Genomic DNA, 228,708 nt, shown 5'->3' on the forward strand with positions numbered 1-228,708 from the left:
CGCGGGCAACTCCGGCCCCGGTGCCAACACCATCGGTGACCCGGCCCTCGCCGAGAAGGTCATCTCGGTCGGCGCCTCCGTCTCCCGCGAGACCTGGGCCGCCAACTACGGCTCCAAGGTGGAGAAGCGGTACGCGATGATGCCGTTCTCCTCCCGCGGTCCGCGCGAGGACGGCGGCTTCACGCCGACGCTCGTGGCCCCGGGTGCCTCGGTCAACACCATCCAGACCTGGCTGCCGGGCGCCCCGGTCGCCGAGGCGGGCTACGCGCTGCCGGCCGGCTACGGCATGCTCCAGGGCACCTCGATGGCCTCCCCGCAGGCCGCCGGCTCCGCCGCGCTGCTGCTGAGCGCCGCCAAGCGGAAGGGCATCGACCTCACCCCGGCGACCCTGCGCACTGCGCTCACCTCGACCGCCGACCACATCAGCGGGGTCCAGGCGTACGAGGAGGGCGCCGGCCTGATCAACATCCCGGACGCCTGGGACTCGATCAAGGACGGTGCCACCGCCCACACCTACACGGTGAAGGCGCCGGTCGACACCGCGATCGACCAGTTCCTGAAGACCCCCGGCTTCGGCACCGGTCTGTACGACCGTGAGGGCGGTCTGAAGGCCGGCCAGAAGAAGACGTACGAGATCACCCTGACCCGTACCTCCGGCGCCGACCGCGCGATCCGGCACGAGCTGTACTTCGAGAACAACGCCGGCGGTACCTTCCGCGTCCTCGGCGACGACGTGGTGAACCTGCCGCTGAACCAGCCGGTCACCGTCAAGGTGCAGGCCGCTCCGAAGTCCGCCGGGCTCAAGAGCGCGATCCTGGAGGTCGACGACCCGCGCACCGAGGGCATCGACAAGCAGGTCATGTCGACGGTCGTGGTCTCCGCGCCGCTGAAGTACACCTACTCGGCGTCCGGCACGGTGCAGCGCAACAGCACCCAGCACTACTTCGTGACCGTGCCCGAGGGCGCCAAGTCGCTGGAGGTCGCGATCGGCGGGCTGAAGGCCACCAGCCAGACCCGCTTCATCGCCATCCACCCCTACGGCGTCCCGGTCGACACCACGTCCACGCCGAACTGCTACAACAACTACCTCGACGGCAACGGCTGCCGCCCGGACCTGCGTTCGTACGCGGACCCGCAGCCCGGCGTCTGGGAGATCGAGGTCGAGTCGCGCCGTACGTCGCCGCTGCTCGACAACCCCTACAAGCTGGACGTCACCGTCCTCGGCGCGGCCTTCGACCCGGAGACCGTGACCGTGGCGGAGGCCAAGGTGGGCACCCCGGTCGAGGCGTCCTGGACGGTGACGAACAAGTTCGCCGCCCTCGACGGCAAGCTGGCGGGCGGCCCGCTCGGCTCGTCCAAGTCGGACCGGCCGACCATCGCCGACCACGAGACGCAGACCAGCACGGTCGAGGTGCCCGCGGGCGCCGCGTCCCTGGACGTGTCCATCGGCAACGTCTCCGACAACGCCGCCGACCTCGACCTGACCGTCTACGACCAGGACGGCAACCAGGTCGGCCAGTCCGCCGACGGTGACTCGGAGGAGTCGGTCTCCATCGCGGAGCCGGCCGCCGGCACCTACACGATCGAGGTCGTGGGCTACTCGGTGCCGGCCGGCTCCACCGCCTACGACTACCTGGACGTGTTCTTCTCCGCCGCGCTCGGCTCGGTCGGTGTCGACGAGTCCGCGTCGGTGAAGCTCGGCACGGGCGACTCCGCGAAGGTCTCGGCGACCGTCACCGCCGCGGCCGCCGCTCCGGAGGGCCGTGAGTTCTTCGGCCAGGTCCAGCTGCTGAACGCGCGCGGCACGGTCGCGGGCTCGGGCAGCGTCAAGATCGAGAAGGTCACGCCGTAGTTCTTCCCCGGCTGACCGGGGCGGGCGTCCGTACGGGCGCCCGCCCCTTTCTCATGCGCGGCCGTTCGTCATCCCCGGTCCGGTCTCAACCGCAGCCCCGGGAGCGGGCCTCGGGGAGCGAGCGGGTGATCCACTCGCGTTCCACGGCGATCGCCCGCTCGCCGACCACCCACAGGTCGGGCTCGGCCGCCCCGCGCTGGACACCGAACAGGACGTGGTCGCCCACCCGCAGACCCGGAGCGGTGTTCTCGTCGACGACGTAGACGAGCGGATCCTCCTTCGTGACGGCCCGCTTCCCGGTCTGCTGGTGGATCCGGGTCACCTCGAGCGCCACCCGGACCCGGGCGCCGGCCGCCGGTTCGGCGGAGGTGACCTCCGCCTCGGCGACCAGGGCGGCACAGGCGAGCCGGCCGGGGTCGGCGTAGGACAGGTGCGCCTCGGCCGCGGCGGAGGACTCCGACTTGCCTCCGGCGTCGGCCGAGGTCGCCTGGTCGCTGTTCGCGCCCGTGCCGGACGCGGAGACCAGCCAGCCCAGGCCCGCCATCACGCTCGCCGCGGCGGCCACCGCCAGCGAACCGACCGCCGGCCGGAACATCCGGCGCCGGACCGGAGGTACCGGCCGGACCGGTCGGGGTGCCGGTGCGGGGCGCACGTCCGGGACCGGCTCCTCGCCCTCGCCCAGAGCCCGCCCGATGATGCCCAGTTGCTCTCTGAGGACCGCGATGTCGGCGGCCGCCGAGCGGTGTTCGGCGAGGAAGGCGTCGTCCGCCCCCTCGGGCAGGGGTTCGTCGGTGATCGCGGCCATCAGGGCGTCGATGCCACTGTTCTCGGCGGTCACGTCACACCACCTCGTCCTCGTGCAGGCGGGAGCGCAGGGCCCGTACCGCCGTGTGCAGCCTGCTCTTGACCGTGCCCTCGGGGATGTCGAGCTGCTCGGCGATGTCCCGCACGGGCAGGTCGCCGAAGAAGCGCAGCACCACCACCTGGCGCTGCGCGTCGGGCAGTTCGTCCAGGCCCTGGGCCACGGCGAGGGACAGCAGGCTGGTGTCCTCGCCGGAGGGGTGCTCCGACTGGCGCAGGGCGGCCAGGCGTTCGCCGAGCCGCTCCTGACGGCGCTTGGCCCGGTGCCAGTCCATGGCGAGGTTGGAGGCGACGACCGCCGCCCACGCCGAGACGTCCCGCGGCGCCTCCTTGCCGCTCGCGGCCCGCTCCAGCAGCCGCAGACGGACCTGCTGCACCCCGTCCAACAGGTCCGCCTGCGGCACCCCGCCGAGCGCGAGCACCGCTCGCACCCTGCGTTCCTGAGTCGCGTCCAGGGGGTCGTCCGGTGCCTTCGGCACCCCGTCCCCCAGGCCGCGACGGGTCATTCTGCGCAGCACAGCCACCCCTCCCCAGCCGCGTTTCCCCTAGGACGCCACTCGGGGCGGAAACGTTCGATCGTGATCGACGGAATGTTTTCTTCACATTGTCTCCACTGCCACCATGTGTCCCATGACGATCATCACCAAGGGGGCCAACACCCCTGTCCCCACAGGTCAGCTGCGGGTCGCCGTGTGCCGCCGGAAGGTTCCCGGGGCGCCCGCGGTGGAAGTGTCGGCGCTGCTGCTGGACGCGGCGGGCAAAGTGCGCGGCGACGCCGACCTCGTCTTCCACGGCCAGCCCACGCACCCCGCCGGTGCGGTGCGGCACATCGGCACCGGGGACAGCGGTGACCGGCTCGCGGAATGGCTGGAGCTGGATCTGCCCCGGATGGAACCGGAGGTCCAGCGAGTGCTGATCGCCGGCTCGTGCGACGACGGCACCTTCGGGCAGGTTCCCGGGCTCGCGGCGCAGACCGTGGCACCGGACGGTGCGATCGTGGCGCACTACGAGGTGACGGACGCCGCCGCCGAAACGGCCTTCGTGCTCGGCGAGTTCTACCGGCGCAACGGTGAGTGGAAGTTCCGCGCGGTCGGACAGGGGTACGACTCGGGGCTGGCCGGGCTCGCGACGGACTTCGGGATCGTGGTGGCACGGGAACCGGCGCCGGCGGTGGCGGCTCCCCCGGCCTCGGGGCCGGTACCGCTGACGGGCGTGTCCAAGTCCGGCGCGGCTCCCGCCGAGGGCTTCGCACCGGCGGCGCGGGTGCCGTCCCCGTCCGGACCGGCGGCGGCCCCACCCGCGACGGCCGTGCCCGCCGCCTCCCTGCCCTCGCCCGCGGTTCCTACGGCCTCGGCTCCCGCCGTCGCCGCCACCGTGCCCGCCTCGTCCCGGCGCCCCGCGTTCTTCGACCACTTCGACTTCGAGCCGGTCGTCCGCAGCGGCAAGGGCAGCGCCAAGAACGTCACCATGGACATCAGGTTCCCCCCGAACTCACTGCCGGTGATCATGGAGGCGCGGGTCGAGGGCTACCAGTGGATCCAGGTCGAGATACCCGGCCGCGACGACACGATCTTCTGCCACGACCTGCCCGAGCACCGGGGCCGGGTCCTGTTCACCCCGCCCCGCAAGGGCGGCCCGCTGAAGCTGAAGGTGTCCTGCTCCGGCGAGTGGATGCTCAAGGTGCTGCCCCTGTCGGCGGCGCTCCCGATGGGCGCGGGCACGATCACCGGCACCGGCCCCGAGGTCCTGGTGTACACCGGCAACGCGGCCGAGCTGAAGGTCCGGGCGAAGGACCCGCACAGCGGCTGGTTCCGGATCAACCAGCACCGGGGCGAGGACCCGGAGGAGTTCCGGCACCCCCAGCGGCTGGTGCACGCCTGGAACGGCAAGCGGGTCAGGGAGACCGTCGATCTCCCCGACGGGCCGCTGCTGGTCTCGATCGACAAGAGCCGCCACGAGTGGGAGCTGACCACCGCCCCGCTGCCCCCGCGCACCCCCGCCCAGGGCGGCGCGCCCGGCCTCTACACGGGCCGGAGCCCGGAGACGCTGACGCTGGTCAACCCCCGGCCGGGGCGCCCGTCCCTGGTGGCGTACGAGTTCAAGGGCGCCACCCGCAGCCACGACGTCGGACTGTGGGCGGTCGACGAGTACGGGGACGAGACCGAGTGGATCAACACCTACGGCCACGGCGTCCGGGGCACGGGGCTGACCTTCACCGCGGGCACGGCCGAGCGGCCGCTGCGGGTCAAGCACTCCGGTGAGTGGAGCCTGCGGCTGCTGCCCGAGGAGCAGGCGCCGCTGATCACCGGGCGGACCGAGGGCAGGGGCACGACCGTCCTGCGCTACCAGGGGCCGCCCACCCTGATGACCCTCCACCGGACCTCCCGGAAGAAGGACGGACGGCTTCAGGCGCACGCCGCGAACCACCCCTTCGGGAAGACGGCGATCATCGCCGACGTCACCGACCGCCACCGGCCCGCCCTCGGCCCCGTCTGGGTCGATCCGGGCGGCAGCTGCTTCGTGGTCGTCCTCTGCCCCGAGGACACCAAGTGGCGGCTGGAGCCGGCGCCCTTCGACGAGGCCCCGGTGCTGGGCCCGCGCACCCAGGGCACCGCGTACGGAGTCGTACGTCACATCGGGCCCCCGGTGGAGGTGACGTACGCCTCGACCGGGGGCATCCAGCACCTCTACCAACTGGACGAAAACCTGTTCCCCGCGGTCAAAGTCACCGCAACTTCCGGCCCGTACCGCGTCTCGGAGGGAATCCTGCAGGTCAGGGCTCTCGGTGAGTGGGTGATCGAGAAGCGCGGCTGAAGGCGTGGCAGTCCGCCCCTCGGGCAAAGGATTGGACACGGACGCCGGGGTCCCGCGCATGATGGAAGGGTCCCGGCCGTCCGGGCACACACGCACGTCACACCTAGGAGTCGCCGTGAAGGTAGGAATCGTCGGAGCCACCGGCCAGGTCGGCACGGTCATGCGCAGGATCCTCGCCGAGCGGGACTTCCCGGTCACGGAGCTGCGTCTGTTCGCCTCGGCCCGCTCGGCGGGGACGGTTCTGGACGGCGTGACGGTGGAGGACGCGGCCACGGCCGACTACACCGGCCTGGACATCGTGCTGTTCTCCGCGGGCGGCGCGACCTCGAAGGCGCTGGCGGAGAAGGTCGCCGCGCAGGGCGCCGTGGTGATCGACAACTCCTCCGCCTGGCGCAAGGACCCCGAGGTGCCGCTGGTGGTGTCCGAGGTGAACCCGCACGCCATCGCGGACCGCCCCAAGGGCATCATCGCCAACCCGAACTGCACCACGATGGCCGCGATGCCGGTGCTCCGTCCGCTGCACGAGGAGGCGGGCCTGGAAGCGCTGGTCGTCGCCACCTACCAGGCGGTGTCCGGCTCCGGCGTCGCGGGCGTGGCCGAGCTGCACGGCCAGGCGCAGAAGGTGATCGCGGACGCCGACAAGCTGACCCACGACGGCGAGGCGATCGACTTCCCCGAGCCGCAGGTCTACAAGCGCCCCATCGCCTTCAACGTGCTGCCCCTGGCGGGCAACCTCGTCGACGACGGTCTGCACGAGACCGACGAGGAGCAGAAGCTGCGCAACGAGTCCCGCAAGATCCTGGAGATCCCGGAGCTGAAGGTCTCCGGCACCTGTGTCCGGGTCCCGGTCTTCTCCGGGCACTCCCTCCAGATCAACGCCCGGTTCGCCCGCCCGATCAGCGTCGAGCGCGCCACCGAGCTGCTGGGCGGCGCCCCGGGCGTGGCCCTCTCCGACATCCCGACCCCGCTCCAGGCGGCCGGCAAGGACGCCTCCTACGTGGGCCGGATCCGCGCCGACGAGACGGTGGAGCACGGCCTGGCCCTGTTCGTCTCCAACGACAACCTCCGCAAGGGCGCCGCGCTGAACGCGGTGCAGATCGCGGAGCTGGTGGCGGCCGACCTCAAGGCCTAACCTCGCCCCACCTCGTAGAGGAAGCAGCCGTACTCGACGGCCCGGACGTGGACCAGCGCCACCTCCGGGTCGTCGAAGGCGTCTCGGAAGGCGTCGTCGCCGAGGGACTCGACAAGCCGGCCGCCGAGGATGCGTCCGTCGGCGGAGTACCGGCGGACCGTGCGGTGGGCCCCGGCGAAGGGGTGGCCGTCGCCGGCCGGGCCCGCGCACTCCTCGGCGTGGACGAAGACCGGGCCCTGCTCGTCGTAGGCGCCCGGGTCGACTCCCGTCGCGGCCGCCCAGCGGCGCAGCGGCGCGTAGCTGACCAGCGCGATCCGCTCGCCCGGCGCGCTGCGGCGCAGACAGCAGCGCAAGGGGGCGCCGCCCTCGGGGTCCGTGCGGGGCACGGTGGTGCGGCCGGCGTCGTCGGTGACGCGCAGCTCTTTCAGGGCCCGCGGCTCGATGGGGCGTGCGATATAGGTCGTCATGCCCCCAGGTTCCCGCCCCCGCGCCCCGCCGACCGGCGGTAAACGGACATCGCCTTCCGCGCAGGTCCCATGGAAGGATGACCGAACCCACACATAACGAGGAGATGACCGCGTGCCTGGCACAAACCTGACTCGCGAAGAGGCGCAGCAGCGGGCGAAGCTGCTCACCGTTGACTCGTACGAGATCGAACTCGACCTCTCCGGCGCGCAGGAGGGCGGCACCTACCGGTCCGCGACCACGGTGCGCTTCGACGTTCTTGAGGGCGGCGCCGAGTCCTTCATCGACCTGGTGGCGCCCACCGTGCACGAGGTGACCCTCAACGGCGACGCGCTCGACCCGGCCGAGGTCTTCGAGGACTCCCGGATCGCGCTCGCGGGTCTGCTGGAGGGCCGCAACGTCCTGCGGGTCGTCGCGGACTGCGCGTACACCAACACCGGTGAGGGACTGCACCGGTTCGTCGACCCGGTCGACGACCAGGCCTATCTCTACACCCAGTTCGAGGTGCCGGACGCCCGCCGGGTCTTCGCCTCCTTCGAACAGCCCGACCTCAAGGCCACCTTCACGTTCACCGTGAAGGCGCCGGCCGGCTGGACCGTCGTCTCCAACTCGCCGACGCCCGAACCGAAGGACGACGTCTGGGCGTTCGAGCCGACGCCGCGGATCTCGACGTACATCACGGCGCTGATCGTCGGCCCGTACCACTCCGTGCACAGCGTCTACGAGAAGGACGGCCAGTCCGTCCCGCTCGGCATCTACTGCCGCCCCTCGCTCGCCGAGTACCTCGACTCGGACGCGATCTTCGAGGTCACCCGGCAGGGCTTCGACTGGTTCCAGGAGAAGTTCGACTACGACTACCCGTTCGGGAAGTACGACCAGCTCTTCGTGCCGGAGTTCAACGCGGGCGCGATGGAGAACGCGGGCGCGGTGACCATCCGCGACCAGTACGTCTTCCGCTCCAAGGTGACGGACGCGGCGTACGAGATGCGGGCCGAGACGATCCTGCACGAGCTGGCCCACATGTGGTTCGGCGACCTGGTCACCATGGAGTGGTGGAACGACCTGTGGCTGAACGAGTCGTTCGCCACCTACACCTCCATCGCCTGCCAGGCGTACGCGCCCGACTCGCGCTGGCCGCACGCCTGGACGACGTTCGCCAACTCCATGAAGACCTGGGCGTACCGGCAGGACCAACTGCCCTCCACGCACCCGATCATGGCCGAGATCCGGGACCTGGACGACGTCCTGGTCAACTTCGACGGCATCACCTACGCCAAGGGCGCCTCCGTCCTGAAGCAGCTGGTGGCCTATGTCGGCATGGACGAGTTCTTCCGGGGCGTGCAGGCGTACTTCAAGGCGCACGCGTACGGCAACACGCGGCTGAGCGATCTGCTCGGGGCGCTGGAGGAGACCAGCGGGCGTGATCTGAAGGCGTGGTCGAAGGCGTGGCTGGAGACGGCCGGCATCAACGTCCTGCGCCCGGAGATCGAGACGGACGCGGAGGGTCTGATCACCTCCTTCGCGATCCGCCAGGAGGCCCCGGCGCTGCCCGCGGGCGCCCAGGGCGAGCCGACGCTGCGGCCGCACCGCATCGCGGTCGGCCTGTACGAACTCGACGGGGCGAGCGGCAAGCTGGTCCGCGAGGAGCGGCTGGAGCTGGACGTCGACGGCGAGCTGACGGCGGTTCAGCAGCTGGCCGGCCGGCGCCGTCCGGCGGTCGTCCTGCTCAACGACGACGACCTGTCGTACGCCAAGGTGCGGCTGGACGAGGAGTCGCTGGCCTTCGTCACCGAGCACCTGGGCGACTTCGAGTCCTCCCTGCCGCGCGCCCTGTGCTGGGCGTCCGCGTGGGACATGACCCGCGACGCGGAACTGCCCGCCCGGGACTACCTGTCGCTGGTGCTCTCCGGCATCGGCAAGGAGTCGGACATCGGTGTCGTGCAGTCGCTGCACCGTCAGGTGAAGCTGGCGATCGAGCTGTACGCCGACCCGGCGGCCCGTGAGGCCCTGCTGACCCGCTGGACGGACGCCACGCTGGCGCACCTGCGCTCCGCTCCGGCGGGCGGCGACCACCAGCTGGCGTGGGCGCGGGCGTTCGCGGCGACGGCCCGTACGCCGGAGCAGCTGGACCTGCTGGAGGCCCTGCTGGACGGCACGCAGACGATCGAGGGTCTGGCCGTCGACACCGAGCTGCGCTGGGCGCTGGTCCAGCGACTGGCCGCGGTGGGGCGCTACGACGAGACCGAGATCGCCGGCGAGTACGAGCGGGACCGTACGGCGGCGGGCGAGCGGCACGCGGCGACGGCTCGCGCGGCCCGTCCGACGGCGGAGGCGAAGGCGGACGCCTGGACCCAGGTCGTGGAGTCCGACAAGCTCCCGAACGCCGTCCAGGAGGCGGTGATCGCGGGCTTCGTGCAGACGGACCAGCGTGAGCTGCTGGCGGAGTACACGGACAGGTACTTCGAGGTCCTGAAGTCGGTCTGGGAGACCCGTTCGCACGAGATCGCCCAGCAGATCGCGGTCGGCCTGTACCCGACGCTCCAGGTCTCCGCGGAGACCCTCGCCAAGACGGACGCCTGGCTGAGCACGGCGGAGCCGAACGCGGCCCTGCGCCGGCTGGTCTCGGAGTCGCGCTCGGGTGTGGAGCGTGCCCTGAAGGCCCAGGCCGCGGACGCGGCGGCCGGGTAACCCCTGCGGTCAGCGGGACGAAGGGGTGCCGGTCCGGGACCGGCGCCCCTTCGCGCTGCCGGCCTCGTCCCGGTCCTGGTGAGTGGGCCGGAACAGGCGCCCGGTCCCCTCCCCGCCGCCCACCAGCTGCCCGGCGGCCGTCGCGCCGAGCGCGATCACCATGCCGACGAGCTGCACCGGGGCGAGGGACTCCCCCAGCGCGGCCCACCCGACGACGGCCGCGGTCAGCGGGGAGAGCGGGATCAGGAAGGTGACCTGGGTGGCACTGAGGCGGCCGATGCCGCGGAACCAGAGCCAGTACGCGACCGCCGTACCGGCCAGGGCGAGGTAGAGGTAGCCGGCGGCCGCGCGGGCGTCCAGGGCGGGCGGCGCGCCCTCGACCGCGAAGGCGGCCGGCGCGATGAGCAGCCCGCCGACGGTGAGCTGCCAGCCGGCCAGCGCGGTCGGTCCGGCGCCCTCGGGGCGCCCCCACCTCTTGGCGAGCACGGTGCCGGTCGACATGGACGCCGTCGAGGCGAGGGCCGCGAGCAGCCCCAGGGCGTCCAGCGCGCCGACCGCCCTGAGCACCACCAGACCCACCCCGGCCACCGCGGCGGCGCCGGTGACCAGCGCCCGGGCGGTGGGCCGGGTGCCGAGCAGCAGCGCCGAGAGACCGACGACGAAGAGCGGTCCGACCGAGCCGACGACCGCGGCGGGGCCGCCGGGCAGGCGGTAGGCGGCCAGGAACAGCAGCGGGAAGAAGGCGCCGATGTTGAGGGCGCCGAGCACCGCGGACCGCCACCACCAGGAGCCGCGCGGCAGCGTCCGGGCGATCGCGACCAGCAGCAGACCGGCGGGCAGCGCGCGCATCAGGCCGGTGAACAGGGGCCGGTCCGGCGGGAGGAACTCGGTGGTGACGTAGTAGGTGGTGCCCCACGAGACGGGCGCCAGAGCGGTGACGGCGATGAGTGCGGGACGGCCGGTGGCCATGGGAGACACCCTTCGATCAGGTCGATAATAAGTAGCTTACCTCTAAGCTACTTTCCGTCAAGCCACTTTCTTGCGGGTGATCCTTCCAGGCCGGATACTCGGCACATGAACGCACGCCCTGAGCGGCGCCCGGACGCCGTCGACGCGATCATCGACCAGTGGGCGGCCGTGCGGCCCGACCTCGACACCGCCGCGATGGAGGTCTTCGGGCGGATCAACCGCCTCGCCCGCGCCATGGGCGACCGCATGGAGAAGGGCTACGCCCGCTTCGGGATCTCCCGGGGCGAGTTCGACGTCCTGGCGACCCTGCGCCGCTCCGGCGCCCCGTACACCCTCTCGCCGCGTCAGCTCTCGGCGACGCTGATGCTCACCACCGGCGGCATGACCGGGCGGCTGGACAAGCTGGAGCGGGCCGGGCTGCTGCGCCGCTCCCCCGACCCGCACGACCGCCGCGGACTCCAGGTGACCCTGACCGAGCCGGGGCTGACCCTGGTCGACGAGGCGGTCGGCACCGGACTCGCCCTCCAGACGGAGGCGCTCGCCGCCCTGAACGCCGAACAGGCCGGCCACCTGGCCGGCCTGCTGCGGGAACTGCTGGCGGGAACCGGGGAGTCCGCCCGCCCGTGACGCTCAGGGGGCCGACGGCAGCGGCTCCCCCACATGCGCCCGCACCGCCGCCTCGACCTCCGCCCGGGAGGGGGCGTCGGCCGCCCAGGCCACGTATCCGTCGGGCCGCACCAGGACCGTCGGGGCGCCGTCCCGCCCGCGGCCCGCGCGGCGCTCCACCGCCAGGACGTCCTCCAGGCCCGTCTTGTCCGGGCACTCGTCGTCGGCGGCGATCAGGACGAACCGGCCGCCGCGCAGCGCCTCGTAGAGCCGGCCGCCCGCCAGGTCCTCGTCCGCCGCCCGGGAACCGGTCAGCTCGTGGGCGCCCTCGGGGGCGCCGTAGTCGACGCCGATGCCGGTGATCTGCAGGGCCACCTTGCGGCGGAGCGGGCCGAGGGTGTTGAGGGTGGACGTGAGCGTCGCCCGCAGCCCCAGCTCCCAGGGGTGCTTGGCCATGGCGAGGCGGACGATGGCGCCGGAGCTGCGCATGGCCTGCGTGCCGACGGGGTGCCGCTCCTGCTGGTAGGTGTCGAGGAGTTCGTCCTTCGCGCGGCCCTGGAGCACGGCGACGAGCTTCCAGCCGAGGTTCGCCGCGTCCTGAAGCCCCAGGTTCATGCCCTGGCCGCCGGCCGGGGTGTGCACGTGCGCGGCGTCGCCGGCCAGGAAGACCCGGCCCACCCGGTAGGAGGGCGCCTGGCGTTCGTCGCTGTGGAAGCGGGAGAGCCAGCGGGCGTCGTGCATCCCGAAGTCGTGCCCGGCGGCGAGCCGCACGGTCTCGCGGACCTCCTCCAGGTGCAGCAGCTCGCTCTCGGGGATGTCGCGGCGGCGGTGCCAGGCGACGATCCGGTAGTAGCCGTCACCGAAGTCCGCGAAGAAGACGAAGGCGTCGCCGCGGGCGTGCACGGAGAGCACCTCGTCGGGCGGGTCGGCCAGCTTGACGTCGGCGAGCAGGACGGAACGGATCACGGAACGGCCGGGGAAGGGCAGGCCCACCGCGTTGCGCACGGTGCTGCGCATGCCGTCGGCGCCGACGACGTACGCCGCCCGGAGCGTGCCGGGGGTGCCGTCGGAGCCGCGCGTGTGAACCGTGACCCCGGTCTCGTCCTGGGCGAGCCCGGTCACCTCGGTCTCGTACCGGAACCGCACCCCGGCCGCGACCGCCCGCCGCTCCAGGATCCGCTCCATCTCGTACTGCGGGAGGACCAGGAGGTGCTTGAAGCGGGAGGGGAGGGTGTCGAACTGGACGGTGAGCCGGGTGAACAGGCGCATCCGGTCCAGCCGCCGGCCGAGGGACTCGGCCTCCTCGGCGAGGGAGCGGGCGTCGAGGAGTTCGAGGGTGCGGGCGTGGACGACGATCGCGCGGGAGAGGTTGCTGATCCGGTGCGGGCGCTTCTCGACCAGGGTGACCGGCACGCCGGCGGCGGCGAGGTCACCGGCGAGCAGCAGACCGGTGGGGCCGCAGCCCACGACGACCACGGAGTGAGGGGTGTCTTCGGCGCCCGGGCGGGGGGTGGGGTTCGGGTCGGTGCCGATACCGAAGCCGGTGCCGATGCCATTCATGGTTGCCTCCTAGAGCCAACGCCTCCGATTTGCCAACACCTGTTGGCCAACGCTCGTTGACGACGATAGGACGCTCTCCGGCGAGAGTCAACACTTGTTGGCCTACGCTCGTTGGCCTACGCTTGTTGGCATGACTGGAAATGAACGCAGTACCGCGGCCGATTCCGGGAATGGGGGCCGCCGACGATCCGAGACCACCCGCACGGCGATCCTCGCCGCGGCCCGCGAACGCTTCGCGGCCGACGGCTACGAACGGGCCACCATCAGGGCCATCGCCAAGGACGCCGCCATCGATCCGTCGATGGTGATGCGCTACTACGGCAACAAGGAGGGGCTGTTCGCGGCGGCCGTCTCGGTCGACCTGAAACTGCCGGACCTCGACCGGCTGCCGCGCACGGAGGTCGGCGAGGCGCTCGTCCTGCACTTCCTGCATCTGTGGGAGGAGAACGAGGTGCTCACCGCACTGCTCCGGGTCGGCGTCACCAATCAGGCCGGGGCCGAGCGGATGCAGCACATCTTCGGGGAGCAACTGCTGCCGCTCGCCCGGCAGGTGTGCCCGGACCCCGAGCAGGGTCCGGTGCGGGCGGGGCTCGCCGCCTCGCAGTTGCTCGGGCTGGCGCTCACCCGGTACGTGCTGCGGCTGCCGCCGGCCGTGGCGTTGCGCCCGGAGGAGGTGGTGGCATGGCTGGCGCCGACGGTTCAGCGCTATCTGACGGCCCCGAACCCGTGACGGGGGCGGCGGTCGAGGCCGCGTCGGAGGCGGCGGCCGTGACGGCGGCGAAGGCGGCATCGGGAGCGGCGTGAATGCGGCGGAGGCGGCGGCCGTGACGGCGGCGAAGGCGGCATCGGGGGCGGCCGTGAATGCGGCGGAGGCGGCGGCCGTGACGGCGGCGAAGGCGGCATCGGGGGCGGCCGTGAATGCGGCGGAGGCGGCGGAGAGGGCGGAGGAGGCGGGCGTCGACGGCGAAGACGCCGCGGACGCCGTGGACGGGCCGCAGCCCGGACCCGACGCAGCCCCGCGGACGCGGAAGGCGCCGCCCCCGGCCCCGTACGGCGGTCTGCGCGTACGGGCGTCGGGTGCGGCGCCCTCGAAGAGTTCGGGTGGGGTCAGACCTTCGCGGGGACCTTTGCCTTCGCCTTCGGCTTGGCCCTGACCAGGTGCTCCGGGGCGGAGCGGTCCAGGACCATGACGAGGGCCGTGATGGCCAGGAACAGGACGATCGGGGCCACGACGAACAGGCCCAGCGTCTCGATCACGCTCAGGCCGGTGCCGGGGTCGTCACCGTCGTCGCGGGTCAGCGCGAGCGCGGGGGACGACATGAGCAGCATCATCAGCGTCGTACCGGCGGCCAGGGCGCCGGCGCGCAGGGCGTTCTTCTTGTCCACGGTGCCCAAAGTATCGAACCCCGGATGGGGCCGCTCGTCCGGGGGTGCATATGAGCCCTCCGGGGCCTGTCGCGCAACAGGCCCCGTCCGACGGCGCGGCACCGGCGGTCACGCGTCCGGGCGCCGCAGGACCTCCGCCAGCGCGCGCAGTCTGGGGGAGGCGGCCAGGTCCTCCAGGGTCACCGGCCGGCCGTCGGCGTCGGCGACGGGCAGCCGCCAGTTGGGGTACTGGTCCCAGGTGCCGGGGAGGTTCTGGGGGCGGCGGTCGCCCACGGCGTCGGGGAGCCAGAGGCCGACCATGCGGGCGGGGGTGCGCAGCAGGAAGCGGTGCACGGCCTGGATCTCGGCCTCCTCCCGCGAGGGTTCGTCCGGTGCGGGCTCCCCCTCCAACGCCTCCTGGAACGTACCGGGTCCGCCGTCGGCGCCGCGCAGCAGGCCGAGGCGGGTCAGCACCTCCAGCCACTCGGCGGTGTCGGCGGCCGCCTCCGCCCGCTCCTCCTCCAGGGAGCGGGTCAACAGGCCGAGCCGGTAGCGCAGTTCGACGTGCTCGCCGGTGAGGCGGGCGGCCGTGGAGGGCAGGTCGTGGGTGGTGGCCGTGGCCAGGCAGTCGGCCCGCCACCGGTCGGGGGGCAGCGGGTGGCCGTCGCCCTCCCAGTCCCGCTCGAACCACAGCACCGAGGTGCCGAGCACGCCCCGCGCCCGCAGCGCCTCGCGCACGCCGGGCTCCACCGTGCCGAGGTCCTCGCCGATCACCTGGGCCCCGGCCCGGGACGCCTCCAGGACCAGGATCGCGAGCATGGCCTCGGCGTCGTAGCGGACGTAGGTGCCGTCGGTGGGGAGGTGGCCCCGGGGGACCCACCAGAGGCGGAACAGGCCCATCACATGGTCGATGCGCAGCGCGCCGGCGTACCGGAACAGGGCCTTGAGCAGGCGCCGGTAGGGCGTGTAGCCGGACTCGGCGAGGCGGTCGGGGCGCCAGGGCGGCAGCCCCCAGTCCTGGCCGCGCGCGTTGAAGGCGTCCGGGGGCGCGCCGACCGACATCCCGGCGGCGAAGTACTCCTGCTGGGCCCAGGCGTCGGCGCCCTCGGGGTGCACGCCGACCGCGAGGTCGTGCACGATCCCGACCGGCATGCCCGCCTCGCGCGCGGTGCGCTGGGCGGCGGTGAGCTGGGCGTCGGTGAGCCAGGCGAGCAGCGAGTGGAAGTCGACCCGGTCCGCCAACTCCTCGCGGGCGCGGGCGGTTTCGGCGGACCGGGGGTCGCGCAGGGCGGCGGGCCAGCCGCGCCAGTCGCTGCCGTGCACCTCGGCGAGCGCGCACCAGGTGGCGTGGTCCCGGAGCGCCTCGCCCTCCTCGGCGAGGAAGTCGGCGTAGGCGGCGCGCCGGCCGGGCCCGAGCGGGACCTCGCGGACCAGTTCCAGCGCCTCCCGCTTCAGCTCCCACACCGCGTCGCGGTCGATGAGGCCGTCCTTCTCCAGCACCGTCTCGCGCAGCCGTGCGGCGCGTTCCAGCAGGGCCCGGACCCGGGCGTGGTCCTCGATCCGGGCGTACTCGGGGATGTCCTCGACGCGCAGGTGCGCCGGGTCGGGGAAGCGGCGGGAGGAGGGGCGGTAGGGGGAGGGGTCGGTGGGCGCCCCGGGCACCGCCGCGTGCAGCGGGTTGACCTGGACGAAGCCGCTGCCCAGGGTCCGGCCGGCCCAGCCGGCCAGTTCGGCGAGGTCCCCGAGGTCGCCCATGCCCCAGGAGCGGTGGGAGAGCAGGGAGTAGAGCTGGACGAGGAGTCCGTGGGAGCGTCCGGCGGCGGTGGGCAGCCGGGCCGGGGCGACGACGAGGTGCGCGACGGCGGTCCGGCCGTCCGGCGCGGTCGCGGTCAGCCGGTGGACGCCGGGCGGGAGCCGGTCGACACCGGCGCGGGTCTCGCCCTGTTCGGTCTCGATCCGCAGCCGGGTGCCGGGCGGAAGCGCGGTGACGGCGTCGGGCGGGGCACCGTCCGGTCCGCTCCAGCAGACCAGCGTCGGCGGCAGCAGCCGCTCGCGCAGCGCGTGTTCGCGGGCGGTGAGGGCGCGCCGTACGGCCTCGGGGGTGCGCACGTCGACGTCGAGCGCGGTGAGCGCGAGGGTGAGCGCGGTGACCGAGGCCCGGACCGTGACGTCCGGGGAGGGGCGGAAGGAGGTGGCCACGCCGTGCAGTTCGGCGAGACGCGACAGAGCCTCGGAAGGGGCGTCCTCGACAAGGACGTCCTCGGAAGAAGCGTCCTCGGAGGGGGGTTCGGCCGACCGCCGCTCTGTCATCTACGGCCTCTCGCCGTCCGGGCCCAGGGAGAAGGCCTCACCGGTCAGCGGCGGCGCGAGGGACAGCGGCGGCTCGCTGGTCAGCGGCGGGACCTCGTGCAGCGGGGGCTCACTGGTCAGCGGCGGCGCCTCGTGCAGGGGTGGCTCGCTGGTCAGCGGTTCGACGGCGGACAGCGGGGGCTCACTGGTCAGCGGGGGTTCGCCGCAGGCGCTCTCCGCGCTGAAGACGCAGACGTGCGGTTCGGGCTCGATGAGCGCCTCGGGTTTGGACAGGGCGGTGAGCAGAAGGTGTGCCGATGCGGCCACGGGGGGCTCCTTGTCGAGTACGGCGACCTACGGCCTCTCCGGCGGCTCGCGCCGGGCGGGCCCTTGCGGGTTACCGCAGCCCTACCCAGCGGACGCGGTGGCAGACGTGCCCGGGCGGACAACGTGCCTGTCGTCACATTCCACTCCGCCGCGACACCTCCAGACCGGGACAATACCGCCGCAACGACCCTCCCGCCGACGTTCGCGCGAGGCCGCCGTCAGTACGGCCCGAGCGCGCGTCGAGCGGGCGTGAACCGGTCCCGTCGGGGCCGTCGATAGACGGGGTGTGAGACTGTTCCGCCCCGTGGGGGGCCATCGGGAGAAGGACGAGGGAGCGGCGGCGGACACCGCGCTGCTGCGGGCCGTCGCGGCCGGGGACCCGGCGGCGATGGCCACCCTCTACGACCGGCACGCGGGCTGGCTGCACGCCCGGCTGACCCGGCGCTGCGCGGACCCCGAACTGGTGCGCGAGGTGCTCCAGGACACCTTCGTCACGGTGTGGCGGTCGGCGGCGGCGCACCGCGGCGAGCAGGCCGGCGGCTGGCTCTGGACGATCGCGGCGCGCCGGCTGGTCGACGCGCGGCGGGCGCAGGAGCGGGCGGCCCGGCTGGAGACCACGCCGATCGACGGGACCGTGTCCGGGTACGAGCCCGCCGCGTCCGCGCCCTCCGCGGAGGAGAGGGTGCTGGCGGGGCTGGAGTTCGGCGACGTGGGCACGGCCCTGGACCGGATCTCGCCGGAGCTGCGGGAGGTGCTGCGCGCCACGGTCGTGGACGGTCTGACCACCCGCGAGACGGCCCGGCTGCTCGGTATCCCCGAGGGCACCGTCAAGTCCCGGGCGACCCGGGCCCGTGCCGAACTGCGCGTGGCGCTGGCCCGGTTGAACCCGTCCCCGCTGGGAGGCCCGGCATGACCGACTGGCACGCGTCCGACGCCCTGGTCGCCCGCTACACCGACGGCTCCCTGCCGGAGTCCGACGCCTGGTCGCTGGAGAAGCACCTGGAGTCCTGCGCCGGCTGCGCGGACCGCGTCTCCCGGTCCGTGCGCGCGAGTGCGGCGGGCCCCGCCCTGGACGCCGTACGGCAGGCGGTCCTCGCGGCGGCGCCCCCGCGCCCGGCGCCGGTGGAGCACCCGGCCGCCCCGCACGCCCGCCCCGCCCGTGTCCACCTCGCGCGGCTCCTGTGGGCCGCCGGTCCCGCCGTGCGCGGTGCCTGGCTGCCCGCCGTGCTGCTGGCGGTGCTCGGCGCGGTGGCGCTCGGCCACTGGGCCGGGTTCGAGGGCGCCCGTCCGCTGCTGCTGGCGGTGGCGCCGCTCGTACCGGTCGCCGGGGTCGCGCTGTCCTACGGCGCGCACGCCGACCCGCTGCACGAACTCGCCGCTTCGACGCCCTCGGCAGGGCTGCGGCTGGTGCTGGCGCGGACCGCGGTCGTGCTGGCCGTGAGCCTGCCGCTGCTGGCCCTCGCCGGGCTGCTGCTGCCGTCGTCGGGTGCTCCGGGGGGCGCCGCCTGGCTGCTGCCCGGGCTCGCGCTGACGCTGGCCTCGCTGGCTCTGGGCGGCTGGCTCGGTCTGCGCACGGCCACGGCCGTGACCGGCGGCGGCTGGCTGTGCGCCGTCCTCGCGCCGGCCCTGGCCACACCGGACGGCGCGGTGTCGGCGGCGCTGACGGACCGGCTGTCCTCGTACGTCGGCGGCGCGCCCGCGCAGGGCGGCTGGGCGGCGGCCGCCGTGCTGTGCGCGGCCCTGCTGGCCACCCGCCGCACCGCGTACGACCGCCTCGAACGGCACTGAGAACCCGTAACTCCCTTACCCCCTCTACTCCCTGGCACCGTCCCGGCGCCGCCCTCCCGCCTGCGCGCGGCGCGAGCGCCCTCTTCTTCCAGGAGCACCCTTGACCACCATCCAGGTGGCCGGACTGCGCGTCCGGCACCGCAAGACCGTCGCGCTCGACTCGCTGGACCTCGACTTCGGACCCGGTGTGCACGGGCTGCTCGGCCCGAACGGCGCGGGCAAGACCTCGCTGATCCGGGTCCTCGCCACCGTCGCCGCCCCGAACGGCGGCCGGGTGGAGATCCTCGGCGAGGACACGGCCGATCCGCGCGGGCGGGCCGAGATCCGCCGCCGACTGGGCTATCTGCCGCAGGACTTCGGCTACTACCCGGGTTTCACGGTGCGCGAGTTCGTGGCCTATCTGGCCTGGCTGAAGGAGATGCCCGCGGCCTCGGCCCCGGCGGCGGTGGAGCGGGCCGTCGCCCAGGTCGGGCTCGCCGACCGGATCGACGCGCGGATCCGGACGCTGTCCGGCGGCATGATCCGCCGCGTCGGCATCGCCCAGGCGATCGTCAACGAGCCGCGGGTCCTGCTGCTGGACGAGCCGACCGCGGGTCTCGACCCCGAACAGCGGGTGGAGTTCCGGCAGTTGCTGCGCGAGCTGGGCGCCTCGGCGACCGTGCTGGTCTCCACCCACCTGGTGGAGGACGTGGCCGCGGCCTGCACGGACGTCACGCTCATCGCCGCCGGACGGCTCGCCTACCGGGGGACGCCGCACTCGCTCACCGAACTCGGCGCCACGGCCGACGGCATCGGCGACCACCCCATCGAGCGCGGCTACACGGCGGCCCTGCGCAGCCACCGCGCCTTTCTCGCCGGGGCGGGGGCGACGGCCCGATGACGCTGCTGACGGAGGAGAAGACGCTGCCGGCGGAGAAGAGGGCGGCACGCCGTCCCGCCCACCCCCTGCGCTCCGAGTACCGGCGCGGCTTCGCGCCGCTCACGGGCGTCGCCGTCCTGCTGACACTGCTGGTCGGCGCGGCGATCGTGGCGGACACCTGGCAGGGCGGCTGGGCGGAGACCCGGGACCGCCTGCACACCGGCGCGGTGCTGCTCGGCATACCGATGGCCCTGGCCGCCGGCTGCTGGCAGGGCGGCCGGGAACACCGGCGCGGGACGGGCGAGTTGTTGCGGACGTCCGTGCGCGGGTCGCTGTCCCGCTTCCTCGCCACGGCGCTCCCGGTCGCCGCCTGGGTCGCCGTGGGGCACCTGGTCGCCGCCGGACTGGCCCTGCTGGCCACCTGGTACTGCGCGACCGGGGACAGCCCGCACCTGGTCGTGCCGTTGACGGACGCCGTCCTCATCGGCTGCGCCGCGCTCGCGGGCCATGTCGTCGGCCGGGTCGTGCCCTGGCGGCTGGCGGCGCCGGTGCTGGCGCTCGGCGGATACGTCGTCCTCGGCGTCCTGTCCTACGACCACTACGGTCCCCTCAACCGCCTCTCCCCGCTGCCGAGGCTCTGGCCCGAGGACGTCCCGGTGTGGTGGCAGCCCCTGGCCACGGTCGCCTGGGTGGGCGGGCTGGCGCTCACCGCGGTCCTGGCGCACGCCGCGCGCCGCCGGGCCACCGCGCTGCTGCCGCTGGCCGCCGCGGTCGCCGCCGCGGTCCTGCTCGCCCAGACCGGGGACGGGCTGACCCGTACCAACCCGGTGGCGCTGCGCCAGGTGTGCGACACCTCCACCACCCCGCAGGTCTGCGTCAACGCCCGCTACGAGAAGCTCCTGCCGCAGATCACCGACGCGCTGTCCGGGCTCACCGGCCGGCTGGAGGGCGTGGAGAACCTCCCGGTCCGCTTCGCCGACCGGCAGGACGGGCCGCGCGAGGACGAGGTGTACCTGCCGTCGGTCACCCCGCTCGGCTGGTCGGCCGTACGGGGCCGGCTCACCCATCCCGAGCGGTACGCCTGGGAGGCCGGGATGGCCTTGGTCGGGCGCGCCGACTGCGACCGGACGGACCCCGTCCTGGCCGCCACGGACGCCGCCGTGGAGCACTACCTGGCGCCGAGCCCGATGGAGGCGGAATTCGACCGGCAGGACGCCCGGGGCAGGGCGTCGGACCGGGCCGCGCTCAAGGCCCGGCAGGAGGCGCGGGCCCGGTTGCTGGCGATGGACGAGGAGCGGCGCAGGAGCTGGCTGTCGGAGTACTTCGCCACGGCGACGGGCTGCGACGCGAGCGGGGCGCCGACCCTGTGAAGGCCACCGGCCCCGTCCTCCACGCCCGCTCCCGCGCCCTGCCGCAGACGGTCGCCGCGCTGCTCGTGACCGCGCTGCTGGCGGTGTGGGCGGCCCACGCCCTGGACTCCTACCTCGACCCCGAGCGCAGGGTCCCGGTGGTCGCCCTGGCCCCCCTGATCGCGTCGGCGGCGATCGGCACCAGCCTGCACAGCGCCTCCGCGGAACTGGACCGCACGGCGGTACGCCCCTGGTGGCGCCGCCGGGCGGCGCATCTGCTGGCGCTGACCGCGCTGGCGGCGGCCCTGCTCCCGCTCGCGGTGCTCACGAGTGCGCAGACCTTCGGCCCGCTCGCCATGATCCGCAACGTGCTGGGCTGCACCGGTCTGACGGCGGCGGCAGCGGTGGTGCTGGGCGCGCGGCTGAGCTGGCTGCCGGTGTTCGGTTACGTCAGCGCGGTGTACCTGGGTGTCTCGGGGCTCACGGGCAACTCGTTGCCACCGTGGGCGTGGCTGCTCCAGCCGGCGGCGGGCGGCACCGCCCTGACGACGGCGGCCGTGCTGTTCGTGGCCGGAGGCGCCCTCTACACGGTGCGCGGGGCGCGCGCGACGTCGTAGGAGGGGCGCGCGGCACCGTGAAAGAGGCCCGCGCGCGGATGTGGGGAGGGGAGCGCGCGAGGGGACCGTGCAACCGGTCCCCACACACCCTCCGCAGACGCACAAAAGCCCGGATGCTCAGGCGGAGATGCCGTCGATCCGGGCCAACGCGTCGTCCGCGCCGTACGGCTGCAAGTACGGCAGCCAGCGCGGGTCCCGATGCCCTGTTCCGATGATGCGCCAGGCCAGACCGGTGGGCGGGGCCGGTTTGTGGCGCAGCCGCCAGCCGATCTCGAACAGATGACGGTCGGCCTTCACGTGGTTGCAGCGGCGGCAGGACGCCACCACGTTGTCCCAGACGTGCTTGCCCCCGCGGCTGCGCGGGATGACGTGGTCGACGCTGGTTGCGACGCCACCGCAGTACATGCACCGGCCCCCGTCACGCGCGAAGAGCGCCCGCCGGGTAAGAGGAACGGGCCCCCGATAGGGAACCCGGACGAATCGCTTGAGCCGGACCACGCTTGGTGCGGGGACTGTGACGGTTGCGCTGTGCAGAAAGGCGCCGGACTCCTCAAGGCAGACGGCCTTGTTTTCGAGGACGAGGACGAGCGCGCGGCGGAGCGGTACGACGCCGAGCGGCTCGTACGACGCGTTGAGGACCAGGACATGCGGCACGGATGCCTCCTTGGGCGTCGGCGGCGCGTGGCTCGCGCCGGGACGATCTGTAGTCAGTCTCCCCTCAGCCCTGTCGAAAGCGCCACCATGTCCGGGTAACGGGCTGAGAGTGTTTTCGACCACACATTTCTTCATCCCCAGGTGAGCACGGTCTCTCCCTCGAACATTGCAACGATCCACACACGATGCACCGTTAGTGTGGTGGGTCTGCCCCCTCGGTGACCTTTCCGTGACCTTGATGACCTTGACCCCCGCAGACCGCAGTACCGGGAGGCAGAACCGCACCTGGAGGTACCCGCCGTGTCCTTGTCCGCCGCCCTACTGGCCGCCGCCGAACCGTCCCCGTCGCCCTCGGTGACGGGCCCCACGGTCCCGACGCTCCAGGACGCCCAGGAGCGCGCCACCAACGCGGCCAGCTGGGTCGAGGAGAACTGGTCCACCTGGCTCGCGATCGGTCTGCGGGTCCTGCTGATCGTGGTGATAGCGGCGGTGCTGAGAGTGATGGTGCGGCGGGCCATCACCAAGCTCATAGACCGGATGAACCGCACGGCCCAGGCGGTCGACGGCACCGCGATCGGCGGGCTGCTGGTCAACGTGGAGCGCCGGCGTCAGCGGTCCCAGGCGATCGGCTCGGTGCTGCGCTCGGTGGCCAGCTTCCTGATCATGGGCACCGCGGCGCTGATGATCCTGTCCACCTTCGACATCAATCTCGCCCCGCTGCTGGCCTCGGCCGGTGTCGCGGGTGTGGCGATCGGTTTCGGCGCCCGCAACCTCGTCACGGACTTCCTCTCCGGTGTCTTCATGATCCTTGAGGACCAGTACGGCGTCGGCGACCAGATCGACGCGGGCGTGGCCTCCGGCGAGGTCATCGAGGTGGGCCTGCGCGTGACGAAGCTGCGCGGCGACAACGGCGAGATCTGGTACGTCCGCAACGGCGAGGTCAAGCGCATCGGCAACCTCTCCCAGGGCTGGTCGACGGCCGGGGTCGACGTGACCGTGCGCCCGACGGAGGACCTGGACCGGGTGAAGGCCGTCATCTCCGACGTCGCCGAGCGGATGAGCAAGGAAGAGCCCTGGAACGAGATGCTGTGGGGCCCGATCGAGGTGCTCGGCCTGGACAGCGTGCTGCTGGAGTCGATGGTGGTGCGGGTCACGGCGAAGACGATGCCGGGCAAGTCGCTGACCGTGGAGCGCGAGCTGCGCTGGCGGATCAAGCGGGCCTTCGACGCCGCGGACATCCAGATGGTCGGCGGCCCGCCGGTGCCGGTGGACGACGCGGTCGCGACCGACCCGACCGCGGGCATGGCCGCCCCGTCGGCCTACGCCAACGCCACCTCCCCGCAGTCCCAGGCAGCCACCCCGCTGACCCCGCCCAGCGTCACGAAGTAGCCCCGCGGGCCGGGTCGTAGACCTCCCGCGCCCAGGCGGACCACTTGGACGCGCCCTGGGTGAAGCCGCACTGGAGCGATGCCTCGGCACCGCTGCGCCAGGTCGTCACATGGCCGTGGACCGGGCCGGTGCCGGCGCAGTCGAGGGTGAAGTCCGCCTCGACGAGCCGGACCGCCCGGGCCTGCACGAAGCGTCCGGCCACCGGGTAGTCGGCCTCGCCGAAGCCCGGCTCCTCGTCCCGGACGGACGTCTCCCCGACGCGGGCCAGGTCCAGCCCCTCCCGGCGCTCCAGGGACCGGAGGATGCGGGCCTCGGGCACCGGTTCGCTCGCGTCGAGCCGCGGGACCACCGTGCGCACGTGCAGCAGCGGGAAGGCGACCGGGCCCTCGTCCTCGGCGATGTCGACCACCGGGGAGACGGCGACGAGGACGGGCTCCGAGGTGTGCGAACTCCAGCGGATCGCGCCCTCGCGCGCACAGACGGACGGCGCGGGGGTGGAAGCGGCGCGGGTGGAGGCCGCGGGAGTACCGGGCGGTCCGGCCGTCGCCCGCTCGCCGCCCCCCCTCCGCAGGCCGCGGCACACACCGCGAGCAGACACACCGCCGACGCCCGTCTCCGTCCTCGCCCCACCGGGTCCCCGCCCTTCTCCGCGCCGCCCGAGGCTGCTGATCGAACCTCATTTTCCGGCAGGCCCTTGACGGCCCCGACGCCTGGGCCTACCTTCCTCGACAACCGATAGGAAAGTTTCCTAACAGTGTTCCCACGGCCTCCCTGGCGAGCGGAGGCGTGAGAAGCTGTCCCCCCGAGAGGCAGGTGCAGACACCGTGGCAGGAACCGCCGGCACGCCGGGCACCCCGCGCGTCCTGCGCGCCATGAACGACCGCGCCGCGCTGGACCTGCTGCTGGAGCACGGCCCCCTGTCCCGTACCCGGATCGGCAAGCTCACCGGCCTGTCCAAGCCCACCGCCTCCCAGCTGCTGGCCCGTCTGGAGGCCGCCGGCCTGGTCCTGGCCACCGGCACCACCGAGGGCAGGCCCGGCCCGAGCGCCCAGCTCTACGGCGTCAACCCGGCCGCCGGATACGCCGCCGGACTCGACGTCACCCCCGAGCGGGTCCTCGCCGCCGTCGCCGACCTCACCGGCCGCACCGTCGGACGGTTCGAAATCCCGACCCCGAAACGCCGGCCCGCCCGGCCCGTCGTCCAGCAGGTCGCCGACGCCCTCGACGGCGCCGTCAAGGCGGCCGGGCTGACCCGTGACGACGTGCGCCGGCTGGTCATCGGCACCCCGGGCGCCTTCGACCCCAACACCGGCCGGCTGCGCTACGCCGCCCATCTGCCCGGCTGGCACACCCCGCACATCCTCGACGAGCTCGCCGCCGCGCTGCCGATGCCGGTGGAGTACGAGAACGACGTCAACCTGGTCGCGGTGGCCGAACAACGGCTCGGCGCGGCCCGGGGGCACGAGGACTTCGTCCTGCTGTGGAACGAGGCCGGACTCGGCGCCGCCCTCGTCCTGGGCGGCCGACTGCACCGCGGCTGGACCGGCGGCGCCGGCGAGGTCGGCTTCCTGCCGGTGCCGGGCGCGCCCCTGGTCCGCCAGGTGACCCGCACCAACAGCGGCGGCTACCAGGAGCTGGCCGGCGCCCAGGTGATCCCGCGGCTCGCCCGGGAACTCGGCGACCACGACATCCCCGAGGGCCCGTACACCGAGGTCGCCGCCGCCCTGCTGGCACGGGCCGCGGACAGCGGCGACGGGCCCCGCCTGCGGCTGCTCACCACCTACGCGACCGGTCTGGCCACTGGTCTCGCCTCCCTCGTCTCCGTACTCGACCCCGAACTCGTCGTCCTCAGCGGCAGCGCCCTCAGCTCCGGCGGCGAGCGGCTGCTCGCCCTGGTCCAGGCCGAGCTGGCGGAACTCGCCGCCTCCCGGCCCCGGCTGGTGCTGGGCGACGTGACCGAACAGCCCGTCCTGCGCGGCGCGCTGGAGAGCGCCCTCGCGACGACCCGCGACGAGGTCTTCGACACCTCGCGCTGAGCGAACCCCGCCCACAACCCCCTGACGCCCCTCCTGGGGCGAACCCCGCCCACACCCCCCGCTGCCCCTCCCAGGGCGCACCCCCGCCCCTGCCCCCTGCCGTCCCTCCCAGGGAGACTTCGCCATGCCCATATCCGTAAGAAATGCGGCCTATGTCCTCACGGCCTGTTCCCTCGCCCTCCTCGCCACCGCCTGCACCGGGGACTCCGGCTCCGGCGCGGGCGACGACCCGAACGCCGAGACCACGCTCACCTTCTGGCACGGCTGGAGCGCGCCCGCCGAGGTGAAGGCCGTCCAGGAGAACATCGACCGGTTCGAGAAGGCGCACCCCAACATCAAGGTGAAGGTCGTCGGCAACATCAACGACGACAAGCTCAACCAGGCGCTGCGCGCGGGCGGCTCGAACGGACCGGACGTGGTGTCGTCGTTCACCACCTCCAACGTCGGCAAGTTCTGCTCCTCCGGAGCCTTCCTCGACCTGAAGCCGTTCATCGACAAGTCCGGGCTCGACCTGGACGCGACGATCCCGAAGCCGATGCTCGACTACACCCAGTTCGAGGGCAGGCGCTGCGCCCTCCCGCTGCTCGGCGACGCCTACGGCCTCTACTACAACAAGGACGCCTTCGAGGAGGCCGGCATCAAGGCGCCCCCGAAGACCTGGTCGGAGTTCGCCGAGGTCGCCAAGAAGCTCACGAAGGCCGACGGCGACTCCTACGAGCGGCTCGGCTTCATGCCGACGTACCACGGCTACGAGACCGTCGTCTCGCACTACATGTCCCAGTGGGACCACGCCTACTTCGACGCCGACGGCAGGTCGAACATCGCGAAGGACCCGGCGTTCGCCGAGATGTTCACCTACCAGAAGAAGCTCGTCGACGACCTCGGCGGCTTCGCGAAGCTGGAGAAGTACCGCAACACCTTCGGCGACGAATGGGGCGCCGAACACCCCTTCCACACCGGCCAGGTGGCCATGCAGCTCGACGGCGAGTGGCGCCTGGGGATGGCCCGGGACACCGACCCCGGCTTCGAGATCGGCACCGCGCCGCTGCCCGTCGCCGACGACGAGGCGGACGAGTACGGCAAGGGCTTCCTCTCCGGGACGATCGTCGGGATCGCGCCGCGCAGCGAGAAGCAGAACGCCGCGTGGGAGCTGGTGAAGTACATGACGACCGACACCGAGGCCGTCGTCGCCTTCTCCAACGCCATCCACAACGTGCCGTCCACCTTCGAGGCCCTCGAATCACCGGACCTCAAGACCGACCCCGCCTTCAGGACCTTCCTGGACATCGCCCGGCACCCCGAGTCCAGCACCGCCCCGAACTCCGTCAACGGCGCCACCTACCAGCTGACGCTCCAGGACTTCGGCTACGCGTACGAGTCGGGGAAGGCGACCGACCTGAAGGCGGGCCTGGAGAAGACCGCCGAGCAGATCGACCGCGACATCGAGCAGGCGAAGTAGCCGCCCATGTCCACCACGCTCGCCGTCCGGCGCCGCAGGTCCGCCCTGCGGACGCTGGCCTTCCTCTCCCCCTGGCTGATCGGCTTCGCGGTCTTCTTCGCCTACCCGCTGATCTCCACCCTGTACTTCTCCCTGATGCGCTACGACGGCTTCAACCCGCCGCAGTTCCGCGGCCTGGACAACTGGAGCTACGTCTTCAACGACTACCCCATGTTCTGGCCCGCGCTGCGGAACACGCTGTGGCTGGTCCTGGTGATGGTCACCTGCCGGGTGGTCTTCGGACTCGGCGTGGGCCTGCTCATCACGAGGATCAGGACCGGCGCCGGAGTCTTCCGCACCCTGTTCTACCTGCCCTACCTCGCCCCGCCGGTGGCCGCCACCCTCGCCTTCGTCTTCCTGCTCAACCCCGGCACAGGACCGGTGAACACGGTCCTGGACGGGCTGGGCCTCCCGGCGCCGGGCTGGTTCACGGACCCCGCCTGGTCGAAGCCGGCGCTCACCGCACTGGCCCTGTGGGGCGTCGGCGACCTGATGGTCATCTTCATGGCCGCCCTGCTCGACGTACCGAAGGAGCAGTACGAGGCCGCCGAACTGGACGGGGCCTCGGCACGGCAGCGGTTCCGGTACGTGACGCTGCCGAACATCTCGCCGATCGTGCTGTTCGCGGTGGTGACGGGCGTGATCCAGACCATGCAGTACTACACCCAGCCGCTGGTGGCCGGGAAGGTCGCCTCCGGGGTCATCGGCGGCTCCGGCCAGTCCTTCGAACCGGGCTACCCCGACAAGTCGACCCTCACCCTCCCCCAACTCGTCCACAATCTGGGCTTCCAGCGCTTCGACTACGGCGCCGCCTGCGTCGTCGCCCTGGTGCTGTTCGTCCTCGCCATGGCGTTCACGGCGCTGCTGATGCGCAGCCGGGGCGGGCTGCTGGGAGCGGGTGCGCGATGACGACACCTCACGTACTGGACAAGTCCGTGCCGTCCCTGCCGGTCGACGACGCCGCCCGCGCCGCCCGCCGCCGCTCCCTGCTGGAGTGGATCGCCGTGCACTCCCTCGGCGTGGCCGCGGCACTCTTCTTCACCCTCCCCTTCGTCTTCGTGGTCCTGACCTCGCTGATGAGCGACCAGCAGGCGCTCACCCGGGATCTGGTCCCCGACACCTGGCAGTGGGACAACTACCGCCGGGTCCTGGACACCCCCGGTTTCCTCACCTGGTGGCGCAACACCCTGCTCTACGCGGGCCTGGGCACCGTGCTCTCGGTGGTCTCCTCGATCCCGGTGGCGTACGCGCTGGCCAAGTTCCGCTTCCGGGGCCGGAATCTGTCGATGATGCTGGTCGTCTCGATGATGATGCTGCCGCCGCAGGTCGTGATCATCCCGATGTACCTGTTCTGGGCGAAGCAGCTGGACCTGTCCGGCACGCTCTGGCCGCTGATCGTCCCGATGGCGTTCGGGGACGCGTTCTCGATCTTCCTGCTGCGCCAGTTCCTGCTGACCATCCCCGACGAGTACCTGGACGCCGCCCGCGTCGACGGCTGCGGCGAGCTGCGGACCCTGCTGAGGGTGGTGGTGCCGATGGCGAAGCCGGGCATCGCCGCGGTCGCCCTGTTCCAGTTCTTCTACGCCTGGAACGACTACTTCGGCCCGCAGATCTACGCCTCCGAGAACCCCGCTGCCTGGACGCTCAGTTACGGCCTGGAGTCCTTCAAGGGCGCGCACCACACCGACTGGAATCTGACCATGGCCGCGACCGTCCTGGTCATGGCCCCCGTGATCGTCGTGTTCTTCTTCGCTCAGAAGGCGTTCGTCGAGGGCGTCACACTGACCGGAGTGAAGGGTTGAGCCGCACAATGAAACTGACCGTGGTCGGCGGAGGATCGACCTACACCCCCGAACTGGCCGACGGGTTCGCCCGGTTGAGGGACACCCTGCCGATCGGGGAACTGGTCCTGGTGGACCCGGCCGCCGAGCGGCTGGAGCTGGTGGGCGGGCTGGCCCGCCGGATCTTCGCCCGCCTGGGCCATCCCGCCCGGATCGTCACCACCGGTGACCTGGACCGGGCCGTGGAGGGCGCCGACGCCGTCCTGCTCCAGCTGCGCGTCGGCGGCCAGGCGGCCCGCAACGAGGACGAGACCTGGCCGCTGGAGTGCGGCTGCGTCGGCCAGGAGACCACCGGCGCGGGCGGCCTGGCGAAGGCGCTGCGCACGGTACCGGTGGTGCTGGACATCGCCGAACGGGTCCGCCGGGCCAACCCCCGCGCCTGGATCATCGACTTCACCAACCCGGTCGGGATCGTCACCCGCGCGCTGCTCCGGGCCGGGCACCGCGCGGTGGGCCTGTGCAACGTGGCGATCGGCTTCCAGCGGAAGTTCGCCGCCCTGCTGGACGTCGCCCCCGCCGACCTCCACCTCGACCACGTGGGCCTGAACCACCTCACCTGGGAGACGGCGGTACGGCTCGGTGGTCCGGAGGGCAGGAACGTCCTGCCCGAGCTGCTCGCCGGGCACGGCGGGGCGATCGCCGCCGACCTGCGCCTGCCGCGCGCCGCACTGGACCGGCTCGGCGTGGTCCCCTCCTACTACCTGCGCTACTACTACGCCCACGACGAGGTCGTGGACGAACTGCGCACCAAGCCCTCCCGGGCCGCCGAAGTAGCCGGGATGGAGCGCGAGTTGCTCCGGATGTACGCCGACCCGGCCCTGGACGAGAAGCCGGAGCTGCTGTCCCGGCGGGGCGGGGCGTACTACTCGGAGGCCGCGGTGGACCTGGCGGCGGCGCTCCTGGGCGGCACCGGCAGCCCGTACCAGGTGGTGAACACCCTCAACCGCGGCACGCTGCCCTTCCTCCCGGACGACGCGGTGATCGAGGTGCAGGCCGCGGTCGGCGCCCAGGGGGCCGTACCGCTGCCGGTGCCGGAGGTGGACCCGCTGTACGCGGGGCTGATGGCGAACGTGACGGCCTACGAGGACCTGGCGCTCCGGGCGGCGCTGCTGGGCGGCCGGGAGCGGGTGTTCCGGGCGCTGCTGGCGCATCCGCTGATCGGCCAGTACGCGTACGCGGAGACCCTCACCGACCGGCTGATCGCACACAACCGGGAGCACCTCGCGTGGGCATGACGGGCGGTGTGCTGGCGATCGACGCGGGCAACAGCAAGACCGACGTGGCGGTGGTGACGGCCGACGGGCGGGTCGTCGGCTCGGCGCGCGGAGGCGGGTTCCGGCCGCCGGCGGTCGGCGTGGACGCCGCGGTGGACCGGGTCGAGGAGGCGGTGCGGCGCGCCTTCGCCGAGGCCGGCGTGGACGCGGTGAGCCATGTCTCGGCCTGCCTCGCCAACGCCGATCTTCCCGTGGAGGAGGCCGGGTTGACGCGGGCGCTGGCGGCCCGCGGCTGGGGGGCGACGGTCGAGGTCCGCAACGACACCTTCGCCGTCCTGCGCGCGGGCGTGACCGAGCCGAGGGGCGTGGCGGTGGTCTGCGGCGCCGGCATCAACTGCGTGGGCATGCTCCCCGACGGCCGTACGGCCCGCTTCCCCGCGCTCGGCCGTATCTCCGGCGACTGGGGCGGCGGTTGGGGGCTGGCGGAGGAGGCCCTGTGGTACGCGGCCCGGGCCGACGACGGCCGGGGCGCGCCCACGGCCCTGGCCGCGGCGCTCCCGGCGCACTTCGGGCTGCCCTCGATGCCGGCCCTGATCGAGGCCCTCCACCTGGAGCACCTCCCGCTGTCCCGCCGCCACGAACTGACCCCGGTCCTGTTCGCCACGGCGGAGGCGGGCGACGAGGTGTCCCGTTCCCTGGTGACCCGCCTCGCCGACGAGGTGGTCACCATGGCGACGGTGGCCCTGACCCGACTGGACCTCCTGACGGAGGAAACCCCGGTGGTCCTGGGCGGCAGCGTCCTGGCAGCCCACCACCCCCTCCTGGACGAGGGCGTACGGAACCTGCTCTCCACCCGAGCCCCGAAAGCCGTCCCCACCGTGGTGACGGCCCCACCCGTACTGGGCGCCGTCCTCCTGGGCCTGGACCGAACAAGGGCGAGCGAGGAGGCCAAGTCACAGGCACGCACCCACTACAACCCACCCAGCCCGTCTGGGGGTGCCCCCTCTGGGGGAGTTTGAGGACGAGGCCCTTTCGGGGCCGGACGGGGGTCCGGGGGCAGAGCCCCCGGTGGGGGTCCCCCCTCTGGGGGAGGGACGGGAAGGGGCGGCGGGGGCGATACCAGACGCCGACCCGCACCCCCGCACAACCCCACCGGAACCGAACCGATTCCAGCCGCGTATTCATGGGCGGGGGGTGATCCGGGATCCCGCCTGGCCGCCGGCAGCCTTCGGCAGTGATACTGGCGGACGACGGATGACCATGGGGGAGGTCGAAGTGACACAGCCGGCGCACACCAGCAACAGCACCGCACCACCACCGAACTCCCCCCTGCCCACACCCCCGTCACTCCCGCCCCAGCAGACCCGCCCCACTCCCCCCACCCCACCCGACACCCGCAGAACCGCGTTCGCGGAGGGCGCCGACCGCCTCCGCGCGGCCGCCACCACCGAGCCCGGCCGCCTGCGCATCATCGGCGCCGTACTCGCCCTGCTGGTCGTCGCCTTCGGCGCCGTCACCGCCTGGCAGGTCACCGAGCGCGCGGCCGCCGCCGACGACGTCCTCACCAGCAGCCAGCCGCTCAGCTCCGACGCCGCCGACATCTACCGCTCCCTCGCCGACGCCAACACCGCCGCCTCCAGCGGCTTTCTGGCCGGCCGCGAGGAGACCGGCGTCAACCGGGTCCGCTACGAGAAGGGCATCCGCACGGCCGCCGAGAAGCTGGTGAACGCCGCGGCCAACTCCGACCCCGACTCCCCCTCCGCCGCCACCATCGCCGAACTCAACCGGCTGCTGCCGGAGTACAAGGGCCTGGTCGAGCAGGCGCGGACGTACAACCGCCAGGGCTTCCCGGTCGGCGGCGCCTATCTGCGCTACGCCAACGAGAAGATGCAGGAGCAGATGCTCCCGAAGGCGGAGGACCTCTACACGCGGGAGAACCAGCGGCTGCGCGAGGACTACGCCGCAGCCACCCCGTACCCGTGGATCGCGATAGCCCTCGGCGTGGTCGCGCTGGCCGCGCTCGGCTGGGCGCAGCACCGCAACTACCGCCGTACGAACCGGGTCCTGAACCACGGTCTGGTCGCCGCCACCGCGACCGCCGTCGTCGTCCTGCTCTGGCTGGTCGTCGGCCACAGCGTGGCCCGCGCCGGGCTGAACGACTCCTACGACCACGGGGTCCGCTCGCTGAACGTCCTGCACGACGCCCGGATCGCCTCCCTGAAGGCCCGCGGCAACGAGAACCTGACGCTGGTCTCCCGCGGCGCCCAGACCAAGAAGGTCGGCGAGGAGACGTACGACGCCTACGACTACGAGTTCGAGCGGGAGATGAAGACCCTCGGCAAGGGGCTCACCCTCGCCGAGGGGCTCGCCGACGACCGGGCCGGCGAGCAGCCGGTGACCGCGGCGGTGGGGAACATGACGGAGTGGAGGAAGCGCCACGCCGCGGCCCGCGCGGAGGACGAGAACGGCGAGTACCAGCAGGCGCTGGACCGGGTGATCGGTGCCAAGGGCACCACCGGCGAGTGCTTCGACAGCGTCGACGCCAACCTCGCCAAGGCGCTGGAGCACGAGACGACCGAGTTCAAGTCGGCGGCCGGGGGCGGCCTGGACGCGATGACGGGGCTGTCCACGGGCGCCGCCGTCCTCGCCGTGCTGGGTGCCGCGGGCGCCGTGCTGGGCATCGGCCGCAGGCTGTCGGAGTACCGGTGAGAGGGGGAGTGACGATGCGCGGGCGTGAGTTCGTCCGGCCCTTCGGGGGCGGGGCCCGGCTGCGGGCCAGTCTGCGGGGCTGGGGCGGAGTGGGTGCGATGGCGGCAGTGTGCGCCCTGGCGGTGGTGCTCGCGCTGCTGCTGCCGCTCACCCAGTCCGCCGGCGACGGCAGCACGGGGATCGGCGGACCGGGCGTCGCCCAGGGCACGCACGCCCGGGCGGAGGAGGAGTGCGCCGGCCCGGAGAAGCAGACGCTCTCCCCGTCCGGCGCCGACGGCCCGACCATCGAGGCGATCAAGAGCCGGGAGGGCGAGAAGCGCAAGCTGGTCGTCGGCGTCGACCAGAACAGCTACCGCTGGGGCTACCGCAACCCCAACAGCACCGGCACCGCCGAGCTGGAGGGCTTCGACATCGACCTGGTGCACCGCATCGCCGAGGACATCCTCGGTGACCCGGACGCGGTGCAGTTCAAGGCGATACCCACCAACCAGCGCATCCCGGCGATCCAGGAGGGCCGGGTCGACATGGTCGTCCGCACCATGACGATCAACTGCGACCGCCTCGCCGACGTCGCGTTCTCCGCGCCCTACTTCAAGACCGGCCAGCAGGTCCTGGCGCCCAAGTCCTCGACGGTCGAGGGCTACGACGACAGCCTCGCCGACCGCAGGATCTGCACCGCGGACGGTTCGACGGCGTACTCCACGCTGGAGCGGGCGAAGAAGGACGGTGACCTGCCGGCCACCGCGGACATCGACTCCACCGTCGTCCCCAACCAGCTGGACTGCCTGGTGCGACTCCAACTGGGCGAGGTGGACGCGGTGGTGACCGACGGCGCGCTCGCCGCCAGCCAGGCCGCGCAGGACCCGACCGTCGAGCTGAAGGGCGAGGCGTTCACCACCGAGTACTACGGCGTGGCGATGAAGAAGGACGCCGACGACCTGGTGCGCCGGGTCAACCGGATCCTGGTGGAGTACCGCGAGGACTCCGGCGGCTGGCAGGCGTCCTACGACAAGTGGCTCTCGGCGACACTGGGAGCCGATTCGGCGGAGTCGGAGCCGCCCGCGCCGCAGTACCTCCGCACGAGCTGACCACCGGCAGACACAGTCACGACAGGCTCTCCCCCGAAGGCACGACAACAGCAGCGAGAGGTGATCGATGGGCGTCACGGGACCCCCCGGGCCGGTGATGGACCGGGACGAGGTGGACCGTGCGCTGGCACGGCTCGGCGCGGAGCACGAGGCGATCGAGACCTCGCTGCTGGCCCTCCAGGACCACGCCGGCCGCAGACTCCTCGAAGGGGCCGAGCTGACCGGCGTCACCAAGGAGCGCTGGGCGTCCACCGACGCCTCCATCACGCTGCTGTGGGCCTACTTCGACTCCTACACGGCGACCCTGCGCGGCGCCCGGGAGATCCGCTCGCGGCGCCGCTGGTCCAGCCGCGAGGACCTGGTGGAGCTGACCGAGCTGCTGCGCGGCGAGTCCGTCACGGTCGCCGGTTTCGCCGCGGCCACCGCCAACGCACCGACCCTGAACGGCGGTTCGGGCAAGCTCAGCGAGCGGTTCACCCTGGTGACGCTGGTGGACCGGATGAACGAGCTGTACGCGACCTCGCTGGACATGGTCGTCACCGCCGACGCGGTCTGGTCGGCGCTGCCCGCCCGGATAGATTTACTGGCCGCGGAGCTCCAGCGCACCCGCAGGCTCGCGCACTCCGTCGGGGTGCGGCCCGGCGAACACCCGGCCGGCGACGACCTGGAACGGATCACCCGTGTCCTGACCGCCCTGCGCGAGCAGGTGGTGTCCGACCCGCTGGCCTACTGGCGCCCCGCGCCCGGGAGTTCGGCGCCGGGCGGCGGCAGGCCCGACACCACGGTCTACGACCGTGAGGCGCGGGCGCTGGAGGACGTGCGCCGGGAGATAGACGCCGTGCTCACCGTCCGCCAGGACGCGGAGGCCCGGCTGGTGAAGCTCAGGGACGTGCTCTCCCGCGCGGACCGCACCCTCGCCGAGGCCCGCGCCGCGCGCGGCGAGGTCCTCGCGAAGATCGCCGCCACCGAGGTGCCGGTCGTCAGCGGCCCGCCGACCGTGCTCCAGGAGCAACTGGCGACGGCCGCCGAGTACCGCAGGCACGCCCAGTGGCACCGGCTGTCGCCGCTGCTGGAGTCCCTGGAGCAGCGGGCGGAGGACGAACTGCTGCGCGCCCGGGAGTCGTTGACGGCCGTCACCGCGCCGCTCGCGGTCCGCGCGGAGCTGCGCGGCCGCCTCGACGCGTACAAGGCGAAGGTGGCCCGGCACGGCATGGCCGAGGACCCGCTGCTGGTGGAGCGGTACGACGCGGCCCGGCGCATGCTGTGGAGCGCGCCCTGCGACCTGCGCGTCGCGGAACAGGCCGTCCTGCGCTACCAGCAGGCGGCCGCCGAACAGCTGGGCTCCCCCCGCGTGCCGGGTCAGGGCGGCCCGGAGGATCGTCGGGGGGAGACGAGCTCATGAGTGGGACACAGCGCACCTGCCAGCGGCCCGGCTGCGGCGGCGCGTACGAGGACATGGGCGGCGGCGAGCTGTACTGCGACACCTGCGGGCTGGCCCCGGTCGTCGGCGCGAGCCCGGCCGGAGCGCCGGCCGGCGACAAGGACGGCTCCGGCAGCGCGAGTTCGCGCGCCAGCGGCCGCGCCAGCTCCCGTACGTCGTCCCAGTCCTCGAAGTCGCGCCGCTCGGTGTCGGGGCGGCTGTCGCGGTCCCTGTCGGGGCGCTCCACCAGCCGCTCGGTGTCGGTGCGCAGCTCCGGCGCCGCCGCCAGTGCCTCCGGGCGGGGCCGGCTCGGGGTGGGCCTGGTCGAGGTCCCGGACGTGCCGCGGCCCGATCCGCGCGCGATGGTGCTGGACAACCCCGAGGTGCCCGAGCGCAAGCGGTTCTGCTCGCGCTCGGACTGCGGGGCGCCGGTGGGCCGTTCGCGCGACGACCGGCCGGGCCGTACGGAGGGCTTCTGCACCAAGTGCGGCAACCCGTACTCCTTCGTGCCGAAGCTGAAGTCCGGGGACGTCGTGCACGGCCAGTACGAGGTCGTGGGCTGCCTGGCGCACGGCGGGCTCGGCTGGGTCTACCTCGCCGTGGACCGCGCGGTCTCCGACCGGTGGGTGGTGCTCAAGGGTCTCCTGGACACCGGTGACCAGGACGCGATGGCCGCCGCGATCTCCGAGCGGCGCTTCCTCGCGGAGATCGAGCACGCCAACATCGTGCGGATCTACAACTTCGTCGAGCACCTCGACCAGCGCACCGGCTCCCTCGACGGCTACATCGTCATGGAGTACGTCGGCGGCAAGTCCCTCAAGGAGATCGCCAACGGCCGCCGCACCGGCGCCGGCAAGCGCGATCCGCTGCCGGTGGAGCAGGCGTGCGCGTACGGCATCGAGGCGCTGGAGGCGCTCGGCCATCTGCACAGCCGCAACCTGCTCTACTGCGACTTCAAGGTCGACAACGCCATCCAGACCGAGAGCCAGCTCAAGGTCATCGACATGGGCGCGGTGCGCCGGATGGACGACGAGGAGTCGGCCATCTACGGCACGGTCGGCTACCAGGCGCCCGAGGTCGCGGACGTGGGCCCGTCGGTGGCCAGCGACCTGTACACGGTGGCCCGCACCCTGGCGGTGCTGACCTTCGACTTCCAGGGCTACACCAACGTCTTCGTGGACTCCCTGCCGGACCCGGACCACATCGAGGTGTTCCGGCGGTACGAGTCCTTCTACCGGCTCCTGGTGCGGGCCACCGACCCCGACCCGGCGCGCCGGTTCGCCTCCGCCCAGGAGATGGCGGAGCAGCTGACGGGCGTGCTGCGCGAGGTGGTCTCGTTGCAGACCGGGCAGGCCCGGCCGGCCCTGTCGACGCTGTTCGGGCCCGAGTTGAGGGTCACGGACACGGAGCTGTTCCCGCGGCAGACCGGCGAGGTCTCGCGGCTGGGGGCGCGCGGCACGCCCGGTGCGCCCGCCGGGCCCGCGCCCGCGCTCACGGAAGGGCTCGTCAAGCCCGTCGACACGGCAGCGGCGGCCCTGGCGCTCCCGGTGCCGCACGTGGACCCCGGTGACCCCAACGCCGGTTTCCTGGCGGGCCTGATGACCTCCGCCCCCGCCGAGCTGGCCGGCGCGCTCGCGGCGGCTCCGGCGCCGTCGGCCGAGACCCGGCTGCGGCAGGTGCGGGCCTGGCTGGAGAGCGGGGACGCGGGCTCGGCCCACCGGACCCTGCTGGAGCTGGAGGCGGACCGGCCCGACGACTGGCGGGTGGTCTGGTACCGGGGTGTGGCCGCCCTGGTGACGGGCGACCACGAGGGCGCGGCCCTCGCCTTCGACGCGGTCTACGACGCCTTCCCCGGCGAGCCGGCGCCCAAGCTGGCCCTCGGTCTGTGCGCCGAGGTGCTGGGGCAGTTGGACAACGCCGCCGAGTACTACCGCCTGGTGTGGTCGACCGATCCGAGCTTCGTGAGCGCCGCGTTCGGTCTGGCCCGCGTCCAGCTCGCCACCGGCGACCGGCGGGGCGCGGTGACGACGCTGGAGTCGGTCCCGGAGAGCTCCGTGCACTGCACGGCGGCCCGGGTGGCGGCGGTGCGGGCGCGGCTGCGGCAACGCACCGCGGTCGCCGGTGACGTACCGTTCCTGGAGGACCTGACGGCCGCGGCCGGGCAGGTGGAGGCGCTCCAGGCGTACGGCCTGGACCCGGCGCGCCGCGAGCAGTTGGCGGCGGAGGTGCTCGGCTCCGCGCTGGACTGGGTACTCTCCGGTGGCCAGGGTTCCGCCGTCCCCGACGCCGCCGGGGGACGGCTGCTGCTGGGCAGTGGCCTGGACGAGCGGGGACTGCGGTTCGGGCTGGAGCGTTCGTACCGCATGCTGGCCCGGCTCGCGCAGGGCGGCGAGGAGAGGATCGACCTGGTGGAACGTGCCAATCGTTACCGCCCCCGGACGTGGGTGTAGTTGATGTCGCAGATGCCCCAGCAGACCGCGCTGTCGAAGTGCCCGAGCTGCGCCGAACCGCTGCACTCGGGTGACCGGTTCTGCGAGAAGTGCGGATACGACCTGTCCGCGCTGCTCGACACGCCGGCCGCCGCGAACGGCGATGTGGCCTGGCCGCACGCCGTTGAGCCGGACAGTTCGGACACCCCGCCCGCGGTCCATCTGCCGACCGACCTCCAGGGCACGGAGTCGGACGGCGGCGACGGCGCCGCCCGGGGCGGAGTGCGGTTCGACCGCGCGCCCGAGCCGGACGAGTACGCGCTCCAGGCGCCGGATCCGCGGATCGCCGCCGAGCAGCCCGCCCCCGAGGCCGCCGGCGCCAAGGTGTGCGTGGCCTGCCGGGCGGGCCGGGTCGACCACGACGGCTACTGCGAGAACTGCGGGCACGCCCAGCCCCGCGAACGCGACCACATGGAGCAGGAGTGCGGCCCGGTGGCCGCCGTCAGCGACCGCGGGCTGCGCCACCACCGCAACGAGGACGCCTTCGCCGTGGGCTGCACGGCCCTGCCCGACGGCTCCCCCGCGGTCCTGGCGATCGTCTGCGACGGCGTCTCCTCCGCGACCCGCCCCGACGACGCCTCGCTGGCCGCGTCCCGGGCGGCGAGCGACACGCTGCTGGCCGCCCTGCCGCAGGGCACGCACCCCCAGCAGGCCATGCACGAGGCGATCGTGGCGGCCTCCCGCGCGGTCAACGCGCTGGCCGGCGAGCCCGCCACCGCCCGCGAGCAGGCCCCGCACCAGAACTCCCCCGCCTGCACCCTGGTCGGCGCGGTCATCACCGCCGGACTGCTGGTCGTCGGCTGGGTCGGCGACAGCCGCGTCTACTGGGTCCCGGTGGACCGCGGGACCCCGCCCGCACGGCTCACCGAGGACGACTCCTGGGCCGCGCAGATGGTCGCCGCCGGGCTGATGAACGAGGCCGAGGCGTACGCCGACGAGCGGGCCCACGCGATCACCGGCTGGCTCGGCGCGGACGCCTACGAACTGGAGCCGCACACCGCCTCCTTCAAGCCGGACCGGCCGGGTGTGGTCGTGGTGTGCACCGACGGCCTGTGGAACTACGCCGAGGGCGCCGAGGAGATGGCCGAGGTGGTGCCCCTCGACGCGGCCGTGCGTCCGCTGCACAGCGCGCGGGTGCTGGTCGGTCACGCGCTCGACGGTGGGGGCCACGACAACGTAACAGTGGCCGTGCTGCCGTTCCCGGCACCGCAGTTGGGGGCAGGATCGGCCTGAGAGGCCGCGCCGCGGGGGACAGCCTCGACGGACCGGAGGGGACCGGTCCGCCCACAGCCATCGCCCCACCCCGGTGGGGTCTCACAGGGGGATCAGAGAAGCATGGCCATTTTCTCGAAATCGAACGTGCCGCAGTTCTCGATGGACGTGTACCAGAACGAGTACCTCCCCGAGGGCGGCCGCGAGGTCAACGCGATCGTCACGGTCACCTCGACCGGGGGCGGCACGATCGGTAACGCGGTCGCCGCGCCCCACCTCTACACGCCGGGGCAGGGCCCGTCCGCCGCGGTGGCGATCATGGTCGACTGCTCGGGTTCGATGGACTACCCGGGGACCAAGATGCGCAACGCCCGGGACGCCACGGCCGCGGCCGTGGACACCCTGCGCGACGGCGTCCACTTCGCGGTGATCGGCGGCACCCATGTCGCCAAGGAGGTCTACCCGGGCGGCGGGCGCCTCGCGGTCGCCGACCCCACCACCCGCGAGCAGGCCAAGGAGGCGCTGCGCAGGCTCAGCGCGGGCGGCGGCACGGCGATCGGGACCTGGCTGCGCCTCGCCGACCGGCTGCTGTCCTCCGCGGACGTCGCCATCCGCCACGGCATCCTGCTCACCGACGGCCGCAATGAACACGAGTCACCACAGGATCTGCGGGCCGCCCTGGACGCCTGCGCGGGCCGTTTCACCTGTGACGCCCGCGGTGTGGGCACCGACTGGGAAGTGAAAGAAGTCACAGCGATCTCCTCCGCGCTGCTCGGCACCGCCGACATCGTCGCCGACCCGGCCGGCCTCGCCGCCGACTTCACGCGGATGATGGAGACGGCGATGGGCAAGGAGGTCGCGGACGTCTCCCTCAGGGTGTGGACCCCGGTCGGCACCACCATCAAGTTCGTCAAGCAGGTCGCCCCCACGGTCGAGGAGCTGACCGACCGCCGCACGGAGTCGGGGCCGCGCTCCGGCGACTACCCCACCGGCTCCTGGGGGGACGAGTCCCGTGACTACCACGTGTGCGTGGAGGTCCCGGCCGCTGAACTGGGCCGGGAGATGCTGGCCGCACGGGTGTCGCTGGTCACTCCGCGGCCCGGGTCGGACGACGTCCACAACCTCGGCGCCCAGGGCCTGGTGAGGGCCGTGTGGACCGACGACATGGCCGCCTCGACGTCGATCAACCCCCAAGTCGCCCACTACACCGGGCAGGCCGAACTGGCCCAGGCCATCCAGCAGGGACTGGACCTCCGCAAAGCGGGCGATACGGACGGGGCAACCGCCAAACTGGGCCGGGCCGTTCAGCTCGCCAGCGCCTCCGGAAACGCCGATACGGCGAAACTCCTTTCGAAGGTGGTGGACGTGGTCGATGCCGCGGCAGGTACTGTGCGACTGAAGGCGAAGGTCGCGGAGGCCGACGAGATGACTCTCGAAACCCGGTCCACAAAGACTGTTCGTGTAAAGAAGTGACACCAGTACCGCCCGAGCAAGACCACGAGCCCGGCCCCTCGGGGTGGGAGTAATCCGGCCATGGCGGCCGGAAAGGAGAGGGGGAAGCGCCGACATGCCGACCTGCCCGAACGGACACCAGTCGGGTTCCGACGACTGGTGCGAGGTCTGCGGTCACCGCATGGCCGGTGCCGTACCTCCGCCCCCTCCCCCGCCGCCCGGCGGCGGCTACGGCTTCCCGCCGCCCGGCGCCCAGCCCGGCGGTGCCCGGCCGCCGCACCTGTCCTCCGTGCCGAACGCCGAGCCGGAGCTGTGCCCGCAGTGCCGCACGCCCCGTGAGGGCGGCGCGCCGTTCTGCGAGGAGTGCCGGTGGAACTTCCTGACCAACACGGCGACCTCGTACACCCCGGCCGCCCCGCGCCCGCCCGGCCCGAGCCCCGCCGCCCGCTTCCAGCAGCCGCCGCCCGGGCCGTCCTACGGCGGGGGTGACTCCTACGACTACCAGAGCTCGCGGCCGTCGCAGATGAACCGGCCCGCCGAACCGATTCCGCCGTTCGGCTCCGACCCCGCCTCGGCACCCGGCGGCCCGGGAGGCCCCGGCGGTCCGGGCGGCTACGGCGGTCCCGGTCCCGGTGGACCAGGCGGTCCTGGCTACGGCGGTCCCGGCGGCCCCGGCCCGGGTGGTCCCGGTGGCTACGGCGGCCCCGGTGCGCCCGGCGGCACGGGCGCCTACGGCGGACCCGGCGTCCCTGGTCCGGGCGGCCCCGGCCCCGGCGGACCTGGTGGCCCCGGTGGCCCCGGTGGCCCCGGTGGCCCCGGTGGCCCGTCCGGTTTCGGCGGCGACGGCTCGCGGCCGGTCCCGCCGCCGCCCGGTCCCACCCCGCCCGCCGGCCCCGGCGGACCCGGCGGTGCTCCGCAGGCGTTCCAGTCCCCCTCCGGCCCGCCCGCCCCGCCGGCCTTCCCGCAGGAGGCGAACCGGCCGCAGCCCGGCGGCCCGTCCTTCGGCGGCGGCGAGGACGACTGGGTGATCCAGCCCCCGTCCGCGGGTGCGCCCGGCGGCCAGGGCGGCTACGGCTACCCGCAGCCCGGCCAGGCCTTCCCGCAGCAGCCGGCCACCTGGTCGGCGACGATCGGCCCGGACCGCGACTACTTCATGGCGATGATGCAGCGCTCCGGCCCCGAAGCTGCGGGCCTGAACCTGCCCGCGTACTCCCCCGAGCAGCAGCGCACCCTCGGCGGCAACCAGGTCACCATCGGCCGCCGCCGGCACTCCACCGGCGACACCCCGGACATCGACCTGTCGGTGCCGCCGGAGGACCCGGGCGTCTCGCACCAGCACGCGGTGCTGGTCCAGCAGCCCGACGGCTCCTGGGCGGTCGTCGACCAGAACTCCACCAACGGCACGACGGTGAACGGCTCCGAGGAGCCGATCCAGCCGTTCGTCCCGGTACCGCTGCAGGACGGCGACCGGGTGCACGTCGGCGCGTGGACGACGATCACCATCCGCCGGGGCTGACCCGCCTCACCGGAGGGGCCAGGCGTACGGCCCCTCCGGATCGTCCAGCCAGGCCCACCCGCGCCCACCGCTGACGGTGACGCCGTAGCGCCGCCGCTGCGGCATGCTCTCGCGCCGCCACATCGCGTACGCCTCCTGCGGGTCCAGGCTGTCGCGGCTGAGCGCCAGCAGGAAGCGGAACAGCTCGTGCTCCCGGGCCCGGCGCGGGACCCCTCCGTAGGGCAGGGGTTCCTCCTCCGGCGGGCCGCCGCGCAGCGGGACGAAGTAGGCGGGCGTGGACAGGAAGCGGCCCTCGGCGTGCTCGGGGCCGCGCACGGTCAGCACGACCAGACCGGTGGCCATCGGGGCCAGGATCCGGGCGCCCGCCCGGCACTGGGCGAGCCAGGCCGGCGGGACGGACGGCAGCGCGCAGGTCGCGATGATTCGGTCGAAGGGCGCGCGTTCGGCGGCACCGCGGGCGCCGTCGCCGGTGAGCACCGCGGGGTGGTACCCGGCCGCGGCCAGATGGAGCCGGGCCGACTCGGTGATCTCAGGCTCCAGCTCGACGGTCGTGACGAGCCGGTCGTCGCCCAGCCGCCGGGCCAGCAGCGCCGCGTTGTAGCCGGTCCCGGCGCCGATCTCCAGCACCCGGTCCCCGTCCCGCACGCCGAGCGCGACCAGCATCATCGCCATCAGCGAGGGCTGGCTGCTGGAGGAGAGCAGCTCCCCGTCACGCAGCCGGGTGGCCAGCGGTACGTCGGCGTAGGCGCCGCGCATCCACAGCTCCCGCCCGCCCGGTTCGGGACTCTCGCCCCAGCGGCGCTCGTACCCGCCGACCGCGCCCACGTAGTAGTAGGGCACGAAGAGATGGCGCGGGACGGCCGCGAACACCTCCCGCCACACCGGGTCCTCGTCCCAGGCGCCGCTGAGGTCGATCTCGCGCACCAGTTGCGCCCGCGCCGCTGCGGCGAGGTCGTCGAGGTCCTGTTCGGGAGCGGGGGCGCCCATGCCTCCACTGTCCTGCGCCGGACGGCGCACGGCGAGTGCCGGACCGGCCGGATCGCGGCCCGCCGGTGGGCCCGGTGGCCGAGGTCCTAAGTCCCAGGTCCTCGGTCGTGGCGTCTGAGACCATGGGAGGGTGAAAGAGATTCGGCGCGGCACGCTTCAGGAGCAGACCTTCTACGAGCAGGTCGGCGGGGAGGAGACCTTCCGCCGTCTGGTCCACCGTTTCTACGCGGGTGTCGCCGAGGACCCGCTGCTGCGGCCCATGTACCCCGAGGAGGACCTGGGCCCCGCCGAGGAGCGCCTGGTCCTGTTCCTCATTCAGTACTGGGGCGGTCCGACCACGTACAGCGAGAACCGCGGCCACCCCCGTCTGCGGATGCGCCACGCCCCCTTCACCGTCGACCGCGCGGCCCACGACGCCTGGCTGAAGCACATGCGGGACGCCGTCGACGAGCTCGGCCTCTCCGAGGAGCACGAGCGGACCCTGTGGAACTACCTGACGTACGCGGCGGCTTCGATGGTGAACAGCGCGGACTGAGACCGGTGGGCGGGCGGGTCAGCGGGAGACGCTGACCCCCAGCGCCCCGAGTCCCGCCGTACGCACGGCGACGGACCCGTAGGGGGTGCGCAGGCGCAGCCAGCTCCCCGCCGACAGCAGCGCGGGTTCCCCGCCGCCCCGCAGGAAGCCCAGGGACTGGGCGGCGTGCACGGCCCGTACGGGCAGCGAGGTGTCGCCGACGGTCCGGGACCAGATGTCCCGCCCGATCAGGTCGAGTGCGGCTCTGGTGCGCCCCTCCGGGCCGAGTTCCTCGGTGCGGGCGCGGAATTCGGCGACCGCGGCACCGACCATGGCGCGCAGCGCGTCGGGGGCGGGCAGTCCCGGCTCGGTCCGCCAGCCGCCGCGGGGCGGCAGCACACCGGCCCAGGGCGGCCCGGTGACGGCGCCCGGGACGACGGCCGTGGCCGCGGCCTCGTCCACCGCCTCCAGGAGTTCACCGGCGGACACGGTCCGGTCCAGGGTGACGTCGAGGCCGTCCTCGTACGGCTTGGCCAGCCGTGCCGCGCGGATCGCCAGCACCTCGAAGGAGGGCGGACGGCCGAAGACGGCGAGCGCGGTGCCGGCCGCCTGAAGGCGCACCGCGGCGGACCGGTCGTAGTGGAGCAGCCGGGAGAGGAAGGCGGCGAGATCGGCCGCCTCCCCCTCCTCGGCGAGGTGGAGCACCGTCATGCGGCGACGGCCTCCTCCTCCACGTCGTCGGTGTACTCCCGGAGGAACTCTCGTTCCTCGGAGGTGATCCGGCGGGGCCGCTGCGCCTCGAAGTCGAACGGCACTATCACCGTCGACGCACGGACGTAGACCAGGTCCGCGTCCTTCACCTCGTAGGTGATGGTGAAGGAGGCGGCCCTTATCTCGGTGACCCACAGCTCGATGTCCACCGGGCGGTGCCGGTGCACGAGCTGCCGCTTGTAGTCGATCTCATGGCGCGCCACCACGGACCCCTGCTGGAAATCCTTGTCCGGACGGAACAGGAAGTCGATACGGGCTTCCTCCAGGTACCGGAGGAAGACCACGTTGTTGACGTGGCCGTACGCGTCCATGTCCGCCCAGCGCAGCGGGCAGCGGTAGATGTGCCGCAAGATCGATCAGCCCCGGGTCAGCTTCTTGTAGGTGGCGCGGTGCGGGCGGGTGGCGTCCGCACCGAGGCGCTCGATCTTGTTCTTCTCGTAGGACTCGAAGTTGCCCTCGAACCAGAACCACTTGGACTCGCCCTCGTAGGCGAGGATGTGGGTGGCCACCCGGTCCAGGAACCAGCGGTCGTGGGAGACGACCACGGCGCAGCCCGGGAAGTCGAGCAGGGCGTTCTCCAGGGAGGACAGCGTCTCGACGTCGAGGTCGTTGGTCGGCTCGTCGAGGAGCAGCAGGTTGCCGCCCTGCTTGAGGGTGAGCGCCAGGTTGAGGCGGTTGCGCTCACCGCCGGAGAGCACCCCGGCGGGCTTCTGCTGGTCCGGGCCCTTGAAGCCGAAGGCGGACACGTACGCCCGGCTCGGCATCTCGACCTGACCGACGTTGATGTAGTCCAGCTCGTCGGAGACCACGGCCCACAGGGTCTTCTTGGGGTCGATGTTCTCGCGGCTCTGGTCGACGTAGGAGATCTTGACGGTCTCGCCGACCTTGATGGACCCGGAGTCGGGCTCTTCGAGACCCTGGATCATCTTGAAGAGGGTGGTCTTGCCGGCGCCGTTCGGGCCGATGACACCGACGATGCCGTTGCGCGGCAGCGTGAAGGAGAGGTCGTCGATGAGGACCTTCTCGCCGAAGGCCTTGTTGAGGTTGTTGACCTCGACGACGATGCTGCCGAGCCGCGGGCCCGGCGGGATCTGGATCTCCTCGAAGTCCAGCTTCCGCATCTTCTCGGCCTCGGCGGCCATCTCCTCGTAGCGGGCCAGACGCGCCTTCGACTTGGCCTGGCGCCCCTTGGCGTTGGAGCGCACCCACTCCAGCTCTTCCTTCAGACGCTTCGCACGCTTGGCGTCCTTCTGCCCCTCGACCTTCAGACGGGTCTGCTTGGTCTCCAGGTAGGTGGAGTAGTTGCCCTCGTAGGGGTAGGCGCGGCCGCGGTCGAGTTCGAGGATCCACTCGGCGACGTTGTCCAGGAAGTACCGGTCGTGGGTGATGGCCACGACGGTGCCCGCGTACTTGGCGAGGTGCTGCTCCAGCCAGTTCACCGACTCGGCGTCGAGGTGGTTGGTGGGCTCGTCGAGGAGCAGCAGGTCGGGGGCCTCCAGCAGCAGCTTGCAGAGCGCCACACGGCGCTTCTCGCCACCGGAGAGGTTGACGACCGGCCAGTCGCCGGGCGGGCAGCCCAGGGCGTCCATGGCCTGCTCCAGCTGGGCGTCGAGGTCCCAGGCGTTGGAGTGGTCGAGGTCCTCCTGGAGCTTGCCCATCTCGTCGAGCAGCGCGTCGGAGTAGTCGGTCGCCATCAGCTCGGCGATCTCGTTGAACCGGTCGAGCTTGCCCTTGACCTCGGCGACACCCTCCTGGACGTTCTCCAGGACGGTCTTGTCGTCGTTGAGCTTGGGCTCCTGCATCAGGATGCCGACGCTGTACCCGGGCGACAGGAAGGCGTCACCGTTCGACGGCTGCTCCAGCCCCGCCATGATCTTCAGCACGGTCGACTTACCGGCGCCGTTCGGGCCGACGACGCCGATCTTCGCTCCGGGGAGGAAGTTCAGGGTGACGTCGTCGAGGATCACCTTGTCGCCGTGCGCCTTGCGCGCCTTGCGCATGGTGTAAATGAACTCAGCCAAGAGAAACCGTCCGGCAGCTTGAAATCTGGCAGTGGGCAGATACACCCCATCTTGCCCGACGGCCACCCCTGGGGGGAAACCCGTTCGGTCCGGGGGCTGTGACCTGGGGGTTCCCGGATGCGGTGGTGGGCCGACCGGGGGCCAGGGGTCGTGCGTCAGCCGGTGCGCAGGACGCGGAAGCGGTCCGGTGCCGCCGGGTCGCGGTCGGCCACCTGGACCGGCGGCCAGGCCCACTGCCAAACGCCCGTGCCCGGCACCCGGGAGAACCGGATCGGGCCGCGGGTGCCCTCGACCTCCACGTCCGGCCAGGACGCGGCGATCCGGGCCCGGTCCGTGCCGTGGGCGCGCAGCAGCCCGGCGAGGACGGTGATCGTGTCGTAGCCCTCGTGGCCGACGAAGGAGGGCTCCTGGCCCAGCCGCTCGCGCAGGTCCGTCCCGACCCGTTCGCCGAGCGGGCCGAGGCGCTCGGGCAGATAGCGCAGGAAGGGGATCCCGGCGCCGTCGGCACCCAGCAGCCGCTCCCATTCCGGCAGCTCGGGCTGCCCGGCCGGAGCGCCGATCAGAACGTCGGCGAGCCGCTCGTCCGCCCGGACGGCCCGCACCAGCGGCACCGCCGGGTCGGGGTGGCCGACCAGGAGCAGCAGGGCGGTGGCGCCGTCCTCGGCGAGTGCGTCGCACAGCTCAGCGGGGGCGAGGGCGGTCGCGTCGAGTTCGGTCACGGTGCCGCCCTGCGGGGCCAGGCGCTCCCGCAGCAGACCGGTGCCGGTCGCCCAGTAGACGCTCGGCTGGGTCGCCACGGCGATACGGCTGTGGCCCGCGCCGAGCAGGTGGTCCGCGTACGTACGCCAGCCGTGGGACTGCGCCGGGGCGAGGCGCGCGACCAGCTCGGTCGGCCGGTCGGTGAGCGCGTCGAGCACCGCCGACGAGCACAGGAACGGCAGCCCGAGGGCGTCGGCACGGGCGGCGGCGGCACGGGCGACGACGCTGTGGTACTCGCCGGCCAGGGCGGCCACGCCCAGCTCGGCCAGTTCCGTCACGGCCGCCTCGGCCCGTCCCGGATCGGCCGCGGTGTCCCGGACCACCAGCTCCAGGGGCCGTCCCGCGATCCCGCCGGCCGCGTTGACGTCGGCCACGGCCAGTTCGAGCCCGGCGAGCAGATGCCGGCCCGCCTCGGCCCAGCCGGGCGGGGCCAGCGGGGCGAGGGCCCCGATGAGCACGGGCCGGCCGTCGGGTGGGCCTTCCTTGTACGCCGTGGGCGTCGCGGGCTGTGCTGATGTGTTCATGCGTTGCGTCTCCCCCGTGGCTGTTCGGTTGTGCGTGCCAGGACCGCGGTGCGCGCGCCGCGGTGGGCGGGAGCGGGGCGTGGGACGGTCGGGGCCGGCCGGGAGCGGGCGGGCCGGGCGCCGAGTCCGGCACGGCCGCCGTAAGCCCGGACCGCCGTCGGCCCAGCCCCCTCAGCCCCGCCTGCCGACCCGCGCCGTCGGCCCCGCTTCAGCGGTTCCCGTCAGCTCCGCCCGTCAGTCCCGCCCCAACGCCTCCCGGCGGCGGACGATCAGCAGGGCCGCGCCTCCGATGACCACCAGGCCGATGGCCACCCCCGCGATCGCCGGGGTCGCGGCGGAGCTGCCCGTCGCGGCGAGGTTGGTGTCCTGTGCGGTGCCGCCCACCGTGGCGGGGCTCGGCTCGGTCAGGGTCTGGGTCGTGGTGTTGTCGGCCTCCGCGGCCTCGGCCGCCTGGGTCATGCAGTCCAGGACGCCGGCGAAGCGCTTCTCGAAGCCGCCGGGGCCCTCGATCGTGAAGTCGTAGGCCTGGTCCTCCTGGAGCGGGATCGTCACCGTCCGGGTCTCCCCCGCCCCGATGGTGTACTCGACGCCCAGCAGCTCGAAGGTGAAGCTCTCGTCGCCCTCGTTGGCGGCCACGATGTCCAGGCCGCCCTCGGCGCAGTTCTTCCTCGCCGACAGGGCCGGTATCGCACCCCCGCTCGCCCAGGTGGCGCTCGCCGTCGCCGACACCGTCGACTCGCTGGAGCCGGCCAGGATCTGCGTCTGGCTGCGGCTCTCGGAGGTGAAGGCGCGGCCCACCGGCACGGTCGTGGACGCCTGCACGGTCAGCTCGGCGGTGCCGTCCGGCGCGTCCTCGGGCACCTCGAACCAGACCTGGCCGCCGTCGGTCGTGGTGGTGACCGGCTCGCCCTTCTCGTCGACGACCCGGACCCCGCTCATCGCCGAGGGCGGCACGACCGTCACCGCGTTGGCGTCGGTGCGCACCGTCACCGGTCCGAGCAGCTCGCCGGGGTGACCGGAGAGCACCGGCGGATCGAGGGTGAGCGACGCCTTGGGCTCGGCCAGGTCGCGGGCGCTCTTCTCCAGGTAGTCGGCGAGCTTCTCGGCCTGCGGGTCCACGGCGTCCACGTCGGCGCCGTCGGAGTAGCGCCACACGGCCACCTGGGTGCCGGCCGCCGCGTCCTGCTCGGTGAGGCCGCCCCGCACCCCCGCCTTCCGGCCGAGCTCCGCCAGGTCGTTCACCTGGGGATAGGAGTTCTGCAGGATCCAGCGGATGCGGCCCGCGTTCTCGTTGGCACCGAGCGAGGTCCCGCCCCACCACGTCTCGTGGTACTTGGCGTCCTTCTGCGTGGGGTTGTACAGGTCCACGCAGTACGTCTGGAGGGTGCCACCGCCGTCGACGGACATCTCGAACAGGCCGGCCGAGATCTCCTGATCGCCGGCCTCGTCGCGTATGACGGCGGCGCCGTAGGTCTTCAGGCCGCCTATCGTGGCGGTCGCCCCGCCCTGACTCCGCACCGCCCCGTCCACCGCGGCCGCCTGGCCGGCGCCGGCCAGCGTCGTACCGGCGGCGAGCAGGCCGGACACCAGCGTCGCGGCGGCGAGTCGGGCCGCCCCTCGGCCGCGCCCGGTCAGCGCGGAGAAAGCAGAAAGCACAGAATTCCCCTTCGAGCAGGACCCGTTGACGTGGGGGTACGGTCCCACCAGCGGAACTGCAAGCCACCCGAGCCTTGTTCGGCATCCTAAGTACCTGCCGCACCACGCCTCCCGGAGATCTCATGGCAGGGGCGATCCGACTCGGAATCGTTATCGCCCCGGGCGGTTGCGGGCCGGACTTATCGACAAATCCACCGGGATCGGCCGACGCGAAAGAGCCGATAAGCCGCAGTCCGGTCAGATCGGGCCGCGCGGTGGTGACGTCATGTCACGGTCGCCGGTTCGGCGGCCGGTTGGGCGCCGGTCCCCGGCGGTTCGTCCGCGTCCCCCACCGGTGTCTCCCAGTTCGGCTCCGGCCGGGACGACGGTGTGTGCACCGCGGGTTCCGGCCTGCCGGGGCGGCGGAAGGCCGACGTGCCCCGCGCGAGATCGTGGCCGATGGCCACCGCCTCGATGTCGGCCGAGGTCCACGTCTGCTGCTCGCGCACCTCCGAGCGGACCTTCAGCCTCCCCTGGACGAGAACGGGGTCGCCGACGGTCAGCGAGGCCGCCGCGTTGGTGGCGAGCTGCCGATTGGCCCACACCGTGAAGAAGTTGGTGTGCCCGTCCGTCCACTCGTTCCGCTCGCGGTCCAGATAGCGCGAGGTCACCGCCAGCCGGAACCTCGCCGACGGCCCCGTCACGGCCTCCCGGTACACCGGCTGCGTCGCCACGTTGCCCACCACGGAGATGGTCGTCTCGTTCATCGTGCGCCCCCTCGCTCGCCCGGCTCGCGAAGTCCGGGCGGATCCACGTACGGGCCCGTCCCGTACGGCAGCGTCTGCCGCGGCGACCACGCCCTGTGCGTATCGCCGCGAAGCCAGACTGCCTCCGCCGGACCGAGCCCGCTGCGCCCTGTGGATCGACCTCGCACCTGTGGACAACCCCGCCACCCGAACGCGGCGCTCCACATCCCCCGGCCCCCATTCCGCCCCGGGAGCCCAGGATGCCCTGGGAGCCCAGGAAGCCCAGGGAGCCCAGGAAGCCCCTCCACCTCCGGACGAGCCGCCTACCCGACCCCCACCCCGCTCACCCGCCCGTACTGCTCCCGAACCTCCCGGTACCGGAGCAGCTCGGCCGCCAGCGGGTCCAGCACCCGCGCCCGGCCGCACCCGGCGGCCGACTCCCGCAGCCGTCTCTCCGCCTCCGCGCCGTAGCGCCGGGCGGGCCCCCGCGCCGCCATCCGGCAGCCCCACTCCACCAGCGGACCGCCGACGATGCCGGCCACCATCAGCAGCACCGGCACGCCCAGGTTCGGCGCCATGAAGCCCGCGATCTGAGCCGCCAGCCACAGGCCCCCGACGACCTGGAGGAGCGTCATCGACGCCTGCACCAGCACGGCCGCCGGCCACCAGCCGGGCCGGGGCGGCCGTCCCGGCGGCAGGCCCGCCTTCGCCGCCAGGCCGTCCAGGGCCTCGGGCAGCCCTTGGGAGCCGCGGACGGCCGCCTCGCGGACCGCCTGCGCCCACGGCGTCGGCAGCCCGGCCGAGGCGCGCTCGGCGACGGTGCGCACGGCCTGCTCCACCCGCTGGCGCGCGGTGGCCTCCTCGTCCTCCTGGGACCGCAGCGGGAACCGTCCGGTGGGGGGTTCGCGCCGGTCCTGGTACCACCGCCACAGCCGCAGCCAGGGCGTGCCGCAGGCGCGGTTGGCGTTGCGCAGCCAGGCGCGCTCGGCGGCCTCCCCGGCCGCGGTGGCGCCGACGGCGTCGGCGAGCCGGGCGGCGAACTCCTCGCGCGCCTCCTCGCTCAGCCCGGCGTGCCGCGAGGTGGCGTACACGGGCCGCAGGTGCCAGGCGGCGGTGTCCACGTCGGCGGAGATCCGGCGCGCGGGGGCACCGCGCTCCGCGACGAACTGGCCGAGCGCCTCGCGCAGTTCGCCGACTCCGTCGCCGGTGAGCGCGGACAGCGCCAGCACGGTGGCGCCCGGTTCGCCGTACTCGCCGAGCGCGATGCCGTCCTCGTCCAGCAGGCGCCGCAGGTCGTCGAGGACCTGCTCGGCCGCCTCGCCGGGCAGCCGGTCGGTCTGGTTGAGGACGACGAACATGATCTCGGCGTGGCCCGCCATGGGCCGCAGATAGCGCTCGTGGAGCATGGCGTCCGCGTACTTCTCCGGGTCGACGACCCAGACGACCGCGTCGACCAGGGCCAGGACCCGGTCCACCTGCTCGCGGTGCTGCACGGCGGCGGAGTCGTGGTCGGGCAGGTCCACCAGGACCAGTCCGCGCAACTGCCCGTCGGCGTCGGCGTGCTGGGCGGGACGGCGGCGAAGCCGGGGCGGGATGCCGAGCCGGTCGATCAGCGCGGCCGCGCCGTCGCTCCAACTGCACGCGATGGGCGCGGCGGTGGTCGGCCGACGCACCCCGGTCTCCGAGATGGGCACGCCGGCCAGTGTGTTGAACAGCTGCGACTTGCCGCTGCCGGTCGCACCCGCGATGGCGACCACCGTGTGCTCGCCGGAGAGCCGGCGCCGCGCGGTGGCCTCGTCGAGCACCCGTCCGGCCTCGGCGAGGGTCCGGCTGTCGAGCCGGGCCCGGGAGAGCCCCACCAGCTCGCGCAGCGCGTCGAGCCGCGAGCGCAGCGCGCCGTCGAACGCGAGGGTCGCCGCCCCCTGCGGGGAGGAGGCCCGGCTCTCCACGGCCGGTACGGGCTGTTCCGCGGCGTCGGTCTCGTTGACCCGGCGGGCGATCAGCCCGTCGTCCCAGGCGGGCCCGGCCTCGGCGTCGGCCGCCTCCTGGCCGGACGCGGCGGCGGACGGCTCGTCCACCCCGGGCGTGTCGTCGTCGCCCTTCGCGGCGGTACCTGCGTTCCCGGCGGTACCTCCGTTCCCGGCGGTGCCTGCGTTCCCGGCGTCGCCGGCGGTCGGTACGGCGTCATCGGCTGCGGTCTCGCCGTGCCGCGGGTCGTGGTCCTGGTCAGTGACGGCGGTCACCGGTCACCTCTCCTTCTGCAGTACGGACAGGGCGGCGATGAGTTCGGCCTGTGGCTCCGGATGGACGTCCAGGGCGTCGAGCGGCGCGATCCTGCGCTCGCGCTCGGCGAGCATCACCCGGTCCAGGAGCTCGGCGAGCAGCCGGCCACCGCGGTCGCGCAGCCGCAGCGCGCCGTGGGCGCCGATGCGCTCGGCGAGCCGCTCGCCGGCCGCTCGGGCCCGGCGCCCGCCCAGCAGCGCGGTGGCGACCAGCGCGGCGACGGTCCCGGGCTCGGGCGCGGTGCCCTTGTCCAGCTCGCGCACCTCCTCCTCGGCGCACTCCTCCAGCTCGCGCAGCCAGCGCCGTACGGCCAGGCCGATCCGGTGCTCGGCGCTCTCCAGGGCGGGGTCGCGGTCCCGGAGGCCGGGCGCGGCTGCCGCCGGTTCGCGCCGCCATGCCTCGTCGACGCGCTCGTCGGCGGCGGTGACGGCGCACAGCAGGAGCGCCGCGAGGCTCTCGGCGAGCGCGTCCAGCAGCTCACCGGCGGAGCAGTCGAGGGGGAAGGCACGCCAGCGCTTGAGGGCGTCACCGGCGAGCACGGTGCCGGACTGGAGCCGGCCCCGCACGCGCGCGTGCTCGCTGTCGTACGCGGAGTCGACGGCGGCGGTGAGGCGGAGGGCGGCGGCGTGCTGGGCGGCCGCCGCGCCGGCCAGCTCCGGCATACGGGCCTTGAGGGAGTCGAGGACGCCGTAGGCGGTGCGGGCCATGACGTGCTGGCGGGCGACCGGGTCCTGGGCCTGGTGCACCAGCCAGGTGCGCAGCGGTGCCACGGCGCTGGCGGGCAGCAGACCGCCGCCCCAGGCCGACTCGGGCAGCTCCGGGACGGTGAAGCGGGGCACACTGCCCAGTCCGGCCTTGGTGAGCAGGGCGCCGTACTGCCGGGAGACCTCGGAGACGACCTGGTGCGGCACACGGTCCAGGACGGTGACGAGGGTGACGTCGTACTCCTTGGCGGTGCGCAGCAGATGCCAGGGGACGGCGTCGGCGTAGCGGGCGGCGGTGGTGACCATGACCCAGATGTCGGCGGCGCAGATCAGTTCGGCGGCGAGGACGCGGTTGTCGGCGACGAGGGAGTCGACGTCGGGGGCGTCGAGGAGCGCGAGTCCGCGCGGGAGCGTGTCGGCGGTCTCGACGCGCAGCACGCGCGCGGCGTCCTCGCCGGGCAGCAGGAGATCGTCGCCGGGGTCCTGCTGGGGCACCTGGACCCGGGTGAGGTCGGGCAGGACGCGCATGCCGCTGAACCAGTGGTGATCCTCCGGATGGCAGACGAGGACGGGAGTCCGTGTCGTGGGCCGCAGTACGCCGGCCTCGCTGACCCGGCGGCCCACCAGGGAGTTGACCAGTGTCGACTTGCCGGCTCCGGTGGAGCCGCCGACGACCGCCAGCAGGGGCGCTTCGGGCTCTCTCAACCGGGGCACCAAGTAGTCGTCGAGCTGGGCGAGTAGTTCGTCGCGGTTGGCACGCGCGCGTGGCGCCCCGGCCAGCGGGAGCGGAAAGCGTGCGGCTGCGACACGGTCGCGCAGAGCGGAAAGTGCGTCGATCAGCTGAGGCCGTACGTCCAAGGTCACCACATGTGAAGAATGCCCAATTTTAGGGGAATTCTGAAGCATATGAGCATGCCTGCGCGCCGACAGGACACAAGGGACGGAAGGGGCGACCGGGACACGGGCATAGTCCAGGCATAACGAGTGCACAACACCCGGTGCGCCAGAGGCCAAAAGCGGTGCACGATTCGTACCTGCCTGCGATTATCAGGACCGCTTCACTGAACCTCCACATAGGGTCACGGAGGCGAAGCAACAGGGACAAGGACGCGGGAGCCCTATCCTTGTCCCCGGCAACGTCAAGGATCAGCCCGCACCCGGGCACCACGACCGAGGCCACCACACCGGCCCCCGTAGCTCAGTGGATAGAGCAGGCGCCTTCTAAGCGCTTGGCCGCAGGTTCGAGTCCTGCCGGGGGCGCCCAGTCTCCGCCCTCCTTCGGGAGGGCGTTTTTGCTGTTCGGAGGCGGCCTCGCAGCCGCGGCCCCGTATCCACCGGGCCCGGTCAGTCCAGCCAGACGAGTATCCAGTCGTCCGCCTTGGCCGCGGCCTCGAAGAACTGGGTGAGGCGCTCGTACGGGTAACGTCCGCGCTCCAGCGCGCCCGGGATGCCCCAGCCGAGGGGGTACACCTCGGCCTCGGTCAGTTCGGCCGGCTCCACGCCGCCGATCAGGTGGCTGTAGCCGGTGTTCCGCAGTGTCTCCGCCGCGAACCGGACCCGCTCGGGTCGCAGGCACCGCGGCGGCCCGTACCCCCAGTCCTCCTCCTCGGCGAACGGCTCCTCGCCGTGGATGACGTCCACCGGGAACTCGGCGCGGGTCAGCAGGAACCGGAGCAGGTCCCAGTTCTCGTACGTGCTGAAGTGGCGCGCCTGGGCCGGCGCGGGCCTCGCCTCCCCCTCGGCGTCCTGGACCGCTGCCACGAAGTACCAGGTCCATACGCGGTCTTGGCTCATCCGGTCCAGTTCAGCGGCCGTGACACGCAGGTATTCGCCGATCATGCCCATCGCCCAAGGCTAGGCGTCCGCAAGGCCAGTCAGAGCCGATTTGCCCGCTTCTGCCATGCCCCAGGCCGCCAGCAGGCGCAGGGCCGCGTCCGACGGGGAGCCGGGCTCGGCCGTGTACGCGATCAGGCGTTGGCCTGCGGGGCCGGGGATCAGCAGGTTCTCGAAGCTGAGTTCCATCGTGCCGACCAGGGGATGGCGCAGGCGCTTCGGGCCGGAGGTGCAGGTGCGGACCGGGTGTCGCGCCCAGCTCGCCGCGAACTCCGGTGAGAGCATCGCCAGTTGGCCTACGAGTTCGGCCAGGGCTCGGTCGTCCTTGTGGCGGCCGGCGACCAGGCGGAGGGAGGCCACCGCCAGTTGGGCCTCCTCGTCGCGGTCCGGATACAGGGCCTGGTACCGCTCGTCCAGGAAGAGCATCCGGGTCAGGTTGGGGCGGGTGGCCGGGGTGTCGGGGCTGTCGGCGGCCAAGTGCCCGGCGAGCAGCGCGTGGCCGAGGCGGTTCCACGCGAGGACGTCGCTCCGCCGGTCCAGAACGAGGGCCGGTATCTCGGTCATGGCCGCCAGCAACTGCCGTGCCGACGACCCGGCATGCTCCGTGCGGGGCGGTGCGGGACGGGACGTCGCGGTAGCCGGTCTGGCGAGGTCCTTGAGATGGGCCGTCTCGTCGACGCCGAGGCGCAGGGTGCGTGCGATCGCTTCCAGCACGCTGTCGGAGACGCCCGTGGCCCGGCCCTGTTCGAGCCGGGTGTAGTGGGTGATGCTGACCCCCGCGAGCATCGCCAGTTCCTCCCGGCGCAGCCCGGTCACACGGCGGCGCGTCGGATGCGGCGCGATGCCGACCTCCTCCGGACGCAGCGCGGCGCGGCGGGACTTGAGGAACTCCCCCAGCTCGGACGAGGCGGACTGGCGGGACTGGGCGGACATGCATGCCTCCAGGTCGGCGCGTGGTGCGACGGGCCGCGGTCACTGCCCTCCCATCATGCCCGCCGCTCCCCGTGGTCGGGCCGGGTGAGGGTGGTCCTGCGACGACTACCCTCACGCCGGCTGTGCGCGACAGGGATCTGGCTGCGGATCCACGCGCCGACCAGCCTTTCCTCCGTCATCGCGCACACCCACCCACACCCACGCCCGACCGCGCACCGCACCCGGGCGCACCCCCGCAACTCGCGCCGCGCAGCGGGAACTTGAGGAAGGGATTCGGCTTCTCATGTCCGTCACCGATACGAGCGCCCCCGGCACCGCCCCAGCCGCGCTCACCCCGAGGCTCCGGCTGGTGCTGGTGCTGCTGCTCGCGGCCCAGTTCATGCTGGCCGTGGACTTCTCCATCCTGAACGTGGCCCTGCCGGTGATCGGCACGGGCCTCGGTTTCTCGCTCGGCCACCTGCAGTGGATCGCCACGGCGTTCGCGCTGTGCGCGGCGGGCTTCACCCTGCTGTTCGGCCGGATCGCCGACCTGTTCGGCCGGCGCCGGCTGTTCCTGGGCGGACTCGTCGTGCTGGCCGCGGCCTCGCTGGTGGGCGGCCTGGCGCAGAGTCCGGAGGTGCTGATCGCGGCCCGGGTCTTCCAGGGCCTGGCCACCGCCGCGGTGACCCCGGCCGGTCTGTCCCTGCTGACCACCTCGTTCCCCGAGGGGCCGCTGCGCGAGAAGGCGCTCGGGCTCAACGGGGCTTTGATGTCCGCCGGGTTCACCACCGGCGCCGTGCTCGGCGGGCTGCTGACCGACCTGTTGTCGTGGCGCTGGGCGTTCTTCATCAACGTGCCCGTCGCACTCGCTGTGCTGCTGGTCGCCCCGACCGTCCTCAAGGAGTCCCGGCCCGAGGAGCGCCCCCGGCTGGACGCGCCCGGCGCCGTCAGCGTCACGCTCGGTCTGCTGGCCGTCGTCCTCGGACTCACCCGGGCCGGGGAGCGGGGCTGGGGCTCGCCGGACGCCCTGGTACCGCTGGCCGCCGGTGCGGTGCTGCTGGTGGTGTTCGTCGCCGTCGAGCGCAGGGTGTCCGCACCTCTCGTGCCCGTCTCCGTGCTCGGCAGAAGGTCGGTGGCCTGGGGCAACGTCGCCGGTCTGATCGCGTTCCTCACCGAGACCTCGCTGGTGTTCCTGCTGACCCTCTACCTCCAGGAGGTGCTCGGCTTCTCCCCGCTCGCCGCCGGACTGACCTTCGGGGTGCTCGGTGCCGGCACCGTCGTGGGCGGCTTCCTGGCCCCGCGGGTCATCGGAGCGATCGGACGCAGGCGGACGCTGATCGCGGGCGGCCTGCTGCAGACCGTGTCCACCGCGGCCCTGCTCGGGCTGGGCGAGGGCCGCTCCTGGATGTGGCTGCTGTTGGCCGCGACCTTCGCCGGCGGTGTGGGGAACATGCTCGCCATCGTGGGCTTCATGGTCACCGCCACCTCGGGTCTCGCCGACCGTGAACAGGGCCTGGCCACCGGTCTCGCCACCATGACCCAGCAGATCGGCATCACCATGGGCACCCCGGTCATGAGCGCCGTCGCCACCGTCGCCATGACGGGCACCGGCGCCGCGGCCCTGCTCGCCGGACTGAAGGTCGCGATCGCGGTGAACGCCGCCCTCGCCCTCCTCGGCGTCCTCACCAGCGCCCTGTTCCTGCGGGACGGCGACGCGCGCGGGGCCGTCACACGCGAAGCGTGAAGGCCAAGTTCGAGACGCACACGCCGCGGCCCGGGAGCACGGCGTCACCGCGTGCGGTACGGCCGGCTCCCCGACCCGCGCACCTCGCACCTCGCACCTCGCACCTCGCACCTCGCACCTCGCACAAGGACCGACACCACCACCGGCGCCCCCGCCCACACCCCCGCACGGGTTAACGCCCGGGGATCCCGGCGCGATCGCCGTGACCCGGCGGGGCCCTCCGCGTTGAACGGGAAGTGCGGCGGCGCACCCTGGCGCCGCGCTCACCGAACCAAAGGAGAAACGTGATGTCGCGCATCGCGAAGGCAGCCGCTGTCGCCATGGGCACCGGTGCCATGGTGGTCGGCGGGGCCGGACTGGCCCTGGCGGACGCGGGCGCCAACGGCACGGCCGAGCACTCGCCCGGCGTCGGGTCGGGCAACCTCATCCAGGTCCCGGTCAACGTGCCGGTCAACCTGTGCGGGAACACCGTCGACGTGATCGGCCTGCTGAACCCGGCCTTCGGCAACACCTGCGTCAACGCCGCCGACGACGAGCGGTCCCACGACGACGACGGCGGCTACGGCTACGGCGGCTGACACCTCGTCGGTCCCGGCACCAGCCGTACCACCCGCATCGCCCGTACTTCCCCGTACGGAAGAGAGCCCCGGCACCTCGAGCGCCGGGGCTCTCCCCGTGCCGCACGCGCGACTCACGCGTACCGGTAGATCGCGCTGACGTCCTCCAGCTGGTCCGGGGTCACGTCCCAGGGCGGCAGCTTCTCGTGCCGGGCGACGATCCGCCCGCGCTGTTCGTCGCCGACGGCGGGCTGCTTGGCGGGCAGATAGCGGTGCACCCGGTGCCGTCGCTGCCAGCGGGTCCAGCACAGGTCGATGAAGGCGTGGTGCAGCCAGAACACCGGGTCGTTGACCGAGGCGCCGCCGACCATGTCGCCGCCGACCCAGCGGTGCACGCGGTTGTGGGTGCGCCAGGCCACCGGGCCGCGTCCGGGGGCCCACCCCTCCAGCCTGTTGCGGAACCCCTTGGCGGAGGTGGAGTTCCACGGCGAGACGTCGTAGACCGGGTCCGCGAGGGCCGCCTCCAGGTCGGTCTTCGTCGGCAGTCCGATCGGATCGCGCGACCGGCCCAGGTCCCGGGTGAGGAACCTGCGGTCGGTCATCCGTTCCCGCAGGGTCCAGTTGCCCTGCGCGTAGGCGAAGGGCCCGGTCGTCACCTGCCGGTCCAGGCTCCGGCCGTTCCCGCCGAGCAGGTCCGCCGTCCAGGGCCCGGACCCGGTCCCGCGGTCCTTGGTCCAGTCCCAGTAGGGCAGGGTCACCGAGGAGTCGATCCGGCGCAGCGCCCGCTCCAGGTCCAGCAGGAACCGCCGGTGCCAGGGCAGGAAGGTGGGCGCCATGTGGGCGGTACGCAGGCCGCCCTCGCCGTCGGCGACGTAGTACTCGATGTGCATCCGCACGAACTCGTCGTACTCGCCGCGCCGTTTGAGCTCCAGCAGCGCCTTCACCAGGCGCCGCCGCTCGGCGACGGTCAGCGTGCTGACGTCCTTACGCACGTACACCATGGTGTCCCCCTGTACCGGTCCGCGGGTCGCGGAGCTGTTCGCCCGGCCCGAGTTCGTCCACCGCCGCCCGGGCCGCGTCGAGCGGAGCGGCGTACGAGCAGTAGTGGTCGACCATGTTCAGCCAGGTGCCGTCGGCGCGGCGCATCAGGTGCAGCCGGGTGCCGTCGACGGTGACGTACCACTGCTCGGGGCCGCAGGCGCCGCCCGCCGAGATGCGCGTGCCGCACAGACGGCGGCCGCGGTAGGTCTCGTCGAAGGCGGTGCCCGCGGGCTCGGCACGCCCCCGCCCGGGATGCCCGGGAGACGGCGGCCGGGACGCGGCGATCACCGGGGCCGTGGCCAGGACGCCGGCCGCGGCGAGGAGCCGCCGCAGCACGTCCCGGCGGCCCCCGCCGCCCCGCCCCGGTCTCGCCCTGTTCCGCGCCGCGCGCTCCGCTCCCGTCGTCACGCCGCCGACACCTGTCATCGCGCGCTCCTCGTCCGGTCGGTGTCCGGTTGGTTTGTCGTAGCGGTAACCTCCCGGCGGCCCGACCGGTCACCGCCCGTACCCCGGAAAGCCGAAAAGGGCCCGCGAGCCCCGGGCCCCGGTGGGTGGCAGAAGGGCCCTAGAGACCGGGCCCCATCGTCAGGGCGGCCCCCGGCGCGGTCTGCAGGAGCGGGGTGAGTACGCCCGCCTCGGGCAGCTTGGGCTCGGGCAGGCCGAAGTGGTCCGGGTTCGGCGGGGTGAGCGGGGCGTCCAGGGTCGCTCCCGGCGCCTGGGTGCGCAGGTCGGAGGCGGGGGCGTCGAGGCCGACGTGGTCGAAGTCGTCGCCGAGCAGGTGCGGCAGCGGGGCGCGCAGGCCGGCCCCGGGCAGACCGGCGCTGACCGGCAGCTGCGGGACGGCCCGCTCGGGGAGGAGCCGGCCCTCGACGTACCGCGGGCCCTCGGGGGAGCCCGGCACCGGCACCGGCAACTCGGCCCCGACCGTGGGCAGTTCGATGTTGAGGGACTTCTCGACGCCGTCCAGCGGTACCGGGACCGGGACCGTGCCGACCGCGGCGGCCGGGGCGGCGGAGGCCACCGCGGCCGCGAAGCCCGCGACGACGGCGGCAAGGGTTCCTCGGGTGGTCGACTTCATCTCAGCTACGGTCCCTTCCAGGGTTTCGGTGGAGCGACGTCGTACCGCACAACGAGTCCGGGATCGGCGGCAGCGCACAATTCGCCCGTTCGCCGCAGTAGTACGACCGTCGTCCCCGTCAGCTCGTCCAGAAGTCCCACCAGCGGGTCAGGATCAGCATTCCGACGACGCCGAGGTGCAGCACCGGGAGCACCCAGGTGAACTCGCCGAGGAACGTGGCCAGCCAAGGGGGCGCGGGCAGGAGTCCGGTGCGGACGAGGTGCGAGGTGACGTACCAGAACAGGACGACGGTGGCGATCCAGGCCAGGCAGCACCACAGGCACAGGGCGTTGATCCGGTACAGCGACTCGAACTGCAGCCAGGAGACGAACCCGACGCCGAACAGGCAGCCGGCCGCGAAGGCGAGCCAGTACCAGCGGGGGAAGCGGGCGCCGGCCCACAGGCTGACGCCGACGCAGACGACGATCCCGTAGGCGACCAGGCCCAGCATCGGGTTGGGGAAGCCGAAGGCCTCGGCCTGGTCGCTCTCCATCACGCTGCCGCAGGACACCACCGGGTTCAGGCTGCAGCCCGGGGTGAAGTCCGGGTCCTCCAGCAGTTTGAACTTGTCGATGGTGATGACCCAGGAGGCCAGCAGCCCGGCGGCGCCGGTGAGCACCAGCAGCAGGGCGAAGCCCCACCCCGCGCCCACGGTCCGCGGGGGCCGTCCCGCGGTCCCGGTCATCAGCCGCGCAGGCTGCGGGCCGGCAGGACGACGTGCGCGGCGGCGTTCAGGGTCTCGTCGGCGCCCGCGAAATCGGCCAGCGCCTGCGGGTCGACGGGCTTGCCGGGCTCCGCCTCGGGCCAGGGGCGGGTGGTGAACACGAAGTAGGCGAAGCCGCGTTCGCCGACGGCCTCGATCCACTCCGGCGGCGGGGTGCACTGGGCGTTGAAGCCGGGCATGTTGACGACGGCCTGGCCTGACTCGACGAGCAGGCTGACGGGCAGGCTGGGCCGGGCGTTGCCGTCGACGAGATCACCGCCGACCGGTAGGTCGTTGCGCTCCAGGAGCGCCTCGACGGCCCGGGTCGAACCCTCGGGGCCCTCGGTGCCGTCACCGAGGGTGTAGGCGAGCAGGTAGGGCATGTCGCCGCCGGGGGCCTCGCCGCTCCAGGCCATCACGACGAGCGTGCCCAGTTCGGCCGCGCTGAAGGGGCGGTTTTCGCTTGAGGTTGAGGTCACCGCGCGACCTTATCGACGCCCCGGAACCCCCCTCGGGCCTTCTCACCCGACCGGGCGACCCCCCGGGCCCTGTCCACACGAACGAGTTACCCGGGCCTCGAACAGGGCCGGACGGGTATGCGCCGAGGGCCGATTCCGCGGGTACGGAATCGGCCCTCGTGGCAGGGGAACGCAGTGCGGTCGGCCCTGCGGGTGCCGGGTGCGGACGGCCTTGCAGGCGCCGGGAGCGGACGGCCTCAAAGGCGCCGAGCGCTGTCAGCCCCCCAGGGGCAGACCGCCGAGCAGGCCGCCGCCCGCGTTGAGCGCGGTGGTCGCGCCCTTGACGGTGTTGAGCACGGAGTCCTTGTTCTCGGTGTTGAGAGCGTCCGACTGGTGCTGGAGGGGGAGGGCGTCGGTGGCGGACGGCGTGAGGTTCCCGCTGGTCAGGTTGTTCACGGCGCCGGTGAGGCTGGTCGGGGTGAGGTCGGCGGGGCTGTGGGCGGCGAACGCGGGCGCGGCCGCTCCGGCGACGACAAGGGAACCGGCAACGACAGCGGCGGCCTTCAGGGACTTCATCGTCTTCCTTTCTTCGGCAACTCACGGTCGCCACGGGGAGTTCGGACGCCGTGCCTAACGACCTTGTGCCGGAGCGGAAACCCCGGGCCCGCATCCTCATATGAGATCCCGGACCCGTGGGCGGCCCGGCCGACGCGGGCAGGGTGAAGCCCCGAGAGCCTCGTACGGGCTTTCGGGGCTTCACCTGGCAACGGCTCAGGAGCCGGCCAACCTCTCAGGAGCCGGGCAGCCGCTCAGGCGCCCGGCAGCAGACCGCCCGTCGGCAGACCGCCCGTCGGCAGCGAGGGCGTCGTGACCGGCAGGCTGGGCGCCGCCGCGGGCAGGCTCGGCAGGGCCGGCAGTCCGGGCAGGCTGGGCGCGGGCAGGCCGCCGCCGAGCAGGGTGGCGGCGACTACGTTGACCAGGCCGGTCAGTACGGCGGTGGCGGCGGGGACGACCTGGGCCACGTCGCCGGAGGTGACGGCGGCGAGCAGGGTGTCGACCGCCTTCTGCAGGCCGGCGAGGGAGTCGGCGACGACGTCGGCCGGGAGGGCGGACCGCGCCTTGGAGTCGTCGCTCTTGGCGGCCGGCAGGCTCGTGGCCGGCAGGGCGGGTGCGGCGACCGGGGCGGCGGCCGTGGCCTCGGCGATGGCGTCCTTGACGGCCTGGCCGAGCTTCTCGGCGTCCGCGGCGGGGAGTTGGCCGTTGTCGGCCTTGAGCGCGGCGTTCAGCAGGTCGGTGACCGGCGTCAGCACACCACCGAGGTCGCCCAGGGCTTCGGTCTGGGCGAGCAGAGCGTCCGCGCCGGGGACGGGCGCAGCGGACGCCGCGTGGGTGCGCTCACGGGCGGGGTCGTCGGCAGCCGTGGCGGCTGGCCCGGCGATCCCGAGCAGGAGTGTGGCGCAGAGTGCGGAGACAGCTATACGCCGTGCGGGCAGGGCACGCATGGGTGTTCCTTTCGGTGGTGCTTCGGATCTTGTGCCCACCGTGGAAGCCTCGAACGCGCTCTGCAACCGTTCGAACGCTCTGGGTAATCGACCGTGTCTCGCCCGGGGCGCGTTCCGCCTGGTGAGAGGGCCCGTGAGGGGGTCCCGGCCGGATCGGCGACGGCATCCCCCGTTCGGGGTAACGCGAACCAGCCGCCCCGCCGTGGCGGATCCACGGAAGGGCGGCCGGTGAAGGGGTTTCGCGGCGACGTCAGTCGTTGACGCAGGTGTTGCCGAACGCGGGGTTCAGCAGACCGATCACGTTGACCGTGTTGCCACAGACGTTGACCGGGACGTGGACCGGAACCTGGAGGACGTTGCCCGACAGCACGCCCGGGGAGTGGGCGGCGCCGCCGTTCGCGCCGGCGTCGGCGGAGGCGATACCGGCGCCACCCGCGACGGCTGCGGCAGCGGCGGACGTGAGGACCAGGCCCTTCGCGATACGCGACATGGAGAAGAGCTCCTTGGGGTTGACACAAACATCCGGGCGGGGATGCCCGGCGCTGTGTCAACGCGTGGCACGCCCCGGGGTTGTGCCGCCAAAGGGGTGACGTCGCCCGGAGTCTGATTCACCATTCCGACACACATGACCGCTTTCTCATGATTAGTCCGGTCGGCGACTAGAGTTGCGGACCTCGTTCGAACCGGACAAGGCGCGGCCGAACGGCGGTGACCCGCCGCCCGTTCGGCTCGTTTCCCAGCGGGGCGCGGTGTGGGCCGGCGCGCTCCTCGTCGCCGTCGGCGCCCTGAGCTGAGGCGCGATCCCGCCCGTCCCCAGCGACACCATGAGCGAGGAAGCCGCGCAATGCACCTGCCAGCAACCGACCGACCGCCCCGGGTGCTGCACCTGACGCAGCCCGTGGACGGCGGGGTCGCCCGCGTCGTCACGGACCTGGTCCGCGCCCAGCTCGCGGCCGGTCTGCACGTCTCGGTCGCCTGCCCCGAAAGCCCCCTGACCCAAACCCTGGGGGCGCTCGGGGCCGACGTACACGCCTGGTCCGCGACCCGCGCGCCGGGTCCGACACTCGTTCGGGAGGTACGCCTCCTCACCCGGGTGATCGAGGACGTACGGCCCGATCTGGTGCACGCGCACAGCGCGAAGGCCGGTCTGGCGGGGCGGCTCGCACTGCGCGGGCGGATCCCCACCGTCTTCCAGCCGCACGCCTGGTCGTTCGAGGCGGTCGGCGGGGCCACCGCTTCGCTGGCGCTCAACTGGGAGCGAAGGGGCGCCCGTTGGGCCTCGCGCGTGGTGTGCGTGAGCGAGGCGGAGCGGGTCACCGGGGTACGGGCCGGGATCCGCGCCCGGTACACGGTGATCCCCAACGGCATCGACCCCGAGCGCTTCGGCCCCGAGGTCCCTGACGGCACCGGCGACACCGACGGCACCGACCACACCGGCCGCGCCGCGCTGCTGCCGGACCTCCCGCCGGAGGCACCGCTGGTGGTCTGCGTGGGCCGGCTGTGCCGCCAGAAGGGGCAGGACGTGCTGCTGCGCGCCTGGGCCTCGGTGACGCAGCGGGTGCCCGGGGCCCGGCTGGTGCTGGTCGGCGACGGGCCGGACGCCGGCCCGCTGCGGGCCCGGGCGCCGAGGTCGGTGGTGTTCGCGGGCGCCGTCGCCGACGCCGCGCCCTGGTACCGGGCCGCCGATCTGGTCGTACTGCCCTCGCGCTGGGAGGGCATGGCGCTCGCCCCGCTGGAGGCGATGGCGTCCGGCCGGCCGGTGGTGGTGACCGAGGTGGACGGCGCCCGGGAGAGCATGCCGCCCTCGCTCGCGCCGCACTGCCTGGTGCCCCCGCGCGACCCGGCACGGCTCGCCACCGCCGTCGCCGAGCTGCTGCGCGACCCCCTGCTGCGCGAGTCCCTCGGACACCAGGGCCGCCGGCACGTCCTGACCACGCACGACGTGCGGCACACGGCGGAGTCGGTCGCGGAGGTCTACCGCGACCTGATCGGCCGTCCTGTGCCCACCCAGTCCAGGGAGTCCATCCACTCGTGACCGCCGACAGCACCCTCCAACCGCCCGCCGGGCGGCCACGGGGCCCCCGTCTCTCGCCCGTCTCCGTCATGCCGCCGCGCGGCTCGGCCTCCGGGTTCCGTTTCCCGGTCCGCCGGCCCCGGCCCCGCCCGGCCTCGCCCCTGCCGCTGCTGGCCGCCGACACCGTCGCCGCGCTGCTGGGCGCACTGGCCCTCACCGGCCCCCAGCGCAGCCTCCTGCCGGTCGCCCTGCTGGTGGCGGCGACGCTGCTGGCCCGCCCGCGGGCGCCCCGTCCGGGCACCGGTCTGCTGGACGAACTGCCCGTGGTCTGCGCCCGGATCACGGTGGCCTGGCTGGCGCTCGCCGCCGTCGTCGCCGCGTACGCCCCGGGGCTGTCCCTGTCGTGGGGCACGCTCGGCTTCGGGCTGCTCATCCAGTGCCTGGCCGGCTGCGCGGGCCGCGCCCTGGTGCACGCCGTCCGCGCCGACGCGCTGCTCACCCGGCCGCACGCCGCCCTCGTCATCGGCCCCGCCGCGACCGCGCAGCGCGTGGCCGCCGGGGTGCTGCGCCACCCGCGCTGCGGGGTGCGGCCGGTCGGCCTGGTCGCCGCCGACCCGGACGGCACCGAGACCCTGCCCGTGCTCGGCACCGGCGAGGAGGTCGAGCGGGCGCTGATCCAGAACGGCGTCGTGGACGTCCTCGCCGTCCATCCGTCGGTACGGTCCGAACGGGCGCCGCTGCTGCGGGCGCTGGCCGCCTCGGGCTGCACGGTGTGGGAGCTGGACGCGGACTCCCCGGCGTACGCCAGCCGGGAGCAGCTCGCCGGTTACGCCTGCCGGCGCCTGCACATGGGCACCGCCCCGCGCCACGCCGACTTCGGCAAGCGGGCGCTGGACATCACCGTCTCCGGGCTGCTGCTGGCGCTGGTCGGCCCGCTGCTGATGGTGTGCGCCCTGGTCCTGCGGCTGACGGACGGGCCCGGCGTCGTCTTCCGCCAGGAACGCGTCGGCAAGGACGGGCGCCCCTTCACGCTGCTGAAGTTCCGCACCCACCGCCCGGTCGACGAGCACGAGTCGGCGACCCGCTGGAGCGTGGCCGGCGAGGTGCGCATGTCGTGGTTCTGCAGCTTCCTGCGCCGCAGTTCGCTGGACGAGCTGCTCCAGCTGTGGAACGTGCTGCGGGGCGACATGAGCCTGGTCGGGCCGCGGCCCGAACGCCCCTACTTCGTGGCCAAGTTCAGCCAGACCTACCCCGGCTACGCGGCCCGCCACCGGATGCGGGCGGGTCTGACCGGCCTGGCCCAGGTGCACGGGCTGCGCGGCGACACCTCCATCGAGGACCGGGCGCGGTTCGACAACGCGTACATCGACAACTGGTCGCTGTGGCAGGACGTCTGCATCCTGCTGCGCACGGCGGCGGCGCTCGTGCGCCCGACGGGGAGCTGACGGGCGTGGCCGGCCTCGCCCTCGCCCCGCCCCGGGTCCGCTCCCTCTCCCCGGTGCTGCCGGTGGTGGCCGTCGTGGCGCTGCTCGCGCTGCCGATCGCCCCGGGCGGGGAGGGCGGGGCGGGGCCCGCCGACGCGCTGTCGGCGCTGGTGGTGCTGTACTGCGCGGCGCGTCTGGTCCGGGACCGGCGCCGGCCCCTGTCCGCGGCCGCGGCCGTGGTGCTCGGCATGCCCGTGGTGGGGCTGGCCCTCGCCGCGGTGGGCGCCGTGTCGCCGGGCGCCGGGCTCAGCGGCATGGGCCGCTATCTCCAGGTGTTCGTGCTGGTCCCGGCGGCCGTACTGCTGCTGATCCGGGACCGGGCCGACTTCCGGCTGCTGGCCTGGTCGTTCGTCGCCCTCGCCGGGTGGCAGGGTGCCGTCGGCGTGCACCAGTACGTGACCGGCACCGGCGCCTCCTACCAGGGCGAGCCGATCCGGGCCGTCGGCACGTTCGGGGCACAGGACGTGATGGGGATGTCCACCGTCGTCGCCTTCGGCCTGGTGTGCGCGACGGGTCTGGCGCTCGGCCGCACCCCGGTACGGCACCGCGCCGTCGCGGCCGTGTGCGCCGTGGCGCTGCTGCTGCCGCTCGCGCTGTCCTTCAGCCGGGGCGCGTGGATCGCCACCGCCGTGACCTGCGTGGTGCAACTGGTGCTGGCCGGGCTGCGGCGGGCGCTGGCGGTGGGCGCGGTGGTGGCCGCGACGGGGGTGATCCTGGTCGGCGGTCTCGGCGTCGGCACGGCGATGCTCCAGGAGCGGATCAGCAGCATCGGTCAGGTCGCCGACGCGCCCGACCAGTCCGTCACCGACCGGTACACGATGTGGGCCGCCGCGACCGGCATGTGGCGTGAAGAACCGCTGGCCGGAGTGGGGTTGAAGGGTTTCCCCGAGCACCGGGACGCGCACGCCTCGCTGGCGCTGTCCGCGGGCAGCGACACCGACGGCGCGGGCGCCGGCTTCCAGCGGCAGCCGCTGCTGTCCCCGCACAACATGTATCTGCTGATCCTCGCCGAGCAGGGCCTGATCGGGCTGGTCGCGCTGGCGGGCGGCTGGCTGGTGCTGCTGGTGTGCGCGCTGCGCAGGCTGGTCCGGGTGCGCGGGTCGGGCGCCGGCTCGGACTGCGGTCTGGTCGCGTGCGGCCTGCTGGTGTGGCAGCTCACCGACTTCGTGTACGCCGACATCGGCGGGCCCTCCACCGTGCTGACGGCCGTCTGTCTGGGCCTCGCGGCGTGGTGGGCGCTGGCCCCCGGCGCCGGGGAGGTGGCGGCCCGATGACCGTGACACCTCCGCGCACCGGCGCCGAGAGCCGGGCGAGCCTGCCGTCGGCCCGTGACGGTGGTCCCGGACCGGCCCGGGACCGCAACGAACTGCCCGTGGTCTCCAAGAAGTTCCTGGCCCGCGCCACGATCGTCACCGTGGTGCTGTCGATCGCCGGCGCCGTGCTGGGGCTGGCCCGCGACCAGGCGCTGGCCCGGCTGTTCGGCGCCGGCACCGAGACGGACGCCTTCCTCGTCGCCTGGACGGTGCCGGAGTTCGCCTCGACCCTGCTGATCGAGGACGGCCTCGCCTTCGCGCTGGTCCCCGCGTTCAGCCTGGCCCTGGCCCGCCGCGCCCAGGGGGCCCCCGGCGACCCGGTGCGCGCGCTGGTCGCCACCACCCTGCCGAGGCTGGCGCTCGCCCTGGTCGCCGCCGCCGCGCTGACCGTGTGGACGGCGCCCCACCTGGTGAAGCTGCTCGCGCCCGGGCTGCCCGACCCCGCGCTCGCCGTCGACTGCACCCGGCTGACGGCGACCTGTGTGCTGAGCTTCGGGCTCGCCGGGTTCTGCGGGGCCGCGCTGCGCGCGCACCGGCGCTTCCTGGTGCCGGCCACGATCTACGTGGCGTACAACACCGGCATCATCACGGCGATGTTCGTCCTGGGCGGCCGGTGGGGGGTGCGGTCGGCGGCGGTGGGTGTCGCGGTCGGCGGCGTGCTCATGGTGGCCGTCCAACTGCCTTCGGTGATTCGGCAGTTGCGCCGCAGGGCGGTCACCACCGAGGAGTCGGGACCGGCCGACGGGCAGGCCGTGGGGGCCGCGCTGGTCGCCTCGGTGCTGCTGTTCGCGCTGTGCCGTCAGTCGCAGGTCCTCATCGAACGGTTCCTCGCCTCCGGACTGCCCGCCGGGTCCATCTCGCACCTCAACTACGCGCAGAAGGTCGCCCAGATCCCGATGACGCTGTCGATCATGCTGTGCACCGTCACCTTCCCGGTGGTGGCCCGCGCGATGGCCGAGGGCAACACCGAACTGGCCCGCGCCCGGGTGGAACGGGACCTGGCGATGGCCGCCTGCGTGGTGCTGCTCGGCACCGCCACGGTCGTCGCCTGCGCCCCGCAGATGGTCGAACTCCTCTTCCAGCAGGGCGCGTTCACCGCGCGGGACACGGCCGCCACGGCCGCGGTGATGCGCGTGTACGCCCTCGGGCTGCTCGGTCAGACCCTGGTCGGCGTGCTGATCCGCTCCTACTTCTCCGCCGGCCGCCCCACCTGGTACCCGCTCGCCATGATGGCCGTCGGCATCGCGGTGACCTCCGCGGTGGGCGTCTGGGCGCTGCGCCCCTGGGGCGTGGGCGGGATCGCGGCCGCCAACGCCGCCGGCATCACCGTCACCGCCGTGCTGCTCCTCGCGGGCATGCGCCGGCGCTCCGTCCCCGTCCGCACCCGGCGGGTGCTGCGGGAGCTGGCCGGGCCGGTGGGCGCGGCCGCCCTCGCGACCCCGGCCGGCGCGCTGGCCGCCGCCCGCTTCGACAGCCCCCCGGCCGCGCTCGCGGCCGGCGCGGCGACCGTGACCTGTCTGTTCCTGCTGCTCGGCCGGGCCGTCAACGCCCAGGGCCTCAAACCCGCCTTCGACACCCTTCGCACCGTCACACAAAGGCTCCGCCATGTCCGTTCCCGCCCGTCCCGTCGGCTCCGCTGACCCCGTCCCGCGCCGGCCGCGCCGCCCGGGGCCCGTCCCCTGGGTGGCGATGTACCACTCCGTGGGCGACTGCTCGGACGACCCGTACCGGATCACGGTCACCCCCGAGCGCCTCGACGAACAGCTCGGACTGCTGCGCCGCCGCGGCCTGCGGGGCGTGTCCATGGCCGACCTGCTCGCCGCCCGCTCCCGGGGCGAGGGGGCCGGCCTGGTCGGGCTGACCTTCGACGACGGGTACGCCGACTTCCTCAACCGGGCCCTGCCGGTGCTGGACCGGCACGGCTGCGGCGCCACCCTCTTCGTGCTGCCCGGCCGGCTCGGCGGCGACAACGCCTGGGACCCGCTCGGCCCGCGCAAGCCGCTGCTGACCGCCGACGGCATCCGGCGGGCGGCCGCCGCCGGAGTGGAGATCGGCTCGCACGGGCTGACCCACGTCGACCTGACGCAGGCCGACGACGAGACCCTGCGCACCGAGACCGCGGACAGCAGAGCGGTGCTCTCGGAGCTGACCGGCGCCGAGGTCGACGGCTTCTGCTACCCCTACGGCACGGTCGACGCCCGCGCCGTCGAGGCGGTCCGCGCGGCCGGCTACGGCTACGCCTGCGCCATCGACCCCGGCCCGCTCACCGGCCCGCACGCGCTCCCCCGCGTCCACGTCGGGCAGAACGACGGCGCCGTACGCCTCTATCTCAAGCAGCGGCTGCACCGGCTGCGCCGACGGCCCGTGGGAGGTCCGCGATGAAGGCCCTGCACGTCATCACCGGTCTCGGCGTCGGCGGCGCCGAGCAGCAACTGCGGCTGCTGCTGCGGCATCTGCCCGTCGAGTGCGACGTCGTCACGCTCACCAACCCCGGCGCCGTCGCCGACGGTCTGGTCGCCGACGGGGTGCGGGTCGTCCACCTCGGCATGGCCGGCAACCGCGACCTGGCCGCCCTGCCCCGACTGGCCCGGCTGATCCGCCGCGGCGGCTACGACCTGGTCCACACCCACCTGTACCGCGCCTGTCTGTACGGCCGGCTCGCGGCGCGGATGGCGGGGGTGGGCGCGGTCGTCGCCACCGAGCACTCCCTCGGCGACTCGCAGATGGAGGGCCGCCGGCTCGGCCCGGGGGTGCGGTCCCTGTATCTGGCGGGCGAGCGGCTCGGCCGGATGACCGTCGCCGTGTCGCCGACCGTCGCCGACCGGCTCAAGCGCTGGGGCGTGCCCGCGCCGCGCATCGAGGTCGTGCCCAACGGCATCGACCTGGACCGCTTCCGCTTCGACCCGGTGCTGCGGCTGCGCACCCGGCGCCGGCTGGGCCTGCCCGAGGACGCCCAGGTCGTCGGCGGGGTGGGCCGGCTGGCCGAGGGCAAGCACTTCGGCACCCTCGTGCGCGCCCTCGCCCTGCTCCCCGAGGACCACTGGCTGCTGCTGGTCGGCGGCGGCCCCGAGGAGCGGGCGCTGCGCCGCACCGCGCACGAGGCGGGCGTCGGCGACCGGGTCCTGTTCACCGGCGAACGCCCCTACCTCCCCGACGGCGGCCCCGGCCCCGACCTGCCCTCGCTCCTCGCCGCGATGGACGTCTTCGCCTCCCCCTCCCCGGAGGAGGCGTTCGGCCTGGCCGCGCTGGAGGCGCTGGCCTGCGGACTTCCCGTGCTGTACGCCTCCTGCCCCGCGATCGAGGACCTCCCGGCGAAGGACGCGCCCACCGCACGCCGGGTCCGGGGCGGCGCGGAGGAGTTCGCCCGCGCCCTCACCGCGGTCCGCGCCGAGGGCCCCCGCCCGCGCACCGCGCCCGAGGCCGCCTCGCACTACGCCATCACCCGCAGCGCCGCCCGCCTGCTCGACGTCTACCACCGCGTCGCCTCGTCGTCCGCCTCGTCCCCGTCACCCGAGAGGGTCCGTTCCACATGACCGAGCACTCCACCGGACGGCACCGTCCGGCCACCCCCCTGAACCGCGCCACGTCACTGCCGCCCTGGTCGCTGATTGCGGCCGGCGCCGTCGCCGGCGGCCTGCTCGGCGGCGCGTACGGGCTGCTCCAGCCGCCGTCCTACACGGCCACCAGCTATGTCGTCGCCGTCCCCACCGAGCGGTCCGACCCGGCCTCCGCGCTCGGCTTCGCCCAGGCGTACGGCCGGGTCGCCACCCAGCTCGCGGTGCTCGGGGACGCGCAGGTGTGGGCGGGCGTGCCGGTGTCCACCCTGCAGGAGAGCGTGCGGACGGCGACCTCCCCGGACGCGCCGGTGGTCGCCGTCACCGCCACCTCCTCGCGCGCCGACCTCGCCGCCGACATGGCCAACGCCGTCTCCCGCGCCCTGACCCGGCACGCGGCCGACACCGAGTCGGCCACCCATGTGGAGCTCCAGCAGTTCGCCCGCGCCACCGAGCCCACCGAGCCGTCCGACGCCTCCCCGGCGGTGACCGGCCTGGTCGGCGCGAGCGCGGGCGGGCTGCTGGGCGGTCTGGCGCTGCTGGTCCGGCCCCGGCGCGGCGCCGACGGCCCCGGGCGCCCCGCCGTGCCCGCCCCGGCCCTCGCCGCCGACGTCCACGGACAGCTGTGACCTACACGACGGAACTCGTCACCGACGAGGACGCCTTCGCCTCGCTGTCCTCCGACTGGGCCCGCCTGTACGGCAGTTGCGTCACCGCGACGCCCTTCCAGAGCCACCCCTGGCTGCACTCGTGGTGGCTGTCGTACGGCGGCCCCGGCCGGCTCCGGCTGGTCCTCGTCCGCGACCGGGGCGAACTCGTCGCCGCCGCGCCCCTGATGCGGGTGGGCGGTCCGCTGCCGACACTGGTGCCGCTCGGCGGGGCGATCTCCGACTACGGGGACGTCCTGCTGGACGGCGAGCGCGGCGAACCGGCGGCGGCCGCGCTCACCGAGGGCCTCGCGGCGGCGGCCGGCAGCGCCCTGATCGACCTGCGCGAGGTCCGCCCCGGCGGCGCGGCCGAACAGGTCTACGACCGCTGGCGGGGTCCACGGCGCGCGGTGCCGGACTCGCTGTGCCTGGAACTGCCCGCCGCCCCGGTGCCGGAGCTGATCGCCCGGCTGCCGTCGGCCAAGGCGCAGCAGCGGGTCCGCGCCAAGCTGCGCAAGCTGACCGCGCTCGGCATCGAGCGGCATGTGGTGGCACCGGGCGAGGTCGACAAGGCGCTGCGCCGGCTGCTGGAGCTGCACCGGCTGCAGTGGCAGGGGCGCGCGGTGACGGCGGAGCACCTGCGCCCCCGGTTCTGCGACCATCTGGTGCGCTCGGTCGGGCCGATGGTGGCGTCCGGGGACGCCGTGGTCACCGAGTTCCGCCTCGACGACGACGTGGTGGCGGTCGATCTGACCCTGCTGTCGAGCCGCCTCGCGGGCGGCTATCTGTACGGCGCCCATCCGTGTCTGCGCGAACGCAAGGCGGATGTGGCGGTGATGCTGCTGGACGCGTGCGCCGAGCACGCGCGGGGCACCTTGAGCCTGCTGCGCGGGAACGAGCCGTACAAGCAGCACTGGCGGCCCGAGCCGGTCGTCAACCGGCGGCTGCTGCTGGCCCGGCGGCGGACCGCGCCGCTGCTGGCGGCGGCACTGTGCACGGTCGCCGCCCGGCGGCAGGGCAAGCGGCTGGTGCGCCGGTGGCAGGAGCGCGAGGGTGGCGGCGGGCCCTGACCGGCCCGCCGCCACCGGGGCTTCACCGGTTGCGCGAGTACCAGTCGAAGCGCAGGCACAGCTTTCCGCCGAGCCAGTACTCCACCCAGTCGCCCAGATCCAGCGGCGAGCAGTCGGGCGGGGTGACCGGCGGGGTGGTGGGCCCGGTCGGCTCGGGTGTGGGCGTGGGCTCCTCGGTGCGGCCGGACAGCACCTGGCGGTAGACCTCGGACGCCTCGGGGTTGTCCTCGCACTGCCACACGCCGTGCGGGCAGTAGTCCGTCACCGTGTTGTACACCGGCTTGTGCTCGTCCATCCAGGCGAGCATCCGGCGCATGTACTCGGGGTTGTCGCCGTTGCGGAACAGCCCCCACTCCGGGTAGGAGATCGGCTTGCCGTGCGCCTTGGCGAAGTCCACGTGCGCCTGGAGCCCGTAGGGTTCCCTGACCTGTTCGTCGAAGGACATCCCGCGCGGCTGGTCGTAGGAGTCCATGCCGATGATGTCGACGGTGTCGTCGCCCGGGTAGCACTGGGTCCACGGGATCGCGTCCCGGCCCCGGCTCGGGGTGAAGTCGAACCGGAACCGCTGCCCCGGCACCGACCGCATGGCGGCGACCATCCGCTTCCAGTACGTCTTCCAGGACTCCGGGTCGGGTCCGCAGCGGTGCGTGTAGGTGATGCCGTTCATCTCCCAGCCCGGCACGATCACCGTGTCCGGGATCTTCAGCGCGACCAGCCGCTTCGCCAGGGCCCGGAAGTGGTGGTCGAAGGCGCCGCCCGCGCCCTGTCTGAGCAGGGTGCGGACCTGGGCGTCGGAGAGGCCCTCCTCGTTGCGCTCCAGCATGGGGACGTTGAGGACGAAGATCCGGTCGTCGCGCTCCAGGCGCCAGTTCGCCCAGTCCTGGAGGAAGTCGGGGGCGCCCTCGATGTTGCTCCAGCGGTCGCCGGGCAGATAGGTGTGGCCGACGCGCAGGTCGGCGCCGCCCAGCCAGTCGCCGAGTTCGGCGATCCGGGCCACGCCCCGGGCGTCGTAGTTGAGGTAGGCGCCGAAGGCGGGGGTGTCCTTCTTCGGTGCGGCGGGCGCCGCCGCCGCTGCCGAGGTCGTGGGGGCGGGTGCCGGAGCGGGCGGGGCGGCGGCGACGTCCGCCACTCCCGCACCCGCGGCGACACCCGGACCGGACGCCAGGGCGGCGGAGGCGGCGACGATCACCGCGACACCCGCCGGCCACCGACGGGTCCGGGCCGGTCGCTGCTGTGGGGCCATGCCTGCTCCTTTCTCCGTGAGCGCAGGTTGAGCCATTACTGACACTCAGTCATATGAAATGGCATCACGCCACCGCCGTTACGGCTTCCGAGTTCCACACTCGCCCGACCGAAGGAAAGAAGCGGAACCAAGAGGAAACGAAAGAAACCGGAAATGAGAAAGCCTGTCGCTGCGGCGACAGGCTCGGAAATGCGGGGGCCGCACCGTCGAGGCGGGCGGCGGACCCCGCTCAGGGGGTCGTGACGGCGTGTGCGGGTGCCGGGCGCTGCGCGCGTCCGGCACCCGTCAGCCGGCTCACCGACGGGACGCGGCTCTGCCTCGTCGGTACAGGACGGCTCCGGCCGCGATCAGGGCGGCACTGGCACCGGCGGCGGCCAGCACGCCCTCTCCGCTGCCGGTCTCGGGCAGGGAGGGCGGCGGCCCGTGCGGCCCGGGCGGCGGGGTGTGCCAGCTCTCCGGCGGCGTCGTGGTGGGAGGCGTCGTGGTGGGAGGCGTCGTCGGGGGTGTGGTCGTGGGCGGGGTCGTCGGCGGCTTCGTCGGCGGCGGAGTGGTGGGCGGCTGCGTCGGCGGCTTGGTCGGCGGGGTCGTCGGCGGCTTGGTGGGGGGCGTGGTCGGGGGCTTGGTGGGAGGCGTGTCCCCGTAGCCGTAACCGCCGTCGTCCTCGGGCGAGTCGCCGTAGCCGCCGTCGTCCTCGTGCGTCTCCTGGTGGCCGCACTCGTTGCCGAAGGCCGGGTTGAGCGCGCCGACCACGTCGACGCTGTTGCCGCAGACGTTGACCGGCACCTCGGCCGGGGTCTGCACCGTGTTCCCGGAGCCGACACCGGGCGAGCCCTGGGTCCCCCCGTTCGCCGAGGCGCCGGTGCCCCGGTCCCCGCCGTCACCGCGCCCGTGCTCGGTGCCGTACTCGGGGCCGTACTCGCGGGCGAAGTCGCGGGCGTGGCCGTGGTCGCCGGCGTGGCCGCGGGCGTACTCGCGGGCGTAGCCGGAGTCGGCGAACGGCGAGCCGTGGGCGTCGGCCCGGTCCGTGTCCGCGTCGCCGGCACAGCCGTTGCCGAAGGACGGGTTGAGCGCGGCACCCGCGTCGACGCTGTTGCCGCAGACGTTGACCGGCACGGTGACCGGTGCCGACACGTCGTTGCCGGACAGCACACCGGGTGATTCGGCCGCGGCCCCGTTCGCGCTCGTGTCGGCGAGGGCGGAACCACCGCACAGGGACAGAATGCTTGTCGCGGCTGCGGCCGCGACCATTCCCCTACTCAGGGTCTGGCGCAATCTCGTTGTCCTCCTGCTTCATGAAGTGGGAAAAGCCGGCCTCGGAACGGGAGAGGTGTCCGAGGCCGGCCCTGACACAAGCCGAGCGGCTGTGTGCTGCGTCGTCAGTCGTTGACGCAGGTGTTGCCGAACGCCGGGTTCAGCAGGGCGATGACGTTGACGGTGTTGCCGCAGACGTTCACCGGAATGTGGATGGGCAGCTGGACCACGTTGCCCGAGAGGACACCCGGGGAGTTCTCGGCGACGCCGTTGGCACCCGAGTCGGCGAATGCCGGCGCGGCGATACCCATGGCCATGATGGCGCCCGCGACAACTGCAGCGCTCTTCTTCATGAACTATCCCTTCTCCGCGGTCGTGCCCCTGTTTCGACCGAGGCCGAGCGAGCACAGCTGGAACGGCTCGCTGCACGACCGGCAGGCTGTAGAACGAGGGATAGACGGATCAGGAAACTACGGAACGCGAGTCGTGGAATAATTCACTCGATCGCCTTCACGGAATTGACACCGGAGATCCGTCGGAGTGTCCGCACCGAGGGCGAAACGCTTCGACCGGGTGAAGGGAATCAAACGGCGCAGTACATGCCGAAGCCGCCCGGCTTTCCCCTTGCGGAACAGTGGGGAAAGCCGGGCGGATTTTGCTGGTCGGAGAAAAGCGTCAGCCGTTGTCGACACCGTTGCCGGAGATCGCGGAGATGTCGCTGAGGATGTGCGACAGCGGCTCGTCACCCTTGGCCTGGGTGGAGTTCTCGGCGCACTGCTGGTTCTGCGCGGCGGACAGGATCGGCACGTCCTGGGCGATACCGACGGCGGCGATGACACCGATGAGACCCTGCGCGTTCGCCTTCACGGGAACGCCGGCGCAGAGCTTGTTGGCCGAGCCCTGCACCAGGGTGGCCTGCGGGCTCATGTCGCCCTGGGTGGCCGAGTTGCCGAAGGAGGACTCTGCGCGGTTGCCGCTGGAGGAGGTGGTGCCGGTGTCGTCACCGATGGCAAGCGCCTGGGGGGCGGCCGCGGCCGACGCTCCGACGACGGACGCGGTGACCGCGACGGCGGCCATTGCCTTCTTGAACATGCTGCTTTTCCTTTCGTGGGCAGGAGGCGCCGTGGGTCCGGACACACCCTGAGGTGAGACGCGTGTTCCTGCCTTCGCATCAACACGGTGCGCCGGGTTTGGTTTCGGCTCTTCACTCGATCGAGCCGATCGGCTCCAGGAATTAACGCAATGACCGAGCTCCGGGTAAAGGTCTGCTTTTCCTTCCGATGTGGGCCATCGGAGTGAATGACAGCAACCATGCGGGCCGAGTGGAGTTGTCCAGATCGCTCCGGTGGACGGGGTTTCCTCAGAAGGGACTAGCAAGTGATCAAGAAGGTTCTGGCTTCCGCCGCGGTCGCCGCCTCCGTCGTCGGGATCGCCTCTCCGGCCATGGCCATCGGCAACGACAACGGCACCACCTCCGCCAGCGGCAACGGTGCCTCGCAGTCGTTCGGCAACTCGGCCACCTACGGCAACATGAGCCCCCAGATGGCGCTCGTCCAGGGCTCGCTGAACAAGCCCTGCATCGGCCTGCCGGCGAAGGCGAACCTCCAGGGCATCCTCGGTCTGGCGGCGGTCGGCGTCCTGCAGGACGTGCCGATCCTGTCGGCCCCGCAGAACCAGCAGTGTGTCGAGAACTCCACCCAGGCCAAGGGCGACGAGCCGCTGTCGCACATCCTGGACGACATCTCCGTGCTCGCCGGCAACGGCGCCGCCAACAACTGAGGCACCCGCCTCGTCGTTGAGCCCCGAGTCAGCGGGCCGCCGGATCTCCGGCGGCCCGCTGCTTTGCGTTCGCAGCCGGTGAAGTCGCGGGGACGGGCTTCGGACCGGAGGCCCGGCCCGGGGAGCGCGCGGCCGTGCCGGTGAGGGCGCCCGGGGCGGCGGTGTGCGCGCTGGGCCAATCGAGGCAAGACCCGCAACCACCTGGGGGGTAGGGGCGTTGACGATCACGCAGCTCCTCCCCCGGAGTCCGCTTTTCGAAGGGAACGAACATGAAGAAGCTGTGGGCAACCGCGGCTATCGCCGCTTCCGTCGCCGGCCTCTCGGCCGCCACCGCCACGCAGGCGCTTGCGATCGGCAACGACGAAGGCACCACCTCCTCCAGCGGCAACGGCGCCTCGCAGGAGTTCGGCAACTCGGCCACGTTCGGCGACATGAGCCCGCAGCTCTCGCTGGTCCAGGGCTCGCTGAACAAGCCCTGTGTCGGTCTGCCGGCGAAGCTCAACCTCCAGGGTCTGGTCGGCGCCGCCGCCGTCGGTCTCGTGCAGGACGTGCCGATCCTGTCGGCCCCGCAGAACCAGCAGTGCGTCGAGAACTCCACCCAGGCCAAGGGCGACGAGCCGCTGTCGCACATCCTGGACGACATCTCCGTGCTCGCCGGCAACGGCGTCAACAACGGCTGAGCCTCCACGTCTGCCGAAGGCGGGTCACCGGGTCCTCCCCGGTGGCCCGCCTTCGTCGTGGGTCCGCATCGCGGCTCAGCCGCGGTAGAGGGCCTCGATCTGCTCCTCGTACGCCTGGACGACGGTGTGCCGTCTGACCTTCAGGGACGGGGTGAGCATGCCGTTGTCCTCGGTGAACTCGCCCTCCACCAGGGTGAAGGCGCGGATGGACTCGGCGCGGGAGACGGCCTCGTTGGCGTAGTCGACGGCGCGCTGGACCTCGGCGCGCATCCGCGGGTCGCGGGCGATCTCGGCGAGGGGGGTGTCCGCGGGCATCCCGCGGACCGACAGCCAGTGGGCGACCGCCTCGGGGTCGAGGGTGACCAGGGCGCCGACGAAGGGCCGGTTGTCGCCGACCACGAGGCACTGGCCGACGGGTGAGCGGCTGCGCAGCCGGTCCTCCAGGACGGCCGGGGAGACGTTCTTGCCGCCGGAGGTGACGATGAGGTCCTTCTTGCGGCCGGTGATGGTGAGGTAGCCGTCCTCGTCCAGGGAGCCGAGGTCGCCGGTGGCGAACCACTCGCCCCGCAGGACGGCGTCGGTGGCGGCGGGGTTGTTCCAGTAGGCGCCGAAGACGATGCCGCCGCGGATCAGGACCTCGCCGTCGTCGGCGATGCGGACGGCGGTGCCGGGGACCGGCGGTCCCACGGTGCCGGGGCGGGGGCCGAGCGGCGGGACGATGGTGGCGGCGGCGGTGGTCTCGGTCAGGCCGTAGCCCTCGTAGACCATGATTCCGGCGGCGTAGAAGAACAGGTTGAGGTTGCGGTCCAGGGGGGAGCCGCCGGAGATCGCGTAGCGCGTGCGGCCGCCGAGCTCCTTGCGGACCCGGCGGTAGACCAGCAGGTCGTACAGGGCCCAGGCGGCGTACAGGCCGGGGCCGGGGCCCCTGCCGGTGCCGCGGAGGCGGTCGAGGTGGGCCTCGGCGAAGCGGACGGCGACGCGGTCGGCGCGGTCGAAGGAGGCGGCGCGGCCCATCCTCTCCGCGGTGGCGCGGCCGGTGTCGTGGATCTTCTCGAAGAGGTACGGCACGCCGACCAGGAAGGTGGGGCGGAACTCCTTGAGGGCCGGGCGGAGTTCGTCCGGTTTCACGCTCGGGAAGTGGCCGTTCTCGATCCGGGCCATCAGACAGGCGATCTGGATGCTGCGGCCCAGGATGTGCGCGAGCGGCAGGAAGAGCAGGGTGGACGGGGTCTGCCGGGTGACCTCCCGGAACACCGGCAGGAGCAGTTCCACGGTGTTGGCGGCCTCGGCGTACAGGTTGGCGTGGGTGAGCACGCAGCCCTTGGGGCGGCCCGTGGTGCCGGAGGTGTAGCACAGGGTCGCGACGGTGCCGGGGGTCAGGCAGGCGCGGCGCTTGGTGACCTCCTCGTCGGGGACGTCCCGGCCGAGGGCGGTGAGGTCGGTGACGGCGCCGGCGTCCAGCTCCCAGATCCGCGGGGCCTGCTGGTGGCCTGCGGTGCCCTCGGTGACGGTGGCGGTGTTGGCGGAGGTCTCGGTGACGACGTGCCGGGCGCCGGAGTCCCGGACGATCCACTCCACCTGGTCCGGGGAGGAGGTGGGGTAGATCGGCACGGACTGGCCGCCGGCGGCCCAGACGGCGAAGTCCAGCAGGGTCCACTCGTAGCGGGTGCGGGACATGACGGCCACCCGGCCGCCGGGTTCCAGGCCGGCGGCGACCAGGCCCTTGGCGACGGCGGTGATCTCCTCGGCGAAGGCCGCGGCGGTCACCTCCCGCCAGCCGCCATGGTCCGGCGCGGGGCGGCGCAGGACCACGGCGTCCGGGGCCTCGGCGGCGTTGGTGAAGGGGATGTCCGCGGTGGTGCCGGTGGGGTGTTCGGGGGCGAGGGGCGGGGTGCGCGCCTCGCGGACCACCCCGTGGGCGTCCTTGGTGATCTCGGCCCCGGTGCGGGTGGTGAGGCCGGTTCGGTGCCTGGCCCGTTTCAGATCCTTGTGTACGCCCATGGTGGTCCCCTGGTCGCGACTGGCGGCTCGGACTTGCGAGTTCTTTACTTACTCAGAAGTAAACTTACTCGCGCGTAGCCAAGTCAATGGGTGCGGAGGCCCCCGTGCGACCTACGTCAGACGGTCGGCCCGGTGGATCGACTCCGCCAGCTCCCGTACGTCCGCGTCGAAGGTCCGGCCCGCCAACCCCTCCGCGCGCTCGGCCAGTTCGCCGAGTGCGGGGGTTCCGGGCAGGGTGTCCCAGCCCTCGGCGCCCCGGCGCAGGGCGTCCGCGAAGTAGGCGGCCACCGTGGTGATCTGGAAGCGCGGGCCGGCCGTCCAGACGGAGTCGGCCAGGTCCTTTGTCTCGATCCGGCCCGACTCCTCGTGCGGGGTACGGGAGTCGGGGTCCAGCCAGCGCACCGTCGCCGTGGCCAGGTGGCCCCCGGCGCCGGGGACCGTGCGGACGGCGTACAGGGCGGTCACGGTGTGGCCGGGGCCGGTCTCCCCGCCGTCCACCGAGTCGTCGCGGAAGTCGTCGTCGGCCACCTGGCGGTTGTCGTAGCCGATGAGCCGGAACTCCTCCACCGTGGCCGGGTCGAAGGCGACCTGGGCCTTGGCGTCCCGGGCGGTGAGGTCGATGTTGCGCGGGAGTTCCTCGCTGAAGACCTCGCCGGCCTCCTTCTCCTCGGAGACGTAGGTGGTGTGGCCGTCGCCGCGGTCCGCGAGGCGTTCCATCAGGGCGTCCCCGTAGTCGCTGCCGACACCGACGCCGAAGAGGGTGATGCCGTACTCCTCGCGGGCGCCCGCGACGCGTTCGAGGATGGTGTCGGCGTCCGTGTCGCCGGTGTTGGCGAGCGCGTCGGAGACCAGGACGACCCGGTTGGTCGCGCCCCGGCGCAGGCCCTCGACCGCCGTCGCGTAGCCCTGCTCCACGCCCGCGCCGAGGTTGGTGGACCGGGCCGGCTCCAGGCTGTCGACAGCCGCGTGGATCTCGTCGCGGTTGCCGCCCACGCGGGTCATCGGCAGGACCGTCTCCGCCTCCTCGCTGAACGTCACGAGGGCGACCGAGTCGCCCTCGCGCAGGTTGTCGGTCATGACGCCGAGGGACCTCTGCGCCAGGTCCAGGCGGCCGGGCTCGCTCATCGAACCGGAGACGTCGATGACGAACGTGAGGGCGGCGGGCGGGCGTTCCTCCTCGCCCTCCGCGGCGCGGGTGGCCAGGCCCACCCGGAGCAGCGACCAGTCCTCGCGGTCGGTGCGCGCGCCGTCGACGGTCACCGAGAAGCCGTCGTCGTCCGGGCGTTCGTAGTCCTGGCGGAAGCTGTTGACGAACTCCTCGGGGCGGACCGTCGAGGGGTCGGGGAGCCGGCCCTCGGCGAGCGTGCGGCGGGCGTAGCCGTAGGAGGCGGTGTCGACGTCGAGGGCGAAGGTGGAGAGGTGGTCCGGCGAGGGGGCCACCTCCCGGGCGGAAGGATCGCCCTCGTCGCCCTGTCCGCCGCCGTACCGACCGCCGTCGGGGGCCGGCTGGTAGTCGCCCCGGTGCGCGCTGTCCGAGGCGCCGCGGTTGCCTTCCCCGGCGCAGCCGGTCAGCAGCAGCCCCGCCGCGGTGAGCGCGAACACCGCGCCCCGCAGTCCTCGTCGTGTGCCGTACCGTGCCATCTTCCCTGCCCCCTCGGTCCGTTGACGTCACGTCGACTTCTGCGACTGTGACGGGGCGAGGGGGCGGAACGTGCGACACGGAGGGTTGCGGCTGGGTCTCGAAGTGGGCACGGAGGGTGCCCGCCGAGACCGGTAGGTGATCTTCCGTTGACCTAGGAGACCACGTCCTTGCGGGCGAAACCGCGGAAGGCCAGCGCGAACAGCACGACGGCGTACGTTACCGAGACGGCGACGCCCTGGATCATGCCGGACCACTCCGGGGTGGGCTGGACGGCGTCCGCCCAGGCGAACTGCCAGTGCGCGGGCAGGAAGTGGCGCCAGTCACCGAGGGCGGTCACCGCGTCGAGGACGTTGCCGACGATGGTGAGGCCGACCGCGCCGCCGACCGCGCCGAGCGGGGCGTCGGTCTTGGTGGACAGCCAGAACGCGAGCCCGGCGGTGACCAGTTGGGAGACGAAGATGTACCCGACGACCACCACCAGGCGCTGCGCGGCGGTGCCCGGGTCGAGCGAGCCGCCGGTGGGCAGGGCCAGCGGGCCCCAGCCGTAGGCGGCGACGCCGACCACCAGCGCGACCACCGGCAGCAGGACCATCGCGCCGAGGCTCAGGCCGAGCCCCACCACGAGCTTGGACCACAGCAGCCGGGCCCGCGGCACGGGCGCCGCGAGCAGGTAGCGCAGCGAGGACCAGCCGGCCTCCGAGGCGACCGTGTCGCCGCAGAACAGGGCGACCGGGATGACCAGCAGGAAGCCGGCGGAGACGAACAGGTTGACCGCGGCGAAGTTGGCGCCGGAGGCGGTGGCGGTGTCCATCAGGTTGATCCGGTCGCCGCGGCCCTCCGGGCTGCCGCCGATCGCGAAGGCGATCAGCAGGACGAACGGCAGCGCGGCCAGGATCGCGCCCATCACCAGGGTGCGGCGGCGCTTGAGCTGGCGGACCAGCTCGACGCGGAGCGGCAGGGTGTGCCCCGCCCGGTAGCCGGAGGCGGCCTCGGTGAGCGTGCTCATGCGGAACCTCCGATCAGGGTGAGGAAGGCGTCTTCCAGGCGGCGGTGCGGGCCGACGGACCGCACCGGCACCTCCAGCCGCACGAGTTCGGCGACCAGGCGTTCCGGGCTGCCGTCGGGGGCGAGGCGGACGAGGAGTCCGTCGTCGGTGCGGACCGCCGAGGAGATGCCCGGCAGGGCGGCGACCTTCTCGGCGACCGGCTCCTCCACGGCCGCGGCCGTGCCGACGAGCAGGGTGTCGCCGGAGCCGACGATCTCGCCGACCGGGCCGGCCTGGACGAGCTGCCCGCGGTCCATGACCACGAGGTGGGTGCAGGTCTGCTCGACCTCGGAGAGCAGATGGCTGGAGACGATCACGGTGCGTCCGGCGGCCGCGTAGCGGATCATCACCTCGCGCATCTCGCGGATCTGCGGCGGGTCCAGGCCGTTGGTCGGCTCGTCGAGGATCAGCAGGTCCGGCAGGCCGAGCATGGCCTGGGCGATGGCCAGGCGCTGGCGCATGCCCTGGGAGTAGGTGCGCACCGCGCGGGCGAGGGCGTCGCCGAGGCCGGCGATCTCCAGGGCCTCGTCCAGGTGGGCGTCCTGGGCGGGACGGCCGGTGGCCGCCCAGTACAGCTCCAGGTTCTCCCGCCCCGACAGGTGCGGCAGGAAGCCCGCGCCCTCCACGAAGGCGCCGACCCGGGAGAGGACCGGGGCGCCGGGGCGGATGGCGTGGCCGAAGACGCGGATCTCGCCGCCGTCGGGGCGGATCAGGCCCATCAGCATGCGCAGGGTGGTCGTCTTGCCCGCGCCGTTCGGGCCGAGCAGTCCGAGGACCTGGCCCTTCTCGACGGTGAAGGAGAGGTCGCGGACGCTGTAGCGGTCGCCGCCCGCGTACTTCTTGCTCAGCTCCGTGATCCGCAGCGGGACCCCGGCCGACTCCGGGTCGGGGGCGGGGGCGGTGGTGCGGCGGCGGACGGTCAGCAGCAGGGCCGCCGCGGCCAGCAGACCGGCGAGCGGCAGCCACCACACCCAGGCGGGCAGCGGGGCGGCTGCCGTGCTCACGCCGGGGGCGGTCGGCACGGCCAGGTCGCTCCGCAGGGAGACCTTGTACGTGGCCGGCGCGGCCGGGGAGGCGTAGCCGAGGTCGGTGGAGGCGAGGACCAGCCGGAGCCGGTGGCCCTTGTCGATCTCGTGGTCGACGGCCGGGAGCGTGAGGGTGACGTCCTTGCCGGACCCGACGTCCTCCACCCGCAGCGGTGCGACCAGCTGGGCGGGGAGCACCTGGCGGACGCCGTCGGCGGCGACGTCGTACACCTTGGCGAACAGGACGGCGTCCTGGCTGGTGGACTCGATGTGGACGGTGACCGTCGGGGAGCCGGTGATGCGCAGGTCGTCCTTGACGGGCGCCGAGTCGAAGCGGGCGTACTGGCCGGGGAAGTCCAGGGAGACGCCGACACCGAGGGAGGAGAGCTGGGCGAGTCCGCCGCCGCCGAGTCCCGGCAGCGCGGAGACGGCGGGCGGGCTGGCGCCGGCCGGGTTGGTCAGGCTCTGCTCGCGGCCGGTGAGGGCGATGTCCTTCCGGCCGCTGTCCAGGCCGGGGTAGCTGTCCCCGCTCGCGCCCCGCAACTGGGCCTCGCCGTCGGTGGAGTCGACGCCGCCGGCGCGGGTGACGCGGAAGGCCGGGCCGGTGTCGACGGACTCGTCGCCCTTGAGGTACCGGTCGAACCACGCCCGGACTCGGGCCCGGACGCGGTCGCCCTCCGGGTCGCCGCCGTCATGGCCGCCGGCGATCCAGTCCACGGCGACGGGGGCGCCGTTGGCCTCGATCGCCTGCGCCGCCTCGTCGGCCTGGCCGAGCGGGAAGAGGGAGTCGGTCTGGCCCTGCATCAGCAGGGTGGGGACCTCGATGCGGTCGGCGACGGCCGACGGCGAGCGCTCCTGGAGCAGCCTGCGGGCCGCGTCGTCCGGGACGCCGGACTCGGCGACCCGGTCGTACATCCGGCACAGCCGCTCCTCGAAGCGGTCGCAGCCGCCGGCGGTGTTGACGAAGATGCCGGCCCACAGCTTCTTGAAGACGCCGTCCGGGAACAGGGCGTCGGCGAGGTTCCAGTAGGTGATGGCGGGGGCGATGGCGTCGACGCGGTCGTCGTGGCCGGCGCCGAGGAGGCTGATCGCGCCGCCGTAGGAGGCGCCGGCCATGCCGACGCGCGGGTCGCCGTCCGCGTCGAGGCGCACCCGGGGCTGCTCGGCGATCCAGTCGATCAGCTTCGAGACGTCGGCGACCTCGCCCTCGGGGTCGTTGAGGCCGACCTCGCCGGTGGACCTGCCGAAGCCGCGGGCCGACCAGGTCAGTACCGCGTACCCGTCGGCGGCGAGTTCCTCGGCCTGCTCGCGCACGTCGTCCTTGCTGCCGCCGAACCCGTGGCCCAGCAGGACGGCGGGGCGGTCCCCCGCCGTGGACGCGGTGAAGTACGAGGTGTCCAGGCGCACTCCGTCGCCCACGGACAGCATCCGGTCAGCGCGGCGGACGGCGGGCCCGTCGTCGGAGGCGACGGCCGTCCAGGTGCCGGCGGCGGCGAGCACGGCGACGGCGGCCCCGGCGGCCAGCAGTCGCCGGGGCCGCCGGAGCAGCCCTCGCGGTCGAAGATCCATGCGTCAACGGTACGGGGTGAACCTGTCGCGCAGTTGTCGACCACAGACCGAACCGGCGGGCATCCCAGCGGCGTACGCGGGACGGCGCGCATACCGCGCCCGCGGTACGAGGACCGCTGTTCGACGGGCCACCCGATCCACTGAAATACCGCCTGTACAGGCATGGAATACCGCGAAACGGGAGGTCCGGGCGGCGCGGCCGGAAGATCCTCGAAGGTCAGCCCCCCTGTGAACGGAGACGCCCTGTGCGCACCACGGACATCCAGCGCTGCGAGGCCAGGCCGGGAAGGCTCGTCGAGTTCACGCTCTCCCCGGCGACCGTCGCGGCCGCCGCCGACCTCCCGGACGACCCCCGGCCGCCCTCCTACATCCAGGAGTCCCACATCCGCACCGCCCGCTCGGTGCGCGAGGACGGTCTCGCGGTCCCGACCTGGCTCGGAGCCGCGTTCGACGTGCCGGGCCCGGTCGACCTGGACGCGCTCCAGGAGGCGCTGCGGCTGTGGACGCTGCGGCACGAGACGCTGCGCAGCGGCTTCCGCCCGGACGGCGCCGGTCTGCGCCGGTTCACGCTGGACGCCGGGGCGGTGTCCCTGCACCGCGAGGTGGTCGGCGACTTCACCGACCCGGCGGAGCTGGTGCGCCACCTCCAGCACCGCTTCGACGGCGCGGCGGACGCGCTCGGCTGGCCGAACCTGATCTACGCGGCGGTCGTCCGGGACGACGGAGCCAGCGTGTACATGGCCTTCGACCACAGCAACGTGGACGCCTACTCGCTGTACCGGATCCCCGCCGAGATCCACGAGCTGTACACGGCGGCGGTGCGGGGCGAGCCGGTGAGCGAGTCGCCGGTGTGCAGCTACATCGACTTCTGCGAGACCGAGCGGGCGGACGCGGACCGGATCGACGCGGACCACGAGATCGTGGGCCGCTGGCGGGAGTTCATCGCGCGGTGCGACGGCACGCTGCCGTCCTTCCCCGTCGACCTCGGGGTGCGGCCGGGCGGCCCGCTGCCCCCGCAGCGGCTGATGCGCGAGCCGCTCGTCGGCCCGGACGCCGCCGCCGCGTTCGAGGCGTACTGCCGGCCCTACGGCGGCGGGCTGGTCGGGGTCCTGGCGGCCACGGCCCTGATCGTGCGGGAGCTCGGCGGGCGTTCCGTGTACCGCACGGTGGTGCCCTTCCACACACGGGTGAAGTCGCGGTGGTCGGACTCGGTCGGCTGGTACGTCGGGGGCGCGCCGATCGAGGTGCCGCTGGAGCCGGAGCCCGACTTCCCGGCCGCCCTGCGCAGCGTGCGGGCCCAGTTGCAGGCCGCGCGGCCGCTGGCCCGGATGCCGCTGGCCCGGGTGCTGAACCTGCTGGGCACCGACTTCCGGCCCACCTCCCCCGACCTGTACTCGATCGTGTCCTACGTCGACGCCCGGGGCTTCCCCGGCTCCGCCGACTGGGCCGGGCTGTCGGCGTACGGGCTGATCCGGGTCTCGTACGGCGACCAGGTGTGCGCGTGGGTGAACCGGCTGCACGAGGGGCTGTGGTTCGCCGCCCGCTACCCGGACACCGACGTGGCCCACAAGAACCTGCGGCTGTACGTGGAGCGGCTGCGGGACGTCGTGGCGGGGGTGTCGGCTACCGCTCGTCCTGCGGGAGTGTGACCAGCCAGCGCGTGCCGCGGCGCGGGCGGAGGTAGAGGGCCCAGTACAGGGTGGCCACCGCGGTGATGCCGCCGGTCCACAGCAGGTACTCGGTCTCCTGCTGGGTCAGGATGTACGCCAGGACCGCGATCAGCAGGACGGGCATCGCCGGCCACAGCGGCATCCGCCAGGCGGGGGTGGACCGGTGGGCGCCGCGCCGGGACAGCAGGGCGGCCACCGCGACCAGCAGGTACATGCCGGTCACCGACACGCCCGTCACGCCGTACAGGGTGTCCAGGTTGACGAAGCAGAGGGCGGCGCCGGGGACGCCCACGGCCAGGGTGGCGACCCACGGGGAGCCGAAGCGGCCGAGCCTGGCGAAGACGTCGTTGACCGGGCGGGGCCACGCCTTGTCCCGGGCCGAGGCGAACAGGACCCGGGAGTTCTGGATGACCATGACGATGCCGGCGTTGATGATGGCCAGGGCGACGCAGAGGCTGACGAAGGTGCCGACGGCGGAGTTGGACCAGGCGGTGACCATGGCGCCGAGGTCGCCGCCGGTCAGCGCGGCGAGGTCTGAGGCGCCGAGGGTGATGCCGACGACCGGGACCAGGATGATGACGGCGGAGATGGCGAGGGTGGCCAGCACCGTGCGGGCGACGTTGCGGCGCGGGTTCTCCAGCTCCTCGGAGAGGTAGACGGCGGTGGAGAAGCCCTGGGTGACGAAGAGGGCGATGGCGAGACCGGAGACGATCAGCATGGCCGTCACGGTGTCGGTGCCGCCGTCGGCGCCGGCCACCTGCAGGGAGACCAGGCTGTCCGGGCCGCGCTCGGCGTGGGCGAAGCCGAGGACGGCGACGACGGCCGCCGCGACGACCTCCAGGACCAGGAAGATCCCGGTGATCCAGGCGTTGGCGCGCAGGTCGAGCAGTCCGGCGAGGGTGGCGAGCAGCATCACGCCGGCGCCGGCGACCGACGGGTCGAGGTGGACGAGGGGGGCGAGGTAGTCGGCCGTGCCCATCGCGATCACCGGCGGCACGATCATCACCACCAGCAGGGACAGGACGAACACCAGCCAGCCCGCGAGGCGTCCGGCCAGCGTGGTGACCATCGCGTACTCGCCGCCCGCGCTGGGGATCAGGGTGCCGAGCTCGGAGTAGCAGAACGCCACGGCGATGCAGAGCAGGGAGCCGATCGCGATGGTGAGGGCGGTGGCGGTGCCGAGCGAGCCGAACAGGTCGGGGACGACCACGAAGAGGGTGGAGGCGGGGGTCACGCAGGAGAGCGTGAGCAGGGTGCCGCCGACGACGCCGATGGAGCGCTTCAGCTCCGGCGCGGGGGCCGAAGGCCCTTCGGTGAGCGGGGTCTTCTCCAGCGTGTCGGTCATGCGGCTGTTTCCGATCGGCAGTTGCGGCGGTGGTTCGTCCAGGAGCGCTATCGCCTCCGGCGGCTTCGGTCGTACGTGATTCGTCCGCTCCCGGCGCTGCATCGAACACCGACGAAAACCTGCACGTCAATGGCTGTTTGCCTACGAAATCCGCAGCGCGAGACCCCTCTTGATCGCGTATTCGGCAGAACTGGCCAGTGATTCCGCTTCGGGCGGCCGTACGGGAACCGCAGGGTGAAGGCCGAAAAAACTGCCGACGTCCGGCATACGGACGTGTCGGTGGGGCCCGCTAGAGTCGTTCGGTCGCACAGCGAAGACATAGTGATGGGCGGGGACACACATATGAGGCTGAGGCAGAGCACGGCCTGGGCGGGGCTCACGGCGGCCGCCCTGGTGGCGGTCACCGGATGCGGTTCCGGGGGCGCCGAGGACACCGCGAAGAAGGCCGCCGAGGCGGTCACCAACTCGGACAAGATCATGGCGGCGCTCAGCCGCGCCACCGACCGGACCGAGGAACTCGGCTCGGCCGAGGTGAAGGTCTCCACCGACCTGGGCACCGGCACGCCGATAGCCATGGACGGCACGTACTCGTGGGGCGACGGCATGGCCTACGACGTGCAGATGGACACCAAGGCCGCCCAGATGGAGGCCCTCCAGGACGACCCGACGATCCACTGTCTGCTGGTCGACGGCGTGTACTACTACGACGTCGACGCGCAGCCCTCGGGCCCGATCGCGGGCAAGGAGTGGATCAAGGTCGACTCCTCCGCGGTGTTCGGGGACAGCGGCAGCCAGGCCTACAAGGGCGGCGGCGACAGCGGCAACCCGACGGCCTCGCTGAAGAGCCTGAAGTTCGCCGACGACGTCGAGGACCTCGGCAACGAGACGGTGAACGGCAAGAGCGCCACCCACTACCGCGCCGTCCTCGACAAGGAGGACCTGGGTCAGTACGAGGAGGCCTACAGCGGCGAGGGCAGCCTGCTCGGCGACATGACCGGCGGCGCCACCAGCATGTCCATGGACATCTGGGTCGACGACAACGACCTGCCGGTCCGGCTGGTGCAGGTCATGGGCGCCATGAAGGTCTCGATGGACTTCGACAGGTTCGGCGCCACGAAGGACATCGACGCTCCCCCGGCCGCGCAGACCGCGGACCTGACCGAGGCCCTCAAGGAGGCCAACGGCCAGTGACACGGGAAGGGCCCGGACACCTGGGGTGCCCGGGCCCTTCCGTCGCCGCTCAGTGGTTGCGCGGAAAGCCCAGGTCGACGCCGGCCGGGGCGTCGGACGGGTCCGGCCAGCGGGTGGTGACGACCTTGCCGCGGGTGTAGAAGTGCGTGCCGTCGTTGCCGTAGATGTGGTGGTCGCCGAAGAGGGAGTCCTTCCAGCCGCCGAAGCTGTGGTAGCCGACGGGGACCGGGATCGGGACGTTGACGCCGACCATGCCGGCCTCGATCTCCAGCTGGAAGCGGCGGGCGGCGCCGCCGTCCCGGGTGAAGATCGCGGTGCCGTTGCCGAACGGCGAGCCGTTGATGAGGGCCACGCCCTCCTCGTAGGTGTCCACACGCAGCACGCACAGCACCGGGCCGAAGATCTCGTCCTGGTACGCCTTGGCGCTGGTGGGCACCCGGTCGAGGAGCGAGATGCCGATCCAGTGGCCGTCCTCGTGACCGTCGACCGTGTAGCCGGTGCCGTCCAGGACGACCTCGCAGCCCTCGGCGGCGGCGCCCTCGACGTAGGAGGCCACCTTGTCGCGGTGGACCTTGGTGATCAGCGGGCCCATCTCGGAGGCCGGGTCGTTGCCGGGGCCGATCTTGATCTTCTCGGCGCGCTCGCGGATCTTCTCCACCAGCTCGTCGCCGATCGCGCCGACCGCGACGACCGCGGAGATCGCCATGCAGCGCTCGCCCGCGGAGCCGTAGGCCGCGCTGACGGCGGCGTCGGCCGCCGCGTCGAGGTCGGCGTCGGGCAGGACCAGCATGTGGTTCTTGGCGCCGCCGAGGGCCTGGACCCGCTTGCCGTGGGCGGAGGCGGTGGTGTGGATGTAGCGGGCGATCGGGGTCGAGCCGACGAAGGAGACGGCCTTGACGTCCGGGTGCTCCAGCAGCCGGTCCACGGCCACCTTGTCGCCGTGGACGACGTTGAAGACACCGTCGGGCAGGCCCGCCTCGGCGAGCAGCTCGGCGATCTTCACGGCGGCGGACGGGTCCTTCTCGGACGGCTTCAGCACGAAGGTGTTGCCGCACGCGATGGCGATCGGGAACATCCACATCGGGACCATCGCCGGGAAGTTGAACGGCGTGATGCCCGCGACGACGCCCAGCGGCTGCCGGATCGCGGCCACGTCCACCCGGCTCGCGACCTGCGTGGACAGCTCGCCCTTGAGCTGCACGGTGATACCGCAGGCCAGGTCGACGATCTCCAGGCCGCGGGCGACCTCGCCGAGGGCGTCGGAGTGCACCTTGCCGTGCTCGGCGGTGATCAGCTCCGCGATGGCGTCCCGGTTGGCGTCCAGCAGCGCCCGGAACTTGAACAGGATCGTGGTGCGCTGGGCCAGCGAGGACTGGCCCCAGGTGGCGTAGGCGTCCTTCGCGGCGGCGACCGCGGCGTCGACCTCGTCGACCGAGGCGAACGCGACCTTGGTGGTGACCGCGCCGGTGGCCGGGTCGGTGACCGGCCCGTAGTTGCCCGACGCGCCTTCGGCGGACTTGCCGCCGATCCAGTGGTTGACGATCTTCGTCATGACCGAGAGCTCCTTCACAGATGGCGGCGTCGAGCAGAGACGTGCCGGTCGTACTCCTCACGGGCCTTGACCGCGGACGGTCGGGTCGCGGTCTCGGCCACAGGAACATCCCACCAGGCCTGCGCCTCGGGCGCGCCCGACACTGTGTCGGGCGTTTCGGTCTCCACGTAGACACATGTGGGAGTGTCGGCGGCCCGCGCCTCGGCGAGGGCCGCGCGCAGGTCACGGACGGTACGGGCGCGCAGGACGCGCATGCCGAGGCTGGCGGCGTTGGCGGCGAGATCGACCGGGAGGGGGGCGCCCGAAAGGGTGCCGTCGGGGGCCGGGAAGCGGTAGGCGGTGCCGAACCGCTCGCCGCCCACCGTCTCGGAGAGGCCGCCGATGGAGGCGTACCCGTGGTTCTGGACCAGCAGCATCTTGACGGCGACGCCCTCCTGCACGGCGGTGACGATCTCCGTGGGCATCATCAGGTAGGTGCCGTCGCCGACGAGCGCCCACACGGGCCGGTCGGGCGCGGCCAGCTTCACGCCGATCGCGGCCGGGATCTCGTAGCCCATGCAGGAGTAGCCGTACTCCAGGTGGTACTGGTCGGCGGAGCGGGCCCGCCAGAGCTTGTGCAGGTCGCCGGGGAGGGAACCGGCCGCATTGATGATCACGTCCGTGTCGTCGACGACCGCGTCCAGGGCGCCGAGGACCTGGGTCTGGGTCGGCCGGGCGTCCTCGTCCGGGGCGGCGAAGCAGGCGTCGACCCCGCGCTCCCAGTCCGCCTTGCCCGCGCCGTACTCCGTGACGTAGGCGTCGTCGACCCGGTGGCCGTGCGGCCGGAGCGCCTCGGTCAGCGCGGTCAGGCCGCTGCGGGCGTCCGCGACCAGGGCGAGACCGGCGAGCTTGTGGCCGTCGAAGGCGGCGATGTTGAGGTTGACGAAGCGGACGTCCGGCCGTTGGAAGAGGGTGCCGGAGGCGGTGGTGAAGTCGGTGTACCGGGTGCCGACGCCGATCACCAGGTCGGCGGAGCGGGCCAGCGCGTCGGCCGTGGCGGTGCCGGTGTGGCCGATGCCGCCGACGTCCTGGGGGTGGTCGTGGCGCAGGGAGCCCTTGCCGGCCTGGGTGGAGGCCACCGGGATGCCGGTGAGGTCCGCGAACTCGGCGAGGGCCCGCTCGGCGCGGCTGTGGTGGACCCCGCCGCCGGCCACCAGCAGGGGGCGCCGGGCGGCGCGCACCGCGGTCACCGCCGCGGCCAGTTCGGCGGGGTCGGCGCCGGGCCGGCGCACGGTCCAGACGCGGTCGGCGAAGAACTCCTCGGGCCAGTCGTACGCCTCGGCCTGCACGTCCTGGGGCAGGGCGAGGGTGACGGCGCCGGTCTCCACGGGGTCGGTGAGGACCCGCGCGGCCTGGAGGGCGGCGGGGATCAGGGCCTCGGGCCGGGTGATCCGGTCGAAGTACCTCGACACCGGGCGCAGGCAGTCGTTGACGCTGATGTCGCCGGCGTAGGGGACTTCGAGCTGCTGGAGCACCGGGTCGGCCGGGCGGCCCGCGAAGGTGTCGCCGGGCAGCAGCAGGACCGGCAGCCGGTTGACGGTGGCGAGGGCGGCGCCGGTGACCAGGTTGGTGGCGCCGGGGCCGATGGAGGTGGTCACCGCGTGCGTGGAGAGCCGGCCGGACTGGCGGGCGTAGCCGACGGCCGCGTGCACCATGGACTGCTCGTTGCGGCCCTGGTGGTAGGGCATCAGGGCGGAGTGCTCGACGAGCGCCTGACCGAGCCCGGCGACGTTCCCGTGGCCGAAGATGCCCCAGGTCGCGCCGATCAGCCGCTGTCGTACGCCGTCGCGTTCGGTGTACTGGGCGGACAGGAACCGCACGAGCGCCTGTGCGACGGTGAGCCGGGTGGTCATCAGTAGCCCTCCGTGTGGTCGGGGTGGAAGCGGATCCGCCACTCCCGGGTCTCGCCGGGGCCCGCCATGACGTTCAGGTAGTACATGTCGTGGCCGGGCTGGGCGATCGAGGGGCCGTGCCAGCCGTCGGGGACGAGGACGACGTCACCGGAGCGGACCTCGGCGAGCACCTCGGCGCCGCCCTCGCGGGAGGGGGACACCCGCTGGTAGCCGTAACCGTGCGGGCCGTCGATCTCGAAGTAGTAGATCTCCTCCAGCTCCGACTCCTCGCCGGGCCGGTGCTCGTCGTGCTTGTGCGGCGGGTACGAGGACCAGTTGCCGCCGGGGGTGATCACCTCGACGGCGATCAGCCGGTCGCAGTCGAAGGCGTCGGCGGAGGCGAAGTTGCGGACGTGGCGCAGCCGGTTGCCGCTGCCGCGCTCTTCCACGGGAACCTCCGGCGCGGGGCCGTAGCGGGCGGGGAGTCGTCGCTCGCACCTTGCTCCTGCCAAAGCAAAGCGGCCACCCGCGCCGGAGGCGATCTGTGCCCGGGCGTCTCGGGGTACGTACGCGAAGTCGGTGACCGACGCGAACACGCTTTCCCGGCCCAGGAGTTGGAATTCCCGGTCGTCCACTCGCACCGTACAACCACCGCTCAGGGGCAGTACGATCCACTCGCTGTCCCCGGTGGTGAGGGTATGGGCCCCGCCCGGTTCGAGTTCCACGATCCGCAGACCCGAGTGGTGCCAGCCGGCCCGCCCGGGTCCGATGTCGAGCACATGCTTCCCCTCGGCGGTCGAGCCGCGCGGGACGTACAGCTGCCTCTTCGTCGTCATACGGCCCTCACAGCAGTCCTACGGCGGTGTCCACGGCGGCGGCCACGTCGCCGTCCGCCGGGTACAGCAGGGAGCGGCCGGCCACCAGGCCGCGGACGGTGGGCAGCCGGAGGGCGTCGCGCCACTTCTCGTAGGCGGAGACCTGGTCCTCGGCGGAGTCCCCGATGTCGCCGCCGAGGAGGACGGCGGGCAGCGTCGAGGTCTCCATGACCTGGGCCATGTCGTCCGGGTTCGCGGTGACCGGGACCTTGAGCCAGGTGTAGGCCGAACTGCCGCCCAGGCCCGAGGCGATGGCGATGGACCGGGTGACGGCGCCGGCGGACAGATCGTTGCGGAGTCCGCCGTCGGGTGCGCGACGGCTGATGAACGGCTCGACGAACACCGGGAGTCGCCGCTCCGCCATCGCGTCGACGGCCCGGGCGGTGGACTCCAGGGTGTTCAGGGAGCCCGGGTCGTCGTAGTCGATGCGCAGCAGCAGCTTTCCGGCGTCGAAGCCGAGGCGCCGGATGTCCTCGGGGCGGTGCCCGGTGAAGCGGTCGTCGAGTTCGAAGCGGGCGCCCTGGAGGCCGCCGCGGTTCATCGAGCCCATCACGACCCGGTCGTCGAGGGCGCCGAGCAGGAGCAGGTCGTCGAGGATGTCCGCGGTGGCGAGGACGCCGTCGACGCCGGGGCGGGAGAGCGCCAGGCAGAGGCGTTCGAGCAGGTCGGCGCGGTTGGCCATGGCGAACTCGCGGTCGCCGACGCCGAGCGCGCCGCGGGCCGGGTGGTCGGCGGCGACGATCATGAGGCGGCCGGACGGGCCGAGCAGCGGGCGGCGTCGGCGGCGGGCGGCGGCCTCGGCGATCGCCTCGGGGTGGCGAGTGCGGGTGCGGACGAGCTCCGCGACGTCGACGCTCACCGGACCGCTCCGGCGGCCAGGGCGGCCGCGACCTCGGCGGGGGTGGGCATCGCGGAGGAGCACTCCAGCCGGGAGGCGACGATGGCGCCGGCGGCGTTGGCGTGGCGCATGACGGTCTCCAGGTCCCGGCCGGCGAGCAGGCCGTCGCAGAGGGAGCCGCCGAAGGCGTCCCCGGCCCCGAGGCCGTTGAGGACGGTCACCGGCAGCGGGGGCACCTCGGCGCTCTCCCCGTCGCGGCGGACCGCGAGGACGCCCTTGGGGCCCTGCTTGACGACGGCGAGTTCGACCCCGGCGTCGAGGAGGAGGCGGGCGGCGGTGTGCGGGTCGCGGCTCCCGGTGGCGACCTCCACCTCGTCGAGGTTGCCGACCGCGACGGTGGTGTGCCGCAGGGCCTCGGCGTAGAAGGGGCGGGCCTGGTCGGGGTCCTTCCAGAACATGGGGCGCCAGTCCAGGTCGAAGACGGTGATGCCGGACCTGGCGCGGTGGGCGAGCGCGGCGAGGGTGGCGGTCCGGCTGGGTTCCTCGCTCAGGCCGGTGCCGGTGACCCACAGGACGCGGGTCGCGCGGACGGCGTCCAGGTCGAGGTCGTGGGCGTCGATCTCCAGGTCGGGCGCCTTGGGCAGGCGGTAGAAGTAGAGCGGGAAGTCGTCCGGCGGGAAGATCTCGCAGAAGGTGACCGGGGTGGGCAGGCCCCGGACCGGGGTGACCCAGCGGTCGTCGACGCCGAACTCGCGCAGGGCCTGGTGGAGATAGGCGCCGAAGGGGTCGTCGCCGGTGCGGCTGACGAGGGCGGTGCGGCGGCCCAGGCGGGCGGCGGCGACCGCGACGTTGGCCGCGGAGCCGCCGAGGAACTTGCCGAAGGAGGTGACCTGCGGCAGGGGGACACCGGTCTGCAACGGATAGAGGTCCACCCCGATCCGCCCCATGGTGATCAGGTCGTACGCCATCGCGTTCCCTTCGTATCGGCTCTCCCCGGCTTTCTAGTCCCGCGCACGGAGCCCTGTCAATGTTTTGTCCGGACATTCGGACGACAGGTTTTCCGGCCGGTACGAGGCGGAGGCCCCGCCCCGGTCAACGTGCCACGCCCGTGCACCGGCGTGCGTCATTGCGCCACGAGTGTCACAAACACCCCGCTTGTGTCACACATGTCGCGTGTACGCGGGTCCTGTGTCACACCCGGCGCACAGTGCCTGACTCCCGGTCGCCCGGGGTCGTTCACGGGGCACAGGCTTCGTGATCGCCGGCCCTGTGATCACCCGCTTCGTGATCGCCGGCCTCTCGATCGCCAGCGCAGCGCCCGGTACCCCCGACGGCCGTTCCCGGCCGCCGCCGCGGCGCGCGCGGGGAGGTGCACCTCATGACCGACCGACCGCTCTGGTCCTACAAGGACATCGCCGCCCACATCCGGGTGCAGCCCGACACCGTGCGGTCCTACCGCAAGCACGGACTGCTGCCCCCGCCGGACCGCGTCGAGGGCGGCAAGCCCTACTGGTACGTCGAGACCGTCCGTGCCTGGGTCGCCTCCCGCCCCGGCAACCGCGGCCGCAGGGAGGGCTGAGGCCGGCCGGGCTCAGGCCCAGGGCTCGACGACCGTGACCCCCGGCCCCGGCGCGGTGCCCAGCGCGGCGAGCGCGGCCGGGGCCTCGTCCAGGACGACGGACCGGGTGACCAGGAGGTCGGGGCGGAGCACTCCCGAGCGGACCAGCTCCAGCATCGGGGGGTAGGTGTGCGCGGCCATGCCGTGGCTGCCGAGGAGTTCCAGTTCCCGGGCGACGGCGCGGGCCATGGGGACGGGGGTGGTGCCGTCGGCCGAGGGCAGCAGGCCCACCTGGACGTGCCGGCCGCGGCGGCGCAGCCCGTTGACCGAGGCCGCGCAGGTGCCGGGCGAGCCCAGGGCGTCGAGGGAGAGATGGGCGCCGCCGCCGGTCAGCTCCCGTACCGCCGCCGCGGTGTCCGGGACCTCCCGCGCGTCGACACAGGCGGCGGCCCCGAACCGCCGTGCCAGGTCCAGGGCGCCGGGCGAGACGTCGACGGCGACGACCCGGGCGCCGGCGGCCGCCGCGATCATCACCGCGGACAGGCCCACCCCGCCGCAGCCGTGCACCGCGACCCACTCCCCGGCGGCGACCCGGCCGCGCTGCACCACCGCGCGGAAGGCGGTGGCGAACCGGCAGCCGAGCGAGGCGGCGGTGGCGTACGACAGGTCGTCCGGGACCGCGACGAGGTTGACGTCCGCGTGGTCGAGGGCCACGTACTGGGCGTAGGAGCCCCAGTGGGTGAAGCCGGGCTGGGTCTGCCGCTCGCAGACCTGCTGCTCGCCCGCCGCGCACGCCGGGCAGCCGCCGCAGGCGCAGACGAAGGGGACGGTGACCCGGTCGCCGGGGCGCCAGGCGGTCACCGCGGAGCCCACCGCCTCGACGACACCGGCGAGTTCATGACCGGGTACGTGCGGCAGCGTGATGTCCGGATCGTGTCCCTGCCAGCCGTGCCAGTCGCTGCGGCACAGCCCGGTGGCCTCGACCCGCACCACCACGCCGTGTCCGGCGGGGCGGGGGTCGGGGACGTCACGCACCTCGGCGGGTGCGCCGAACCTCTCGAAGACCACGGCTCGCACGAAGGCTCCTCTCCTTCCGGGGAAGGCTAGGGCCTCACCACGACTCCGGTTCCCGCAGGGCCTCGCGCGGTGCCGCGCGTTCGCCGCGCAGCCGCAGCGCGGCCGAGGGGAAGAGCAGGACCGAGAGCATCGCCGCGGCGACCAGGGCCGCGGCCTCGTCGGAGCGCATGGTGCCGGCGTCGACGCCGATCGTGGTGATGGCCACGACCAGGGGCAGGGCGGTGGCGGCGAACAGGGTCAGGGCGCCCCGCTCGCGCCGGTCCAGGTCGCGCGGGGCGAGGAGGAACACCGGCAGCCCGCGCACCACCAGGAACAGCGTCAGGAACACCGGCAGCAGGAGCAGGGCGCGGCCACCGGAGAGCAGGGAGTCCAGGTCGAACTCGATGCCGGTGACCACGTAGAAGACCGGCACCAGGAAGCCGAAGCCCATCGCCTCGACCTTCTCCATGACCGGTTCCGCGCTGCGCGGCGCCGCCCCGTGCAGCAGCAGCCGCGCCAGCACCCCGGCGGCGAAGGCGCCGAGCAGGGTGTCCAGGCCCATCTCCTGGGAGATGCCGAGCATGACCGCGAGGAGCAGCACCATCAGCCGCACCGCGAACTGGCCGCTGGTGTGCAGGGTCTTCTCCACGACCCGGGAGAACCAGGGCGGACGCGGCCGGGTCGCCCACCACACGGCGGCCCCGGTCAGCAGTGCGAACGCGGCCAGCACGACGGTGGAGCGGCCCGGGGAACGGCCGCTCAGCAGCACGGCGACGGCGATGATCGGCCCGAACTCCCCCACCGCGCCCACCGCCGACATCACCGAGCCGAACCGGGAGCGCAGTTGGCCCGCGTCGCGCAGGACCGGCAGGACGACGCCGAGGGCGGTGCTGGTCAGCGCGGTGCCGATGTAGACGCCCCGGTCCCAGCCGGAGAGCGCGGTGCCCAGGCCCAGCCCCACCGCCAGGGCGGTCAGCCAGGCCCACACCGACCGGCGCAGGGTGTCGCCGCGGATCCGGTCGAAGTCGATCTCGTAGCCCGCGAGGAAGATCAGCATCGCCAGGCCCAGGTCGGCGAGGGTGTCGATGGCCTCGCCCTGTCCCGCCCAGCCCAGCACGTCCGGGCCGACGAGGACGCCGAGGGCGATCTCGAAGATGACGAGCGGAACGGGGAGCCAACGGCCCACCCCGTGCGCGAGCAGCGGGGCCAGCACCGCGATGGACATGATGAGGATGAGCGTCCCGGCCTGCGACATAAGGGGTACCTACCATATAGTTCCGCCAAATCGGCCCAATTGGACCTGCCGCCGGGCCCCTCCGACCCTCCTTGGAGAAATACCCCGTAGGGGTATACGGTGGAGAGAGTGCGGGGAACACTCGTGGACCCCGTCAGCCCCACCCGCCTCCCCGAGGAGAACAACATGAGCGTGAGCGCCGTCTACAAGGTCAGCGGGATGAGCTGCGGCCACTGCGAGGGCGCCGTCTCCGGCGAGATCTCCGAACTGCCCGGCGTCAGCTCGGTGCAGGCCGTCGCCTCCACCGGCGAGGTCACCGTCGTCTCCATGACGGCGCTGCGCGAGGAGGACGTGCGGGCGGCCGTGGACGAGGCCGGGTTCGAGCTCGTCGGCGCCGTCTGAGCCCGACGGAGTCCGGCCCATGCCCTCCACCACCCAGGCCCCGATAACCCCCGCAGCCGAGGTCGAGCTGCTGATCGGGGGCATGACCTGCGCGTCCTGCGCCGCCCGCGTCGAGAAGAAGCTCAACCGGATGGACGGGGTCACGGCCAGCGTCAACTACGCCACCGAGAAAGCTCGGATCAGCTACCCGGCGGGCGTCGAGGTGGCCGACCTGATCGCCACCGTCGTACGGACCGGGTACACCGCCGAGGAGCCGGCCCCCGACCCCGTCGCGGCGGGGCCCGGGCCCGGGGACGACCCCGAGACGGCCGGCCACCGCCGGCGCTTCACCGTCTCCGCGCTGCTCGCGGCGCCCGTCGTGCTGCTCTCCATGGTTCCCGCGCTCCAGTTCGACAACTGGCAGTGGCTGGCCCTCACGCTCGCCGCGCCCGTGGTCGTCTGGGGCGGGCTGCCCTTCCACCGCGCCGCGTGGACCAACGCCCGGCACGGCGCGGCCACCATGGACACCCTGGTCTCGATCGGCACCCTGGCCGCCTTCGGCTGGTCGCTGTGGGCGCTGTTCCTCGGGGACGCGGGCATGCCCGGGATGCGGGAGGAGTTCCGGCTCACCGTCGGCGGCATGGACGGCGCCTCGACGATCTATCTGGAGGTCGCCTCCGGGGTCGTGGCCTTCATCCTGCTGGGCCGCTGGCTGGAGGCCCGGGCCAAACGGCGCTCGGGGGCGGCGCTGCGGGCGCTGATGGAACTGGGCGCCAAGGACGTGGCCGTCCTCCGGGACGGGCGCGAGCTGCGGATGCCGGTCGCCGCGCTGGCCGTCGGGGACCTGTTCGTGGTCCGCCCCGGGGAGAGGATCGCCACCGACGGCACGGTCGTCGAGGGCGCCTCCGCGGTGGACGCCGCGCTGCTGACCGGGGAGTCCGCGCCGGTGGACGTGGCGGCCGGGGACACGGTCACCGGGGCCACGGTCAACGTCGGCGGGCGGCTGGTGGTCCGGGCCGACCGGGTCGGCGCGGATACTCAGCTCGCGCGGATGGCGCGGCTGGTGGAGGAGGCGCAGAGCGGCAAGGCCGAGGTGCAGCGACTGGCCGACCGGATCTCCGCGGTCTTCGTCCCGGTGGTCCTGGTGCTGGCGGTCGCCACCTTCGGCGGCTGGCTGGGCGCCACCGGCGACACCGTGGACGCGTTCACCGCGGCCGTCGCCGTCCTGATCATCGCCTGCCCCTGCGCCCTGGGACTCGCGACCCCGACCGCGCTGATGGTCGGCACCGGACGCGGCGCCCAGCTCGGCATCCTGATCAAGGGCCCGCAGGTGCTGGAGTCCACCCGCCGGATCGACACGGTCGTCCTCGACAAGACCGGCACGGTGACCACGGGCCGCATGACCCTGCACGAGGTGTACGTCGCCGAGGGCGCCGACGAGCGGCAGGTGCTGCGGCTCGCGGGCGCCCTGGAGCACGCCTCCGAGCACCCCGTCGCCCGGGCGGTCGCCGCGGGCGCCGAGGAGCGGACCGGGCGGCTGCCGTCGGTCGAGGGGTTCCGGAACGTGCCCGGGCGGGGCGTGCGCGGGCGGGTGGAGGGCCATGAGGTCGCCGTGGGGCGCCTCTTCGCCGAACTGCCCGAGGAGCTCGCCCGGGCCCGGGAGAAGGCCGAGCGGGACGGACGTACGGCCGTGGTGGCCGGCTGGGACGGGACCGCGCGGGCGGTGCTGGCGGTGGCCGACACGGTCAAGGACACCAGCGCCGAGGCCGTGCGCGAGCTGCGCGCGCTGGGGCTCGAACCGGTGCTGCTGACCGGGGACAACCGGGCGGTGGCCGAGGCGGTGGCGCGGACCGTGGGCATCGAGCGGGTGATCCCCGAGGTGCTGCCCGAGGAGAAGGTCGAGGCCGTGCGGCGGCTGCGGGCCGAGGGGCGGACCGTCGCGATGGTCGGTGACGGCGTCAACGACGCGGCCGCCCTGGCCGCCGCCGACCTGGGGCTCGCCCTGGGCACCGGCGCCGACGCGGCGATCGAGGCCGCGGACCTGACCCTGGTCCGCGGGGACCTGCGGGTCGCGGCGGACGCCATCCGGCTCTCCCGCCGCACGCTCGGCACGATCAAGGGCAACCTGGTGTGGGCGTTCGGCTACAACGTGGCGGCGCTGCCGCTCGCCGCGGCCGGTCTGCTCAACCCGATGATCGCGGGGGCGGCGATGGCCTTCTCGTCGGTCTTCGTGGTCTCGAACAGCCTGCGATTGCGTACGTTCTCCTGAACCCGGCGGAAGTTACCGGGAGTTTGCCGCGGTGAGGGCAGGGGCCCTCTGGAGTCCGGCGCGAGCCTCACATAAGCTCTTCACAAGGCTCGCGCATCATCCTTACGCTTGGGTCTCGTCCGGCGTATCCGTGCCCTTGCGCATCTAACGGACATATGCAAGAGACGCAGATCACAGTGATGCGAACGTAACCATCGAAGGGGTTCGAAGGTCTAAGTTGGCGATGTCGGAATGCGTCTTGGGGGGCGCTGACCGACATCTGGGGATGTCTTGGGGGACTTCCTCAGAGATGCGTTGCCGGGGCACGCACCCCGGGGAGCTTGAGCGGCCCTCCCGAGCGTGCGCTGTCCCGGCAGACCGCACACCGAGTAGTACGGGCACACCCGCCCGTTCTGCTCAACGCAGTACCGAACAACAGCGAATTCAGGCGCTGTCCTCACAGACGCCCGGCCGGATCCCGTGGGGGGAATCCGCACCGGGACATGGGAAGGCGCCCTGGACGTCGGCCCGTGGGGGGACCGGCGCCAGGGCGCCTTTCGCTATTGCCGACGCCGCCGGGGCCCGTCCGCAGGACAGGCCCCCGCCGCTACGGAGCGGTCAGCGCTCCTCGACCGGAACGAAGTCGCGCTCGACGACACCGGTGTAGATCTGGCGCGGGCGGCCGATGCGGGAACCCGGCTCCTTGATCATCTCGTGCCACTGGGCGATCCAGCCCGGCAGCCGGCCGAGGGCGAACAGGACCGTGAACATCTCGGTCGGGAAGCCCATGGCCCGGTAGATGAGGCCGGTGTAGAAGTCGACGTTCGGGTAGAGGCTGCGCGAGACGAAGTAGTCGTCGGAGAGCGCGTGCTCCTCCAGCTTCAGCGCGATGTCCAGCAGCTCGTCGGACTTGCCGAGGGCGGACAGCACGTCGTGCGCGGCGGCCTTGATGATCTTGGCGCGGGGGTCGAAGTTCTTGTAGACCCGGTGGCCGAAGCCCATCAGGCGGACGCCGTCCTCCTTGTTCTTCACCTTGCGGATGAAGGAGTCGACGTCGCCGCCGGAGGCCTGGATGCCCTCCAGCATCTCCAGCACGGACTGGTTGGCGCCGCCGTGCAGCGGGCCCCAGAGCGCGGAGATGCCGGCCGAGATCGAGGCGAACATGTTCGCCTGCGAGGAGCCGACCAGGCGGACCGTGGAGGTGGAACAGTTCTGCTCGTGGTCCGCGTGCAGGATCAGCAGCTTGTCGAGGGCGGAGACCACGACCGGGTCCAGCTCGAACTCCTGGGCGGGCACCGAGAAGGTCATGCGCAGGAAGTTCTCGACGTAGCCGAGGTCGTTGCGCGGGTAGACGAACGGGTGGCCGATCGACTTCTTGTAGGCGTAGGCCGCGATCGTCGGAAGCTTGGCGAGCAGGCGGATCGTGGAGAGGTCGCGCTGCTTCTCGTCGAAGGGGTTGTGGCTGTCCTGGTAGAACGTCGACAGCGCGGAGACCACCGAGGACAGCATCGCCATCGGGTGGGCGTCCCGCGGGAAGCCGCGGTAGAAGTTCTTGACGTCCTCGTGCAGCAGGGTGTGCTGCGTGATCTCGTTCTTGAAGGTGCTCAGCTCGTCGACGGTGGGCAGCTCGCCGTTGATGAGCAGGTAGGCGACCTCCAGGAAGGTCGAGCGCTCGGCCAGCTGCTCGATCGGGTAGCCGCGGTACCGCAGGATGCCCTGCTCGCCGTCGAGGTAGGTGACGGCGGATTTGTACGCGGCCGTGTTGCCGTAGCCGCTGTCCAGGGTCACCAGACCGGTCTGGGCGCGGAGCTTGCCGATGTCGAAGCCCTTGTCACCGACGGTGCTGTCGATCACCGGGTAGGTGTACTCGCCGTCGCCGTACCGCAGTACTACAGAGTTGTCGCTCACGTCATCCCTCACCGACGTTGTGCCTCTTCTTCGAGGTTGCCCTGACTGTCTCTACCATCCCCCATTTGGCGCAGGAGAGTGCACTCGGGGTCGACCATTGGGCTTATCGGCGGCACTGAGTGCCGCCAACCTGTTCATCCTGCCCCCTGGACACCGGCATCCGGAAGAGCTGTGTGACCTTTACGACTCGTTTGATCGATCAAATTTCACTCACCGCCCCCGTGGGGACGGTGAGAGCCGGGGTCCGGGCCCTCCGGAGGGCGTCTCAGCCCTCCAGGGGGCGGGGGGCGAGCCTGAAGTCCAGTGCCGTGCAGCGCCGTCCGGCCGAGACCGTGCGCACCGCCTGGCCTATCGCCTTGCGCGAGCCGACCAGGACGACCAGCCGCTTGGCCCGGGTGACCGCCGTGTACAGCAGATTGCGCTGGAGCATCATCCACGCCCCCGTGGTGACCGGGATGACCACCGCCGGGTACTCGCTGCCCTGGGAGCGGTGGATGGTCACCGCGTACGCGTGCGCCAGCTCGTCGAGTTCGTCGAACTCGTAGGGCACTTCCTCGTCCTCGTCGGTCAGGACCGTCAGCCGCTGGTCGACGGGGTCGAGCGAGGTGACCACGCCGACGGTGCCGTTGAAGACGCCGTTCGCGCCCTTGTCGTAGTTGTTGCGGATCTGGGTGACCTTGTCGCCGACCCGGAAGACCCGCCCGCCGAACCGCTTCTCCGGCAGGTCGGGGCGGCCCGGCGTGATGGCCTGCTGGAGCAGGCCGTTGAGGTTGCCGGCGCCGGCGGGCCCGCGGTGCATGGGGGCGAGGACCTGGACGTCCCGGCGCGGGTCGAGCCCGAACTTGGCCGGAATACGGCGGGCCGCGACGTCCACGGTCAGCCGGCCGGCCTCCTCGGTGTCGTCCTCGACGAAGAGGAAGAAGTCCTTCATCCCCTCGGTGAGCGGATGCTGCCCGGAGTTGATGCGGTGCGCGTTGGTGACCACGCCGGACTGCTGGGCCTGGCGGAAGACCCGGGTGAGCCGGACCGCGGGCACCGGGCCGCCCTCGGCCAGCAGGTCCCGCAGCACCTCGCCCGAGCCGACGCTGGGCAGTTGGTCGACGTCGCCCACGAACAGCAGGTGCGCGCCCGGCGGGACCGCCTTGGCCAGCTTGTTGGCGAGCAGCAGGTCCAGCATGGACGCCTCGTCGACGACGACGAGGTCGGCGTCGAGCGGACGGTCCCGGTCGTAGGCCGCGTCGCCGCCGGGCTTGAGCTCCAGCAGCCGGTGCACGGTGGACGCCTCGGCGCCGGTGAGTTCGGCCAGGCGCTTGGCGGCGCGGCCGGTGGGCGCGGCGAGGACCACCTTCGCCTTGCGGGCGCGGGCCAGTTCGACGACCGAGCGGACCGTGAACGACTTGCCGCAGCCGGGGCCTCCGGTGAGCACGGCGACCTTCTCGGTCAGCGCCAGCCTGACGGCGGCCTCCTGCTCGGGGGCCAGGTCGGCGCCCGTGCGGTCCTTCAGCCAGGCCAGCGCCTTGTCCCAGGCCACGTCCCGGAAGCCGGGCATACGGTCCTCGTCGGTGCGCAGCAGCCGCAGCAGCTGGCCGGAGAGGGACAGCTCGGCGCGGTGGAAGGGGACGAGGTAGACGGCGGTGACCGGCTCGCCGTGCTCCCCGGGCACCTTCTCCCGTACGACGCCGGACTCCCCCGACTCCTCGTCGGGCAGGGCCAGTTCGGCGAGGCACTCGATGACCAGGCCGGTGTCGACCTGGAGCAGTTTCACCGCGTCGGCGATCAGCCGCTCCTCGGGGAGGTAGCAGTGGCCCTGGTCGCTGCCCTGGGAGAGGGCGTACTGAAGGCCGGCCTTGACCCGCTCGGGGCTGTCGTGCGGGATGCCGACGGACTGGGCGATCCGGTCGGCGGTGAGGAAGCCGATGCCCCAGACGTCGGCGGCGAGCCGGTAGGGCTGCTCGCGCACCACGGAGATCGAGGCGTCGCCGTACTTCTTGTAGATGCGCACGGCGATGGAGGTGGAGACCTCGACGGTCTGGAGGAAGAGCATGACCTCCTTGATCGCCTTCTGTTCCTCCCAGGCTTCGGCGATCTTCCCGGTCCGCTTGGGGCCGAGCCCGGGGACCTCGATCAGCCGCTTGGGCTCCTCCTCGATGATTCTGAGGGTGTCCGTGCCGAAGTGCCGGGTGATGCGGTCGGCGAAGACCGGCCCGATGCCCTTGACCAGCCCGGACCCGAGGTAGCGGCGGATGCCCTGGACGGTGGCGGGCAGCACGGTCGTGTAGTTGTCGACGGTGAACTGCTTGCCGTACTGCGGGTGGGAGCCCCATCGGCCCTCCATCCGCAGGGACTCGCCGACCTGGGCGCCGAGCAGCGCGCCGACGACCGTCAGCAGGTCGCCGGCGCCCCGGCCGGTGTCGACCCGGGCGACCGTGTAGCCGCTCTCCTCGTTGGCGTACGTGATGCGTTCGAGCACGCCTTCGACCACCGCCGCATTGGACATGCCCCGACGGTACCGCCCGCCACCGACAGCTCAGCCGGCCTGCGCCTTCACATGGGCGACGACCTTCTCGAACTCCTCGGTCGGGGAGAACTCCACGAACTCGCAGTCCTCCAGTGCCAGCGGGACGTGCCCCGGGGCCCAGTAGTAGGCCTGGCCCGCCTCGTAGACCTCCTCGCCGGAGGGCGTGAGCATCCGCAGCCGGCCCTTCAGCAGATAGCCCCAGTGCGGGCACTGGCAGGCGTCGTCGGGCAGGCCCTTCATCGCCGGGCCCATGTCCGTGCCCGCGGGCAGCCGCAGGAACCCGACCGACAGCCCGCCGCCGACCGGCTGTGTGCGCAGTTCCACTCCGCCGCCTTCGAGTTCGACGGGTACGTCGTCGCGTGCCGCCGCCGTCATGGCTCCTCCGTCTCCGGCCTCCAGGGCCTGCTGAGGAATCGATCCCGCACTTCCAGCCTGGCACCCTCGGGCGGGTCCTGCGCGGCGGCGGTCCCGGGCTGCGGATCGGGCGGATCCGGCGAAAACGGGGGCGGTTGCGGGGCGGTCGGGGAGAGAGTGTGCGGATGGGGTGTGCCGTGGCCGGGTTCGGTGGGCGGGGGCTCCGGACGGCTCGTCGCGACGGGGGGATCACTCATGCACGACTACGACCTGCTGGTCGTGGGCTCGGCCAACGCCGACCTGGTGATCGGTGTGGAGCGCAGACCGGGGGCCGGGGAGACGGTGCTCGGCTCCGATCTCGTGGTCCACCCGGGCGGCAAGGGCGCCAACCAGGCGGTCGCCGCGGCCCGGCTCGGGGCCCGGACGGCGCTGCTGGCCCGGGTCGGCGACGACACCCACGGCAGGCTGCTGCTCGACTCGCAGCGGCGGGCCGGGGTGGACACGGTGGGTGTGCTGGTGGGCGGGGCGCCGACGGGGGTGGCGCTGATCACCGTCGATCCGTCCGGGGACAACAGCATCGTGGTCTCGCCGGGTGCCAACGCCCTGCTCGCGCCGGGGGACGTGCGGGCCGCCGCGAGCCTGTTCCAGGCCTCCCGGGTGGTGTCGGTCCAGCTGGAGATCCCGCTGGAGACGGTGGTGGAGGTGGTGCGGAGTCTGGCGGAGGGCAGCCGGTTCGTGCTGAACGCCTCGCCGCCGCGGCCGCTGCCGCCGGAGGTGCTCGCCGTCTGCGATCCGTTGATCGTCAACGAGCACGAGGCGCGGGTGATCCTGGGGGACGCGTGCGTGGGCGCCGGGCCCGCGGACTGGGCGCGGATCCTGCTGGCGAAGGGGCCGCGGTCGGTGGTCGTGACGCTCGGGGCCGAGGGCGCGCTGGTGGTGTCGGACGAGGGTCTGTCGAAGGTCCCGGGCGTGCCGGTGACGGCGGTGGACACCACCGGTGCGGGCGACGCGTTCACCGCGGCGCTGGCGTACCGGCTGGGCGCGGGCGCCCCGCTCGCCGGGGCGGCGGCGTACGCGGCCCGGGTGGGCGCGGCGGCGGTCACCCGGCGCGGCGCGCAGGAGTCGTCTCCGTCGGGAGCGGAGGTCGATGGGCTCTGAGCCGGTCCGTCGGGCGTGGGGGCGAGCGCGCTCGGAGCCGGACCCCGGCCACGGACCACGCCAAAGACGCTTCGAGGGGGTCCGGTCGGCCGACCGGACCCCCTCGCGCTGTCCCCCTCCGTGTCAGAACCCCCCGCGATCCCCCCAGATCCCCCTCCAAGAGTTCCGACGCCATGTACGACCCGCGACCCCCGGGAAGGGTTGCACGGTCGCACGGAGAATTTTCCGGAGATTTTTTCGGGCCGGTCCCCGCGGCCGAAGGCCCTTGCGGGTGGCCGGGGTCGGCCGCGTCGTACCGACCACCCGGTGCGCCGCGAAGTGAGGGAGGGGGACGTCGCGGTCGGCGTCCCCCTCCCCGGTCGAACCGGCGGCCCGCACGCCACCGGCTCCCACCCCGCCTCTTCCCTCAGTCCGCGTGCCGGAGGAAGCGGCGGGCCGTCTCGGCCAGGACCTCGCGGCCGTCCCTGGCCCACAGGGCGTCGTTGAACAGCTCCACCTCGATGGCGCCGGTGTAGCCGGCCGCCTCGACGTACCCCCGCCACTCGCGCATGTCGATCGATCCGTCCCCGATCTGGCCGCGGCCGTTGAGCACGCCCTCGGGCAGCGGGGTCGTCCAGTCGGCGAGCTGGAAGGAGTGGATACGGCCGCCGGCGCCCGCCCGGGCGATCTGCGCGGGCGCGTCCTCGTCCCACCAGATGTGGTACGTGTCCACCGTGACGCCGACCTGGCGGGCCGGGAAGCGCTCCGCGAGGTCGAGGGCCTGGGCCAGCGTGGAGACCACGCAGCGGTCGGCGGCGTACATGGGGTGCAGCGGTTCGATGGCGAGCCGCACCCCGTGCTCCTCGGCGTACGGGCCGAGGACCGCGAGCGCGTCGGCGATCCGCTCCCGCGCCCCGCGCAGGTCCTTGGAGCCGGCCGGGAGGCCGCCAGAGACCAGCACCAGGGTGTCGGTGCCGAGCGCGGCCGCCTCGTCGACGGCCCGGCGGTTGTCGTCCAGCGCCCGGGCCCGCTCGTCCTGGTCGACGGCGGTGAGGAAGCCGCCGCGGCACAGGGTGGTGACGGCCAGCCCGGCGTCCCGGACCAGCTTGGCCGCGGCCTCCACGCCGTACTCCTGGACGGGCTCGCGCCACAGGCCGACCTGGCCGACGCCCGACTCACGGCAGGCGTCGACGAGTTCGGGCAGCGACAACTGCTTGACCGTCATCTGGTTGATGGAGAAGCGCGCGAGTGAGGTCACTGGTCCACCCCGTACACCGCCAGCAGGTTCTTCATCCGCTCCTCGGCGAGCTTGGGATCGGGGAACAGGCCGATGGTGTCGGCGAGTTCGTAGGCCCGGGCGAAGTGCGTCAGGGAGCGGGCCGACTGCAGGCCGCCGACCATCGTGAAGTGCGACTGGTGGCCCGCGAGCCAGGCCAGGAACACCACGCCCGTCTTGTAGAAGCGGGTCGGCGCCTGGAAGAGGTGCCGGGACAACTCGACCGTCGGGTCGAGGAGTTCACGGAACCCCGCCCGGTCGCCGGTGTCGAGGATGCGCACCGCCTCGGCGGCGAGCGGGCCCAGCGGGTCGAAGATGCCGAGCAGGGCGTGGCTGAAGCCCTGCTCGTCGCCGGCGATCAGCTCGGGGTAGTGGAAGTCGTCGCCCGTGTAGCAGCGCACACCGTCGGGGAGCCTGCGCCGCAGGTCGACCTCGCGCCGCGCGTCCAGCAGCGAGACCTTGATGCCGTCCACCTTGTCCGGGTGGGCGGCGATCACCTCCAGGAAGGTCTCGGTGGCCGCGTCCAGGTCGGCGGAGCCCCAGTAGCCCTCCAGCGCCGGGTCGAACATGGGGCCGAGCCAGTGCAGGATCACCGGTTCGGCGGCCTGGCGCAGGAGGTGGCCGTAGACCTCCAGGTACTCCTCGGGGCCGGACGCGGTGGCGCACAGGGCGCGGGAGGCCATCAGGATCGCCTGGGCGCCCGACTCCTCCACCACCGCGAGCTGCTCCTCGTAGGCAGCCCGCACCTGGGCGGTGGTACCCGCGGCGAGCTGGTCGGTGCCGACACCGCAGGCGACGAGGCCGCCGACGGCCTTCGCCTCGGCGGCGCTGCGCCGGATCAGTTCGGCGGCGCCCGTCCAGTCCAGGCCCATGCCGCGCTGGGCGGTGTCCATCGCCTCGGCGACGCCGAGTCCGTGGGACCACAGGTGCCGGCGGAAGGCGAGGGTGGCGTCCCAGTCGACCGCGGCGGGCGCGTCGGGGCCGGCGTCGGCGAAGGGGTCGGCGACGACATGGGCGGCCGAGAAGACCGTACGGGAGGTGAGGGGGGCGGCGGAGCCCGGGGTGAAGGGGTCGGTGCGGGGCTCGTAGGTCCGCAGGGCCCCGTCCGGGCCGGGGAGTCGGAGGGTCACAGCGCGATCTCCGGCACCTCGATGCGGCGGCCCTCGGCCGAGGACTTCAGGCCCAGGTCGGCGAGCTGGACGCCGCGGGCGCCGGCCAGCAGGTCCCAGTGGTAGGGGGCGTCGGCGTAGACGTGGCGCAGGAACAGCTCCCACTGCGCCTTGAAGCCGTTGTCGAACTCGGCGTTGTCGGGGACCTCCTGCCACTGGTCGCGGAAGACCTCGGTGGCGGGGATGTCCGGGTTCCACACCGGCTTGGGGGTGGCCGAGCGGTGCTGGACCCGGCAGTTGCGCAGGCCCGCGACGGCGGAGCCCTCGGTGCCGTCGACCTGGAACTCCACCAGCTCGTCGCGGTTGACGCGGACGGCCCAGGAGGAGTTGATCTGGGCGATGGCGCCGCCGTCCAGCTCGAAGATGCCGTAGGCGGCGTCGTCGGCGGTGGCGTCGTAGGGCTTGCCGTTCTCGTCCCAGCGCTGCGGGACGTGGGTGGTGGCGATGGCCTGGACGGACTTCACCCGGCCGAACAGCTCGTGCAGGACGTACTCCCAGTGCGGGAACATGTCGACGACGATGCCGCCGCCGTCCTCCGCGCGGTAGTTCCAGGACGGGCGCTGGGCGGGCTGCCAGTCGCCCTCGAACACCCAGTAGCCGAACTCGCCGCGCACCGACAGGATCCGGCCGAAGAAGCCGCCGTCGATCAGGCGCTTGAGCTTGAGCAGGCCCGGCAGGAAGAGCTTGTCCTGGACGACGCCGTGCTTGATGCCGGCCGCGTTCGCGAGCCGGGCGAGCTCCAGGGCGCCGTCGAGGCCGGTGGCGGTGGGCTTCTCGGTGTAGACGTGCTTGCCGGCGGCGATCGCCTTCCTGATCGCCTCCTCGCGGGCCGAGGTCACCTGGGCGTCGAAGTAGATGTCGACGGACGGGTCGGCGAGGACCGCGTCGACGTCCGTGGAGATGTTCGCCGGGTCCAGACCGTGCCGTTCAGCAAGCGCGTTCAGCGCGTGCTCGCGGCGGCCCACCAGGATCGGTTCCGGCCACAGCACCGTGCCGTCACCGAGGTCGAGGCCGCCCTGCTCACGCAGCGCGAGGATGGAACGGACCAGGTGCTGGCGGTAACCCATGCGCCCGGTCACGCCGTTCATGGCGATACGCACCGTCTTGCGTGTCACGTGGATCCCTTCATAGGTGGTACGCGGGGTACGCGGTCGTGCGCGCCGCGTACATCCCACCGGCCCGGCGGTCCACCGGTGTGACTGGTGAGCAACACAGCAAGCGCTTTCTATACGAGGAGAAGCTAGCCTCTCAGCAGCGCTCGGGACAAGAGCGCGACTCGGAAGAGTTGTTCGAGGGGGCGAACAAACGGGGTGCCCGGCCTTATGGTCTGCACGGCGGCTTGGAACCGCGGGCGGCACAGGCCTGTCTACGAGCACGTATGACGTACGAGGGGGTACGAAGGATGCGCGACCGAAGGACGACGAGATGACGGTGACCCTGGCGGACGTGGCGGCCCGCGCCCAGGTCTCCCCCGCGACGGTGTCGCGCGTACTGAACGGGAACTACCCCGTCGCCGCGTCGACCCGGGAACGGGTGCTGCGCGCGGTGGACGAGCTGGACTACGTGCTGAACGGGCCGGCCAGCGCGCTGGCCGCCGCCACGTCCGACCTGGTCGGCATCCTCGTCAACGACATCGCCGACCCGTTCTTCGGGATCATGGCGAGCGCCATCCAGGCGGAGATCGGCGGGCCCGGCGGACGCGCCGGCGGCGAGCGGCTCGCGGTGGTCTGCAACACCGGCGGCTCCCCGGAGCGCGAGCTGACCTATCTGACCCTGCTCCAGCGGCAGCGGGCGGCCGCGGTGGTGCTGACCGGCGGCGCCGTGGAGAACGCGCCGCACGTGGCGGCCGTCGCGGCCAAGCTGCGCAAGCTCGCGGACGCGGGCACCCGGGTGGTGCTCTGCGGGCGCCCGCCGGCGCCGGACACCGGGGCCGTCGCGCTGAACTTCGAGAACCGCGGCGGCGGCCGGGAGCTGACCGAGCATCTGATCGGCCTCGGCCACCGGCGGCTCGGCTACATCGCCGGCCCGGAGGAGCGCACCACGACCCGGCACCGGCTGGAGGGACACCGGGCGGCGCTGCGGGCGCACGGCATCGAGGAGGACCCGCGCTGGACGGTGCACGGCCGCTACGACCGGCGCTCGGGGTACGAGGCCACGCTGGAACTCCTGCGCCGCGACCCGACGCTGACGGCGGTGGTCGCCGCGAACGACTCCGTCGCCCTGGGCGCGTGCGCCGCGCTGCGGGAGTCGGGGCTGCGCATCCCCGAGGACGTCTCGGTGGCCGGCTTCGACGACCTGCCGTTCAGCATCGACGCGGTGCCGTCCCTGACGACGGTACGGCTGCCGCTGGCGGAGGCCGGCGCGCGGGCCGGGCGGATCGCGATGGGCCGCGAGGAGGAACCGCCGGGCGGGATCGCCACCATCCGCGGCGAGCTGATGGTCCGGGGGTCCACGGGGGTCCCGCGCGGCTGACGGCGCCGGGTGAGGGGCGGGCCGGGCGCGTAGAGTCACGAGCATGAAGCTGGCGTTCTCCACTCTCGGTGTCCCCGGTCTTCCCCTCGTCGACGTGGTGCGGCTCGCGACCGACCACGGTTACCACGGCGTGGAACTGCGCGCGCACCCCGAGGAGCCGGTCCATCCGGGCCTCGGGCCGGACGCGCGGGCCGAGGCGGCGGAGGTGTTCCGGTCGGCCGGCGTCGAGGTCGTCGGCATCGCCGGGTACGCCAAGGTCGCCGCCCCCGGCCCGGACGCCCCGGTGGTGGAGGAGATCCGCACCCTGATCGACCTCGCCGTGGACCTCGGCGCCGGTTACGTCCGGGTCTTCCCAGGCGGCAAGGACTCCCCCAGCGCGGAGGAGGCCGACGCCACCGCCGCGCGCAGGCTCGGCACCGCCGCCGAGTACGCGGCCGGGGCCGGCGTGCGCATCCTGCTGGAGACGCACGACTCGCACCGCACCGGAGCCGCCGCGATCCGGGTCCTCGGCCCGGTCGGGCACCGGCAGGTGGGCGCGCTGTGGGACGTGATGCACACCTGGCTGGGCGGCGAGCAGCCCTCGGAGTCGTACGCCGCGCTCGCCCCCCATCTGGGCTATGTCCAGGTCAAGGACATCGCCTCGGCCTCCGACACCACCCCGCTGCCGCTGGGCGCGGGCGTGCTGCCGCTCGCCGAGTGCGTGGAGGTGCTCTCCCGGCACGGCTGGGACGGCTGGCTGTGCTGGGAGTACGAGAAGCGCTGGTACGAGGACGCGGCACCGCTGCCGGAACTGCTCGGCGCGGGGCACGACCATCTGGCCAGGCTGCTGAACGACTCCGCCTAATTCGCTGGCCCGCCCGGGGGACGGGCGGTTAGCGTCGCGGCCGTGACCCCGCCCGCGCCGCCGCGCCTCGCCATGCCCTCATGAGCCTCGCCCGTACCTTCGTCGACGTACGGCCGCTGCGCTCCTCCCCCGTCTTCCGGCGGCTGCTGATCGGGCGCACCGCCTCGATCCTCGGCAGCTTCATGACGATGGTGACCGTCATGTTCCAGGTGTGGGACCGGACGCACAGCGCGGTGTGGAGCGGCGCGGTGGGGCTCGCGCAGGCGGTCCCGCTGGTGGTGGTGGGGCTGTTTGCCGGGTCCTGGGTGGACCGCGGGGACCGGCGGCGGATCTATCTCGTGGCCACCGTGGGACAGGCCGTCTGCTCCCTGCTGCTGGCGGTGCAGGGTTTCACCGGGAACCTTCCGGTGCCGGGCATCCTGGTGCTGGTCGCGGCCGGGGCCTCGTTCGCCGCGGCGGGCGGTCCCGCGGCGGGGGTGTTCGTGCCGCGGCTGCTGCCCAAGGAGCAGGTGGCCGCCGGTCTCGCCCTCAACCAGGTCACCGCCCAGGCGATGATGCTCCTCGGCCCGGCGCTGGGCGGCCTGTTCCTCGGCTGGTTCGGCATCGGCGTCTGCTACCTGATCGACGCCCTCAGCTTCGGCCTGGCCTTCTACGGCGCCTTCGGGCTGCCCGCGCTGCCGCCCGAGGGCGAGCCCGCGCGGGCCGGGCTGCACGGGGTGCTGGACGGACTGCGCTTCCTGGGCGGGCACCGGGTGGTGCGCGGCGCGCTGATCACCGACCTCGCGGCGACCGTGCTGTCGATGCCGGTCAGTCTGTTCCCGCTGGTCAACGAGGAGCGCTTCGGCGGCAGTCCGCGCACCCTCGGCCTGTTCCTGTCGGCGGTCGCCGTCGGCGGGGTCACCGCCACCGCCCTGTCCGGGCGGCTCACCCGGCTGGCCCGGCCCGGCGCGGTCATGCTCTGCGGGGCGGCCGTCTGGGGCGCCGCGCTCGCCCTGTTCGGGCTGACCACCAGCGCCTGGACGGGCCTCGGGCTGCTGGTGGTGGCGGGCGCCGCGGACTCCGTGTCGGTGCTCTCCCGTACGACGATCGTGCAGACCCGGACCCCGGACGCCCTGCTGGGCCGGGTGACCGCGGCCGAGCTGATCGTCGGCCAGGCGGGCCCGCACCTGGGCAATCTGCGCGGCGGCGCGGTGGCCGGCTGGACCTCCGGGGCGACCGCGCTGGTCACCGGCGGGGTGCTGTGCGTGCTGGCGGTGGCCTACGTGGCCACGAGCACCCCGGAACTGCGCGGCGGCACACACAAGCCCCGCTGAGGCGCCGGTCCCGCCGGGTCACAGGCGGGCGCGCAGGGCGGCGAACTCCTCGTGGAAGCCGGGGAAGGTCTTGCGTACGCAGCCCGGGTCGTCGAAGGAGATGCCGGGCACCTTCAGACCGGTGACCGCGAAGGACATCACGATGCGGTGGTCGCCGTGGGTCCTGATCTCCGTGCCGGACGGCACCGCGCCGGGCCGGATCTCGATCCAGTCGGGTCCGGTCTCCACGGTCACGCCCAGCGCCCGCAGGTTCTGTGCGCAGGCCTCCAGCCGGTCGCACTCCTTGACCCGGGTGTTGGCGACGTCCTCGATGCGCACCGGGCCCGAGGCGAAGGGGGCGATGGCGGCGAGGGTGGGCATGGTGTCGGAGATGTCCCGCATGTTGACGGTGAGGCCGCGCAGTTCGCCGGTGCCGCGGACCGTGGTGCGGTCGGCGCCGATCTCCACGTGCGCGCCCATCCGGCGCAGCACCTCCACGAAGCCGAGGTCGCCCTGGAGCGCGCCCTCGCCGAGGCCCGGCACGGTCACCTCGCCGCCGGTCAGGGCGGCCGCGGCGAAGAAGTAGCTGGCGGTGGAGGCGTCGGGCTCGATCGCGTACGTGGTGGCGCGGTAGCCGCCCGGCGGGACCACGAAGTCGTCGCCCTCGCGGGTCACGCTCACCCCGAACTCCCGCATCATCGCCAGGGTGATCTCGACGTACGGCACCGAGACCAGGTCGGTGACGGTGATCCGCAGGCCCTTGTCGGTGAGCGGGCCGAGCAGCAGCAGCGCGGTGAGGTACTGGGAGGACTGGCCGGCGTCCAGGGTGACCTCGCCGCCGGGCACGCCGGACGCCCGCACGGTCAGCGGGTGGTGGCCGTCCCGCTCCTCGTGGCGCAGGTCGACGCCGAGTTCGCGCAGGGCGCGGGTGAGCGGCAGCAGGGGGCGGCGGCGCATCTGCTCGGAGGCGTCGAAGCGGTAGGTGCCGTGGCCGGCCGCGGCCAGGGTCGGCAGGAAGCGGGCGGTGGTCGCGCCGTCCCGGCAGTAGACGTCCGCCTCGGCGACGGCGGGGCCCTGCGGGCGGCCGTCCACCTGCCAGCTCTCCGGGGTCCGTCCGACGCGGTAGCCGAGGCTGACCAGCCCCTCGGCGAAGCCCTCGGTGTCGTCCGACCGCAGCGGCCGCACGAGGGTGGTGACTCCGTCGGCCGCGGCCGCCAGGAAGAGGGCGCGCGCGGTGATGGACTTGGAACCGGGAATGTCGGCAACTGGCATACCCCCATGATCGCCCGCCCCGACCCCCCGACGCCCAAAAGTCCACGAGATGGACCCCCAATGGTCAGGCCCCGGCCACGCCACACCCCAGAACCGGCCACTCCACACCGGACCGGCGATCGAGGGGCGCGGGGAACTGCGCAACCAGCCCCAACGAGCCCGCACCCAAGAACCGGCCCCAGGCCGCACAACCGAAAACACCGGACCAGTGACCAAAGGGCCCGACCCAACCCACCCCGAAGGGGCGCGGGGAACTGCGCGACCAGCCCCAACAGCGCCGCACCCGAAGACCGACCCCAGGCCGCACAACCGAAAACACCGGACCGGTGATCAGAGGGGCCGACCCGACCCACCCCCCAAGGGGCGCGGGGAACTGCGCGACCAGCCCCAACGGCGCCGCGCCCGAAGACCGACCCCCGTTCGGGGCTCAGTCCGACGCGATGTCATCCGGTGCCGACCGAGCCAACTGAGCCAACAGAGCCAGCGCCGACCCCAGCTCCCCAACCCCCGGCGTAGCCAACCCCACCCGAACCGCGCCGGGCGCATACGCGTCGCCCACGGTGAACGCCGCAGCAGGCGGCACCCCGATCCCGTACCGAGCCGCCGCGGCGACGAACATGTCCGCCCGCCACGGCCGAGGCAGCCGCCACCAGCAGTGGTAGGACAGCGGATCGGTCCGCACATCGAACCCGGCCAGCTGCCGCGCAGCCACGTCCTGCCGCACCGCCGCGTCCTGCCGCTTGGCCCGCACCAGCCGCTGCACGACACCGTCGCCCTGCCAGCGCACGACGGCCTCCAGGTTGAACCGCTGAGCGGTCCACCCCCCGGACCGCAGGGCCGCTGCGACGGCGGCGAGCAGCGGGCCCGGCGCCACCACGAAGCCGAGCGAGAGACCGGGCGCGACCCGCTTGGAGAGGCTGTCCACGAGCACCGTCCGCTCGGGCGCCAGCGCGGCCAGCGGGGGCAGTTCGTCGCGCAGGAAGGCCCAGATGGTGTCCTCGACCAGGGGCAGGTCCAGCCGGCGCAGCACCTCGGCGAGCCGCCCGGCGCGGGCGGCGGGCATGGTCAGGGAGAGCGGGTTGTGCAGGACCGGCTGGGCGTAGACGGCGTGCAGCGGCCCGGCCCGGTGTGCCTCCTCGACGGCTTCCGGGACGAGTCCGTCGTCGTCCATGGCGAGCGGGACGAGGGTGATGCCGAGGCGCCCCGCGATGGCCTTGACCACGGGGTACGTCAGCTCCTCGACGCCGAGCCGGGCGCCGGGCGGGACCAGGGCGGCGAAGACGGCGCTGAGCGCCTGCCGGCCGTTGCCGGCGAACAGCACCCGCGCCGGGTCGGGCCGCCAGCCGCCGCGGACGAGGAGGTCGGCGGCCGCCTCCCGGGCGACGGTGTGGCCGGCCGGGCCGACCGGGCGCAGCGCGTCGCCGAGGACGTCCGCGCGGAGCAGGCCCTCCAGGGACGCGGCGAGCAGCTCCGGCTGCCCGGGCGCGACCGGGTAGTTGAACTCCAGGTCGACCCGGCTGCCCCCGGGCTCGCCGAGCGCGGGCGGGTCGGTGGGGGCGGCGGCGCGGACGAAGGTGCCGCGGCCGACCTCGCCGACGGTCAGACCCCGGCGGCCGAGTTCCTGGTAGACGCGGGTGGCGGTGGAGTTGGCGATGCCGTGCCGCCGGGCGAAGGCGCGCTGCGGGGGGAGCCGGTCACCCGGCTTGAGTAGCCCGGCGGTGATCTCCGCGGCGACCTGGTCGGCGACGCTCCGGTAGTCCCGCACAACGACTCTCCCTCGGCCCGGCGTGATCGGCCGGGCCCGGCCCGGCGTGGCCGACCACCCAACCACAGAATTGCACCGAGAGCAATATCTTTATTGCATCGAGGCAATACTGCTTCCTAGACTCGGTGCACTGCAACCTCGACCCAACAGGGGGACCCCCATGGTCGGTCCGAGCGGAGTGCTCGGTGTGTTCGTCGTGGCCCTGGGCATGGTGCTCACGCCGGGACCGAACATGCTCTACCTCGTCTCCCGCAGCATCACCCAGGGCAGACGCGCGGGGGTGATCTCGCTCGGCGGGGTCGCCGTCGGCTTCCTCGTCTACCTGACCGCCGCCAACCTCGGCCTGTCCGTGGTCTTCTACGCCGTGCCCGAGCTGTACTTCGCGGTGAAGCTGGCCGGCGCCTGCTACCTGGGCTGGCTGGCCTGGCAGGCGCTCCGGCCGGGCGGGATCTCGGTGTTCGCGCCGAAGGACGTACCGCACGACCCGCCGCGCAGGCTGTTCACGATGGGCCTGGTGACGAACCTGCTCAACCCGAAGATCGCCATCATGTACCTGTCCCTGATCCCGCAGTTCATCGACCCGGAGGCCGGACACGTCCTGCTCCAGGGGCTGTTGCTGGGCTCGGTGCAGATCGTGACCGCCGTGACGGTCAACCTCTGCATCGTGCTGGCCGCCGGGACCGTCGCGGTCTTCCTGGCCCGCCGGCCGGGCTGGCTCAGGGCGCAGCGCTATGTGATGGGCACGGTGCTCGGCGGGCTCGCGGTGTCCCTGGCGGTGGACACCTCCGGCCCGGCGAGGGCGGGCTGACGGTGCCACAGGCGCCCCGTGCGGCACCGCGGCACCTACTTCGGCCGATCGGCGCGGCGGCGGGAACCCGCCCCCGTGCCCGGGCGTCCAAGCGGCACGCTGTCGGAGAGTCACCTCGGTGCGGTGTCGGCCTCGCTGCTGGCTGCGAACGCTGACCAACCCTCTCCGCCGTGCCGCGGCCGGCAGCCCTCCGCCATCGGCGCGCCCCCCTCCAACAGCGCCGATGGCGGACCCCTTCCCGGGCCCGCGCACCGGCCCGCGTTCCTGTGCGTTCCCTTGACTGGCAGAAACTTCCCGGATATTGCTGACTCCTCGGAAGTTTCCTTCAGCGGATCAACTCCGGAAGGAGCGCACGTGCCCTCCAGACGCACCGTCCTCGCCGCCACCGCGGGAGTAGCCGCGACTCTCGCCCTGAGCGGCACCGCCCACGCGCACGACAAGAAACTCCGCTCCCTGATCTCCCGTATGACCCTTGAGGAGAAGGTCGGCCAGCTCTTCGTGATGCGGGTCTACGGTCACTCCGCGACCGCCCCCGACCAGGCCGACATCGACGCCAACCTCAAGGAGATCGGCGTCCGCACCGCGGCCGAGCTGATCGACCGTTACCGCGTCGGCGGCATCATCTACTTCGCCTGGGCGCACAACACCCGCGACCCGCACCAGATCGCCGACCTCTCCAACGGCATCCAGAAGGCGTCCCTGGGCCTGCCGCGCGGGCTGCCCGTGCTGATCTCCACCGACCAGGAGCACGGCATAGTCGCGCGCGTGGGAAAGCCCGCCACCCTCTTCCCCGGCGCGATGGCGATCGGCGCGGGCGGTTCGCGCACCGACGCGCGCACCCTCGGCCGGATCGCCGGCAGGGAACTGCGGGCGCTCGGCATCCGGCAGGACTACGCGCCGGTGGCCGACGTGAACGTCAACCCCGCCAACCCCGTCATCGGGGTGCGCTCCTTCGGCGCCGACCCGGCGGCGGTGTCCCGGCTGGTGGCCGCCGAGGTCGCCGGATTCCAGGGCTCCTCGGTCGCGGCGACCGCCAAGCACTTCCCCGGGCACGGCGACACGGCCGTGGACAGCCACTACGGCTTCCCGGTCATCACCCACACCCGGGCCCAGTGGGACGAGCTGGACGCGCCCCCGTTCCGGGCGGCGATCGAGGCGGGCATCGACTCGATCATGACCGCGCACCTCATGGTCCCGGCGCTCGACGACTCCGGCGACCCGGCCACCCTCTCCCGGCCGATCCTCACCGGCATCCTGCGCGAGGAGCTGGGCTACGACGGGGTCGTGGTGACCGACTCGCTCGGCATGGAGGGCGTGCGCACCAAGTACGGCGACGACCGGGTGCCGGTGCTGGCGCTGAAGGCGGGCGTGGACCAGCTGCTGAACCCGCCGAACCTGGACGTCGCCTGGAACGCGGTGCTGACGGCGGTGCGCGACGGCGAGCTGACCGAGGAGCGGCTCGACGAGTCGATCCTGCGGGTGCTGCGGCTGAAGGCGAAGCTGGGCCTCTTCGGCGACCCGTACGTCAGCCATCGCGGTGTGGACCGCACGGTGGGCGTGCCGGCCCATCTGGCGGCGGCCGACCGCGTCGCCGAGCGGACGACGACCCTGCTGGCCAACGAGGGCGGCCTGCTGCCCCTGTCCGCCGAGGACACACCGAGGGTCCTGGTGGTCGGCGCCGACCCGGCCTCCCCCTCCGGCTCCACCGGCCCGCCGACGGGCGTGCTGGCCGGCGCGCTCACCGAACTCGGCTTCACCGCGACCGCGCTGTCCACGGGGACGGCTCCGTCGGCCGCGACCGTCGCACGGGCGGTGGCGGCGGCCGGGGACGCGGACGCGGTGGTGGTCGGCACGTACAACGTGTCGGCGACCAGCTCGCAGAAGACGCTGGTGGCCGAGTTGCTGGCGACGGGGAAGCCGGTGGTGGCGGTGGCCGTCCGCAACCCCTACGACGTCGCCCAGCTCCCCGCCGTCCGGGCCTACGTGGCCTCGTACTCCTGGACCGACGTCGAACTACGGGCGGCGGCCCGGGTGATCGCCGGCGCGGTACGGCCGTCCGGGCGGCTCCCGGTGCCGGTGCAGCGGGCGGACGATCCGGCCCGGGTGCTGTATCCGGTAGGGCACGGGCTGACGTATCCGGCGTAGCGCCGCTACGCCCGCACCCCCGCGCACCACCCCCAACGGGCGCAAAGCGCCCCGTATGTCTGGCGTGTGCCCGCCGCGGCGGGCCACGCTGGACCGGGGGAAGTGGGGGAGCGCGATGCGTGGGAGACATGCCGTGGCGGCGGCCGTGCTGGCGGCGGCCCTGCTGACCGGGTGCCAGTCGGGGGACTCCCCCGGCGAGGACGCGGCCGGCACGGGCGGGCCGGTGTCCGCGTCGCCGAGCGCGAGCCTGCCCGCGGGCTACGGCACCCAGTTCCTCGGGGTGGACGAGTGCAGTTCCTTCGGGACGACCAGCTTCACCGAGGTGCGCTGCGACGGCGAACGCGCGGCGGCCCGGGTGGTGGCCCGCTTCGACGGGGCGGTCGGTGACGGCCCGCCCTGCCCCGGGACGACGGACTTCGTCCTGCACATCAGCGAGCAGAGCCCCTCCGACGAGGACGGCGACGGCGCGGTCCCCCAGGGCTACGCCTGCATGCGCAATCTCAGCGCCCCGCACCCCGGCGACCCGGGCGCCGGCGGCGGCCCCCGCACCATCGTCGGCGACTGCGTCTACGACTCCGGCGGCCGCCAGGTCCGCGAGACGTCCTGCGACGGCGAGGCGGAGCGCAAGCCCGAGTACAAGGTGGTGAAGGCGGTCGGCAAGCGCAAGGACTGCCCGGCCGCGACGGCCCTGTACGTCCAGCTCGGCGGCGAACGGCCGGTGGGGTGCGCCCGGCCGGTGTGACCGGCCGGGCGCGTACTGCGTTACAGCGTCACTGCGTCACTGCGTTACGGGCGCAGCGTCCGCTCCACCGTGCGCTTGTCCAGCTTGGCGTCGAACCTGGCCAGCGGCTTCGCCGAGGCCGGGTCCGCCTGGACCGAGGCGGGGGCGACGCCCGCCCACTCGAGGATCCTCGCCGTGGCGAGGGCCTTCTCGTCGTCCACCAGACCGGCCACCCGGGCCCCGTGGTTGGCGCCCGGCGCGGTGAAGACGTACGAGTCACGGGCGCCCTTGCCGAGGCGGAAGGGCTCCGCCCCCCAGGGGTCGTTCTCGCCGTAGACGAACAGCATGCGGTTCGCGTGGTGGCGGACCCAGCTGTCGACGTCACGCATGGCGTCCTGCTGGAACCTCATCGGGATGGAGCGCGGGACGAAGTACCGCGGCGGCAGGTAGCCGTAGCGGACGTAGCGCTTCTCGATGTGCGGGAAGCCAATCGTCGGCGCGCCGAGCTGGGTGCCCGCCTGGTAGTAGTACGGCGTGTACGGCTCCAGGCCCTGGTCGGTGTAGAAGCTGAAGCCCGCGATCGTGTCGATGGACGTCCAGATCTCGTCGTCGGTCGCGTTCTTCGCGTCCGCCGGGATCGTGCCGCAGTCCTCCAGCAGGCTGTACTGCCAGAAGCCCCACACGTAGTCCAGGACCGTCGCCTCGTACGCCTTGTCCAGGCTGCCGACGGTGTCGAAGGTGTAGCCGTTCTCGGCCGCGTAGGCGGCGTACCGCTGCTCCAGCGGCTCCCGGCGCACCAGTGCCTCGCGCTGCACGCCGTTGAGGCGGTCGCGGCACTCCTCGGTGCCGACGTTGGCGAAGAACTCGTCGTACGCCGAGTCCTCCTTGTTCACCACGTCGTTGGGGGCGACGTAGGCGACGACGCCGTCCATGTCACGCGGGTAGAAGCGCTCGTAGTAGGTGGCGGTCATCCCGCCCTTGGAGCCGCCCGTGGAGAGCCACTTCTTGCCGTAGATCGGCTTGAGTGCCTTGAAGATGCGGTGCTGGTCGGTGGCGGCCTGCCAGATGTCCAGCTTCGTCCAGTCGGCCGGGGCCGGGCGGGACGGCGTGAAGTAGCGGTACTCCATGGAGATCTGGTTGCCGTCCACGATCTGGGTCGGCTCGCGCCGGCTCGGGGTCGTGGAGACGTTGTAGCCGCCGGTGTAGAACACCGTCGGCCGGCTGACGTCCTTGTGCAGCACGGTGATCCGCTGCTGGAACGTGCCCTTGGACGGGTGCCGGTGGTCCACCGGCTGGGTGTAGTTGAGAACGAAGAAGCGGTAACCGGTGTACGGCTTCTCCTCGATCAGGCTCATGCCCGGTATCGCGAGCAGCCGGTCCTTGATGTCGGCGGTGGCCTCCGGCTGGGCGGCGGTGGCCGCCCCGGCCGTGCTCAACGTGCCTATCAGCACCGTGAGCGCCAGCAGCCATCTGAGCGCTTTGCGCATGCACCCTCCCCTGTGAGTCAGATGTGCGCCCGGAAGGTATCGGAGCAACTGACGATCACACCAGAGGAGTTGACGACAAACCCGTTAAAGATCGAGCCGGATCAGCACAGAATCCAGCCGGAGGCGCCCCTTCCGCCGCCCACCCTGCCCGTCACCTTCACACAGCGGTTGCCCGCGTACACCGACACGGTGGGCGTCTTGCGCCGGTGTTTGCCCTGGTAGGGCACCGGACGGTGGCCGCGCGCCTGCACGCTGACCCCCATCGTCCGCTTCCGGCCGGGGTGTTCGGCGAGCGTGAAGACGCACACCGTGCCCCCGCTGCGGTAGACCTGCACCGATCCCGTGGAGAAGGGCACCGTGCGGACCTTGCGCCCCGGGCACGAGGTGCCGGCGGCCCGTGCCTCGCCCGGCGCGGCGACGGCCAGCAGTCCGGACGCGGTCAGCAGGGCGAGGCCCACCCCCAGCCGTCGGCGTATCGCACCACTGTCCACTGATCGTCCTCCCCGTGCCCGGCGATGAGCGTACTGGTGTACGGACGCCGGACCGGGCCGGACGGTTGCGCGCCGGGGGTCAGTTCAGGTCCGCGCCGACCGGCTCGCCGACGAAGGTCCGCCACAGGGCGGCGTACCGTCCGCCGAGGGCCAGCAGCTCCTCGTGGGTGCCGTCCTCGGCGACCCGGCCGTGGTCCATCACCACCACCCGGTCCGCGCGGGCGGCCGTGGTCAGCCGGTGCGCGACCACCAGCGTCGTACGGCGGCCCGCCAGCCGGTCGGTGGCCTGGTTGACCTGCGCCTCGGTGGCCAGGTCCAGGGCGGCCGTCGCCTCGTCGAGGAGCAGCACGTCGGGGTCGACGAGCTCGGCGCGGGCCAGCGCGATCAGCTGGCGCTGGCCGGCCGAGAGGTTGCGGCCCCGCTCGGCGACCTCGTGGAGGTAGCCGCCGTCCAGGGTGGCGATCATGTCGTGGGCGCCCACCGCGCGGGCCGCGGCCTCCACCTCGGCGTCCGTCGCGGCGGGACGGCCGTAGGCGATGGCGTCGCGGACGGTGCCCTGGAAGAGGTACGCCTCCTGCGGGACGACGCCGAGCCGGTGCCGGTAGGCGGTCATGTCCAGGGAGCGCAGGTCGGTGCCGTCCACGGTGACCCGGCCGCCCGTCGGGTCGTAGAACCGGGCGACCAGCTTGACCAGCGTGGACTTGCCGGCGCCGGTCTCGCCGACGAAGGCGACGGTCTGCCCGGCCGGGATGTGCAGGTCGACGTCGGTGAGCGCCTCCTCGGCGGTGCCGTAGGCGAAGCGCACGTTCTCGAAGGCGATCTCGCCGCGCAGGGAGAGCACGTCGAGGGGTTCGTCGGCGGACCTCGTGGAGGTCGGCTCGCGCAGCAGCTCCTGGATGCGGCCGAGCGAGACGGTCGCCTGCTGGTAGCCGTCGAAGACCTGGGAGAGCTGCTGGACCGGGGCGAAGAACAGGTCGATGTAGAGCAGGTACGCCACCAGCGCGCCGGCCGTCAGCGTGGCCTCGTCGATCCGGCCGCCGCCCACGATCAGCACCGCGGCCACCGCCACCGACGACAGGAACTGCACGAAGGGGAAGTACACCGAGATCAGCCACTGGCCGCGGATGCGGGCCTGCCGGTAGCTGTCGCTGCGCTCGGCGAACCGGGCGCCGCCGTCCCGCTCGCGCCGGAACGCCTGCACGATCCGCAGTCCGGCGACCGACTCCTGGAGGTCGGCGTTGACCACCGACACCCGCTCGCGGGCCAGCTCGTACGCCTTCACGCTCGCCCGGCGGAAGAAGTACGTGGCGACGATCAGCGGCGGCAGCGTCGCGAAGACGAGCAGGGCCAGCTCCAGGTCGATGACCAGCAGTGCGCCCATGATGCCGAAGAAGGTGACGACCGAGACGAAGGCGGTGACCAGGCCGGTCTGCAGGAACGTCGACAGGGCGTCGACGTCCGTGGTCATCCGGGTCATGATCCGGCCGGTCAGCTCGCGCTCGTAGTAGTCGAGCCCGAGCCGCTGGAGCTGGGCGAAGATCTTCAGCCGCAGCGCGTACAGCACCCGCTCACCGGTGCGGCCGGTCATCAGGGTCTCGCCGATCTGCGCCGCCCACTGCACGCTCACCGCGAGCAACCCCAGCAGGGTGGCCGCCCAGACCGCGCCGAGGGCCTGCTCGGAGACCCCGCTGTCGATGCCGTGCCGGATCAGCACCGGCAGCAGCAGGCCGGTGCCCGCGTCGACGGCGACCAGCGCGAGGCTGAGCAGCAGGGGCCGTCCGAAGCCGCGCAGCAGGCGGCGCAGGCCGTAGGAGTCCTCGGGGGTGACCGCCCGGGCCTCGTCGACGTCCGGGACGTCGGTGGCCGGGGGCAGCGCCTCGACCTGGGCGAGCAGCTCGGGGGTGGCGGGGGCGCCGTCGGTCGCGGTGTCGCGCGGGGTGCGCTCGCCCGCCCACAGCCGGGGGGTGATCCCGCGCTCGGCGTCGAACTCGGCGTCCAGCTCGGCCCGCACCGAGGTGTCCTCGTCGGGGACCGCGGGCGGGGTGTGGCCGGGCGAGACGCCGCCCAGCTCGTCGGGGTCGGTGAGCAGCCTGCGGTAGAGGGCCGAGCGCTCCTGGAGCTCGTCGTGGGTGCCGAGGTCGGCGAGGCGGCCGGCGTCGAGGACGGCGATGCGGTCGGCGAGGTTGAGGGTGGAACGGCGGTGCGCGATCAGCAGGGTGGTGCGGCCCTCCATGACCTGGGCGAGGGCCTCGTGGATCTCGTGCTCCACCCGGGCGTCCACGGCGGAGGTGGCGTCGTCGAGGACGAGCAGGCGGGGGTCGGTGAGGATGGCGCGGGCGAGGGCGACGCGCTGGCGCTGGCCGCCGGAGAGGGTCAGGCCGTGTTCGCCGACCTTGGTGTCGTAGCCCTCGGGCAGTTCGGTGATGAAGCGGTCCGCCTGGGCGGCGCGGGCGGCCTGCTCGATCTGCTCGTCGGTGGCGTCGGGGCGGCCGTAGGCGATGTTGGCGCGGACGGTGTCGGAGAAGAGGAAGGAGTCCTCGGGGACCAGGCCGATCGCGGCGCGCAGCGAGTCCTGGGTCAGCTCGCGGACGTCGTGGCCGCCGATCAGGACGGCGCCGTGGGTGACGTCGTAGAAGCGGGGCAGCAGCAGCGAGACGGTGGACTTGCCGGAGCCGGAGGAGCCGACGACGGCGAGGGTCTCGCCGGGGCGGATCTCGAAGCTGAGGCCGTCCAGGACCCGGCCCTCGGCGCCGTCGTAGCCGAAGGAGACATCGTCGAACTCGACGGTGGCGGGCGCGTCGGCGGGCAGTTCCTTGGTGCCGTCCTTCATGGACGGCTCGGTGTCGATCAGCTCCAGGACGCGTTCGGCGCCGGCCCGGGCCTGCTGGGCGACGGTCAGGACCATGGCGAGCATCCGGACCGGGCCGACGAGCTGGGCGAGGTAGGCGGAGAAGGCGACGAAGGTGCCGAGGGTGATGTTCCCGCGCACGGCGAGCCAGCCGCCGAGGGCGAGCATGGCGACCTGGCCGAGGGCGGGGACGGCCTGGAGCGCCGGGGTGTACTTGGAGTTGAACCGGATGGTGCGCAGCCGCCCGGCGAACAGGCGCCGGCCGACGTCCCTGAGCTTGCCGGTCTCCTGCTCCTCCTGCCCGAAGCCCTTGACCACCCGGACGCCGCTGACGGCGCCGTCGACCACTCCGGCGACGGCCGCCGCCTGGGCCTGGGCGTACCAGGTGGCGGGGTGGAGCTTGGCGCGGCTGCGCCGGGCGATCCACCACAGGGCGGGCGCGACGGCGAGCGCCACCGCGGTCAGCGGCAGGGACAGCCAGGCCATGACGACCAGCGACACGAAGAAGAGGGCGAAGTTCCCGATGGTCATCGGGAGCATGAACAGCAGCCCCTGGATCAGCTGGAGGTCGCTGGTCGCGCGTCCCACCACCTGCCCGGTGGACAGCTCGTCCTGGCGCCGCCCGTCGAGCCTGGTGATGGTGCCGTACATGTCGGTGCGCAGGTCGTGCTGAACGTCGAGGGCGAGCCGGCCGCCGTAGTAGCGCCGGACGTAGGTGAGGAAGTACACGAGGACGGCGGAGGCGATCAGCAGGCCCGCCCACACGGCCATGGAGCGGGTCTTGTCGCCGATCACGTCATCGATGATCACCTTGGTGATCAGCGGGACGAGGGCCATCAGGGCCATACCGGCCAGCGAGGAGCCGAGGGCCAGGACGACGTCCTTCGGGTAGCGCCAGGCGTACCCCCACAGTCTCCGCGCCCATCCCTGCCGCACCGCCACGCCCTGGCTCCCCGTCTGATCGTCCACGACAAGCCCCAACGTGTTCCGGTCCGGTTTTCATCCCGGCATGAGCACCGGCGCCCACTCCGTCTGAGTAGCGGACCCCTGCCGCCGGGCCGCGGGACCGGCTTCGATCACCGGTATGAAGAAGAACACCGTGCTCGTCGCCTCGTCCGTGGCCCTCGTCGTGCTGTTCGCGCTGCTGGCGAAGGGGTGCGAGGTGCTGGCGGGCGGACCGGTGGGGACGACCGACGGCTTCCGCGAGCACGTCCGGGAGACCACCCGGACCGGTGAGGCGGTGTACCGCGCGCTGTCCCCCGCGCCGACGGGCGACCCGCACCCCGTGCAGGAGGCCGACACCTCCTGCACGGACGACATCGGCTGGGACGACGAGGACGTCACCCGCGACCGGCCCCTCTACAGCTGGGAACTGGACTTCGCCGATCCCGACGGCTTCCCGGCCGCGCTGAAGGCCCTGGAGGCCGCCTGGCGGGCGGAGGGCCGCGAGGTGGAGCGGACCGGGACCGGCATCGCGGCCACCCTGGACGACGGCGTCCGCGTCGTGCTCCACCTCAACTGGTACACCGACCGTCCGGAGCTGCGCGCCGGGGGCCGCTGCACGCGCTACACCGACACCTACGGCGACGCCTACGACTACGTCCACGACGACAACGGCGACGGGACGGTCGACGAGTACGAGAAGCCGTCCTGGTGAGCCGGGGCCCGGCGGCTCGAGCAGCGGGGTCGGAGCAGCGGGCTCAGGGCAGCAGGCGCTGTTCCTTCGCCACCGCGACCGCGCCCGCCCTGGTGTCGACGCCGAGCTTGTCGTAGATCCGGCCCAGGTGGGTCTTGACGGTGGCCTCGCTGATGAACAGGGCCTTGGCGATGTCCCGGTTGCCGAGGCCCTGGGAGAGCCTGCCGAGGATCTCCCGCTCCCGGTCGGTCAGGGCGGGCCGCGGGTTGCGCAGGTTGGCCATGACCCGGCCGGCGACCGGCGCGGACAGGGTGGTGCGGCCCTCGGCGGCGGCGTGGATCGCGGCGAACAGCTCGTCGGGCCGCTCGGCCTTGAGCAGGTAGCCGGTGGCGCCCGCCTCGATGGCCCGGGTGATGTCGGCGTCGGTGTCGTAGGTGGTGAGGACCAGGACGTGCGGGCCGCCGCCGGCCGCCGAGGTCAGCCGGCGGGTGGTCTCCACCCCGTCGATGCCCGCGCCGAGCTGGAGGTCCATCAGGACGACGTCCGGGGTGAGCTTCGCGGCGAGGGCGAGGGCCTCCTCGCCGGTGCCCGCCTCGCCGACGACCTCGATGCCGGGGGCGCTGTCCAGCAGGGCGAGCAGTCCGGCGCGGACGACGGCGTGGTCGTCGCAGAGCAGGATGCGGACGGTCATGGCGTGGGCTCCAGGGGGATCGCGGCGGACAGGACGGTGCCCTCGCCGGGCGCCGACTCCACGGTCAGCGTGCCGCCGAGCTGGCGGACCCGGGCGCGGATGGCGGGCAGCCCGTGGCCGCGCACCCCGGACGCCGCCCTCGGCGCCCGGGGGTCGAAGCCGTGGCCGTCGTCGGCGACGTCCAGGACGGCCTGGTCGTCGAGGAGGGTGAGGGTCAGCGCGGCGGCGCGGGCCCCGGAGTGCTCCCGTACGTTCGCCAGGGCGCCCTGCGCGATGCGCAGCAGCGCGGACTGGACGCGGTCGGGCAGCTCGGGGGCGCGGCCGGCGTCGTCGAGGTGGACGCGGACGGTGAGGGTGTCGCCGGACTCCCGGGCGGCGAGCCTGCGCAGCGCCTCGCCGAGTCCGCCGCCGCCCGCCAGGTCGGCGGGGGCGAGGTCGTGCACGAAGCGGCGGGCCTCGGCGAGGTTGTGCTCGGCGACCGCCTCGGCGGTGCGGACGTGGGCGCGCGCCTTGTCCCGGTCCGACTCCCAGACCCGCTCGGCGGCCTGGAGCAGCATCTGCTGGCTGGACAGGCCCTGGGCGAGGGTGTCGTGGATCTCCATGGCGAGGCGCTGGCGTTCGGCGAGGGTGCCCTCGCGGCGCTCGGTGGCGGCCAGTTCCCGGCGGGTGCGGACCAGGTCGTCGATGAGGGCGCGTTGGCGGGCCGCCTGGTGGCGCAGGTGCACGAAGATCGCGGTGGCGAAGCCGGCGACGGCCGCCGGGCCGACGACCAGGTCGAGGTCGAAGCGGGGGGCGAGCTGGAGCCGGGCGCCGATCACGAACACGGTCAGCAGGGCGACCAGGGTGTACGCGGCGGCCGGCGGGAGGTGGCGCAGGGCGACGTAGAAGAGGGGGACGGCGACCCAGGCGAAGCTCGGCGCGAGGGCGACCAGGACGACCCATACGGCGACGACGGTGCCGAGCCACAGCAGACGGGGCCGGGTGGGCCGGCCGGGGTCCAGGTCCGCGGCGCCGGTGCGGTCGCCGAAGCGGCCGGCCACGTACAGGACGGCGAGGACGACGGCCAGGGCGAGCACCCAGGGGGCGCGGGGCTCGCCGCCGTGGCGCTGGACGTAGCGGATCACGGCGGTGGCGAGGAGGACGAAGAAGGTGGCGTGCATGACCGCGGCGAGCCGGCGGGCGTCGAGGTCGCCGGGGGCTCCGGTGGCCGCCCGGTCGTGCCGTGGTGTCCGCATCGCGCCCGGACCGCCTTCCTGAACTGGACAAACACCTCCAGTGTCCCCTCCGGCCGGGCCGGGTGGGGTCAACCGTTCGGATGACCCCCGCGTCAGCCGTTCCGCCGCCCGCGAGGAGCCGGTACGCCGACGGGCCGGCCCCGGTTCCGGGCCCAGGCTGGAGAGCGAAGGCAGGAACCGCACCAGATCAGGAGTTGCCGAACATGAAGAAGTTCTCCCGGCGTGCCCGTGTCGCCACCGGCGGCGTCGTCCTCGCGGCCGTGGCCGCCGGTACCTTCGGTGCCGTCTCCGCCAGCGCCTCGGCGCCCGCCGCGGCCGGGGCCCGGCCCGCGGCGGTGAAGTCCTCGTCCACCGTCACCTCCACGCACCTGTCGGTCGCGGCGGCCACCGACGCCGCCGAGGCCGTGCTGGCCGCCGCGCAGAAGGAGAACCAGCGGGTATCGGTCGCCGTGGTCGACCGCAACGGGAACACCCTGGTCACCCTGCGCGGCGACGGCGCCGGACCGCAGTCGTACGAGTCCGCGATCCGCAAGGGCTTCACCGCGGTCTCCTGGAACGCGCCCACCTCCGAGCTGGCGAAGCGTCTGGAGCAGACCCCCAACCTGAAGGACATCCCGGGCACCCTGTTCCTGGGCGGCGGTGCCCCGGTCACCGTGGACAACGCCCCGATCGCGGGCATCGGCGTGGCGGGCGCCCCGTCCGGCGCGCTGGACGAGAAGTTCGCCCAGGCGGGCGTCGCGGCCCTGACCCGCTGACCCGCTCCTCACCCCGCCCCCGGGTGCCCCGCGCGGGCGCCCGGGCCGGCCCGTTCCCGGATTCCCGGATTCCCGGATTCCCGGATTTCAGGAGGCAAGCCATGAACGCCCCGCGCGCCGCCGCCCTGGCGCTCGCCGCCACGGCCGTGCTGCTGACCGCCTGCGACACCACCGCGCCCGCCTCCTCCCCCGGCACCGGCGCGCCCACCTCCGTGCCCGCCTCAGCCGCCCCCTCGGACGCCCCCGCCGCCGGGACCCTCCTGGTGGCCGACTTCGGCGCCGACACCGTCACCTTCGTCGACCCGGACCGGGGCGCGCTCGGCTCGGTGGAGGTCGGCACCGCCCCCTACGGGCTGGCCGTCGGCGAGGACGGCCGCGCCTGGGTCGCCACGGCGCAGGGCGTCGCGGTCGTCGACACCCGCGCCCGCGAGCGGCTGGCCCTGATCCCGTACGAGACCTCCGGCCTCGGCGAGCCGGCGTACGGCGAGTACCGGGGCGGCGGCATGGGCATCGCGCTCGCCCCGGACGGCCGCCATGTGTACGTCGGTGTCAACGTCCCCGGCGGGAACGGGCGGCTGGAGGTCGTCGACACCCGCACGCTGAGGGTCACCGGCACCGCGGAGACCGGCCGCCGCCCCTTCGACGTGGACGTCTCCGCCGACGGACGGCACGTCTACGCCACGAACCACGACTCCTTCGACGTCACGGCCGTCGACACCGCCACCCTGGACACCCGCCGCTTCGAGGTCGCCCCCTACGGCACCGAGGGCGGCCTGGGCTCCTGGCTGAAGCCGCACTACGCGGTCGTACGCCCCTCCGACGGGCGCCTGTTGCTGCCCTTCGAGGGCGAGCGGCTGGTCGTCCTCGACCCGGGGACCGGCCGCTCGACGGTCGAGCGCATGACGGCGGACACGCATCAGCACGGCGCCGCCGTCACCCCCGACGGCACCCTCCTGGTCGTGGGCACCGGCCCGATCGACCCGGCGGAGGACGAGGGGCCCTCGCTGACCGTCCGGCGGCCGGACGGCCGGGAGAGGGTGATCCCCCTCGGCGGCCCCCACGAGGACGTGGTCGCCGTGGGCCGCACGGCCTACGTCACCGGCGGCTTCACCCGGGACGGCTACTGGGACGGGCTGACGGTGGTCGACCTCGACACCGGCGAGACCCGCCGACTGGCGGCGGGCAACCGGCCGTTGGGCATCGCCGTACTGCCCTAAGGCCTGACCCGGAGGTGGTAGAACCGGGTCGTCTGGGCGGGGTTCTGGTTGTCGTCGCTGCCCAGCAGGACCTTCAGGGCACCGCCCTTCGTCCGGGCGTCAACTCGCGGCCAGATCCCGGTGGATGACCTTGGCGACGCCCTGGATGGTCGAGATGCCGTAGTTCATGGTGCTGTTGCCGTGGGTCAGGACCGTGATCATGTAGTCGTGCCCGTTGCCCTTGAAGGTGCCGACGCTGTGCACGCGCCACCCGTTGGTGGCCCGCTCCAGCCAGCCGTTCTTGACGTGCGGGAGGACGCCTGCCGGGGTGCCGTACGGGGTGCCCCAGCGCTGCGAGGAGACCACGTCGCCCATCAGCTTGCGGACGTACCAGCGGGAGTCGTCGGTGAGCACCGCGTTCTTCGCGGTGAGCAGCCTCATCAGCTTCTGCTCGTCGGTGACGGTGATCTGGGTGAGTCCCCAGTAGCCGTTCGCGCCGGGCTTGGTCTGGGTCATGCCGGCCGCGGCGAGGAAGTTCTTCACCTTGGTCACGCCGAGCTGCGCCCACAGCGTGGAGGTGGAGGCGTTGTCCGACTTGGTGATCATCGCGGTGGCGAGGGACTTCTCCCGGCTGGTGAGGGAGCGGCCGGTCTTCTGCGCGTCCCACAGCAGCGCCGCCAGCACGGTCACCTTCACCACGCTGGCGGAGTCGTAGGCGGTGGTGGAGCGCAGGGTGCAGGTGGTGTTGGTGGACCTGTCGTACAGGCCCACGGCGATGGTGCCCTTGCGGGTGGCCAGCGCGGCGGTGATGTCCTTCTTCAGCTTGTCGGCGAGCCCGGCCACGCCCGACGTGCAGCTGACGGCGGGCGTGGTCGCGGCCGACACGGGTGTGACCGCGGCCACGGAGGCGACGAGCACACCACCGGCGACCCATCGGGCCCGTCTGGATATTCGGTGAGTCATGCCCAGATGACTCACGGGCCCGCGGGAAAGGTTGTAGGCCTTGGGGAAGGCTTGTACGAGCCGTTATCCACGCCCTCCCCCCGGGGGTGGGGCGAGCGTTCAGGGGTGGGGGATGGAGTTCGAGGAACTGAGAGACCTGCTGGTGTCCCGCGTGGCCTGGATCGCGTTCGGCGTCGCGGCCCAACTCCTGTGCGCGATCGGGGCGTTCTGGCACGCCTGGGGCCACGGCGACCCGCTGGGCACCTGGCTCGCGGCCCTGGCGGCCTGCGGGGCCTGCCAGGGGGTCGCCGTCACCGCGGTGCTGTGGCCCGGCGCGGAGGCGGGCTCCCGTGAGAACACCGAGGGGCACCGGGGCCTGACCGTCGGCGTGCTGTGCCTGATCTGGATCGTCGCCGTGCTCCCCGGCGGCGTGCTGCTGATGCTGACCGGCCGCCCCGCGGGTCCGGCCGGTCCGGAGGGTCCGGAGGGTCCGGAGGGTCCGGAGGGTCCGGCCCTGGCGACTTCGACTCGGACGGGTACGAGGTCCAGGCCGTGTTCCTGGGCGGCACCGTTTTCATGCTCACGTCGATCGCGGGCCTGAGCACCTCGGCCGCCCTCGCGGACCGGGTACGGCCGAGCGCCGACGCCGACGCCGTGCCCCGGGGGTCCGGGGGGTCCGGCGGGTCCGGCCGGTCCGGAGGGTCCGGAGGGTCCGGAGGGTCCGGCCCTGGCGACTTCGACGACGACAGCGGCGGCGGCGCCGAGGACTGACCGGCCCCGCCAACCCGGCCCCCGGACCACCCCCCGCGCCAACCCACGTCAACTCGCGTAGACAGCAGCCGATTTGCCGTTTCCGGTCACCCAATGGACACGCCAAGTCCATTTACATGGCCGCATGTCCATGTCACGCTCCCTGGTGCCGCCTTCAATCAACCCGCGTAGATCGGACTCCCCACATGCTGGCGACACGCATACCCCGCTGGAGGGCGGTGGCCCTCGCCACCGCCACGGTCCTGGTCGGGCTCAGTGCCCCCGCTCTCACCGCGACCCCCGCCGCGGCCACCACGACCGCGTATGACAGCACGTACTACAAGAACGCGATCGGCAAGTCCGGAACCAGCCTGAAGAGCGCGCTGCACACGATCATCACCCCGCAGACCAAGCTGTCGTACTCCGCCGTCTGGGAGGCGCTGAAGGTCACCGACCAGGACCCCAACAACAGCAGCAACGTGGTCCTGCTGTACTCGGGCATCTCCCGCAGCAAGTCGCTCAACGGCGGCAACAGTGGGAACTGGAACCGCGAGCACGTCTGGGCGCAGTCCCACGGCGACTTCGGCACCTCGGCCGGCCCCGGCACCGACCTGCACCACCTGCGTCCGGAGGACGTGTCGGTCAACTCCACCCGCGGCAACAAGGACTTCGACAACGGCGGCAGCAGCTTCACCAACTCCGGCGGCAGCCTGACCGACTCCAACTCCTTCGAGCCGCGCGACGCCGTCAAGGGCGACGTGGCCCGCATGATCCTCTACATGGCGGTCCGCTACGAGGGCGACGACAGCTGGCCCAACCTGGAGCCCAACGACGCCGTCACCAACGGCAGCGTCCCCTACCACGGCCGGCTCTCCGTGCTGAAGGCGTGGAACGACGAGGACCCGCCGGACGCCTTCGAGGAGCGCCGCAACCAGCTCATCTACACCACCTACCAGGGAAACCGGAACCCGTTCATCGACCACCCGGAGTGGGTCGAGGCGATCTGGTAGGCCCGTCGCACGGATCGCCGATCTTCCAGGGACCCTTCCTGCGAGGATGAACGCGGTCCGCGCCCGCCCGTCGACTCCGGGCGGGCGCGGACCGCGGCCCACCGGTCCCCGGGGGCCGCTCGACCGTCCTGGGGGGTATCGATGCGCAACCGTTCCCTGTCCTTCGCCCTGACCGGCGCCCTGAGCCTGACGGCCCTGACGGCGGTGACCGCGCCGTCCGCGCAGGCCGCCGGCGACACCGTCATCACCGGTGTGACCGTCAACGGCGGCAAGGAGATAGCCCTGGGCCCCACCGCACCGAAGACCTTCCCGGTGCAGGTGACGGCCCAGGACAACTCCGGCATCGAGAGCATGAACCTCCACGTCAGCCTGCCGTCCTACCTCTACCTGGCCTCCGACCAGGGACTGACCTGCACCGCCACCAGCGCCACGACCACCCGGTGCAGCGGCACCTGGACCATCGACACGAGCAGCTTCTACGGCAACGGCCCGGCGGACGACCCCTGGTACGTCCACGCCTACGTGTCGGCCAACGACGGGGACTACGTCAGCACCGACCGGGCCGCCACGTTCAGCGTCAGGCGGCAGGCAAAGCTGACCGCCAACGCCTCCCCCGAGCCGGTCGCCAAGGACGCCACCCTCACCGTCACCGGCAAGCTGACCCGCGCCGACTGGAAGACGCACAAGTACGCGGGCTACTCCGGCCGTTCGGTCAAACTCCAGTTCCGCAGGGCCGACACCTCCACCTACACCACCGTCAAGTCGGTGACCAGCGGCACCGGCGGCGCCCTCAAGACCACGGTGAAGGCCAAGTACGACGGCTACTGGCGCTGGTCGTACGGCGGCAACACCACCACCTCGACGGCCAAGGCCACCGGCGACCACGTCGACGTGCGCTGAACGGACGGCGGCCGGGGCGCCGTTACGGGCCCCGGCCACCGTCCCGGCCGCCTCAGTCGCCCCAGTGGCCTCAGTCGTTCAGGTGCGTAGGCGCGAACATCCGCAGCAGCGCCGGGAGTACGACCACCGAGGGCCCCGGAGTCGCCAGCGCCTTCGCCAGGTCGGCCGCGAGGTTCTCCGGTGAGGTGCGCACGCCCGGGACGCCGAAGGACTCGGCCAGTGCGACGAAGTCCGGGCCGGTCAGTTCGGTGCCCGTGGTCCGGCCGAAGGCGTCCGTCATGTACTCGCGCAGGATGCCGTAGCCGCCGTCGTCGACGATCAGCCAGGTGACGTCGAGGCCGTACTGGCGGGCCGTCGCCAGCTCCGCGATCGAGTACAGCGCCCCACCGTCCCCGGAGACCGCCAGCACCGGGCGGGTCGGATCGGCGACGGCCGCGCCCAGCGCCGCCGGGAAGGCGTAGCCGAGGCCGCCCGCGCCCTGCGCGGAGTGCATGTGGTTGGGGCCCTTGGCGTCGAACGCGGACCAGGCCCAGTAGGACAGGATCGTCATGTCCCAGAAGGAGGGCGCGTCGGCGGGCAGGGCCCGGCGGACGGAGGCCAGCACGTCCTGTTCCAGGGTGAGTTCCTGGGCCGCGATCCGGTCCCGGACCCGGGCCAGGACCTCCCGCACCCGGTCGGCCGCCGAGGCGTCCTCGCGCGCCGACGCCGTCTCCAGCAGCGCCTGGAGGGCGAGGCGGGCGTCCGCGTGGATGCCCAGCGCTGGGTGGTTGGACTCCAGTTTGCCGAGGTCCGCCTCGATCTGGACGACCCGGCCGCGGGGCTTGAACGTGTGGTAGTTCGAGGAGAGTTCACCGAGCCCGGAGCCGACCACCAGCAGGACGTCGGCGTCCTCCAGGAAGTCGGTGATGTGCCGGTCCTCGGTCCAGGACTGCAGGGACAGCGGGTGCGTCCACGGGAAGGCGCCCTTGCCGCCGGGCGTGGTGACCACCGGCGCCCGCAGCAGCTCCGCCAGCTTGCGCAGCTTGCCGCTCGCGTCGGCCCGGACCACTCCCCCGCCCGCGACGATCGCCGGGCGGGCGGCCCCGGAGAGCAGGTCGGCGGCGACCGCGGTCAGCTCCACCCGCGGCACGAGTTCCTCCGGCGTCGCGTCCACACCGGTCACCACCGGCAGCGAGGTCCCGGCGAGCAGCACGTCCTGCGGGATCTCCACCCACACCGGTCCGTGCGGCGCCGACAGCGCCGACTTCCAGGCCGCCGCGACGGCCGAGGGGATCTGCGACGGGGTCCGCACGGTGTGCACGGACTTCACCACACCGCGGAACGAGGCCGCCTGGTCGGGGAGTTCGTGCAGATAGCCGTGGCGGCCGCCGCCCAGGCCCGCCGTCGGCACCTGGCTGCTGATCGCCAGGACGGGGGCGCTCGCGGCGGCGGCCTCCTGGAGCGCGGCCAGCGAGGTCAGCGCGCCCGGGCCGGTGGACAGCAGCAGCGGGGCGGCCTCACCGGTGATCCGGCCGTAGGCGTCGGCGGCGAAGCCCGCGTTGTTCTCCACGCGCAGTCCGACGTACCGCAGGTCCGAGCGGCCCACGGCGTCGAGGAGTCCGAGGGCGTGCTGGCCGGGCAGTCCGAAGACGGTCGTCGCGCCGAGCCCGGCCAGCGTCTCCACGACCAGGTCTCCGCCGGTGCGGCCGGGAGGCGGGTTGAGGGCGGCCTCCGTCTGTGCCGCGGTGGGGCGGAGCTCCAGGTCGTGGTCGTGAGTCACTTCGCGCGGGCCTCTGCAATCTGGCGGGACATGATCGTGGTCAGTTCGTACGCCGTGTGGGACGCGGCCACCGACGTGATCTCGGCGTGATCGTACGCGGGCGACACCTCGACGACGTCGGCCGAGACCAGGTTGCAGGAGGCGAGTCCGCGCAGGATCTCCAGCAGCTCGCGGGAGGTCATGCCGCCGGCCTCGGGGGTGCCGGTGCCGGGGGCGTGCGCCGGGTCCAGGCAGTCGATGTCGATGGAGATGTACAGCGGGCGGTCGCCGATGCGCTGGCGCAGCTGGTCGGCGACCTCGTCGGCGCCCCGGCGGTAGACGTCGGCGGAGGTGACGATGCCGAAGCCCATCTTCTCGTCGTCGGTGAGGTCCTGCTTGCCGTAGAGCGGGCCGCGGATGCCGACGTGGGAGAGGGCCGAGGTGTCGAGGATGCCCTCCTCCACCGCGCGGCGGAACGGGGTGCCGTGGGTGTACTCCGCGCCGAAGTAGGTGTCCCAGGTGTCGAGGTGGGCGTCGAAGTGGAGCAGGGCGACCGGGCCGTGCTTCTTGGCGACGCTCCTGAGCAGGGGCAGCGCGATGGTGTGGTCGCCGCCCAGGGTCATCAGCCGGGCGCCGGTGCCGAGCAGGTCGTCGGCGGCGGCCTCGACCGTCTCGACGGCCTCGTTGATGTTGAACGGGTTCACCGCGATGTCGCCGCCGTCGGCGACCTGGGCGAGCGCGAACGGGGACGCGTCCTGCGCTGGGTTGTAGGGGCGCAGCAGCCGGGACGCCTCGCGGATGGCGTTGCCGCCGAAGCGGGCGCCGGGCCGGTAGGAGACGCCCGAGTCGAAGGGCACGCCGACCACGGCGACGTCGGCGGTGCCGACCTCGTCCAGGCGGGGGAGCCGGGCGAAGGTCGCCGGTCCGGCGTAGCGCGGGATGCGCGAGGAGTCGACGGGGCCGCGAGGCGTCTCGTTGCTGCTCATGGGGTTATGCCTTCTTTCCTACGCTTCGTCGCGTATGTACGTCCGTTACGACTCTACTGGCGAGCCGCCCCGGGCTCGGACACGAGTTCGGGGGCCGGTCCCGGCGGGGCCGGCGGCGTCGGCGGGCTCCGCCATCCGGGCTCCGTCAACCGGGCTCCGTCATCAAGGAGACGGCGGCGCGGGCCGCGGGGGAAGACGGCGGGGCCCGCGGGCCCCGCGGGCCCTCCCCACGAACCCTAGGCGGCGCCCGGGCGGTCGCGAAGTGTACGTTTCATCCATCGAGGCCGTATGGAATGGAGGAAACGCACATGTCCGAGCCGGCCCCGCCGCCGCCCACTCCGCCGGTGCCGCTGTCGGCGCTGCTGGCCCGCGAGGACCTGGCCCTGCGCCGGGTCGCCGGCCCGGCCGACCCTGACACCGCGATCCACTGGGCGCACGCCTCGGAGATGGCGGACCCCTACCCCTATCTGCTCGGCGGGGAGCTGCTGCTGACCGCGGGCGTCCACATCCCGGACGCGGCGGCGGACTCGGGCGCCTACTTCGACGTGTACGTGTCCCGGATCGTCGCGGCGGGCGGCGCGGCCCTCGGCTTCGGTGTGGCGCCGGTCCACGACACGGTGCCGGGCGCCCTGGTGGCCGCCTGCGAGGCGTACGGGCTGCCGCTGCTGGAGGTGCCGCCCCGGACCACGTTCTCGGGCGTCGCCCGGGCCGTCTGGGAGCTGATGGCCCAGGCCCGGCTGGCCGAGCTGCGGCGGGTCGCGGAGGCCCAGCGGAGCCTGGCGGCCGCCGCCGCCCGCCCGGACCCGGTGCCCTCGGTGCTGCGGCGGCTGGCCCGGCGGGTCGAGGGCTGGGCGGTGCTGTACGGCCCGGACGGCGGCGCCGTCGCGGAGGCGGGACGGGCGCCCGAGGAGCGGGCGCGGACGGCGCTGACGGGCCTGGCGCGGGTCGTGCGGCCCGCGGAGCCGGACCCCGCCACGGCCGGCGCCGAGCAGGTACGGCCGGCGCCCGCCTCGGCCACCGACACGGTCGCCGCGTACCGTCTGGCCGCCTACGCCCTCGGTCCCGGCCCCGGGTTCGTGCTCGGGGTCGCCGCCCCCGGCCGGGACACCGGCGACCACACGATCGCCTCCGTCGCGGCCGTCCTGCTCTCCCTGCTCACCGGGGAGCAGCACAGCGGCACCGGGGCGGCCCGCACCTCTGCGCTGGTCCGGCTGCTGCTCGGCGCCGCCCCCGGGGAGGTCGCCGCGCTGCTGGGCGCCGGGCCCTGGACCGTCGTGCACGCCCGCCCCGACTCCGGTACCGCCCCCGACCCGGTGGCCGCCTCCGCGCTGGGCACCGCGCTGGGCTCCCCGCTGGTCGACCTCGCGCCGGACGCCGTGCGCGTCCTGCTCCCCGCCGGCCGGGTCCCGGACGGGCAGCCCGGCTGGGTCCTGGGCGTCAGCGACGCGGTGTCCCCCGCCGACTGGCCCGCCGCCGACACCCGTGCCGCCCGCGCGCTGGCCCGCGCCCGCGCCGCCCGGGTCCCGCTGGTCCGCCACGGCGGCCGGCCGGGCCTGGCCCGACTGGTCGCGCCCGACGAGGCCGAGGCGCACGCCCGCGCCCTCCTCGCGCCGCTCACGGACTCCCCCGCGCTGGTCGAGACGCTGCGCACCTGGCTGGCCCTGCACGGAAGTTGGGACCGCACCGCGGTCGCCCTCTCGGTGCACCGCAACACCGTGCGGCAGCGCGTGGCCCGCTGCGAGGCGCTGCTCGGCGCCGACCTCGACGATCCGGACGTCCGCATGGAGCTGTGGTTCGCGCTCCGTCAGTGACCCACGTCCCAGCGGCCGGGACACCCGGCGCGCCCGCCGGGCTCTGCCTCACAATGGGACACATGCCGATACCCGGGACACCCAGCCGCGCCGAGCTCGTCGAACACCTCGTCAGAACCCGTATAGCGGGCGACGTAGCCACCCCTCGCGAGAACAACCTCTCCCACTACCGCAAGCTCGCGAACGGCGACCGAAACTTCTGGCTCGGCCTGGAGCTGGGTGACCGCTGGACCGACGAGCAGGACGTGCTCGCGGTGATGGCGGAGCGGGTCGGCGTCAACGACGATCCCGAGTACCGCTACGGCCAGGACACCATCGACCCCGAGTTGACCGTCGACGCCCTGGACCGGATGGCGGGCCGGCTGCGCAAGGCCGCGGACGGCGGGCAGCGGGTGCTCTTCGCGACCGGTCACCCCGGCGGCATGCTCGACGTGCATCGCGCCACCGCGGCCGCCCTGCGCACGGCGGGCTGCGAGATCGTGGTGATCCCGGACGGGCTCCAGACGGACGAGGGTTACGTCATGCAGTTCGCGGACGTGGCGATGCTGGAGCACGGGGCCACGCTCTGGCACACGCACTCGGGCGAGCCGATGAAGGCGATCCTGACGGCTCTGGAGCGGCTCGGCAGCCCCCTGCCCGACCTGGTCGTCGCCGACCACGGCTGGGCGGGCTACGCCGGCCAGCACGGGGTGGACTCCGTCGGCTACGCGGACTGCAACGACCCGGCCCTGTTCCTGGCCGAGTCCGAGGGCACCCTCCAGGTAACGGTCCCCCTGGACGACCACGTAGTAAGCCCCCGCTACTACGACCCCCTGACCCGATACCTCCTCACGGAATCAGGCCTCACCTAAAAACCACCCCCGCGCCCCACCCACCCCCAGGGGCGCGGGGAACTGCGCGCCAAGCCCCCACAGCGCCGCGGCCAACCACCCCCAGGGGCGCGAGGAACTGCGCGCCAAGCCACAACACCCCCGCAGCCAACAACGCACGAGAAACCACCCCAAGGGGCGCGGGGAACTGCGCGACCAGCCCCCACGGCGCCGCCCCCTACCGAGGCGCCCGAACCACACCCTCCTGGATCACCGTCACGGCCAACCGCCCGTCCTGCGTATAGATCCGCGCCTGCCCAAGCCCCCGCCCCCCGGACGCGGACGGCGACTCCTGGTCGTACAACAACCACTCGTCCGCCCGAAACGGCCGATGGAACCACATCGCGTGATCCAAGGACGCCCCCACCACATCCCCCACGGCCCACCCACCCCGCCCATGGGCGAGCAGCACGGAATCCAGCAAGGTCATGTCGGAGACGTACGTCGCGAGAACGACATGCAGCAACGGATCACTGTCGAGCTTCCCGTTCGTCCGGAACCACACCTGCGAGTGCGGCTCCCGAGGCTCCCCGAACGCCCCGTACGGCGGCTCGTCCACATACCGCAGATCCACCGCGCCCCGCGCCTCGAGGAACCGCTCCACGACCGCCGCGTCGAGATGGGCGTACCCGCGCAGCCGCTCCTCGGAGGTGGGCAGGGTCGCCGGGTCCGGCGCGAGCGGCATCGGCTCCTGGTGCTCGAAGCCGGCCTCCGGCCGCTGGAAGGACGCGGAGAGGGCGAAGATCGGCTGCCCGTGCTGGACCGCGACCACCCGCCGGGCCGTGAAGGAGCGGCCGTCGTTCATGCGGTCGACGGTGTAGACGATGGGCGCGCCGGGATCCCCGATGCGCAGGAAGTACGCGTGCAGGGAGTGGGCGAGCCGGTCCTCGGGGACCGTACGCCCGGCCGCGACCAGCGCCTGCGCCGCGACCTGCCCGCCGAAGACGCGGGGAACGACGGCGGACCGGGACCGGCCGCGGAAGATGTTCTCCTCGATCTGCTCCAGGTCGAGCAGATCGAGGAGATCCTGTAGTGCCTGGCTCATGACGTGGTTGTACCGGCCAGTAATTTCGGGGACCTTACAGGCCCATGTCCTTGGCGATGATCGACTTCATGATCTCGCTGGTCCCGCCGTAGATGCGGTTGACGCGGTTGTCCGCGTACAGACGCGCGATCGGGTACTCGTTCATGAAGCCGTAGCCGCCGTGCAGCTGGAGGCAGCGGTCGATGACACGGTGCGCGACCTCGGTGCAGAACAGCTTGGCGCTCGCGGCCTCGGCCGGGCTCAGCTCGCCCGCGTCCAGGGCCTCCAGCGCACGGTCGGCGACGGCCTGGGCGGCGTCGACCTCGGCCTGGCAGGCGGCCAGCTCGAACTTGGTGTTCTGGAAGGACGCGACCGTCTTGCCGAAGACGGTGCGCTCCTGCACGTACTGCTGGGCGAACCGGACGGCGGCCTTGGCCTGCGCGTAGGCGCCGAAGGCGATGCCCCAGCGCTCGGAGGCGAGGTTGCTGCCGAGGTAGTAGAAGCCCTTGTTCTCCTCGCCCATCAGGTCCTCGACGGGCACCTTCACGTCGACGAAGGCCAGCTCGGCGGTGTCGGAGGTGCGCAGGCCCAGCTTGTCCAGCTTGCGGCCGATGGAGTAGCCCTCGGACTTGGTGTCCACCGCGAACAGGGAGATGCCGTGGCGGCGGTCCTCGGCGGTCGGCGCGGCGGTACGGGCGCAGACGATCACGCGGTCGGCGTGCACACCGCCGGTGATGAAGGTCTTGGAGCCGTTGAGGACGTAGTGCGTGCCGTCCTCGGAGAGCTTGGCGGTGGACTTCATGCCCGCGAGGTCGGAACCGGTGCCCGGCTCGGTCATCGCCAGCGCCCACATCTCCTCGCCGGAGACGAACTTCGGCAGGTAGCGCTTCTTCTGCTCGTCGGTGGCGAGCATCTTGATGTACGGCAGGGCGAGCAGCACGTGCACGCCGGAGCCGCCGAAGGTCACGCCGGCGCGGGCGGTCTCCTCGTACAGGACGGCCTCGAACTTGTGGGTGTCCAGGCCCGCGCCGCCGAACTCCTCGGGCACGTTGATGCCGAAGACGCCCAGCTCGCCGAGCTGGTGGTAGAACTCCCGGGGCGCCTGACCGGCGGCGAACCACTCGTCGTACACGGGTACGACCTCGGCCTCGATGAAGGCGCGGATGGTCTCCCGGAACGCCTCGTGATCCTCGTTGAACACCGTACGGCGCACGCCGCCACCTCCACCTATGTCTAAGCGCTTGCTCACTCAACCGTACCGGCGAGTATGAACGGCCGTCCAGAGGAACAGGGCCGTAACGCTCGTCACGCCCGGCCCGCGCTCACGCCTCGCCGGCCGCCGCGCCGAAGGCCCCGCGGGCCATGCGGTGCAGCAGTTCCGCGGTGGTCCCGCGCCCCGGCAGCGCGCCCGGCCGGCCGAGGTGGGGGGTGGAGTTCAGCAGCCCGAAGACCGAGTGGACCGCCGAGCGGGCGGCGGGCTCGGTGAGCGCCGGGTAGACCTCGCGGACCTGGTCCACCCACAGCTCCACGTACTGCCGCTGGAGCTGGCGGACCAGCTTGCGGTCGCTGTCACGCAGCCGGTCCAGCTCCCGGTCGTGGAGGGTGATCAGGGGGCGGTCGTCGAGCGCGAAGTCGATGTGCCCCTCGATGAGGGAGTCCAGGATCTCGCCCGGACCCCCGCCGTCGGCCTCCGCCAGACGCCGCTTGGCCCCGGTCAGGAGCTGTCCGCTGATGCCCACCAGCAGCTCCGCCAGCATCGCGTCCTTGCCCGGGAAGTGCCGGTAGAGACCGGGGCCGCTGATGCCGACGGCGGCGCCTATCTCGTCGACCCCCACGCCGTGGAACCCGCGTTCGGCGAAGAGCCGCGCGGCCTCCTTGAGGATCTGCTCACGACGGGTGGGTGCGTCGGTTCTGGTGGCCATGCGAGCAATTCTAGACAGGGAGGTTAGCGGTCGTTAACCTGAAGGAAATGCGTTAACGCTCATTAACAAGGTGAGGGGACCGCAGGATGCACGAGGCACCGGAGCTGACGAGCGCGGCAGATCCCGCGTCGGACGCCTGGAAGGCCAATGAGGCGGCACAGCTCGCGCTGGTGGAGGAGTTGCGCGGCAAGCTCGCCGCCGCCCGGCTGGGCGGTGGCGAGAGGGCGCGCGCCCGGCACACCGCGCGCGGCAAGCTGCTGCCCCGGGACCGGGTCGACACCCTGCTCGACCCCGGCTCGCCCTTCCTGGAGCTGGCGCCGCTGGCCGCCGACGGGATGTACGACGGACAGGCCCCGGCGGCCGGCGCCATCGCCGGGATCGGCCGGGTGAGCGGGCGCGAGTGCGTGATCGTCGCCAACGACGCCACCGTCAAGGGCGGCACGTACTACCCGATGACGGTGAAGAAGCACCTCCGGGCCCAGGAGGTCGCCCTGGAGAACCGGCTGCCGTGTCTGTACCTGGTCGACTCCGGCGGCGCCTTCCTGCCCATGCAGGACGAGGTCTTCCCCGACCGCGACCACTTCGGGCGGATCTTCTACAACCAGGCCCGGATGTCCGGCGCGGGCATCCCGCAGATCGCCGCGGTCCTCGGCTCCTGCACGGCGGGCGGGGCGTACGTCCCGGCGATGAGCGACGAGGCCGTGATCGTCCGCGACCAGGGCACGATCTTCCTCGGCGGGCCGCCGCTGGTGAAGGCCGCCACCGGCGAGGTCGTCACCGCGGAGGAGCTGGGCGGCGGCGAGGTCCACTCCCGGGTCTCGGGCGTCACCGACCACCTCGCCGAGGACGACGCGCACGCGCTCAGGATCGTCCGGAACATCGTCGCCACGCTCCCCGAGCGCGGCCCGCTGCCCTGGCGGGTGGAGCCCGCCGTCGAGCCCAAGGTCGACCCCTACGGCCTGTACGGCGCGGTGCCCGCCGACCCCCGCACCCCCTACGACGTCCGCGAGGTCGTCGCGCGCGTGGTCGACGGCTCCCGCTTCGCGGAGTTCAAGGCCGAGTTCGGGCAGACCCTGGTCACCGGCTTCGCCCGGATCCACGGCCACCCGGTCGGCATCGTCGCCAACAACGGCATCCTCTTCTCCGAGTCCGCCCAGAAGGGCGCCCACTTCATCGAGCTGTGCGACCAGCGCGGGATCCCGCTGGTGTTCCTCCAGAACATCTCCGGTTTCATGGTCGGCCGGGACTACGAGGCCGGCGGCATCGCCAAGCACGGCGCCAAGATGGTGACCGCGGTCGCCACCACCCGCGTCCCCAAGCTGACGGTCGTGGTGGGCGGTTCCTACGGCGCGGGCAACTACTCCATGTGCGGCAGGGCCTACTCGCCCCGCTTCCTGTGGATGTGGCCCGGCGCCAAGATCTCCGTCATGGGCGGCGAGCAGGCCTCGTCCGTCCTGGCCACCGTCAAGCGCGACCAGCTGGAGGCCCGCGGCGAGGAGTGGGCCGCCGAGGAGGAAGAGGCGTTCAGGGCGCCGATCCGCGCCCAGTACGAGCGCCAGGGCAACGCCTACTACGCGACGGCCCGCCTCTGGGACGACGGAGTGATCGACCCGCTGGAGACCCGGCAGGTGCTGGGCCTGGCACTGACGGCCTGCGCCAACGCGCCCCTGGGTGACCCCCAGTTCGGCGTCTTCCGGATGTGAGGGGCTTTTACCGATGACGATGTTCGACACGGTCCTCGTGGCCAACCGGGGCGAGATCGCGGTCCGGGTCATCCGCACCCTGCGCGCGCTCGGCGTCCGCTCGGTCGCCGTCTTCTCCGACGCCGACGCCGACGCCCGGCACGTACGGGAGGCCGACACCGCGGTACGGATCGGGCCCGCGCCCGCCGTGGACAGCTATCTGTCCGTGCCCCGGCTGCTGGAGGCCGCGGCCCGCACCGGCGCCCAGGCCGTCCACCCGGGGTACGGCTTCCTCGCCGAGAACGCCGACTTCGCGCGCGCCTGCGCCGAGGCGGGCCTGGTCTTCGTCGGCCCGCCGGCCGAGGCGATCTCCCTGATGGGCGACAAGATCCGTGCCAAGGAGACCGTGGAGGCGGCCGGCGTGCCGGTCGTCCCCGGCGGACGCGACCCCGAACTGGCCGCGGCGGCCCGGGAGCTGGGCGCGCCGGTGCTGCTGAAGCCCAGCGCGGGCGGCGGCGGCAAGGGCATGCGGCTGGTGCGGGACCTGAGCGTGCTGGACGAGGAGATCGCCGCGGCCCGGCGCGAGGCCGCGGCCTCCTTCGGCGACGACACCCTCCTCGTCGAGCGGTGGATCGACCGCCCCCGGCACATCGAGATCCAGGTGCTGGCCGACGGCCACGGCAACGTGGTGCACCTCGGCGAGCGCGAGTGCTCCCTCCAGCGGCGCCACCAGAAGGTCATCGAGGAGGCGCCCAGCGTCCTGCTCGACGAGCGGACCCGGGCCGCGATGGGCGAGGCGGCCGTGCAGGCGGCCCGCTCCTGCGGCTACCGCGGGGCGGGCACGGTGGAGTTCATCGTCCCCGGCGGCGACCCGGACGCGTACTGCTTCATGGAGATGAACACCCGCCTCCAGGTGGAGCACCCGGTCACCGAGCTGATCACCGGGCTGGACCTGGTGGAGTGGCAGCTGCGGGTGGCCGCCGGGGAGGAACTCCCCTTCGCCCAGGAGGAGATCCGGCTCACCGGGCACGCGGTCGAGGCCCGGATCTGCGCCGAGGACCCCGCCCGCGGCTTCCTCCCCTCCGGCGGCACGGTCCTGCGGCTGCGCGAACCCTCCGGGGACGGCGTGCGCACCGACTCCGGGCTCACCGAGGGCACCGAGGTCGGCAGCCTGTACGACCCGATGCTCTCCAAGGTCATCGCCTACGGCCCCGACCGCGCCACGGCCCTGCGCAAGCTCCGCGCGGCCCTCGCCGAGACGGTGACGCTGGGCGTGCAGACCAACGCGGGGTTCCTGCGCCGGCTGCTGGCCCACCCGGCCGTGATGGCCGGGGAGCTGGACACCGGCCTGGTCGAGCGCGAGGTCGACACCCTGGTGCCGACGGAGGTGCCCGAGGAGGTGTACGCGGCGGCGGCCGCCGTACGGCTCGAAGGGCTGCGGCCCTCCGGCGGGGGCTGGACCGACCCGTTCTCGGTGCCCAGCGGCTGGCGCCTCGGCGGTACGGCGGAGCCGCTCGCCTTCCCTCTGCGTGCGCCGGGACTCGAACCCGTCACTCATGAGGCGCCCGCGGCCCACACCGTCACCGAGGACCGGGTCTCCGTCACCCTCGACGGCGTGCGGCACACCTTCCACCGGGCCGCCGACTGGCTGGGCCGGGACGGCGACGCCTGGCAGGTGCGCGACCACGATCCGGTCGCCGCGTCCCTCACCCGGTCCGCGCACTCCGGTGCCGACTCGCTGACCGCGCCCATGCCGGGCACGGTCACCGTGGTCAAGGTCGCCGTCGGGGACGAGGTCGGCGCCGGTCAGAGCCTGCTGGTGGTGGAGGCGATGAAGATGGAGCACGTCATCTCCGCCCCGCACGCCGGGACCGTCGCCGAGCTGGACGTCGTACCCGGCACGACGGTCGCCATGGACCAGGTCCTCGCGGTCATCGCCCCGGCGGAGACCGAGGCGGCGGAGGAACCGTCATGAGCACCCTGGAACTCGGCCTCCCCATGCCCGTGCCGGACCCCGGCCTGCCCGCCCGGGTCCGCATCCACGAGGTCGGCGCCCGTGACGGCCTGCAGAACGAGAAGGCCACCGTCCCCACCGAGGTGAAGGCGGAGTTCGTCCGCCGCCTGGCCGGCGCGGGCCTGGGCACGGTCGAGGCGACCAGTTTCGTCCACCCCAGGTGGGTGCCCCAGCTCGCCGACGCCGAGCAACTGTTCCCGCTCGTCGCCGACCTGCCGGTGGCCCTGCCGGTGCTGGTGCCCAACGAGCGCGGACTGGACCGGGCGCTGGCCCTGGGCGCCGACCGGGTCGCCGTCTTCGCCAGCGCCACCGAGTCCTTCGCCAAGGCCAACCTCAACCGCACGGTGGACGAGGCGCTCGCCATGTTCGAGCCGGTGGTGGCCCGCGCGAAGGAGCACGGCGCCCATGTGCGCGGCTATCTGTCGATGTGCTTCGGCGACCCCTGGGAGGGGCCGGTGCCCGCCGACCGGGTGGTCCGCGTCTGCCGGGCGCTGCTGGACATGGGCTGCGACGAACTGAGCCTCGGCGACACCATCGGCGTCGCCACCCCGGGCCAGGTCACCGCGCTGCTCACCGCGCTCGGCGAGCGGGGTGTGCCCACCCCCGCGCTGGGCGTCCACTTCCACGACACCTACGGCCAGGCGCTCGCGAACACCCTCGCGTCCCTGCGGTACGGCGTCACCACCGTCGACGCCTCGGCGGGCGGCCTCGGCGGCTGCCCGTACGCCAGGTCGGCCACCGGGAACCTCGCCACCGAGGACCTCGTGTGGATGCTGCACGGCCTCGGCATCGACACCGGAGTCGACCTCGGCCTCCTCGTCGCCACGAGCGCATGGATGGCCGACCGGCTGGGCCGCCCCAGCCCCTCCCGCACCGTACGAGCCCTCTCCCACAAGGAGTGACCCCCATGGACCACAAGCTCTCCCCCGAGCTCGAAGAACTGCGCCGCACGGTGGAGGAGTTCGCGCACGACGTCGTGGCGCCCAAGATCGGCGACCTCTACGAGCGCCACGAGTTCCCCTACGAGATCGTGCGCGAGATGGGCCGCATGGGCCTGTTCGGCCTGCCGTTCCCGGAGGAGTACGGCGGCATGGGCGGCGACTACCTGGCGCTCGGCATCGCCCTGGAGGAACTGGCCCGGGTGGACTCCTCGGTGGCGATCACCCTGGAGGCGGGCGTCTCGCTCGGCGCGATGCCGCTCCACCTGTTCGGCACCGAGGAGCAGAAGCGCGAGTGGCTGCCGCGGCTGTGCTCCGGCGAGCTCCTCGGCGCCTTCGGGCTGACCGAGCCGGACGGCGGCTCGGACGCCGGCGCCACCCGGACCACGGCCCGCCTCGACCCCGACACGGACGAATGGGTGATCAACGGCACCAAGTGCTTCATCACCAACTCCGGCACCGACATCACCGGCCTGGTCACGGTCACCGCGGTCACCGGCCGCAAGGAGGACGGCCGCCCGCTGATCTCGTCGATCATCGTCCCGTCCGGCACCCCGGGCTTCACGGTGGCCGCGCCCTATTCGAAGGTCGGCTGGAACGCCTCCGACACCCGTGAGCTGTCCTTCGCCGACGTCCGTGTGCCCCGCGCCAACCTGCTGGGCGCCGAGGGCCGGGGCTACGCCCAGTTCCTGCGGATCCTCGACGAGGGCCGGATCGCGATCGCGGCGCTGGCGACGGGCCTGGCGCAGGGCTGCGTCGACGAGTCGCTGCGCTACGCCAAGGAGCGGCACGCCTTCGGCCGTCCGATCGGCGCCAACCAGGCGATCCAGTTCAAGCTCGCCGACATGGAGATGCGGGCCCACACCGCCCGGCTGGCCTGGCGGGACGCGGCGAGCCGGCTGGTGGCGGGCGAGCCGTTCAAGAAGGAGGCGGCGCTGGCCAAGCTCCACTCCTCCACGGTCGCGGTGGACAACGCCCGCGACGCCACCCAGATCCACGGCGGCTACGGCTTCATGAACGAGTACCCGGTGGCCCGGATGTGGCGCGACTCCAAGATCCTGGAGATCGGCGAGGGCACGAGCGAGGTGCAGCGCATGCTGATCGCCCGGGAGCTGGGACTGGCCTTCTGACGGCCCGCCCCGGCACGGGGCCTTGCGGCGAAGCCGGGAGAACGGCGTGGTCCTTCTCCCGGCCTCCGGCATGTTCGCTGGTGCGACGGCCACGGACGGCCGCTTAACGGAGCTTCGCATTCCCCTACTTGCGGTCGACCGCATCAGGAGGATTCCCAATTCCCCTGTGCAACAACGGCTGTTACGATCACCCGGCTCGCGCGGCGAGGAATTCGGATGCGCCGCATCATCCGTGTCTGACCAACACAGGGGATCTGCCATGCGTTTGAGCCGAAAGTTCGCTTCTCTGGGGCTGACCGCAGCCGCCACGGCGGGACTCGTTCTCGGAACCGCGCCGCAGTCGAGTGCCTCCGCGCACCTGACGTGTCCCACCTGGGAGACGTATTGCATGGCCTTCTACTTCAACAGCGGCAACGAGGGTTCCTACACCGTCTTCCGGGGATTCGACCACTACTCCCTGGACGGCTACAAGTTCCTGGGCAGCGGGGCCGGAAAGGGCCAGAACGTCAAGAACAACGCGGCCTCCGCGTCGAATCTCGCCCCGTACAACCTCGTCATCTACTTCAACAGCAACCTCGCCGGTGCCTGTGACGCCCTGCCGAAGTTCTCCACCGCCTCCCGCCTGGTGAACACGTACAACGACAACGCGTCCTTCGGCTACGGCCGTTACGACGGCAACTGCTACAAGTTCTGATCCGCGTGCGACGCCTGGCACCCGTCTGCCTGGCCCTGGCGGCCGCCCTGCTCGGCTGCTCCTCCGGGAGCGGCACGGGCGGGGGCGGCGGCCCGGCCGGGGCCGCCGAGAGCGACGCCGCGCCGGGCGGCGGCGCCCCGCGGCCGCAGGTCATGTACGTCGACCGGCTGCCGATCGCGCGCTACAGCTACACCGACGCCGAGGCCGCGACGATCGAGGCCGCCGAGCAGATCCTGACCCGGCGCTGCCTGGCCACGTTCGGCATCGTCTACGAACCGGCCGCGCCCGAGCCGGAATCCGCCCCGCCCGCCGACCGCCGCTACGGGCTGTCCAGCGCGAGCGAGGCGGCCCGCCTCGGCTACCACCCCGACCCCGGTCCGCCGCCCGCCGGCCCGGACCTGCCCGAGGACGCGCTGAGGGTGTTCTACGGAAACCGCGGCGGAGATCCGGGCAGCGGCGGGAAGGTCGAGTACAAGGGGAAGGAAGTGCCGCCGGAGGGCTGTTTCGGACAGTCGGTGGCGCACCTCGCGAAGAAGTACGACGCCCCGCGGGAGGCGGAGACCGCGCGCCGCATCTCCACCGAGAGCTACGAGGACGCGCTCACCGAGCCTGCCGTGCGGGAGGCATTCCGCACCTGGTCCTCCTGCATGCGCAGTTCGGGTTTCCCGTACGCGTCCCCGCTCGACCCGTTGAACGACAGGGCGTTCCAGGGCGAGGAGATCTCCGCCGAGGAGAAGGCAACCGCGGTCGCGGACGTGCGCTGCAAGGAGGAGACCGGACTGCTCGACACCTGGTTCGGCGCCGAATCCGCCCTCCAGCGGGCGGACATCGACAAGAACACCGAGGCGCTGAAGGAACTGCGCGCGGCGCACCACAGGAAGGTGGAGGCCGCCCGGCGCATCATCGCCGAGGGCCAGAACCCTGGTTCGTGGTGATGATCACAGGGACCCCGCCCCCGGATACCTGCTGAGGTTAGGCTAACCTACCTTCGCATTGTCCTGAGCGAGATCGCCCTGTTCGAAAGCAGCGTAACCATGCCCAACGCCAGAGCCACCCACCTCACCCGCCGTGGCATCCTCGCCGCGGGCGGCGCCCTCGGCCTCGGCGCCGTGCTCGCGGCCTGCGGTGACGACGACGCGAAAAGCGGTGGCTCTGACAAGGAGACGGCCGCCGCGAAGTCCGGCCCGTGGACGTTCAAGGACGACCGCGGCACGACCGTGAAGCTCGACAAGGTGCCCGCGAACATCGTCGCCTTCACCGGTGTCGCCGCGGCCCTGTTCGACTACGGCATCGAGGTCAAGGGCGTGTTCGGCCCGACCACGACCGCGGACGGCAAGCCCGACGTCCAGGCCGGCGACCTCGACGTCAGCAAGGTCACCGTGCTCGGCAACGAGTGGGGCAAGCTCAACATCGAGAAGTACGCGGCCCTCGCCCCCGAGGTCCTCATCACCACGACCTTCGACACCGCGGGCACCCTGTGGTCCGTGCCGGTGGAGTCCGCGGACAAGATCGCCAAGCTCGCCCCGAGCGTCGCGGTCTCCGTCTTCGACCGCCAGATGACCGAGCCCCTTCAGCGCATGTGGGAGCTGGCCGAGTCGCTGGGCGCGGACATGAAGTCCGCCGAGATCGCCGACTCCAAGAAGAAGTTCGAGGCCGCCGCGGCCCGGCTGCGCGCCGCCGCCAAGGCCAAGCCCGAGATCAAGGTCATGGCCGGCTCCGCCGCCGAGACCATCTTCTACGTCTCCGGCACCAACTTCTCCATCGACCTGGAGTACTTCAAGTCGCTCGGCGTGAACTTCGTCGAGCCCTCGGAGAAGGCCAAGGCCGAGAGCGCCGGCTGGTTCGAGGCCCTCAGCTGGGAGAACGTCGACAAGTACGACGCGGACATCATCCTGATGGACGACCGCTCCTCGACCATCCAGCCCGCCGACATCACCGAGGCGACCTGGAAGAAGCTGCCCGCCGTCAAGGCCGGCCAGGTCATCGCGCGTTCGCCCGAGCCGATCCTGTCCTACGACAAGTGCACGCCGCTGCTGGACAACCTGGCCGAGGCGATCGAGAACGCCAAGAAGGTCGCCTGACCACTCGGGTGACCCATGGGTGCGGGAGACGGCGGGCCGCCCGCCGTCTCCCGCACCCATGACCGGACCGGACCGCACCAACTCCCCTACGTCCCAGGGATGTCCCATGCCCACGACCGTCGCCGTCGCGTTCCGCTTCTTCTCCCTCCAGGTGGTACGGACCCGACGGCTCGGCCCGTCCCTGGTCCGGGTGACCTTCGGCGGCGAGGAGCTGGCGGACTTCCGCTCCGACGGCCTCGACCAGTCGCTGTCGCTGTTCCTGCCGCAGCCGGGGCAGAGGCAGCCGGTCGTGCCGATCGAACTCGGGGACGGCTGGTGGCAGGGGTGGCGCGACCTGCCCGACGACGTACGGGCCGTGATGCGCTCGTACACCCTGCGCGCCCTGCGGCGGAACCCGGACGAGATCGACATCGACTTCGTGCTGCACGGGGTGGAGCCGGACGCCGCCGTGCCCGCCGGCCCCGCCTCCCGCTGGGCCGCGCACGCCGCCGCCGGGGACCGGGTGCTGTTGATCGGCCCCTCGGTGGCGGACAACCGCGCCATCCGCTTCCGGCCGCCCGCGGACACGGATCTGGTGGTCGTCTGGGGTGACGGGACCGCCGTGCCGGCCGTCTCGGCGATCGTCGAGGCGCTGCCCGCCGGCACCCGGGCCCGGGTCTGGCTGGAGGTCGAACACCGCGGTGACGTGCAGGAGTTGACGACCGCGGCGGACGCCGAGGTCACCTGGCTGGTCCGCGCGGAGCACGGCGCCGAGGGCTCCCCCATGGCCCTCGACGCCGTCCGCCGCGCCGGACTCCCGGACGCCGAGCGGCCGTACGTCTGGATCGCGGGCGAGTCGGGCTGCGTGAAGGCGCTGCGCCGGCACTTCGTGGGCGAGCGCGGGATCGACCGGCGCCGGGTCACCTTCGTCGGGTACTGGCGGCAGGGGCTCACCGAGGAAGAGCTGCGCGAGAGCGGCGACTGACGGGGCGCAAGTGACGACCGTCACGGACGGGGCAGGGTTCGCCCGCCCGGCGAACGGTCAAATTAGGTTAGGCTTACCTAAGTTGATCGAGCCGCTCGCTCAGTCCGTTCTCTCCCCACCCCGCTTCGCCTTCGTCCCGCACGGACTTCCCCTCGGAGGACCCCCCATGCGCTCGCACCTGCTCAATGACACGACCGCGGAGCATTACCGCCGCTCCGTGACCGAAGGAGTCGAGCGGGTGGCGGCCAAACTCGCCACCACCGAACGTCCGTTCACCGGCACCACCGTCGACGCGCTCGCCCCCACGATCGACGCGATCGACCTCGACAAGCCGCTGTACGACACCACGGCCGTCCTCGACGAGCTGGAGGACGTGTACCTGCGGGACGCGGTCTACTTCCACCACCCCCGCTACCTCGCCCACCTCAACTGCCCCGTCGTCATACCGGCGGTGCTCGGCGAGGCGGTCCTCTCCGCCGTCAACTCCTCCCTCGACACCTGGGACCAGTCGGCCGGCGGCACCCTCATCGAGCGCAAGCTCGTCGACTGGACCAACGCCCGCATCGGCCTCGGCCCCGCCGCCGACGGCGTGTTCACCTCCGGCGGCAGCCAGTCCAACCTCCAGGCACTGCTGCTGGCCCGCGAGGAGGCCAAGAGCGAGAACCTGGCCGACCTGCGCATCTTCGCCTCCGAGGTCAGCCACTTCAGCGTCAAGAAGTCGGCCAAACTCCTCGGCCTGAGCGCCGACGCGGTGGTCTCGATCCCCGTCGGCCACGACAAGCGCATGCAGACCGTCGCCCTCGCCCACGAGCTGGAGCGCTGCGCGAAGGCCGGCCTCGTCCCGATGGCCGTCGTCGCCACCGCCGGCACCACCGACTTCGGCTCCATCGACCCGCTGCCCGAGATCGCCGAGCTGTGCGCCCAGTACGGCACCTGGATGCACGTGGACGCCGCCTACGGCTGCGGACTGCTCGCCTCGGTGAAGTACCGCGGCCGGCTCGACGGCATCGAGCGGGCCGACTCGGTCACCGTCGACTACCACAAGTCCTTCTTCCAGCCGGTGAGTTCCTCCGCCGTCCTGGTCCGCGACGCGGCCACCCTGCGGCACGCCACCTACCACGCGGAGTACCTCAACCCGCGCCGCATGGTGGAGGAGCGGATCCCCAACCAGGTCGACAAGTCCCTGCAGACCACCCGCCGCTTCGACGCGCTGAAGCTGTGGATGACCCTGCGCGTGATGGGCGCCGACGGCATCGGGCAGCTCTTCGACGAGGTCGTCGACCTGGCCGCCGAGGGCTGGCGGCTCATCGCCGCCGACCCGCGCTACGACGTCGTCGTCGAACCGAGCCTGTCCACCCTGGTCTTCCGCTACATCCCGGCCGCGGTGACCGACCCCGCCGAGATCGACCGCGCCAACCTCCACGCCCGCAAGGCCCTGTTCGCCTCCGGTGACGCCGTCGTCGCGGGCACCAAGGTCGGCGGCCGCCACTACCTGAAGTTCACCCTGCTCAACCCCGAGACCACGACGGCCGACATCGCCGCCGTCCTCGACCTGATCGCCGGCCACGCCGAGCAGTACCTGGGAGAGTCCCTTGACCGCGCTTCCTGAGACCACGAACAAGACCTACGACTTCGTGGGCATCGGGCTCGGCCCCTTCAACCTCGGCCTCGCCTGCCTGACCGAGCCGATCGCCGAACTCGACGGTGTCTTCCTGGAGTCGAAGCCCGACTTCGAGTGGCACGCGGGCATGTTCCTGGACGGCGCCCACCTCCAGACCCCGTTCATGTCGGACCTGGTCACCCTCGCCGACCCGACCTCGCCGTACTCCTTCCTCAACTACCTGAAGGAGAAGGGCCGGCTGTACCCGTTCTACATCCGGGAGAACTTCTACCCGCTGCGCGTCGAGTACGACGACTACTGCCGCTGGGCCGCGAACAAGCTGAGCAGCGTCCGGTTCCGTACGACCGTCACCGAGGTGACCTTCGACGAGGACACCGCCCTGTACGCGGTGCGCACCGAGGCCGGCGAGGTCTTCCGCGCCCGGCACCTGGTGCTGGGCACCGGCACCTCCCCCCACTACCCGGCCGCGGTCGAGGGCCTGGGCGGCGACTTCTTCCACAACTCCCGCTACATGCAGCACAAGGCGGAGCTTCAGAAGAAGGACTCCATCACGATCGTCGGATCCGGCCAGTCCGCCGCCGAGATCTACTACGACCTCCTCGGCGAGATCGACGTCCACGGCTACCGGCTGAACTGGGTCACCCGCTCCCCGCGCTTCTTCCCGCTGGAGTACACCAAGCTCACGCTGGAGATGACCTCCCCGGAGTACATCGACTACTTCCGCGCGCTGCCGGAGGCGACCCGCTACCGCCTCACCGCGCAGCAGAAGGGCCTGTTCAAGGGCATCGACGGCGATCTCATCAACGAGATCTTCGACCTGCTCTACCAGAAGAACCTCGGCGGCCCGGTCCCCACCCGGCTGCTCACCAACTCCGCCCTGAACGGCGCCCGGTACGAGAACGGCACGTACACGCTCTCGCTGCGCCAGGAGGAGCAGGAGAAGGAGTACGAGCTCCAGACCCAGGGCCTGGTGCTGGCCACCGGCTACGCCTACGCCGAGCCCGAGTTCCTGGCGCCGATCGGGGACCGGCTGGTCCGTGACGCGCGGGGCAGCTTCGACGTCGCCCGCAACTACGCCATCGACGTCACCGGCCGCGGTGTGTTCCTGCAGAACGCGGGCGTGCACACCCACAGCATCACCAGCCCCGACCTGGGCATGGGCGCCTATCGCAACAGCTTCATCATCAGTGAGCTGCTCGGCAGCGAGTACTACCCGGTCGAGAAGACCATCGCGTTCCAGGAGTTCGCCGTATGACGTTCACGTTCCGCCCCCTCGACCCCCTGAAGGACGCCGTGCTGCTGCACGCCTGGGTCACCCACCCCAAGGCGGCCTTCTGGATGATGCAGGACGCCCGGCTGGAGGACGTCGAGCGCGCGTACATGGAGATAGCGGCCGACGAGCACCACCACGCCCTGCTGGGCCTGGACGCCGACGGCGCCCCCGCCTTCCTGATGGAGCGGTACGACCCCGCCCACCGCGAACTGGTCGGCCTCTACGAGCCGCGGCCGGGCGATGTCGGCATGCACTTCCTCACCCCGGCGACCGACCGGCCCGTGCACGGCTTCACCCGGTCCGTCATCACCGCCGTGATGGCGCACCTCTTCGAGGACCCCGAGGTCAGCCGGGTCGTCGTCGAGCCGGACGTCTCCAACAAGGCCGTGCACGCCCTGAACGAGGCCGTCGGCTTTGTGCCCGAGCGGGAGATCCAGAAGCCGGAGAAGAAGGCGCTGCTCAGCTTCTGCACCCGTGAGCGGTTCCTCGCTGCGACGGCGGTGACCGCATGAGCATCGCCGACTCCGTCACCCACCTCTCCCCCGAGCGCTGGGAGCGGGCCAACCGCCTCCTGGTGCGCAAGGCGCTCGCCGAGTTCGCGCACGAGCGGCTCGTCACGCCCGTGGCCACCGCCGACGGCACCTACGAGGTGCGCAGCGACGACGGCCAGACCCGGTACGCGTTCACCGCCGTCCGCCGCGCCCTCGACCACTGGCAGATCGACGCCGACTCCGTCACCCGGCACCGCGACGGCGTCGAACTCCCCCTCGCCGCGCTGGACTTCTTTATCGAGCTGAAGTCCGCCCTCGGACTGAGCGACGCGATCCTGCCCGTCTACCTGGAGGAGATCTCCTCCACCCTCTCCGGCACCTGCTACAAGCTCGGCAAGGAGCAGGTCCCGGTCGCCGAGCTGGCCCGGCGCGGCTTCCAGGCCGTCGAGACGGGGATGACCGAGGGCCACCCCTGCTTCGTCGCCAACAACGGGCGGCTCGGCTTCGGCATCCACGAGTACCTGGCGTACGCGCCCGAGACCGCGAGCCCGATACGGCTGGTGTGGCTGGCCGCGCACCGCTCCCGGGCCGCGTTCACGGCCGGGGTGGGCCTGGAGTACGAGTCCTTCATCCGCCAGGAGCTGGGCGAGGAGACCGTCGAGCGGTTCCACGGCGTGCTGCGCGGGCGGAACCTGGACCCGGCCGAGTACCTCCTCATCCCCGTCCACCCCTGGCAGTGGTGGAACAAGCTCACGGTCACCTTCGCCGCCGAGGTCGCCCGCGAGCACCTGGTGTGCGTGGGCGAGGGCGACGACGAGTACCTGGCCCAGCAGTCCATCCGGACCTTCTTCAACACCACCAGCCCCGGGAAGCACTATGTGAAGACGGCCCTGTCCGTCATCAACATGGGCTTCATGCGCGGTCTCTCGGCCGCGTACATGGAGGCGACGCCGGCCATCAACGACTGGCTGGCCCAGCTCATCGAGAACGACCCGGTGCTCAAGGAGACGGGCCTGTCGATCATCCGCGAGCGGGCGGCGGTCGGCTACCGGCACCTGGAGTACGAGGCCGCCACGGACCGCTACTCGCCGTACCGCAAGATGCTCGCGGCGCTGTGGCGGGAGAGCCCGGTCGGCTCGCTCCGGGACGGCGAGTCCCTGGTCACCATGGCCTCGCTGGTCCACGTCGACCACGAGGGCGCCTCCTTCGCGGGCGCGCTGATCGAGCGGTCGGGCCTGGCCCCGGCCGAGTGGCTGCGCCGGTATCTGAGGGCGTACTACACGCCGCTGCTGCACAGCTTCTACGCCTACGACCTGGTCTACATGCCGCACGGCGAGAACGTGATCCTCGCCCTGAAGGACGGTGTCGTCGAGCGCGCGATCTACAAGGACATCGCCGAGGAGATCGCGGTCATGGACCCGGACGCGGTGCTGCCGCCGACGGTGGAGCGGCTGCGCGTGGACGTCCCCGAGGGCACCAAACTGCTCTCGATCTTCACGGACGTCTTCGACTGCTTCTTCCGGTTCCTCGCCTCGAACCTCGCCGCCGAGGGCGTCCTCACCGAGGACGGGTTCTGGCGCACGGTCGCGGAGGTCACCCGGGAGTACCAGGACTCGGTGCCCGAACTGGCCGACAAGTTCCGCCAGTACGACATGTTCGCCCCCGAGTTCGCGCTGTCCTGCCTCAACCGCCTCCAACTGCGCAACAACCAGCAGATGGTGGACCTGTCCGACCCGGCGGGCGCGCTCCAGCTGATCGGCACCCTGAAGAACCCGATCGCCGGGCTGTAGCGGCCCCGACAGACCGGCGGGCACCCCGGAGTACGGTCCTCCGGGGTGCCCGTCCTGCCGTCTACCCGGCCGGCCAGGGCACCTGCGGCGCCCGGTGGTAGCCGATGCCCAGCGCCTCCCAGCGCGGGCCCTGCGCCGCCAGCCGCACCCGGTAGGCGTCCCAGTCGTGCGCGGCCGCCGGCGACCAGCCCAGCTCGGCCACGCCCGCCACCCGCGGGAACGCCATGTACTCGATGTGCGCGGACGTCTCCAGCGTCTCGCTCCACAACGGCGCCTCGACCCCGCGCACCGCCGAGGCGGGCACCCCGGGCAGATAGGCGCCGGGATCCCAGTCGTAGGACCGGCGCACATCGACGTAACCCGCCCAGGACAGGCCCAGCGGGGTGCTCGCGTCGTACTTCATGTCGAGGTAGATCCGGTCGGCGGGCGAGAGGATCAGCCCGGTGCCGTTGCGGGCCGCCGCCGCGACCTGCTCCTTCTCCTGCGGGCTCGTGCCGTCGAGGCCCCAGTACTGCGCGAGTGCGCCCTTCGCCGGGTGCGCGCCGGTCAGCTGGTGCCAGCCGATGACCGTCTTGCCGTACTCGGCGACGACCGGCTGCACCCGGTCCATGAACCGCACGTAGTCCTCGTGCGGGGTGGAGTGCGCCTCGTCCCCGCCGATGTGCAGGTACCGGCCCGGGGTGAGCGCGGCCAGCTCGCGGATCACGTCGTCCACGAAGTCGTAGGTGACCTCCTTGTCCACGCACAGCGAGCTGAAGCCGACCGCGGTGCCGGTGTACAGCGGCGGGGCGACCCCGTCGCAGTTCAGCTCGGCGTACGAGGCGAGCGCCGCGTTGGTGTGGCCGGGCATGTCGATCTCGGGGACGACCTCCAGGTGCCGGGAGGCGGCGTGGCGGACGATCTCCCGGTAGTCGGCCTTGGTGTAGAAGCCGCCGGGTCCGCCGCCGACCTGGGTCGAGCCGCCGTACGTGGTCAGCCGGGGCCAGGAGTCGACGGCGATGCGCCAGCCCTGGTCGTCGCTGAGGTGCAGATGCAGCTTGTTGAACTTGTACAGCGCCAGCTGGTCGATGTACCGCTTGACCCGGTCGACGCCGAAGAAGTGCCGGGAGACGTCGAGCATCGCGCCGCGCCAGGCGTAGCGCGGGCTGTCCTCGACGGTGCCGCCGGCGACCAGCCAGGGGCCGGGCTGCGCGGAGTCCCTCTCCACGGCCGCGGGCAGCAGCTGGCGCAGGGTCTGCACGCCGTGGAAGAGGCCGGCGGGCGCGCCGGCGGTGATGGTGACGCCCCGGGGGCCGCTGTCCAGCCGGTAGCCCTCGGCGCCGTACGGCCCCTCGGCGATCCGCAGCCGGATGCCGCCGCCGTGGGTGGTGACGGGCAGCCGGTAGCCGGTGGAGGGCCGCAGCACCTCCGCGAGGTACTCGCCGACCCGCCGCACCTCGCGCGAGCCGTCGACACGGATACCGGTGCGCTCGGTGATGCGGTACGGCGATCCGCCCGGCCGCACCGAGGCAGGCGCCGGGACCACCTGGTCCAGCGCGCCCGCGGCGGCCGGCCGGGGTGCCGGCGCCGCGCCGGAGGTGAGTACTCCGGCCGCCGCGACCAGCAGCAGCGAACCGAGGATCCGGGCGAGACGGGGAGTCGTTCTGTGGTGCCGTGTCACATGAACTCCCTTCGGAATTGGTAGAGACCACCATCCCGCACATCCATGGATCACAGAAGCGGTGGAACAATCCCCCTCATGGTGGAAATCATCCAGAAGGACGGCACCTGGGTCTTCGACGGGGACGCGCTGCGCCTGACGCCCGGCCGGGACAAGAACGTCAGCCTTCTGCGCAAGACGCTGGGTGAACTCCTCGTCCCCCTGCCCGCGTTGGCGGGTCTCTCGTTCGAGCAGGGCAAGAAGGCCGGACGGCTCAGGCTGCGCCTGCGGGACGGCGCGGACCCGCTGCTGCACGCCACCGGCGGCCGGCTCACCGAGCCCCACGACCCCTACCAGCTGCTCGTCGAGCCCGGCCGCTACGGCGTCGCCGAGTACTTCACCGACGAGGTCCGCAACGCCCTGCTCCTGGACCGGATACCGGCGGACCCGGTGTCGGAGTACCTGCTGGCGGGCCCGGCCGTGCCGCTGTCGGTCTCCGCCGGGGACGGCACCGCGAGCTTCGACGGCGAGCGGATCAAGCTGGAGTGGAACTGGAAGACCGAGGACTCCAAGGCCGCGGCGGGCGCCCGGACGCTGAGCCTGGCGGACATCAGCGCCGTGGAGTGGCACCCCGCGGCCGGTCTGGAGAACGGCCACCTGCGCTTCACCGTGCGCACCGCCCCGACCAAGGCCCCGCCGAAGTACGACCCCAACGCGGTCGAGCTGTGGGGCTTCAAGAAGGACCCCCTGATGGCGCTGGTCGCCGCGGCCGTCCAGGTCCGCCTCCCGCACCCGGCGTCCGCCGCGGCCCGGGAACCGGCGCCCGAGCCCGCCCGCCCGCTGCCCGCCGCCTCCGACGACGGCCACGACGCCCTGCTGCGCCGGCTGCGCGAACTCGGCGAGCTGCACCGCGACGGCGTCCTGACCCAGGAGGAGTTCACCCTCGCCAAGCAGGCGGTCCTCAAGCGCATGTGAGCCGCCGTGCGGCACCCGCCGGGGGCGTCCCTCATGGGCGCCTCCTACCTGATTCCCAGCCCACGGACACACCCTTGCCCGAAATCGGGCAGGATTCTTGCGAAAGGCTCGCCGGTACCCCAGGATCTACCGGGTGCACGACGAACTTGTTGATCATCTGACGCGGTCCACGCCCCTGAGCCGGGGCGAGGCGCTGCGGGTGGTCCAGGACGTGCTCGCCTACTTCGACGAGACGACCGAGGAGTTCGTCCGTCGCCGCCACCGCGAGCTCCAGGCCCAGGGCCTGGTGAACGCGACGATCTTCGAACGGATCGAGGCGGACCTGAAGTACCGGGCGGTGGCACCGCCGGAGCTGAGCCTCCGGCAGCTGCGCCGCATCGTCTACGGCTGAACTCCACGGCCAGGAAACGGAATACCTCTCTATGTGCGGAATCGTCGGATACATCGGCAAGCGTGATGTGGCCCCGCTGCTGCTCGAAGGCCTCCAGCGCCTGGAGTACCGCGGCTACGACTCGGCGGGCATCGCCATCACCGCCCCGAAGACGGCCGGCCTGCGGACGGTCAAGGCCAAGGGCCGGGTCCGGGACCTGGAGGCCAAGGTCCCGGCGCGCTTCAAGGGCACCACCGGTATCGCCCACACCCGCTGGGCCACCCACGGCGCCCCCTCCGACGTCAACGCCCACCCGCACCTGGACGTCGACGGCAAGGTCGCCGTCGTCCACAACGGCATCATCGACAACGCCTCCGACCTGCGCCGCAAGCTGGAGGCGGACGGCGTGGAGTTCCTCTCCGAGACCGACACCGAGGTGCTGGTCCACCTCATCGCCCGGTCCCAGGCGGAGAAGCTGGAGGACAAGGTCCGCGAGACCCTCCGGCTGATCGAGGGCACCTACGGCATCGCCGTGCTGCACGCCGACTTCCCGGACCGGATCGTGGTGGCCCGCAACGGCTCCCCGGTCGTCCTCGGCATCGGCGAGAAGGAGATGTTCGTCGCCTCCGACATCGCCGCCCTGGTCACCCACACCCGGCAGATAGTGACCCTCGACGACGGCGAGATGGCCACCCTCAAGGCCGACGACTTCCGCACCTACACCACCGAGGGCACCCGGACCACGTCCGAGCCCACCACCGTGGAGTGGGAGGCCGCCTCCTACGACATGGGCGGCCACGACACCTACATGCACAAGGAGATCCACGAGCAGGCCGAGGCCGTGGACCGCGTGCTGCGCGGCCGGATCGACGACCGCTTCTCCACCGTGCACCTCGGCGGCCTCAACCTGGACGCCCGGGAGGCGCGCCGGATCCGCCGGGTGAAGATCCTCGGCTGCGGCACCTCGTACCACGCGGGCCAGATCGGCGCCCAGATGATCGAGGAGCTGGCCCGTATCCCCGCCGACGCCGAGCCGGCCTCGGAGTTCCGCTACCGCAACGCGGTCGTGGACCCCGACACCCTGTACATCGCGGTCTCCCAGTCCGGTGAGACCTACGACGTGCTGGCGGCCGTCCAGGAGCTCAAGCGCAAGGGCGCGCGGGTGCTGGGCATCGTGAACGTCGTGGGCTCGGCCATCGCCCGCGAGGCGGACGGCGGCATCTACGTGCACGCGGGCCCGGAGGTCTGCGTGGTCTCCACGAAGTGCTTCACCAACACCACGGTCGCCTTCGCCCTGCTCGCCCTCCACCTCGGCCGCACCCGGGACCTGTCGGTCCGCGACGGCAAGCGGATCATCGCGGGCCTGCGCAAGCTCCCCGCCCAGATCGCGGAGATCATGGAGCAGGAGGCGGAGATCGAGCAGCTGGCCAAGTCCTACGCCGACGCCCGCTCGATGCTCTTCATCGGCCGGGTCCGCGGCTACCCGGTGGCCCGTGAGGCGTCCCTGAAGCTCAAGGAGGTCTCCTACATCCACGCGGAGGCCTACCCCGCCTCCGAGCTCAAGCACGGCCCCCTGGCGCTGATCGAGCCGGCCCTGCCGACGGTGGCGATCGTCCCCGACGACGACCTGCTGGAGAAGAACCGCGCCGCGCTGGAGGAGATCAAGGCCCGCAGCGGCAGGATCCTCGCGGTGGCCCACCAGGAGCAGGAGAAGGCCGACCAGACCCTCGTGGTCCCGAAGAACGAGGACGAGCTGGACCCGATCCTCATGGGCATCCCGCTCCAACTCCTCGCCTACCACACGGCGTTGGCCCTGGGCCGGGACATCGACAAGCCGCGCAACCTCGCCAAGTCGGTGACGGTGGAGTAGATCCGCAGCACACGACCGGCCCCCGCCCGTCCGTGGCGGGCCGGTTCCGGAACGGCCCTCCGGGTGACGCCACCCGTCATCCGGAGGGCCGTTCGGCTCGCCGGGGGCGCCCAACACCCCGGCTGCGGCTGCCCGTTGGACCGGTGGCCGTCACACCCCCCGGCCGGCAGCCCGCCTCGACGGCGCCGTATGCGCACGGTGAGCGTTATATGCCCTTCACAAGGGCACAAACACCCCTACGCGCCAGTAGATTCAGGCGTCACGGGAAGGGGTGCCGCACACGCGACAGGCTCATCACGCCTGCCACGGGGGCGAGTTACGGAATGACGACGACCGGCCGCTTCGCCCGCTTGGCGAGCCGCCCGGCGACCGAGCCGAAGATCCGGCCGACGATGCCGTGGGTGGACCCGACGACGATCGCGTCGGCCTCGTACTCCCGGCCGACCTCCTCGAGTTCGTGGCAGATGTCACCGCCGCGCTCGACGAGGATCCACGGCACTTCGGAGAGGTACTCGGCGCAGGCCAGTTCCAGACCGAGCACCTCGGTGCGGTGGTCCGGCACGTCGACGAAGACCGGCGGCTCGCAGCCCGCCCACACGGTGGTGGGCAGCCGGTTGGCGACATGCACGATGATCAGGCCGGAACCGGAGCGGTGGGCCATGCCGATGGCGTAGGCGAGGGCGCGCTCACTGGAGGTGGAGCCGTCGAAGCCGACCACGACCCCGTGCTTGAAGGCGGGGTCGCAGGACTGACGCGGCTCTTCGGCCGCCAGGGGCTCGGCCGCCGTGGGATCGGCGACGGGCCGCTTGCGGTCCGCGGGTTCGAAGAATTCGTGACCGGCCATGGCTGTCTCGGCGTTGTGATCCTTGTGTCGGGTGGGGACGACGGTGTGCAGCGGAGCTGTGTCCGGGAATCATCTTCCCAACCCCATACCCCCAAGGGTACGGCCGCACGCCTCCTTAGCGCAGATCCCGCGCTGCGCTCCGCGGGGGTTCCAGGGAGCATGCACGAGGGGGCGCCCGTAACGCAATGGTTGCTGCGCTGTACAGGCGGTTTGCACGGGGTTCGGGCCCGGGACAGCGGTTTCGCCCGGCGCGGGCAGTGACCGACCGCCCGGACCCGCGTTGATCCCCGTGAGCCACCGACACCGGGGAGCGCGCCATGGCCGGACAGCAGTCTCAGGACACCACCACCGAGGTGGTCCGCTGGGCGGCGTTCTCGTGCGTCCTCGTCCCCGTCGTCCTCCTCGGGTACGGCACCTCACTGGCCGGCGCCGCCGGCACCGCGCTGGGCCTCGCCGCCGTCACCGCCGTCTGCCGGGTCCTGCTGCGCCGGTCCGAGCGGGTCGCGGCCGGCGCGGCGGCCGAGAAGCGCCCCGTGCCTCCGCAGCACCGCGGGCACCGTCAGCGCGCCGGGGCGGGCACCCACCGGGGCAGCCGCCACTCCGGGGGAAATACACCGGGCGGCTGACCGGTTTTCATGCCCTGAAGCGCTTCTTTTCAGCCAACTTCTCGCTCTGGTACATCCCTTGCCCGAACCACCCCCCAACCCCCGTTCCACCTGCACGGAAAGGGCCTGGGGGGTGTCACGCACCCTACGTGGATTGGCCACTGCGACAAGGCGCACTTCCCTGCACGGCCCGGGAGTGCAACGCTTCGTGATCGAATGCTTCACGCCAAGTTGCCAAGTCGACAATGTACCGAGTGCCGAACCGGCCACTGCGGCGCGATGCGACACAGTAGATTCGATCTTGACTGTCTACGGCGGGGGACTCGTGCAGGACCGAGGGGAAACGTGCAGGAGCGACACAACCGAGGAGCCGCGACCACCGAGGGGGGCTTAGCAGGATGAGCCACGACTCCACTGCCGCGCCGGAAGCCGCGGCCCGGAAACTCTCCGGGCGACGCCGCAAGGAGATCGTCGCGGTGCTGCTGTTCAGCGGCGGCCCCATCTTCGAGAGTTCCATACCGCTGTCGGTGTTCGGCATCGACCGCCAGGACGCCGGCGTGCCGCGCTACCGACTGCTGGTGTGCGGCGGCGAGGACGGCCCACTGCGGACCACAGGGGGCCTGGAACTCACCGCGCCACATGGCCTGGAGGCGATCGCGAGGGCGGGGACGGTCGTCGTACCGGCCTGGCGCTCGATCACCTCACCACCACCGGAGGAGGCACTCGACGCACTGCGCCGGGCGCACGAGGAGGGCGCCCGCATCGTCGGGCTGTGCACCGGCGCCTTCGTCCTCGCGGCGGCGGGCCTGCTGGACGGCCGACCCGCGACCACCCACTGGATGTACGCACCGACGCTGGCCAAGCGCTATCCGTCGGTGCACGTGGATCCCAGAGAGCTGTTCGTCGACGACGGGGACGTACTGACGTCCGCCGGCACCGCGGCGGGCATCGACCTCTGTCTCCACATCGTCCGGACCGACCACGGCAACGAGGCGGCCGGCGCGCTCGCCCGCCGCCTGGTCGTCCCGCCTCGCCGGTCAGGAGGCCAGGAACGCTACCTGGACCGCTCTTTACCCGAGGAGATCGGCGCCGACCCGCTCGCCGAGGTCGTCGCCTGGGCGCTGGAGCACCTCCACGAGCAGTTCGACGTGGAGACCCTGGCCGCACGCGCGTACATGTCGCGCCGCACCTTCGACCGCCGGTTCCGCTCGTTGACGGGGTCCGCCCCGCTCCAGTGGCTGATCACCCAGCGGGTCCTTCAGGCGCAACGCCTGCTGGAGACGTCCGACTACTCGGTGGACGAGGTCGCGGGCCGCTGCGGCTTCCGCTCACCGGTGGCGCTGCGCGGGCACTTCCGCCGCCAGCTGGGCTCGTCGCCGGCGGCGTACCGGGCGGCCTACCGCGCCCGCCGGCCCCAGCCCGAACGGCCGGCGGCGGACGCCGACACCGTCCCCGGCCCGACGCACCCGCTCCACCAGGACCCCGGCCCGGTCCCCCTTCAGGCCCGTCGCACACCCGCGACGAGCACGATGGGCCCGGCGCTGGCCACCGCGTCCGCCGAGCACGGCCGTGAGTCCTACCTGGCGCGCGCGAGCCTGCCGGGCCAGCGCAGCGGCGCCTGAGCCGACACCGCCGGAACACGCCGGACGGGCCCACCAGCCCGTCCGGCGTCGCGCTCTCGCGGCCCGCGCGGTCCCGGCACCGACGCGGGGCACCCAAAAGCGGACGTCAGCTTTAGGGTGGTCGCATGAACGATCGCATGGTGTGGATCGACTGCGAGATGACCGGCCTCTCGCTGTCAGACGACGCTCTCATCGAGGTGGCCGCCCTCGTCACCGACTCCGAGCTGAACATCCTCGGCGACGGTGTGGACATCGTGATCCGCCCGCCGGACGCGGCGCTGGAGACGATGCCGGAGGTGGTGCGTCAGATGCACACCGCGTCCGGACTCCTCGACGAACTCGCCGACGGCACCACGCTCGCCGACGCCGAGGCCCAGGTCCTGGCCTATGTGCGCGAGCACGTCAAGGAACCCGGCAAGGCGCCCCTGTGCGGCAACTCCGTCGGCACCGACCGGGGCTTCCTGCTGCGGGACATGCCGGCCGTGGAGGACTACCTCCACTACCGCATCGTGGACGTCTCCAGCATCAAGGAGCTCGCCCGCCGCTGGTACCCGAGGGCCTACTTCAACAGTCCCGAGAAGAACGGCAACCACCGCGCGCTCGCCGACATCCGCGAGTCCATCGCGGAACTGCGCTACTACCGCGAGGCCGTCTTCGTCCCCCAGCCGGGCCCGGACTCCGAGACCGCCAAGGCCATCGCCGCGAAGCACGTTCTGCCTGCTCAGTAGTGCCGTGCCGGGGCCCGGCACCGGGCCCCGGAAAAGCCGGGCGCGAGCACCCCTTCGGACCCTGTACACTTTTTCTCGGCCGGTCGGTGAACCACCAGGGAAACCGCCGGTCATGGTGGGTGTAGCTCAGCTGGTAGAGCACCTGGTTGTGGTCCAGGATGCCGCGGGTTCGAGTCCCGTCACTCACCCCGATCAGTCGGCCGGTGACCTCGCGAAGAGGTCACCGGCCGACTGCGTCACGCCCCCGCGTACGCTCCCCGGAATGACCGAACCCCTGCGCTCCCCGCGCCTGGACCTCCTCCCGCTGCGCGTCGAGCACGCCGAGGAGATGGCCGCCGTCCTGGCCGATCCGGCCCTGCACACCTTCATCGGCGGCGAACCCGCCACCCCCGAGGCGCTGCGCGCCCGCTACGGGCGGCTCGTCGCCGGCTCCCCCGATCCGGCCGTCTCCTGGCACAACTGGGTGCTGCGGCTGCGCGCCGAGGACCGCCTGGCCGGCACCGTCCAGGCCACCGTCACCGGGGACGGCGCGGAGATCGCCTGGGTCGTCGGCACCGCGTGGCAGGGCCGCGGCCTGGCCTCGGAGGCCGCGGGCACCCTCGTCGAGCACCTCGCGCAGCAGGGCGCGCGGACGGTCGTCGCCCATGTGCACCCCGACCACGCCGCCTCCGCCGCGGTCGCCCGGGCCGCCGGGCTGGCCCCGACCGGGGAACGACAGGACGGCGAGGTCCGCTGGCTGCTGCGGCCCGGTCCACGGGCCGGGCGTATCGTCGGGAGATGAGCCGTAGCCGAGGCGGGAGGCTCGTCATGGGGTCGCGGACACACCATTGGCGGCTGCTGACCTGGGTGATCCTCGCCTTCAACCTGGCGATGCTGCTGTGGCTGGTGGTCGCGCTGGACGCCGCCGAGGACAGCGGCAGCGGCTGTGTCGGGAACCTGTGCCAGGAGGCCGGCGACCCCGCCGGCTCGACCGGGACCTGGCTGGTGATCCTCGTCTGGGTGTCGGGCGTGGTCCTGCTCGGGGCCGCCTGGCTGATCACCCACCACACCGAACGCCCCGCCCGGCGCCCCCGGCGCGGCTGGCACCGGTGACGCCGTCAGGACGAGGCGCGCTCCGACAGCTCGGTCGCCAGGACCACCTGCCGCCGCTCCAGCCCCCGGGACGCGGCCGGACGCCGGTCGGCGATCTCCTCCAGCAGCAGGTCGATCATCCTGCGGCCCATCTCCTCGATCGGCTGGCGGACGCTGGTCAGCGGCGGCTCCATGTGGCGGGCGATGGCCGAGTCGTCGTAGCCGACCAGTGCCACGTCGTCCGGGATGCGGCGGCCCGCCTCCCGCAGCGCCTGCCGGGCGCCGGCCGCCATCACGTCCGAGCCCGCGAAGACCGCGTCCAGACCGGGCCGGCGGGCCAGCAGCGCCGCCATCGCGCGCCGGCCGCCCTCCTCGGTGAAGTCGCCGGGCTCCATCAGCTGCTCGTCGACGCCGTGCCCCGCGTCGCGCAGGGCGTCCCGGTAGCCGTCGTAGCGGCGCGAGGCGCCGTAGACGTCGAGACGGCCCGCGATGTGCGCTATCTCCCGCCGGCCCCGGGAGAGCAGGTGCTCCACGGCCTGCCGGGCGCCGCCGTAGTTGTCGGAGTCCACCGAGGTCAGGGTCTCGGCGGCGGATCTCGGGCCGCTGATCACGGCCGGAATCTCCAGCTGGGAGAGCAGATCGGGCAGCGGGTCGTCGGCGTGCACCGAGACCAGCAGGACCCCGTCCACCCGGTGCGCGGCCAGGTACTGGGCGAGCCGTTGGCGCTCGCGGTCGTTGCCCGCGAAGATCAGCAGCAACTGCATCTCGGTGTCGGACAGTTCCGCGCCGACGCCCTTGAGGATGTCGGAGAAGTACGGCTCGGCGAAGAACCGGGTCTCCGGCTCGGGCACGACCAGGGCGATGGCGTCGGTGCGGTTGGCGGCCAGGGCACGGGCTGCCGTGTTCGGGACGTAACCGAGCTCCGCGACCGCCGCCTCCACGGCGGCCCGGGTGGCGTCACTGACCCGGGGCGAGCCGTTGATCACGCGGGAGACCGTGCCCCGACCGACACCGGCGCGCGCGGCGACCTCTTCGAGGGTGGGGCGACCACCGCTCCGGCCTCGCGCTCCGTGGCTTGCCATGGGCCCCGCCTTTCGCCGTTGTCCTGTCGCTGGCCTGGAATTTAACAGTCCCGGGCAGCGCGGTGACCGGCCACGGGTGGCAACCTGTGCTGCACCGGGTCACCACCCGGTGCCAGTTAACAGCCCGATAACTGAACGCATCTCGCCGCTCCCATGCCCTTGACACCCCCGCCCGGACCGACGACTCTTCAACACATCACCTGTGGGAGCGCTCCCACAGTACCTGACACATACACATCCCGCACGTTCCCCGCCCGAGCCGCAGCGAGAACTAACGGGCCCAACAATGCAGTTGGCCGGGGGGTCGGCACGTCAGGGCAACAGGAGGACTCAATGCGAGCACGTACCCGAATCCGCCGTAAGGCGGTTGTCCTCGCGGCGGTGGCGTCGCTGGGCGCCGGGCTGCTGGCCGGCTGTGCCGACGACGGCGACGACAAGGACGGGTCGTCGTCCGAGGGCGGTGGCGGCGGCAAGACCAAGATCACCCTTGGCCTGTTCGGCGCCGCCGGCTTCGAGGAGTCAGGTCTCTACAAGGAGTACGAGAAGCTCCACCCCGACATCGACATCCAGCAGACCGTCATCGAGCGCAACGAGAACTACTACCCGGCGCTGCTGAACCACCTCACCACCAACAGCGGTCTGCAGGACATCCAGATGGTCGAGGTCGGCAACATCGCCGAGATCGTCCAGACCCAGTCCGACAAGCTGCTCGACCTCTCCAAGTACGGCAAGAAGGCCGACTACCTGGAGTGGAAGTGGGAGCAGGCCACCACCTCGGACGGCCTGACCGTGGGTGTGGGCACCGACGTCGGCCCGATGGCCATCTGCTACCGCAAGGACCTCTTCGAGGAGGCCGGTCTGCCCACCGACCGCGAGGAGGTCGGCAAGCTGTGGGCCGGTGACTGGAACAAGTTCGTCGAGGTCGGCAACGACTACAAGGCGAAGGGCCCCAAGGGCACCACCTTCCTGGACTCCCCCGGCGGCCTGCTCCAGGCGATCCTGAGCAGTGAGAAGGACCGCTTCTACGACGCCTCCGGCAAGGTCATCTACAAGACGAACCCGGCCGTCAAGGACGCCTTCGACCTGACCGCGCAGGCGGCCGAGGACGGGCTGATCGGCAACCAGACGCAGTTCCAGCCGGCCTGGGACACCACCATCGCCAACAGCAAGTTCGCGGCGATGTCCTGCCCGCCGTGGATGCTCGGCTACATCAAGGGCAAGTCCAAGCCCGAGGCGGCCGGCAAGTGGGACGTCGCCCAGGCGCCGAAGTCCGGCAACTGGGGCGGTTCCTTCCTGACCGTTCCCAAGGCCGGCAAGAACACCGAGGAGGCGGCGAAGCTCGCCGCGTGGCTGACCGCTCCCGAGCAGCAGGCCAAGCTCTTCGGCGTGCAGGGCAGCTTCCCGAGCACCCCGGCGGCCTACGAGTCGGCCGAGGTCACGGGCGCCAAGAACGACATGACCGGTGACGCGCCGATCGGTACGATCTTCGCCGCGGCCGCCGCGAACATCCCCGTGCAGACGATCGGCCCGAAGGACCAGATCATCCAGCAGGGTCTGACCGACAACGGCGTGGTCCTGGTGACCCAGGGCAAGTCGCCCAAGGACGCCTGGGAGAACGCCGTCAAGACCATCGACAACGCCCTGGACCAGTGACCCGAATGACCACTGGGCACGACACCGCCGCCGCGTCCCCCTCCAAGGAGGGGGGCGCGGCCCCGGGCCGCCCCGCGGGGCAGGGCCCGGAGACCGAGCAGGAGCGGCAGCGCCGGTCCCGGCTGTCCCGCCGCTGGCAGCGGGACGTGCGCTGGAGTCCGTACGCCTTCGTCTCCCCGTTCTTCCTGCTCTTCCTGGCCTTCGGCCTGTTCCCGCTGATCTACACCGGCTGGGCCTCGCTGCACCAGGTGGAGCTGACCGCGCCGACCGACATGAACTGGGTCGGGCTGCGCAACTACACCCGGATCTTCGACGACGACTTCTTCTGGAACGCGGCGCAGAACACGCTGACGATCGGGATCATCTCGACCGTCCCCCAGCTGCTGATGGCGATGGGCATCGCCCACATCCTCAACTACAAGCTGCGGGCGTCGACGTTCTACCGGGTCGCGATGCTGGCGCCGTACGCCACCTCGATCGCCGCCGCCTCGCTCGTCTTCGTGCTGCTGTTCGGCCGCGACTACGGCATGATCAACTGGGCGCTGGGCACGGTCGGCATCGACCACATCGACTGGCAGAACGACAAGTGGGCCTCCCAGGTCGCCGTCTCCACGATCGTGATCTGGCGCTGGACCGGGTACAACGCGCTGATCTACCTGGCCGCGATGCAGGCGATCCCGCAGGACCTGTACGAGTCGGCCGCGCTGGACGGGGCCAGCCGCTGGCAGCAGTTCCTCCATGTCACGCTGCCCTCGCTGCGCCCGACGATCCTGTTCACCGTCGTCGTGTCGACCATCGGTGCCTCGCAGCTGTTCGGCGAGCCGCTGCTGTTCGACGCGAACAAGGGCGCCTCCGGCGGATCCCAGCACCAGTTCCAGACGCTCGGCCTCTACCTGTACGAGCAGGGCTGGGTCAACCAGCACCTGGGCCGTGCCTCCGCCATCGCCTGGACCATGTTCCTGATCCTCATCGTGGTCGGGATCGTCAACTACGTCATCTCGCGCCGGCTGCGCGCCAGTAGTTAAGGAGACCGGCCGTGACGACGACCCTGACGAAACCCGAGTCGCCCGAGGAACCCAAGCGGTCCCTGCGGCCGAAGTCGGCGCGGGCGGGCGGGACCCTGCACGCCGGGCCGATCGCGTACGTGATCCTCGCCCTGTTCACCATCGGTTCGCTGTTCCCCCTGGTGTGGACGGCGATCGCCGCCTCCCGTGACAACCAGCGGCTGGCCGAGACACCGCCGCCGTTCTGGTTCGGCTCGAACCTCTTCGACAACCTCGATCTGGCGTGGAACGACGCCAACCTGGGCGAGGCGTTCGTCAACACCACGTTCGTGGCCGGGGTGTCGGCCGTGACCATCGTGTTCCTGTCGACGATCGCCGGGTTCGCCTTCGCCAAGCTGCGGTTCAAGGGCCGCAACGCCATGATGCTGATCGTGATCGGCACGATGATGGTGCCGCCGCAGCTCAGTGTGATCCCGCTGTACATGATGGTCGCCAAGCTCGACTGGTCCGACCAGCTCCAGGCGGTGATCCTGCCCTCGCTGGTGAGCGCGTTCGGTGTGTTCTTCATGCGGCAGTACCTGATCCAGGCGCTGCCCGACGAGATCATCGAGGCGGCGCGGGTGGACGGCGCGAGCAGTTGGCGGGTGATCTGGCACGTGGTGTTCCCGGCGGCCCGTCCGGCGATGGCCGTGCTGGGCATGCTGATGTTCGTGCAGACCTGGAACGACTTCCTGTGGCCGTTCCTGGTGCTGACCCAGAACGGCAATCCGACCGTGCAGGTGGCGGTCGCGGGCCTGGGCCGCGGCTACACGCCCGACCAGTCCCTGATCATGGCGGGCGCGCTACTGGGCACGCTGCCCCTGCTGATCGTCTTCGCGATCTTCGGCAAGCAGATCGTGGGCGGCATCATGCAGGGCGCGGTCAAGGGCTGACGCCCCCTTTCCCAGGGGCCGGGTCATCGCCGCTCCGGCCCCTTCACCCCCTCCCACTCCCCCTTCCTCTTACGTGTCGGTCCGCCCGACCTCCTATGGGAGCGCTTCCATGCCTGAGTCCGCACAGCCGGTGACCCCGGTGACCTTTCCTCCCGCCTTCCTCTGGGGCGCAGCGACCTCCGCGTACCAGATCGAGGGCGCGGTGCGGGAGGACGGCCGCACCCCGTCGATCTGGGACACCTTCAGCCACACGCCCGGCAAGACCGACGGCGGCGACACCGGTGACATCGCTGTCGACCACTACCACCGCTACCGGGACGACGTGGCGCTCATGGCCGAGCTGGGCCTGTCGGCGTACCGCTTCTCGATCTCGTGGTCGCGGGTGCAGCCGACCGGCCGGGGGCCGGCGGTCCAGCGCGGTCTGGACTTCTACCGCAGCCTGGTGGACGAGCTGCTGGAGCACGGCATCAAGCCGGCGGTGACGCTCTACCACTGGGACCTGCCGCAGGAGCTGGAGGACGCGGGCGGCTGGCCGGAGCGGGACACCGCCTACCGGTTCGCGGAGTACGCGCAGATCGTCGGTGAGGCCCTGGGCGACCGGGTGGAGCAGTGGATCACGCTCAACGAGCCCTGGTGCAGCGCCTTCCTGGGGTACTCCTCGGGTGTGCACGCGCCCGGCCGGACCGACCCGGCGGCCTCGCTGCGCGCCGCGCACCACCTGAACCTGGCGCACGGTCTGGGCACCAAGGCGCTGCGCTCGGTGATGCCGGCCCGCAACTCGGTGGCGCTGAGCCTGAACTCCGCGGTGGTCAGGTCCGTCTCGGAGGACCCGGAGGACCTGGCGGCCCGGCAGCGGATCGACGACCTGGCCAACGGGATCTTCCACGGCCCGATACTCCAGGGCGCCTACCCGCAGTCGCTGTTCGCGGCGACCTCGTCGCTGACGGACTGGGACTTCGTCCAGGACGGCGATCTGGCCCTGATCAACCAGCCGTTGGACGCGCTGGGCCTCAACTACTACACGCCGTCGCTGGTGTCGGCCGCCGCCTCGGCGCCGGCCGGTCCGCGCGCGGACGGGCACGGGGTGACCACGCACAGCCCGTGGCCGGCCTCGGAGGACGTGGCCTTCCACCAGTCGCCGGGCGAGCGCACCGAGATGGGCTGGTCCATCGACCCGACGGGCCTGCACGACCTGATCATGCGCTACAGCCGGATCGCCCCCGGGCTGCCGCTGTACGTCACGGAGAACGGCGCGGCCTACGACGACAAGCCCGACCCCGACGGCCAGGTCCACGACCCCGAGCGGATCGCCTACCTGCACGGCCACCTCTCGGCGGTCCGCCGCGCCATCGAGGACGGCGCCGACGTGCGGGGCTACTACCTGTGGTCGCTGCTGGACAACTTCGAGTGGTCCTACGGCTACAGCAAGCGCTTCGGCGCGGTCTACGTCGACTACACGACCCTGGAGCGGACCCCGAAGTCGAGTGCCCTGTGGTACGGGCAGGCGGCTCGATCGGGTGCGCTGCCGGCTCCGGAGTCGGACTAGGCGGACAGCGGGCGCGGCACCCCCGTGGGGGGAGGTGCCGTGCCCGCTGTTCTTACGTGCACGCCCCGGCCGGACGGGGGGAAGACCGGCCGGGGCGCCCCCCGTGGGTCAGTTGTAGGCCGCGAAGGCCTTGGCGAAGGCGTTCTTGTCCTGGTCTACGGAGCTGCAGGTGGCGTCGGCCGCGGGCTTGGGGCCGCCGGGGCAGGCCTTGTCGCGGGTCGCCGACCACATCGAGAGCCAGCCGATCCCCCTGGACTCGGCGAAGTCCACCAACTGGGTGGCGTCCTCGACCTTGAAGACCTCGGTGACGACGTCGTTGACGCCGATCATCGGGGTGATCGCGACGGTCTTCCAGGCGGCGCTGTCGGACAGCCCGAGGACGCCCTTGAGCTGGGCCTGGGTGGCGGTGGCGGCCTGCTCGGCGTAGGTGCCCATGTCGCCGCTGTACGCCGGGCCGTAGTCCATCGCCATGATGTTGACGGCGTCGATGTCCACGCCGTTCCTCCTCGCGTCGGCGAGCAGGTCCACGCCGGGCTGGGTCAGGCCCTCGGGCATCACCGGGAGGGTGAAGGAGACGTCCAGGCCGGGGTGGTTCTTCTGGAGCTGGGCGATGGCCTGGCTGCGGCGGGTGTTGGCCGCGGCGTCGGGCAGCGCGCCGCCCTCGACGTCGAAGTCGACCTTGGTGAGGTCGTAGGCGGCGACGACCTTCTCGTACGCGGCGGCCAGGGCGCCCGCGGAGGAGCAGGTGGTGGCGAGTTCGCTGCCGGCCGCGCCGCCGAAGGAGACCCGTACGTCGCCGCCCTCGGCGCGCAGTGCGCCGATCTGCGCGGCGACCGCGTCGCTCGCCAGGTCGCTCACGCCGCCCCACTTGGGCGTGCAGCCTCCGCCGTCGGTGACGAAGGCCAGGTTGTAGTTCTTCACGCCGGTGGCCTCGGCGGTGGCGACCAGGTCGAAGGCCGGGTAGAGCGAGGTGTCGACGTAGGGGGCGAAGCCCGCGTTCGTCGTGGTGCCGTTGCCCGGGGTCCGGGTGGGCTGCGCCGTGGGCGTGGCGCTCTGCGTCGCGGTGGGGGTGGGGGTCGAGGTGGCGGTGGGCGTGCCGGTGGGGGTCGGCGTGGCCGTCTCGGTCGGGCGGCCGGTGGGGTCGGGGGTCGCGCCGGTGTCGGCGGAACACTTGACACCGTCGATCACACAGGCGGTCGGGTCGCCGGTGCCGTTGACGACGAAGCCGACCGTGACCGACTCCCCGGCCGCCAGGCCGTCCTTGTCCCAGGCGGCGGGCTTCACGGTGACCCGCGAGCCGCTGACGGCGGACTCGGCGTTCCACAGTGAGCCGAGCTTCGACCCCGCCGGCAGGTCGAAGCTCAGAGTCCAGTCCGCCTTCGCCGTACCGGTGTCGTTGGTGACGACGTACTGCGCGGTGTACCCCGTCGACCAGTCGCTGGTCCTCGTGTAGGCGGCGCCCACCCCGGCGGCCTGGGCGGTGCCCGCGAGGAAGACGGCGCCGCCACCGACCACGGCCGCGGCGACCAGTCCGCCGATCGCCTTGTTCCTGCCGCTGACCTTGCGCCGGTGGATCGTCATCGCCTGCCTGCCTTCACTGCTCACGGAGAGGGGTGCGGCAGCACGCTAGCGATGCCGAATCGGGCAAAAGGCCTGATCGGGACGGTGGTTGAAGATCTTAGGGCGCGCTTAAGGAAGGGATCGGGGACGGTTAAAGGTCGAGACCAGCCGACCGCTCCGGCGTCTTCGCACCCGGTGCCCCCGGCGCTCGGGCGCCCGCCCGTCCAGCTGGATCCAGATCCGCACCTCGGTCCCGCCGAGCACGGACGACCCGATCCGTACGTCGCCGCCGGTGGACTCCGCGAGCCGGCGCACGATGTCCAGCCCGAGGCCGGTGGAGCCGGCGCTGCCGGAGCCGCGTCCGCGGGCCATCGCCGCCTGGGGGTCGGGTATGCCGGGGCCGGCGTCGGAAACGAGCACGATCACCGCGTCCTCGCCGTTGTGCACGTCGACGGCGAAGGCCGTGCGCTCGGGGGTGTGCCGGAAGACGTTGCCGAGCAGGGCGTCCAGCGCGGCGGCGAGGTCGGCGCGGGCCACGGGGATGCGCACCGGCCGGTCGACGCCGGCCACGCGCACCTTGCGGCCCTCGTCCTCGGCCAGCGCCGACCAGAACGCCATCCGCTCGCGGACCACCTCGGACGCGTCGCACCCGGCGCCCGGACCGGCCGCCACCGTCTGCGGCTTGGCCTCCCGGGCGGTGCGGATGATGGTGTCGACCTCCCGCTCCAGCTGGGCCACGGCGGCCCGGGTCTGCTCGGCGGCCGGCCCGTCGCCGAGGGAGGCGGCGTTCAGCCGCAGCACGGTCAGCGGGGTGCGCAGCCGGTGCGACAGATCGGCCGCCAGCTCCCGTTCGTTGGCGAGCAGTTGGACGACCTGGTCGGCCATGGAGTTGAACGCGGCGGCGGCCAGCCGCAGTTCGTTCGGCCCCTCCTCCGGCACCCGGGCGCCCAGCTTGCCCTCCCCCAGTTCGTGCGCCCCCTCGACCAGGCGCTGGGCGGGCTGCACCATCCGTACGCCGAGCCGGTCGGCGACCGCGACCGAGCCGACGATCAGCGCGGCACCTACGGCGGCGAGGACCGCCCAGGCCGTGGAGACCCCGTTGCTGACCTCGGCCTCGGGGACGTGGACCTCGACGACGGCGATCTTCCCGGAGCTGAGCGCCACGGGCTGGAGCAGGGTGGATCCGCCGGGCACCTCGCTGGTGGAGGCGCGGCCGAGCCGCCGCACGGTGGCGATGTCCTCGCGGGCCGCGCGCTGCCGGCCGATGTCGACGGCCGGGGAGCCGTCGGCGGCGGGGATGTGCACGGCCATCCCCGACTCGGCGCCGGCCGAGGCCACGACCCGTTCGAGCTGGTCGCGGTCGGTGGTGATGGAGAGCGCGGGGGCGACCGCGGCGGCCTCCCGCTCGGCGTTGGAGAAGGCGCGGTCGCGGGCCATCTCCTTGATGACGAGTCCGAGCGGTACCGCGAAGGCGAGCACGACCATGGTGGTGACCGCGAGCGAGACCTTGACCAGCGCCCATCTCATCGTGGCGGCCCTCCGTACGCACCGGGCGGCTCCAGCTTCACGCCGACCCCGCGCAGGGTGTGCAGATAGCGCGGACTGGCGGCGGTCTCGCCGAGTTTGCGGCGCAGCCAGGACAGGTGGACGTCGATGGTCTGGTCGTCGCCGTAGGACTGCTGCCACACCTCGGCGAGCAGTTCCTTGCGCGGGACGACCACGCCCGGCCGGCCGGCCAGGAAGGCGAGGAGGTCGAACTCACGGCGGGTCAGGTCCAGCCGTACGCCGTCCAGTTCGGCCTGGCGGCGCAGCGGGTCGACGGTGAGGCCGCCGACGCGGAGCACCGAGGAGGGGGCGGCCTCGGCGCCGGCCGAGCGGGCCCGGCGCAGCACGGCGGCCATCCGGGCGGAGAGGTGCTCGACGGAAAACGGCTTGGTGAGGTAGTCGTCCGCGCCGGCGTTGAGCAGCCGGACGATCTCGGTCTCGTCGTCGCGGGCGGTGGCGATGATGACCGGGACGTCGGTGATCCCGCGCAGCATCTTCAGGGCCTCGGACCCGTCGAGATCGGGCAGGCCGAGGTCCAGGACGACCACGTCGAAACGGAAATGGGCGACCTCGCGCAGCGCCTCCAGGGCCGTGCCGACGCTGCGCACGGTGTGCGCGGCCTCGGTCAGATGCCGGATGAGGGCGGAGCGCACGAACTGGTCGTCCTCGACCACGAGCACACTTGCCATGCGCCGCACCGTACGCCATGCGGGCGAACCCCATCGCGGCCTGTGGACAACTGCGGCGCTGTGGACACCGGGGCGACACCCGTGGGACGGGTGAGGCAGTATGGCCCGCGATGCGCAGAGGACTCGTACACGTACTGGCTTGGTCGCTCGCCACGGGCGCGGCGGTCACGCTGTCGTGGTGGGGTGTCCACACGGTGATGGCGGGCACCGCCTACGACCCGCCGCGCGCCCTGCCCATCGCGGCGGCGGACGCGACGACGCAGGAGTCGAAACCGCTGGCCTCCGCCACGCGCTCGCCGTCCCCGTCCGCCTCGGCGCCCTCGAAGAGCCCCACGCCGAAGCCCTCGGCCACACCCCGGCCCTCCGGGACGCCCACCGCGTCCCCGGACCCCTCGCCCACGGCGTCGGGCCGGATCAAGGGGTACGACACCGACGGCGGCCGGGTGGTCTTCGACCTCGCCGACACGTACGCGACGCTGGTGTCGGCGACGCCGGGCACGGGCTGGTCGATGCAGGTGTGGAAGACGGAGTCGTGGATCCGGGTGGAGTTCGCGCGGGGCGCGGAGCGGGTGTCGGTCTTCTGCACCTGGCACGACAGCGCGCCCCGGGTGGAGATCGGGACCTACTGAGGCTCGGCGGGCCCAGGGCCGGTCGTCGGATTCCGGTCCGCGCCGCGACGGCGGGCCCTAGCGGAAGACCGATGCCGGGGGTGCCGGGGAGGCGACCGCGACCGCGTCGGTGACCGGGGTCGCGCCGCCGGTGAAGTCGGTGAGGGCCCTGCCGTGTTCGACGCGGCCGGGGTGCGGGTCCGAGGCGGCCCTGCGGGTCAGTTCGGCGACCGGGAGCGGTTGGTCGGCGGCGACCAGGACGGCGTTGCCGAAGCGCTTGCCGCGCAGCACGGTGGGGTCGGCGACCAGGGCGAGTTCGGTGAAGCGGGCGGCGGCGGTGGCGATCTGGCCGCGCAGGTGGGCCAGGGGCGGGCCGTCGGCGAGGTTGGCGGCGTACCAGCCGCCGGGGCGCAGGGCGCGGCGCACCTCGTCGAGGAACTCGGTGGAGGTCAGGTGGGCGGGGGTGCGGGCCCCGCTGAAGACGTCGGCGACGATCAGGTCGGCCCATCCGTCGGGCACCTTGGCGAGTCCTTCGCGGGCGTCCGTGGACCGCACCCGGATCCGGGCGTTGCGGTCCGGCGGCAGCTCGCGGCGGACCAGTTGGACGAGCGCCGCGTCCCGCTCGACGACCTGCTGGGTGGAGCGGGGCCGGGTGGCGGCGACGTACCGGGCGAGGGTGAGGGCGCCGCCGCCGAGGTGGACGGCGTGCACGGGCTTGCCGGGCGGGGCGACGAGGTCGATGACGTGGCCGAGGCGGCGCTGGTACTCGAAGGACAGGAAGGTCGGGTCGTCCAGGTCGACGTGCGACTGCGGTGCCCCGTCGATGAGCAGGGTCCAGGCGCGCGCCCGGTCCCGGTCGGGTATCAGCTCGGCGAGCCCTCCGTCGACGGTCTCGACGATCGCGTCGGCGGCCGGCTCCTGGCGCCGCGGGTTTCTGGACTTGCCCATCCGGCCATTATGCGGAGGCGTCCGTGATCACGCAGTGCGCCCCCGTGCGGTCCGCGGGCCCGCCGGGCCGCGCGCCCCCGGTCACCGGCAGTTGTCGGCCGCCTCGATCAGCCGTGCCGCCTCCCCGAGCGCCGCCCGCAGCACCGCCGGATCCGTCGCGAGGTCCGCCTCCCCGGGCGGCAGCAGCCAGTCGGACCCCTCCGGCGGCGGCTCGGGCACGAGGCTCAGGCCCCGTCCGTCGGTCTCGGTGCAGGTGCTGCCCGGCATGTCCCAGCCCGCGGCGGTGCCGGGCGGCACCACGAACCCGAGCGTGTCGCAGCCGTCGTCGTGGAGCACCGGCCCCACCGCGTCCCCCGCCCCCCGGCGCAGGATGTCGACCGCCTCCAAACCCTGCCGGGCGGGCACCGTCACCAGGTCGCACGCCGCCGAGGTGCAAGGCGGCGGACCGCACTCCTGGTTCGGCGGATGCCCGGCCGTCGTCGCCGACGTACACGGGTCGACGTTCTGCCTGGTCTCCATCCCGGCCTCCACCACGCAGCCCTCCTCGGAAACGAGCGGCTCGGGAGGCGGGCGACCCCCGGTCCACGCGGTTCAACGTGCCCGCGTGTCAACGGAAACGGCGCAAGTCCGCCGCAAAGGATGGCAGTTCATGGCAGATGTTGGATGAGATATCCGGTTTGTAGCCAAACACCGCATGGCGGGTCCTGGACAGCGGGTACGTTCATGCCCGCCGGACACCCGGGGGACGAAGCGAACAAATGGTTCAACTCGCCACCGGTCCGGCGTGGTTCGACGGTTCGCACGAGAGGACCGGCCATGACGTCGTCAGAGCTGAACGCGTCCCAGCCCCCCAGACCACCCCGGCCGAATCTCGCGTTCAGGCGGTTGCGCGGACAGCGCTCGCCGGCCGAGTTCGCCGCGGCGGTACGCCGGGCCGCCCGCGAGATCGGGGAGCGGGTCAGCTGTGACGCTCGTTACGTCGGCCGGGTCGAGGCGGGCGAGATCCGCTGCCCCAACTACGCGTACGAACGGGTGTTCCTGCACATGTTCCCCGGCCGCACCCTCACCGACCTCGGCTTCGCGCCCCGCGCCGCCGTCCGCGGACGCCGGGTGCGCGCCGACGACGACCCGTCCGACGCCTCGGACGCCGTTCCCGTGGCTGTCACGGGTGAGGCACAAGGGGCGTACGAGCCGTATGAAACGCAGGACCCGTACGACACGCACGAGAGACCCGAGGAGAGCGACGTGCTGCGTCGCGCATTCATGACCGGCGGCGGTGCCACGGTGGCCGCCGTCACGCTGAGCCCGCTCGGGCTCACCATCGACGCCACGGCCGCGGAACCTCCCTCCCGGCGCGTCGGGACCGGCGAGGTGGAGGTGCTGGAGGAGGCGGTCCGCAGGATCCGGCTGCTGGACGACCGGCACGGGGCGGACGGTCTGTACCGGCGCGCGGCGGCCCCGCTGCGCGCCGCCTACGCCCTGCTGGACGCCGGCACCACCCGCCACCGGGTCGCGGAACGGCTCCACTCGGGCGCCGGCGAGCTGGCCATCTCGGTGGGCTGGCTCGCGCACGACTCGGGACGCTTCGACGACGCCCGCTCCCACTACGCGGAGGCGCTGGCGACGGCCCGGATGGCCGGGGACCCCGCGCTGGAGGCGCACGCCTTCTGCAACACCTCCTTCCTCGCCCGGGACGCCGGCCGCCCGCGCGAGGCGGTGCGCGCGGCGCAGGCCGCCCAGCGCGCCGCGCACCCGCTCGGCTCCCCCCGGCTGATGTCCCTGCTCGCGCTGCGCGAGGCGGGCGGCTGGGCGGGGCTCGCCGACCGCACGGGCTGCGCCCAGGCCCTCGCCCGCGCCCAGGCTCTCTTCGCCCGCGGCACCTGCGACGCGGACCCCGAGTGGATGAGCTTCTACGGCGAGGCCGAACTGGAGGGCCTGGAGGCACAGGTCTGGTCGACGCTCGGCGACTGGCGCCGGGCGGCCCGGCACGCGGGGCGGGCGGCGCAGCTCCAGGACCCGCACTTCACCCGCAACATCGCCCTGTACACGGCGGAGCTGGCGGACGACCTCGCGCGCGGCGGTCACCCCGACGAGGCGGCGGCGGCCGGGATGCGGCTGCTGGACCTGCTCGACGAGGTCCAGTCCTCCCGGATCCAGACGATGCTCGCGGGCACGGCCCGGGTCCTGCTCCCGCACCGGCGTGCGGCGGGCGTGTCCTCGTTCCTGGAACGGCACGCGAGCCTGCCGCGCGCCGTGTGAGCCGTGCGCGCCGTGCGCTCAGCCGGCCAGATGCCCCAGGTCGTTCCAGCTCTCCAGCGCGGGCTCGCCGTAGGCCCAGCCCAGCACCGACAGTGACGTCGGGTTCAGGCGTACGCGGGCCCCGAACTCCAGCGGCAGGCCCAGCCAGCGGGCGCCGATGGAGCGCAGGATGTGCCCGTGGGCGAAGACCAGGACGTCCCGGTCGGCCGAGCGCGCCCAGGAGACCACCTCGTCGGCCCGCGCGGCGACGTCGGCCGGGCTCTCGCCCCCGGGGACACCGTCGCGCCAGATCAGCCAGCCGGGCCGCACCGCCTGTATCTCGGCCGGCGTCATGCCCTCGTAGGCGCCGTAGTGCCACTCCATCAGCGTGTCCCAGTGGTCCGCCCGCTCGCCGAAGCCGGCCAGTTCGCACGTCTCACGCGCGCGTGCCAGCGGACTGGTCCGCACCTCCGCCCCGGGCAGCCCGTCCAGCGGCGCCCGGTGCAGCCGCTCGCCGAGCAGCTTGGCGCCGCGGCGGCCCTCCTCCAGCAGCGGCACGTCGGTCCGCCCGGTGTGCTTGCCGGACAGTGACCACTCGGTCTGTCCGTGCCGGGCCAACAGAATGCGCGGTGCCATGGCGTCGCGTGCCTTTCCGTGAATATGCGGGGCGGAACCCGTCCATCATCCCGCACCCTGGGTAAGGGCAACCCGATGGGCGATCTCAGCGTCTATCAGGGCCGGGGGCGCCCGACGGGGGCGTGCGCGAGCACCGTAAGGTGGCGGGTCCGGGCGACCGGCGCCACGAGACGAAGGGGGAGGCGATCGGATGCCGCACGCCGAGAAACCGGCCATGGGGGCGGCATCACTGGGCCGTCCGCGCTGGTGGACCGAGCTGCCACTGATCGTGTTGGTGTACGCGTGCTACTCGGCGGGCCGGCTGCTGGCCCGCGGCGATGTCACCTCGGCCGTGGACCACGGCCTGGCGATCCTGCGCATCGAGAAGGTGCTGTACCTCAACGCCGAGCACCCGCTGAACCGTCTCTTCACCAGAGAGCCGTGGCTGGGTGTGCCGGCCGACTTCTGGTACGCCTCGCTGCACTACCTGGTCACCCCGGTGGTCCTCGTCTGGATCTTCCGGTCCCGCACCGTGCACTACCGGGCCGCCCGCACCTGGCTGATGACGTCCACGTTCATCGGCCTGATCGGCTTCACCCTGCTGCCCACCTGCCCGCCGCGGCTGCTCTCCCCGACCCACGGCTTCGTGGACACCATGGCGTACTACAGCTCGTACGGCTGGTGGGGCGGTGAGGCCAGCGCCCCCAAGGGCCTGGGCGGCCTGACCAACCAGTACGCGGCGATGCCGAGCCTGCACTGCGGCTGGGCCCTGTGGTGCGGCGTCATGCTGTGGAAGTACGGCGGGACGCGGCTGGCGAAGACGGCCGCCGTGATCTACCCGACCGTGACCGTGATCGTGGTCATGGGCACCGCGAACCACTACTTCCTGGACGCGGTGGCCGGCGCCGCCGTGATGGGCGCCGGGTTCCTGCTGACGCCGTACGTGCTGCGCTGCGCGGAGCGCGTCCGGGCCCGCTTCGAGGGCCGGGCGAGCCTGGTCGCGGCCCGCTCCGCACAGCCCGCCAAGGACACCTCTTCCGTCACCGGGGCCTCGATTGTCAGTGGCGGATGCCAGACTTCCGCGGGTGAGCGATTCCCACGGCAGCGCGAATCACGGTTCGAACCCGGAGCCGAACCGGGTGCCTCCCCCACGGACGCGGGGGACGGCGCTCCGGCGAAGGCTCGCTGAGCTGCGCGGCCCCGAGGTGGCGGCCAAGGCGCTGGACGCCCGCGCGCTGGCCGCCCTGGCCGCCAACCCCGGGTGCAGACGGCGCGCGATCCTGGACGGCGCCGGGGTGAACAAGGCGGTCCTGGCGACCGCGCTGGGCTCGCCGTCGGCCTTCGGGCAGTCGCAGTTCGCGCTCACCCGGGGCAACGCCTTCGAGGCGAAGGTGAAGGCGGACGGCGGCGCCGAACTGCTGCGCCTGGCGCACGAGAAGCTGGACCGCGCCGCCGAGCCGCCCGCCCGGGCGTCCCTGCCCGACCTGTCCGCCACCGGCCCCGAGGGCCGGGTGGCCCGTACGGCGCTGGCGCTGCGCGAGGCGAGCGGCGCCCCGGGCACCTGGACACTGCTGGACCACCCCCTGCTCGCGCTCGAGGTGGCCGGCTCGCCCGCCTTCCTGGAGCCGGACGCGGTGGTGGTGCACCCCGACGGCAGCTGGTCGGTGGTGGAGATCAAGTCGTTCCCGATGCTGGACGGCTCCGCGGACCCGGCGAAGGTCGGCGCCGCGGCCCGCCAGGCCGCGGTGTACGTGCTCGCGCTGGAACAGGTCGCCGCCCGCCTGGCCGAGGGACCGGAGGGCGGCCCGGCACCCCGGGTGCGCCACCGGATCCTGCTCGTCTGCCCCAAGGACTTCTCCAACCTGCCCACCGCCTCCGCCGTCGACGTCCGCAAGCAGCGCGCGGTGACCGCCCGCCAGCTGACCCGGCTCACCCGGATCGAGGAGATCGCCGACGCGCTGCCCGAGGGCACCTGCTTCGACCCCGGGCTGCCCACGGCCGAACTGACCGCGGCCGTGGAGTGCGTGCCGGCGACGTACGCGCCCGACTGCCTGTCCGCGTGCGAGCTGGCCTTCCACTGCCGGGACCGCTCGCGCACGGCCGGCGCGGTCACCACCCTCGGCCGCACGGCCCGCGCCGAACTGGGCGGGCTGAGCACGGTGGAGGACGTCCTGGCGGCCGCCCACGGCACCGCCGGGGACCCGGCCGACCCGGCGGTGGCCGCCCTGCGCAGAGCGGCGTACCTGCGGGCCGAGGCACTCGACGCCCGGGAGACGGTCCCGTGTCCCTGATCTCCACGCTCGCCCGGCTGGAGGCGATCAGCACCGGCCGCGCCCAGCCCTCGGCCACCGTCCGCCACCGTCGGCTCTCCGACCGCCCGCTGGTCTTCGTGCCGCTCACCACCGCCGGTGAGGCGGGAGCCCCGCTCGGCGCCCTGGTCGGCACCGACCGGGACGCGCCCCGGCTGCTGGTCGTGCCGCAGCCGCGCGACCGCGACCTGCGGTTCACGTTCCTCGCCGACCTCGCCGACACGGTCCTGCCGCACATCGAGTCGTACACCGAGGCGGTCGAGGCCGCCGAGCGCACCGACACCGACCCGGAGACCGGCAAGCGCGTCAAGGTCGAGGTCGACCTGTGCGCCGACGCGCCCCAGCTGATCGTGCCGAGCCGCGCCGGCCTGGACTTCGTCCGCCTCCTCGGCCGCTCCATGCGCTTTCGGCGTACGGCGGAGCAGGACCCGGAGACCCCCTACCCGGCGCCGCCCCGGGTGCCGCTGCTGGGCCGCTGGCTGACGCACTACGGCGAGCGGTCCCGGGTGCCCGGCTCCTCGCTGCTGCTGGCCATGACCGAGGTGCTGGCCCGGCACTGGGCGACGGGCCAGTCCGCCCTGGAGGACCAGCACCTGGGCGCGCTGCTGGCGTGGATCGACCCCCCGCCCGGCGGGACCGGCGCCGAGGCGGCGCTCCGCGCGGAGCTGGCCCGGGACGCACAAGGCCAGCTGGAGTGGCCGCCCGCCGGGCCGGCCACCGACCCCGCCTTCGACAACAGGCTGCTCGCCCCCGCCCTCGAACGCTACGACCGCGCCCGCACCGCGCTGGCCGCCGCGCAGGACGGCATGGAGGCGGACGACCGGCTGGGCATCCTCACGGCGGCCGAGCGGGAGATCCGCGAGCTGGTCGCGAGCCGCACCCGGCCCACCTGGGACGCGGTCTGGCGCGGCCTGGACCTGCTGCGGGAGCTGCCCGACGGCGCCCATGTCGAGGAGCGGTGGACCCGCGACCGCTGGTCGTTCACCGCGCACCGCGACCGGATCACGGCCGGCGAGCCGCCGCAGCCGCGCCGGGACGACGCGGTCACGGCCGCGAACAAGCTCGCCTCCCGCGAGCGGGAGCAGGCCCGGCTGGAGGCGCAGGAGGCCCTCGACGACCCGCTGGTGATGGCGGGGCGACGGCTGTCCGGAGAGGCGTTCGCCGGCGAGGTCACGGACGTGGTGATGACGTACAGCGAGGGCAAGCGGCCCAGCCCGCGCCCGCTGGTGACCGTCCGCACCGACGACCGGCCGCAGCTCGGCGAGCGGGTGAAGGTGTACCGCTCGCTGGGCGGCAAACCGCAGTCGGCGGAGCTGGTGGACGCCGACGGCGACCTGCTGACCCTGCGGGTGCTGGACAAGATGGGCCGCGGCAAGGAGCCGGAGAGGGGTTCCGTGCCGGAGAAGGGCGACCGGGTCTGCTACACGCTGTTCGAACACGAGCAGCGGGGCGGGGCGAAGCTGCCCGACCCGGAGCAGACCCCGTGGACGCACGGCGGACCGCCCGGGGAGGCCGTACCGGAGGCCGCCGACCGGCTCACCGAGGAGGACGTGCTGTGACACCCCTTGCGCCGACCGGGTTCGACCCGGGCGCGGAGGCGACGCGGGCCACCGACGCGATCCTCGCCGACACCCTGCACGGCACCCACCGCGGGGTGGTCGTCGACTCCCCGCCCGGCGCCGGGAAGTCCACCCTGGTGGTGCGGGCGGCCCTGGAGCTCGCCGGGGCGGGCCGCCCGCTGATGGTCGTGGCGCAGACCAACGCCCAGGTCGACGACCTGGTGCAGCGGCTCGCCGAGAAGGCCCCCGAGCTGCCGGTGGGCCGGCTGCACAGCAGCGACTCCGACCCGTACGACAAGGCGCTCGACGGTCTGGCGAACGTCCGCAAGTCCGCGAAGGCGGCGGACCTGACGGGCCTGCCGGTGACGATCTCCACCGCCGCGAAGTGGGCGCACGTGAAGGTCGACGAACCCTGGCGGCACGCGATCGTGGACGAGGCGTACCAGATGCGCTCGGACTCGCTGCTCGCCGTGGCCGGGCTGTTCGAACGGGCCCTGTTCGTGGGCGACCCGGGGCAGCTGGACCCGTTCGCGATCGTGGGCAGCGAGCAGTGGGCGGGGCTGTCGTACGACCCGTCGGCGTCGGCCGTGACCACCCTGCTCGCGCACAACCCCGAGCTGCCCCAGCACCGGCTGCCGGTGTCCTGGCGGCTTCCGGCGTCGGCGGCCCCGCTGGTCTCCGACGCGTTCTACCCGTTCACGCCCTTCCGCAGCGGCACGGACCACGGCGACCGCCGGCTCTCCTTCGCGGTCCCCTCCGACGGCTCCGGCCCCGACCGGGTGATCGACGAAGCGGCCGAGGCGGGCTGGGGCCTGCTGGAACTGCCCCCACGGCACACCCCGCGCACGGACCCGGAGGCGGTCCGCGCGGTGGCGGCGGTCGTACGGCGGCTGCTGGACCGGGGCGGTGCGGCCGTCTCGGAGCGCTCGCCGGACCCGGCGCCGCTCGCCGCCGACCGGATCGCCGTCGGCACCGCGCACCGCGACCAGGCCGCCGCGGTCCGGGCCGCGCTGGCGGAGCTGGGCGTCCGGGACGTCGTCGTCGACACGGCGAACCGTCTCCAGGGCCGGGAGTACGACGTCACGGTCGTCCTGCACCCGCTCTCCGGCCGCCCCGACGCCACCGCCTTCCACCTGGAGACGGGCCGCCTGTGCGTCCTGGCCTCCCGCCACCGGCACGCCTGCATCGTGGTCTGCCGGGCGGGCGTCACCGACCTCCTCGACGACTACCCGTCGACGGAACCTGTCCAGCTGGGCACGCTGGTCAAATTTCCCGACGGGTGGGAGGCGAACCACGCGGTCCTGGCCCGCCTCTGCGAACACCGCGTCCCCTGGCAGCCCTGACCCCGGCCCGCCGGACGGAGTCCGGCACGCCGCCGCAGGCGGCCGATGAACACAGCCCCGACGGGTGGGAGGCGAACCACGCGGTCCTGGCCCGCCTCTGCGAACACCGCGTCCCCTGGCAGCCGTGAGCGGTCGGGGCCGTGGCCTGGGGGTTCGAGGCCCCCTTGCGCGGGCGCGGGACAATGGACGGTGGCCCGCTGCACAGGGGGTCATTCACGACGTACGAGGAGGAGAAGACATGGCGGAGCCCACGCCGCGTCGGAACGAATCGCGGCTACGCCCCGCGCCCCTGCTCTTCGAGCCCACACAGGCGGCAGCCGACCCGGAGCACTTCTTCGACCTGGAGTCGATCGACGACCCCCGGGCGCTGCTCGCGCGGGCGACGGAGCTGACCGTGGCGTTCCGGGCGGCCGCCGACCGTGCCGTGGAGTTCCAGGCCATCGCGGCGGCCCAGCTCGCCGATCCGCGGCGCTTCGACCGGCTGACGACCGCGGACATCGCCGAACGTGCGGAGTGGACCGAGGACTACGCCGTGAAGATGGTCGAGTTCGGCCGCGACCTGCTGCGCGGCGCGGTCGAGGGCCGGGAGCACGTCGACCCCGTGTGAGCCGCTCCGGCATATGCCGGACGGGCAAGATCCGGGCAAGATACTCCCCGCCACCCGCTCCTGTCCTGATTTCCGGCAACCCAGAGCAGCGACTCCCTCACGGACGGTAGATCTTGGAGGCATGAGCAGCTGCCTCGACGCCGCGGGCGTCACCCCGGACGGAGCCGCCTGGCTGGCCTCGGCAGGAACGTATCCCCGCACCACGCTGGCGTTCTGGGAGGAGCGTCCCGACGCGCCCGTGGTGCTGCCCTGCGGATCGGTGTTCGACGTGGTCAGCGCGCCCGCGATGTTCGGGCGCCGGATGCTCGCCCGGCTCTGGGACGACGGTCCGGGCTCCGGCCCGGTGGCGGCGTTCCGGGGCCGGATGCTGCTGTTCGCCGCGCCGGGCACCGCCCAGCGGCTGCCCTCGTTGATGAGCTGGGAGGAGTGGGGCGCGCCCGGGCAGGACGGCACCCCGGCGGCGCCGCCGCTGCTGTGCCACGGCAACGGCGACGCGGTGACCGTGCCGGCCCCGGCCCGCATCGCCCCGGCCTCCGCCGGCGCGCGCTGGCTGGTCGCCCCGGACACCCGCCACCCGTGGCTGCCGGGGCCGGAGATCCTGCTCTGGGCGGCCGTCCGGGCGGCCCGGACCGCCGTGCGGATATCGATTTTTCCTCCCGCCGACCTGGATGCTAAGGTCTACGACGTCAGCAGGCGCCGCTAGCTCAGTTGGTTAGAGCAGCTGACTCTTAATCAGCGGGTCCGGGGTTCGAGTCCCTGGCGGCGCACGACAGTGAAGGCCCTCTCGGGAAACCGAGGGGGCCTTCGCCTTGCCGGCTACGGCTCCCCGGCGCCGCGGGAGCGGGCTGGGGGTCCGGGGGTCATCCCCCGGGAAATGCAGCATCAGCGGGTCCGGGGTTCGAGTCCCTGGCGGCGCACGACAACGAAGGCCCCCTCGGGAAACCGAGGGGGCCTTTCGCGTGCGTCCGTGGAGGGCACCTCCGTCTGCCGAGGGGCCCTCCGCATACCTCCACGCCCGCTACCGCGTAGCGATCCGTACGGTCCACGCGCCCGCTGCCGTGCGGCCCTCCACCTCCACCCGGACGCCGTCCCCCGGCACGGTGAAGCTCTCGCCGAGTGCCACCGGGGCGTCGGCGAGCGGTGGATAGACCGAGTCCTCCCAGCAGGCCTCCGTGTCCGGGTGGGCGTCGACGACCTCGACCGGGCCGCGGCCGGACTCGGCGCCGCTGCGGACGCGGTACACCAGCACGCCGTCCCGGCAGGCCCCCGCGTCGTTGCCGATCCGGCTGCGCACCTCGAAGGCGAGCGCGCTGTCCGCGCCGGTGCGCACCACCGCGAGCTTGGTGCCGCCGCCGAGCCCGAAGGAGGGCGCTCCGGCGGTGCCCGTGACCGGGGCGCCCGGGCCGGCGCCGAGCGGCTCCAGGGTGATCCGGGTGCCGTCGGGGTCCCGCACGCAGGTGACCTGGCGGGGTTCGAGCCAGCCGAGCTTCCACTTGTGCCAGCCGAACAGGTCCGGGGCGAGACCGAACTGGCTGCCCATCAGGTCCCAGTCGCCGACGTGGGTGTCCCAGTCGCCCTCGCCGTCGACCGGGCGGTGGTAGAGGTCGGGCAGGTCGAAGACATGGCCGGTCTCGTGGGCGAGGACCAGCCGGTCCGGCGGATGCTGCTCGAAGACGGTGACGACCCGCCGGATGTCGGTGCCGTCGGCGCGCAGCGGGGTGTCGAGGTTGACGACCTTGGTGGCGTCGGAGTCGACGCCGGGCGCGTCCGGGTCGGCGACGAAGTAGACGACGTCGTAGCGGGAGAAGTCCACCGTGCCGTCCGCGGCGGCGAGGGCGTCGCGCAGGTAGGCGCTGCGGTCGGCCGGGTCCCAGTCCCGCTGTATGGCGTAGGCGGTCGACGGCCGGGGCATCCGGATCCAGTCGTCGAGCGGGTCGGTGCGCAGGGTGAACCTGCCGTAGGAGGCGCGTTCGAAGTAGCGGGTGGTGGCCGGGAAGTGATCGGCCGTCAGCTCCTGGGGGCTGGTCAGCGGGACGGCGTCGGGGAAGGAGAGGAAGACCATCACCGCGTCGAGCGAGCGAGCGGGGCGCGGGTAGGCGGCGTTCCAGGTGTCCAGGCCCTCGGAGTGGTGGGCGTCGGTGCGCTTGAGGGCGCAGGGCGTCGAGGAGAAGGGCTCGGCGATGGAGGGGGCGGAGACCAGGGAGGTCGCGGCGAGCGCGGACAGCGTGGTGCACAGGGCCGCGCTGCTGCGCAGCCGGGGCCACTCCCGCAGCCGGTTCCCGAGGTCCCGGAACGTCGCACGGGTGAGTTCCCCGAGCGGGAGCTGACGCGGCACGTGGACCTCCGGGAGCGGTTCGCGGGACACCGCACCCAGCCTGTGTGAATTTGTCGTACAACGCCCTGTTTGTCTGCACCGGACGAGTGAGAGGACCGCTCCGAGGGCCGCATCGACACCCCCGAATCGCTCACGGACCGTCACATGTGGTCGGGGGACTGCTGAACCCGGCCAACGGCGGGCAGAAACGAATTGTCAGATGGGCGGCTCGCTCCGGGACACTGGACGGTGGCTGGAAGGGCCTGAGCCCAGCCTCTATGATCGGCACACTTTCCTGACCCTTTCCTGTACTGTCCTGATCTCTTTCCTGCACGGATCCGGTCGGCGGCCGACAGGTCGGCCGGCCACCGCGACGAGACCATCCGAAGACCGAGTGCACTGCGGGAGCGAGCGGTGAGCGGAACGTCCGAAGGGCCGGTGCCCGCGGCAGATCTCATCGGGCCGGCTGTCACAGAAAGTAGCGAAGGGTCGTCCTCTCGTCCTGGTCACACCGGCCTCGGCGGCCACACCGGTCCGCACGACCGGGCGTCGGCCACCCCCTTCCGGTCGGCGTTCGACGCCGCGCCCCTGGCGATGGCCGTCGTCGACCGCGAGGGCCTGGTCACCGGCGCCAATCCGGCCCTCGGCGAACTGCTCGGCAGCAGTGCGGAGGCGCTGGCCGGGGCGGTCGCCGCCGATCTGGTGGACCTGACGTCGGACGCCCGTACCTGGCACGCGTACCGCGAGGTGCTGCGCGGCCGGCAGGCCCGGCTGCGCTGCACCCGCCGGCTCAAACACCACGACGGACACTGCCTGTGGGTGCAGATCGCCATCGCGCCGCTGCCCGCCGAGGAGCGCGGCGGGGTGCTCCTGTCGGTCACGGACATCAGCGCCCGCCGTGAACTCCAGGCCCGGCTGCGGCACTTGCAGAACCACGACCCGGTGACCCGGCTGCCCAACCGCACCCTGTTCTTCGAGCGGCTGTCGGCGGCCCTGGAGGCGGAGGCGTACGACGAGGGCGGCACCGGGCGGGTCGGGCTGTGCTACCTCGACCTCGACGGGTTCAAGGCGGTCAACGACACCCTCGGGCACCGGGTGGGCGACCGGCTGCTGGCCGCCGTCGCGGAGCGCCTGGGCCGGTGCGCGGACGAGGCGGGGTACGCCCGTGCCGCCACCCCGCTGGTGGCCCGGCTGGGCGGGGACGAGTTCGCGCTGCTGGTCGAGGACTCGACCGGCACCGAGCAACTCGCCGACCTCGCCGGGTCGGTGCTGGACGCGCTTCGGGCGCCCTTCGACATCTCGGGCCGGCGGCTGTCGGTGTCGGCGTCCATCGGGGTGGTGGAGCGGCACGCCGCCGGGACCAGCCCGACCGCCCTGATGCAGGCCGCCGACACCACGCTGTACTGGGCGAAGGCCGACGGCAAGAACCGCTGGACGCTGTTCGACCCCGAGCGCAACGCGCACCGGATGACCCGTCAGGCCCTCGCCTCCACGCTCCGGCCGGCCATCGAGCGCGGGGAGTTCGTGCTGGAGTACCAGCCGCTGGTGTGCATGGAGGACGGGCGGCTGCGCGGGGTCGAGGCGCTGGTGCGCTGGGACCATCCGCAGTTCGGTCTGCTGACGCCGAATCGGTTCATCGGACTGGCCGAGGAGGACGGCTCGATCGTGCCGCTCGGCCGGTGGGTGCTGGCCACCGCCTGCCGGCAGGCGCGCGGCTGGCAGCTGGCCCATCCGGACGAGCCGCCGATCTTCGTCAGCGTCAATGTGGCGGTCCGTCAGGTCTGGGACTCCGACCTGGTCGCGGACGTGGCCCGGACCCTCGCGGAGACCGGGCTCGCGCCGCATCTGCTCCAGCTGGAGCTGACCGAGTCGGCCGTGATGGGCTCCGGCGGGCGCCCCCAGCAGGCGCTCCAGGCCCTCAGCGACATGGGCGTGCGGATCGCGATCGACGACTTCGGCACCGGCTACTCCAACCTCGCCTACCTCAGCCGGCTGCCGGTCTCGGTGCTGAAACTGGACGGGTCGTTCGTCAAGGGCTTCCAGTACGACGGCGAGGGCATCGCGCCGAACCCGGCCGACGAGGTCGTGGTCGAGGCGATGATCCAGCTGGCGCACCGGCTCGGGCTGACCGTGACCGCCGAGTGCGTGGAGACCTCGGCGCAGGCGTCCCGGCTGCGGCGGATCGGCTGCGACACCGGCCAGGGGTGGCTGTACTCCCGGCCGGTGGCGCCGGATCGTATCTCCGAGCTGCTGCGTTCGCCGGAGGTTCAGGCGGCGGTCGGCAACCCGTAGGCGTCCGCGACGAGTTCGTAGGAGCGCAGGCGCAGTTCGCCGCGGTGGGCGTGCGAGGTGAGCATCAGCTCGTCGGCGCCGGTGCGCTTGTGCAGGTCGTCGAGGCCGGAGCGGACCTCGTCGGCGGTGCCGTGCACGATGTTGGCGCTCCAGGAGGCGACGAACTCCTCCTCCATGGCGCTGAACCGGTGTGCCTGCGTCTCCTCGGGGCTGGGGAAGAGGCCGGGGCGGCCGGTGCGCAGCCGGACCATGTTCAGGCCGGTGGCCCGGACCTGGCGGGCGGCCTCCTTCGGGTCGTCGGTGGCCAGGGCGGAGACGCCGATGACGGCGTAGGGCGCGTCGAGGAGTTCCGAGGGCCGGAAGGACTCGCGGTAGAGGTCGAGCGCCGGGACGGTGTTGTGCGCGGAGAAGTGGTGCGCGAAGGCGAAGGGCAGGCCGAGGGTGCCGGCCAGGCGGGCGCTGAAGCCGGAGGAGCCGAGCAGCCAGACCGGTGGGCGGTGCGGGCTCTGGACGCCGCCGGGGGACGTCGCCTGGACCGGGCCCGGTACGGCGTGGATCCTGCGGTAGGGGTGGCCGTCGGGGAAGTCGTCGTCCAGGAAGCGGATGAGCTCGGCGAGCTGCTGGGGGAAGTCGTCGGCGCCCTCGTCGAGGCGGTCGGTGCGGCGGAGGGCGGCGGCGGTGGCGCCGTCGGTGCCGGGGGCTCGGCCCAGGCCCAGGTCGATCCTGCCCGGGGCGAGGGCCTCCAGGGTGCCGAACTGTTCCGCGATGACCAGGGGGGCGTGGTTGGGGAGCATGACTCCGCCGGAGCCGAGGCGGATGCGGGTGGTGTGGGCGGTGAGGTGGGCGAGGATCACGGCCGGGGAGGAGGAGGCCACGCCGGGCATGGAGTGGTGTTCGGCCACCCAGTAGCGGTGGAAGCCTCGTGACTCCGCCTGGCGGGCGAGGGTGGCGCTGGTGCGCAGGGCTTCGGTGGCGGTGGTGCCGGAGCCGACGGTGACCAGGTCGAGTACGGAGAGGGGGGTGGGGGCGGTGCCGTGTGTCTCGCCCCGGATCTCGTCTGCCGCCATCGGTTCGTGCCTCCTGGTTCGTGCCGGCGTGGGTCTCCGGGCGGTAACAGGAGGGTGGCTCCGGTTTATTCCCCGGGGCGGGGGCGGCTGCATGGTTTCTCGCCCCCGCCGCCCCTTCCCGTCCCGTCCCTGGGGGCTGCCGCCCCCAGACCCCCGCTTCGGGCCTGAAGGGGCCTCGTCCTCAAACGCCGGACGGGCTGGAGGGGACGGGCCTCGTGCTCAAGCGGCGGGTGGGCTGGGGGACGGGCCTTGTCGTCAAGCGGCGGGCGGGCTGGAGGAAGCGGGCCTTGTTCGCAAACGCCGGGCGGGCTGAGGGCAGGGGTTATGCCTGGATGATCGGTTCCCTGGTGAAGAGGGAGCCCAGGGTGGGGGCGTTTACCCTGCGGTCTGTCAGGCGCAGGGCTTCCCAGACCGTTACCTGGTTCGCTGTGAGGACGGGCTTGGACAGTTCCTTTTCCAGGGTGGGGATCAGGGCCACCGTGTGCAGGGCCGTGTCGGGGAGCAGGATCGCGTCCGCCGACTCGTGGTCCGCTCGCCGGGCCAGTTCCAGGACCTGTTCATCGGTCCACGCGCCGGCCTCGGCCGCGGTGCTCACCCCGGAGCCCCGGACCGACACCACCTCCGTGCCGCCCGTGCGCAGGAACGCGGCGAACAGGTCCGCCACGTCGTCGGGGTAGGTCGCGCCCACCGCCACCCGGCGCACCCCCAGCTCGGCCGTGGCGTGCACGAAGGCGAAGGACGTCGAGGAGGCCGGCATGCCCGCCGCACGGGCCAGGGTGCGCACCTGCTCGTGGGCGCCGTCCCAGCCGTGCACGAAGCTGCCGCTGGTGCAGGCCCAGACCACCGCCTCCGCGCCCGTCAGGCGCAGTTCCTCGACGCCCGCGGCGAGCCGCTCGGGCGAGCCCATCTCGCGCAGCGCGTCCACCCGGTGCGCGTCCTCGCCGATGTCCGTGTGCACCACGTCCAGCCGGATGTCGCTGCCCAGGAGCTGCTCGATGCGTGGATAGTCGTCCTCGGCGGAGTGTCCCGGGTAGAGGAATCCGAGTGCTGTCATGTCGAGCCCTCCTGCTGCTGTTCCATGTCGGGAAGTGCGGGGCCGGTGCCGCGGGCGGCCGGATCGGTCAGCGCCTGGTACGGCCCCACCGTCCGGGTACCCAGCCTGCGCGGGGCAGCCCACATCGTCACCTGGTCGGCCGAGATCACCGGCATCCGCAGCTCCGCCTCCAGTTTCGGGATCAGTACGGCACCCTCCATATGTGCCGCGTCAGCCCCGTGAACGCACACCCCGTCACCCTGACGCCCGCTTCGGCGACGTACTCGGCCAGCGACCCGGGGTACGGCGCCACCCGGCGCGCGGAGGGGGCAGCGCCTCCGGCAGCGCCCCGGTTCGCGGTCGAGGGCGGAGTCGAGGGCGCGGACCGCCGGGAGGGGAGACGTCCGTGGCGGACACCGCCCCGGGTGCGCACCGGCCGTGTTGACGAAGGTGGGTTGGGGTGCGAGCGTGGTCAATCCGCCCATGTCAGACGCCCGGTCACCCCGGTGAAGGGACGGCATGACCCTCCCCACGCTCCTCGTCCTGGACGCCGATCCCCCGCCCCGGCTCGGCAGGCTCACCGGACGGGTGCGGATCGAGCACGCGGACGAGGCGACGCTCGCCGAGAAGCTGCCGTCCGCGGACGTCCTGCTGGTCTGGGACTTCACCTCGCACGCCGTGCGGCACGCCTGGCCCGGCGCGGGGCCCCGGCCGCGCTGGGTGCACACCGCGAGCGCGGGCGTCGATCACCTCGTCTGCCCCGAACTCGCCGCCTCCGACACGGTGGTGACCAACGCGCGGGGTGTCTTCGACGAGCCGATCGCCGAGTACGTCGCCGCCCTGGTGCTGGCCATGGCCAAGGACCTGCCGCGCACGCTCGAACTCCAGGCCGACCGGACCTGGCGGCACCGCGAGTCGCGGCGGCTGCGCGGCACCCGGGCCACGGTCGTCGGCTCCGGGCCCATCGGGCGGGCGATCGCGGGGACGCTGAAGGCCCTCGGGGTGACCTGCGCGGTCGTCGGGCGGGAGCCGCGGACCGGTATCCACGGGCCCGGCGACCTGGACCGGCTGATCTCGCGCGCGGACTGGGTGATCGCCGCCGCGCCGCTCACCGAGGCGACGCGCGGCATGTTCGACGCCCGCCGGTTCGGGGTGATGCAGCCCTCCGCCCGGTTCATCAACGTCGGGCGGGGGCAGCTCGTGGTGGAGGAGGCACTCGTCCAGGCGCTGTCCAGGCGGTGGATCGCGGGCGCCGCGCTCGATGTGTTCGAGCGTGAACCCCTCACCCCTGACAGCCCGTTGTGGCGGCTTCCGGGACTGATCGTGTCCCCGCACATGAGCGGCGACACGGTCGGCTGGCGGGACGAACTGGCCGCCCAGTTCGTGGAGTTCTACGAGCGCTGGGCGGCGGGCAGAACCCTGCCGAACGTCGTCGACAAGCAACGCGGGTACGTGCCGGGACGCTGAACTTCGCTTCGCTGGAGGGCGTATGACCGACCTGACCGGACTGACCGCCGTACAGCTCCTCGACGGGTACCGCACCGGGGCGTTCAGCCCCGTGGAGGCCACGCGTGCGGCGCTGGAGCGGGCGGAGCTGATCCAGCCGGAGGTGAACGCGTTCGTGCGGATCACCGCGGAGCCGGCGCTGGCGCGGGCCCGGGAGTCGGCCGAGCGGTGGCGGCGCGGGGAGCCGGCCGGGCTGCTGGACGGGGTCCCGGTCACGGTGAAGGACCTCCTGCTGATGCGGGGCGCGCCCACCCTCAAGGGCTCCCGGACGGTCCCGGAGGGGGGTGCCTGGGACGAGGACGCGCCGTCCGTCGCCCGGCTGCGCGCGCACGGCGCCGTCTTCCTCGGCAAGACCACCACCCCGGAGTTCGGCTGGAAGGGCGTCACCGACTCGCCGCTGACCGGTGTGACCCGGCACCCGCTGGACCCGGCGCGCACGGCGGGCGGTTCCAGCGGCGGCGCGGCGGCGGCCGTGGCGCTCGGCGCGGGTCCGCTCGCGCTCGGTACGGACGGCGGCGGCAGCGTCCGCATCCCGGCGTCGTTCTGCGGGATCTTCGCGTTGAAGCCGACGTACGGGCGGGTGCCGCTGTATCCGGCGAGCGCGTTCGGGACGCTGTCGCACGTCGGGCCGATGACCCGGGACGCGGCGGACGCGGCGCTGATGATGGACGTCATCGGGGTGCCGGACTCGCGTGACTGGTCGGCGCTGGGGCCCGCTCCGGGTTCCTTCAGCGACGGGCTCGACGGCGGGGTGCGGGGGCTGCGGGTGGCGTACTCGCCGTCGTTCGGGGGTCAGGTGGCGGTGCGGCCGGCGGTCGCGGCCGTGGTGCGGCGGGCGGTGGAGCGGCTGGCCGGGCTCGGCGCCCATGTCGAGGAGCGGGACCCCGATCTCAGCGACCCGGTGGACGCCTTCCACACCCTGTGGTTCAGCGGCGCGGCCCGGGTGACCCAGCGGCTCGGGGCCGGGCGGCTGGTGGAACTGGACCCGGGGCTGCGGGAGATCCGCGCGCTCGGCGCCCGGTACAGCGCCCTCGACTACCTGGCCGCGGTCGATGTGCGGATGGACCTGGGCCGCCGGATGGGCCGCTTCCACGACACCTTCGACCTGCTGGTCACCCCGACCCTGCCGATCACCGCGTTCGAGGCGGGCGCCGAGGTGCCCAAGGGCTCCGGGCACCGCCGCTGGACGGGGTGGACGCCCTTCACGTACCCGTTCAACATGACCCAGCAGCCCGCCGCGACGGTGCCGGTCGGCACGGACGGCGACGGGCTGCCGGTGGGGCTTCAGCTGGTGGCCGCCCGGCACCGGGACGACCTGGTGCTGCGGGCGGCGCACGCGCTGTACCAGGGGCAGGTCACCGCCGGCGGAAGCTGAGCGTCTCCCCCGCCGAGCCCGTGCGCCCCCTGGTCCGTGCAGCGGATGTCCCGCCTCACCGGCGAGACCCCGGTGAACCGATCAGTCATGAGAACAGGGTGCATACATCGGTTCGGCTCGGGTAGCCGCGCCGCCATGGCTCCACCACGGGAACACGTAGAACACATACACAGAACCAGCCGTCGGACGCTGCTCGCGGGGGTGGCGGCGCTCGGCGCGCTGGGTGCGGCAGGCTGCTCGCGGGTGGCGACCGCCTCCTCCGAGGACGGCGGCGACCTGCTCGACCGGCTGCGCGCGGCGGGTGTCGTACGGCTCGGGATAGCGGGCGAGATCCCGTTCGGCTACATCGACAGGAACGGTGAACTGACGGGCGAGGCACCCGAATTGGCGAGGGTCGTCTTCAAGCGGCTCGGGGTGGACCGGGTCCAGCCGGTGCCGACGGAGTTCGGCTCGCTGATCCCCGGGCTCAACTCCCAGCAGTTCGACGTCGTCGCGGCCGGGATGTACGTCAATCCCGAGCGCTGCGAGCAGGTCATCTTCGCCGACCCCGACTACCAGATGCTGGACTGCTTCGCCGTGCGCAAGGGCAACCCGCTGGGGCTGCGCAACTACCAGGACGCGGTGGAGAAGAAGGCCAGGTTCTCGACCGGGACCGGGTACGCCGACATCCAGTACGCGATCGACGCCGGGTACGACGAGAGCGACATCCTGATCGTGCCGGACCAGGTCGCGGGGCTGAACGCGGTGGAGGCGGGCCGCGCCGACATCTTCGCCGGGACCGCGGTGACCGTCCGCGAGGTGGTGAAGAAGTCCACCAAGGCCGAGGCGATCGAGCCGTTCAAGCCGCTCGTGGACGGCGAACCGCACGTCGACGGCGGCGCGTTCGCGTTCCGGCCGACCGAGACCAAGCTGCGGGACGCCTTCAACGTCGAGCTGCACAAGCTCAAGAAGAGCGGTGAACTCCTGCGCATTCTCAGGCCGTTCGGATTCACCGAGGCCGAGATGACGGATCTGACCGCGAAGGAGCTGTGCGGCGGGGGGACGGGCGGATGACGTCAGGACTCTGGGAACTGGTGCTCAGGGGCGCCTGGGTCACGGTCCAACTGCTGGTGCTGAGCGCGCTGCTGGCCACGGCCGTCGCCTTCGTCGCCGGGATCGCCCGCACCCACCGGCTGTGGATCGTCCGCTTCCTCGCGGGCTTCTACACCGAGGTGTTCCGCGGGACCTCCGCGCTGGTGATGATCTTCTGGGTGTTCTTCGTGCTGCCGCCCGCCTTCGGCTGGCAGTTGGTGCCCCTGTGGGCGGGCACCCTCGCCCTGGGCCTGACCTACGGCGCCTACGGCTCGGAGATCGTGCGCGGCGCGCTCACCGCGGTCGACCCGGCGCAGCAGGAGGGCGGCATCGCGCTCAGCTTCACGCCCTGGCAGCGGATGCGGCTGATCCTGCTGCCGCAGGCGGTGCCGGAGATGGTCCCGCCCTTCTCCAACCTGCTGATCGAGCTGCTCAAGGGCACCGCGCTGGTGTCGGTGATGGGCATGGGCGACCTCGCCTTCAGCGGCAACCTGGTGCGCCTGGCGCTCCAGGAGAGCGCGGAGATCTACACGTACATCCTGCTGGTCTACTTCGTGATCGCCTTCGCGCTGACCCGGGTGATGCGGGGTCTGGAGAAGAAGCTCAAGGCAGGGGTCGGCAAGCGGCCGGAGAAGAAGATCGTCGTAGCGGAGCCGGTGGGCGGTGGTGTGTCATGACGTGGGACTGGAACGCGGTCTCGGACTTCATGCCGCAGTTCTGGGACGGCCTGCTGGTCACGTTGCAGGCGCTGGCGCTCGGCTCGCTGATCTCCTTCGCGCTGGGTCTGGTGTGGGCGCTGCTGATGCGCACGCCGTCCCGCTGGGTGACCTGGCCGGTGGGCGCGGTCACCGAGTTCGTGCGCAACACCCCGCTGCTGGTGCAGCTGTTCTTCCTCTTCTACGTGCTGCCCGAGTGGGGAGTCACCTTCTCCGCGCTGACCACGGGTGTCTTCGCGATCGGGCTGCACTACTCGACGTACACGATGCAGGTCTACCGGGCCGGCATCGAGGCGGTGCCGGCGGGCCAGTGGGAGGCCGCGACCGCGCTGAACCTGCCCGTGCGGCGGACCTGGACCGCGGTGATCCTGCCGCAGGCGATCCGGCGGGTGGTGCCGGCGCTCGGCAACTACGTGATCGCCATGCTCAAGGACACGCCGCTGCTGATGGCGATCACCGTCCTCGACATGCTGGGCGAGGCACGGCTGTTCGCCCAGGAGCAGTTCCAGTTCACCGAGCCGCTGACGGTGATCGGCGTGGCCTTCATCGTCATTTCCTATCTGGCCTCCCTTCTTCTGCGAGCCCTGGAGCGACGCCTTGTCCATTGACCTCAAGCCCGGTCCCGACGCCGACCCCGCCGACGAGCCCGTGAACGGCGAGCTGATCCGGCTGGAGCAGGTCACCAAGCGGTTCGGCGACCACACCGTGCTGGACCGCCTCGACTTCTCCGTCCGAGCGGGCAGGCACGTCACGCTGATCGGCCCCTCCGGCTCGGGCAAGACCACGATCCTCAGACTGCTGATGACGCTGATCAAGCCCGACGAGGGCACGATCACCGTCGACGGGGAGCGGCTGTTCCCCGCGCCGGAGAAGCAGGTCCGCGAGGTCCGCAAGAAGATCGGGATGGTGTTCCAGCAGTTCAACCTGTTCCCGAACATGACGGTGCTGCGGAACATCACCGAGGCGCCGGTCACCGTGCTCGGCCTGTCCAAGGACGCGGCCGAGGAGCGGGCCCGCGAGCTCCTGGAGCTGGTGGGTCTCACCGAGCACCTCGACAAGCACCCCTCGCAGCTCTCCGGGGGCCAGCAGCAGCGGGTGGCCATCGCCCGCGCCCTGGCCATGCGGCCGCAGGTGCTCCTCCTGGACGAGGTCACCTCGGCGCTCGACCCGGAGCTGGTGGCGGGCGTCCTCGACGTGCTCAGGGACATCGCCCGCTCCACCGACATCACGATGCTCTGTGTGACCCACGAGATGAACTTCGCCCGGGACATCTCCGACCAGGTACTGATGTTCGACTCCGGCCGGGTCATCGAGACGGGTCCCCCGGAGAAGATCTTCAGCGACCCGGAGCACGACCGGACCCGGGAATTTCTCGGCGCGGTCCTGTGACCACGGGAAGTGAAGCCTCCATCACACGAGGTCCGGGCGCCGTGGCATGCCTATGGCATATGCCAGAGTGACAGGGTCCCTGCTGAGGGCGCCACATTCTCGTCAACACCCGCTCACCACAGGCCGTTTGCCGGTTATCGTGGAGATGTTTCGCCGACCTGATTACGGCCCAGTAATAGTGCGACCGAGCGAGCGCAGGGGGAAACCGTGGCGCTGAAGCACGAGCCGACCGCGCCGTACCACTCCGCCCAGGACGCCCTGCGCGTCCTGGAGACGGTGGCGCGGCACAGCACCGGGATCACCGACACCGAACTCGCCCGGCACACCACCCTCAGCCCCGAGCGCCTGACCGGCCTGCTGAGGATGCTGCGCCGCGAGGGGTACGTCGAGCAGGGCGCCGACGGCGCGTACGTCACCGGCGAGGCGCTCACCCGCCTGGGCTCGGCGCGGGACGGTGAGGACGCGCTGCGGGAGAAGCTCCAGCGCACCCTGGACCGACTGCGGGACTCGGTCGGCGCGGCGGTCTACATCAGCCGGTACGTCGACGGCGAGGTGAAGGTCACCCAGTACGCCGACAGTCCGGCCGCGCCGGCGGTCAACGAGTGGGTGGACTTCCGCTACTCGGCGCATGCCACGGCGGTCGGCAAGAGTCTGCTCACCCAGCTCGACCACAACGGCCGGCGCGACCATCTCGCCCGGCACAAGATGGCGCGGCTGACCTCGCGGACCATCACCAGCGACAAGCTGCTGCTCTCCCGGCTGGAGGCCCAGCCGCCGACGGTGCCGGTGCTGGACCTCCAGGAGTACGCGGTGGGCACGGTGTGCGCCGCCGTGCCGATCACGGCGGGGGCGTCCGTGGGGTGTCTGGCGCTGTCCCTGCCGGTGGAGCACGCGCATCGGCTGAAGCAGGCGGCGGACGCGTTGAACCGGAACGCGGCGCCGGTGCTGCTGTCGTTGGCGATCTAGGTCTCGCTCCTCGGGTGCGGGCCGGTGGGGGCTGGTCGCGCAGTTCCCCGCGCCCCTGGGTGGGTCCGTCCGACCTTGGTTCGGAGCACCCCGTCGGACCAGGTAGTATTTTCTCTGTCGTCAGCCGCGAGACACCAGATCCCGCAGCCGACGTGAGTCATGCGCCGCTAGCTCAGTTGGTTAGAGCAGCTGACTCTTAATCAGCGGGTCCGGGGTTCGAGTCCCTGGCGGCGCACAGCAACGAAGGCCCTCCGTGCAAGCGGAGGGCCTTCGCGTTTCACACCGAGCCCGTGCAGCACCGCGAGACCTGCCGGGGGTCCGGGGGTTGGCCCCCGGGAAATGCAGCATCAGCGGGTCCGGGGTTCGAGTCCCTGGCGGTGCACAGATGAAGGGCCTCTCGTCGTGACGAGAGGCCCTTCCGCCTCCTCTCGCGTCAGGCGGCGGTAGCCCGGTTCGCCCGGCGGGTGCCACCAGACCGGGTCCGGGCAGTGCACTCCCTCTCGTCTCAGCAGGGCTCGGTGGATCTTGTTGGTGGCGGTGACCGGCATTCGGGGGGTCAGGCGGATGAAGCGGGGGGCCATCTTGGTGCCCAGGTCCGGCTGGGACCGCAGGAAGGCGGTGAACGTCAGCGGGTCGAAGTCGCCGGCGAGGGCCGCCATCACCTGGTCGCCGGTCACCGGGTCCGGCACCGCGTACACGGCGACGGCGCGGGCGCCCTCGTACCGGGCGAGGATGTTCTCGATCATCGCGGCGGCCAGGTTCTCCCCGTCGACCCGCAGCCGGTCGTCGGCCCGCCCGGCGAAGTAGAGGTAGCCGTCGGCGTCCCGGCAGAACAGGTCCCCGGTCCAGTACGCACCGTCCCGCCGCCGCTCGGCCTCCGCCTCCGGATTGCGCCAGTACCCCTCGAACGGGTTCGGCCCCCGGTTCACCAGCTCCCCGATCGCCTCGTCACCGTTCAGCAGCCGCCCGCCCGCGTCGAAGCGCGCCGCCGCCCGCTCCCGCCCCGACTCGGGGTCCAGTACGACGAGCTGGGGCGTCGCCCGCCCCACCGCCCCGGCCGGTGTCCCGGGCGACCACTGGACGGCCGCGCCGCCCTCCGAGGACCCGTACCCCTCCACCAGCCGCACCCCGAACCGGCGCTCGAAGGCCGCCGCGTCCGCCGTCCCCGCCTCGGTGCCGAAGCCGAGCCGCAGCGGGTGGTCCCGGTCGTCCGGCCGGGCCTCGGTGGCCAGCAGGTACTGGACCGCCCGGCCCACGTAGGTGAAGTACGTCGCTCCGCAGGCCCGTACGTCCGGCAGGAACCCGGAGGCCGAGAACCGGCGCCGCAGGGCGACGCCCGCCCCGGCCGCGAGCGCGGGGGCCCAGCCGGCGATCACGGCGTTGCCGTGGAACATCGGCATGCAGAGGTAGTGGACGTCGTCGGGCCCGGTGCCGAACCGCAGGGCGAGGGCCCGTCCGGCGGCGGCCAGCCGGCCCTGGGTGCAGATCGCGGCCTTGGGGGCGCCGGTGGAGCCGGAGGTGAAGTAGAGGAGCAGCCGGTCGCGCGGGGTGGCGCGGGAGGGGTCGGGGCGGGCGTCCGCGTACGGCGCGAGGAGGTCCGCGTACTCGTCGGAGCCGGTGACCAGGACGCGTACCCCGGGCAGGTCCAGGCCCGTCAGCAGCGGCAGATGGGCCGGTTCGGTGACCAGGACGCGGCACTCGGTGTGCAGGATGTCCCGGGCCAGTTCCGGGCCTCTGCGGGTGGGGTTGATCCCGGCGACGGCCGCGCGGGCGAGGGCGGCGGCGCCGAGCCAGAGCGGGTACTCCGGGGTGTTGTCGAGCAGCACGCCGAGGTGGGGCTCGGTGCCGGGCGGCAGCAGGTCGGAGAGCAGGGCCGCGCGGGCGGCGCAGCCGGCGGCCGTCTCGTGCTGGGTCAGCGTGCCGTCCGCGCACCACAGCCCCGGTCGGTGGTCGTCCCAGCGCGCGGCTACGAGTTCGGCGAAGCTCGTGGACTCCATGGCCGCGCACAGTAGTTGACGGATCGTCAGATGGCCATGCCGGTTCCCCGTACACCGGCCGGTCGGGCCGGTGTACGGGGAACCCACCCGCGGGGGGTGCTCAGAACGTGACGTCCGAGCAGGCGTAGAACGCGTTGGTGGTGTCGGCGACGGTCCACACCGCCACGATCACATGCCGTCCGCTGAGCCCGGACGGCACCGTGCCACTGTGCGAGAGGGTGGACGGCGGCCGCTGACCGTTGTACGGCACCGTCAGGAACGGGGTGAGGTTGAGGTCGGACCGGGCCAGGTTGTGGTTCTGGTTCCAGCCCGGCTTGGTGATGTAGTACTTGAAGTCGGTCGTGGCGTGCATGGCGGTGAACTGCCAGCGGAACGTGTAGCTCTGACCGCCCGTCACCCGCGTCGCCGGCCAGGCGGCGCCCGACGGTGTGCGCGGGGCGCTGAGCTGGCTGAACTGCCCCAGCCCCGCGTTGCATATCTGCCCGTCGGCCGGGCCGGAGCCCGGGAAGCCCTTGGGCCCCTCGACGCTCTGCGGCTCCCACTGGATGTTGCCGCAGTTGGTCACGGTGCCGTTCTGACAGAGCTTCTGCCTGCTGATGGGGAGATCGGTGTAGCCGTGGCCGCTGGCCCCGCCGGACGAGAGCACGAGGGCTCCGGTGGTGGCGAGGCCGACCATGGCAGCAGACAACTTGGTCTTTCTGCGCATACTGCCGCTCCTGGTACGTGGGGGATGTTCCGTGAGCCGTGCAGAGTAGGTCTAGACCAAGTTCGAGCGTATGGGCGTTAGTTGAACATGTCCATACCAATCACGTACCCGATTCCCCGCGCCCCGAGCAGAACGCCACCGTCAGGTCCTTCACCAGCGCCTTGCGCTCGTAGTCGTCGAGTTCGACGAGGCCCCGCACGGTCAGCCGGGTGACGGTGTCCTCCACCGAGTCCACCACCGAGGTGAGCACCGAGGCCCGGTGCTGGGCGTCCAGCGCGGCGATCCGGCGCCGGTGCATGGCGGCGGCGACCTCGGGCGCGTACTCCACCCGGACCGGCTGCACCGAGAACACCTCGACGCCGATGGCGGCGGCCTCGGCGGCGACCAGCCGGGTCAGCGCCTCCCCCGCCGCCTCGACACCGCCGCGCCCCGACCCCGGCGCCTCCACCGGCACCCGGGCCAGCGCCGCCTCCACGCACTCGCGCAGATACGCCTCGTGGTCCTCGACGCCCAGGGTCGCCCGGGCGGTGTCCCGCACCCGCCACACCGCGAGCACCACCACCCGCAGCGCCACCCCGGCGGCGTCGGCGGCGGGCATCGGCTCGCTGCGCCAGTGCCGCAGCCGTACGTCCACCCGGCGGCGCAGCAGCAGCGGGTTGACCCACATCAGTCCGGTGCGCCGGACGGTCCCGCGGTACCGGCCGAACAGGCCCAGCACCCAGGCCCGTCCGGTCCGGCCCCGGGCGAGCCCGCCGAAGCCGACCAGGCCGAGGGCGCCGGCCCCGGCGTAGGCGGCCCACTGCGCGGGGCCGAGGCCGGCCCCGGCGTACGCGGGCAGCCGGAGCGCCTCCAGGGCGAGCGGCGGGAGCGCGCCCGCCCACCAGGAGGTGACCGCGCAGCCGGCCAGGCCGCAGCTCCCGGCGAGCACGCCCGCCGAGCCGGGCAGCACCCGCGCGGGCCGCTCGGCGAGGTCGGGGTCCACCTCGGGGACCACCCGCGCGGGCCCGGCCGGGCGGCGCAGCCGCGGCTGCTCCCCCGTCCCCTGCCGGCGGCTGACGACCGCGGGCTTCAGGGGGACGGAGACCGGGTCGGGTTCGTCACGGAAGAGCAGGTGGACGGGGATCTCGGTGGTCACCTCGTTCTGGATCAGCCGGGCCGGGCGTGCCGGTCCCCGGGACTCCGGTGTCGGTGAAGCGGTCGTGGTCATGGGTGCCTCCAGCCTCCGCGCCAGATGCGTCACAACAGGGGGATCGCGTACGGCTCAGGAGAAGAGCCGCCGCCAGGTCTCCGGACCCGGGTAGCCGTCCGCCGCGCCGCCCCGCCACCCCTGGGCGCGCTGGAAGGCCTCGACGTTGCGGCGGTCCGCCTCGCTCCAGCGCGGCCCGGGACCGGTCGTGTAGTACTTGCCGAATCCTTTCTTCATGAGCTGCCCGCCGAGCAGCGTCACCGAGGCGTTGTTCGCGCCGGGCCGGAAGGCCGACCGCCCCGGGTAGCCGGGCACCCCGTGCGAGGAGGGCGGCGCGGACGGTCCGGCCGCGCCCGCGGTGATGTCCTTGCCCTTGCCGGTGACCAGCAGCGTCCAGGTGTGCGGCCCCGGCAGCCCGTCCGCTTCCTGCCCCCGCCAGCCCTGGGCCCGCTGGAACGCCTGGGTGGCCCTCCGGTCCGACTCCGACCAGCGCGGGCCGGGCCCCGAGGAGTAGAAGCGGGCCGCCCCGCGCTCGACCAGCATCTGCCCGAGCCGGGTCACGTGCTTGTTGTTGGCCCCCGCCCCGAAGTACGCCAGGCCCGGGAAGGCCTTCGAGTCCGGCTCGGCGGGCTCCTCGGTGTCCGGGGTGTCCGGGGTGCTGCCCGCCGCGCCGCCCGCGAGTCCCTTGTACCGGTAGGGGACGTAGCGGTCGGAGTAGCTCCAGTAGGTGTACGGGGTGGACTGCTTGCGGGCGGTGGGGCGGGTCTGCTCGTAGGCGACGTAGTAGGTGTGGGTGTAGTCGGTCCAGCCGCCGAAGATCACGACGTGCGACCCCTTCTCGGGGTCCGCGGGGTTGTGGAAGAGCAGGATGTCGCCGGGCTGGAGGTCCTCCTTGGGGATGCGCACGCCGTACTGGCCGAGCGAGCCGGTCCACTCGTTGCCGGGCAGGTTCCAGGCCATCGAGACGAACCCCGAGCAGTCCTGCCGGTACCCGTCCGTCCAGTACCGCGACATGCTGTACGGCACCTTCGCCGCCACCCACAGCTTGGCCCGGTTGATGATCTCCGCCCGGGTGGTGCTCGGCGCCTTGGCGGGCTCGGCCGGCACCCCGCCGGGGCCGTGCAGCGGGGCCTTGCTCCCCTGCGGCGTCTCGGGCTCCTCGGCCGCGGGCGGGCTCGGCAGCGCCGGGACCCGCGGGGGCTGCGGGGCCTGGGGGGCGGCCAGCGCCGGTGCGGCGTGTCCGGCGCCGAGCGCCGCGGCGGCGGCCGCCACGATCACCGTCCGGTGGGCCGGGTGGGCGCCCGTGCGGCCCGCCGCGGAGTGCGGCAGGACCCGACGCCAGTGGACGCATCCGGGACAGTCGCAGTCGCTCGCGGGATCGATTTCCTCGAAGACCGGAGTCCCCATGCGGTGCCCCTCACATTCCGGATGGAAATGTCCGTGTGTGTACACATTCGACAGTTTCTCAACTCTCCCGGGGACGCGCATGCTGACGGTCCGAATGATGTACGGCACCCCGCTGACCGGGCCCGGAGCGGGAGCAGGGTGGTCCGGAGCACCCCCGGAGGTCCGGTACAGTTCTCGATGTCAGCACGCGCCGCTAGCTCAGTTGGTTAGAGCAGCTGACTCTTAATCAGCGGGTCCGGGGTTCGAGTCCCTGGCGGCGCACGACAGTGGAGGTCCTTCGCGGATGCGGGGGGCCTTCGCATTTGGGGCAAGTTCCGCGCGACGCCGCGGTGCGGGTCCCCGGCGACGCACGGACCGGGAAGCCCCTCGTGGACGCGAGGGGCTTTCCGTATATCCGGGCAGGGTTTCCACAACCGGCACACGGAACCCCCACAGGCGCCACAATGAACGCGTATGACCGGTAAACACCGCGTTTCCTATCTTGCGATCATGCTGAACACCGTAGAACCCTGGTTCTTCAAGCTGTCGCCGGTGCGCGGCAGTTGGGGGGCGAGGAAAACGGTTGCCGTTCGACGGGGAGAGGGACCCCGTTCACGAACGGATGCCGAGGGGGGCATCATGCAACCGGAAGGTCGCGGTTCCATGTCTATGAAGCTGAAGACGTGGTGACGGTGACCCACCACTGATACGTCTGTGAAGGTCGAGGGGGACCGAAGCAGACGAACGAACCGACAGACACGCGGTGACCTGCGTGTGGGGGGATGACTCATGACGTCGACGCCGACGGGCGCCCGGCCGAACTCCGACCCGTCCGAAACCACTCAACTCAGAGTGCCCACCCATCGGACGGGGGCATTCCGGCGGATCAAGAAGACGCTGCCGAAATACGACTACGAGCACTACAGCCGGCTGGCCGGTCCCCTCACGCAGCCCGATCCGAACAAGCCGTACCGGGTGCAGTACCGCTCGCTGATCTCCCAGGAGCCGCACCGCATACGGGTCGCCCTGATGCTCGCCGCCGCGCCGCTGCTCTCGCTGGTGCTGCTGGCCTGGCTGCTCCAGCCGGAGCACTGGACCGAGCGCGACTACCCGGCCTACGACTTCCTGCCCACGCTCGACGTCGTGATGCTCGTCTCGATCGGTCTGATCGAGTTCTTCCGCTGCATGAACGTCCTGTCCAACGCGCACGCCACCCTGGTCGCCCGCGACCCGATCCCGGTGGTGCCCGAGACCGGCACGAGGGTCGCCTTCCTGACCTCCTTCGTCCCCGGCAAGGAACCGCTGGAGATGGTGACCAAGACCCTGGAGGCGGCGGTCAAGCTGCGCCACCGGGGCCTGCTGCACGTCTGGCTGCTCGACGAGGGCGACGACCCGGAGGTCAAGGAGGTGTGCGCCCGGCTCGGCGTGCACCACTTCTCCCGCAAGGGCATCGCCAAGTGGAACCAGCCCAAGGGCCCGCACCGCGCCAAGACCAAGCACGGCAACTACAACGCCTGGCTGGACGCGCACGGCGACAACTACGACTACTTCGCCTCCGTCGACACCGACCACGTGCCGCTCCCCAACTACCTGGAGCGCATGCTCGGCTTCTTCCGCGACCCGAACGTCGGCTTCGTCATCGGCCCGCAGGTCTACGGCAACTACGACAACTTCGTCACCAAGGCCGCCGAGTCCCAGCAGTTCCTCTTCCACGCCCTGATCCAGCGCGCCGGCAACAAGTACGGCTCCCCGATGTTCGTGGGCACCTCCAACGCGGTGCGGATCTCGGCGCTGAAGCAGATCGGCGGTCTGTACGACTCGATCACCGAGGACATGGCGACCGGGTTCGAGATCCACCGCCACAAGAACCCGGCGACGGGCAAGAAGTGGCGCTCGGTGTACACCCCCGACGTGCTCGCCGTCGGCGAGGGCCCCAGCGCCTGGACGGACTTCTTCACCCAGCAGATGCGCTGGTCGCGAGGGACGTACGAGACGATCCTCAAGCAGTACTGGAAGGGCTGGTACTCGCTCCCGCCGAGCAAGCTCTTCAACTACACGATGATGATCATCTTCTACCCGATGTCCGCCCTCAACTGGATCCTCGCGGCGCTGAGCTGCGCCCTGTTCCTGGGCCTGGGCGCCTCGGGTGTCGACATCGACCCGACCATCTGGCTGATGCTCTACGGCAACGCCTCCGCGCTCCAGATCGGCCTGTACGTCTGGAACCGCCGCCACAACGTCTCGCCGCACGAGCCCGAGGGCTCCGGCGGTGTCGCCGGCATGGTGATGTCCGCGCTGTCGGCGCCGCTGTACGCCAAGGCGCTGATCGACTCCGCGCTGCGCCGCAAGAGCAAGTTCGTGGTGACGCCCAAGGGCGACTCGGCCAGCCCCGACCGGTGGTTCGGGACCTTCCGCTACCACTGGTACTTCATCCTCATCTTCGGCGCGTCGATCGCGGTGGGCTTCGTCTACGGGCACGCGCACCCCGCGATGGTCATCTGGGCGACCTTCGCCATGCTGATCACCGCCACCCCGATCTTCGCCTGGCGGCACATGCTGCGTCAGGAGCGCAAGAAGCCGGCCGCACCGGCCGAGCCGGAGTCGGGCGCGCCCGCACCGGCGTACCAGGCGCAGCCGCTGCCCGCGCAGTCCGGCCCGCACCACAATCCGCAGCACAAGCCGAGTTGGGCCGCCCCGCAGGGCGGCGGCACCGACCAGACCATGCAGATCGCCCTTGGTGGACTTGGGGGACGTAAGGAATGAAAGACCAGGCCGGCCGCCGCCGTGTCCGTCGACTCGCGATAGGCACGGCGGTGGTGCTCGCGCTGGCCGGGATGAACGGTCCGTGGCTCTACCGCTTCGGTACCGAGAAATACCACCAGTACCAGATCAACCGACCGGAGTACAAAGCCGACAACGGTCACTGGGAGATCATCGATTTCCCGGAGGAGTACCGGCAGAACACCATCCACGCGGCGCTGCTGCGCACCGGCAAGGTGCTGCTCGTCGCGGGTTCGGGCAACGACCAGGAGAACTTCGACGCGAAGAGGTTCGACACCCGGATCTGGGACCCGGTCAAGGGCACGATCAAGAAGGTGGACACGCCGAGCGACCTGTTCTGCACGGGCCACACCCAGCTGGCGAACGGCAATCTGCTGATCGCCGGCGGCACCAAGCGGTACGAGAAGCTCAAGGGCGATGTCACCAAGGCCGGCGGCCTGATGATCGTCCACAACGAGAACCCGGACAAGCCGATCACGCTGCCCGCGGGAACCAAGTTCACCGGCAAGGAGAACGGCAAGACGTTCGTCTCCAAGGACCCGGTGCTGGTGCCGCGCGCGAAGAAGGTCTTCGACGAGGCCACCGGCGAGTTCCTGCGCAACGACCCCGGCCTCGGCCGGATCTACGTCGAGGCGCAGAAGAGCGGCCGCAAGTACGAGACCGGCACCGAGGACAACTACCGGGTGCAGGGCCTGAACGGGGCCGACGCGCGCAACACCTACGGCATCGCGCAGAAGCTCGCGCTGGACAAGAAGGACTTCCAGGGCATCCGGGACGCCTTCGAGTTCGACCCGGTCGCCGAGAAGTACATCAAGGTCGACCCGATGAAGGAGGCCCGCTGGTACCCGACGCTCACGACGCTGAGCGACGGCAAGATCCTCAGCGTCTCCGGGCTCGACGACATCGGGCAGTTGGTGCCGGGCAAGAACGAGGTCTTCGACCCCGAGACCAAGAAGTGGACGTACACGGAGAAGGTCCGCCAGTTCCCCACGTATCCGGCGCTGTTCCTGATGCAGAACGGGAAGATCTTCTACTCGGGCTCCAACGCGGGCTACGGGCCGGACGACGTCGGGCGTGACCCGGGTGTCTGGGACGTCGACACCAACAAGTTCACCAAGCTGCGCGGGCTCAGTGACGCCGACCGGCTGGAGACCTCCGGCACCGTGCTGCTGCCTCCGGCGCAGGACGAGAAGTACATGGTCATCGGTGGTGGCGGCGTCGGCGAGTCCGAGCTGTCCAGCGAGAAGACGCGGATCATCGATCTCAAGGCGGACAGCCCCGAGTTCGTGGACGGGCCCTCGATGGAGAAGGGCACCCGCTACCCGCAGGCGTCCGTGCTGCCCGACGACAGCGTGCTGATCTCGGGCGGTTCCGAGGACTACCGGGGCCGCGGCGACTCCAACATCCTCCAGGCCCGGATCTACGACGCCTCGAAGAACACCCTCGACCAGGTCGCGGACCCGCTGGTGGGCCGGAACTACCACTCCGGTTCGATCCTGCTGCCCGACGGACGGGTGATGTTCTTCGGCTCCGACTCCCTGTACGCCGACAAGGCCAACACCAAGCCGGGCGAGTTCGAGCAGCGCATCGAGATCTACACCCCGCCCTACCTCTACCAGGGGTCGCGGCCCTCGCTGGGCGAGGGGACGAAGACCATCGAGCGGGGCGGGTCGGGGACGTTCACCTCGCAGCACGCCTCCTCGATCAAGAAGGTGCGGCTGATCCGGCCCAGCGCGGCCACGCACGTCACGGACGTGGACCAGCGGTCCATCGCGCTGGACTTCACCACCGAGGGCGACAAGGTGAAGGTGACCGTGCCGAAGAACAAGAACCTCGTCCAGTCCGGCTGGTACATGCTGTTCGTCGTCGACGACCAGGGTGTGCCCTCGGAGGCACAGTGGGTGCAGGTCCCCTAGGGATCGCGCCGCCCGCCGCTGGAGAAACGAATCCCCGCGCCCCCTCCTCCGAGGGGGCGCGGGGATTTTCCGCTGGGGGCTACTTCGAGGCCTTGGCCAGGCCCAGCGCGTACTCCGGCCACCACTGGCCGGCCTTCGGGCCGCCCTTGCACTCGCCGTCCGACTCGCCGGGGCGCTTGACCCAGACGTAGGCGTCCACCGCCGGGTCCTTGGTCTTCGTGGTCGGCGTCTCGCCCAGGGCCCGGCCCGGCGGGTTGCACCAGCGCTCGCCGGCGTCGCCCTCCTCGTAGGGGCCGTTGCCGTTGCGGCTGGTGTCGATGACGAAGGGCTTGTCGCCCACCTTCGCCGACAGGCCCTTGCCGTACGCGATGGAGTTCTCGGTGGTGTAGAAGTTCGACACGTTCACCGAGAAGCCGTCCGCCTGCTCGATGCCGGCCCATCGCAGCGGCTCGAAGATCTGGTCGGGGCTGCCCCAGCCGGCGTTGCCCGCGTCCAGGTAGACCTTGGTGTTCTCCAGGGACTTCAGCTTCTCGATGGCGCCCTTGAGCAGGTCGTAGCGCTCCTCGTGGAACTCGTCCGGTGTGCAGCCGTCCACCAGGTGCAGGACCGCGTCCGGTTCGAGGACGACGGTCGCCGCCCGGTCGCCGATGCCCCGGGCCACGCCGTCGATCCAGTCGCGGTAGGCGTTGCCGTCGGCGGCGCCGCCCTGCGAGTACTGGCCGCAGTCGCGGTGCGGGATGTTGTAGAGGACCAGCAGGGCCGTACGGCCCGCCTTGTCCGCGGCCTCGGTGTAGCCGCGGGCCTCGTCCTCCGGGTTCTCCGGGCCGATCCACTCGCCGGTCGGCTGCTCGGCGATCTTGCGGATCTGCTGGGCCTCGCCGTCCTTGCCGGCCTTCTCGTAGGCGGCCACCTGCTGTGCCGCGTTGCCCTCGGGGTTGACCCAGAACGGGTCGACCTCCTTGGGCTGCTGGGTGATACCGGCGCCGGCGCCGTCCGGCTCGCCGTCCCCACCGTCTCCGCCGTCCGAGCATCCCGCGATCAGCAGCGCCGCCCCCAGCGCCATCGCGGACGCCCCCGTGCGGGCCCCCCTGCTGCCGTACATCCAACTCCCCCTCGGGTGCAGCGTGCCAAGTCTCAATCCTGACATACCTGTCCTGGGGCACACGAGATCGGTCCGGCGCTTGTCCGTGAGCTGTTACACCGCGGGGGTCGGGCGCGGGGCGGTCCGTCGACCCTGGGCCGCGGCGCACATCCGTTCTACAGTCGTACGGGACGGCCCCCGGCCCTTCCGCCCTTCGCGACGGTCGTCCCAGGCCTCCCGCGCCTGGCGCCGGACCACTCCCGCGGTCCGGGCGCGCGCGGTCGAGGACCGGCCCGGTCGGCGGCTCCAGGGGGAGCGGGTCGCCGACCGGGCCGGGTGGCCGTCACAGTCCCGTTCCGGTGAGGTAGGCCGAGACCACGACGTTCGCCGTGTAGCTGTTGCTGGCCCGGTCGAAGGTGCCGCCGCAGGTGATCAGCCGCAGTTCGGCGCGGCCCGGTTCACGGGCGGCGTAGGCGCGGCGGGCGTCGAAGCCGGCCCGGTCGAGGACCTGGACGTCGTCGACGGTGAACTCGGCGACCCGTCCGTCGTCGCGGATCACCCGGACCGTCTCGCCCGGCTTCAGCGCGCTGATCCGGTAGAAGACGGCGGGCCGGGTCTCGGTGTCGACGTGCCCCACCAGCAGCGCGGCCCCGGTGGCGCCGGGTGTCGCGCCGGCGGCGTACCAGCCGACGACGCCGGGCTGGTCGAACGGAGGCGGGTCGACGGCGCCCTCCGGGTCGAGGCCGCGGGCCACCACGGGCGCCTGCACGGCGATGCCGGGTATGTCCAGGCGCTGGGGGCGGGCCTCGCCCAGGGGGCGTGCGGGGGGCGGCAGTTCACCGCCGGGCGGGCGGCCCACCGCCGCCATGTCGCCGGTGGTGGGCGCGGACGCGCCGGGGGTGATGCCGGTGACCTCTCGGCCCCACAGCCACAGCCCGAGCAGCAGCAGCGCCCAGGCGGTGACCGTCACCACCCGCCCCGAGAAGGAGACGCGGTCGTGGCCGGACACGGTCAGGCCGCTCCGCGTCTCCGGCGGGCGCTTCTGAGCGCCACCGCGGTCGCCGCGACCGAGGCCAGGGCCAGGCCGACCACGGCGTGCGTGATGCCGGGGCCGCCGGCCGGGCGGTCCTCCTCGGCGGCGAGCCCGACGGCGGAACCACCGCCGCCGGCCTTCACCGGGGCGACCGGTGAGGCGGGGGCGGAGGGGGTGTGGCCGACCGGGAGCGACATCTTGTGCCGGGCGTCCCCGCAGGTGACGGTGATGTCGTAGGCGCCGATCTCCAGTGAGGACCGGATGCGGCTCTCGCCGACGAGGGTGCCCTCGCCGTCGGTGACGGTGAGCTTGACGTCGCTGACGAAGGCCGCGGAGACGGCACTCGCCGTCTTTTCCTTGCAGCCCGTCATGCGCAGCGCCACGTCGCCGCCCGGGGCGGGCGAGGCGGGGTTGACGGAGAGGCCGCCGCCGTCGGCCGCCTGTGCGGCCGGTCCGAGTGCCGCGAAGGCGGCGATCAGCCCTGTACAGAGAGTGACTTTGAGTGAGCCCATCGTGAACCTCCAGTTACCTGGAGCGTCCTCCTGGGTGACGGGCCCCGCATCCTCAGCGGGGCCCGGCTGCTCCGTCCGGGTGCTGTTCGGCCCGCGGGGGTTTTCAGATCCGTTCGACCAGGTCGGCGATGGAGTCGACGATCCGGGAGGGCCGGTAGGGGAAGTTCTCCACCTGCTCGGGCCGGGTCAGTCCGGTGAGCACCAGGTAGGTCCGCATCCCGGCCTCGATGCCGGCCAGCACGTCGGTGTCCATCCGGTCGCCGATCATGGCGCTGGTCTCGGAGTGGGCGCCGATCGCGTTCAGTCCGGTGCGCATCATCAGGGGGTTGGGCTTACCCGCGAAGTAGGGCAGCTTGCCGGTCGCCTTGGTGATCAGGGCGGCCACGGCGCCGGTGGCGGGGAGCGGGCCCTCGGTGGAGGGGCCGGTCTCGTCGGGGTTGGTGGCGATGAAGCGGGCGCCGTTGTTGATCAGCCGGACGGCCTTGGTCATCGCCTCGAAGGAGTAGGTGCGGGTCTCTCCGAGGACGACGTAGTCGGGCTCGTGGTCGGTGAGGATGTAGCCGATGTCGTGCAGGGCCGTGGTCAGTCCGGCCTCGCCGATCACGTACGCCGAGCCGCCGGGCCGCTGGTCGTCGAGGAACTGGGCGGTGGCCAGGGCCGAGGTCCAGATCGCCTCGATCGGCACGTCCAGGCCCATGCGGCGCAGCCGGGCGTGCAGGTCGCGCGGCGTGTAGATGGAGTTGTTGGTCAGCACCAGGAACGGCTTGCCGGATTCGCGCAGCTTCTTCAGGAACGCGTCGGCACCGGGAATCGGAACGCCCTCGTGGATCAGGACACCGTCCATGTCGGTGAGCCACGACTCGATGGGCTTGCGGTCTGCCATGTGCGGACTCCAGGCGTACGTACGGGATGAGCTGGGGCGCCGGAACCACGGCGTACCGACGCCCTCACCCTAGTCAGGAAGTGCTGACCTTGACCCCGTCGATCCCCGAAGCGGACCGGCCGGGAGGACCGCCTCGCCCCGGCCGGTCCGCTTCGGGGCTCGGCGCCCGGGGGTCCGGTCGGTTCAGCGGCGCCTCCGCAGGACCAGCAGTGTGCCGCCGGCCGCGGTGAGCAGGGCGGCGGCGCCGGCCACGAGCGTCGTGCGGGAGGTGCCGGTGGAGGCCAGTTCCGCGGCGAAGCCGAGGGGCGGCGGGGTGGGTCCGGCGGAGGCCGCGGGGTCCGTGGCGGCGGGGCCCGTGGCGGCGGGGCCCGTGGCGGCGGGGTCCGTGGGGGAGGTGGGGCGGGGCGCGGAGGTGGCGGGGCCCGTGGCGGCGGGCTCGGTGCCGATGCCGAAGCGGTAGTCGCCGGACTGGCCGATCCAGTCGCCGTCGTCGTCGTGGCGCTGGACGACGGCGGCGTTGACGGTGACGCGGTTGGGCGCGGTGTCGGAGGTCAGGGCGAGCCGGACCTTCACGCTGACGGTCTCGCGGGGGCCGACGGTGAATCCGGGGAACCCCTCGAAGGCGCCGACGAGTTCGTCCTCGTCGGTGGTCTCGAAGCGGACCGGGTGGGCGCGGCCGCCGGCGTAGAACTCCAGTTGCGGCTGGTCGGGTTCCAGGGCGCGCCGCTCGTCGACGAGGACGACGACGGGGTGGACGTCGCGGCAGGTCAGGCCGGTCTCGTTGGTGAGGTCGAGGTACCAGGTGCCGTATCCGCCGCCGGCCTCGTAGGTGCCGGGGCCGCCGCGGATCTCGGTGCTTAACGGGAAGGACCGGCCGTCGGAGCCGGTACAGGCGCCGCCCGGTCCCGCGGCGTGCGCGGCGGCGCCCGGTACACCGAGCAGCGCGAGGCCGAGGAGCAGGGACGCGGGTGCATACGGTCGCATGAACACATGACCATGCCGGAGGGGGCGGGTGGTCCGGGGAAGCCATTCCGGACGGCCGGAGAAGTCCCCTCGATCAGAGCAGCCGGGCGCGTCGCGGCCGTGGGGTCCGGGTCCCGCGGGCGCCCCGCGGCCGTGGAGTACGGGTCCCCCGGGCGCCCGCCGTGGGGGCCGGACCCCACGCCTCAGTGCGGGCCCCGCGTCCCAGCGCGGGCCCAGCGTCCCAGTGCGGCCCCGCGTCTATCCCTCGCCCCTGCCGAACAAAGGTGCCAGCAGCAGCTGGGCGGCGCCCTCCGCGACCTCCCGTCCGGCGCCGGGGGCCAGCCGCACCGGCACGGCCTGGTCGCCGGTCCGCCGGCCGCGCTCCTCCAGTACGGCCGCCGCGCCGCCCACGAAGCACTCCGGCCGGGCCGTGACCGTACGGCCGCCCAGCAGCACCACGTCGATGTCCAGCAGCGCGACGAGATTGGCGGCGCCGGTGCCGAGCACGCGGGCCGCCTCCTCGAAGTCCCCCCGGCCCACGGCGGCCAGGCACAGGGCCTCCACGCAGCCCCGGTTGCCGCAGTGGCACGGGGGGCCGTCGAGCTGGAGGATCTGGTGCCCGAACTCCCCCGCCCCGGTGCGCGTCCCGCGGTGCACGACTCCGCCGAGCACCAGTCCGCCGCCGAGTCCCGCCCCGAAGTGCAGATAGGCGAAGGACTCGCCCACCCCGCCGGCCGCGAGTCCGAGGGCGGCGGCGTTGGTGTCCTTGTCGACCACCACCGGCGCTTCGAGCGCCCGCTCCAGCTCCGCGCGCAGCGGGAAGCCGTCCCAGTCGGGGAATCCGGTGACCCGGTGCAGGACGCCCCGGGCGTGGTCGAGCGGTCCGGGCAGGCCGACGCCCACGCCGAGCAGGGTGCCCAGCGGCCGGCCGGCGACCAGCGCTTCGACCTCGCCGACCACGCCCGCCACCACGGCCGGCTTGCCCGCGCCGAGGTCCAGCGGGGCGGACCGCTCGGCCACCACGGTCCCGGTCAGGTCCACCAGGACCGCCCGCAGCGCGTCCCGGTCCAGGTGCACGCCCACGGCGTGCCCGGCCTCGGGCACCAGGCGCAGCGCCGTCCGCGGCTTGCCGCCGGTGGAGGCCCGCCGGCCCGCCTCGGCCGCGAGTCCGTCCGCCCGCAGCCGCGCGGTGATCTTGCTGACGGCCTGCGGGGTCAGGCCGATCCGCTCGGCCACCTCCAGCCGGCTGATCCCGTCCGGCCCGGCCGCCCGCAGCAGGTCCAGGACGAGCGCGTCGTTGTGGCCGCGCAGCACCGGGAGGTTCACCCCCGCCGCGCCACTGATTCCCTTTACACCGCTCACGCCCCCCATTCTGCCCTCCGCTTGCACTTTCGCAACAGCGTTGCGAAAGTAGGAGCATGACTGGCACCCCCCTCCGCACCGGCCTGATCGGCTACGGCCTCGCCGGCTCCGTCTTCCACGCCCCGCTGATCGCCGCCACCGAGGGCCTGGTCCTCGACACGGTCGTCACCGCCAACCCGGAACGGCAGGAGCAGGCCCGCGCCGCGCACCCGGACGTCCGGGTCGCCGCGACCGCCGACGAGCTCTTCGCCCGCGCCGACGAGCTCGACCTGATCGTCGTCGCCTCCCCGAACCGGACGCACGTCCCGCTGGCCACCGCCGCCCTGAAGGCCGGTCTGCCGGTGGTCGTGGACAAGCCGGTCGCCGGCACCGCCACCGAGGCCCGTGACCTCGCGGCCCTCGCCGAGGAGCGCGGACTGCTGCTGTCGGTCTTCCAGAACCGCCGCTGGGACAACGACTTCCTCACGCTGCGCAAGCTGATCGACGCGGGCGAGCTGGGCGACGTCTACCGGTTCGAGTCCCGCTTCGAGCGCTGGCGGCCCCAGCTCAAGGGCGGCTGGCGCGAGTCCGGCGACCCGGCGGAGATCGGCGGCCTCCTCTACGACCTCGGCAGCCACGTCGTCGACCAGGCCCTCGTCCTGTTCGGCCCCGTCGCCTCCGTCTACGCCGAGTCCAACGTCCGCCGCCCGGGCGCCGAGACCGACGACGACACCTTCATCGCCCTCACCCACACCGGCGGTGTCCGCTCTCACCTCTACGTCTCCGCCACCACCGCGCAGCTCGGCCCCCGCTTCCGGGTGCTCGGCTCCAAGGCGGGCTACGTCAAGCACGGCCTCGACCCCCAGGAGGCGGCGCTGCGCGAGGGCGAGCTGCCCGGCGCCGGCTGGGGCACCGAGCCCGAGTCGCTGTGGGGCCGCGTGGGTGCCGGGGAGTCCCCGCTGACCGGTGAGGGCCGCCCCGAACCGACCCTGCCGGGCGACTACCCCGCGTACTATGCGGCCGTGGCCAGGGCCATCACCAGCGGCGACACCAACCCGGTGTCCGCCCTGGAGGCGGCCGCCGCCCTCGACGTACTGGAGGCGGCCCGCCGTTCGGCCCGCGACGGAGTGGTGGTGGCGCTGTGACGCACAACAACGGGATCACCCCGAAGTTCACCCCGGAGATCACCCCGACCCTGGAGGAGCTCCAGGCGCAGGAACGCCGCCTGGTCTTCCGGGAGTTCACCCCCGACGACGCCTGGCGGCTCGGCTCGCTCCTGGTGGAGATGGCCCGTGAGCGGCAGGCCCCGGTCGCCGTCGACATCCACCGGGCCGGGCAGCAGCTCTTCCACGCCGCGCTGCCGGGCGCCACGCCCGACAACGACGCCTGGATCGCCCGCAAGCGCCGGGTGGTGGAGCGCTACCAGTCCTCGTCGTACCTGGTCGGCGCCCGCGCCCGGGCCAAGGGCACGACCTTCGAGGAGTCCGCGCGCCTCGACCCCGACACCTACGCGGCCCACGGCGGCTCGTTCCCGCTCACCGTGGAGGGGGTCGGCGTGATCGGCGCGATCACGGTCAGCGGGCTGCCGCAGCTGGAGGACCACCGGTTCGTGGTGGCGGCGCTGGAGGAGTTCCTCTCCAAGGACGCCTAGAGCAGTCCGAGGTCCCTGGCCCGGAGTGCCGCCTGGGTGCGGTCGCGCAGGGCCAGGCGGCCGAGGATGCGGGAGACGTGGTTCTTGACCGTGCCCTCGCTCAGGTGCAGGCGGGCGCCGATCTCCCGGTTGGTGTGCCCGCGCGCCACCAGCCGCAGGATGTCGACCTCGCGGGGACTGAGCGGTACGGCGGGAGTGCCCGGCCGCTCGGGCGGGGGTCCCTCGGGGGTGCCGACGGCGGCCGTGAGGTGGCGGGTGACGGTGGCGTCGAGCTGGGTGACGCCCGCGTGTGCCAGCCGGACGGCCTGCGCGAGTTCGGCCGCCGGCAGGTCCTTCAGCAGATAGCCCGCGGCGCCCGCCCGCAGCGCCTGGACGACGTACTCCTCGTCGTCGAACGTCGTCAGCATCACCACCCGGCACTCCGGGGCGCGGGCGCGCAGGACGGCGACCGCCCCGACGCCGTCCAGTTCGGGCATCCGTACGTCCATCAGCACGACGTCCGGCCGCAGCCGTAGCGTCTTGTCCACCGCGTCCCGGCCGTCGACGGCCGTGCCGACGACCTCGATGCCCGGCCGGACGGACAGCAGTGCGGCGATCCCGTCCCGGATCAGCCGCTGGTCGTCCACGACCAGCACCCGTACGGCCGGAGCCTCCGCGTCGTTCATCCGCCCGCACCTCCCCGCGGCACCGTCACCGTCACCCGGGTCCCCGCGCCGGGCGCGCTGTCCACCTCGACGTCCCCCGCGAGGAGTTGGACGCGCTCGCGCATCCCCAGCAGTCCGAGGCCGGTGCCCGCGGCCCGTGCCGCCTCCGGCCGGAACCCGCACCCGTCGTCGGCCACGACCAGCCTCGCCCCCGTCTCCCCCAGCGTCAGCCGCACGCCGACCTCCGAGGCACCGGCATGGCGGCGGGCGTTGGTGACCCCCTCCTGCGCGGCCCGGAACAGCGCGCTCAGCTCCGCCGTACCGTACCCCTCCTCCGCGCCGCTGACCTCGACCGCGACCCTCGGTGGGCCCCCGTCGGCCAGTGCGGCCAACTCGTCGGCGAGGGAGGCCCGTGCCGCGCCCTCCCGCAGCGTGCGCACCGACTGCCGTACGTCGGCCAGCGCGAGCGTCACCGAGCGGCGGGCCTCGGACAGTGCCCGCCGGGCGGCGTCGGGGTCGAGGGAGCGGAACTCGGCGGCCATCTCCAACTGCACCGACATGGCGGTGAGATGGTGGCCGAGACTGTCGTGGATGTCCCGGGCCAGCCGGTTGCGCTCGGCCTCCGCCGACAGTTCGGCCACCCGCGCCGCGTACTCCTCCAGCGCCCGCCGGGACCGCTGCTCGCCCACGGCCACCGCGGCCATGGCGAGCGCCAGCACCAGGCCGACGACGAGCATCAGCAGGTCCGACACCCGCTCGGTGTCGCGGTACCAGCCGGGCACGGTAAGGGAGTTGGCGGCGAGCGGGGCGGCCAGGCACAGTCCGGCGAGGACCAGTGCGGCCCGGCGGCCGTAGGCGAACCAGGCGGTGAACGGCAGCAGTACGACGAGGACCTGGGCCAGTCCGGAGGGGTCGAGCAGCACCACGGCCGCGATCAGCGCGCCGCGTGCCACCAGCAGCGGCAGCCTGCCCCATCGGCACGCCTCCAGGGCCAGCAGCGCGGCGAGCGCCCCGACGAAGCCGGCCGTGCGCCATGGCGCCGGGCCCGCCGTGCCCTCGCCGTCCCCGAGTGCGACGGCCGCCGCGCCCGCGGCCAGTACGGCGCCGTAGAGCACCGGCGCCACCCAGCGCACCGCCACGTACTCACCCATGCGCGCCCCCCTTCTCCCGCTGCGGCCAGGCTAGCCAGCCCGCGCGGGCTGCGGTCCGGATGCGCGCGGAGTGTGGCCGCGGGGCACGGCCGGGGGTGCCGGACGGCACATGCCGAACGGCCTCGCCGTGCCGTGACCTCCGGCGGCGGGAGCGGACGCTCCGCACCTGCCCGGGGGGACGGGTCGGCGCCTACGTTTTCGGCGCCGGGGGTGGTCCGTGGTTCCGGCGGGGGCGTCGTCCGCTGCCGGGGCGGGGCGTCGTCCGCCGTTCCGGCGGGGGTCGTCGTCCGCGTTCCCGACAGGGCCGCAGTGCGCGTTCCCGACAGGGCCGCAGTGCGCGTTCCCGACAGGGCCGCAGTGCGCGTTCCCGACGGGGCCGCCGTCCGTGGCTCCTGCCCCCCGGCCCGTCACCCGTTCCCTGCCCGAGGAGGTCCCCATGTCCAGCACCACCCCCGCCGTTCCCGCCGCCGCCCTGTGCGGAGCCGTGTCCGGGCTGCTGATCGCGCTGCCCGGACTGGTCGAGGCGTTCACCGGCGAGACCGCCGCGACCAGCTTCCTGCTGGCCCTCGCCCCCGCGTTCGCGCTGCCCCTGCTCGTCGGGGTGCATCTGCGGCAGAGCGCGGCGGCCGGCCGGTTCGGGGCCGTCGCCTTCACCGTGAACCTGATCGGCCTCGGCCTGTTCGGCGGGGCCGCCTACGCCGGGAACCTCGTGCTGTTCCTCTTCGACGAGGACGTCGTGGAGGAGACCCTGACCGGTCCCACCGTGGCCGCGCTGTTCGGCTCGGCGGCCCTCTTCGCCCTGGGCTGCGCCCTGTTCGGGGCGGCGATGGTACGGGCCGGGGTGCTGCCGAGGGTGCCGGCCTGGGCGTACGCCGTGGTCATCCCGCCGTTCGCCTTCGTGACCGCGCTGCCCGACTCCCTGCTGAACAGCGCGCTGCACGTCGTGGTCGGCACCGTACTGATCGGCCTGGCGGCGGCTCTGCACCGCCACCGGGCCGACGAGGGCCGGGCCCCGGCCGTCCAGGCGTCCTTCCGCTCCTGAACCCGGCGCCGCCCGCCGGGCGTTCGGCTCAGGCGTCCTTGAACTCCTGGCGCTGGCGCCCGAGTCCGTCGATCTCCAGCTCGACCACGTCACCGGCCCGCAGGAACGGCTTCGGCTCCGGCTGCCCGAGGGCGACGCCCGCGGGCGTGCCGGTGTTGATGACGTCCCCCGGGTACAGGGTCATGAACTGGCTGACGTAGCGGACGACTTCGCCGACCGGGAAGATCTGCTCGGCGGTCGTGCCGTCCTGCTTCTGTTCGCCGTTGACCCACAGCCGCAGCCGCAGGGCCTGCGGGTCGGGCACCTCGTCGGCGGTCACCAGCCAGGGGCCCAGCGGGTTGAACGTCTCGCAGTTCTTCCCCTTGTCCCAGGTCCCGCCGCGCTCGATCTGGAACTCCCGCTCCGACACGTCGTGCGCCACGGCGTACCCGGCGACATGTCCGAGCGCCGCCTCGGCCGACTCGACGTAGCGGGCCGTGCGCCCGATGACTACGGCCAGCTCGACCTCCCAGTCGGTCTTCACCGAGCCGCGCGGGACGAGCACCGTGTCGTGCGGGCCCACGACGGTGTCCGGGGCCTTGAAGAAGACGACGGGCTCGGAGGGCGGCTCGGCGCCCGTCTCCCGGGCGTGGTCGTGGTAGTTCAGCCCGATGCACACGATCTTGCCGATCCGCGCCAGCGGCGGTCCCACGCGCAGCCCGGTCGCGTCCAGGACCGGCAGGCCACCGGCGCTCGCGCGGATCCGTGCGAGCGCCTCGTCGTCGGCGAGGAGCGCGCCGTCGATGTCCGGCACGACACCCGACAGATCGCGCAGGACCCCGTCGGCGTCGAGCAGCGCGGGCCGCTCCGCTCCCGCCGTACCGACTCGCAGCAGCTTCATGGTCACAGTCTCCCTCGATCGCGGGGCGCCCGCCGGTGTGTGCGGCCAGCGGCGGACTTGGCCGATCCTCCAAGCTCGAGGTCCAGTCCGCAAGACCCGGTTCACGTACTGGACCTCGGGTCAGCGGTAGAGCGCGGCCCGCTCCACGGCGCTCCAGGTCGAGCTGGTGACCACGTACAGCGCGGCCGCGAGCGGGACGACGGCCACGGTGACCAGTGTGAAGAAGGAGACGAACGGCATCAGCCCGGCGACGGTGCCGGCGCCCGGGGTGTCCAGCGGCACGGAGTCGGCCAGGGCCGCCCTGCTGCGGCGGTAGTTGAACAGGGCGACCCCGAGGACGAGGGCGAACAGCCCCAGGTACACCACCCCGGCCGCACCGCCCACGGCGAGCGCGTCGGTCAGGCGGCCGCCGAGGGGCGCGGTGAACAGCTCGTGGGCGAGGAGTTCATTGGCGCGACCGCCGATCTCGGCGCTGGAGAAGAGGTGGTAGAGCAGGAAGAAGGCGGGCGCCTGGAGCAGTCCGGGCAGGCATCCCGCGAGCGGCGACACCTTGTGCTCGGTGTGCAGTTCCAGCACGGCCCGCTGGAGCCGCTCGGGGTTCTTCGTGTGCTTGCGGCGCAGTTCGGCGATCTGCGGCTGGAGGGCGGTGCGGGCCTTCTGGCCGCGGGCGGCGGCGCGGGAGAGGGGATGCACGAGCAGCCGTACGAGCGCGGTGAACAGGACGATCGCGGCGGCGGCCGCCGAGCCGTGGAAGAGCGGCTGGAGCAGCTCGGCGAGCTGCTCGACAAGGCGTGCGAAAACGGACATGGGTGAGCCCTCCGGGGGTCTCGTCGTGCCGGATGAGGAGACAGCGGCATGACGACCCGCGCGGGGCCGGGCAAGGGGTGGAAGCCGTGCGGCCCTACGCGGCGGTCGCCGGGAGGGCGTGTCCGGGGGCCCGGGGACGGGTGCGGCCCCTGGCGTCGGGGTCGCGCTGCGGGAGGAAGGCGGTACGGCGGGCCCGGTCGCGGATGGCCGTGCGGACCCGGGTGGGCGGTACGGCGGGCGCGGAGCGGGCGGCGATCAGCGTGCAGACGGTGAGCGCGGTGCCGGCCGCGGCGGTCGCGGCCAGGGCGACGGTCGCGAAGAGGCCGCCGGATTCCAGCAGCAGGACGTCGAGGACGAGGGCGAGGAGGACGAGGACGGGCCGCAGAACGGGCCAGCGCGCGAGTGTGACCATCGCGTTGCCCCCTCCCCTGTTCCGGACTCCTGTTCGTCCGTTATACCTCAACGCGGTCGCGTCGAGGTGAGCGTCCCCCACACCACCAGCCGGTACCGGGAGGTGAACTCGGGGGTGCAGGTGGTGAGGGTGATGTACGAGCCGGCCTCGCGGTAGCCGCGCCCGGGGTGGACGAGGCTGCGGGGGACGGGCCGGATGACCCCGGTGTCCCGCGCGGAGGTCCGCGCGAGGGTCTGGTCGACGGTGTAGGTGTACACCGCGCTCTGCGTCTCCACGACGATCTCGTCGCCTTCGCCGAGCCGGTCGAGCCGCCGGAAGGGCTCGCCGTGGGTGTTGCGGTGCCCGGCGAGGGCGAAGTTGCCGGGCCGGCCGGGCTGCTGGGTCCGCGGGTAGTGGCCGGCGTACCCCCGGTCGAGGACCCCGCCCCTGCTGACGCCCTCGGCGACGGGGACGCGGAGGCCGAGGGCGGGGACGGAGAGGATGGCGTAGGCGCGGGCCTCCGGGGGCTCCTGGGCCTTCGGTGTGGGCGGCGGGCCCTCGCGGGGTGGGGACGGCACGGCGGACGCCACCGGCTCCGGCTCGTCCGCCGGGTCGCCGGTCGGTTCACCGGCCGAGGACCCGTCGCCCCACTCCCGCTCCAGCGCGGCCACTCCACGCCCGGCCTCCGCCTTCGCCTCGCGGTTGGTCCACCAGAGCTGGTGGACGACGAGGAGCAGCAGGACGAGTCCGACGGTGACGAGGAGTTCGCCGCCGGTCCACAGCAGACGGCGGCCGAGGGCCCGCCGCCGACGGTCGGCGTGCCGGACGACGCGGGGTCGGCCGGCGAAGGCGGCGTGGGTCCGGACGACGCGGGGTCGCCCGGCGAAGGCGGCGTGGGTTCGGACGACGCGGGGTCGCCCGGCGAAGGCGGCGTGGGTTCGGACGACCCGGGGTCGGCGCATCACGTACGCCTCCTTCACCGTCGTCGTCCCGGTGCTGCGCGGGGCCCGAACGATAGGCGCAACTCCCCCAAGTCACCAGACTCGTGGCGGGCGTTCGAGACTTCGTACATAGGTTTTAGAAAGGGTTCAGAAATCATGGTCGCGCCCCTCGACAAGCTCCACTCCACCCCCCGATGCTCCTGATGGCATGTACGGGACAGGCACTCAGGAGGTGGAGCAGTCATGATCCGACGCAGAACTCTGCTGGCGGCGACGGGCGGAGCGGTCCTGGGCGGCGCCCTGGCCACGGGCACCGCGCACGCGGACGCGACCATCGCCGTCAACCCCGGTACCAGGTACGGCACCTGGGAGGGCTGGGGGACCTCCCTGGCCTGGTGGGGCAACGTCTTCGGCGCCCGCGACGACTTCGCCGACCTGTTCTTCACCACCAAGTCGGTTACCTACAAAGGCACTTCACTTCCCGGTCTCGGCCTGAACATCGCCCGCTACAACCTGGGCGCGTGCAGCTGGAACAGCGTGAACGGCGAGACGATGGCCGAGTCGCCGAACATCCCCGCCTTCAAGCAGATCGAGGGCTACTGGCAGGACTGGTCCAACGAGGACCCGGCGTCCGCCGCCTGGGACTGGACCGCGGACGCGGCCCAGCGGGCGATGCTGGTGAAGGCGGTGCAGCGCGGGGCCGTGACCGAGCTGTTCGCCAACTCCCCGATGTGGTGGATGTGTTCCAACCACAACCCGTCCGGCGCCGCGGGCGGCGGCAACAACCTCCAGACCTGGAACTACCGCCAGCACGCCTCCCACCTGGCCGCGGTCGCCCTGTACGCGCGAACGAACTGGGGCGTGAACTTCGCGACCGTGGACCCCTTCAACGAACCGGCGTCCAGTTGGTGGACCGCCACCGGCACCCAGGAGGGCTGCCACCTCGACCCGGCCGTACAGGCGGCCGTACTCCCGTACATGCGCAGCGAGTTGGACAGGCGCGGCCTGACGGGCGTACGCATCTCCGCCTCGGACGAGACGAACTACGACACCGCGCGCAGCACCTGGGCCTCCTTCGGCGCCTCGACGAAGGCGCTGGTGGCGCAGGTCAACGTGCACGGCTACCAGGGCACGGGCGGCCGCCGGGACCTGCTGTACACGGACGTGGTGACGACGTCGGGCAAGAAGCTGTGGAACTCCGAGACCGGCGACAGCGACGGCACCGGCCTGAGCATGGCCCGCAACCTCTGCTACGACTTCCGCTGGCTGCACCCCACCGCCTGGTGCTACTGGCAGGTGATGGACCCCTCGACGGGCTGGGCGATGATCGCGTACGACGCGAACACCCTCCAGCCGACGACCGTGCAGCCGAAGTACTACGTGATGGCCCAGTTCAGCCGGCACATCCGCCCCGGAATGACCGTCCTCGACACGGGTGTGAGCTACGCGGCCGCCGCCTACGACGCGACCGCCCGCCGGCTGGTGCTGGTCGCCGTGAACACCGCGACGACGGCGCAGACCCTCACCTTCGACCTGTCCCGCTTCACCACGGTGACCGGCGGCTCCGGCGGCCTGGTCCCGCGCTGGAACACGGTCACGGGCGGCGGGGACATGTACCGCGCGTACAACGACACCTATCTGACGGGGAAGTCGGTGAGCGTGCCGTTCGCGGCGGGCGCGGTGCAGACGCTGCATGTGGACGGGGTGACGATCTAGGAACGCGCGCCTGTACGCGCAGGGCCTGGCCTGCACGTATCTCACGCTCGCCGGGCCCCCGCAGTACGGTGTCACCCATGCGCCCCGACACGCCTGCCGAGAACGTCGACCACACCGCCGAAGCGGCACGCCTGGAGCGGACCGCCGGACTGTATCCCGAGGACGCCGAAGCCCTGCTGCTCCAGGCCGCGGCCCATCTGGAACTCTCCGGCGACCGCCCCGCCGCGTCCACGCTCTACGACCGCCTGCTGTCCTCGGCGGGCTCGCTGGAGGACCCCTGTCTGGTGCGGGCCCTGAAGGCCGCGAACCTGTGGGAGTACGGCCACGAGGCGGAGGCCCGGGCGATCATCGACGGCGTCCGCGCGGCGGCCCCCCGCGACCCGGCCCCCTGGGTGATCGTGGCCGAGGCCCTGGAGGCCCACGACGAGCTCCAGGCGGCGCAGGAGACCTTCACGCAGGGCGTACGGCTGCTGCTGGCCGACGGCGCCGAACCCCCGTACCCGACCCACCCGCTCCTCTACGGCCGCCACCGGGTGCGCCGTATGCAGGGCGCGCCGCACGACGACTGGGACACCCTCGCGGACAGCGTCCACCTCACCCAGTCCTCCCCCACCTCGGGCGTCTCCCTCGACGAACTCCACGACCCCAAGCGGGTCTGGTCCCTGGGCTCGGACAACCCGGTGGAGCTGGCGGCGGAGATCTCCCGTCTGCGGGCGGAGCTGGGCGCGTACCGCGAGGCGCTCTCCCGGCCCTTCCCGGTGGCGGTCCTGCACTGGCCGGCGACCGAACTGGCGGAACTGCTGGAGGCGTACCCGCCGCTGGCCGAGGAGTACCCGTCCCACGACACCCACCTCGCGACGATAGAGGCATCGCTGCGGGAGCTGTCCTCCTCCGGCACCCCGAACCTCGGCATCGTCACGGGCACGGTCCCCTCCTATGAGGCGTTCGCCGCCTCGGAGGGCGCCTCCCCGGGCGACACCTCGCTCCTCCCCCAGTACGCGACCACGCTCGCGGCCCGAGGCAGGGCGGCGGAGTGGCCACCCCAGCGCGGCACGGCGTGCTGGTGCGGCTCGGGGCGGGGGTACGGGGAGTGCCACGGGGCGGAGTAGGGCGAGCGGGGGCGGCGGGGGCCACCGGGAGCTGGGGGGGGCGGTTGGGCCCACCCCTGACCGGGGCGCGCCCCGGTCAGCCCCCGCCCCGGTCAGCTGCCGCCCCGCCCCTCGACGGCCGCCGCCACGTCATCGAGGTCCTTCTCGATGGCCTTGCGCACCGCGCGGGCGCCGACCGGCCCCAGCACCTTGGCTAGCACGTTCATGATGCCGCCCCCGGTGGGCGACGCGGAGAACGTCATCCGCACGGTCGTCGTCTCGGGCCCGTCCGCCCGCAGCTCCCACGCCGACACGTAGTGGGAGCCGTACGACTCGGCCTCGACCGCATACCCCTCGGGCGCCTCGCACCGGGTCACCCACATCTCCTCGGTGGCGTCCTTCCCGAACATCCGCCGCGTCTCCCGCCACCGCGTCCCGACCCCGAACCCCTCGCCCGACAGCACCTCGACCTTGGTGACCCCACTCAGGACCCGCTCCATACCCGGCAGATCGGTGAGCGCGGCCCACACGGTGCCCCGGGGCGCGGCGATCCGACGCTCCGCTGTGACGCTTTTGCTGGTCATGGGTCCATGAAAGCAGCGGGGATGGAGGGGCGCGCGACGGCGGAGGGCGCCCGGAGCGGCCTTCTCGTACGCGAGACCCACGCCCCCGCGCGCCGGCAGAATTGGAGGCGTGTCCCATGCCGTCCCCTCCTCCCCCGCCGTCTCCGCGCGGATGAGCAAGCAGAGTTCCCGCGACACGGCCCCCGAGGTCGCGGTTCGACGTCTGTTGCACGCCGCAGGACTGCGATACCGGGTGAACGTGCCGGTACCCGGCATGCCCCGCCGCACGATCGATGTCGTCTTCCCCAAAACCAAGATCGCGGTCTTCATGGACGGCTGCTTCTGGCACGGCTGCCCTCAGCACGCGACGCAACCGAAGTCCAACGCGGAGTGGTGGCGCAACAAGCTCGATCGGAACATGGCCCGCGACAGCGAGACGACCCGGCACTTGGAGGCGGCGGGCTGGACGGTCCTGCGCTTCTGGGAGCACGAGAGCCCCGACTCGGTCGCCCGGTCCGTGGCGGCTGCGCGGCAGCTCGCCGCCGGCGACCGGGGCAGGCCGAACGCTCGCCCGTGACCTTGCGGTCGAGCCGGATCCGGACCGACCGCCCGTTGTCCGACGCGGCCAATAGGGTCACCATTGATCGCACTTAATCAGCTGCACCTCGAGGCGAGTAGATGACCACCGACTGGCAATTCGAA

At 72.8% G+C, this 228,708-nt stretch carries 200 protein-coding genes, 5 tRNA genes and 1 pseudogene (2 of these 206 running past the window's edge); 112 read left to right on the top strand and 94 right to left on the bottom strand.

Annotated elements, in window-relative coordinates; all coding sequences use genetic code 11:
* Positions 1–1,852, top strand: the 3' portion of a protein-coding gene (locus ABT296_RS07300; protein ID WP_351924189.1) for a S8 family serine peptidase. The gene continues 1,439 nt to the left of window position 1, outside the view; the window shows 1,852 of its 3,291 coding nt (coding positions 1,440–3,291); its start codon lies off the left edge, out of view; the stop codon is at positions 1,850–1,852.
* Between the two features lie 85 nt (positions 1,853–1,937).
* Here the strand turns inward: ABT296_RS07300 and ABT296_RS07305 are convergent, their stop codons facing one another.
* Entirely contained in the window at positions 1,938–2,690 is a 753-nt protein-coding gene (locus ABT296_RS07305; RefSeq protein WP_351924191.1) for a hypothetical protein, read from the bottom strand.
* A 1-nt stretch (position 2,691) separates the two neighbouring features.
* Positions 2,692–3,219, bottom strand: a complete 528-nt coding sequence (locus ABT296_RS07310; protein ID WP_351924193.1) for an RNA polymerase sigma factor — start codon at positions 3,217–3,219, stop codon at positions 2,692–2,694.
* 124 nt (positions 3,220–3,343) lie between these two features.
* On the opposite strand from ABT296_RS07310, the gene ABT296_RS07315 reads away from it, so the two are divergent.
* Together ABT296_RS07315 and ABT296_RS07320 are read left to right on the top strand one after the other, a co-directional pair.
* Positions 3,344–5,527 carry a TerD family protein gene (locus ABT296_RS07315; RefSeq protein WP_351924195.1) on the top strand — a complete coding sequence of 728 codons (2,184 nt, stop codon included), beginning with the start codon at positions 3,344–3,346 and terminating at the stop codon, positions 5,525–5,527.
* Positions 5,528–5,642: 115 nt separating this feature from the next.
* Positions 5,643–6,659 (top strand): aspartate-semialdehyde dehydrogenase, encoded by a 1,017-nt coding sequence (locus ABT296_RS07320; RefSeq protein WP_351924197.1) that lies wholly within the window; start codon positions 5,643–5,645, stop codon positions 6,657–6,659.
* Here the strand turns inward: ABT296_RS07320 and ABT296_RS07325 are convergent.
* A complete protein-coding gene (locus ABT296_RS07325; protein ID WP_351924200.1) occupies positions 6,656–7,126 on the bottom strand; it encodes a DUF1203 domain-containing protein in 471 nt (156 codons plus the stop codon). The genes ABT296_RS07320 and ABT296_RS07325 overlap by 4 nt on opposite strands.
* Before the next feature lie 112 nt (positions 7,127–7,238).
* On the opposite strand from ABT296_RS07325, the gene pepN reads away from it, so the two are divergent.
* Complete coding sequence (gene pepN / locus ABT296_RS07330) at positions 7,239–9,812, top strand: aminopeptidase N (RefSeq protein ID WP_351924202.1); 2,574 nt, start codon at positions 7,239–7,241, stop codon at positions 9,810–9,812.
* 9 nt (positions 9,813–9,821) lie between these two features.
* On the opposite strand, the gene ABT296_RS07335 is transcribed toward pepN, so the two are convergent.
* On the bottom strand, positions 9,822–10,781 hold the full coding sequence (locus ABT296_RS07335) for an EamA family transporter (protein ID WP_351924204.1): 960 nt from the start codon (positions 10,779–10,781) through the stop codon (positions 9,822–9,824).
* Between the two features lie 105 nt (positions 10,782–10,886).
* Between ABT296_RS07335 and ABT296_RS07340 the strand changes: the two genes are divergently transcribed.
* A complete protein-coding gene (locus tag ABT296_RS07340) occupies positions 10,887–11,408 on the top strand; it encodes a MarR family winged helix-turn-helix transcriptional regulator (RefSeq protein ID WP_351924206.1) in 522 nt (173 codons plus the stop codon).
* Positions 11,409–11,411: 3 nt separating this feature from the next.
* Here the strand turns inward: ABT296_RS07340 and ABT296_RS07345 are convergent, their stop codons facing one another.
* Complete coding sequence (locus tag ABT296_RS07345) at positions 11,412–12,947, bottom strand: FAD-dependent monooxygenase (protein ID WP_351924208.1); 1,536 nt, start codon at positions 12,945–12,947, stop codon at positions 11,412–11,414.
* A gap of 130 nt (positions 12,948–13,077) precedes the next feature.
* On the opposite strand from ABT296_RS07345, the gene ABT296_RS07350 reads away from it, so the two are divergent.
* Positions 13,078–13,677, top strand: a complete 600-nt coding sequence (locus ABT296_RS07350) for a TetR/AcrR family transcriptional regulator (RefSeq protein ID WP_351924211.1) — start codon at positions 13,078–13,080, stop codon at positions 13,675–13,677.
* Between the two features lie 377 nt (positions 13,678–14,054).
* Here ABT296_RS07350 and ABT296_RS07355 read toward each other — a convergent pair whose 3' ends face one another.
* From ABT296_RS07355 to ABT296_RS07365, 3 genes are all read right to left on the bottom strand, one after another.
* Positions 14,055–14,333, bottom strand: a complete 279-nt coding sequence (locus ABT296_RS07355) for a hypothetical protein (protein WP_351924213.1) — start codon at positions 14,331–14,333, stop codon at positions 14,055–14,057.
* 108 nt (positions 14,334–14,441) lie between these two features.
* Positions 14,442–16,622 carry a 4-alpha-glucanotransferase gene (malQ, locus tag ABT296_RS07360; protein ID WP_351924215.1) on the bottom strand — a complete coding sequence of 727 codons (2,181 nt, stop codon included), beginning with the start codon at positions 16,620–16,622 and terminating at the stop codon, positions 14,442–14,444.
* A complete protein-coding gene (locus ABT296_RS07365; protein ID WP_351924217.1) occupies positions 16,623–16,928 on the bottom strand; it encodes a hypothetical protein in 306 nt (101 codons plus the stop codon).
* A 286-nt stretch (positions 16,929–17,214) separates the two neighbouring features.
* Here ABT296_RS07365 and ABT296_RS07370 point away from each other — a divergent pair, with 286 nt between their 5' ends.
* From ABT296_RS07370 to ABT296_RS07390, 5 genes are all read left to right on the top strand, one after another.
* On the top strand, positions 17,215–17,841 hold the full coding sequence (locus ABT296_RS07370; RefSeq protein ID WP_502977199.1) for an RNA polymerase sigma factor: 627 nt from the start codon (positions 17,215–17,217) through the stop codon (positions 17,839–17,841).
* On the top strand, positions 17,838–18,716 hold the full coding sequence (locus ABT296_RS07375) for a zf-HC2 domain-containing protein (protein WP_351924219.1): 879 nt from the start codon (positions 17,838–17,840) through the stop codon (positions 18,714–18,716). Before ABT296_RS07370 ends, ABT296_RS07375 begins: the two co-directional genes overlap by 4 nt.
* Before the next feature lie 100 nt (positions 18,717–18,816).
* The gene (locus ABT296_RS07380) at positions 18,817–19,596 is read left to right on the top strand and encodes an ABC transporter ATP-binding protein (protein ID WP_351924220.1); all 780 of its coding nucleotides are present in this window, start codon (positions 18,817–18,819) and stop codon (positions 19,594–19,596) included.
* The gene (locus tag ABT296_RS07385; protein WP_351924222.1) at positions 19,593–20,945 is read left to right on the top strand and encodes a hypothetical protein; all 1,353 of its coding nucleotides are present in this window, start codon (positions 19,593–19,595) and stop codon (positions 20,943–20,945) included. The genes ABT296_RS07380 and ABT296_RS07385 overlap by 4 nt, the downstream gene beginning before the upstream one ends.
* Complete coding sequence (locus tag ABT296_RS07390) at positions 20,942–21,541, top strand: hypothetical protein (RefSeq protein ID WP_351924224.1); 600 nt, start codon at positions 20,942–20,944, stop codon at positions 21,539–21,541. The genes ABT296_RS07385 and ABT296_RS07390 overlap by 4 nt, the downstream gene beginning before the upstream one ends.
* 117 nt (positions 21,542–21,658) lie before the next feature.
* On the opposite strand, the gene ABT296_RS07395 is transcribed toward ABT296_RS07390, so the two are convergent.
* Complete coding sequence (locus tag ABT296_RS07395; protein ID WP_351924226.1) at positions 21,659–22,195, bottom strand: HNH endonuclease; 537 nt, start codon at positions 22,193–22,195, stop codon at positions 21,659–21,661.
* Between the two features lie 300 nt (positions 22,196–22,495).
* Here ABT296_RS07395 and ABT296_RS07400 point away from each other — a divergent pair, with 300 nt between their 5' ends.
* Positions 22,496–23,584 carry a mechanosensitive ion channel family protein gene (locus ABT296_RS07400; RefSeq protein WP_351924228.1) on the top strand — a complete coding sequence of 363 codons (1,089 nt, stop codon included), beginning with the start codon at positions 22,496–22,498 and terminating at the stop codon, positions 23,582–23,584.
* On the opposite strand, the gene ABT296_RS07405 is transcribed toward ABT296_RS07400, so the two are convergent.
* Positions 23,574–24,167 carry a hypothetical protein gene (locus ABT296_RS07405; protein WP_351924230.1) on the bottom strand — a complete coding sequence of 198 codons (594 nt, stop codon included), beginning with the start codon at positions 24,165–24,167 and terminating at the stop codon, positions 23,574–23,576. The genes ABT296_RS07400 and ABT296_RS07405 overlap by 11 nt on opposite strands.
* A gap of 241 nt (positions 24,168–24,408) precedes the next feature.
* On the opposite strand from ABT296_RS07405, the gene ABT296_RS07410 reads away from it, so the two are divergent.
* From ABT296_RS07410 to ABT296_RS07470, 13 genes are all read left to right on the top strand, one after another.
* On the top strand, positions 24,409–25,620 hold the full coding sequence (locus tag ABT296_RS07410; RefSeq protein ID WP_351924232.1) for an ROK family transcriptional regulator: 1,212 nt from the start codon (positions 24,409–24,411) through the stop codon (positions 25,618–25,620).
* Between the two features lie 124 nt (positions 25,621–25,744).
* Positions 25,745–27,079: an ABC transporter substrate-binding protein gene (locus tag ABT296_RS07415; protein WP_351924234.1), complete on the top strand. Its 1,335-nt coding sequence runs from the start codon at positions 25,745–25,747 to the stop codon at positions 27,077–27,079.
* Positions 27,080–27,085: 6 nt separating this feature from the next.
* Positions 27,086–28,027 carry a carbohydrate ABC transporter permease gene (locus ABT296_RS07420; RefSeq protein WP_351924236.1) on the top strand — a complete coding sequence of 314 codons (942 nt, stop codon included), beginning with the start codon at positions 27,086–27,088 and terminating at the stop codon, positions 28,025–28,027.
* Entirely contained in the window at positions 28,024–28,920 is an 897-nt protein-coding gene (locus ABT296_RS07425) for a carbohydrate ABC transporter permease (RefSeq protein WP_351924238.1), read from the top strand. The genes ABT296_RS07420 and ABT296_RS07425 overlap by 4 nt, the downstream gene beginning before the upstream one ends.
* 8 nt (positions 28,921–28,928) lie before the next feature.
* A complete protein-coding gene (locus ABT296_RS07430) occupies positions 28,929–30,194 on the top strand; it encodes a 6-phospho-beta-glucosidase (RefSeq protein ID WP_351924240.1) in 1,266 nt (421 codons plus the stop codon).
* Complete coding sequence (locus ABT296_RS07435) at positions 30,185–31,192, top strand: N-acetylglucosamine kinase (protein ID WP_351924242.1); 1,008 nt, start codon at positions 30,185–30,187, stop codon at positions 31,190–31,192. Before ABT296_RS07430 ends, ABT296_RS07435 begins: the two co-directional genes overlap by 10 nt.
* Before the next feature lie 241 nt (positions 31,193–31,433).
* Positions 31,434–32,882 (top strand): GlnX family signal transduction membrane protein, encoded by a 1,449-nt coding sequence (locus ABT296_RS07440; protein ID WP_351924244.1) that lies wholly within the window; start codon positions 31,434–31,436, stop codon positions 32,880–32,882.
* 14 nt (positions 32,883–32,896) lie between these two features.
* Positions 32,897–33,970, top strand: coding sequence for a glutamate ABC transporter substrate-binding protein (locus tag ABT296_RS07445; protein ID WP_351924246.1), 1,074 nt, complete (start codon positions 32,897–32,899; stop codon positions 33,968–33,970).
* Between the two features lie 67 nt (positions 33,971–34,037).
* The gene (locus tag ABT296_RS07450) at positions 34,038–35,372 is read left to right on the top strand and encodes a hypothetical protein (protein WP_351924248.1); all 1,335 of its coding nucleotides are present in this window, start codon (positions 34,038–34,040) and stop codon (positions 35,370–35,372) included.
* Positions 35,369–37,840, top strand: a complete 2,472-nt coding sequence (locus tag ABT296_RS07455; RefSeq protein WP_351924250.1) for a serine/threonine-protein kinase — start codon at positions 35,369–35,371, stop codon at positions 37,838–37,840. The genes ABT296_RS07450 and ABT296_RS07455 overlap by 4 nt, the downstream gene beginning before the upstream one ends.
* Positions 37,841–37,843: 3 nt before the next feature.
* Positions 37,844–39,112, top strand: a complete 1,269-nt coding sequence (locus ABT296_RS07460) for a PP2C family protein-serine/threonine phosphatase (RefSeq protein WP_351924252.1) — start codon at positions 37,844–37,846, stop codon at positions 39,110–39,112.
* Positions 39,113–39,214: 102 nt separating this feature from the next.
* Positions 39,215–40,564: a vWA domain-containing protein gene (locus ABT296_RS07465; protein WP_351924254.1), complete on the top strand. Its 1,350-nt coding sequence runs from the start codon at positions 39,215–39,217 to the stop codon at positions 40,562–40,564.
* A 94-nt stretch (positions 40,565–40,658) separates the two neighbouring features.
* Complete coding sequence (locus ABT296_RS07470) at positions 40,659–42,059, top strand: FHA domain-containing protein (RefSeq protein ID WP_351924256.1); 1,401 nt, start codon at positions 40,659–40,661, stop codon at positions 42,057–42,059.
* 6 nt (positions 42,060–42,065) lie between these two features.
* On the opposite strand, the gene ABT296_RS07475 is transcribed toward ABT296_RS07470, so the two are convergent.
* Positions 42,066–43,046, bottom strand: a complete 981-nt coding sequence (locus ABT296_RS07475; protein ID WP_351924258.1) for a methyltransferase domain-containing protein — start codon at positions 43,044–43,046, stop codon at positions 42,066–42,068.
* Between the two features lie 130 nt (positions 43,047–43,176).
* On the opposite strand from ABT296_RS07475, the gene ABT296_RS07480 reads away from it, so the two are divergent.
* Entirely contained in the window at positions 43,177–43,581 is a 405-nt protein-coding gene (locus tag ABT296_RS07480; RefSeq protein ID WP_351924260.1) for a globin, read from the top strand.
* 18 nt (positions 43,582–43,599) lie between these two features.
* On the opposite strand, the gene ABT296_RS07485 is transcribed toward ABT296_RS07480, so the two are convergent.
* The 8 genes from ABT296_RS07485 to ABT296_RS07520 form a co-directional block, all read right to left on the bottom strand.
* The gene (locus tag ABT296_RS07485) at positions 43,600–44,271 is read right to left on the bottom strand and encodes a DUF8185 domain-containing protein (protein WP_351924262.1); all 672 of its coding nucleotides are present in this window, start codon (positions 44,269–44,271) and stop codon (positions 43,600–43,602) included.
* Positions 44,268–44,681: an acyl-CoA thioesterase gene (locus ABT296_RS07490; protein ID WP_351924264.1), complete on the bottom strand. Its 414-nt coding sequence runs from the start codon at positions 44,679–44,681 to the stop codon at positions 44,268–44,270. The genes ABT296_RS07485 and ABT296_RS07490 overlap by 4 nt, the downstream gene beginning before the upstream one ends.
* Before the next feature lie 6 nt (positions 44,682–44,687).
* The gene (gene ettA / locus ABT296_RS07495; protein WP_351924266.1) at positions 44,688–46,352 is read right to left on the bottom strand and encodes an energy-dependent translational throttle protein EttA; all 1,665 of its coding nucleotides are present in this window, start codon (positions 46,350–46,352) and stop codon (positions 44,688–44,690) included.
* Between the two features lie 155 nt (positions 46,353–46,507).
* Positions 46,508–47,635: an ABC transporter substrate-binding protein gene (locus ABT296_RS07500; protein ID WP_351924268.1), complete on the bottom strand. Its 1,128-nt coding sequence runs from the start codon at positions 47,633–47,635 to the stop codon at positions 46,508–46,510.
* Positions 47,636–47,869: 234 nt separating this feature from the next.
* Positions 47,870–49,291: a Cys-Gln thioester bond-forming surface protein gene (locus ABT296_RS07505; protein ID WP_351924270.1), complete on the bottom strand. Its 1,422-nt coding sequence runs from the start codon at positions 49,289–49,291 to the stop codon at positions 47,870–47,872.
* 263 nt (positions 49,292–49,554) lie between these two features.
* Entirely contained in the window at positions 49,555–50,037 is a 483-nt protein-coding gene (locus ABT296_RS07510; protein ID WP_351924272.1) for a single-stranded DNA-binding protein, read from the bottom strand.
* Between the two features lie 302 nt (positions 50,038–50,339).
* A complete protein-coding gene (locus ABT296_RS07515; RefSeq protein ID WP_351924274.1) occupies positions 50,340–52,259 on the bottom strand; it encodes a YfjP family GTPase in 1,920 nt (639 codons plus the stop codon).
* A 3-nt stretch (positions 52,260–52,262) separates the two neighbouring features.
* Complete coding sequence (locus ABT296_RS07520) at positions 52,263–53,870, bottom strand: dynamin family protein (RefSeq protein WP_351924276.1); 1,608 nt, start codon at positions 53,868–53,870, stop codon at positions 52,263–52,265.
* A gap of 320 nt (positions 53,871–54,190) precedes the next feature.
* Between ABT296_RS07520 and ABT296_RS07525 the strand changes: the two genes are divergently transcribed.
* Positions 54,191–54,263: transfer RNA gene (locus ABT296_RS07525), tRNA-Arg, on the top strand.
* Between the two features lie 84 nt (positions 54,264–54,347).
* Here the strand turns inward: ABT296_RS07525 and ABT296_RS07530 are convergent.
* A complete protein-coding gene (locus tag ABT296_RS07530) occupies positions 54,348–54,848 on the bottom strand; it encodes a DUF1877 family protein (RefSeq protein ID WP_351924278.1) in 501 nt (166 codons plus the stop codon).
* Positions 54,849–54,857: 9 nt separating this feature from the next.
* On the bottom strand, positions 54,858–55,769 hold the full coding sequence (locus ABT296_RS07535) for a helix-turn-helix transcriptional regulator (RefSeq protein ID WP_351924280.1): 912 nt from the start codon (positions 55,767–55,769) through the stop codon (positions 54,858–54,860).
* A gap of 283 nt (positions 55,770–56,052) precedes the next feature.
* Here ABT296_RS07535 and ABT296_RS07540 point away from each other — a divergent pair, with 283 nt between their 5' ends.
* Complete coding sequence (locus ABT296_RS07540; RefSeq protein ID WP_351924282.1) at positions 56,053–57,492, top strand: MFS transporter; 1,440 nt, start codon at positions 56,053–56,055, stop codon at positions 57,490–57,492.
* A gap of 287 nt (positions 57,493–57,779) precedes the next feature.
* Positions 57,780–58,070, top strand: a complete 291-nt coding sequence (locus tag ABT296_RS07545; RefSeq protein WP_351924284.1) for a chaplin — start codon at positions 57,780–57,782, stop codon at positions 58,068–58,070.
* Between the two features lie 113 nt (positions 58,071–58,183).
* Here ABT296_RS07545 and ABT296_RS07550 read toward each other — a convergent pair whose 3' ends face one another.
* The 8 genes from ABT296_RS07550 to ABT296_RS07585 form a co-directional block, all read right to left on the bottom strand.
* Positions 58,184–59,050, bottom strand: a complete 867-nt coding sequence (locus tag ABT296_RS07550) for a tyrosinase family protein (RefSeq protein ID WP_351924286.1) — start codon at positions 59,048–59,050, stop codon at positions 58,184–58,186.
* Positions 59,034–59,516 (bottom strand): tyrosinase family oxidase copper chaperone, encoded by a 483-nt coding sequence (locus tag ABT296_RS07555; protein ID WP_351924288.1) that lies wholly within the window; start codon positions 59,514–59,516, stop codon positions 59,034–59,036. The genes ABT296_RS07550 and ABT296_RS07555 overlap by 17 nt, the downstream gene beginning before the upstream one ends.
* 139 nt (positions 59,517–59,655) lie before the next feature.
* On the bottom strand, positions 59,656–60,168 hold the full coding sequence (locus tag ABT296_RS07560) for a hypothetical protein (RefSeq protein ID WP_351924290.1): 513 nt from the start codon (positions 60,166–60,168) through the stop codon (positions 59,656–59,658).
* Positions 60,169–60,286: 118 nt separating this feature from the next.
* Positions 60,287–60,892 (bottom strand): vitamin K epoxide reductase family protein, encoded by a 606-nt coding sequence (locus ABT296_RS07565; RefSeq protein ID WP_351924292.1) that lies wholly within the window; start codon positions 60,890–60,892, stop codon positions 60,287–60,289.
* The gene (locus ABT296_RS07570) at positions 60,892–61,389 is read right to left on the bottom strand and encodes a DUF5949 family protein (RefSeq protein WP_351924294.1); all 498 of its coding nucleotides are present in this window, start codon (positions 61,387–61,389) and stop codon (positions 60,892–60,894) included. The genes ABT296_RS07565 and ABT296_RS07570 overlap by 1 nt, the downstream gene beginning before the upstream one ends.
* 255 nt (positions 61,390–61,644) lie before the next feature.
* Complete coding sequence (locus tag ABT296_RS07575; protein WP_351924296.1) at positions 61,645–61,944, bottom strand: hypothetical protein; 300 nt, start codon at positions 61,942–61,944, stop codon at positions 61,645–61,647.
* A 233-nt stretch (positions 61,945–62,177) separates the two neighbouring features.
* Positions 62,178–62,870: a hypothetical protein gene (locus ABT296_RS07580; RefSeq protein ID WP_351924298.1), complete on the bottom strand. Its 693-nt coding sequence runs from the start codon at positions 62,868–62,870 to the stop codon at positions 62,178–62,180.
* A 250-nt stretch (positions 62,871–63,120) separates the two neighbouring features.
* Complete coding sequence (locus ABT296_RS07585; protein WP_351924300.1) at positions 63,121–63,360, bottom strand: chaplin; 240 nt, start codon at positions 63,358–63,360, stop codon at positions 63,121–63,123.
* Positions 63,361–63,714: 354 nt separating this feature from the next.
* On the opposite strand from ABT296_RS07585, the gene ABT296_RS07590 reads away from it, so the two are divergent.
* Genes ABT296_RS07590 through ABT296_RS07625 form a run of 8 tightly spaced genes read left to right on the top strand, consistent with a single transcriptional unit; the run spans position 63,715 to position 72,952 of the window.
* The gene (locus ABT296_RS07590; protein ID WP_351924302.1) at positions 63,715–64,905 is read left to right on the top strand and encodes a glycosyltransferase; all 1,191 of its coding nucleotides are present in this window, start codon (positions 63,715–63,717) and stop codon (positions 64,903–64,905) included.
* Positions 64,902–66,329 (top strand): exopolysaccharide biosynthesis polyprenyl glycosylphosphotransferase, encoded by a 1,428-nt coding sequence (locus ABT296_RS07595; RefSeq protein WP_351924304.1) that lies wholly within the window; start codon positions 64,902–64,904, stop codon positions 66,327–66,329. Before ABT296_RS07590 ends, ABT296_RS07595 begins: the two co-directional genes overlap by 4 nt.
* A 5-nt stretch (positions 66,330–66,334) precedes the next feature.
* Positions 66,335–67,642: an O-antigen ligase family protein gene (locus tag ABT296_RS07600; RefSeq protein ID WP_351924306.1), complete on the top strand. Its 1,308-nt coding sequence runs from the start codon at positions 66,335–66,337 to the stop codon at positions 67,640–67,642.
* Positions 67,639–69,321: a murein biosynthesis integral membrane protein MurJ gene (gene murJ / locus ABT296_RS07605; protein WP_351924308.1), complete on the top strand. Its 1,683-nt coding sequence runs from the start codon at positions 67,639–67,641 to the stop codon at positions 69,319–69,321. Before ABT296_RS07600 ends, murJ begins: the two co-directional genes overlap by 4 nt.
* Complete coding sequence (locus ABT296_RS07610) at positions 69,287–70,063, top strand: polysaccharide deacetylase family protein (RefSeq protein ID WP_502977201.1); 777 nt, start codon at positions 69,287–69,289, stop codon at positions 70,061–70,063. The genes murJ and ABT296_RS07610 overlap by 35 nt, the downstream gene beginning before the upstream one ends.
* A complete protein-coding gene (locus ABT296_RS07615) occupies positions 70,060–71,214 on the top strand; it encodes a glycosyltransferase (protein ID WP_351924312.1) in 1,155 nt (384 codons plus the stop codon). The genes ABT296_RS07610 and ABT296_RS07615 overlap by 4 nt, the downstream gene beginning before the upstream one ends.
* Positions 71,211–71,864 (top strand): YveK family protein, encoded by a 654-nt coding sequence (locus ABT296_RS07620; protein WP_351924314.1) that lies wholly within the window; start codon positions 71,211–71,213, stop codon positions 71,862–71,864. Before ABT296_RS07615 ends, ABT296_RS07620 begins: the two co-directional genes overlap by 4 nt.
* Entirely contained in the window at positions 71,861–72,952 is a 1,092-nt protein-coding gene (locus ABT296_RS07625; protein WP_351924316.1) for a GNAT family N-acetyltransferase, read from the top strand. The genes ABT296_RS07620 and ABT296_RS07625 overlap by 4 nt, the downstream gene beginning before the upstream one ends.
* Before the next feature lie 22 nt (positions 72,953–72,974).
* Here ABT296_RS07625 and ABT296_RS07630 read toward each other — a convergent pair whose 3' ends face one another.
* From ABT296_RS07630 to ABT296_RS07645, 4 genes are all read right to left on the bottom strand, one after another.
* The gene (locus ABT296_RS07630; RefSeq protein ID WP_351924318.1) at positions 72,975–74,195 is read right to left on the bottom strand and encodes a glycoside hydrolase family 26 protein; all 1,221 of its coding nucleotides are present in this window, start codon (positions 74,193–74,195) and stop codon (positions 72,975–72,977) included.
* 294 nt (positions 74,196–74,489) lie between these two features.
* Entirely contained in the window at positions 74,490–75,443 is a 954-nt protein-coding gene (locus ABT296_RS07635; protein ID WP_351924320.1) for a chaplin, read from the bottom strand.
* 128 nt (positions 75,444–75,571) lie between these two features.
* A complete protein-coding gene (locus tag ABT296_RS07640) occupies positions 75,572–75,799 on the bottom strand; it encodes a chaplin (RefSeq protein WP_351924322.1) in 228 nt (75 codons plus the stop codon).
* A 322-nt stretch (positions 75,800–76,121) separates the two neighbouring features.
* On the bottom strand, positions 76,122–76,538 hold the full coding sequence (locus ABT296_RS07645) for a rodlin (protein WP_351924324.1): 417 nt from the start codon (positions 76,536–76,538) through the stop codon (positions 76,122–76,124).
* Positions 76,539–76,823: 285 nt separating this feature from the next.
* Between ABT296_RS07645 and ABT296_RS07650 the strand changes: the two genes are divergently transcribed.
* Together ABT296_RS07650 and ABT296_RS07655 are read left to right on the top strand one after the other, a co-directional pair.
* Positions 76,824–77,225: a rodlin gene (locus ABT296_RS07650; RefSeq protein ID WP_351924326.1), complete on the top strand. Its 402-nt coding sequence runs from the start codon at positions 76,824–76,826 to the stop codon at positions 77,223–77,225.
* Between the two features lie 269 nt (positions 77,226–77,494).
* Complete coding sequence (locus tag ABT296_RS07655) at positions 77,495–77,905, top strand: rodlin (protein ID WP_351924328.1); 411 nt, start codon at positions 77,495–77,497, stop codon at positions 77,903–77,905.
* Positions 77,906–77,980: 75 nt separating this feature from the next.
* On the opposite strand, the gene ABT296_RS07660 is transcribed toward ABT296_RS07655, so the two are convergent.
* From ABT296_RS07660 to ABT296_RS07675, 4 genes are all read right to left on the bottom strand, one after another.
* Positions 77,981–79,906, bottom strand: a complete 1,926-nt coding sequence (locus tag ABT296_RS07660; RefSeq protein WP_351924330.1) for an AMP-dependent synthetase/ligase — start codon at positions 79,904–79,906, stop codon at positions 77,981–77,983.
* A gap of 111 nt (positions 79,907–80,017) precedes the next feature.
* Entirely contained in the window at positions 80,018–81,547 is a 1,530-nt protein-coding gene (locus tag ABT296_RS07665) for a vWA domain-containing protein (RefSeq protein ID WP_351924332.1), read from the bottom strand.
* 152 nt (positions 81,548–81,699) lie between these two features.
* Positions 81,700–82,554: an ABC transporter permease gene (locus tag ABT296_RS07670; RefSeq protein ID WP_351924334.1), complete on the bottom strand. Its 855-nt coding sequence runs from the start codon at positions 82,552–82,554 to the stop codon at positions 81,700–81,702.
* Positions 82,551–85,187: a CocE/NonD family hydrolase gene (locus tag ABT296_RS07675; RefSeq protein ID WP_351924336.1), complete on the bottom strand. Its 2,637-nt coding sequence runs from the start codon at positions 85,185–85,187 to the stop codon at positions 82,551–82,553. Before ABT296_RS07675 ends, ABT296_RS07670 begins: the two co-directional genes overlap by 4 nt.
* Positions 85,188–85,432: 245 nt before the next feature.
* On the opposite strand from ABT296_RS07675, the gene ABT296_RS07680 reads away from it, so the two are divergent.
* Positions 85,433–86,836, top strand: coding sequence for a condensation domain-containing protein (locus ABT296_RS07680; protein ID WP_351924338.1), 1,404 nt, complete (start codon positions 85,433–85,435; stop codon positions 86,834–86,836).
* Here the strand turns inward: ABT296_RS07680 and ABT296_RS07685 are convergent.
* On the bottom strand, positions 86,811–88,202 hold the full coding sequence (locus ABT296_RS07685; RefSeq protein ID WP_351924340.1) for an APC family permease: 1,392 nt from the start codon (positions 88,200–88,202) through the stop codon (positions 86,811–86,813). The two genes, ABT296_RS07680 and ABT296_RS07685, sit on opposite strands and share 26 nt — an antisense overlap.
* Before the next feature lie 342 nt (positions 88,203–88,544).
* Between ABT296_RS07685 and ABT296_RS07690 the strand changes: the two genes are divergently transcribed.
* Positions 88,545–89,393: an SCO4651 family lipoprotein gene (locus ABT296_RS07690; protein ID WP_351924342.1), complete on the top strand. Its 849-nt coding sequence runs from the start codon at positions 88,545–88,547 to the stop codon at positions 89,391–89,393.
* 49 nt (positions 89,394–89,442) lie between these two features.
* Here ABT296_RS07690 and mmsA read toward each other — a convergent pair whose 3' ends face one another.
* The 5 genes from mmsA to iolC are packed head-to-tail and all read right to left on the bottom strand — an operon-like array spanning position 89,443 to position 95,497.
* Positions 89,443–90,945: a CoA-acylating methylmalonate-semialdehyde dehydrogenase gene (mmsA, locus tag ABT296_RS07695; RefSeq protein WP_351924344.1), complete on the bottom strand. Its 1,503-nt coding sequence runs from the start codon at positions 90,943–90,945 to the stop codon at positions 89,443–89,445.
* A gap of 14 nt (positions 90,946–90,959) precedes the next feature.
* Complete coding sequence (iolD, locus tag ABT296_RS07700; RefSeq protein ID WP_351924346.1) at positions 90,960–92,837, bottom strand: 3D-(3,5/4)-trihydroxycyclohexane-1,2-dione acylhydrolase (decyclizing); 1,878 nt, start codon at positions 92,835–92,837, stop codon at positions 90,960–90,962.
* Entirely contained in the window at positions 92,837–93,652 is an 816-nt protein-coding gene (gene iolB / locus ABT296_RS07705) for a 5-deoxy-glucuronate isomerase (RefSeq protein ID WP_351924348.1), read from the bottom strand. The genes iolD and iolB overlap by 1 nt, the downstream gene beginning before the upstream one ends.
* A gap of 7 nt (positions 93,653–93,659) precedes the next feature.
* Positions 93,660–94,550: a Cgl0159 family (beta/alpha)8-fold protein gene (locus tag ABT296_RS07710; RefSeq protein WP_351924350.1), complete on the bottom strand. Its 891-nt coding sequence runs from the start codon at positions 94,548–94,550 to the stop codon at positions 93,660–93,662.
* Entirely contained in the window at positions 94,547–95,497 is a 951-nt protein-coding gene (gene iolC / locus ABT296_RS07715) for a 5-dehydro-2-deoxygluconokinase (protein ID WP_351924352.1), read from the bottom strand. Before iolC ends, ABT296_RS07710 begins: the two co-directional genes overlap by 4 nt.
* A gap of 410 nt (positions 95,498–95,907) precedes the next feature.
* Between iolC and ABT296_RS07720 the strand changes: the two genes are divergently transcribed.
* Complete coding sequence (locus tag ABT296_RS07720) at positions 95,908–96,108, top strand: helix-turn-helix transcriptional regulator (RefSeq protein WP_351924354.1); 201 nt, start codon at positions 95,908–95,910, stop codon at positions 96,106–96,108.
* 12 nt (positions 96,109–96,120) lie between these two features.
* On the opposite strand, the gene ABT296_RS07725 is transcribed toward ABT296_RS07720, so the two are convergent.
* Together ABT296_RS07725 and ABT296_RS07730 are read right to left on the bottom strand one after the other, a co-directional pair.
* Positions 96,121–97,164: a zinc-dependent alcohol dehydrogenase family protein gene (locus ABT296_RS07725; RefSeq protein WP_351924356.1), complete on the bottom strand. Its 1,044-nt coding sequence runs from the start codon at positions 97,162–97,164 to the stop codon at positions 96,121–96,123.
* 34 nt (positions 97,165–97,198) lie between these two features.
* A complete protein-coding gene (locus ABT296_RS07730; RefSeq protein ID WP_351924358.1) occupies positions 97,199–98,398 on the bottom strand; it encodes a cation:proton antiporter in 1,200 nt (399 codons plus the stop codon).
* 165 nt (positions 98,399–98,563) lie between these two features.
* On the opposite strand from ABT296_RS07730, the gene ABT296_RS07735 reads away from it, so the two are divergent.
* On the top strand, positions 98,564–98,779 hold the full coding sequence (locus ABT296_RS07735) for a heavy-metal-associated domain-containing protein (RefSeq protein ID WP_351924654.1): 216 nt from the start codon (positions 98,564–98,566) through the stop codon (positions 98,777–98,779).
* 19 nt (positions 98,780–98,798) lie between these two features.
* Positions 98,799–101,027: a heavy metal translocating P-type ATPase gene (locus tag ABT296_RS07740; protein WP_351924360.1), complete on the top strand. Its 2,229-nt coding sequence runs from the start codon at positions 98,799–98,801 to the stop codon at positions 101,025–101,027.
* Between the two features lie 597 nt (positions 101,028–101,624).
* On the opposite strand, the gene ABT296_RS07745 is transcribed toward ABT296_RS07740, so the two are convergent.
* From ABT296_RS07745 to ABT296_RS07755, 3 genes are all read right to left on the bottom strand, one after another.
* On the bottom strand, positions 101,625–102,914 hold the full coding sequence (locus ABT296_RS07745) for a citrate synthase (protein WP_351924362.1): 1,290 nt from the start codon (positions 102,912–102,914) through the stop codon (positions 101,625–101,627).
* 265 nt (positions 102,915–103,179) lie between these two features.
* Complete coding sequence (recD2, locus tag ABT296_RS07750) at positions 103,180–105,411, bottom strand: SF1B family DNA helicase RecD2 (RefSeq protein ID WP_351924365.1); 2,232 nt, start codon at positions 105,409–105,411, stop codon at positions 103,180–103,182.
* 30 nt (positions 105,412–105,441) lie between these two features.
* Positions 105,442–105,807 (bottom strand): cupin domain-containing protein, encoded by a 366-nt coding sequence (locus tag ABT296_RS07755; protein WP_351924367.1) that lies wholly within the window; start codon positions 105,805–105,807, stop codon positions 105,442–105,444.
* Positions 105,808–106,041: 234 nt separating this feature from the next.
* Here ABT296_RS07755 and ABT296_RS07760 point away from each other — a divergent pair, with 234 nt between their 5' ends.
* Positions 106,042–106,944 (top strand): ribokinase, encoded by a 903-nt coding sequence (locus ABT296_RS07760; protein ID WP_351924369.1) that lies wholly within the window; start codon positions 106,042–106,044, stop codon positions 106,942–106,944.
* Between the two features lie 406 nt (positions 106,945–107,350).
* Here ABT296_RS07760 and ABT296_RS07765 read toward each other — a convergent pair whose 3' ends face one another.
* From ABT296_RS07765 to ABT296_RS07775, 3 genes are read right to left on the bottom strand one after another with little or no spacing between them, the layout of a single operon-like run.
* Positions 107,351–108,181: a sugar phosphate isomerase/epimerase family protein gene (locus tag ABT296_RS07765; RefSeq protein ID WP_351924371.1), complete on the bottom strand. Its 831-nt coding sequence runs from the start codon at positions 108,179–108,181 to the stop codon at positions 107,351–107,353.
* Positions 108,178–109,329 carry a dihydrodipicolinate synthase family protein gene (locus tag ABT296_RS07770; protein WP_351924372.1) on the bottom strand — a complete coding sequence of 384 codons (1,152 nt, stop codon included), beginning with the start codon at positions 109,327–109,329 and terminating at the stop codon, positions 108,178–108,180. The genes ABT296_RS07765 and ABT296_RS07770 overlap by 4 nt, the downstream gene beginning before the upstream one ends.
* Positions 109,326–110,483: a Gfo/Idh/MocA family protein gene (locus ABT296_RS07775; protein ID WP_351924373.1), complete on the bottom strand. Its 1,158-nt coding sequence runs from the start codon at positions 110,481–110,483 to the stop codon at positions 109,326–109,328. Before ABT296_RS07775 ends, ABT296_RS07770 begins: the two co-directional genes overlap by 4 nt.
* Positions 110,484–110,793: 310 nt before the next feature.
* On the opposite strand from ABT296_RS07775, the gene ABT296_RS07780 reads away from it, so the two are divergent.
* From ABT296_RS07780 to ABT296_RS07790, 3 genes are all read left to right on the top strand, one after another.
* On the top strand, positions 110,794–111,840 hold the full coding sequence (locus tag ABT296_RS07780) for a LacI family DNA-binding transcriptional regulator (protein WP_351924374.1): 1,047 nt from the start codon (positions 110,794–110,796) through the stop codon (positions 111,838–111,840).
* Between the two features lie 43 nt (positions 111,841–111,883).
* Entirely contained in the window at positions 111,884–112,684 is an 801-nt protein-coding gene (locus tag ABT296_RS07785; protein ID WP_351924376.1) for a sugar phosphate isomerase/epimerase family protein, read from the top strand.
* Positions 112,685–112,764: 80 nt separating this feature from the next.
* Positions 112,765–113,997 (top strand): MFS transporter, encoded by a 1,233-nt coding sequence (locus tag ABT296_RS07790; protein ID WP_351924378.1) that lies wholly within the window; start codon positions 112,765–112,767, stop codon positions 113,995–113,997.
* Positions 113,998–114,015: 18 nt separating this feature from the next.
* On the opposite strand, the gene aroA is transcribed toward ABT296_RS07790, so the two are convergent.
* Both aroA and ABT296_RS07800 read right to left on the bottom strand, forming a co-directional pair.
* Positions 114,016–115,248: a 3-phosphoshikimate 1-carboxyvinyltransferase gene (gene aroA, locus ABT296_RS07795; RefSeq protein ID WP_351924380.1), complete on the bottom strand. Its 1,233-nt coding sequence runs from the start codon at positions 115,246–115,248 to the stop codon at positions 114,016–114,018.
* A 427-nt stretch (positions 115,249–115,675) separates the two neighbouring features.
* Complete coding sequence (locus tag ABT296_RS07800; RefSeq protein ID WP_351924382.1) at positions 115,676–117,013, bottom strand: aminotransferase-like domain-containing protein; 1,338 nt, start codon at positions 117,011–117,013, stop codon at positions 115,676–115,678.
* Positions 117,014–117,173: 160 nt separating this feature from the next.
* On the opposite strand from ABT296_RS07800, the gene ABT296_RS07805 reads away from it, so the two are divergent.
* From ABT296_RS07805 to ABT296_RS07815, 3 genes are all read left to right on the top strand, one after another.
* Positions 117,174–117,821 (top strand): LysE family translocator, encoded by a 648-nt coding sequence (locus ABT296_RS07805; RefSeq protein WP_351924384.1) that lies wholly within the window; start codon positions 117,174–117,176, stop codon positions 117,819–117,821.
* Positions 117,822–118,175: 354 nt separating this feature from the next.
* A complete protein-coding gene (locus tag ABT296_RS07810; RefSeq protein ID WP_351924386.1) occupies positions 118,176–119,966 on the top strand; it encodes a glycoside hydrolase family 3 protein in 1,791 nt (596 codons plus the stop codon).
* Positions 119,967–120,081: 115 nt separating this feature from the next.
* On the top strand, positions 120,082–120,708 hold the full coding sequence (locus ABT296_RS07815; RefSeq protein ID WP_351924388.1) for a hypothetical protein: 627 nt from the start codon (positions 120,082–120,084) through the stop codon (positions 120,706–120,708).
* 44 nt (positions 120,709–120,752) lie between these two features.
* Here ABT296_RS07815 and ABT296_RS07820 read toward each other — a convergent pair whose 3' ends face one another.
* The 3 genes from ABT296_RS07820 to ABT296_RS07830 form a co-directional block, all read right to left on the bottom strand.
* Positions 120,753–122,174, bottom strand: a complete 1,422-nt coding sequence (locus ABT296_RS07820; RefSeq protein ID WP_351924390.1) for a S28 family serine protease — start codon at positions 122,172–122,174, stop codon at positions 120,753–120,755.
* Between the two features lie 101 nt (positions 122,175–122,275).
* Positions 122,276–122,665, bottom strand: a complete 390-nt coding sequence (locus ABT296_RS07825; protein ID WP_351924392.1) for a hypothetical protein — start codon at positions 122,663–122,665, stop codon at positions 122,276–122,278.
* A gap of 79 nt (positions 122,666–122,744) precedes the next feature.
* The gene (locus ABT296_RS07830; RefSeq protein WP_351924656.1) at positions 122,745–126,455 is read right to left on the bottom strand and encodes an ABC transporter ATP-binding protein; all 3,711 of its coding nucleotides are present in this window, start codon (positions 126,453–126,455) and stop codon (positions 122,745–122,747) included.
* 142 nt (positions 126,456–126,597) lie between these two features.
* Between ABT296_RS07830 and ABT296_RS07835 the strand changes: the two genes are divergently transcribed.
* Positions 126,598–127,170 (top strand): hypothetical protein, encoded by a 573-nt coding sequence (locus ABT296_RS07835; protein WP_351924394.1) that lies wholly within the window; start codon positions 126,598–126,600, stop codon positions 127,168–127,170.
* 43 nt (positions 127,171–127,213) lie between these two features.
* On the opposite strand, the gene ABT296_RS07840 is transcribed toward ABT296_RS07835, so the two are convergent.
* Both ABT296_RS07840 and ABT296_RS07845 read right to left on the bottom strand, forming a co-directional pair.
* Positions 127,214–127,840 (bottom strand): response regulator, encoded by a 627-nt coding sequence (locus tag ABT296_RS07840; RefSeq protein ID WP_351924396.1) that lies wholly within the window; start codon positions 127,838–127,840, stop codon positions 127,214–127,216.
* A complete protein-coding gene (locus tag ABT296_RS07845; protein WP_351924398.1) occupies positions 127,837–129,075 on the bottom strand; it encodes a sensor histidine kinase in 1,239 nt (412 codons plus the stop codon). Before ABT296_RS07845 ends, ABT296_RS07840 begins: the two co-directional genes overlap by 4 nt.
* 203 nt (positions 129,076–129,278) lie before the next feature.
* Here ABT296_RS07845 and ABT296_RS07850 point away from each other — a divergent pair, with 203 nt between their 5' ends.
* Entirely contained in the window at positions 129,279–129,830 is a 552-nt protein-coding gene (locus ABT296_RS07850) for a GlcG/HbpS family heme-binding protein (protein WP_351924400.1), read from the top strand.
* Positions 129,831–129,931: 101 nt separating this feature from the next.
* Positions 129,932–131,047, top strand: coding sequence for a YncE family protein (locus ABT296_RS07855; RefSeq protein WP_351924402.1), 1,116 nt, complete (start codon positions 129,932–129,934; stop codon positions 131,045–131,047).
* 99 nt (positions 131,048–131,146) lie between these two features.
* Here the strand turns inward: ABT296_RS07855 and ABT296_RS07860 are convergent, their stop codons facing one another.
* Positions 131,147–131,989 carry a serine hydrolase gene (locus ABT296_RS07860; RefSeq protein WP_351924404.1) on the bottom strand — a complete coding sequence of 281 codons (843 nt, stop codon included), beginning with the start codon at positions 131,987–131,989 and terminating at the stop codon, positions 131,147–131,149.
* Positions 131,990–132,101: 112 nt separating this feature from the next.
* Here ABT296_RS07860 and ABT296_RS07865 point away from each other — a divergent pair, with 112 nt between their 5' ends.
* The 3 genes from ABT296_RS07865 to ABT296_RS07875 all read left to right on the top strand — a co-directional run bounded on the left by ABT296_RS07865 (position 132,102) and on the right by ABT296_RS07875 (position 134,628).
* Positions 132,102–132,569, top strand: a complete 468-nt coding sequence (locus ABT296_RS07865; protein WP_351924406.1) for a hypothetical protein — start codon at positions 132,102–132,104, stop codon at positions 132,567–132,569.
* A gap of 355 nt (positions 132,570–132,924) precedes the next feature.
* Positions 132,925–133,728: an endonuclease I family protein gene (locus ABT296_RS07870; RefSeq protein ID WP_351924408.1), complete on the top strand. Its 804-nt coding sequence runs from the start codon at positions 132,925–132,927 to the stop codon at positions 133,726–133,728.
* Between the two features lie 141 nt (positions 133,729–133,869).
* Positions 133,870–134,628 (top strand): calcium-binding protein, encoded by a 759-nt coding sequence (locus ABT296_RS07875; protein WP_351924410.1) that lies wholly within the window; start codon positions 133,870–133,872, stop codon positions 134,626–134,628.
* Between the two features lie 70 nt (positions 134,629–134,698).
* On the opposite strand, the gene ABT296_RS07880 is transcribed toward ABT296_RS07875, so the two are convergent.
* Together ABT296_RS07880 and speB are read right to left on the bottom strand one after the other, a co-directional pair.
* Complete coding sequence (locus ABT296_RS07880; protein WP_351924412.1) at positions 134,699–136,387, bottom strand: thiamine pyrophosphate-binding protein; 1,689 nt, start codon at positions 136,385–136,387, stop codon at positions 134,699–134,701.
* The gene (gene speB / locus ABT296_RS07885) at positions 136,384–137,352 is read right to left on the bottom strand and encodes an agmatinase (protein WP_351924414.1); all 969 of its coding nucleotides are present in this window, start codon (positions 137,350–137,352) and stop codon (positions 136,384–136,386) included. Before speB ends, ABT296_RS07880 begins: the two co-directional genes overlap by 4 nt.
* Before the next feature lie 308 nt (positions 137,353–137,660).
* Between speB and ABT296_RS07890 the strand changes: the two genes are divergently transcribed.
* Together ABT296_RS07890 and ABT296_RS07895 are read left to right on the top strand one after the other, a co-directional pair.
* Positions 137,661–139,163, top strand: coding sequence for a helix-turn-helix domain-containing protein (locus tag ABT296_RS07890; RefSeq protein ID WP_351924416.1), 1,503 nt, complete (start codon positions 137,661–137,663; stop codon positions 139,161–139,163).
* Between the two features lie 62 nt (positions 139,164–139,225).
* Positions 139,226–140,014 (top strand): phosphatase, encoded by a 789-nt coding sequence (locus ABT296_RS07895; protein WP_351924418.1) that lies wholly within the window; start codon positions 139,226–139,228, stop codon positions 140,012–140,014.
* A 196-nt stretch (positions 140,015–140,210) separates the two neighbouring features.
* Here ABT296_RS07895 and ABT296_RS07900 read toward each other — a convergent pair whose 3' ends face one another.
* The 3 genes from ABT296_RS07900 to ABT296_RS07910 all read right to left on the bottom strand — a co-directional run bounded on the left by ABT296_RS07900 (position 140,211) and on the right by ABT296_RS07910 (position 142,978).
* Entirely contained in the window at positions 140,211–141,077 is an 867-nt protein-coding gene (locus ABT296_RS07900; RefSeq protein ID WP_351924420.1) for an acyl-CoA thioesterase, read from the bottom strand.
* Positions 141,078–141,111: 34 nt separating this feature from the next.
* On the bottom strand, positions 141,112–142,269 hold the full coding sequence (locus tag ABT296_RS07905) for an acyl-CoA dehydrogenase family protein (protein WP_351924422.1): 1,158 nt from the start codon (positions 142,267–142,269) through the stop codon (positions 141,112–141,114).
* Positions 142,270–142,378: 109 nt separating this feature from the next.
* Positions 142,379–142,978: an SACE_7040 family transcriptional regulator gene (locus ABT296_RS07910; RefSeq protein WP_351924424.1), complete on the bottom strand. Its 600-nt coding sequence runs from the start codon at positions 142,976–142,978 to the stop codon at positions 142,379–142,381.
* An 86-nt stretch (positions 142,979–143,064) separates the two neighbouring features.
* On the opposite strand from ABT296_RS07910, the gene ABT296_RS07915 reads away from it, so the two are divergent.
* The 12 genes from ABT296_RS07915 (at position 143,065) to ABT296_RS07970 (ending at position 157,656) form a co-directional block, all read left to right on the top strand.
* Entirely contained in the window at positions 143,065–144,681 is a 1,617-nt protein-coding gene (locus ABT296_RS07915) for a carboxyl transferase domain-containing protein (RefSeq protein ID WP_351924426.1), read from the top strand.
* Between the two features lie 19 nt (positions 144,682–144,700).
* The gene (locus ABT296_RS07920) at positions 144,701–146,635 is read left to right on the top strand and encodes an ATP-binding protein (protein ID WP_351924658.1); all 1,935 of its coding nucleotides are present in this window, start codon (positions 144,701–144,703) and stop codon (positions 146,633–146,635) included.
* Positions 146,632–147,576 (top strand): hydroxymethylglutaryl-CoA lyase, encoded by a 945-nt coding sequence (locus tag ABT296_RS07925; protein WP_351924428.1) that lies wholly within the window; start codon positions 146,632–146,634, stop codon positions 147,574–147,576. Before ABT296_RS07920 ends, ABT296_RS07925 begins: the two co-directional genes overlap by 4 nt.
* A gap of 5 nt (positions 147,577–147,581) precedes the next feature.
* Positions 147,582–148,742 carry an acyl-CoA dehydrogenase family protein gene (locus ABT296_RS07930; RefSeq protein ID WP_351924430.1) on the top strand — a complete coding sequence of 387 codons (1,161 nt, stop codon included), beginning with the start codon at positions 147,582–147,584 and terminating at the stop codon, positions 148,740–148,742.
* 388 nt (positions 148,743–149,130) lie between these two features.
* Complete coding sequence (locus ABT296_RS07935) at positions 149,131–149,436, top strand: hypothetical protein (RefSeq protein ID WP_351924432.1); 306 nt, start codon at positions 149,131–149,133, stop codon at positions 149,434–149,436.
* Positions 149,437–149,441: 5 nt separating this feature from the next.
* Complete coding sequence (locus tag ABT296_RS07940) at positions 149,442–150,371, top strand: hypothetical protein (RefSeq protein ID WP_351924434.1); 930 nt, start codon at positions 149,442–149,444, stop codon at positions 150,369–150,371.
* A gap of 99 nt (positions 150,372–150,470) precedes the next feature.
* Positions 150,471–151,517: an ABC transporter substrate-binding protein gene (locus ABT296_RS07945; protein WP_351924436.1), complete on the top strand. Its 1,047-nt coding sequence runs from the start codon at positions 150,471–150,473 to the stop codon at positions 151,515–151,517.
* A 106-nt stretch (positions 151,518–151,623) separates the two neighbouring features.
* Positions 151,624–152,481, top strand: coding sequence for a siderophore-interacting protein (locus ABT296_RS07950; protein ID WP_351924438.1), 858 nt, complete (start codon positions 151,624–151,626; stop codon positions 152,479–152,481).
* A gap of 166 nt (positions 152,482–152,647) precedes the next feature.
* Entirely contained in the window at positions 152,648–154,090 is a 1,443-nt protein-coding gene (gene desA / locus ABT296_RS07955; protein ID WP_351924440.1) for a lysine decarboxylase DesA, read from the top strand.
* A complete protein-coding gene (locus ABT296_RS07960) occupies positions 154,074–155,357 on the top strand; it encodes a lysine N(6)-hydroxylase/L-ornithine N(5)-oxygenase family protein (RefSeq protein WP_351924442.1) in 1,284 nt (427 codons plus the stop codon). The genes desA and ABT296_RS07960 overlap by 17 nt, the downstream gene beginning before the upstream one ends.
* Positions 155,354–155,887, top strand: a complete 534-nt coding sequence (locus tag ABT296_RS07965; protein ID WP_351924444.1) for a GNAT family N-acetyltransferase — start codon at positions 155,354–155,356, stop codon at positions 155,885–155,887. The genes ABT296_RS07960 and ABT296_RS07965 overlap by 4 nt, the downstream gene beginning before the upstream one ends.
* The gene (locus tag ABT296_RS07970) at positions 155,884–157,656 is read left to right on the top strand and encodes an IucA/IucC family protein (protein ID WP_351924446.1); all 1,773 of its coding nucleotides are present in this window, start codon (positions 155,884–155,886) and stop codon (positions 157,654–157,656) included. Before ABT296_RS07965 ends, ABT296_RS07970 begins: the two co-directional genes overlap by 4 nt.
* A 61-nt stretch (positions 157,657–157,717) precedes the next feature.
* Here ABT296_RS07970 and ABT296_RS07975 read toward each other — a convergent pair whose 3' ends face one another.
* Positions 157,718–159,316 carry a beta-N-acetylhexosaminidase gene (locus tag ABT296_RS07975; RefSeq protein ID WP_351924448.1) on the bottom strand — a complete coding sequence of 533 codons (1,599 nt, stop codon included), beginning with the start codon at positions 159,314–159,316 and terminating at the stop codon, positions 157,718–157,720.
* Positions 159,317–159,394: 78 nt separating this feature from the next.
* On the opposite strand from ABT296_RS07975, the gene ABT296_RS07980 reads away from it, so the two are divergent.
* The 3 genes from ABT296_RS07980 to glmS all read left to right on the top strand — a co-directional run bounded on the left by ABT296_RS07980 (position 159,395) and on the right by glmS (position 162,510).
* Complete coding sequence (locus ABT296_RS07980; RefSeq protein WP_351924450.1) at positions 159,395–160,270, top strand: DUF4429 domain-containing protein; 876 nt, start codon at positions 159,395–159,397, stop codon at positions 160,268–160,270.
* 133 nt (positions 160,271–160,403) lie between these two features.
* Positions 160,404–160,661 (top strand): hypothetical protein, encoded by a 258-nt coding sequence (locus ABT296_RS07985; RefSeq protein WP_351924452.1) that lies wholly within the window; start codon positions 160,404–160,406, stop codon positions 160,659–160,661.
* 31 nt (positions 160,662–160,692) lie between these two features.
* The gene (gene glmS, locus ABT296_RS07990; protein WP_351924454.1) at positions 160,693–162,510 is read left to right on the top strand and encodes a glutamine--fructose-6-phosphate transaminase (isomerizing); all 1,818 of its coding nucleotides are present in this window, start codon (positions 160,693–160,695) and stop codon (positions 162,508–162,510) included.
* A 316-nt stretch (positions 162,511–162,826) separates the two neighbouring features.
* Here glmS and ABT296_RS07995 read toward each other — a convergent pair whose 3' ends face one another.
* Positions 162,827–163,354 (bottom strand): universal stress protein, encoded by a 528-nt coding sequence (locus ABT296_RS07995; protein WP_351924456.1) that lies wholly within the window; start codon positions 163,352–163,354, stop codon positions 162,827–162,829.
* Between the two features lie 317 nt (positions 163,355–163,671).
* Here ABT296_RS07995 and ABT296_RS08000 point away from each other — a divergent pair, with 317 nt between their 5' ends.
* The 6 genes from ABT296_RS08000 (at position 163,672) to ABT296_RS08025 (ending at position 167,401) form a co-directional block, all read left to right on the top strand.
* On the top strand, positions 163,672–163,980 hold the full coding sequence (locus ABT296_RS08000) for a hypothetical protein (RefSeq protein WP_351924458.1): 309 nt from the start codon (positions 163,672–163,674) through the stop codon (positions 163,978–163,980).
* A 377-nt stretch (positions 163,981–164,357) separates the two neighbouring features.
* Positions 164,358–165,581 carry a helix-turn-helix domain-containing protein gene (locus ABT296_RS08005; protein ID WP_351924459.1) on the top strand — a complete coding sequence of 408 codons (1,224 nt, stop codon included), beginning with the start codon at positions 164,358–164,360 and terminating at the stop codon, positions 165,579–165,581.
* 125 nt (positions 165,582–165,706) lie between these two features.
* On the top strand, positions 165,707–166,309 hold the full coding sequence (gene orn, locus ABT296_RS08010) for an oligoribonuclease (RefSeq protein WP_351924460.1): 603 nt from the start codon (positions 165,707–165,709) through the stop codon (positions 166,307–166,309).
* A 115-nt stretch (positions 166,310–166,424) separates the two neighbouring features.
* Positions 166,425–166,497 (top strand) — tRNA-His (locus ABT296_RS08015).
* Between the two features lie 74 nt (positions 166,498–166,571).
* Complete coding sequence (locus tag ABT296_RS08020) at positions 166,572–167,090, top strand: GNAT family N-acetyltransferase (RefSeq protein ID WP_351924462.1); 519 nt, start codon at positions 166,572–166,574, stop codon at positions 167,088–167,090.
* Positions 167,087–167,401, top strand: coding sequence for a hypothetical protein (locus ABT296_RS08025; RefSeq protein ID WP_351924464.1), 315 nt, complete (start codon positions 167,087–167,089; stop codon positions 167,399–167,401). The genes ABT296_RS08020 and ABT296_RS08025 overlap by 4 nt, the downstream gene beginning before the upstream one ends.
* Positions 167,402–167,406: 5 nt before the next feature.
* Here ABT296_RS08025 and ABT296_RS08030 read toward each other — a convergent pair whose 3' ends face one another.
* The gene (locus ABT296_RS08030) at positions 167,407–168,462 is read right to left on the bottom strand and encodes a LacI family DNA-binding transcriptional regulator (protein ID WP_351924466.1); all 1,056 of its coding nucleotides are present in this window, start codon (positions 168,460–168,462) and stop codon (positions 167,407–167,409) included.
* 333 nt (positions 168,463–168,795) lie between these two features.
* Between ABT296_RS08030 and ABT296_RS08035 the strand changes: the two genes are divergently transcribed.
* From ABT296_RS08035 to ABT296_RS08050, 4 genes are all read left to right on the top strand, one after another.
* A complete protein-coding gene (locus tag ABT296_RS08035) occupies positions 168,796–170,115 on the top strand; it encodes an ABC transporter substrate-binding protein (protein WP_351924468.1) in 1,320 nt (439 codons plus the stop codon).
* A gap of 5 nt (positions 170,116–170,120) precedes the next feature.
* Positions 170,121–171,140: a carbohydrate ABC transporter permease gene (locus ABT296_RS08040; RefSeq protein ID WP_351924470.1), complete on the top strand. Its 1,020-nt coding sequence runs from the start codon at positions 170,121–170,123 to the stop codon at positions 171,138–171,140.
* A gap of 11 nt (positions 171,141–171,151) precedes the next feature.
* Positions 171,152–172,051 (top strand): carbohydrate ABC transporter permease, encoded by a 900-nt coding sequence (locus tag ABT296_RS08045; protein ID WP_351924472.1) that lies wholly within the window; start codon positions 171,152–171,154, stop codon positions 172,049–172,051.
* A 109-nt stretch (positions 172,052–172,160) separates the two neighbouring features.
* Positions 172,161–173,597: a GH1 family beta-glucosidase gene (locus ABT296_RS08050; RefSeq protein ID WP_351924474.1), complete on the top strand. Its 1,437-nt coding sequence runs from the start codon at positions 172,161–172,163 to the stop codon at positions 173,595–173,597.
* 108 nt (positions 173,598–173,705) lie between these two features.
* Here the strand turns inward: ABT296_RS08050 and ABT296_RS08055 are convergent, their stop codons facing one another.
* The 3 genes from ABT296_RS08055 to ABT296_RS08065 all read right to left on the bottom strand — a co-directional run bounded on the left by ABT296_RS08055 (position 173,706) and on the right by ABT296_RS08065 (position 177,391).
* Entirely contained in the window at positions 173,706–175,178 is a 1,473-nt protein-coding gene (locus tag ABT296_RS08055) for a glycoside hydrolase family 18 protein (protein ID WP_351924476.1), read from the bottom strand.
* Positions 175,179–175,286: 108 nt separating this feature from the next.
* Positions 175,287–176,684, bottom strand: coding sequence for a HAMP domain-containing sensor histidine kinase (locus ABT296_RS08060; protein WP_351924478.1), 1,398 nt, complete (start codon positions 176,682–176,684; stop codon positions 175,287–175,289).
* The gene (locus ABT296_RS08065) at positions 176,681–177,391 is read right to left on the bottom strand and encodes a response regulator transcription factor (RefSeq protein WP_351924480.1); all 711 of its coding nucleotides are present in this window, start codon (positions 177,389–177,391) and stop codon (positions 176,681–176,683) included. The genes ABT296_RS08060 and ABT296_RS08065 overlap by 4 nt, the downstream gene beginning before the upstream one ends.
* 110 nt (positions 177,392–177,501) lie before the next feature.
* Here ABT296_RS08065 and ABT296_RS08070 point away from each other — a divergent pair, with 110 nt between their 5' ends.
* The gene (locus ABT296_RS08070; protein WP_351924482.1) at positions 177,502–178,020 is read left to right on the top strand and encodes a hypothetical protein; all 519 of its coding nucleotides are present in this window, start codon (positions 177,502–177,504) and stop codon (positions 178,018–178,020) included.
* A gap of 57 nt (positions 178,021–178,077) precedes the next feature.
* On the opposite strand, the gene ABT296_RS08075 is transcribed toward ABT296_RS08070, so the two are convergent.
* Together ABT296_RS08075 and ABT296_RS08080 are read right to left on the bottom strand one after the other, a co-directional pair.
* Entirely contained in the window at positions 178,078–178,947 is an 870-nt protein-coding gene (locus ABT296_RS08075) for a spermidine synthase (protein ID WP_351924484.1), read from the bottom strand.
* Positions 178,948–179,028: 81 nt separating this feature from the next.
* Positions 179,029–179,481, bottom strand: a complete 453-nt coding sequence (locus ABT296_RS08080; protein ID WP_351924486.1) for a hypothetical protein — start codon at positions 179,479–179,481, stop codon at positions 179,029–179,031.
* A 282-nt stretch (positions 179,482–179,763) separates the two neighbouring features.
* Here ABT296_RS08080 and ABT296_RS08085 point away from each other — a divergent pair, with 282 nt between their 5' ends.
* Positions 179,764–181,206, top strand: a complete 1,443-nt coding sequence (locus ABT296_RS08085) for an NsdA family TPR-like regulatory protein (RefSeq protein WP_351924488.1) — start codon at positions 179,764–179,766, stop codon at positions 181,204–181,206.
* Between the two features lie 18 nt (positions 181,207–181,224).
* On the opposite strand, the gene ABT296_RS08090 is transcribed toward ABT296_RS08085, so the two are convergent.
* A complete protein-coding gene (locus tag ABT296_RS08090; RefSeq protein ID WP_351924490.1) occupies positions 181,225–181,821 on the bottom strand; it encodes a histidine phosphatase family protein in 597 nt (198 codons plus the stop codon).
* A 190-nt stretch (positions 181,822–182,011) separates the two neighbouring features.
* Between ABT296_RS08090 and ABT296_RS08095 the strand changes: the two genes are divergently transcribed.
* The 7 genes from ABT296_RS08095 to ABT296_RS08125 all read left to right on the top strand — a co-directional run bounded on the left by ABT296_RS08095 (position 182,012) and on the right by ABT296_RS08125 (position 188,385).
* On the top strand, positions 182,012–182,989 hold the full coding sequence (locus tag ABT296_RS08095) for a phosphatase PAP2 family protein (RefSeq protein WP_351924492.1): 978 nt from the start codon (positions 182,012–182,014) through the stop codon (positions 182,987–182,989).
* On the top strand, positions 182,940–184,091 hold the full coding sequence (locus tag ABT296_RS08100) for a hypothetical protein (protein WP_351924494.1): 1,152 nt from the start codon (positions 182,940–182,942) through the stop codon (positions 184,089–184,091). Before ABT296_RS08095 ends, ABT296_RS08100 begins: the two co-directional genes overlap by 50 nt.
* The gene (locus ABT296_RS08105; RefSeq protein ID WP_351924496.1) at positions 184,082–185,668 is read left to right on the top strand and encodes an amino acid adenylation domain-containing protein; all 1,587 of its coding nucleotides are present in this window, start codon (positions 184,082–184,084) and stop codon (positions 185,666–185,668) included. Before ABT296_RS08100 ends, ABT296_RS08105 begins: the two co-directional genes overlap by 10 nt.
* On the top strand, positions 185,665–187,011 hold the full coding sequence (locus ABT296_RS08110) for an AAA domain-containing protein (RefSeq protein ID WP_351924498.1): 1,347 nt from the start codon (positions 185,665–185,667) through the stop codon (positions 187,009–187,011). Before ABT296_RS08105 ends, ABT296_RS08110 begins: the two co-directional genes overlap by 4 nt.
* 238 nt (positions 187,012–187,249) lie before the next feature.
* Complete coding sequence (locus ABT296_RS08115) at positions 187,250–187,618, top strand: DUF8844 domain-containing protein (RefSeq protein WP_351924500.1); 369 nt, start codon at positions 187,250–187,252, stop codon at positions 187,616–187,618.
* 121 nt (positions 187,619–187,739) lie between these two features.
* Positions 187,740–188,321: a bifunctional DNA primase/polymerase gene (locus tag ABT296_RS08120; RefSeq protein WP_351924502.1), complete on the top strand. Its 582-nt coding sequence runs from the start codon at positions 187,740–187,742 to the stop codon at positions 188,319–188,321.
* Positions 188,312–188,385, top strand: a tRNA-Lys gene (locus ABT296_RS08125). The genes ABT296_RS08120 and ABT296_RS08125 overlap by 10 nt, the downstream gene beginning before the upstream one ends.
* A gap of 251 nt (positions 188,386–188,636) precedes the next feature.
* On the opposite strand, the gene ABT296_RS08130 is transcribed toward ABT296_RS08125, so the two are convergent.
* On the bottom strand, positions 188,637–189,983 hold the full coding sequence (locus ABT296_RS08130; RefSeq protein WP_351924504.1) for a M6 family metalloprotease domain-containing protein: 1,347 nt from the start codon (positions 189,981–189,983) through the stop codon (positions 188,637–188,639).
* 363 nt (positions 189,984–190,346) lie between these two features.
* On the opposite strand from ABT296_RS08130, the gene ABT296_RS08135 reads away from it, so the two are divergent.
* The gene (locus tag ABT296_RS08135) at positions 190,347–192,224 is read left to right on the top strand and encodes a putative bifunctional diguanylate cyclase/phosphodiesterase (protein WP_351924506.1); all 1,878 of its coding nucleotides are present in this window, start codon (positions 190,347–190,349) and stop codon (positions 192,222–192,224) included.
* Here ABT296_RS08135 and ABT296_RS08140 read toward each other — a convergent pair.
* From ABT296_RS08140 to ABT296_RS08150, 3 genes and pseudogenes are all read right to left on the bottom strand, one after another.
* Entirely contained in the window at positions 192,200–193,291 is a 1,092-nt protein-coding gene (locus ABT296_RS08140; protein ID WP_351924508.1) for an LLM class flavin-dependent oxidoreductase, read from the bottom strand. The genes ABT296_RS08135 and ABT296_RS08140 overlap by 25 nt on opposite strands.
* A gap of 322 nt (positions 193,292–193,613) precedes the next feature.
* Positions 193,614–194,345, bottom strand: coding sequence for a maleate cis-trans isomerase family protein (locus ABT296_RS08145; RefSeq protein ID WP_351924510.1), 732 nt, complete (start codon positions 194,343–194,345; stop codon positions 193,614–193,616).
* Positions 194,342–194,691: pseudogene (locus ABT296_RS08150) on the bottom strand (maleate cis-trans isomerase family protein); the annotation flags it as partial. The gene ABT296_RS08145 and the pseudogene ABT296_RS08150, both read right to left, overlap by 4 nt.
* Positions 194,692–194,843: 152 nt before the next feature.
* On the opposite strand from ABT296_RS08150, the gene ABT296_RS08155 reads away from it, so the two are divergent.
* The 8 genes from ABT296_RS08155 to ABT296_RS08190 all read left to right on the top strand — a co-directional run bounded on the left by ABT296_RS08155 (position 194,844) and on the right by ABT296_RS08190 (position 201,582).
* Positions 194,844–195,791, top strand: a complete 948-nt coding sequence (locus ABT296_RS08155; RefSeq protein ID WP_351924512.1) for a D-2-hydroxyacid dehydrogenase — start codon at positions 194,844–194,846, stop codon at positions 195,789–195,791.
* 22 nt (positions 195,792–195,813) lie between these two features.
* The gene (locus tag ABT296_RS08160; RefSeq protein WP_351924514.1) at positions 195,814–197,205 is read left to right on the top strand and encodes an amidase; all 1,392 of its coding nucleotides are present in this window, start codon (positions 195,814–195,816) and stop codon (positions 197,203–197,205) included.
* A gap of 135 nt (positions 197,206–197,340) precedes the next feature.
* A complete protein-coding gene (ehuB, locus tag ABT296_RS08165) occupies positions 197,341–198,258 on the top strand; it encodes an ectoine/hydroxyectoine ABC transporter substrate-binding protein EhuB (protein ID WP_351924516.1) in 918 nt (305 codons plus the stop codon).
* Positions 198,255–198,953: an ectoine/hydroxyectoine ABC transporter permease subunit EhuC gene (gene ehuC / locus ABT296_RS08170; RefSeq protein WP_351924518.1), complete on the top strand. Its 699-nt coding sequence runs from the start codon at positions 198,255–198,257 to the stop codon at positions 198,951–198,953. The genes ehuB and ehuC overlap by 4 nt, the downstream gene beginning before the upstream one ends.
* On the top strand, positions 198,950–199,600 hold the full coding sequence (gene ehuD, locus ABT296_RS08175; RefSeq protein WP_351924520.1) for an ectoine/hydroxyectoine ABC transporter permease subunit EhuD: 651 nt from the start codon (positions 198,950–198,952) through the stop codon (positions 199,598–199,600). Before ehuC ends, ehuD begins: the two co-directional genes overlap by 4 nt.
* Positions 199,590–200,381: an ectoine/hydroxyectoine ABC transporter ATP-binding protein EhuA gene (gene ehuA / locus ABT296_RS08180; RefSeq protein ID WP_351924522.1), complete on the top strand. Its 792-nt coding sequence runs from the start codon at positions 199,590–199,592 to the stop codon at positions 200,379–200,381. Before ehuD ends, ehuA begins: the two co-directional genes overlap by 11 nt.
* 207 nt (positions 200,382–200,588) lie before the next feature.
* A complete protein-coding gene (locus tag ABT296_RS08185) occupies positions 200,589–201,347 on the top strand; it encodes an IclR family transcriptional regulator (RefSeq protein WP_351924524.1) in 759 nt (252 codons plus the stop codon).
* Positions 201,348–201,508: 161 nt separating this feature from the next.
* Positions 201,509–201,582, top strand: a tRNA-Lys gene (locus tag ABT296_RS08190).
* A 112-nt stretch (positions 201,583–201,694) separates the two neighbouring features.
* Here the strand turns inward: ABT296_RS08190 and ABT296_RS08195 are convergent.
* The 4 genes from ABT296_RS08195 to ABT296_RS08210 all read right to left on the bottom strand — a co-directional run bounded on the left by ABT296_RS08195 (position 201,695) and on the right by ABT296_RS08210 (position 206,643).
* Positions 201,695–203,344, bottom strand: a complete 1,650-nt coding sequence (locus ABT296_RS08195; RefSeq protein ID WP_351924526.1) for an AMP-binding protein — start codon at positions 203,342–203,344, stop codon at positions 201,695–201,697.
* Positions 203,345–203,444: 100 nt separating this feature from the next.
* Entirely contained in the window at positions 203,445–204,050 is a 606-nt protein-coding gene (locus ABT296_RS08200; RefSeq protein ID WP_351924528.1) for a lytic polysaccharide monooxygenase auxiliary activity family 9 protein, read from the bottom strand.
* A 100-nt stretch (positions 204,051–204,150) separates the two neighbouring features.
* Positions 204,151–205,257, bottom strand: a complete 1,107-nt coding sequence (locus tag ABT296_RS08205; protein ID WP_351924530.1) for an SPFH domain-containing protein — start codon at positions 205,255–205,257, stop codon at positions 204,151–204,153.
* A 54-nt stretch (positions 205,258–205,311) separates the two neighbouring features.
* Complete coding sequence (locus ABT296_RS08210) at positions 205,312–206,643, bottom strand: peptidoglycan-binding protein (protein WP_351924532.1); 1,332 nt, start codon at positions 206,641–206,643, stop codon at positions 205,312–205,314.
* Between the two features lie 187 nt (positions 206,644–206,830).
* Between ABT296_RS08210 and ABT296_RS08215 the strand changes: the two genes are divergently transcribed.
* The 3 genes from ABT296_RS08215 to glxA all read left to right on the top strand — a co-directional run bounded on the left by ABT296_RS08215 (position 206,831) and on the right by glxA (position 211,319).
* Positions 206,831–206,904: transfer RNA gene (locus tag ABT296_RS08215), tRNA-Lys, on the top strand.
* A 507-nt stretch (positions 206,905–207,411) separates the two neighbouring features.
* Positions 207,412–209,385 (top strand): glycosyltransferase family 2 protein, encoded by a 1,974-nt coding sequence (locus tag ABT296_RS08220; protein WP_351924534.1) that lies wholly within the window; start codon positions 207,412–207,414, stop codon positions 209,383–209,385.
* On the top strand, positions 209,382–211,319 hold the full coding sequence (glxA, locus tag ABT296_RS08225; RefSeq protein ID WP_351924536.1) for a radical copper oxidase GlxA: 1,938 nt from the start codon (positions 209,382–209,384) through the stop codon (positions 211,317–211,319). Before ABT296_RS08220 ends, glxA begins: the two co-directional genes overlap by 4 nt.
* A gap of 79 nt (positions 211,320–211,398) precedes the next feature.
* Here glxA and ABT296_RS08230 read toward each other — a convergent pair whose 3' ends face one another.
* The 6 genes from ABT296_RS08230 to ABT296_RS08255 form a co-directional block, all read right to left on the bottom strand.
* Positions 211,399–212,421, bottom strand: coding sequence for a glycoside hydrolase family 6 protein (locus ABT296_RS08230; RefSeq protein WP_351924538.1), 1,023 nt, complete (start codon positions 212,419–212,421; stop codon positions 211,399–211,401).
* A 322-nt stretch (positions 212,422–212,743) separates the two neighbouring features.
* The gene (locus ABT296_RS08235) at positions 212,744–213,409 is read right to left on the bottom strand and encodes a class F sortase (protein ID WP_351924540.1); all 666 of its coding nucleotides are present in this window, start codon (positions 213,407–213,409) and stop codon (positions 212,744–212,746) included.
* 2 nt (positions 213,410–213,411) lie between these two features.
* Positions 213,412–213,945, bottom strand: a complete 534-nt coding sequence (locus ABT296_RS08240) for a hypothetical protein (RefSeq protein WP_351924542.1) — start codon at positions 213,943–213,945, stop codon at positions 213,412–213,414.
* Positions 213,946–214,048: 103 nt separating this feature from the next.
* Complete coding sequence (locus ABT296_RS08245) at positions 214,049–214,828, bottom strand: HAD-IIA family hydrolase (RefSeq protein WP_351924543.1); 780 nt, start codon at positions 214,826–214,828, stop codon at positions 214,049–214,051.
* 183 nt (positions 214,829–215,011) lie between these two features.
* Positions 215,012–215,812 carry an LAVTG motif-containing sortase-dependent surface protein gene (locus ABT296_RS08250; RefSeq protein WP_351924544.1) on the bottom strand — a complete coding sequence of 267 codons (801 nt, stop codon included), beginning with the start codon at positions 215,810–215,812 and terminating at the stop codon, positions 215,012–215,014.
* A 237-nt stretch (positions 215,813–216,049) separates the two neighbouring features.
* The gene (locus ABT296_RS08255; RefSeq protein WP_351924546.1) at positions 216,050–217,162 is read right to left on the bottom strand and encodes an ROK family transcriptional regulator; all 1,113 of its coding nucleotides are present in this window, start codon (positions 217,160–217,162) and stop codon (positions 216,050–216,052) included.
* Between the two features lie 47 nt (positions 217,163–217,209).
* Here ABT296_RS08255 and ABT296_RS08260 point away from each other — a divergent pair, with 47 nt between their 5' ends.
* Entirely contained in the window at positions 217,210–218,277 is a 1,068-nt protein-coding gene (locus ABT296_RS08260; protein ID WP_351924548.1) for a Gfo/Idh/MocA family protein, read from the top strand.
* Positions 218,274–218,783 carry a heme-degrading domain-containing protein gene (locus ABT296_RS08265; protein ID WP_351924550.1) on the top strand — a complete coding sequence of 170 codons (510 nt, stop codon included), beginning with the start codon at positions 218,274–218,276 and terminating at the stop codon, positions 218,781–218,783. The genes ABT296_RS08260 and ABT296_RS08265 overlap by 4 nt, the downstream gene beginning before the upstream one ends.
* On the opposite strand, the gene ABT296_RS08270 is transcribed toward ABT296_RS08265, so the two are convergent.
* Positions 218,780–219,448, bottom strand: a complete 669-nt coding sequence (locus ABT296_RS08270; RefSeq protein WP_351924552.1) for a response regulator — start codon at positions 219,446–219,448, stop codon at positions 218,780–218,782. The genes ABT296_RS08265 and ABT296_RS08270 overlap by 4 nt on opposite strands.
* Positions 219,445–220,578 (bottom strand): sensor histidine kinase, encoded by a 1,134-nt coding sequence (locus ABT296_RS08275; RefSeq protein ID WP_351924554.1) that lies wholly within the window; start codon positions 220,576–220,578, stop codon positions 219,445–219,447. The genes ABT296_RS08270 and ABT296_RS08275 overlap by 4 nt, the downstream gene beginning before the upstream one ends.
* 436 nt (positions 220,579–221,014) lie before the next feature.
* On the opposite strand from ABT296_RS08275, the gene ABT296_RS08280 reads away from it, so the two are divergent.
* Entirely contained in the window at positions 221,015–221,620 is a 606-nt protein-coding gene (locus ABT296_RS08280) for a hypothetical protein (RefSeq protein WP_351924556.1), read from the top strand.
* A 28-nt stretch (positions 221,621–221,648) separates the two neighbouring features.
* Here ABT296_RS08280 and ABT296_RS08285 read toward each other — a convergent pair whose 3' ends face one another.
* From ABT296_RS08285 to ABT296_RS08300, 4 genes are all read right to left on the bottom strand, one after another.
* Positions 221,649–222,500: a fumarylacetoacetate hydrolase family protein gene (locus tag ABT296_RS08285; protein WP_351924558.1), complete on the bottom strand. Its 852-nt coding sequence runs from the start codon at positions 222,498–222,500 to the stop codon at positions 221,649–221,651.
* 120 nt (positions 222,501–222,620) lie between these two features.
* Positions 222,621–223,307: a YidC/Oxa1 family membrane protein insertase gene (locus ABT296_RS08290; RefSeq protein ID WP_351924560.1), complete on the bottom strand. Its 687-nt coding sequence runs from the start codon at positions 223,305–223,307 to the stop codon at positions 222,621–222,623.
* A 94-nt stretch (positions 223,308–223,401) separates the two neighbouring features.
* On the bottom strand, positions 223,402–223,719 hold the full coding sequence (locus ABT296_RS08295; RefSeq protein WP_351924562.1) for a DUF6412 domain-containing protein: 318 nt from the start codon (positions 223,717–223,719) through the stop codon (positions 223,402–223,404).
* A gap of 47 nt (positions 223,720–223,766) precedes the next feature.
* Positions 223,767–224,660, bottom strand: coding sequence for a class E sortase (locus tag ABT296_RS08300; protein ID WP_351924564.1), 894 nt, complete (start codon positions 224,658–224,660; stop codon positions 223,767–223,769).
* A gap of 222 nt (positions 224,661–224,882) precedes the next feature.
* On the opposite strand from ABT296_RS08300, the gene ABT296_RS08305 reads away from it, so the two are divergent.
* Positions 224,883–226,355, top strand: a complete 1,473-nt coding sequence (locus ABT296_RS08305) for a glycoside hydrolase (protein WP_351924566.1) — start codon at positions 224,883–224,885, stop codon at positions 226,353–226,355.
* Positions 226,356–226,432: 77 nt separating this feature from the next.
* Positions 226,433–227,464, top strand: coding sequence for an SEC-C metal-binding domain-containing protein (locus ABT296_RS08310; protein ID WP_351924568.1), 1,032 nt, complete (start codon positions 226,433–226,435; stop codon positions 227,462–227,464).
* Between the two features lie 92 nt (positions 227,465–227,556).
* Here ABT296_RS08310 and ABT296_RS08315 read toward each other — a convergent pair whose 3' ends face one another.
* Complete coding sequence (locus ABT296_RS08315; protein WP_351924570.1) at positions 227,557–228,027, bottom strand: SRPBCC family protein; 471 nt, start codon at positions 228,025–228,027, stop codon at positions 227,557–227,559.
* Between the two features lie 151 nt (positions 228,028–228,178).
* Here ABT296_RS08315 and ABT296_RS08320 point away from each other — a divergent pair, with 151 nt between their 5' ends.
* On the top strand, positions 228,179–228,583 hold the full coding sequence (locus ABT296_RS08320; protein WP_351924660.1) for a very short patch repair endonuclease: 405 nt from the start codon (positions 228,179–228,181) through the stop codon (positions 228,581–228,583).
* Between the two features lie 101 nt (positions 228,584–228,684).
* Positions 228,685–228,708, top strand: partial view of an ATP-binding protein gene (locus ABT296_RS08325; protein WP_351924572.1) — the start only. It continues 1,509 nt past the right edge of the window; the window shows 24 of its 1,533 coding nt (coding positions 1–24); it begins with the start codon at positions 228,685–228,687; the stop codon falls past the right edge of the window.

The sequence above is a fragment of the Streptomyces sp. NPDC000983 genome (assembly GCF_040299205.1).
Taxonomy (GTDB): domain Bacteria; phylum Actinomycetota; class Actinomycetes; order Streptomycetales; family Streptomycetaceae; genus Streptomyces.

Coding starts and splice junctions, on each gene's coding strand:
- iolB (WP_351924348.1), bottom strand. CDS start 93,652: ATGACGACGAAGAGGCAGCTGTACGTCCCGCGCGGCTCGACCGCCGAG.
- ABT296_RS08115 (WP_351924500.1), top strand. CDS start 187,250: ATGGCGGAGCCCACGCCGCGTCGGAACGAATCGCGGCTACGCCCCGCG.
- ABT296_RS07580 (WP_351924298.1), bottom strand. CDS start 62,870: ATGCGTGCCCTGCCCGCACGGCGTATAGCTGTCTCCGCACTCTGCGCC.
- murJ (WP_351924308.1), top strand. CDS start 67,639: ATGACCGTGACACCTCCGCGCACCGGCGCCGAGAGCCGGGCGAGCCTG.
- ABT296_RS08095 (WP_351924492.1), top strand. CDS start 182,012: ATGCCGCACGCCGAGAAACCGGCCATGGGGGCGGCATCACTGGGCCGT.
- ABT296_RS07585 (WP_351924300.1), bottom strand. CDS start 63,360: ATGTCGCGTATCGCGAAGGGCCTGGTCCTCACGTCCGCCGCTGCCGCA.
- ABT296_RS08255 (WP_351924546.1), bottom strand. CDS start 217,162: ATGGGGGGCGTGAGCGGTGTAAAGGGAATCAGTGGCGCGGCGGGGGTG.
- ABT296_RS07385 (WP_351924222.1), top strand. CDS start 19,593: ATGACGCTGCTGACGGAGGAGAAGACGCTGCCGGCGGAGAAGAGGGCG.
- aroA (WP_351924380.1), bottom strand. CDS start 115,248: ATGCCAGTTGCCGACATTCCCGGTTCCAAGTCCATCACCGCGCGCGCC.
- ABT296_RS08060 (WP_351924478.1), bottom strand. CDS start 176,684: ATGAGATGGGCGCTGGTCAAGGTCTCGCTCGCGGTCACCACCATGGTC.
- ABT296_RS07865 (WP_351924406.1), top strand. CDS start 132,102: ATGGAGTTCGAGGAACTGAGAGACCTGCTGGTGTCCCGCGTGGCCTGG.
- ABT296_RS07545 (WP_351924284.1), top strand. CDS start 57,780: ATGTCGCGCATCGCGAAGGCAGCCGCTGTCGCCATGGGCACCGGTGCC.
- ABT296_RS07920 (WP_351924658.1), top strand. CDS start 144,701: ATGTTCGACACGGTCCTCGTGGCCAACCGGGGCGAGATCGCGGTCCGG.
- ABT296_RS07455 (WP_351924250.1), top strand. CDS start 35,369: ATGAGTGGGACACAGCGCACCTGCCAGCGGCCCGGCTGCGGCGGCGCG.
- ABT296_RS07785 (WP_351924376.1), top strand. CDS start 111,884: ATGAAGCTGGCGTTCTCCACTCTCGGTGTCCCCGGTCTTCCCCTCGTC.
- ABT296_RS08145 (WP_351924510.1), bottom strand. CDS start 194,345: ATGACAGCACTCGGATTCCTCTACCCGGGACACTCCGCCGAGGACGAC.
- ABT296_RS07740 (WP_351924360.1), top strand. CDS start 98,799: ATGCCCTCCACCACCCAGGCCCCGATAACCCCCGCAGCCGAGGTCGAG.
- ABT296_RS07690 (WP_351924342.1), top strand. CDS start 88,545: ATGAGGCTGAGGCAGAGCACGGCCTGGGCGGGGCTCACGGCGGCCGCC.
- ABT296_RS07855 (WP_351924402.1), top strand. CDS start 129,932: ATGAACGCCCCGCGCGCCGCCGCCCTGGCGCTCGCCGCCACGGCCGTG.
- ABT296_RS07485 (WP_351924262.1), bottom strand. CDS start 44,271: ATGACGGTGCTCCACCTCGCCGAGGAGGGGGAGGCGGCCGATCTCGCC.
- ABT296_RS07935 (WP_351924432.1), top strand. CDS start 149,131: ATGGCCTTCTACTTCAACAGCGGCAACGAGGGTTCCTACACCGTCTTC.
- recD2 (WP_351924365.1), bottom strand. CDS start 105,411: ATGTCCAATGCGGCGGTGGTCGAAGGCGTGCTCGAACGCATCACGTAC.
- ABT296_RS07755 (WP_351924367.1), bottom strand. CDS start 105,807: ATGACGGCGGCGGCACGCGACGACGTACCCGTCGAACTCGAAGGCGGC.
- ABT296_RS08320 (WP_351924660.1), top strand. CDS start 228,179: ATGAGCAAGCAGAGTTCCCGCGACACGGCCCCCGAGGTCGCGGTTCGA.
- ABT296_RS08220 (WP_351924534.1), top strand. CDS start 207,412: ATGACGTCGACGCCGACGGGCGCCCGGCCGAACTCCGACCCGTCCGAA.
- ABT296_RS07445 (WP_351924246.1), top strand. CDS start 32,897: ATGCGCGGGCGTGAGTTCGTCCGGCCCTTCGGGGGCGGGGCCCGGCTG.
- ABT296_RS08000 (WP_351924458.1), top strand. CDS start 163,672: ATGGCCGGACAGCAGTCTCAGGACACCACCACCGAGGTGGTCCGCTGG.
- ABT296_RS07465 (WP_351924254.1), top strand. CDS start 39,215: ATGGCCATTTTCTCGAAATCGAACGTGCCGCAGTTCTCGATGGACGTG.
- ABT296_RS07675 (WP_351924336.1), bottom strand. CDS start 85,187: ATGGATCTTCGACCGCGAGGGCTGCTCCGGCGGCCCCGGCGACTGCTG.
- malQ (WP_351924215.1), bottom strand. CDS start 16,622: ATGACAGAGCGGCGGTCGGCCGAACCCCCCTCCGAGGACGCTTCTTCC.
- ABT296_RS08120 (WP_351924502.1), top strand. CDS start 187,740: ATGAGCAGCTGCCTCGACGCCGCGGGCGTCACCCCGGACGGAGCCGCC.
- ABT296_RS08250 (WP_351924544.1), bottom strand. CDS start 215,812: ATGCGACCGTATGCACCCGCGTCCCTGCTCCTCGGCCTCGCGCTGCTC.
- ABT296_RS07540 (WP_351924282.1), top strand. CDS start 56,053: ATGTCCGTCACCGATACGAGCGCCCCCGGCACCGCCCCAGCCGCGCTC.
- ABT296_RS07630 (WP_351924318.1), bottom strand. CDS start 74,195: ATGGCCCCACAGCAGCGACCGGCCCGGACCCGTCGGTGGCCGGCGGGT.
- ABT296_RS07995 (WP_351924456.1), bottom strand. CDS start 163,354: ATGGCCGGTCACGAATTCTTCGAACCCGCGGACCGCAAGCGGCCCGTC.
- mmsA (WP_351924344.1), bottom strand. CDS start 90,945: ATGACGAAGATCGTCAACCACTGGATCGGCGGCAAGTCCGCCGAAGGC.
- ABT296_RS08200 (WP_351924528.1), bottom strand. CDS start 204,050: ATGCGCAGAAAGACCAAGTTGTCTGCTGCCATGGTCGGCCTCGCCACC.
- ABT296_RS07415 (WP_351924234.1), top strand. CDS start 25,745: ATGCCCATATCCGTAAGAAATGCGGCCTATGTCCTCACGGCCTGTTCC.
- ABT296_RS07660 (WP_351924330.1), bottom strand. CDS start 79,906: ATGGGCGTACACAAGGATCTGAAACGGGCCAGGCACCGAACCGGCCTC.
- ABT296_RS07655 (WP_351924328.1), top strand. CDS start 77,495: ATGAAGAAGCTGTGGGCAACCGCGGCTATCGCCGCTTCCGTCGCCGGC.
- ABT296_RS07900 (WP_351924420.1), bottom strand. CDS start 141,077: ATGAGCCAGGCACTACAGGATCTCCTCGATCTGCTCGACCTGGAGCAG.
- ABT296_RS07350 (WP_351924211.1), top strand. CDS start 13,078: ATGACTGGAAATGAACGCAGTACCGCGGCCGATTCCGGGAATGGGGGC.
- ABT296_RS07530 (WP_351924278.1), bottom strand. CDS start 54,848: ATGGGCATGATCGGCGAATACCTGCGTGTCACGGCCGCTGAACTGGAC.
- ABT296_RS07815 (WP_351924388.1), top strand. CDS start 120,082: ATGCGTGGGAGACATGCCGTGGCGGCGGCCGTGCTGGCGGCGGCCCTG.
- ABT296_RS08005 (WP_351924459.1), top strand. CDS start 164,358: ATGAGCCACGACTCCACTGCCGCGCCGGAAGCCGCGGCCCGGAAACTC.
- iolC (WP_351924352.1), bottom strand. CDS start 95,497: ATGGCGTACGACCTGATCACCATGGGGCGGATCGGGGTGGACCTCTAT.
- ehuD (WP_351924520.1), top strand. CDS start 198,950: ATGACGTGGGACTGGAACGCGGTCTCGGACTTCATGCCGCAGTTCTGG.
- ABT296_RS07720 (WP_351924354.1), top strand. CDS start 95,908: ATGACCGACCGACCGCTCTGGTCCTACAAGGACATCGCCGCCCACATC.
- ABT296_RS08160 (WP_351924514.1), top strand. CDS start 195,814: ATGACCGACCTGACCGGACTGACCGCCGTACAGCTCCTCGACGGGTAC.
- ABT296_RS08035 (WP_351924468.1), top strand. CDS start 168,796: ATGCGAGCACGTACCCGAATCCGCCGTAAGGCGGTTGTCCTCGCGGCG.
- ABT296_RS07735 (WP_351924654.1), top strand. CDS start 98,564: ATGAGCGTGAGCGCCGTCTACAAGGTCAGCGGGATGAGCTGCGGCCAC.
- ABT296_RS07470 (WP_351924256.1), top strand. CDS start 40,659: ATGCCGACCTGCCCGAACGGACACCAGTCGGGTTCCGACGACTGGTGC.
- ABT296_RS08075 (WP_351924484.1), bottom strand. CDS start 178,947: ATGGGCAAGTCCAGAAACCCGCGGCGCCAGGAGCCGGCCGCCGACGCG.
- ABT296_RS08070 (WP_351924482.1), top strand. CDS start 177,502: ATGCGCAGAGGACTCGTACACGTACTGGCTTGGTCGCTCGCCACGGGC.
- ABT296_RS08140 (WP_351924508.1), bottom strand. CDS start 193,291: ATGGCGGCAGACGAGATCCGGGGCGAGACACACGGCACCGCCCCCACC.
- ABT296_RS07425 (WP_351924238.1), top strand. CDS start 28,024: ATGACGACACCTCACGTACTGGACAAGTCCGTGCCGTCCCTGCCGGTC.
- glxA (WP_351924536.1), top strand. CDS start 209,382: ATGAAAGACCAGGCCGGCCGCCGCCGTGTCCGTCGACTCGCGATAGGC.
- orn (WP_351924460.1), top strand. CDS start 165,707: ATGAACGATCGCATGGTGTGGATCGACTGCGAGATGACCGGCCTCTCG.
- ABT296_RS07860 (WP_351924404.1), bottom strand. CDS start 131,989: ATGACTCACCGAATATCCAGACGGGCCCGATGGGTCGCCGGTGGTGTG.
- ehuC (WP_351924518.1), top strand. CDS start 198,255: ATGACGTCAGGACTCTGGGAACTGGTGCTCAGGGGCGCCTGGGTCACG.
- ABT296_RS07555 (WP_351924288.1), bottom strand. CDS start 59,516: ATGACAGGTGTCGGCGGCGTGACGACGGGAGCGGAGCGCGCGGCGCGG.
- ABT296_RS07875 (WP_351924410.1), top strand. CDS start 133,870: ATGCGCAACCGTTCCCTGTCCTTCGCCCTGACCGGCGCCCTGAGCCTG.
- ABT296_RS07430 (WP_351924240.1), top strand. CDS start 28,929: ATGAAACTGACCGTGGTCGGCGGAGGATCGACCTACACCCCCGAACTG.
- ABT296_RS08280 (WP_351924556.1), top strand. CDS start 221,015: ATGTCCAGCACCACCCCCGCCGTTCCCGCCGCCGCCCTGTGCGGAGCC.
- ABT296_RS07375 (WP_351924219.1), top strand. CDS start 17,838: ATGACCGACTGGCACGCGTCCGACGCCCTGGTCGCCCGCTACACCGAC.
- ABT296_RS08155 (WP_351924512.1), top strand. CDS start 194,844: ATGACCCTCCCCACGCTCCTCGTCCTGGACGCCGATCCCCCGCCCCGG.
- ABT296_RS07930 (WP_351924430.1), top strand. CDS start 147,582: ATGGACCACAAGCTCTCCCCCGAGCTCGAAGAACTGCGCCGCACGGTG.
- ABT296_RS07870 (WP_351924408.1), top strand. CDS start 132,925: ATGCTGGCGACACGCATACCCCGCTGGAGGGCGGTGGCCCTCGCCACC.
- ABT296_RS07575 (WP_351924296.1), bottom strand. CDS start 61,944: ATGAAGTCCCTGAAGGCCGCCGCTGTCGTTGCCGGTTCCCTTGTCGTC.
- ABT296_RS07845 (WP_351924398.1), bottom strand. CDS start 129,075: ATGCGGACACCACGGCACGACCGGGCGGCCACCGGAGCCCCCGGCGAC.
- ABT296_RS07640 (WP_351924322.1), bottom strand. CDS start 75,799: ATGAAGAAGAGCGCTGCAGTTGTCGCGGGCGCCATCATGGCCATGGGT.
- ABT296_RS07895 (WP_351924418.1), top strand. CDS start 139,226: ATGCCGATACCCGGGACACCCAGCCGCGCCGAGCTCGTCGAACACCTC.
- ABT296_RS08260 (WP_351924548.1), top strand. CDS start 217,210: ATGACTGGCACCCCCCTCCGCACCGGCCTGATCGGCTACGGCCTCGCC.
- ABT296_RS07325 (WP_351924200.1), bottom strand. CDS start 7,126: ATGACGACCTATATCGCACGCCCCATCGAGCCGCGGGCCCTGAAAGAG.
- ABT296_RS07790 (WP_351924378.1), top strand. CDS start 112,765: ATGAGCCTCGCCCGTACCTTCGTCGACGTACGGCCGCTGCGCTCCTCC.
- ABT296_RS07850 (WP_351924400.1), top strand. CDS start 129,279: ATGAAGAAGTTCTCCCGGCGTGCCCGTGTCGCCACCGGCGGCGTCGTC.
- desA (WP_351924440.1), top strand. CDS start 152,648: ATGCGCTCGCACCTGCTCAATGACACGACCGCGGAGCATTACCGCCGC.
- ABT296_RS08195 (WP_351924526.1), bottom strand. CDS start 203,344: ATGGAGTCCACGAGCTTCGCCGAACTCGTAGCCGCGCGCTGGGACGAC.
- ABT296_RS07840 (WP_351924396.1), bottom strand. CDS start 127,840: ATGACCGTCCGCATCCTGCTCTGCGACGACCACGCCGTCGTCCGCGCC.
- ABT296_RS07510 (WP_351924272.1), bottom strand. CDS start 50,037: ATGAACGAGACGACCATCTCCGTGGTGGGCAACGTGGCGACGCAGCCG.
- ABT296_RS07635 (WP_351924320.1), bottom strand. CDS start 75,443: ATGGTCGCGGCCGCAGCCGCGACAAGCATTCTGTCCCTGTGCGGTGGT.
- ABT296_RS08090 (WP_351924490.1), bottom strand. CDS start 181,821: ATGGCACCGCGCATTCTGTTGGCCCGGCACGGACAGACCGAGTGGTCA.
- ABT296_RS07615 (WP_351924312.1), top strand. CDS start 70,060: ATGAAGGCCCTGCACGTCATCACCGGTCTCGGCGTCGGCGGCGCCGAG.
- ABT296_RS07645 (WP_351924324.1), bottom strand. CDS start 76,538: ATGTTCAAGAAGGCAATGGCCGCCGTCGCGGTCACCGCGTCCGTCGTC.
- ABT296_RS08085 (WP_351924488.1), top strand. CDS start 179,764: ATGACGTCGTCAGAGCTGAACGCGTCCCAGCCCCCCAGACCACCCCGG.
- ABT296_RS07965 (WP_351924444.1), top strand. CDS start 155,354: ATGACGTTCACGTTCCGCCCCCTCGACCCCCTGAAGGACGCCGTGCTG.
- glmS (WP_351924454.1), top strand. CDS start 160,693: ATGTGCGGAATCGTCGGATACATCGGCAAGCGTGATGTGGCCCCGCTG.
- ABT296_RS08040 (WP_351924470.1), top strand. CDS start 170,121: ATGACCACTGGGCACGACACCGCCGCCGCGTCCCCCTCCAAGGAGGGG.
- ABT296_RS08270 (WP_351924552.1), bottom strand. CDS start 219,448: ATGAACGACGCGGAGGCTCCGGCCGTACGGGTGCTGGTCGTGGACGAC.
- ABT296_RS07475 (WP_351924258.1), bottom strand. CDS start 43,046: ATGGGCGCCCCCGCTCCCGAACAGGACCTCGACGACCTCGCCGCAGCG.
- ABT296_RS07760 (WP_351924369.1), top strand. CDS start 106,042: ATGCACGACTACGACCTGCTGGTCGTGGGCTCGGCCAACGCCGACCTG.
- ABT296_RS08230 (WP_351924538.1), bottom strand. CDS start 212,421: ATGTACGGCAGCAGGGGGGCCCGCACGGGGGCGTCCGCGATGGCGCTG.
- ABT296_RS07970 (WP_351924446.1), top strand. CDS start 155,884: ATGAGCATCGCCGACTCCGTCACCCACCTCTCCCCCGAGCGCTGGGAG.
- ABT296_RS07450 (WP_351924248.1), top strand. CDS start 34,038: ATGGGCGTCACGGGACCCCCCGGGCCGGTGATGGACCGGGACGAGGTG.
- ABT296_RS07820 (WP_351924390.1), bottom strand. CDS start 122,174: ATGCGCAAAGCGCTCAGATGGCTGCTGGCGCTCACGGTGCTGATAGGC.
- ABT296_RS07610 (WP_502977201.1), top strand. CDS start 69,287: ATGTCCGTTCCCGCCCGTCCCGTCGGCTCCGCTGACCCCGTCCCGCGC.
- ABT296_RS08025 (WP_351924464.1), top strand. CDS start 167,087: ATGAGCCGTAGCCGAGGCGGGAGGCTCGTCATGGGGTCGCGGACACAC.
- ABT296_RS08275 (WP_351924554.1), bottom strand. CDS start 220,578: ATGGGTGAGTACGTGGCGGTGCGCTGGGTGGCGCCGGTGCTCTACGGC.
- ABT296_RS07420 (WP_351924236.1), top strand. CDS start 27,086: ATGTCCACCACGCTCGCCGTCCGGCGCCGCAGGTCCGCCCTGCGGACG.
- ABT296_RS07315 (WP_351924195.1), top strand. CDS start 3,344: ATGACGATCATCACCAAGGGGGCCAACACCCCTGTCCCCACAGGTCAG.
- ABT296_RS07780 (WP_351924374.1), top strand. CDS start 110,794: ATGACGGTGACCCTGGCGGACGTGGCGGCCCGCGCCCAGGTCTCCCCC.
- ABT296_RS07550 (WP_351924286.1), bottom strand. CDS start 59,050: ATGGTGTACGTGCGTAAGGACGTCAGCACGCTGACCGTCGCCGAGCGG.
- ABT296_RS08030 (WP_351924466.1), bottom strand. CDS start 168,462: ATGGCAAGCCACGGAGCGCGAGGCCGGAGCGGTGGTCGCCCCACCCTC.
- ABT296_RS07535 (WP_351924280.1), bottom strand. CDS start 55,769: ATGTCCGCCCAGTCCCGCCAGTCCGCCTCGTCCGAGCTGGGGGAGTTC.
- ABT296_RS07915 (WP_351924426.1), top strand. CDS start 143,065: ATGCACGAGGCACCGGAGCTGACGAGCGCGGCAGATCCCGCGTCGGAC.
- ABT296_RS08245 (WP_351924543.1), bottom strand. CDS start 214,828: ATGGCAGACCGCAAGCCCATCGAGTCGTGGCTCACCGACATGGACGGT.
- ABT296_RS07890 (WP_351924416.1), top strand. CDS start 137,661: ATGTCCGAGCCGGCCCCGCCGCCGCCCACTCCGCCGGTGCCGCTGTCG.
- ABT296_RS07345 (WP_351924208.1), bottom strand. CDS start 12,947: ATGAATGGCATCGGCACCGGCTTCGGTATCGGCACCGACCCGAACCCC.
- ABT296_RS07620 (WP_351924314.1), top strand. CDS start 71,211: ATGACCGAGCACTCCACCGGACGGCACCGTCCGGCCACCCCCCTGAAC.
- ABT296_RS07835 (WP_351924394.1), top strand. CDS start 126,598: ATGAAGAAGAACACCGTGCTCGTCGCCTCGTCCGTGGCCCTCGTCGTG.
- ABT296_RS07560 (WP_351924290.1), bottom strand. CDS start 60,168: ATGAAGTCGACCACCCGAGGAACCCTTGCCGCCGTCGTCGCGGGCTTC.
- ABT296_RS07685 (WP_351924340.1), bottom strand. CDS start 88,202: ATGACCGACACGCTGGAGAAGACCCCGCTCACCGAAGGGCCTTCGGCC.
- ABT296_RS07310 (WP_351924193.1), bottom strand. CDS start 3,219: ATGACCCGTCGCGGCCTGGGGGACGGGGTGCCGAAGGCACCGGACGAC.
- ABT296_RS08065 (WP_351924480.1), bottom strand. CDS start 177,391: ATGGCAAGTGTGCTCGTGGTCGAGGACGACCAGTTCGTGCGCTCCGCC.
- ABT296_RS08295 (WP_351924562.1), bottom strand. CDS start 223,719: ATGGTCACACTCGCGCGCTGGCCCGTTCTGCGGCCCGTCCTCGTCCTC.
- ABT296_RS07500 (WP_351924268.1), bottom strand. CDS start 47,635: ATGAACACATCAGCACAGCCCGCGACGCCCACGGCGTACAAGGAAGGC.
- ABT296_RS08300 (WP_351924564.1), bottom strand. CDS start 224,660: ATGCGCCGACCCCGGGTCGTCCGAACCCACGCCGCCTTCGCCGGGCGA.
- ABT296_RS07460 (WP_351924252.1), top strand. CDS start 37,844: ATGTCGCAGATGCCCCAGCAGACCGCGCTGTCGAAGTGCCCGAGCTGC.
- iolD (WP_351924346.1), bottom strand. CDS start 92,837: ATGACCACCCGGCTCACCGTCGCACAGGCGCTCGTGCGGTTCCTGTCC.
- ABT296_RS07340 (WP_351924206.1), top strand. CDS start 10,887: ATGAACGCACGCCCTGAGCGGCGCCCGGACGCCGTCGACGCGATCATC.
- ABT296_RS08315 (WP_351924570.1), bottom strand. CDS start 228,027: ATGACCAGCAAAAGCGTCACAGCGGAGCGTCGGATCGCCGCGCCCCGG.
- ABT296_RS08290 (WP_351924560.1), bottom strand. CDS start 223,307: ATGTCCGTTTTCGCACGCCTTGTCGAGCAGCTCGCCGAGCTGCTCCAG.
- ehuB (WP_351924516.1), top strand. CDS start 197,341: ATGGCTCCACCACGGGAACACGTAGAACACATACACAGAACCAGCCGT.
- ABT296_RS07980 (WP_351924450.1), top strand. CDS start 159,395: ATGGTGGAAATCATCCAGAAGGACGGCACCTGGGTCTTCGACGGGGAC.
- ABT296_RS08020 (WP_351924462.1), top strand. CDS start 166,572: ATGACCGAACCCCTGCGCTCCCCGCGCCTGGACCTCCTCCCGCTGCGC.
- ABT296_RS07910 (WP_351924424.1), bottom strand. CDS start 142,978: ATGGCCACCAGAACCGACGCACCCACCCGTCGTGAGCAGATCCTCAAG.
- ABT296_RS07670 (WP_351924334.1), bottom strand. CDS start 82,554: ATGAGCACGCTCACCGAGGCCGCCTCCGGCTACCGGGCGGGGCACACC.
- ABT296_RS07805 (WP_351924384.1), top strand. CDS start 117,174: ATGGTCGGTCCGAGCGGAGTGCTCGGTGTGTTCGTCGTGGCCCTGGGC.
- ABT296_RS08050 (WP_351924474.1), top strand. CDS start 172,161: ATGCCTGAGTCCGCACAGCCGGTGACCCCGGTGACCTTTCCTCCCGCC.
- ABT296_RS07950 (WP_351924438.1), top strand. CDS start 151,624: ATGCCCACGACCGTCGCCGTCGCGTTCCGCTTCTTCTCCCTCCAGGTG.
- ABT296_RS07335 (WP_351924204.1), bottom strand. CDS start 10,781: ATGGCCACCGGCCGTCCCGCACTCATCGCCGTCACCGCTCTGGCGCCC.
- ABT296_RS07665 (WP_351924332.1), bottom strand. CDS start 81,547: ATGGCACGGTACGGCACACGACGAGGACTGCGGGGCGCGGTGTTCGCG.
- ABT296_RS08210 (WP_351924532.1), bottom strand. CDS start 206,643: ATGGGGACTCCGGTCTTCGAGGAAATCGATCCCGCGAGCGACTGCGAC.
- ABT296_RS07925 (WP_351924428.1), top strand. CDS start 146,632: ATGAGCACCCTGGAACTCGGCCTCCCCATGCCCGTGCCGGACCCCGGC.
- ABT296_RS08055 (WP_351924476.1), bottom strand. CDS start 175,178: ATGACGATCCACCGGCGCAAGGTCAGCGGCAGGAACAAGGCGATCGGC.
- ABT296_RS08285 (WP_351924558.1), bottom strand. CDS start 222,500: ATGAAGCTGCTGCGAGTCGGTACGGCGGGAGCGGAGCGGCCCGCGCTG.
- ABT296_RS07730 (WP_351924358.1), bottom strand. CDS start 98,398: ATGTCGCAGGCCGGGACGCTCATCCTCATCATGTCCATCGCGGTGCTG.
- ABT296_RS07945 (WP_351924436.1), top strand. CDS start 150,471: ATGCCCAACGCCAGAGCCACCCACCTCACCCGCCGTGGCATCCTCGCC.
- ABT296_RS07565 (WP_351924292.1), bottom strand. CDS start 60,892: ATGACCGGGACCGCGGGACGGCCCCCGCGGACCGTGGGCGCGGGGTGG.
- ABT296_RS07440 (WP_351924244.1), top strand. CDS start 31,434: ATGGGGGAGGTCGAAGTGACACAGCCGGCGCACACCAGCAACAGCACC.
- ABT296_RS08305 (WP_351924566.1), top strand. CDS start 224,883: ATGATCCGACGCAGAACTCTGCTGGCGGCGACGGGCGGAGCGGTCCTG.
- ABT296_RS08310 (WP_351924568.1), top strand. CDS start 226,433: ATGCGCCCCGACACGCCTGCCGAGAACGTCGACCACACCGCCGAAGCG.
- ABT296_RS07590 (WP_351924302.1), top strand. CDS start 63,715: ATGCACCTGCCAGCAACCGACCGACCGCCCCGGGTGCTGCACCTGACG.
- ABT296_RS08205 (WP_351924530.1), bottom strand. CDS start 205,257: ATGACCACGACCGCTTCACCGACACCGGAGTCCCGGGGACCGGCACGC.
- ABT296_RS08240 (WP_351924542.1), bottom strand. CDS start 213,945: ATGGGCTCACTCAAAGTCACTCTCTGTACAGGGCTGATCGCCGCCTTC.
- speB (WP_351924414.1), bottom strand. CDS start 137,352: ATGAGCAGCAACGAGACGCCTCGCGGCCCCGTCGACTCCTCGCGCATC.